Origin of the sequence: Nocardioides xinjiangensis (assembly GCF_017916385.1) — a bacterium.
Classification (GTDB): Bacteria; Actinomycetota; Actinomycetes; order Propionibacteriales; family Nocardioidaceae; genus Nocardioides; species Nocardioides xinjiangensis.
The window spans coordinates 395238-623591 of the sequence record NZ_JAFMSW010000001.1; the positions used below are offsets into that span (position 1 = coordinate 395238).

Here is a 228354-nt window from a genome sequence, read left to right on the forward strand (position 1 = left end):
GGTCGCCTGGCGGCCGTGCGCGTCGGTGGTGGTGGCGGTCGTGGTGTGGCGGCGCCGGGTGTTCTGCTGGACCAGCGTGAGCACCAGCCACAGCGCGCCGGCCAGCACGAGGATCCAGCCCAGCGTGGTGACGTCCAACGGTCCCACCTGCTGCTGGTCGAAGGCCAGCGCGAGGATGAGTCCCACGACGATCAGGCCGATCGGCCCTCCGAATCCCATGACGTGCTCCGTTCTCTTCGGGGAACCCCGGGCACCGGCCCGGGGGCGCCGCAGAGTCTGGCGCTCCGCCGCGGGCGCTGTCATCCCCCTCCGGGGTGCCCTCCGTCCACGGGCGACCGGGGCGTGCGTCACGCCAGCGGTGATCCCCGGACGCGCCGTCCCGCTCGTCGCGGACGCAGCAGAGCCCCCGCCGGACGTCCGGCGGGGGCTCGTGGGCTGGCGCGTCAGGCGCTGACGTCGCCCAGGACGGCGAGCACGTCGTCCGGGGTCCGGGCCGCGTCGAGGGCCGCGATGCTGGCGTCGTCGGTGAAGGCGCCGGCGAGTGCCTGGAGGACCGTCAGGTGGTCGTCACCCGCGCCGGCGATGCCGACGACGTACCTGGCCGGGCTGCCCTTCCAGTCGATCGGCTCGTCGTAGCGGACGAACGAGATCGCCGTCTGCCGGATCAGGGCCTTCGCCTCGTTGGTGCCGTGCGGGATGGCCAGGCCGTTGCCCATGAAGGTCGAGACCGAGGTCTCGCGCTCGTGCATCGCCTCGACGTACGCCTCGTCCACCGCGCCGCTCGCCACTAGCAGCCGGCCGGCCTCGGTGATCGCCGCGTCCCTGTCGCGCGCCTGCCCGCCCAGCACGATCGCCTCGCGGCTCAGTACCTCGCCCATCTGCGCTCTCCTCACATGTGTCGGATTGGTTGCCGATGCCGGTGACGCCGCATCAGGCGCGGTTGTTGTCCTGCACCATCGTCACGATCTCGTCGTAGCGCGGGCTGCCCATGAAGTTGTCCACCGAGACGTGGATGGCGGACGGGCTCTTCTCGCGGGCCCGGTCGGTGAGGTCCTGGTGCGTGACCACCAGGTCCACGTCGTCGCTCAGGTTGGAGATGGCCTTGTTGACCACGGTGACCTCGGGGTGGCCGCTGGCCTGAATCTTCTTGCGGAGCACGGAGGCGCCCATCGCCGATGAGCCCATGCCGGCGTCGCAGGCGAACACGATGTTCTTGATCTCGCGGGTGGTCGTGCCCGTCGCACCCGTGGCACCGCCGGTCAGGGCGCCGGCGACCGAGGACTTCTTGCCCTTGTTGGCCTCCATCTGCGCGGTGGCGGCGGCGAGGTCGCCCTCGTCGTCGGACTTGTCGAGCTTGAGCAGCACCGCGGCGACGGCGAACGTCACGGCCGCGGAGGCGAGCACCGCGAGCGTCACCCCCAGGTAGCTGCCGCGGGCGGTCTGGGCGTAGACGGCGAAGATCGACCCGGGAGCGGCCGGAGCCCGGAGGCCCACGTCGAGGGCGACGTTCACGGCGACACCGGTCATGCCGCCCGCGATCATCGCCAGGATCAGCTTCGGCTTCATGAGGACGTAGGGGAAGTAGATCTCGTGGATGCCGCCGAGGAAGTGGATGATCGCCGCACCCGGGGCGGTCACCTTCGCGATGCCGCGGCCGAACACGGAGTAGGCCAGGAGCAGGCCCAGGCCCGGCCCGGGGTTGGCCTCGAGGAGGAACAGCACGGACTTGCCGCTCTCGGCCGCCTCGGTCAGCCCGAGCGGGGTCAGCACGCCGTGGTTGATGGCGTTGTTGAGGAAGAAGACCTTCGCCGGCTCGATGAGCAGCGAGGTCAGGGGCAGCAGGTTGTTGTCGACCAGCGTCTCCACGGCGTTGCCGAGGACCTCCATGACCTCGTTGACGACGGGCGCGACGACCCAGAAGCCGACGATGGCCATCACGAACGCCACGATGCCCGCCGAGAACATGTTGACGAGCATCTCGAAGCCGGCCTTGATCCTGCCGTCCCACAGCGCGTCGACACGCTTCATGACGTAGGCGGCCAACGGTCCGAGGATCATCGCGCCGATGAACATGTGCACCTGGCCGAGCTGCGAGGCGTCCTCGGGCAGCGTGGCGTTGAACTCCGCCACCAGCAGGTCGGAGCCGGCGATGGCCCCCATGACGGCGAAGGCGCCGACGACGGCGCCACGGTCGCCGTGGACCATGCGGCCGCCGGTCGCGGCGATGAGGATGGGGAGCAGGTAGTGGATGGTCGGTCCGACCATCGTCGCCAGGTCGGCGTTCGGCAACCAGCCGACGTCGATGAAAAGGGCGGTGAGAAGACCCCAGGCGATCAGTGCCGGGATGTTCGGCATGATCATGTTGGAGAGGAACGTGCCGAACCTCTGCACGCGTACCCGCGCCGACGTGCCGGACGCGGGTGAGGAAGTCGTGGTCGCCATGCTGATGTCCTCCAGTTGAACGCGGGGGTGAGACCCCCATCACATGATGCCGGAATTAAACCTCACGTTCGGGCCCGTTGCCAAGCATTCGGGCACAAAAGCACGCCCGAGTGTGTGGCTTTACCCGTCGAGGACCGCTAGCGTGAGGACGCAGCACCAGCCGCCTGCGCTTCTCCCGCGCCCCGATCCGAGAGGTTCCCGACATGAAGGCCCTTCGCTTCTTCGCCCCCGAGGACGTCCGACTCGTCGACGTGCCCGAGCCGGACTGCGGCCCCCGCGAGGTCAAGATCAAGGTCCGCAACTGCTCCACCTGCGGCACGGACGTGAAGATCAAGAAGAACGGCCACGTCAACATCACCGGCGAGACCACGATGGGACACGAGGTCGCGGGTGAGGTCGTGGAGGTCGGCGCCGACGCCCTCGGCGGGTTCGCCGTCGGTGACCGGGTGCAGTGCATCGCCGCGGTTCCGTGCGGCGAGTGCCACGAGTGCAGCAAGGGCTGGATGGAGGTCTGCCAGAACCAGACGTCCGTCGGCTACCAGTACGACGGCGGGTTCGCCGAGTACATGATCGTGCCCGAGCAGGTGCTCAAGGTCGACGGCCTCAACCGCATCCCCGACAACGTCGGCTTCGACGAGGCCTCGGCCGCCGAGCCCTTCGCCTGCGCGATCAACGCCCAGGAGCAGCTCGGGATCGAGGAGGGCGACTTCACCGTCGTCTTCGGCGCCGGCCCGATCGGCTGCATGCACATCCGCATCGCCCGCGGCGTGCACAAGGTCGGCACCGTGGTGCTCGTCGACATCAACGAGGAGCGCCTCAAGATGTCGGCCGAGGCCGTCCAGCCCGACCACGTCATCAACGCCGCGGAGGTCGACGTCGTGGAGAAGGTCATGGAGCTGACCGGCGGGCGTGGCGCCGACGTGATCATCACCGCGACCCCGGCGAACATCACCCAGGAGCAGGCGATCTCGATGGCCGCGCGGCAGGGCCGGATCTCGTTCTTCGGCGGCCTGCCCAAGACCGACCCGTTCATCAAGGCCGACTCCAACCTCATCCACTACCGCCAGCTGCACGTCCACGGCGCCAACGGCTCCTCCCCCGCCCACAACAAGCGGGCGCTGGAGTACATCTCCACCGGCCAGGTCCCGGTCAAGGACCTGATCACCAGGCACGTCTCCCTCGACGACGTGATGAGCGTGTTCGACATCGTCGCCAAGGGCGAGGCCATCAAGGTCACCGTCGAGCCGTAGCCGCACGGGTCCGGGCGGGCGCGGCGGGCGCGGGCCGGCGCGGGCCGGCCGGCCGGCTGGCTGCAGCGAGGCGCGGGCCCGGGCGCCCGGGGCTCGGTGGCCGGAGCGTGTCGGACAGGACGAAGCCCACCCGACAGCCGGCTCGTACGGTCGCGCCCGCCGCGCGGTCGGACTTCGTCCTGCTCGACGCGCCGGGGACGCCGCCGGGGCGGGCGTCATCCGGCGTCATACGGACCCGCACCCATACGCACGCCTCCGCATGACGCAACCCCCGCCTCCCGCCGGACGTCATACCAACCCGCACCCATACGTACGCCTCCGCATGACGCAGCCCCGCCGCGCGGCCGGCCGTCATACGAACCCGCACCCATGCGTACGCCTCCGCATGACGCAACCCCCGCCCGACGCCCGGACGTCATACGAACCCGCGCCCATACGTACGCCTCCGCATGACGCAGCCCCGGCCGCAGAGCGCGGCCCGGAGCGCGAGGAACGCCGAGGCGCAGGACAGGCTCAGTGGCCGAGGAGCTCCCGGACCGCCGCGCGCCCGGCCATCGGGTCGGCAGCGCCCAGCGCCGCCTCGGCGGCGGCCTCGCACGTGGCGAAGTCGACCCGGCTCAGCTGCGCCCCGACGGGACGCACGGCGCGGGCGGCCATCGAGAGCGACGTGATGCCCATGCCGATGAGCGCCGTGGCGAGCAGCGGGTCGGCGGCCGCCTCGCCGCACACGCCGACGGGCTTGCCGGCCTCGGTGCCGGCGTGCGCGGTGATGGCGATGAGCTGCAGCACGGCCGGCTGCCACGGGTCGGTGAGATGGGCGAGGTCGGTGGCCATCCGGTCCGCGGCCATCGCGTACTGCGTGAGGTCGTTCGTGCCGATCGAGAGGAAGTCGACGACCTCGAGCATCCGGTGCGCGAGGAGGGCCGCGCTCGGGATCTCGACCATGACGCCGGCCTTGAGCCCGCGGTCGCGGACCTTCGCCGCGAACTCGGCTGCCTCCGACACGGTGGCGACCATCGGCGCCATCACCCAGGTCTCGGTGCCGGTGCGCTCGGCCGCTGCGGCGATGCCGTCGAGCTGGCGCTCCATGAGCCCGGGGTTGCCGAAGCTGAGCCGGAGCCCGCGCACGCCGAGCGCGGGGTTCTCCTCGCCCTCGTGCGTCGCGAACGCGATCGGCTTGTCCGAACCGGCGTCGAGGGTGCGCACGACGACGAACCGCCCGTCGGAGTAAGGCTCGAGGACACCGGCGTAGATGTCGGCCTGCTCCTCGACGCTCGGCTCGTCCTTGCGGTCGAGGAAGCACAGCTCGGTGCGGAACAGGCCGACGCCCTGGACCGGCTCGGTGCCGGCTGACGCGGCGGAGGCGCCGTCGGCGACGTTGGCCAGCAGCTTGACCGGCAGGCCGTCGGACGTCGACGCGGGACCGCTCCAGGCGGCGAGCTCCTCGCGCAGGCGACGGCTCTCCGCGACACGGGCGTGTGCCTCGTCGGGGTCGGCGCCCAGCTCGATGGTGCCGGTCTCCCCGTCGACGACGACGAACGTCCCCGGCGCGATCCCCATGACGCCGGCCGCGCCCACCACACAGGGGATGCCGAGCTGGCGCGCGATGATCGCGGTGTGGCTCGTCGCGCCGCCGCGCTCGGTGACGAGGGCCGTCACGAGCTCGGGGTCGAGGCCGGAGGTGTCGCTGGGCGCGAGGTCCTCGGCCACGAGGACCGACGGCTCGGACGGCGTCGGCACGCCGGGCGCCGGCTCCCCGACGAGGTGCGCCACGACCCGGCGCTCGATGTCGCGCAGGTCGGTCACCCGCTCGGCCATCAGGCCGCCCATGTTGGTGAAGATCGTGACGAACTGCTCGACCGCGCCCTGGACCGCCGCGACGGGCCCCTGACCGGCCCGGAGGTTCTTGTGCACGCCCGAGCGCAGGCCCTTGTCGCGCGCCAGGCCGGCGCTCGCGGTGAGCACCTCGGCGGCAGCCCCCTGCGCGCCCGCGGCCTTGGCCGAGAAGGTGTCCGCGACGGCCGCGGCCGCCTCGTCGTACGCCGCCAGCGCGGCGTCCGCGTCGGCGAAGTCGCCGTCGCCGTAGCGCGCGATCGCGTCGGGCGAGACCTCGCCGCGCACGTGCAGGACGGGGCCGGCGGCGACTCCCGGCACGACGGGGGTCCCGCTGTACGAGGTCGCGGGTGAGCTCACGGGTGTGGTCATGGACACACCGTAGAACAGGTCAATGTTGACAAGCAACACGTTCGGGACTAAAACAACACATACGCAGATCACCTCGGAGGTGGACCGATGTACGCGGAAGAGCGCCAGCAGGCGATGGCTCACCTGATCAGTCGGCGCGGCCGGCTGTCCGTGGTCCAGCTGGCCGACCAGTTCGAGGTGACCACCGAGACCGTCCGCCGCGACCTGTCCACCCTGGACCGGATGGGGCTGGTCCGTCGAGTGCACGGTGGCGCCGTGCCCGCCGGCTCCCTCTCGGTCATCGAATCAGGGATCGGCGAGCGTGACCAGTCCAACACGCAGGCCAAGGAGGCGATCGCCAACGCCGCGGTCGCGCTGCTCCCCCCTCCCGACTCGGTCGTGGTGATCGACGCCGGGAGCACCACCGCCCGCTTCGCCGCGGCCCTCCCCCGCGACCACCGGCTGACGGTCGTCACCCACGCCGTCCCCGTGGCCACCCGCCTGGCCGGCCTGCCGCAGATCGAGCTGCACCTGCTGCCCGGGAAGGTGCGCCCCACCACGCATGCGGCGGTGGGGTCCGACACCGTCGCCGCACTCGGCGACCTGCGCGCCGACGTCGCCTTCGTGGCCACCAACGGCCTGACCGTGGGCCACGGCTTGACCACGCCCGACAGCGACGAGGCGGCGAGCAAGCGGGCGATGATCGCGTGCGCCCGCAGGACCGTCGTGCTCGCCGACTCCACCAAGCTGGGCGTCGAGACGGCTGTGCGCTTCGCGACCCTCGACAGCCTCGACGTGCTCGTCACCGACCGCGACATCGAGGCGGCCGACCGACGCGCGCTCGAGGCCGCCGGGATCGACGTGGTGGTCGCGTGATCCTCACCCTCACCCCCAACCCGAGCATCGACCGCACGGTCGCCCTCGACGCCGCCCTCGCCCGGGGCCAGGTGCACCGGGTGGCGTCGGTGACCTCCCAGGCCGGCGGCAAGGGCGTGAACATCTCCCGGGCCGCGGTGAGCGCCGACATCCCCAGCATCGCCGTCGTCCCGGCCGCCAAGGACGACCCGTTCGTGCTCGAGCTGCTCGGCGCCGGCATCGACTGCCGTCCCGTACGACCTGCCGGCGACGTGCGCGTCAACCTGACGATCACCGAGCCGGACGGCACCACGACCAAGCTCAACTCCCCCGGCGCCGAGGTCCTCCCGCTGCACCTCGAGCTGCTCGCCCAGGCCGTCCTCGTCCGAGCCGCAGCAGCGGACTGGACCGTCCTGGCCGGGTCGCTGCCGGCCGGCGCGCCCGCGGGCTTCTACGCCGACCTCGTACGCCGGCTGCGGGAGGTGGGCGGCCGCGTCGCCGTCGACACCAGCGACGCACCGCTGCGGGCGCTCGTGGACGCACTGCCCGTCTGCGCGCCCGACCTGATGAAGCCCAACGGCGAGGAGCTCGCCTCCTTCACCGGGGGCGATGCCGAGCTGCTCGAGGCCGACCCGTCGGCCGCGGCGTCCGCAGCCCGGCAGCTGCTCGAGCGTGGCGTCGGCGCGGTGCTTGCCACGCTGGGCGGCAACGGGGCGGTCCTCGTCACCCCCGAAGGGGCCTGGCACGCCACCCCTCCTCCCACGACAGTGGTCAGCACCGTCGGTGCCGGCGACTCCAGCCTCTTCGGCTACCTGCTGGGCGACATCCGGGGGCTCTCCGCCCCGGACCGCCTGGCACTGGCCGTGGCCTACGGCAGCGCCGCCGCAGGCCTTCCCGGCACGACCATCCCCCAGCCGTCGCAGCTCCGCACCGAGCTCGTCGGCGTCACCGCCCTCACCCCCTCAACGGGAGGCACACCATGACCGCACTCATCACCACCGACCTCGTTCGGCTGGGCGCCGACTGGGGGCCGGACAAGCACGACGTCATCCGCGCCCTCGCGGGGGTCGTCGACGACGCCGGCCGCGCCACCAGCCGGGACCAGCTCGTCGAGGACGCGTTCGCGCGCGAGTCGACGTCCTCGACCGGCCTCCCGGGCGGCATCGCGATCCCCCACTGCCGCACGAGCGGGGTGGACGCGCCGACGCTCGCCTTCGCCCGACTCGACCCGGGCGTGGACTTCGGCGCCAAGGACGGACCGGCCGACCTGGCGTTCCTGATCGCCGCGCCCGCCGGCGGGGACGCCGACCACCTCACGATCCTCACCAAGCTCGCCCGCGCCCTGGTGAAGCCGGCCTTCACCGACGCGCTGCGCGCCGCCGAGTCGCCCGAGGACGTCATCGACCTCGTGACGCACGAGCTCGGCGAGCCCGCGCCGGGCGCCACGACGTCGGCCGCCCCGGCCTCCGGCACCCCGTCCGGCGCGGCCGTGCCCGGAGGCGGGGAGACGACCGCCCCCGGGGAGGCGGTCGAGGCCACGACCGGCACCACGGCCGGCACGACGGGCGACACGGCCGGCGATACGGCCGGCGACACCGCCGGCGCGGACGTCCCTCGACCGTCCACCGGCAGCTCTACCGGCGCCGCCACCGCCGGCGCGTCCACCGGCGCGCCGTCCGGCACCGGCACCGACCAGCCCTCCCTCGTCGCGGTGACCGCCTGCCCGACGGGCATCGCCCACACCTACATGGCCGCGGAGGCCCTCGAGGCCGCGGCGGCGCGCGCCGGCGTCGCCCTGCAGGTCGAGACCCAGGGGTCCGCCGGGTCGACGCCGCTCTCCCCCGACGCCATCGCCGCCGCAGGCGCCGTGATCTTCGCCGTCGACGTGGGCGTGCGCGACCGCGGACGGTTCGCCGGCAAGCCCGTCGTCAGCTCGGGCGTCAAGCGACCGATCGACGACGCCGACGCGATGATCGCCGAGGCCCTGCGCTACGCCGCCGACCCGGCCGCGTCGCCGAGGGTCGAGGGCTCCGGGGCCTCCACCGACGGCGGCGCGAGCACCGGCCGGGAGACGTGGGGCGGTCGCACCCGACGCGTCCTGATGACCGGCGTCTCCTACATGATCCCCTTCGTCGCGGCGGGCGGCCTGATGATCGCCCTCGCGTTCCTCTTCGGCGGCTACGAGATCACCGACCACGCGCAGGCGATCCTGCTCGGGAACTCCTTCACCGACCTGCCCGACGCCCAGGCGCTGGGCCTCGACCACGCGCTCCTCGACTCCGGCTTCTTCGCCTACGTCGGCGCCCTGCTGCTGGTGATCGGCCAGACCGCGTTCGCCTTCTTCATCCCGGCGCTGGCCGGCTACATCGCGTACGCCATCGCCGACCGGCCCGGCATCGCCCCCGGCTTCGTCCTGGGCGGCCTGGCCTCCAACGTCATCGGCGTGAGCGGCGACTCCGCCTACCCGGCGACCGGCTTCCTCGGCGCGATCGTCGGCGGCGTCCTGGCGGGCGTCATCGCCCACTGGATCGCCGGCCGCAAGGTGCCGGCCTGGGCGCGCGGCCTCATGCCGGTGCTGGTCATCCCGCTCGTGACGAGCATCGTCGCGGGCTTCCTCATGCTCGTCGTGCTGGGCCGGCCGATCGCGTGGCTGATGGGCCAGCTCGAGGACGGGCTGAGCTCGCTGAGCGGCGGCAGCGCGGTGCTGCTCGGCGTCATCCTGGGCCTGATGATGGCCTTCGACATGGGCGGCCCGCTCAACAAGGTGGCCTACAGCTTCGCGGCCGCCGGCGTCGGCGGCGCCGCCCTCACGAGCGACGCCCCCGAGCTGCGGATCATGGCCGCGGTCATGCTCGCCGGGATGGTGCCCCCGATCGCCCTGGCACTGGCGACGGTCGTGCGGCCCGGCCTGTTCTCGATCCCGGAGCGGGAGAACGGCAAGGCGGGATGGCTGCTCGGCGCGTCCTTCATCACCGAGGGTGCGATCCCCTTCGCCGCGGCCGATCCGCTCCGCGTGATCCCGCCGATCATGGCCGGCAGCGCGGTCACCGGCGGGATCTCGATGGCGATGGACGTCGGCGTCCGCGCACCGCACGGCGGCATCTTCGTGCTGTTCGCCGTGGACGGGGTGGTGGGCTACCTGGTGGCGCTGGCCGTCGGCGTCGCCGTCGCCACCGCCCTCGTCGTCGTCCTGAAGAGCATCGGCCGCAAAGACGCCGACGTCGCCACCGTCTGAGCCCGCCCGACCACCCGTCAGCCCGACCAGCACGTCTCCAGCACGTCTCCAGCACTCTCCAGCCCGACCACACCAAAGGAGCACCATGCCCAGCAAGTCCGTCGTCGTCGGATCCGCCGTCGGCCTCCACGCCCGCCCCGCCGCGATCATCGCCGAGAAGGCCGCCGAGCTCGGCTCCGACGTCACGATCAACGGCGTCGACGCCAGCTCCTCGCTGATGATCATGACCCTCGGCGCCGGCAACGGCGACACCGTCGAGGTCGCGGGTGACGACCAGTCCGCGGTCGACACGATCGCCGCACTGGTCGAGCAGGACCTCGACGCCTGACCGGTCCCCATCCCGCTCCGAGGGCGGTGCGCCACCCACTCCGGTCGCCCGGAGCTGCCGTGGCGCACCGCCCTCGGCGCGTCAGCCGCGGTCGCGCAGGGCCAGGTAGACCGCCCGGATGCCCACGGCCCGCTCCATGTGGTGCAGCACGGCCCCGAAGAACTGCTCGCGGTAGGTCTCGTCGGTGACCGTCGAGACGGTCAGGTACAGCGCGGAGAACGCCGCCAGGAAGACCGAGACCTGGAACAGCTCGACGGTGAGGTTGGCGGTCGGCTCGCCGATCCAGGTCTCCACCACGTCGTCGCGCATGACCATCGAGCCGAACAGCATGAAGAACAAGAACACCGTGGCCGAGAGCAGGAGCACCTGGACGGCCTGGATCACCAGGAGGACCAGCACGAGGTTCCAGCGCTCGAAGCCGTGCACCTCGGCGTACGCCGCCGGGTCGGCGTCAGGGTCGTCGACGAGCTCCCGCGCAGCCTGCTCCAGCGGCGTGTCGCGGCAGGCCAGCAGCAGCAACGCGTCGTCGACCTGGTCGTCGGTGCGGTCGACCTCCTCCGGGAGCCGCACGAGCAGGAACAGGGTCGCGAGCACCGCGAAGAGCACGACCACCAGCCACAGCGCGGCCCCGTCCTGGCGCGAGGACACCTGCCACACCTCGGCGTTGATGAACAGGAACGTCACGAAGATCAGCAGCAGCGGCAACGCCCGCGTCATCATCGGCAGCACGGTGCGCAGGCTGCCGAAGGCGCGGTGCAGCGCCCACCGGACGATCGGGCTGGCGTTGAGCGCGGTCAGGGCGTACCACGTCGCGGCGAGCAGGCCCACCGTCACCAAGGTGGCGGGCGCGAGGGTCAGCTGCTCCGACACCACCGCCAGGGCCACCCCGGCGCCGGCCGCGGCCAGCCCGGTCAGGACCACGAGCGGGACGGTGCGTCCCAGCTTCAGCGCCCGCCGCGCCCCCTCACGCTGCTCGGGGACGAAGTAGGGCAGCCCGTGGGCGAGGAACCACTCGTCGGTCGCCGCCAGCCGCGGATCAGCCACCCAGCACCTCGCGCGCCCGGCGTACGTCGTCGGCCATCGTCTCCACCAGCTTCTCGACGCCCTCGAACTTCACCATGCCCCGCAGCCGGTCGGCGAACGCCACCTCGACCTCGACGCCGTAGAGCTCGAGGTCGTCGCGGTCGAGGACGTAGGACTCGACGCGGCGCTCGCGCTCGCCGTCGAAGGTGGGGTTGGTCCCGACGGAGATCGCGGCCGGGTAGCGCTCGCCGGTGTCGAGGCGGGTGAGCCAACCGGCGTAGACCCCGTCGGCGGGGGCCGCGTCGACCGGCGGGATCGGCACGTTGGCGGTCGGGTAGCCCAGCCCCCGGCCCCGCTTGTCGCCCTCGACGACGGTGCCGCGCACGACGAACGGGCGGCCGAGCGCCTCCGCCGCCCCGGCGACGTCACCGGTGGCCAGGCACTGCCGGACGTAGGTCGAGCTCCACACCTGCGGACCGCCGTCGAGCGTGACGCCCACGGTCTCGAAGTCGCGCGTCGCACCGGCGCCGACCAGGGTGGCGACCTCTCCGGCCGCCTTGGCGCCGAAGCGGAAGTTCGCGCCCACGACAACGGCGCGCGCGTGCAGCGTGTCCACGAGGACCCGGTCGATGAACTCCTCGGGCGACCAGCCGGCGATCTCGCGGTCGAAGGCGATCACGAGGATCGCGTCGACGCCTGCCGCCTCGAGCAGCCCGGCCCGGGTGTGGATGGAGGTCAGGGTCGGCGGGGCGTGCTCGGGCCGCAGCACCGCCATCGGGTGCGGGTCGAACGTCACCGCCACCACGGTGTCGATGCCGAGCCGCTCCGCGGCGGCCCGGGCCTCGCGGACCACGTGCGCATGACCGAGGTGCACGCCGTCGAAGTTGCCGATGCTGACGACCGTGCGGCCGAGGTCGGCCGGCACGTCGTCGACGTCACGCCAGATCTGCACGGGCCGCAGCCTACTTGCGGGGCACCGCAGGCCCGCCCGGTCCCCGTACGGGTGCGGGGGGCGGCTCGTCAGACGAACACCGCGACGGGCTTCGCCAGCGCGCCCCGGGACTCGTAGAGCGCGAGGAACGCGCCGTCGGGCGCGAACACCGCGTGCGGTCCTCCGCCCGGCAGGGCGAGGTCGAGGGCACGGCCGACCCGCACGTGCGCCGCCTGCTCCTCGTCGAGGTCGACGGAGGCGAACGCCGCCCGTGCGGCCTCGGCGATCGGCAGCACGGCGAAGTCCTCGGCGAGCTGGTCGAGGGTCCGCGCGACGGACAGCTCGAAGGGGCCGACCGCCGTGCGCCGCAGTGCGGTGAGGTGACCGCCGACACCGAGCGCAGCGCCGAGGTCGCGCGCGATGGCGCGGACGTAGGTGCCGCTCGAGCACCGGACCGAGATGTCGACGTCGACCCGGTCGCCGACGACCCGGTGGTCCAGGACGTGCAGCGCGTGGACCGTCACCGGGCGCGCCGCCAGCTCCACCTGCTCGCCGTCGCGCACCCGGGCGTAGGCGCGCTTGCCGTCGACCTTGATCGCCGACACGGCGGTCGGCACCTGCATGATCTCGCCGACCTGCCGCTCGAGCTCGGCCGCCACCGTGCCGGGCTCGAGGGACCCGGCCGGGCGCTCGGCGACGACCTCGCCCTCGGCGTCGTCGGTCGTGGTGGCGACACCCAGCCGCACCGTGGCGTCGTAGGCCTTCTCGGTGAGCATCAGGTGGCCGAGCAGCCGGGTGGCGCGGTCGACGCCGAGCACCAGCACGCCGGTCGCCATCGGGTCCAGGGTGCCGGCATGGCCGACCTTGCGGGTGCCGGCGAGCCGGCGGACCCGGGCCACGACGTCGTGCGAGGTCATGCCCGGGTCCTTGTCGACGACGACCAGACCGGGGTCGACCATCAGGGGCGGTCGTCCTCGTCGAGGTCCGGCACGTCGCCGTCGAGGTCGTCGTCGAGGTCGTCGTCGAGGTCGTCCTCGGAGTCGTCGAGGTCGTCCTCGACCACGCGGGGCTTCTTGTAGGGGTCGGGCTCACCGGCGTAGGCCTCCACGCGGCGCGCGGCGACCTCCTCGTCCTGCTTGCGGGCGCGCTCGAGCACCTCGTCGAGCGCGCGGGCACTCTCCGGCAGCGCGTCGGGGATGAACGTCAGCGACGGCACGATGCGCATGCCGAGCTGCTTGGCGACCTCCGAGCGGATCACGCCCTTGGCCGACTCCAGCGCCGCGGCCGTGCTCGCGAGCTCGTCCTCGGTCCCGAGGACGGTGTAGAAGATCGACGCCTGCTGCGAGTCGCCGGTGACGCGCACGTCGGTCACCGTGACGAAGCCGAGGCGGGGGTCCTTGATCCGCCGCTCGAGCATCTCGGCGACGACCACCTGGATCCGGTCGGCGATCTTGCGGACGCGGGGGTTGCTCATGGTTGCTTCCTCTGGCTGGAGGGAGCCACCGGGTGACCGGTGGCTGGAATTCTCGGCCGTGCACCGACCCGACGCCCGCGGGACCACCGGGCGACCGGTGGTCCCGCGGGACCGTCGTGCGTCAGCTGCGCGGGACCTCGCGCATCTCGAAGGACTCGACGACGTCGCCGATCTTGATGTCCTGGAAGTTGCGGAGCACCAGACCGCACTCGAAGCCCTCGCGGACCTCCGACGCGTCGTCCTTCTCGCGGCGCAGCGAGGCGAGGTCGAGGTTGTCGGCCACGACCGCGCCGTCGCGCAGGACGCGCACCTTGGCGTTGCGGCGGATGACCCCGGAGGTCACCATGCAGCCCGCGATGTTGCCGGCCTTGGACGAGCGGAAGATCTCGCGGATCTCCGCCTGGCCGAGGGTCGACTCCTCGTAGACGGGCTTGAGCATGCCCTTGAGCGCCGCCTCGATCTCCTCGATCGCCTGGTAGATGACCGAGTAGTAGCGGATCTCCACCCCTTCCTTCTCGGCCATCTGGCTCGCCTTGCCCTGGGGGCGGACGTTGAAGCCGATGATGATCGCGTCGGAGGCGGCGGCGAGGTCGACGTTGGTCTCGGTGATGGCACCGACACCGCGGTCGATCACGCGGAGCGACACCTCGTCGCCCACGTCGATCTGGGACAGGGCGTCCTCGAGCGCCTCGACCGAGCCGGACACGTCGCCCTTGAGGATGAGGTTGAGCTCCTGGCTCTCGCCCTTCTCCATGGAGGCCATGAAGTCCTCGAGGCTGCGGCGGACGCGACGCTTGGCCTGCATGGCCGCACGCTCGCGCGCCTCGCGCTTCTCGGCGATCTGGCGGGCCATGCGGTCGTCCTCGACCACGATGAAGTTCTGGCCCGCTCCCGGCACCGCCGACAGACCCAGCACCATGGCCGGGCGCGACGGGTCGGCCTCGGTGATCTCCTGGCCGTGCTCGTCGAGCATGGCGCGCACCCGGCCGTGGGCCGGACCGGCCACGATCGAGTCGCCGACCCGCAGCGTGCCGCGCTGGACCAGCACGGTCGCGACGGGGCCGCGGCCGCGGTCGAGGTGCGCCTCGACCACGAGGCCCTGGGCGTCCTGGTCGGGGTTGGCGCGCAGGTCGAGCGACGCGTCGGCGGTGAGGACGACGGCCTCGAGCAGCTTGTCGAGGTTGAGGCCGGCCTTGGCCGAGACGTCGACGAACATCGCGTCGCCGCCGTACTCCTCGGGGATCAGCCCGTACTCGGTGAGCTGGCCGCGGACCTTCGTCGCGTCGGCCTCCGGCTTGTCGATCTTGTTGACCGCGACCACGATCGGGACGCCGGCGGCCTTGGCGTGGTTGAGCGCCTCGACCGTCTGCGGCATCACGCCGTCGTCGGCCGCCACCACGAGGATCGCGATGTCGGTCGCCTGCGCACCGCGGGCACGCATGGCGGTGAACGCCTCGTGACCGGGGGTGTCGATGAGGGTGATGCGACGGTCGTCGCCGTCGACCTCGGTGTGGACCTGGTAGGCACCGATGTGCTGGGTGATGCCACCGGCCTCCTTGTCGACCACGTTGGCGTCACGCAGCGCGTCGAGGAGCTTGGTCTTTCCGTGGTCGACGTGACCCATGACCGTGACGACGGGCGGGCGCACGGCCAGGTCGGACTCCTCGCCCTCGTCCTCACCGAACTCGATGTCGAAGGACTCGAGCAGCTCGCGGTCCTCGTCCTCGGGCGAGACGACCTGGACGACGTAGTTGAGCTCCTCGCCGAGCAGCTCCAGGGTCTCGTCGCCCACGGACTGGGTGGCGGTCACCATCTCGCCGAGCGAGAACAGCATCTGCACCAGCTGGGCGGCGTCGACGTTGATGCGCTCGGCGAAGTCGGTCAGCGAGGCGCCACGCGGAAGACGCACGGTCTCCCCGTTGCCCTTGCGGACCCGCACGCCGCCGATCGTCGGGGCCTCCATGGCCTCGAACTCCTGGCGACGGGCGCGCTTGGACTTGCGACCGCGACGCGACGGACCTCCCGGGCGACCGAAGGCACCCTGGGTCTGGCCACGCTGACCGGGACGACCACCACCGGGTCGACCGCCACCGGCCGGGCCGAAGCCGCCGGGTGCGCCACCCGGGCCACCACGGCCCGGAGCGCCTGCGCCGGCACCGGGACGGCCCGGAGCGCCGCGGCCCGGGGCACCCGGACGGCCCGGAGCGCCTCCGCGCGCGGGACGGGCGCCGGGACCGTTGCCGAAGGCGGCCGGGGACTTGGGCATCATCGCCGGGTTCGGGCGCGGCATGCCCGGACGGGCGTCACCGCCGGCCGGCGGACGCGGCGGACGGGTGTCGTCGCCGCCGCCGCTGGTGCGGGGCGCGGGCCGCTGGCCCATGCCCTGGCTGGAGGCGAACGGGTTGTTGCCGGGACGCGGGGCGCCCGGCCGGCCGACCGGACGCGGTGCGGGGGACGGGGCCTTGGCGGCCGGCGCAGCCGGGGTGGCCGGAGCGGCCGGAGCCTCGGGTGCGGCGGCCGGGGCCTGCGGCTGGGCAGCAGGCGCCTTCGGGCCGGGCCTCGGACCGGGCCTGGCGGCGGGTGCCGTCGGCTCGGCGGCCGGCACGGGGGCCGGCGCAGCCTGCACGGGCGCGGGGGCCGGAGCCTCCGCTGCGGGAGCGGGGGCGGCGGCCGGCTTCGGGCCGGGCTTGGGCGCGGCCTTCTTCGCGGCGGGCGCGGGGGCGGCGGCCTTCTCGGCGGGCGCCGTCGTGTCGGCGGCGGGAGCCGTGGCCGCAGCGGCCTTCAGCTCGTCGCCGTACTGCTTCTTGAAGCGCATCTCGACGGGCGGCTCGACAGTCGACGACGCCGACTTGACGAACTCCCCCATCTCCTTGAGCTTCTCGAGAACGAACTTGCTCTCGACTCCGAACTCCTTGGCGAGCTCGTGGACTCGGGTCTTTGCCACGGTTGGTTTCTACTCCTCCTGGTCCGTGACCCCAGAAGGAGAGGGGGACGGATCAGCTAGTGGGTGTGCACACTCATCGCGAGTTACTCATCGAGTGCTCATGAGCTGCGTGCTCCAGTTCCTGGTCGGTGCTGCGGTGATCCGGACGTGTGGTGCTGGTCCTGCCGGTCGGAGGTGGGGGACGGTCCGCTGGTCGCTCGGATGTGGTCCTCCACCGGTGCGGCCGCCAGCGTCGCGCCCGAGCGGAGGGCCCGGGGGAAGGCGCGGCGTCGCACCGCGAGCTGCCAACACTCCAGCGTGGGGTGCACGTGTGCTCCCCGGCCGGGTGCCCGGCGGTCGGGATCGGGCACCAGGGCCGGTCGGCCCTCGGCGTCCGAGCCTGCGACCACCCGCAGCAGCTCGCTCGCAGTGGCCCTGGCCCGGCAACCCACGCACGTCCGGACGGGTCCGGGCGCAGGGGTGTCAGACGTGGTGGCCACTGCTGTCCAGTCTAGCCGGTGCCCCAGCCGTTGACGAACCGGCAGGCGCGGGTCAGTCGTCGCTCGCCTCGTCGGAGCGGATGTCGATGCGCCAGCCGGTCAGGCGCGCGGCGAGGCGGGCGTTCTGCCCCTCCTTGCCGATGGCCAGCGACAGCTGGAAGTCGGGCACGACGACACGGCACGAACGCGCCGCGAGGTCGACGATCTCCACCGACGTGACCCGCGCCGGCGACAGCGCGTGCGCGACCATCTCCGCAGGGTCCTCGGCCCAGTCGACGATGTCGATCTTCTCGCCGTGCAGCTCGCTCATCACGTTGCGCACCCGCTGCCCCATCGGTCCGATGCAGGCGCCCTTGGCGTTGACGCCCGGAACGGTGGAGTGCACGGCGATCTTGGTGCGGTGACCTGCCTCGCGCGCGATCGCGGCCACCTCGACGGTGCCGTCGGCGATCTCGGGGACCTCGAGCGCGAAGAGCTTCTTGACCAGCGTCGGGTGCGAGCGGGACAGCGTGACCTGCGGGCCGCGCATGCCCTTGCGCACCGATGTGACCAGGCACTTGATGCGCTCGCCGTGGACGTACTTCTCCCCCGGCACGCGCTCGCTCACGGGCAGCAGCGCCTCGAGCTTCCCGAGGTCGACCATCACGTCGTCGGGGTTGCGGCCCTGCTGGATGATGCCGGAGATGATGTCGCCCTCCTTGCCGGAGAACTCGCCGAACTTGATCTCGTCCTCGGCGTCGCGCAGCCGCTGCAGCATCACCTGCTTGGCGGTGGTCGCCGCGATGCGGCCGAAACCCTGCGGGGTGTCGTCGTACTCCGGGCCGGCGGTGCCGTCCTCGCCCACCTCGCGCGCCCAGACGGTCACGTGACCGGTCTTCCGGTCCAGCTCGACCCGGGCGGGGTGCTGGGACTCCGTCGCGCGCTGGTAGGCGATCAGCAGGGCCTGCTCGATGGCCTCGGCCAGCACCTCGAAGGAGATCTCCTTCTCCCGCTCCAGCATGCGCAGGATGCTCAGGTCGATGTCCATCAGTCGTCCTTCTTCTCGGTCTTGCGGTTGAACTCGATCTGCACGAGCGCCTTCGCCACGTCGGCGTAGGCGACCTCCTGCCGTGCCCCGGACACGTCGAGGGTCACCGACTCCTCCGTGGACGACAACACGCGACCGGTGAGGTCCGTGCCGTCGGTGAGGGTGACCTTCACCAGCCGGTCGGCGTTGCGGCGCCAGTGCCGGGGCAGGGTGAGCGGGCGGTCGACGCCGCGGGAGGTGACCTCGAGCGTGTAGGGCATCTCGCCCATCACGTCGGACTCGTCGAGCACCCGGGAGACCTCACGGGTGGCGTCGGCGACGTCGTCGAGCGTGACGCCCCCGTCCTTGTCGACGGCGACGCGCAGCACGCGACGCTTGCCGGCCGGGGTGACCTCCACGGCCTCGACGTCCAGGTCGAGCTCACGCAAGGGGTCGACCAGCTCGGCCTCGATGCGGTCCCGGGTGCCGTCCTGGCGGTGGGTGCTCATCGGATGCGACCTCCTTGTGCAGTTGTCCAGCCACCACCCTAGCCGCCACCTCCCGTGCTCCGACAACCGCGCCGGTCCCGTCCCGGGAGGGCCTCGCTGGCGCCCGGGCCGGTTAGGGTTCGGGGGTGCCCGGACGCCCGCTGACCCGTCGTACGGCGGTGGGCTCGGCCGTCGCGGCGCCGCTCGTCCTGGCCGCCTGCGACATCGACCCGCCGGCGCGGCAGGAGGGCCCGCGGGCCTCGCCCGAGCCGCCGGAGGACTCCGCGCTCGTGGCCACGGTGGTCGCCGAGCTCGTGCGTGCCCGCTCCGTGCTGGAGGCTGCAACCCTCTCCCTCCCCGCCCTGACGTCCCGGCTGCAGCCGGTGGCCGACGCCCACGCGGCGCACCTCGACCTCCTCGCCGACGCCGTCCCGGCCGCCGACGTCCCGGCGCCGGCACCGCCCACGATCCCCGCGCGGGACACCGCAGCGCTGGCGGCGGTGCGGCGCTCGGAGCAGCGGCTGCTGCGCGAGGTGCGGCACGGCTGCGTGGCCGCGTCGAGCGGCGACCTCGCGCGGGTGCTCGCGAGCATCGCGGGGTCCACCGCGCAGCACGCCGCCGCGATCACGGCCCGGCAGGTTCGGGAGGCGGGATCGTGACGGTCCTCGACGCACTGCAGTCGACGTTGGCCGACGAGCACGCGGCGCTCTACACCTACGGCGTGCTCGGTGCGCGGACCTCGCAGTCCGCGACGCCGGCCCTGTACGCCGCGCTGACCGTCGGCTACCGGCGCCACCGCGCGCGCCGCGACCAGCTCCGGCTCCTGGTGCGCGACGCCGGTGGGCAGCCGGTCGCCGCCGCTGCGGCGTACGAGCTCGACGGCGCGCTGCTCCGCGCGCCGCAGCTGCAGCGGGCCGCGCTCGCCCTCGAGGTCGCGAGCGCCGAGGCGCTCGCCGCGCTGGTCGCCCGGTCGTCCGGGGAGGTGCGCGAGTGGGCGCTCACCGAGGCGGTCTGGTCGGCGACCTGGCAGCTCGAGCTCGGCGGTGCGCCCTCGACCTGGCCCGGGGCACCGGAGCTCGGCTGATCCGTCGTACCCGTCGGCAGGCACGGCCGGCGGCGACGGTCGCTCGACCAGGAGCTCCAGGAGCGGGCAGTCCCTGGAACGCTGAGAGCGGCCCGCGGCCTCAGCCTCTGGGAGAGTCCCGAGATCTCTCCCAGAGGCCGAGGACGCGGACCGCTCGTGGGGTTGGTCAGCATCACCCTGTGTCGCGGACCTGTGGGGTGGCCGGAGCGACATGCACAATCATGCATTCGATTCGGGGGTAGTGAAAGCGATACGGAGTTGCACGTTCTTGCAACGCACAAACTTGCAGTACGGCCCGGTCGCGCGTCCTGGTCGCGGCGGCGCCGCTCGTGAAGCGTCGACCGGCAGGGTCGATCGCAGGGCGGATCGTGGAGGATCGGGGCCACGTGGTGACCCGGATCCTCCACGATCGCGAGGTGATCGCGTCGGTGCTGCACGGGTCGCGGCGAGGTGGTCGCCCCGACCCGCCGGAGGCGTCAGGCCCGGACGATCTCGGTGATGCGCGCCAGCGCCCCGTCCACGGCCACGTCCTCGCGCTCGCCGGTGCGGCGGTCGCGGACCTCCACGTTGCCGTCGGCGAGCCCGCGGCCGACGGTCACGATCGTGGGCACGCCGATCAGCTCGGCGTCCTTGAACTTCACGCCGGGGCTCACCTTGCCGGTGCGGTCGTCGAGGAGGACCTCCAGGCCGGCGCCCTTCAGCTGCTGGGCGAGCACCTCGGCGGCGGCGACGACCGCCTCGTCCTTGCCGGCGGCGACGACGTGGACGTCGGCGGGCGCGACGTTGCGCGGCCAGCACAGCCCGAGCTCGTCGAGGGTGCCCTCGGCGATGGCGGCGACGGCGCGCGAGGGACCGATGCCGTAGGAACCCATCGTGACGGTGACGAGCTTGCCGCTCTCGTCGAGCACCTGCAGGCCGAGCGCGTCGGCGTACTTGCGCCCGAGCTGGAAGATGTGGCCCATCTCGACGCCGCGCGCGGACTCGAGGGTGCCCTCGGCGCAGTTGGGGCAGGCGTCGCCGTCGCGCACGTCGGCGGCCTCGATGGTGCCGTCGGGCGTGAAGTCGCGGCCGGCCACGAGGTCGATGACGTGCGACCCGGGCACGTTGGCGCCGGTCACCCAGCGTGTCCCCTCCACCACCCGCGGGTCGACGAGGTAGCGGATGCCGGACTTCGAGTCCTCGCCGAGCACCTCCGGGCCGATGTAGCCCTTGACCAGCGCCGGGTGCCTGGCCAGCTCGGCCTCGTCCATGGGCGCGACCTCGATCGGCTCGAGCTGCCCCTCGAGGCGCTTCTGGTCGACCTCGCGGTCACCGGGCACGCCGATCGCCAGCGGCTCGCGGGTGCCGTCGGGGTGCTTCAGCACGACCAGCACGTTCTTGAGGGTGTCGGCGGCCGTCCAGGGACGGTCCTCGCGCGGGAACGCCGCGTCGAGGTGGGCGACCAGCGTCTCGATGGTCGGCGTGTCGGGGGTGTCCTCGGCGTGCGCGGCCGGCACGTCGTCGTAGGGCAGCGGTGCGGGCGCCCGCACCGTGACGGCCTCGACGTTGGCGGCGTAGTCGCAGTGGGTGCAGCGGACGTAGGTGTCCTCGCCGACGTCGGCCTTGGCGAGGAACTCCTCGCTGGCCGAGCCTCCCATCGCGCCGGAGGTCGCCTTGACGATGACGTACTCGAAGCCGAGCCGGTCGAAGATGCGGATGTAGGCGTCGCGGTGCCGCTGGTAGGACTCCTCGAGCCCGGCGTCGTCGACGTCGAAGGAGTAGGAGTCCTTCATGACGAACTCACGACCGCGCAGCAGGCCGGCGCGGGGGCGCGCCTCGTCGCGGTACTTGGTCTGGATCTGGTAGATCGAGAGCGGCAGGTCCTTGTAGGAGGAGTAGAGGTCCTTCACCACGAGGGTGAACATCTCCTCGTGCGTCGGGCCGAGCAGGTAGTCGGCACCCTTGCGGTCCTTGAGCCGGAAGATGTTGTCGCCGTACTCGGTCCAGCGTCCGGTGGCCTCGTAGGGCTCCTTGGGCAGCAGCGCCGGGAACGACAGCTCCTGGGCGCCGATGTCGTCCATCTCGTCGCGGATGATGCCCTCGACCTTCCGCAGCACGCGCAGGCCGAGCGGCAGCCAGGTGTAGATGCCCGGCGCGTTGCGCCGGATGTAGCCCGCGCGCACCAGCAGCCTGTGGCTCGGCACCTCGGCGTCGTTGGGGTCGTCGCGCAGGGTGCGCACGAACAGGGTCGACATGCGGAGGAGGCGGCCGGTCATGCGCGCAAGGATAGGTGCGGGCGCGCGGGCACCGCGAACCAGATTGGCCCGGTGGTCGCGGCAACCACGCGCCGGCGTCGGACGTCTCCTCGACGACGACAGGCACTCACCCCCGGGGGGAACCGCGATGCGCCGCACACCGCTGACCGTCCTGACCGCCGTGCTGGCGACCGCCGCCGCCCTCGCCGCGCCCGCGGAGGCGGCCGCTCCGACGGTCGACCTCCAGCCGCAGCAGCTGCCGCGGGGCGCGGACGTCGCCGTCCCGCACGTCGACGACGGGGTCTTCGTCGACGGCGACCGGCGCATCGACCTGCCCGGCGACGACGCCCGGGTCCTGGGCGCGTCGGACGACGGAGCGTGGCTGGCAGCGACGTGGCGCACCACGAGGGTCGGCGAGCAGCGCGGCGCGCGCGTCGTACGCGTCCGGGCCGACGGCACCGTCGGCACCGTGCTCGTCGGCTTCGAGGCGCTCGACGCCCTCCTGAGCGAGGACGGGTCGCGCCTGGTGACGGTCGGGGACCTCGGGCGCCGCCGGGCGGCCGTGACCGTGCGGTCGGCCACCGACGGCGCCGAGGTCGCCTCGCGCACGTTCCGTGGCTACCCGGAGGTCCTGACAGCCGACGACCGCAGGGTCCTCGTGCGGACGGCCGGACGCACCGCGTGGTGGCGTGTCGGGTCCGACCGCGTGCGGACGCTGACGCGCGGCCTGTCCGGACCCGCCAGCATCGAGCACGACCTGTTCGTGACCTACACCGAGGACCCGTACCTCGGCGGGTGCAGCCGGCTGGTCCGGCTCAGCGACCTCGCCACCACGCTATGGAGGTCGTGCCGCCAGCGCGTGGCGGCCTTCTCCCCCGACGGCACGCAGGTGCTGAGCTTCCACATCCTCACCGACGGGGTCGGGCCCGGCGAGATCCACCTGCGCACCGTCCGCGGCACGAGGCTCGCGACGTGGACGACCGGCTGGTTCGGCGGGTGGGGGTGGGAGTCGCCCGGCACGGTGCTCCTGCGCGTCAACGGCAGGCGCACCGCGTCGGTGGTGCGCTGCACGCTCGCCCGGTGCGAGAACGCCACCGACCCGGTGAGGGTCGCCGCTCCCTGACGGGTCAGGTGCCCAGCACGGTGAACGACGCCGCGGTGGCGGTGAGGACGGGATCGGTGCCGGCCGCCTCGCGCGCCGCGAGCAGCGCGTCGCCGAGCCCGCCGCCCTCGCGCAGCCGGGCGTGCAGGGCGACCATGACGTCGACGGTCGCCGCGTCGTCCACCTCCGCCAGGCTCGAGACGACGCCCGCCGTGCCCATCGACAGCAACGCGGCCGCGAGGCCGAGCAGCTCCTGGTCGCCGACCGGCTGCAGCACCCCCGACTCGCACGCCGACAGCACGACCCGGTGCGGCGGACGGTCGAGTCGCTGCAGGTCGTGCACCAGGAGCGGCCCGTCGGCCAGCGTGAGCGAGGAGAAGAGCGGGCTGTCCTCGCGGAAGTGCCCGTGCGCCGCGACGTGGGCGAGGGCGGCGCCGTCTAGGGCCCCCAGCGCCGCGACCACCGTCGCGGCGTCACCGTCGAGCACCTCGGCGCGCGGGTCCTCCGCGGCGACGGCCGGCACCTCCGCGCCGCCGCTGCCCAGCCCGGGCCCGACGACCATCACGCGGCGGTCGCCGGCGACGGGCTGCGCCGCCCGGGCTCGCAGCCACAGCCGCGCCGACGGCGTGCTGGTGACGGGTCGGTGGGCCAGGTCCGGCAGGAGCCCCCACGGCACGCCCTGCAGCGCGCTGGTCCCGGACACGACGACGCGGGACTCCCCGGCTCCGTCGAGGGCGGTCCCGAACAGCGCCCGCTGCAGGCGGGCACCGGCGGCGTCGATCTGCGCACGGCGGCCCCGGGCCGCCTGACGCAGCGTGAACAGCGAGAAGTCCACCGCTGCGGCGGCTGCGGCGGCCTCGCCGACGACGAGGTGCCGTACGCGACCACGCCCCGCCACGACCGCGTGCAGCAGGCCGTCGAGCTCGGTCAGCTCGACGAGGACCGTGTCGTCCTCGGCGAGCGCCGTGAGCAGCTCGCCCACGTCGAAGGCGAACACGCCGGTCCCCGACCCCCGTGCCTGCAGGAGCCGCTGCCGGACGCCCTGCTCGAGCCGGGCGGCCCGGGCCTCGGTGCGATCGGTCGGCTCGCCCGCGGCCCGCGCCTCGGCGAGGCGCTTGTGCTGGGTCCGCAGGGCGGCCAGGTCGGCCACGGTCTGCGGGTCGTGCCCCGATGACGCCGGCGGCGCGGCGAGCGCTGTCGCGCGCCAGCGCTCGGACCAGCGAAGGAGGCGCCGCGCGTCGCGCGAGGCGAGCGCCGTCCTCGCCCCCAGCTCGGCGAGCTCGGCGCCGTGGCCCGACGAGACCGCCATCAGCTCCTGGCTGCCGAGGGTCGCGCGCTGCTCGTCGAGGGCCGCCAGCCCCCTGTCGCAGGCGCGCAGCACGGCGCCCGGATCGCCCGCCAGCTCAGCGCGCCACGCCTGGGCCAGCCAGCCGAGCGCCCGCTCGGCCGACGTGCGGGCGTGCCGGAAGGACGCCGCCTCCGCCAGCCACGCCTCGGCCAGGGCGGCGGCGCGCGCCGAGCGCACCGAGCGGGCGATCCGGGCTCCGAGCATCAGGACCTGCGGCAGCTCGAGCGCGCGCACGGCCCGAGCCTGCTCGACGAGCCGCTCGGCGCGGCGCAGCAGCGGACTGCTCGTCCGTCCCTGCCGGACCCGTCCCGACAGGGCGAGCAGGTCGGCACGCACGCGGTGGGCGTCACGCCCTTGGCCACGCAGCAGCCGGGACGCCTCGTCGGCGGCCGTCACGGCCCGCTCGACGTCGCCCGCCGCGAGCGCCGCGTCGGCCAGCGACACCAGCAGGTCGGCGCGCTCGGGCAGGTGCAGCGGACGGGCCGCGAGTGCCTGCTCCGCCACCGTGAGGGCGTCGCGGGCCAGGCCCCCGGCCAGGAAGGCGTCGCACTGGTCGGTGACGAGATCGACGCTCGTCATCGCCAGCGCGTCGTACCTCGCACCCGCCTCGGCGTAGCGCGCGAGGGCGACGGGCAGGTCGTCGGCGACCTGGGCGACCCAGCCCAGGTTGTGCACGGACGTCGCCTCCGCCCACCGGTCGCCCAGCGACGCGGAGAGACGGCCGAACTCCTCGAAGGCGGACGTGGCGGCCCCCAGGTCACCGACGGAAACGTGCGCGAGACCCTCGAGGTTGCGCGCGCGTGCCTCCCAGACCTGGTCGCCCTCGTGGGCGAAGATCGCGCGAGCCCGGCGCAGGTCGGCCATGCCGTCCTCGTAGCGGGCGAGGACGAAGCCGAGGATCCTGGCCCGTCGCACGAGGGCGCGGGCGAGGGGGAGGCCGGAGAGCTCCTCGACGGCGCGGTCCAGGTGCGACAGGCCCTCGTGCACGCGACCCAGCAGCGCGAGCGTGGCCCCCAGCGTCGCCCTGACGTCGCCGGCGCGTCCGGGGTCGAGCGAGCGCCGGGCGAGCCGCAGCGCGGTCCGCAGGTGTCCCAGCGCGTCCTCCGACTCCCCGCGGTCGCGCACCACGATGCCGATGACCTGGTGCCCGATGGAGCACACGAACGGATCGGGGTCCGGCACCAGCTCGTCCCACGCGCGGCTGTGGGCGGCGTCGGGATCGGTGAAGAGCGTCCTGAGCAGCTCCTCGGCCTCGCCCCGCGTCATCATGGTCGGTCCATCCTCGCCGATGTGCGCACCGTTGTGCCCGAACCCGCCCCCGTGGCGACGCGGCGGGACTAGCGTCGGGCCATGGGCGACTGGAAGATCGGCGACGACCGACGACGACGCAGCACCGACCAGCTCCGTGCCTTCGCCGAGGCCAACGACGGCCAGGTGGCCTGGGACACCGAGGCGCCGGCGGACTTCACCTACCTGTTCCACCCCGACCGCGTGCTGGTGCGGGCCGCGGACGTCGAGGCGTTCGAGTCGACCGTGGCCCGGCTCGGCGACCGCGTGCTGAGCGGGGAGCTCCGACGTGACGACGTCTCCCTGCTCGACGACGAGCTCGTGCGCTACGTGCTGCCCGAGCGCCGCGAGGGCCGGTCCGTGCCGGAGGTGCTCGACCTCCTCGAGGAGGGCGGGCTCCGCCGCGGTGCCGCGTCGCCCGACCACTGGGTGCACGTCTCCCCCGGCGGTGGCGGCGGCACGACGTGCCCGGCCATCGAGCCGCAGGAGACCGGCCTCACCGAGCCGTGGCCGCCCCAGGCGCCGCAGCCCGAGGGGCAGGAGGTCAGCGTCGTGGTCGTCGACACCGGCTGGCACCCGCCGGCGGCGACCGACCCGCGGACGCCGTGGCTGGCCGGGGTGGAGGGCGACGACGAGCTCAACGGCCCCGACCTGCGCCCCTACGCCGGGCACGGCACCTTCATCGCGGGTGTCGTGCGCTGCATGGCGCCGCTGACCAGGGTGTTCGTCGAAGGGTTCGCCGTCGGCGGCCTCGGCGGAGGCGGGGTCCTCGAGTCCGACCTCGTCGTGCAGCTCGAGGAGGCGCTCGCCCACGACCCGCAGGTGATCAACCTGTCGGCCGGCTGCCGCACCAGGCTCGACCTGCCCTCGATCGCGCTGGAGACCTTCCACCGCACCCGGTTGAGCAGGCGGGACTGCGTCCTCGTGGCCGCCGCCGGCAACGACTCCTGGGCCGCCCCGTTCTGGCCGGCCGCCTTCGACTGGTGCGTCGGCGTGGGCTCGCTCGACCGCGACGGCCGCGTGTCGGAGTTCTCCAACTTCGGGGTCTCCGCGGACGTCTACGCCCTCGGCCGCAACGTCGTCAACGCCTTCCCCGACGGCACGTTCGTGTGCCACGAGTCCCCCGACAAGGGCGACGTCCGCGTCTTCGGCACGGGCCTGGCGCGGTGGAGCGGGACGTCGTTCGCCGCTCCTGTCGTGGCCGGGCTCATCGCCCGGGAGATCAGCGCGACCGGCGCGTCCGCGGGCGACGCGCGCGACGCCGTGCTGGCGCGGGCGGTCCACGACTCCGACCCGATGGTCGGCCCCCTCCGGGAGTTGCGGCAGCCCTACGCCTGATCGGCCCTACGGCTTCGCCGTCGGGCTCACAGCTCGACCCAGCGGCTGCTGGCCGCGTGGTCACCGTGGCGGACGGTGAAGCGGAGCGACCCGGTCGGCTCGGCCCGCAACGCGAAGAAGCCGACCTCGTCGAGCGGCGTGACCCATCGTTGGCCGTCCGTGGTCTCGACCACGACCTCCACGGACCCCAGGTCGCCGTCGAAGTCCGCCAGCTGCCCGCGCACCTGGCCCTCGTCGAGCTCCGCGTCGAGGGACCAGCCCTCGGCCGCGGTGAAGTAGAGGATGCGCGACGTGCCGAGCCCCCGCACCGGGGCGGCCGGACCGTCGGCGGAGTCGCGCATCAGCACGAGCACCTCCCACTCGTCGTCGAGGCCGGCCGCGGCCACCGCGGCGATCATCGTCGCCACGAGGTCCGCCGGGGGCGGGTCGTAGGCCATCCACATCTCACGCAGCTCCTCGAGGAGGGCGGCGTCGTCGGCAGTCATCGCTCGCGTCCCTTCGTCAGGGCGGTCCGGACCTTGGCCAGGCAGCGGGCCCTGGTGGGACCGATGCTCCCCACGGGCATGTCGAGGTCCTGGCTGAGCGACTGGTAGTCGGGTCGGTCCATGAAGGCGACGACCCGCAACAGCTTCCGGCACCGCTCGTCGACGGACGCCACGGCTCCCCAGAGCCGGGACGCCTCGTCGTCGAGCACGGCGAGGGCCTCGGCCGAGTCCGCGTGCGGGAGCGCGGCGTGCAGCGTCTCGTCCTGCACCGGAGCCGCCCGGCGTGCGGTCCGGGCGTGGGCGGCTGCGCCGCGCCTGGCTGAGGTGATCAGCCAGGACGCGACCGCCTGCGGGTCCTTGATCGTCTCGTGGAGGCGTACGAAGCCCAGCCAGGTCGCCTGGACCACGTCCTCGGCGGACTGGCGGTCGTGCCCGTAGGCCCGCACCACGTGCCAGAGCACCGGCGTCATCGCGGTCACCAGCTCGTCCATCGCGCCGGCGTCCCCCGAACGCCAGGCGATGAACGCCCCACTGGCCATGTCCCACGGTGACAGCACGGGCTGCCCCTCAGCCCTCCGGTCCTCCGACATGGCGACCATTGTCCCCATGTCTGCTCAGGTGCGCGCGCACCTCGGCGTGATACATCGGCCGGGAACTTCCCCGGAGTGCTCCTCGCGTGCGCCGGAGGGGCTAGAACATCAGGGTGGCGAAGGTCGCGGTCTGCTCGAACCCGACCCGGGCGTACGTCGCCCGCGCCGGCGCGTTCCAGTCGTTGACGTAGAGGGAGACCACCGGCGCCATCCCGGTGCCGAGGACGTGCGCCACGACCGCGGCCATGCCGCTCGCCGCGAGCCCCTCGCCCCGACGGTCCGGGCGCACCCACACGCCCTGCACCTGCGCGGCGTACGGCGTCAAGCAGGCCACCTCGGCCTTGAACACCACGCCGGAGTCGTCGAAGCTCGCCATCGACCAGCCGCGGCTGATCAGCTGCTGGACGCGCGCTCGGTAGAGGTCGCCGCCACCGGCGTCGTTCTCGGGCGAGACCCCGACCTCCTCGGTGTACATCGCCACGCACGCCGGGTAGAGCACGTCGAGGTCCTGCGGGGTCGTGAGCCGTACGTCCGGGGCGGGCGCGACCGTGGAGAGCCGGCGGATCTCCAGGTGCGGCTGGTGGGGCCGGACCTCCCGCGGCCTGGACCACCGCGCCTTGACGAGCTCCCACAGCGCCGCCACCACGTCGCTGGGTCCCACGATGGTGCCGACGGTGCTGCGGCGCCGCAGGGCGACGTCGGCGAAGACGCCGACGTCGTCGGGCGTGCACTGGACCGGCACGAGGTTCGCGCCGAGGTGGCAGCCCGCGACGAGCTCGTCGTCCTCGAAGCGTCCCCACACCTGGCCGCCGAGCCACCGCTCGTCGAGGTTGGTGAGCCGGGCACGGTAGTCGGCGAAGACGTTGACGACCGGGTCCTGCTCCGCGAGCGCGATGAAGGCGTCCCGGTCGCCCGGGCCCAGCACGCGCACCTGCTCGCGGGTCCTCAGCACCCTGCCGAGCCTAGTGGGATCGCCGCGCAAAGGCTCTCCGGGCGAGGTGCCCGCTCGGGTGGGAGCGGGCCGGTGCTCAGCTGACGCTGACGACCGGCTCCCCCTCGCCGAGGTCCATGCCCTCGGCGATGCGCATGGCCTCCTCGATCAGGGTCTCGACGATCTGCGACTCCGGGACGGTCTTGACGACCTCGCCCTTGACGAAGATCTGGCCCTTGCCGTTGCCGGACGCGACGCCGAGGTCGGCCTCCCGGGCCTCGCCGGGGCCGTTGACGACGCAGCCCATCACGGCGACGCGCAGCGGCACCTCCAGCCCGTCGAGGCCGGCGGTGACCTCCTCGGCCAGCTTGTAGACGTCGACCTGCGCGCGACCGCACGAGGGGCAGGAGACGATCTCGAGGCGGCGCGGCTTGAGGTTGAGCGACTCGAGGATCTGCAGGCCGACCTTGACCTCCTCGACCGGCGGTGCGGACAGCGAGACCCGGATCGTGTCGCCGATCCCCTGGCTCAGCAGGTGGCCGAACGCGACGGCCGACTTGATCGTGCCCTGGAACGCCGGGCCCGCCTCGGTCACGCCGAGGTGCAGCGGCCAGTCACCGGCCTCGGCGAGCAGCTCGTAGGCCCGCACCATGACGACGGGGTCGTTGTGCTTGACGGAGATCTTGAAGTCGTGGAAGTCGTGCTCCTCGAACAGGCTCGCCTCCCACACGGCGGACTCCACGAGGGCCTCCGGCGTGGCCTTGCCGTACTTCTCGAGCAGCCTCTTGTCGAGCGAGCCGGCGTTGACGCCGATCCGGATCGAGGTGCCGCGGTCCTTGGCGGCCCTCGCGATCTCCTTGACCTGGTCGTCGAACTTGCGGATGTTGCCCGGGTTGACGCGGACGGCCGCGCAGCCGGCGTCGATGGCGGCGAAGACGTACTTGGGCTGGAAGTGGATGTCGGCGATGACCGGGATCTGCGAGTGCTTCGCGATCTCCGGCAGCGCGTCGGCGTCGTCCTGGCTCGGGCACGCCACCCGCACGATGTCGCAGCCGGTGGCGGTGAGCTCGGCGATCTGCTGCAGCGTCGCGTTGACGTCGGAGGTCAGCGTGGTGGTCATGGACTGGACCGAGATCGGCGAGTCGCTCCCGACGCCCACGGACCCCACCTTGATCTGGCGGGTCTTGCGGCGGGGCGCCAGGACGGGGGGCGGGAGGGCGGGCATGCCCAGCGAGACGGACGGGCCGGAGGTCATGGCGCCAGTCTAGGAGGCCGTGCCCCGTCGCCCCGAGTCGCCGGCCCCCGGTGTGAGCGGTGCCTCAGGGGCAGGTCAGGCGCAGGCCGGGCGCTCAGGTCGGGCGCTCAGGTCAGGCGGAGGGGCACGACGATGTCGGCGACGATCAGGACCACGCCCATGACCAGCATCGCCAGCCCCACGACGTACGCCACCGGGAGCAGCCGGGCCACGTCGACGTGCCCGGGGTCGGGTCGTCCGAGGAGCCGCGCGAGGCCGCGCTTGAGGCCCTCGTAGAGCGCACCGGCGATGTGGCCGCCGTCGAGCGGGAGCAGTGGCACGAAGTTGAACATGCCGATGAAGAAGTTGAAGCTCGCGATGAGGAAGAGCAGCGTGACGATCTTCTCCGTGAGCGGGAAGGCCTCGCTCGCCGCGGCCTCACCGGCGAACCGGCCGCCGCCGACGATCGAGACCGGGCTCTCGGGGTCCCGCTCCTGGAGCCCCACGATGGCCCGGCCGACCTCGTAGACCTTCACCGGGAGCTGGCCCAGCGCCTGGACGGTCTCCACCGTCATGGTGCCCATCTGGCGGGTCGTGTAGAGCAGGCCGCCTGTGCGCAGGTGCGACGCGGGTTGCACGCCGAGGAAGCCGACCTCGGTGAGTGTCTGGTCCTCGAGCGACGTCTGGCGCAGGGTGACGGTCGTGTTGGTGGTCAGGGTCAATCGGTCGTCGCCGCGGCGCACCTCGATGACGGCGTCGCCGTCGGCGTTGGCGCGGATCTGCGACTGCAGGCTCTCCCAGTCGCGGTAGGGCTCGCCGTTGAAGCTGAGGATCTCGTCGCCCGGGCGGATCCCGGCCTCGCTGGCGGGCGTCGGCGGGTCCTCGGGGGTGCAGTCGCGGGGCAGCTCCTCGACCGGGATCACGCACTCGGGGACCGAGGCCACGGTCGGCTCGACGACCTCGTCACGCGGGTTGCCGTAGGTCGCGAAGAGGATCGCGAAGAGCGAGAAGGCGATCGCGATGTTGACCATGGGCCCGCCCGCCATCACGACGACCTTCTTCCACCACGGCAGGCGGTAGAACAGCCGGTCGGTGTCGTGCTGCTTGACGTACTCCCACTCGGCGGCACGCGCGTCGGAGATCAGCTGGGTGAACAGGCCGGTGTTGGACCGGCGCACCTTGTGCACCGGCTCGCCGTCCTCGTCGTACGTCGTCTCCTCGACGAGGCCCTCGGCACCGGGGGGCAGCATCCCGACGATCTTCACGTAGCCGCCGAGCGGGATCGCCTTGACGCCGTACTCGGTGTCGCCGACCTGCTTGCTCCACACCGTGGGGCCGAAGCCGATGAACCACTGCGGCACCTTGCAGCCGAACCTCTTCGCCGGCACGAGGTGGCCGAACTCGTGCAGGCCGATCGAGACGAGGATCGCCAGGACGAAGGCGACGACACCCAGGGTGTAGAGCAGGGCGGTCATGGGCGGGAGGTCCTTGTCGCTGAGGGCTGGTGGGGTCGCTGGACGTCAGATGAGGGCCGCGGCCTCGGCGCGCGCCCAGGCGTCGGCGGCGAGGACGTCGTCGACCGTGACGTGCTCCGTCGATGGTACGTCGTGGCGCTCCAGGACCCGTGCCACCGTGGCCACGATGTCGGGGAACCGCAGCCGCCCGTCGTGGAACGCGTCCACCGCGACCTCGTTGGCGGCGTTGTACACCGCGGGCGCCGTGCCGCCGCGCTCGCCGGCGGACCGGGCCAGCGTGACCGCCGGGAACACCGCGTCGTCGAGCGGCTCGAACCGCCAGTCGGCAGCCTTCGTCCAGTCGATCGGCGTCTCGGCGTCGGGCACCCGGTCGGGCCAGGCCATGCCGAGCGCGATCGGCACGAGCATCGTGGGCAGCCCGAGCTGGGCGACCACCGCCCCGTCGACGAACTCCACCATCGAGTGGATCAGCTGCTGGGGGTGGACGACGACGTCGATGCGGTCGAACGGGACGTCGAAGAGCAGGTGCGCCTCGATCACCTCGAGCCCCTTGTTGACCAGCGTCGCCGAGTTGGTGGTGATCACCCGGCCCATCGCGAAGTTCGGGTGGGCCAGCGCCTGCTCCGGGGTCACGCCGGCCAGCTCCTCGGGCGTACGACCGCGGAACGGACCGCCTGACGCGGTGAGCACAAGCCGGCGCACCTCGCTGGCCGCTCCCGCGCGGAGGCACTGCGCGATGGCGCTGTGCTCGGAGTCCACCGGGACGATCTGGCCGGGCAGGGCGCGCTCCTTGACCAGCGGGCCGCCGATGATCAGCGACTCCTTGTTGGCCAGGGCGAGCGTGTTGCCCGCCTCGAGAGCGGCGAGCGTGGGCCGCAGCCCGACGGCACCGGTGATGCCGTTGAGCACGACGTCGCAGGTGCGACCGGCCGCCTCGACGGAGGCCGCCTCCCCCAGGCCCGACCACGCCGGCGCGAACTCGGCGACCTGCGCCTCGAAGAGCCGCGGGTTCGACCCGCCGGCGGTGAGGCCGACGACGCGGAAGCGATCCGGGTGCGCGCGGACGAGGTCGAGCGCCTGGGTGCCGATCGACCCGGTCGAGCCGAGGACCACGATGTCGCGCACTGTCACCGCGCCAGTTTGTCAGGCGGTCGCCGCGAGCGGTGCGCGGCGGTCGGTCACCACCCCGGGCGCTGCGGCGCGCCGCCGGTCAGGCCTGCGGCGCGCCGAACGACCACAGGGTGACGCCGCCGACCTCGACGAGCGTGGCCCCCCGCGGCGCGACCTGCTCGTGGTCGTCCGACGCGCCGACGGCGTCGAGCACCGTCAGCGTGTCGCCGGCGTGGCGGGCGAGCACCGCGTCACCCGGTACGTCGGCGCAGCCGGCCGGGTCGGTGCGCCCGGCGCGCATCGCGACGTCCCACGGGACCGCGTCGGCGTCCACGCTGAAGACGACTCCGTCGTCGGTGCTCCGCACGACGATCTTGCCCTCGGCGCCCAGTGAGTCGTCGTGCTGCACCACCGCACCGACGCGGGCGGCGGCGAGCACGACCAGCACACCGGTCTCGCGGGGCACGGCGCCGAGAGCCACCTGGTCGCCGAGCCCGACCCCGAACGCGCGGAGCACGCCGGCGCAGGCGGCGACCTCGGTCAGCAGCCAGGCGAAGCTCCGCTCGGTGCCGTCGAGGGACAGCGCGACGTCGTCGGCGCGGCCGCGGACCACGTGGATGTCGAGAGCGTCGTAGCACGCATTGAGGGTGCCGGGGTCGCCGTCGGACGGCGCGCGGAACCAGGTCACGGTCACGGGATCTGCCGGCCCGTCACGCGAGCCCGTTGCCGGCGGTGGCGGCGGGCCTGGTGGGTGTGCGCAGCCAGGCGGTGAAGAACGAGCCCAGGTCCTGACCGCTGACGCGAGCCGCCACCTCCTCGAACTCGGCCGACGAGCCGTTGCCGCCGCGCTGCTCGCGGATCCAGGTGCGGATGATCCTCCAGAACACCTCGTCGCCGACCCGGTTGCGCAGCGCCTGCAGGGTCATGGCGCCGCGGCCGTAGACCGCCGAGTCGAAGATCCGGGCGGCGCCGGGGTCGCCGATGCTCACCTTCCAGAACTCCGAGTCGGGTCCGACGTCGCCGTAGTAGCTGCGCAGGGTCGACGCGCCGGAGCGGCCGCCGTGGATCTCGGCCCAGCGCCACTCCATGAACGTCGCGAAGCCCTCGTTGAGCCAGATGTCGGACCAGTGGTGGACCGCGATGTCATCGCCGAACCACTGGTGCGCGAGCTCGTGCACCACCAGGCTGGTGTAGCTGCCGCCGACGGCCGGGTAGGTCGGGCGGGTCTGGTTCTCGAGCGCGAACCCCGGGCCGAGCCCGGTGGTGATGCCGCCGACGACGGAGAACGGGTAGGGGCCGAGGTCCTCCTCCAGGCCGGCGACCACGTGCGGGGTCCTGCGCATGAGCCGCATGCTGGCCGCCTGGTCGCGCTCGCTGAGGCGCTCCGAGACCGCGACGAGCCACGGCAGCCCGCGGTGCCTGCCCTTCTCGATGGTGAAGTCGCCCGCGGCGAAGAACGCGAGGTAGGGCACCATCGGCTCGTCCGCGCGCCAGTGCCACTGCGTCGACCGCTTCCCGACCTCCCGCCCGCGCAGCCTGCCGTTGGAGACCACCTCACGGCCGTGGGGCACGCGGACCTTGACGTCGACGATCGCCTTGTCGAGCGGGTGGTCGTTGGCGGGGAACCACCACGGCGCCATGTGCGGCTCGTTCATCGTCACGACCTCGCGGCTGCTGGCCAGCCAGTTGCGCTCCCCGGCGTAGGCATGCCTCGCGGGCCGGTCGTCGTACGTCACCGTGACGCGGTGCTCGCTGCCGGCCGCCAGCGGACGGGCCGGGGTGATGCGCAGCTCGTGCCCGCCGTCGGTCCGCGTGAACTCGGCCGCCGCCCCGTCGACGGTCACCTTCGAGACCCGCAGCAGGAAGTCGAGCGAGAAGCTCGCGAGGTCCTGGGTGGCGGTCAGCTCGACCGTGGTCCGCCCGCTCAGCCGCTGGGTGGCGAACGCGTAGCGGTGGGAGATCCGGTACGCCGAGACGTCGATGCCGCCGCTGCCGTCGAGCGGCCAGTAGGGATCGCCGATGCCCGGGGCCCCGTCGACGGGTGCCGTCGCCCCCGGCCGGCCCGCCGACGGGGTGGGCGTCGCCGTGGCCGCAGCCGTGGTCAGCCCGAACGCCACCGCCGCGCTGAGCGCGAGGGCGACGAGGGATCGGTGCGCGGCTCGTGTGGTCACGGTCCGAACCTAGCGCGAACAATTGCGTTGCGGAGGCTCCAGCCGGTGTCCGACGATGGCCGTGGCGAACCGCCACACCCGTGCTGCTCCGGCGCCGGTGCCCCGTCCGAGAGGAGTCGTGACATGTCCATCGCTGTCCTCGGCCTGCCCGCCGACCACCTCTCGCACTCACGGAGCACCCACCTTGACGCACAGTCACCTCGATCGACCCCTGCCGGAGGGCCTCCGGCCTGACGACCGCTCGCCCCTCGAGGGCATCGACGACGCGTTCGTCTTCACCTACGACACCTACGCCGACGAGCTCGGCGAGAACCAACGCTGGTCCCGCTGGGAGGACCTCGAGGCCCTCATGAAGGGCCCCGAGCCCCGACCCGACTGGGTCGTGACCTCCAGCGGAGCCATCGACACCGACCTCGGCGTCCTCAAGACGGGCAAGGAGGCCGACGTCTTCCTCCTCGAGCGCGAGGACCCGCACCGGCCCGACGAGGCGGTCGTCATGGCCGCCAAGCGCTACCGCGACACCGACCACCGCACCTTCCACCGCGCCGCTGCCTACACCGAGGGCCGTTCGGTGAAGCGCTCCCGCGACGAGCGCGCCCTCAAGCGCAAGTCCACCTGGGGCCGGCAGGTCGCGGCCGGCGAGTGGGCGGTGTCGGAGTGGAACGCGCTGCGCCGATGCTGGGAGCTGGGACTGCCGGTCCCCTACCCGGTGCAGATCGACGACACCGAGATCCTCATGGAGTGGATCACCCACACCGTCGACGGGGAGGTCGAGACCGCCCCGCGGGTCGCGCAGGTGCGCCCCGAGCGGTCGGTCGTCGAGGGCTTCTACGAGCAGCTGCGCGAGGCCCTGGCGACGCTCGTGCAGGCCGGGCTCGTGCACGGGGACCTCTCGCCCTACAACACCCTCGCCGCCGGCGACCGGCTCGTGATCATCGACCTGCCACAGATGGTCGACCTGGTCGGCAACCCCCGCGGCATGGACTTCCTGCTGCGCGACTGCGCCAACATGTGCGCCTGGTTCCGCTCGCGGGGGCTCGAGGTCGACGACCAGGAGCTGTTCGCCGAGCTGATGGCGCACGCCTTCTGAGCCTCGGAGGCTGGCCCCCCTAGGTTGGGCGGCGTGAAGCACTCCCACGGACGCGTCCTCGACGTCACCTCGCTGGCCGACCTGGACCGGCGGCTCTCCTCCGGGACCAGGTCGCTGGCGGGGTGGCGCGTCGTGGGCCTCGACCTCACCCACCGCGGCCCGGACCTGCTCGAGAGGTCGCTGGCGCAGTCGCTGTTCCTCGGCTGCACCTTCGCCGAGGGCGACGACGACGCCGTGCGACGGGCCGGTGGGATCGTGCTGCAGCGGATCCCCGGCACCTCGGTCGACCCCTACCGCGCGGCTCTCTACACCCCCGCGGAGCTCTACGACACCCCTCGCTACGAGGACACCCTCGACGCCCGGGCGTACGCCTGGTCGCAGCGCCGCACCAGTCCCGACGACACGCTGGCCATGGCGCTGCACGACCACCACGTCGACACCGCGCTCGAGACGTGGGTGGCCGGACGCCGGGTGGCCGGGCGCCCGGTGGTCGGTGTGATGGGTGGGCACGCGCTCGAGCGCGGCAGCGCGCCGTACGCCGAGGCCGCCCGCCTCGGCCACGCGCTCGGCACGAGGCTGACGGTCGCCACCGGCGGTGGTCCGGGCGCCATGGAGGCAGCCAACCTGGGGGCCTTCGTCCCCGCCGACGTCCCTGGTGCCCTCGACGACGCGCTCGACACGGTCGCCAGGGTGCCGTCGTTCCGTCCCGACATCGGCGCCTGGGCGCGAGCCGCGTTCGAGGTGGTCGAGGCGACCCGCGGCGGCCGGGAGTCGCTCGGCATCCCGACGTGGCACTACGGCCACGAGCCGCCGAACCCCTTCGCGACGTCGATCGCCAAGTACTTCCGCAACGCGCCGCGGGAGGCCATCCTGCTGGAGGTCTGCGACGCCGGCATCGTGTTCCTCCCGGGCGCCGGCGGCACCGTGCAGGAGGTCTTCCAGGACGCCTGCGAGAACTACTACGCCGACGAGTCCGCGGTCGCGCCGATGGTGCTGGTGGGCCGCCGCCACTGGACCGAGGTGCTGCCGGTCTGGCCGCTGCTGCGCGCGCTCGCCGCGGGCCGCGCGATGGAGCCGCACGTCCACCTGGTCGACGCCGTCGAGGAGGCGCTCGACGTCGTGGGCGGCGGGGCGGCCCGGTGACGTCCGCGCCCGCCGCGCCGCCGCCTGCCCCGGCGATCAACCGGCCCGGCGCCGCGTGCCGGCAGGGGCCGCCACGTCGCGGTAGTGGCTCACCAGCAGGTCGTTGACGGCCTGCCAGGTGCGGTCGCGCACGCTGTGCCGCGCGGCGACGGCCATCCGCCGCCGCAGGACCGGCCGGGTCCTGAGGCGCTCGACGTGCGCGACCAGCTCGCGTGCGTCGCCGGGCTCGTAGAGGTACCCGGCCACGGTGTCGTCGACCACGTCGACCGGTCCCCCCGCGCGCGGTGCCACGACCGGCACGCCGCTCGCCAGCGCCTCCTGGGCGGACTGGCAGTACGTCTCGTGGCGGCCGGTGTGCACGAAGACGTCGAGCGTGGCGTGGGCCCGGGCCAGCTCCTCGCCGTGCAGCACCCCGAGGAACGCCGCGCGCGGGAGCAGGGCCCGCAGCCTGGGCTCCTCGGGGCCGCCGCCCACCAGCACCAGGCGCACGCCGGGCCGGTCGAGGTGTGCGAGGAGCCCGAGCTCCTTCTCGGGCGCGAGCCGGCCGACGTACCCGACGAGCAGCTCGCCGTGCGGCGCCAGCTCGGCGTGCAGCGCCTCGTCGCGCTTCCCGGGCTCGAACAGCACCTGGTCCACGCCTCGCGGCCACCGCGCCACGGCGTCGATGCCGAGCCGCTCGAGCTGCTCGATGCTCGCCGAGGACGGGGCGAGGGTGCGGTCGACGCCGAGGTGGATCCGGCGGGTGAGCGCCTCCATGGCACGCGCTCCCCCGGGCACGCCGTACCGGTCGGCGAACCCCACCAGGTCGGTCTGGTAGATCGCGACCGTCGGGACGCCGAACGAGCGCGCCGCCCTCGCCGCCTGGTGGCCGAGCATGGCCGGGGAGGCGATGTGCACGACGTCGGGGCGGAACCGCTCCATCGCCGCCCGCAGCCGGCCACGGGTCTCCAGGCCGACGCGGAAGTCGCCGTAGAAGGGCAGGTCCGCCCCGCGGGCGCGGCTGACGCGGAACCCGGCGTACGTCGCGGGGCCGGTGGGCGCGATCAGCTCGGCCTCGTGGCCCTCGGCCGCGAGGTGCTCCAGCACGCGGCGGACCGAGTTGGTGACGCCGTTGACCTGGGGCAGGAAGGACTCCGAGACGACCAGGACGCGCAGCCGCGGGGCGCCGGCCGGTGGGGTGACCGGGAGCGTGAGGAGGGTGGCCGGTGCGGAGCGGCTGCGACGCCGCCTCTCGAGCAGGTCCATGCCACGGACGCTAGGAACCGCCCCGCAACGGACGACCCGGTCCGGGCAGACGACACGTGAACGGTCCCCGACGCTCCGGAGGCGACGTCGGGGACGGCGCGGCTACTCCTTGGCGGCGAGCTGCCCGCAGGCGCCGTCGATCTCGCGGCCGCGGGTGTCGCGGACGGTCGTCGGGATGCCCTTCGCCTCGAGGCGTCGGACGAACTCGCGCTCGTCGGCCGGGTCGGAGGCGGTCCACTTGGAGCCCTCGACGGGGTTGAGCGGGATCAGGTTGACGTGCACCCAGCCCCAGTCGCCGTAGGAGTTCAGGACGTCGGCGAGCAGGTCGGCGCGCTCGGCCTGGTCGTTGATGCCGCGCATCATGGCGTACTCGATCGAGACCCGGCGCTTGGTCCGCGCGGCGTAGTTCCACGCGGCCTCGACGGTCTCGGCGACCGAGAAGCGCGTGTTGATCGGCACCAGCTCGTTGCGAAGCTCGTCGTCGGGGGCGTGCAGGCTCAGCGCGAGCGTGACCGGGATGCCCTCGTCGGCGAGCTGGTTGATCCGCGGCACCAGGCCGACGGTGGAGACCGTGATGCCGCGCGCGCTCATGCCCAGGCCGGAGGGCGAGGGATCGGTGAGGCGGCGCACCGCTCCCACGACGGCCTTGTAGTTGGCCAGGGGCTCGCCCATGCCCATGAACACCACGTTGGAGACCCGGCCCGGACCGCCGGGGACCTCGCCGCGCGCGAGGGCGCGCGCGCCGGCGACGACCTGCTCGACGATCTCCGCGGTCGACATGTTGCGCTGGAGGCCGCCCATGCCGGTCGCGCAGAAGGGGCACGCCATGCCGCAGCCGGCCTGGCTGGAGACGCACATCGTGGCCCGGTCGGGATAGCGCATCAGCACCGACTCGACGAGGGCGCCGTCGAAGAGCTTCCACAGGGTCTTGCGGGTGGTGCCCTTGTCGGCCTCCATGGTGCGCAGCGGCGTCATGAGGTCGGGCAGGAGCGCGGAGACCAGGTCGTCGCGCTGACCGGCGGGCAGGTCGGTCATCTCGGCCGGGTCGTCGACGAGGCGGCCGAAGTAGTGGTTGCTCAGCTGCTTGGCGCGGAACCCCGGCAGCCCCATCTCCTCGAGCAGCGCCTTGCGGCCCGCGTCGTCGAGGTCGGCGAGGTGCCGCGGCGGCTTCTTGCGGCCGCGCGGCTCACTGAGGACGAGGGGCAGCGAGGTGCCGGGCTGGGCGACGGGCTGCGCCTCGGGATGGGCGTCGGGCTGGGTCTGGGACATCCCTCCCATTGTCCCACCCCGGCGGGCGCGGGAACGATTCAGCGAGCCGCCGCTCAGGCGTCGACCATGAAGTACAGGACGAGCGAGGCCACGCCGAGGACGACGAGCGCGGTCACGACCATGCCGACGAACATGAACTGCGCGAACCGGCGCGTCTTGCGCTTGACCAGCAGGGCGATCGGCAGGGCCAGGGCGAGCAGGACGAACGGGAAGAGTCGCTCGGCGGTCTCGTAGGTGAAGAGCAGCCGCAGGATGCCGACGAACGCGCCCGGCACCGCTGTGACGAAGAGCATGCCGGCGAAGAAGCCGGTGATGCCGGCGAACGTCGGGTGGCTGTGGTGCCACCACTCGAAGTGCCGGTCCTGCGGCGCCTCGACCTCCTGTGCCCGTTCGGTCTCCACACCCTCAGACTAGGCGGTCACGAGCGCGGGCCCGCGGGCGGCACGCGGTCCCGGGGGATTCGGTCCGGGAGCCGCTCAGCGCTCCACGACGAGCACGTCGGGCATGCCGAGCGTCTCCCAGCGCGCGAGGTCCGGAGCCTGCCCGGTGAGGTCGGCGACCACCAGCGTCCAGGCCGTCCCGTGGCCGACCAGCACGACGTCGTCGTCGCCGTGCACGTCCAGCACCCGACGCACGGCGGGGACCACCCGTCGCCGGCAGGCGTCGAGCGGCTCCCACCCCTCGACCGCCGCGACGTCCGGCCGCACGAAGGCCCGGCGCACCGCCGCGGGGAAGTCCTCGACCCACTCCCCCGTGCGCCCGTGCTCGCGCAGGTCGTCGAGCACCCCCACGTCGGCGTCGGTGAGCAGTTGCGCGGTCTGCACGGCCTTCGGCTCGGGCGAGGTGAACCACGCACCGCGCGCCGGCAGGCGGCCGGAGGCACGCAGCGCCCACACGTCGTCGTACGTCGCGGGGTCGAGCTCCCACTCCGCTGCCGGCACGGCGGGGTCGATCGCCGGGCGGCCGTGCCGCACGAGGTGGAGCGTCATGGCGCCAGGAACTCCCTCGCCCCGCGCAGGCGGGTGGTGAGCACCGTGGCCGCCAGCGTGGAGTCGAGGCGTACGTCGACGGGGCCGGGGTCGCTCAGCTCGGCCCTCAGGCCGCCGCGCAGCGCTGCGGGGTCGAGGCCGTCGCGTCGCGCGACCAGCCGGCCCAGCTCGAGCCGGCTCACCGCATCGGCGCCGCCGAGGTGCAGCACTCCGCGCACGTCGTTGCCGGCCAGCTCGACCAGGGCCGCGGCGAGGTCGCCGACGTGCACCGGGCACCTGCGCTCGTCCTCGAAGAGCACACCGTCCCGGCCGCGGGCCAGCGACCGGACGAGCTGCTCGTGCTTCGACTCGCCGTCGCCGAGGACCAGCGAGGTCCGGGCCGCCACGGCGTCGGGCGCCGACGCGAGCGTGGCGGCCTCGGCCGCGACCTTCGCCTCGCCGTACGCCGACACCGGGTGGGGCGGGGCCGACTCGTCGTAGGGCTCGTCGGAGCCGCCGAAGACGACGTCGGAGGACACCAGCACCATCCGGGCGCCGACGCGTGCCGCAGCCTCCGCGACGTGGGCCGCGCCGGCGGCCGTGACGTCGGGGTCGGACTGGACGTACGCCGTGTGGACGACGGCGTCGGGCCGGTGCCGCTCGAGGAGGGCGACCACGGCCGCGCGGTCGCGCACGTCGGCGTCGGCCGAGCCGACGGCCACGACGTCGTGGGCTTCGGCAGCGGCCACGACGTGGCGACCGAGGTAGCCCGTCCGGCCGCCGGTCACGAGCAGGCGCATCGGCGGGCGGTCAGAAGACCAGGTAGTAGAGGACCAGCCAGATCGGCGCGACCGTCGCGAGGAGCGAGTCGAGCCGGTCCATCAGGCCGCCGTGGCCCGGGATCACCTGGCTCATGTCCTTGATGCCGAGGTCACGCTTCATGACGGACTCGCAGAGGTCGCCGAGCGTGGCCATCACCGCGGCGATGAGGCCGAGGACCACGCCCACCCACCACTCGCCACCGAGGAAGGAGGTGACCAGCCAGACGCCGACGGCGACGGTCGCGACCACGGAGCCGGCGAACCCCTCCCAGGACTTCTTCGGCGAGATGACCTTGGCCATCGGGTGCCTGCCGAAGAGCACGCCGGCGACGTAGCCGCCGGTGTCGGAGGCGACGGTGATCGCGATGAAGGTGATGACGCCGCGCACGCCCGGGTCGTCGAGGTCGAGCCCGAGGGCCGGGGTCGTGCCGCCCTCGGAGAGCAGGAGGGCCACGAACGAGGCGAGGAACGGGACGTAGACGAGCGTGAAGACCGACGCGGTGGCGTTCTTCACGTAGCCGTCGACACCCCGGCGCAGCAGCCACAGCATCACGACGAGCGCCGTCACGGCGGTGGCCGTGACGAGGGCGGGGGCGCCCCAGAAGTAGGCGACCACGACCATCGCGACGCCGCCGACCATGAGGGGCTGCTCGGGGATGTCGACGTCCTTGGCCGACAGCCCGCGGTGCAGCTCCCAGACCGCGACGGCGACCGCGGCGGCGACGATGCCCATGAACGCGGTCTTCCAGAAGAAGAGCGACAGCAGGATCGCCCCCACCAGCACGACGGCGGAGCCGACCGCGGCAGGCAGGTCCCGGCCGGCGCGGCCGTGGTCCTTCTGCTGGGGCTGGGGAGCCGGCGCCGCCGGACTGTCAGAGGTGGTCATCGATGGGGTGGCTCAGACCTCGAGCAGCTCGGCTTCCTTGTGCTTGAGCATCTCGTCGATCTTGTCGGTGTGGGTCTTGGTGAGCGCGTCGAGGCGCTTCTCCGCGCCCGTGACGTCGTCCTTGCCGACCTCGCCGTCCTTCTCGAGCTTCTCGAGGCCCTGCTTGGCGGTGCGGCGCACGTTGCGCACGGAGACGCGGCCCTCCTCGGCCTTGGAGCGGGCGAGCTTGATGAACTCCTTGCGGCGCTCCTCGGTCAGCTCGGGGAACACGCAGCGCAGCACCTTGCCGTCGTTGGCCGGGTTGACGCCGAGGTCGGAGTCGCGGATGGCCTTCTCGATGCTGCCCATCGCGCCGATGTCGAAGGGCTGGATGAGGATGGTGCGCGCGTCCTGGGAGGTGAAGCTCGCCAGCTGCTGCAGCGGCGTCTGGGTGCCGTAGTAGTCAGCCGTGATCTTGGCGAACATCGCGGGGTTGGCGCGGCCGGCGCGGATGGTGGCGAAGTCCTCGCGCGTCGCCTCGACGGACTTGGCCATCCTGGCGTCGGCATCGTTCATGACGTCGTTGATCACGGTTGCTCTCTCTCGTCGTACGTCGTGGTGCGGGTGGTCGGACGGCTCGGTCAGACCGAGCTGCTCACCAGCGTCCCGATCTTCTCACCCCGCACCGCGCGCACGATCGTGCCGGGGGTGGAGAGGTTGAAGAAGACCATGTCCATGCTGTTGTCGCGCGCCATCGCGATGCCCGTGGCGTCGGCGACCTTGAGGTCGCGGGCGAGGTACTCGTCGTAGGTCAGCCGGTCGAACTTCACCGCCGCTGGGTTGGTCTTGGGGTCGGAGTCGTACACGCCGTCGACGCCCTGCTTGCCCATGAGGATGACCTCGCAGCGCGTCTCCAGCGCCCGCTGCGCCGCGACGGTGTCGGTGGAGAAGAACGGCATGCCGGCCCCGGCGCCGAAGATCACGACGCGGCCCTTCTCCATGTGGCGGATCGCGCGGCGCGGGATGTAGGGCTCGGCGACCTGGCCCATGGTGATGGCGGTCTGCACGCGGGTCTCCACGCCGTGCTTCTCGATGAGGTCCTGGAGGGCCAGGCAGTTCATCACCGTGCCGAGCATGCCCATGTAGTCGGCGCGGGCACGCTCCATGCCGCGCTGCTGCAGCTCGGCCCCGCGGAAGAAGTTGCCGCCGCCGACGACGATGGCGATCTGCACGCCGGACGCGGCCACCTCGGCGACCTCACCGGCCGTCGCGTTGATGACGTCGAGGTCGAGGCCCACCTCACCTCCGCCGAACACCTCACCGGAGAGTTTGAGGAGGACTCGCTTGTACGCCACGTGCATCCCTTCGCGCGCCTGGGTGGTCCTGAGAAACCTACCGGCCGCGGGGGTCGGGGGTCGAACCCGCAGGCCGCAGGGTGGGCGGTCGCCCGCCTCCCGGCGGGCCGGGACGCGACCGGGGCCCGTACGCAGTGCGTACGGGCCCCGGTCGGTGCGCGGGTGGCGCGAGGCTCAGGCGCCGACCTCGAAGCGGGCGAACCGCTTCACGGTGGTGCCGGCCTCGTCCAGGACGGCCTTGACCGACTTCTTGGACTCGGTGACCGACTCCTGCTCGAGCAGGACGATCTCCTTGAAGAAGCCACCGAGGCGACCCTCGACGATCTTCGCGATCGCCTGCTCGGGCTTGCCCTCCTCGCGGGTCTTCTGCTCGGCGATCGAGCGCTCGGACTCGACGACGTCGGCCGGGACCTCGTCGCGGGTGAGGTACTGCGCGCGCATCGCGGCGATCTGCATCGCGGCGCCGCGGGCGGCGGCCTCGTCGCCCTCGAACTCGACGAGCACGCCGACGGCCGGCGGGAGGTCGGCGGCACGCTTGTGCATGTAGGTGACGGTGTTGCCCTCGAAGTAGGCGACCTCGCCCAGCTCGATCTTCTCGCCGATGGTGATGGCCAGGTCCTCGACGACCTCGCCGACCGTCTTGCCGTCGAGCTCGGCGGCCTTGAGGGCGGCGGTGTCGGTGGCCTTGACGGAGTTGGCGACGTCGGCGATCTGCTGCGCCTTGGCGATGAACTCCTCGTTCTTGGCGACGAAGTCGGTTTCGCTCTTGAGCTCGACCAGCGCGTTGCCCGAGGTCGCGACGAGCCCGGCGGCGGTCTCGCGCTCGGCACCGCGAGCGGCGGCCTTGGCGGCGCCCTTGACGCGGAGCAGCTCGACGGCCTTGTCGAAGTCGCCGTCGGTCTCGGTCAGCGCCTTCTTGCAGTCCATCATCCCGGCCTGGGTCAGCTCACGGAGCTTCTTGACGTCGGCAGCGGTGAAGTTGGCCATGGTCCTTCTTCCTTGGGTTCAGGGGGTGGTGATGCGGAGGGACGAGCGGAGCCGACCGCGGGACTTCCCGCGGCCGGCGTCCGTCATCAGTCCTGCTCGGCGGCCTGCGCGGCGGGCTGCTCGTCGGCCGGAGCCTCGGCGCCGGCCTCGGCCGGAGCGTCGGCGGCCTCGGCCTGCGGGGCGTCGGTCGCGGCGTCGGCGGCGGCCTCGGCCTGCGGGGCCTCGGACGCGGCGCCGGTGGCCTCGGAGGCCGGGGTCTCCGCAGCGGCGTCGCCCGTGGCGGCGGCGGCGGTCTTCTCGGCGTCACCGGCGAGGAGCTCGCGCTCCCACTCGGCCAGGGGCTCCTCGGCGCCGACGGTCTCGTCGGTCCCGCCGGCCTTGACGCCGGAGCGGGCGATGAGGCCCTCCGCGACGGCGTCCGCGACCACGCGGGTCAGCAGGCCGACGGCGCGGATGGCGTCGTCGTTGCCCGGGATCGGGAAGTCGACGACGTCGGGGTCGCAGTTGGAGTCCAGGATGCCGATGATCGGGATGCGCAGCTTGCGCGCCTCCTCGACGGCGAGGTGCTCCTTGTTGGTGTCGACGATCCACACCGCGGACGGCACCTTGGACATCTCGCGGATGCCACCGAGGGTCTTGTCGAGCTTGTCGCGCTCCCGCTTCATCTGCAGGAGCTCCTTCTTGGTGCGACCGGAGCCGGCGACGTTCTCGAAGTCGATCTCGTCGAGCTCCTTGAGGCGGTTGATCCGCTGGTGCACGGTCGAGAAGTTGGTGAGCATGCCGCCGAGCCAGCGCTGGTTGACGTAGGGCATGCCGACGCGGGTGGCCTGCTCCGCGATGGCCTCCTGGGCCTGCTTCTTCGTGCCGACGAACATCACGACGCCGCCCTTGGCGACGGTCTCCTTGACGAAGGCGAAGGAGCGGTCGATGTAGGCCAGCGACTGCTGCAGGTCGATGATGTAGATGCCGTTGCGCTCGGTCATGATGAAGCGCTTCATCTTCGGGTTCCAGCGACGGGTCTGGTGACCGAAGTGGACGCCGCTCTCGAGCAGCTGGCGCATGGTGACGACTGCCATGGGTTCTCCTGTTGTCTCGGAGTCCCGCTCCCCGACGGCGCGGGGCGCTGTGCCCGACCTTCAGCCAGGTCGAGCCGGGGGCGTGACTCCTGTTGTTTTCAGTTTCCGCGCCCGGCGGGTGCCGGGCGCCCTGACGCTCGCGCGTCGGTCCGATCCGCGCCAGTGGTGCGGAACTGAGGACCGACGCCCGCGGGCGATGCGGGACCGAGGAGCATCCCGACGCGGTCTGCGAGCGTGCGAAGTCAGTCCGGGTGGACTGCTCCGCACATCGTAGGCCAGGGGTTCCCGCCTCGGCGAATCCCTGAAGCCCGCCTCCACGGTCCCCTTCGGGCGCGCCGGGCCACCGCCCGTCCACAGGCGGTTGCGGGACGCGGTCGTCCCCAGGCCGCTCGGGCGCGCGGAGCGCGGCACGCCCGGCGCGACCACGATCGCAGGGTGCGCACCCTCCTCGGCCTCCTGCTGGTCCTGCTCGCCGGCCCTGCGTCTCCCGTGGCCGCGGCCGTGTCCCCCGCCGCGGCGTCTCCTGCCGCCGTGCCCCCCGCAGCGGCCGGGTCGGGCGCGTCCCCGGCCGGGTCTTCGATCGGGTCCGGAGTCCGGCCGGCCATCCGGTCGGCCATCCGGCCCGCCATGGGGCCGGCAACTGGGCCCGCAGTAGTCCCGGCCGTTGCGCGAGGCGGGGACGCCGACGACGGGGACGTCGCCGGGGTGTGGCCGCTCGATCCGCGGCCGGACGTCGTCCGCGGATTCGAGCCGCCGCCCCATCCGTACGCCTCGGGCCACCGCGGGGTCGATCTCGCCGGCGCACCGGGACAGGCCGTGCGCGCCGCCCTGCCGGGCACCGTCGGCTTCGCCGGCTCGATCGGCGGCAAGCCGGTGGTCACCGTCGTGCACGGCGGACGGCGTACGACCTACGAGCCGGTCGTGGCGTCGGTCGAGCCGGGCCAGCGGGTGGCCGCGGGCGACCTGCTGGGCCGGCTCGTGGTCCTCGACAGCCACTGCTTCCCCGGGGCGTGCCTGCACTGGGGCCTCATCGAGGGCACGGGCGACGACCAGGTGTACCTCGACCCGCTCACCCTCGTCGGCGGCGGTCCGGTGCGGCTGCTGCCGCTGTGGCGGGACGAGCCGGTCATCGTGCGGCTCCCGTGGGCTCCGCCGCTCGAGCGCTGGCGGCGGCTGCTCGACTGACTCGCCTGACGCTTTCGCTCACGGCGCCCCCATCGGGCCTTGCGTCATACGAACCCGCACCCATACGCCCCGATCCGCATGACGCCGCCGTCGGACCGCCCTCCACCGGGCCTTGCGTCATACGAACTCGCACCCATACGTCCCGATCCGCATGACGTCCCCACCCCAGCGGACGCGTACGCCGACCCTGCGTCATACGAACTCGCACCCATACGTCCCGATTCGCATGACGTCCGCCCTCCACCGGGCCTTGAGTCATACGAACCCGCACCCATACGTCCCGATCCGCATGACGTCCCCAGCCCAGCGGACGCGTACGCCGACCCTCCCGTCATACGAACCCGCACCCATCGCATCGGTTCGTATGACGCAGCGGCCGTGGCCGAGGGGTCAGGCGCGCGGGTGCGCCTGCTGGTACGCGCGGCGCAGCCGGTCGGTGGTGACGTGGGTGTAGAGCTGCGTGGTCGCGAGGGAGGCGTGGCCGAGGAGCTCCTGGACCGAGCGGAGGTCGGCGCCGCCCTCGAGCAGGTGGGTGGCGGCGGTGTGGCGCAGCCCGTGGGGACCGATGTCCGGGGCGCCGGGGACGTCGGCGATGCGCCGGTGCACCAGCTCGCGCACGGCCCGCTGGTCGATCCGCCGTCCGCGCACTCCGAGGAACAACGCCGGCCCCGAGCCGTCGACGCGCAGCGACGGCCGGCCGTTCGCGAGCCACCGGTCGAGTGCCCGGGCGGCTGGCGTGCCGTAGGGCACGGACCGCTCCTTGCGACCCTTGCCGAAGACCCGGACCACGCGACGCTCCGCGTCCACGTCGTCGACGTCGAGGCCGGCCAGCTCGCCGACGCGGATGCCCGTGGCGTAGAGGAGCTCGAGCATCGCGACGTCGCGGAGACCGACCGGGGTGCCGTCGTCGGCGAGGTCGGCCGCCGACCGGATCAGCGCCTCGGCCTCGTCGGTGCGGAGGACCGGCGGCAGGGTCTTGTGCTTCTTCGGCGAGCCCAGCGCGGCGCCGGGGTCGGCAGGCACCCGTCCGGTGCGGTGCAGCCAGGCGGTGAACACCCGGGCGGCCGTCGCGCGACGGGCGATGGTCGTCCGGCTGCGGCCCGTGGTCTGCAGCTTGGCCAGCCAGCTGCGGAGGGTGCGCAGGTCCAGCTCCGTCACGTCGTCGATCCCGAGCCGGCCGCAGTGGTCGAGCAGGCCGGCCACGTCGCCCAGGTAGGCGCGCACGGTATGGGGGGCGAGGTCGCGCTCGGAGACGAGGTGTCGCTCGTAGTCGCCGAGCAGTCGGACGAAGCCCTCGCCGAGCCCGGCCGCACCGGACCGGTCCTCGTCGCCGCCGGGGTCCGGCCCGGTCGCTCGCGTGTCGCCCACACCCGCAGCGTAGGTGGGCGGAGCCCGTTCACGCGCCAGACACGAGGCGCCAGCCGTCCTCCTCGAGCCGGACGAAGCGCTTCGCCTGGAGCCGCCGCAAGGCCCCTTCGGTGTCCCGGACGTGCAGCGAGGACAGGCGGGCGATGGAGTCGACCTTCGCGGGGGCGCTGACAGGCACCCACTCCAGCACCCGCTGCTCCACGGGAGTGAGCGAGTCGCGGGGACGCTCCTCCCCCCGCGGCTCCTCGACGAGGTGCTCCCCGGCTGCGCCGACGAGCTCGAGCACCTCGGAGCCGTGGGTCACCACCGTGCCGCGGCCCTGCCGGAGCCAGTTGTTGACGCCCTGCGAGGTGTAGCTGGTGACAGGGCCGGGCACGCACATCACCTGGCGGCTCAGCAGCTCGGCCCAGCCCGCCGTGTTGAGGGCGCCGCTGCGCAGGGCGGCCTCCACGAGGACGGTGCCGCGGGTGACGGCGGCGATCAACCGGTTGCGCGCGAGGAACCGCGGACGGGTCGGCGCGGAGCCCGGTGGCTGCTCGGACACCACGGCGAACTCCGCCGCGAGGTGGTGCAGCAGGCGTCGGTTGCGCGCGGGATAGACGCGGTCGACGCCGCACGCCAGCACCGCCACGGTCGCGCCGCCGGCCATCAGGGCGGCGTCGTGGGCCTGGAAGTCGATCCCGAGCGCCCCGCCCGAGACGACCGGCACCCGGGTGAGCGCCAGGTGGCCGGCGAGGGCTCGGGTCATCTCCACGCCGTAGACAGACGCTGCCCGCGACCCCACGATCGCCACCGACGTGGCGAGCTGGGTGAGCGGCATGGGCCCCTTGACCCACAGACCCGGTGGTGTGCCGCCGAAGCCCTCTGCGGTGATCACGTCGTCGAGCTGGTCGAGGGCGACCGGCCACTCCGGGTCGCCCGGGACGAGGAAGCGGATGCCGCACCTGTCGGCCTGCTCGAGCTGGCGCACCGGGTCGACGGCGGCCAGCCGGTCGGGGAGCCGGCTGTCGGGCTTGGGCACCAGCGACTGCTCGAGGGCCGTTACGGCGCCGAGCTGGCGCAGGAGCGAGGAGGTCCTCCCGTCGCCGGGCTCGACAGCGCAGCTCAGCGCCACGCGTGCCAGGCGCTCGGCCTCCGGCACGGCGCGGTCGGTACCGCCGGCGGCGGGCGTGCTCATGACGCCGCCGCGGCGACGACGCGCGCCGGGAGCGTGCGCGCGGGATCGTCCGAGCGGAGCGCCAGCGCGATCTCGGCCTCCGCGACGCCGGGACGCGCCACCCCGGAGCAGTCGGCCACGGTCCACGCCAGTCGCTGGACGCGGGTGAGGCCACGCCGGGTGAGCCGCCCCTCGGCCAGCTGGACGTCGATCGCGTGCTGGGCGTCCGGGTCGAGCGGCCACCGTTCGGCGAGCACCGCCCCGGGGCAGGAGGCGTTGAGCAGCCACGAGCAGTCGCGGTATCGACGGGCCTGGCGCCGGCGCGCCTCGGCGACGCGCACCCGGACGTCGGCGGACGACTCGGGCTCGGGTCCGAACGAGCGGCCGCGGCGCCTGCCCTGCGGCCGCACCTCCATCCAGATGTCGACCCGGTCGACGATCGGACCGGTGAGCTTGCGCCGGTAGTGGGCTCGCTGGACCTCGGTGCACTCGCAGGTCGCACCCGACATGCCGTGGAAGTTGCCGCACGGACAGGGGTTGGCGGCCAGCACCACCAGGGACCGGGCGGGGTAGGTGGCCGACTCCTCGCCGCGGGCGATCGTCACCTCCCCCGACTCCAGGGGCTGGCGCATCGCCTCGACCACGTCGGCGCGGAAGTGCGGGAACTCGTCGAGGAACAGCACACCGTGGTGCGCCAGGCTCACCTGACCGGGACGCACCCGGCCCGTGCCGCCGCCCAGGACGCTCGCCGCGCTGGCCGAGTGGTGCGGCGCGTACCACGGCGGTCGCCGCAGCAGGCCGCAGCCGTCCGGCAGCGTCCCTGCCACCGAGTGGAGGGCGGTCACCTCCAGCGCCTGCGCGTCGGTCAGGTCGGGGAGGATGGTCGGAATCCGCTCCGCGATGGAGGTCTTCCCCGTCCCGCGCGGCCCGATGAGCATCAGCGGGTGCCCACCGGCAGCGGCGACCTCCACGGCGTAGCGGACGTCCTCGAGACCCTCGAGGTCGCGCAGGTCGAGATCGGCGAGCCGGTCCTCGCCCTGCCACGTGGCCAGCGGGCTGCCGGACGAGGCCACCACCGGCTCGGCCTCGGGCACCTCCGCCCCTCGCAGCACCGCCGACACCTGCGCCAGCGACCGGACCCCGAACACGGTCATCCCGGGCACCAGGGCCGCCTCGGCCGCCTGGGGCTCGGGCACGAAGACCCGGGTGATCCCGTGCGCGGCCGCCGCGATGACCATGGGGAGCACGCCCGGCACCGGTCGCAGCCCGCCCGAGACCGAGAGCTCGCCGACGAACGCCCACCCGGCCAGCTGCTCGGGCAGCAGGTCGGTGTGCTGCTTGTCCGCCGCCAGGACGGCCACGGCGATGGCCAGGTCGTAGTGGGTGCCGCCCTTGGGCAGGTCGGCCGGGGACAGCAGGACGGTCACCCGCTTGGTCGCGGGCCAGCGGCCGCAGTCGTTGTTGATCGCCATCCGTACGCGCTCACGGGCCTCCGAGAGGCTCCTGTCGACGCGCCCGACCAGGGTCGTGCCGACGAGGCCGGGCGACACGTCGACCTGGACGTCGATGACGTGCCCGTCGGCGCCCTTCAGCGCCAGCGAGCGGGCGGTCGCGAAGGCCATCAGCCGACCCCCTCGACGTGCTCGACCTCCACCGGCCGACCCGGTGGCGCCAGCACGCCGACCAGGTCGATGCGGACGTCGTCGGGATGGCAGTCGTGGGCGCGCAGCCAGCGGGCGGCCAGCCGCCGCAACCGGGCGGCCTTGCGCTGGTCGATCGCCTCCAGCGGGGCGCCGTAGTCGGTCGAGGTGCGGGTCTTCACCTCGCAGACGACCAGCACGGTCCCCTCGCGCAGCACGAGGTCGATCTCGCCGGCGTCGCACCGCCAGTTGCGGTCGAGCAGCTCCATCCCGCACGAGGTCAGGTGCCGGGCGGCGATGGACTCCCCGCGCTGGCCGAGCAGGCGCCGCCGCTCGGCGGCAGGGTCGCGGGCGAACGGCGAGGTCGTGGCGGGCCGGGCCATCGTGGTGCCTTCCGGTCGGTGGACGAGGAAGGCACCAGCAGACCGCGGCGTACCGACGGGTCCGGGACCTGTCGGGACCGGCTGTGGACGACGGGCGGATCGGGCGTCCTGTGGACGGCTGACGGCCAGGTCGTGGCCGTGCCGGGCGGGGCCGCTCGGACGTGCGCCGGTCCGACGATCGGTCAGTCCTTGGGCGGGTCGATCTCCTGGGGCGCGAGCTCCTCGACGTTGACGTCCTTGAAGGTCAGCACCTTGACGTTCTTGGCGAAGCGCGCCGGCCGGTACATGTCCCACACCCAGGCGTCGCTCATCGACACCTCGAAGAACACGTCGCCGCTCTCCGAGCGCGCCTTCACGTCCACCTGGTTGCAGAGGTAGAACCGGCGGTCGGTCTCGACGACGTACTTGAAGATGCCCACGACGTCGCGGTACTCGCGATAGAGGGTGAGCTCCATCTCGGTCTCGTACTTCTCGAGGTCCTCGGCGCTCATCCGTCCTCCTGCGTCTCGTGCACGTCGTGCTCCGCACCGACACTAGTGGCCGGCTCCACCGCCGGGTCCGGCACGGGCTCGAGACCCGCCGCGCGACGCACGTTGACGAACCGCATGCGGTGCACCGGCGAGGGACCGTGCTCGGCGAGCGCCGCCTCGTGCTCGGAGGTGATGTAGCCCTTGTGGGTCTTGAAGTCGTACGCCGGCCAGTCGCCGTCGAGGCCGACCATCAGCCGGTCGCGCGTGACCTTGGCGACCACCGAGGCCGCGGCGATGCAGGCGGCGACCCGGTCCCCCTTCCAGACCGCGAGCCCGGGCACGCCGAGGCCGTCGACCGGGAAGCCGTCGGTGAGGACGTAGGACGGGCGGGTGGACAGCCGCGCGACGGCACGCCGCAGCGCCTCCACGTTGGCCACGTGCATCCCGAGCCGGTCGCACTCGTCGTGCCCGATCACCACGACCGACCACGCCAGCGCCCGGCGCACCACCTGGGCGTAGACGCGCTCACGGGCGGCCTCCGTGAGCAGCTTGCTGTCGGCGAGCCCGGGGACGATGCCGGCCTTGCCGGGGGGCAGCACCACGGCCCCAGCCACCAGCGGGCCGGCGCACGCGCCCCGCCCCGCCTCGTCGACGCCCGCGACGGGGTCGAGCCCGGCCCGTCGCAGGGCGCGCTCGTAGCCGTAGATCCCGGCGTCGCGGCGTACGGTCACCCCGCCCGGCAGCGGCGCGGGCGGCTGGGTCACGGGGACGGGTCCGGCACGTCCTCGAACGTGGCCGGACGGGTGTTCCAGCGGAAGCGGTCGGCGGGCCAGAGCAGGACGAAGACCTTGCCGACGACGAGGTCCACCGGCACGAACTCGTCGCCGGGGACGCACTCGGTCTCGTCGGACCGGCACATCTTCTGCGAGGAGTCGGCGGAGCGCGAGCGGTTGTCGCCCATCACGAAGATGTGGCCGTCGGGGATCGGGCCGACCTCCCACTTCTCGTCGCAGGCGCCGTTGGTCGGCATGGGTCCGTTGCACTCGGCCCCGCCGCGCTTGACGTAGCCGGACTCCTCGAGGGGCTTGCCGTTGACGAGCAGGCGCCCCCGGTCGTCGCAGCACTCGATCGTGTCGCCGGCGATGCCGACCACGCGCTTCACCAGGTGACCGCCGGTCGGGTAGAGCCCGATCTTGGCCATGGCCTTCGCCACCGGGTTCGTGGGGCCGGCGGAGTCGATCGGCGGCAGCCAGCCGCCGGGGTCCTTGAAGACCACGACGTCGCCGCGCTCGGGCTCGTCGTCGCCCCAGTAGGAGACCTTCTGGATGAGGATCCGGTCGTTGAGGATCAGCCCCGGCTCCATGGACTCCGAGGGGATGTAGAAGGCCTGGACGAAGAACGTCTTGATGACGACCGCGAGGACCAGCGCGACGCCGAGCAGCAGGACGGTCTCCTGCCACAGCGGCAGCTGCTTGCGCTTGCTGCGCCCGGTCCTGCCCGTGCGGCCGCTCACCGGAGCCGCTCCCGGACGGTCACCGGCCGGGGTCCCCGAACGCGACGACCGCGGTTCCTCGTCCATCGAGAGGGACGAAGAACCGCGGTCATCGGAAGTCACTCGCAGAGACTAACCAGTCCCTGGTCGGCCCACGCCCCGTGGGGCGCGGTCCGCAGATCACGCCTCGCGGCGCTCCTTGATCTTGGCGGCCTTGCCGCGCAGGTTGCGCAGGTAGTAGAGCTTCGCGCGTCGGACGTCACCGCGGGTGACGACCTCGATCTTCTCGAAGATCGGGGAGTTGACCGGGAAGGTGCGCTCGACGCCGACGCCGAACGAGACCTTGCGGACGGTGAAGGTGCGGCCGATGCCGGAGCCGTGGACGCGGATCACGACGCCCTGGAAGACCTGGACGCGCGAGCGGCTGCCCTCGACGACCTTCACGTGGACCTTGACGGTGTCACCGGCGCGGAAGTCCGGGACGTCGTCACGCTTGAGGGAGTTGCCGATGTCGGCGATGACGTTGGTCATGACTGCTCCTCGCGAGTGCCACAGGTCAACCGCGGATGGTGGTGATGGGATCGGTTGGTGCTCGTGCGGCCAGCCGTCGCGCCCCCTGTGGCAGGTGCGGTGCGGCGGGTCCCCGGGGCGGAGCATCGGCGATGCGTCCGGGCGACCCTGGCCTCGAGCGGACCAAGGAGGAAGTCTGCCAGAGCGCGACGTTCAGCGTGAAATCCGCCGGGCCCGCTTGGTGAGCACGACCGCCCCCGGCGGGGCTGCCCGGTCGGGCCGCAGCCGGAAGCCGGCCTTCTTGTACATCCGCTGGTTGTCGGTGGAGCCGGCGCCGGTGAACAGCACGTAGGTCTCCACACCCGCGGGGGCGAGGCCCTCGACCAGCTCGAGCAGCGCGCGGCCGAGGCCACGACCCTGCAGGTCGGGGGCGACCATGATGCGCCCGATGTCCCACTCGCCGTGCGTGTCGAGGCGCCCGCGGACCGCGCCGACCAGGCGTCCCGAGGACGGCTCGCGCGCCACCATGACGGTCCACTCCCCCAGCCCGCGGCGCACGTCGTCCAGCGACTCGCGCAGCGCCGGGATGTCCACGCCCGGGTTGGCCTCGAGCTCCTGCAGCCAGCAGGCGCGCTGGAGGGTGTAGATCTCGCCGGCGTCGGCGGGCACCGCGGGCCGTACGTCGAGGTCGGCGAGGCCCGACACCACGCCCGTCGCCGGCAGGAGGTCCGGTCGGCGCTCGGCGGTCCGGCGCTCCGCCTGCTCGCGGCGCCAGGCGGCGATGCGCGCGTGGTCGCCGGAGAGCAGGACGTCGGGGACGTCGAGACCGCGCCACGAGGCGGGCTTGGTGTAGACGGGGTACTCGAGGAGGCCCTCGGCGTGCGACTCCTCGACGAGGGACTCGGCGTTGCCCATGAAGCCCGGCAGCAGCCGGACCACCGCCTCGGTGACGGCCAGCGCGGCCACCTCGCCACCGTTGAGCACGTAGTCGCCCAGGGAGACTTCGCGGACGACGGCCCGCTCCCGGGCGTGGTCGAGCACGCGCTGGTCGATGCCCTCGTAGCGTCCGCAGGCGAAGACGATGTGCTCGGCTGTCGCCAGCTCGCCGGCCAGGCGCTGGTCGAAGCGCTCGCCCGACGGCGTGGTGAAGACGATCGTGGTGGCCGGGCCGGCGAGCTCGTCGAGCGCCTCGCCCCACGGCTCCGGCTTCATCACCATGCCGGCGCCGCCGCCGTAGGGCGTGTCGTCCACGCTCCGGTGCCGGTCGTGGGTCCAGCGGCGCAGGTCGTGCACGGTGAAGCTGACCAGCCCCCTGGCCGCGGCCTTCCCGGGCAGCGACAGCTCGAGGGGCGCGAAGAACTCGGGGAAGATCGAGACGTAGTCGAGCCTCACGCCGGGGCCTCGTCGGGGAACGGCGAGACCAGTCCCGGCCGGTCGGCCACGACCACCCGGCCGGCCGCGAGGTCGACCTCGGGCACCAGTGCGGCGACGAACGGCACCAGCGCGTCGCGGCCGTCGGCGGTCCGCACGGTCAGCAGGTCCTGCGCCGAGCCGTGGACCAGAGCGGTGACGGTGCCGAGCGGGATCCCGTCGAGGTCCACGACGTCGAGCCCGACGAGCTGGTGGTCGTAGTACTCCTCGGGGTCCTCGGGGGTCTCGTCGTGCCCGATGGTCGCGTGCAGCACCGTGCCCCGGGCGGCCTCCGCCGCGTTGCGGTCGGACAGCTCCTCGAACGTGACGAGCAGCGTGCTCTGGTGCCAGCGGGCGCGGGCGACGGTGAGCGTTGCGGGGCGCCGGTCGGCGCCGGCCGGGGCCTCGGCGCGCAACGTCGTCCCCGGGGCGAAGCGCCGCTCGGGCTCGTCGGTGCGTACGTCGAGGGTCACCTCGCCGCGGATGCCGTGCGGCTTGCCGATGCGGCCGACCACGACCTCGATGTCCTCGCTCACGCGGCCAGCGTAGAGGGACCGGGCCGTGGGTCCCGCAGCGACTCGACACCCAGCAGGGTCCCGTGCCGACACTCGAGGCACCCCGGCGACGTCCGGCCGAGAGGAGCCGAGCCACCCGGGAAATGGCCGACGGGCGCCGCCCCGCGAGGGGTGGCGCCCATCGGTCGAGCCGTACGGCAGGTCAGCGGCGGCGGTCGGTGTCCACGAAGTCCACCCGCGCGCCACCGCGGCCGGCGAGGGCCGAGACGACGGTGCGGAAGGCGGTCGCGGTCCGGCCGTTGCGGCCGATCACCTTGCCGAGGTCGTCGGGGTGCACCCGGACCTCGAGGATCGAGCCACGACGCAGCTGCTTGTCGCGGACCGTGACGTCGTCGGGGTGGTCGACGATGCCACGCACCAGGTGCTCGAGCGCCTCGGCCAGCACGATCAGGCCTGCTTGTCCGCGTCGATGCCGGAGGTGTTCTTGCCGGCGTCCTCAGCGGTGACGTTCTCCAGGTCGGCAGCGGCGTCGGCGGCGCCCTCGGGCGTCTCGGCGTCGGGGACCGGGTGCGTCTCGGGCGCCTCGGCGGCGGGCTCGTCGGTCTTCTTCTCGGCCTTCTTGCGGGCGGTCACCGCGGCGCCCTTGGGCTCGGCGGCGGCCTCCTTCAGCGCCTCGTTGAAGATGTCGAGCTTGGAGCGCTTGGGCTCCTTGACCTGGAGGGTGCCCTCGGCGCCCGGCAGACCCTTGAACTTCTGCCAGTCACCGGTCACCTTGAGGATGGCCTCGACGGCCTCGGAGGGCTGGGCGCCCACGCCGAGCCAGTACTGGGCCCGCTCGGAGACGACGTCGATGTAGGACGGGTCCTCCTTCGGGTGGTACTTGCCGATCTCCTCGAGGACCCTGCCGTCGCGCTTCTTGCGGGAGTCGACGACGACGATGCGGTACTGCGGCACCCGGATCTTGCCCAGGCGCTTCAAGCGAATCTTGACGGCCACGTTTGTGGTGTCTCCTCAGAAATTGTCGTGGGTGAGCGGCCCTCGCCCAGGTGGGGCCACCGGGGTCGGGTCACTCGACGGGCGCTGCGTCGTCCGGGTGAGAGGGCCCGGGCGCGCAGGACACGAGGGAAGATTCTGCCAGACGCGGGCCGCGCGCGACCAATCCGGCCGCTGACTGCCCCGAGGCCGGGGCCGCGGCGCTCAGGCGGGGACGAGGCCGATGAAGGAGCGGACCGCACCGGCGCCCGTCACCTCGACCGGCACCTCGCCGCGCACGAACGTCCCGGGGGTGAGCACCAGCCCCTGGTTGAGGGCGAGCTCGCCCTCGCGCCGCCGCTTCCGCGTGACCGCGGTCGGGCGGTAGCCGACCTTGCGCGAGACCGCGAGCGAGGCGGGGTTGTCGAGGAAGGCCGCCGAGGTGATCTCCTCGAAGCCGAGGTGGTCGAAGAGCAGCTCGCAGAACGCCCGGCGCACCGCCGTGCCGAGTCCGCGCCCCTGGTGCTCGCGCCCCAGCCACGACCCGGTCTCCCCGGTCCGGGTCACCGGGAAGTCCCTGGCGGCGACTCCCTGGGCGCCGATGACGCGACCGTCGAGGAGCACGGCGAGGTCGAGGCAGAAGTCGTCGGGGCTGAAGGTGGCTCGCTTGCCCCAGTGGTACGCCGCGGTGTTGCGCGAGAGCTGCCCCGCCGGCGCGGTCGACCACGGGACGTAGAACGGCATCTCGTCCGGGTCGTGGATGCCCGCCTCGGCGACCGCGCACAGCTCGAGGAGCAGCTCGTCGGTCAGGCCGCGCAGCTCCAGCGGACCCGCGACGACGCGCAGGCCGAAGGGTGGGTAGACGTCGGCGGCGGTGAGCACGGGCCCATCCTCGTCGAGCGCGCGGAGACGCCCCAAACCGTGGGGCCGCAACCGGAGCGGCGCCGCGCGCGTCTCCCCCGTCGTGAACCCAGGCACGACCACCGCGCCCGTCGACCCGCTGGAGCTCCCGCCCCGCCTGAGCGCTCCCCCGCGCCTGACGCAGCGGCACCCGTGGCTGCTGCCCGTGGCGATGGTGGCGCACCGGGCGCGGCGTCGTACGCAGTGGGTGCGGGACGCGTGGTCGGGCCGGGTGGTCTGGGCGTCGCGCCGCGACGCCTCCGACCTACCGGTGCGGGTGAAGCAGCACGGCTCGCTGCTGCTGCGCGAGCTCGACCCCGCCCGGAGGCACCTGCAGCACAACAAGGTCACCAACCTCCGCCTGGCCGCGCGGCGGCTCGACGGCATCGTGGTCGGTCCCGGCGAGACGTTCTCCTTCAACCGGGTCGTCGGCAGCTGCACGCGGCGCAAGGGGTACCTCGACGGGATGACGCTCGCCGACGGTGCCGCCGGCTCGGGTGTGGGCGGCGGGATCTGCCAGCTGGCCAACCTCGTCCACTGGATGGTGCTGCACTCCCCGCTGACCGTCGTCGAGCGCTCGGAGCACTCCTTCGACCCCTTCCCCGACCGCGGCCGGGTGCTGCCCTGGGGCGTCGGCTGCTCGATCGTCTACAACTACGTCGACCTCGTCGTCCGCAACGACACGGACCGTCCGTTCCAGCTCCGTGCGTGGGTGGGCGAGCGCTACCTGCACGGACAGCTGCGCACCGACGAGCGCCTCCCCCACTCCTACCGGGTGGAGGCGCGCGGCGAGCAGTTCCTCCGTCGCGACGGCCGGGTGTTCCGGCGCAACCAGGTCTGGCGCCGCGTCCTGGACCGCCGCTCCGGCGAGCAAATCGGCGAGGAGCTGGTGAGGACCAACTGCGCGCTGGTCGTCTACGAGCCGGGTCCGGGCGTGGACGTCATCGACGTCGACTGACGCCGCGCAGCACGACGGCGGTGGGCGTGCGCAGCACGGACAGGTCCTCGACGGGGTCGCGGTCGTAGACCACGAAGTCGGCCGACGCGCCCTCGACCAGGCCGTCCACCCCCAGCCACTCGCGCGCGCGCCAGCTCGCGGCGCCCAGTGCGTCGTGGGCCGGCATCCCGATCCGCACGAGTGCCTCGATCTCCCCGGCGATGTTGCCGTGGCGGCTGATGCCGCCGCCGTCGGAGCCGGCGTAGATCGGCACTCCTGCCTCGTAGGCCGCCATGATCGTGGCGGGCATGCGCGCGTAGAGGTCGGTCATCGTCGCCGCGTAGGCCGGGAACTTGTCCTGCCCCGCCGCCGCGTGCTCGGGGAACTTGTCGAGCTGCATGACGGTGGGCACCAGCCGGGTGCCGTGCTGGACCATCGCGTCGATGAGGTCCTCGGTGAGCCCGGTGCCGTGCTCGATGCAGTCGATGCCGGCCTCGATCAGCCCGGGGAGGACGCCGTGGCCGAAGCAGTGCGCGGTCACCTTCGCCCCGTGGGCGTGCGCGGCCTGGATCGCCTCGGCGAACGCCTGCGCGGGGAACGACGGCGCGAGGTCGCCCTCCTCGCGCGAGATCCAGTCGCCCACCAGCTTGATCCAGCCGTCGCCGTTGCGTGCCTCCTGGGCGGCGTACGTCGCCAGCTCGCCCGCCTCGACCTCGTGGGCGTAGCCGCGGATGTAGCGCCTGGTCGCGGCGATGTGGCGGCCGCACCGGATCAGCCGCGGCAGGTCGTCACGGTCGTGGATCCACCGGGTGTCCGCGGCCGACCCGGCGTCGCGGATCAGCAGCGCTCCCCCGTCGCGGTCGGCGATCGCCTGCTGCTCGGTGGCCTCGTCGTCGGTCGCGCCGAAGTCGTCGAGCCCGAGGTGGCAGTGCGCGTCGACCAGGCCGGGCACGATCCACCCCTCGGCGACGGTGTCGGCGCCGGCCTGCGGCTCGTAGGTGACCCGGCCGTCGACGACGTAGAGGTCGCGCGGCTCGCCGTCGGGCAGGACCGGTCCGCGGAAGCGCTGCGCTGGCTCGGATGGCATGTCAGGGACGTTACAGCCGGTCCAGCAGCCACGACGGGCTGAGCACCTGCGCCGGCGACACGTTGGCGGCGAGCACCCGGTCGGCGGTCACCACGACCACGCTCCGACCGGCCGCGGCCGCGCGCCGTGCCTGCTCGCGGACCTCGGTGTCCCCGTCGCGCGCGGCGTGCACCGTGCGGACGTGCGCGTCGCGACCGGCACGGACACCGCCCTTGGCCTGTCCCTCGAGCACCAGGACGATCTCGTCGTAGGGCGTGTCGGCGACGAGGAGCCGCTCGTGGAGGCGGCGGGCGGCGCCGGCGCGGTCGCGCCACCAGCCGTCCGGCACCGAGCCGACCACGTTGGCGCCGTCGACGACGAGGGTGGAGCTCACCTCAGGAACTGCGAGAAGTCCTTCGGCAGGTTGAGCTGCTCGGCGGCCTTCTCGTAGTCGAGCTCGGCGCCGTCGGGGTTGCCGAACGGGTTGGCGCCCCGGTCCTTGGCCGCCGCCGACTGCTGCGCGGCCTTCTGCTGGGCGGCCTTGGCCGGGTTGCCGGACACGCGCTTCTTGCCCTTCTTGCCCTTGCCCTGGGGCGCCTGACGGGCCCCGGCGCGCTTGCCCCCGCCCATGCCGGGCATCCCCGGCATCCCCGGCATCCCGGGCATGCCGCCGCCGCGAGCCATCTGCTCCATCATCTTGCGCGCCTCGAAGAAGCGGTCCACGAGCTGGTTGACGTCGGAGACCTGGCGCCCGGAGCCCTTGGCGATGCGGGCGCGCCGGGAGCCGTCGATGATCTTGGGGTTCTCGCGCTCGGCGGGGGTCATCGACTGGATGATCGCCTGGATGCGGTCGATCTCGCGCTCGTCGAAGTTCTCCAGCTGCTCGCGGAACTGACCCATGCCGGGGAGCATCCCCATGATCTTGGTCATCGAGCCGAGCTTGCGGATCTGCATCATCTGCTGGAGGAAGTCCTCCAGCGTGAAGCCGCCCTTGGTGCCGAGCTTCTCGGCGGCCTTCATGGCCTGCTCGGAGTCGAACGCCTTCTCGGCCTGCTCGATCAGGGTGAGCATGTCGCCCATGTCGAGGATGCGCGAGGCCATCCGGTCGGGGTGGAAGAGGTCGAAGTCGGTCATCTTCTCGCCGCTGGAGGCGAACATGACCGGCTTGCCGGTGATCGAGCGGATCGACAGGGCCGCACCGCCGCGGGCGTCGCCGTCGAGCTTGGTGAGCACCACGCCGTCGTACCCGACGCCGTCGAGGAAGGCCTGGGCCGTGGTGACGGCGTCCTGGCCGATCATCGCGTCGACGACGAAGAGCACCTCGTCGGGCTGCACCGCGTCGCGGATGTCGGCGGCCTGCTGCATCAGGGTCTCGTCGACGCCGAGGCGGCCGGCGGTGTCGATGATGACGACGTCGTGCAGCCGGCGCCTCGCCTCCTCGATCGAGGCCCGCGCGACGTCCACGGGGTTGCCGGTGCCGTTGCCCGGCTCGGGGGCGAAGACGGGCACGCCGACCCGCTCGCCGTTGACCTGCAGCTGCTGCACCGCGTTGGGGCGCTGGAGGTCGGCCGCGACGAGCATCGGGGTCTTGTCCTGGTCCTTCAACCACAGCGCGAGCTTGGCCGCGAGCGTCGTCTTGCCGGCGCCCTGGAGGCCCGCGAGCATGATGACCGTCGGACCGCTCTTGGCGTAGCGCAGCCGGCGCGTCTCCCCGCCGAGGATCGCGACGAGCTCCTCGTGGACGATCTTGATGATCTGCTGCGCCGGGTTGAGGGCGCCGCTGACCTCCTCGCCGCGGGCGCGCTCCTTGACCGCCCCGACGAACTCCTTGACGACCGGCAGGGCGACGTCGGCCTCCAGCAGCGCGATGCGGATCTCGCGCGCCGTGGCGTCGATGTCGGCCTCGGAGAGCCGGCCCTTGCCCCGGAGGTTCTTGAAGGTGTCGGCAAGGCGGTCGGAGAGTGTGGCGAACACGGTGTGGGCTGTCCCTCGCGTCGATGGCTGGATCGGGGGTCGTGCAGGAGTCGTACGACGCTCCAGCCTAACGTCCGGACCCGCGCAGGGCTCAGCCGCCGAGCGCGGTGCGCACGGCGTGCGCGGCCTCCGCGGCTCGTTCCTCGCTGGGGCGCACGCCGCCCACCTCCTGCACGTAGAACACGTCGACCGCCTGCGGACCGAGGGTCGAGACGTGCGCCGACGCGACCGTGAGGCCCAGTCGGGCAAGGGTGGTCAGCACGCGGTGGACCACACCGGGCCGGTCGGAGGTGCGGATCTCGAGCACCAGGGAGGCGCGCGAGGCGTCGGGACGCACCTCCACGATCGGCGGCAGCTCGCCGTCCGGCCGGGCCGGCAGGTCGGGCAGTCGCTGGGTGCCGTCGACGACGCGCCCGATGCGCTCGCGGAGCACCGTGGCGTCCAGGTAGGCGTCGGGCACCTCCCAGGCGCTGACCCCCCACTCCCCGTCGGCGTCGACCTGCGCCCAGGCGCGGGCGGCCTTGACGGGCATCCGCAGCGCGGCGAGTCCGCCCGCCACGTCGGCGAGGAGGCCGACCCGGTCGGCGGCGACGACGGTCACCGTGGCGCCGTCGTCGTGCGGCTCGACCGAGACCGCGACCGCCTCGTGGTCGCGGCGCACCGACTCCGGCACGGGCAGCGAGCCCTCGGGTGCGGCGGAGGTCGGCTCGGCGCCGAGCGCCTGGTCGGCCCGCGAGACGAGGCGGTCGACCAGCGAGGCCCGCCACGACGTCCACGCGGCGGCCGAGGCGGCCTTCGCGTCCGCCTCGGTCAGCGCCCGCAACAGCTCGAGGCTGGCGGCGTCGGGGACGTGCGCCAGCAGCTCGGCGGTGGTCGCCGGGTCGTCGGGGTCGCGGGTGGTCGCGAGGGTGACGAGCAGCAGGTGCCACCGCACCAGCGAGGCCACCACCTCGGCGTCGAGGTCGGTGAAGCCCATCCGGGTCACGACCTTGCGGGCCAGCGGCTCGCCGGCGACGGAGTGGTCGTGCAGCGAGCCCTTGCCGATGTCGTGGAGCAGCGCCGCCACCAGCAGCAGGTCGGGGCGCCGCACGCCGCGGATGAGCGCCCCCGCCGCCGCGCACGTCTCGACGACGTGGCGGTCGACGGTGAAGCGGTGGACGGCGGAGGCGTGCGGCAGCAGCCGGATCTGCTCCCACTCGGGCAGGAAGGTCTCGATCCCGTCGACCTCGTCGAGCGTCTCCCACACCGGCAGCAGGCCGGGGCCGCTCGCGAGCAGACGGACGAGCGCGTCGCGGGCGGCGGCCGGCCACGGCACCGGCAGCTCGGCTCCCTCGCGGACGAGGCGGGCTGCCGTGGTGGGGGCCAGCACGGCGTCGCGGCTGGCTGCCTCGGCGGCCGCCCGCAGCAGGAGCGTCGGGTCGTCGGCCGGCCGCACCCCGGTGTCGAGCACCACCTCGCCCCGGGAGAGGGCGATGCCGGGCGCGATCGGCTCGAGCGCGGGCGTCCGTCGGCTCCGCTCGCCCGTCGGGCGGGCGAGCACCATGTCCGTGCGCCGCCACGTCAGCCGCGAGAGGTGCGCCACCCGGCGACCCAGGGAGCGCACGTGGCGCTGGGCGGCCCCGGCGTCGCCCAGCTCGAGCCGCTCCGCGAGCGGGGCCCACATCTCCGGGGTGATGCGGTCGGCGGGGCGGCCGGCGAGGTCCTGCACCTCGTCGCGCACGTCGAGGAGCTGGAGCCGCGCCGACTCGAGGTCGGGCGTGGAGGCGTCGACGAGCCAGCTGGCCTCGAGCGCCTTCAGCACCCCGGCGTCGCGCAACCCGCCCTCGGCCTCCTTGACGTCGGGGACCGAGGCGTGGGCGAGCTCCCCGGTGACGGCGTGGCGCTTGCGGCTCATCGCCTTCAGCTCCGGGAGCCGGGTGCGGGCCTGGCGGCGCCAGTCGGCCAGCATCACCGTGCGCAGGCGCAGGCTCAGGCCCGGGTCGCCGGCGAGGTGGCGGGCGTCGAGCAGTCCGAGCGCGACGCGGAGGTCGGCGGCGGCCTCGAGCGCCTCGCCGAGGGATCGGACCGAGTGGTCCAGCCGCCGGCCCGAGTCCCACAGCGGATACCAGAGGGTCCTGCCGAGGTCGCCGAGGTCGGCGTCGTCGTCGTGGACGAGCACGACGTCGAGGTCGGAGTGCGGGGCGAGCTCGCCGCGGCCGTACCCCCCGACGGCGACCAGGGCCACCCCGGTGTCGGGCCCTGCGGAGGCGGCGTACGCCTCCCGGCAGAGCTCGTCGGCCGAGGCGGCCCTGGTCCGGCGCCCAAGGGCGGTCACGCGCCCGCCGCCTGGGGACCGGGTGCCGTCGGAGTGCCGGTCACAACGCGCTGGCGTCCTGCTCGCCGGTGCGCACCCGGACGACGGTCTCGACCGGGCTGACCCAGACCTTGCCGTCCCCGATGCGCCCGGTCTGGGCGGTCTTGACGACGATCCCCACGACGTCGTCGGCGTCGGCGTCGTCGACGACGATCTCGATGCGGATCTTGGGCACGAGGGCGATGTCGTACTCGGCACCGCGGTAGACCTCGGTGTGGCCCTTCTGGCGGCCGTAGCCGCTGACCTCGGAGACCGTCATGCCGGCGACCCCGAAGGTCTCGAGCGCCTCGCGGACGTCCTCCCACTTGTGCGGCTTGATCACCGCGGTCACGAGCTTCATGCGCTGGCTCCTTCGGTCTTGGCGGGGGTGGAGGCGGCGGTGGACGCGGCCAGGACGCTGCCGCCACCGCTGGTGCCGCTGTGCAGGTCGTAGGCCGACTCGCCGTGGGCGACGAGGTCGATGCCGTTGACCTCGTCCTCCTCGTCCAGGCGCAGGCCGATGGTGAGCTTGACGGCCAGGGCGATGATCGCGGTCAGGACGCCGGAGTAGACGACCGCCACGACCACACCGAGGGACTGGTCGGCCAGCGAGCCGAAGCCGCCTCCGTGGACGAGGCCGTCGACCCCACCGGCACCGTCGGCGGTGGAGAACACGCCGATCAGCACGGTGCCCACGATGCCCCCGACGAGGTGCACGCCGACCACGTCGAGCGAGTCGTCGTACCGCAGCTTGTACTTGAGGCTGACTGCCCAGGCGCAGACCGCGCCGGCGATGGCGCCGATCGCGACCGCGCCACCGATGTCGACCGCGCCCGCGGCCGGGGTGATGGCCACCAGCCCGGCCACGATGCCCGACGCGGCACCGAGGGAGGTGGCCTTGCCGTGCAGGAGGCGCTCGACCAGGAGCCAGCCGAGGATGGCGGCCATCGTGGCGAGGGTGGTGTTGGCGAAGGTGCGGCCGGTCTCAGCGAAGAACTGGGCGAGGTTCTCCTCGTCGGTCTCGCCGGCGAAGACGATCGAGCCGACGTTGAAGCCGTACCAGCCGAACCACAGCAGGCCGGCGCCGACCATGGTGAGGGTCAGGTTGTGGGGGCGCATCTGGTCCTTGGGCCAGCCGATCCGCTTGCCGAGCAGCAGCACGAGGACGAGGGCGGCCACTCCGGCGTTGATGTGGACGGCGGTCCCGCCGGCGTAGTCCTGCGCGCCGATGCGGCCGCAGATCAGCGAGTCGTCGGTGCAGCTGAAGACCATGTGCGCCATCGGGAAGTAGACCAGCAGCGCCCAGAGCGGGACGAAGACCACCCACGCCGAGAACTTCATGCGGTCGGCGACCGCACCGCTGATCAGCGCGGCGGTGATGATGGCGAACGTCATCTGGAACATCACGTAGATGTAGTCGCCGGTCGCGACGCCGTCGAGCCAGAAGAGCTCGAAGGGGTTGGCGAACAACGTGCCGTCCCCGCTCCAGCCCATCGACCAGCCGACGGCGACGTACAGGATGCCGACGATCGCGGCAGCGATGTACGACATCATCATCATGTTGAGCACGGACTTCGACCGTGCCATGCCGCCGTAGAACATCGCCAGCGCGGGCACCGTCATCATCAGGACGAGGGCAGTCGCCACCAGCATGAAGGCGTAATAGCCGTCCACAGGACCTCCAGGAACGAAATGGGGGTGTGGCCGCCGGGCCGTGACGCCGGTGTCAGGCAGGGGTCCACGTGTTGCCCGCAGCCTGCAGGCGCCAGGTTTCCCCCGGCCGCGGCACGTGTTGCGCGCAGGCAACGGATCGGGCGGCTGTGTTACGCGTGTGTGAACAGGGAGGGGGCCGGCCCCTCCTTGTTAGGGTTCGGCCGTGTCCAGACTGGCCGTGATGGCGCACTACGACGTCGCCGGGGAGCTGCGGCCCCACGTGCGAGGGCAGGTGGAGGCGCTGGCCGCGTCGGTCGACACCCTGCTGGTCTGCACCACCGCCAGCCTGCAGGACCACGCGCGGGCCTGGCTCAACGAGCGCGCGGTCGTGGTGGAGCGGGCCAACTACGGCTACGACTTCTTCAGCTACAAGGTCGGCCTCGACGCCGCCGGCGACCTGACGGCGTACGACGAGGTGGTGGTCTGCAACGACACCTACGTGTTCGCCCTCGACACCTACGACCCGGTGTTCGCCGAGATGGCGACGCGGCCGTGCGACTTCTGGGGCCTCACCGGCGCGGAGCGCGTGGCGCCCCACATCCAGTCCTTCTTCGTCGCCTTCCGTCCGTGGGTCGTCGGCTCGCGCGCCTTCACCACGTTCTGGGAGGAGATGGAGCCGATCTCCAAGCGCCGCCAGGTGATCCGGCGCTACGAGGTCGGCATGTCGCGCCGCCTCTACGAGGCCGGCTTCGTCTCCGACACCTACTTCGTGGAGACCAGCGAGGACCGCCGCATCGCCCGGGAGCGGATGCGCTGGTGGGCCGCGCACCGCTCCAGCTTCCCCCGCACGCGCGCGGAGGTCCGCGAGTGGCGCGAGCGGGCCAACGAGCCGTGGAACCCGGCGCGGAGCCTCGCCGACCGGGTGCTCGACAACGCGCGCCTGCCCTACGTCAAGATCGACACCCTGCGCTACGACCCCTACAACCTCGACGCCAAGCGCCTGCTCGAGCTGTGCGAGAGGCGCTTCCCCCAGCGCTTCGAGGGCGTGCGCGAGTTCCTCGAGGAGACCGCGCAGTACTACCCGCTGCGCGACACCGAGCGGCTGCTGCCGACACCGCTGGCCCTCGAGCCGCTGTTCCCGCGGGTGAGGTACTCCGATGCGCGCTGATCGCCGCCACCAGGCCCGGCTGGACGACGCCGCGGAGGTCCTGGTCGAGTCCGGGCTCGTCGACGTCGACTACGTCGGCGCCCAGCTCGGCACCACCTTCGACTCCGTCCAGGAGGCCGCGCGCGCCGCCGTCCTCGCCGGGGACGTCTCGACGCACCCGCTCTTCGAGGCGCAGTGGATCGGACGCCGCCGCTCGTGGCAGCGCCTCGGCCAACACCCTGTGCTGTGGTACGTCTCCGAGCGGCGGCGCCGCAACCGCATCGCCCCGCACCCGCTCGTCGACCCGCGGATCGTCTTCGCGGCCTACCCCGAGGCCCGGCACCACCCCTACGGCGCGCTGTCCTACTGGTTGTCGGTGGCCACGCCCGGTACGCCGCTGCCGACCCGGATCCTGCCGCGCAAGGTCTCGTGGGGCACCTACCGCGCCGCCGCGATCGAGGCGGCCGCCCAGTGGCGCGAGGAGGTGGTGCTCGCGCGACCGGAGCTCGTCGGACCGGCGCCGGCCCTGCCGGCGACGCTCGGCACCTCCCCCGCCGTCACCGTCGTGATGGCGACGCAGGACGCCGGCCCGCTGGTCCACCGGACGGTGGAGTCGCTCCAGGCGCAGTCCTTCGCCGACTGGCACCTCGTCGCGGTCGACAGGGGGTCCGTCGACGACACGGCCGCGGTCCTCCAGGGCATGGCGGCGTTCGACGACCGGATCACGATCGTGCGCGAGTCCCGCTGCTCGCACGCCCGAGCGCTCAACGTGGCGCTCGAGCACAGCACCGCCGAGCACGTCGCGTTCCTGCCGCTGGGTCGTGAGTGGCTGCCCGACCACCTCGCCGCCCTGCTCGCGCACGCGCACCACTCCGGCAGCGCCGCCGTCGTCGCCGGCCCGGGCGGCGTCGCCCGCTCGCGGTCCGAGCTGGTGGGCGGGCGTCCGGTCGACCTCGCCACCGGCCTGCTGCGCCGCGACGCGGTCAAGGACGTCGGCGGCCTCGACGAGAGCCTCGGCGGCGCGGCCGAGCGCGACCTGCTGCTCCGGCTCACCCGCGACCACGAGCCGCTCGCCGTCGACGTACCCGTCCTCAAGCGGCCCGACCCCACGCCCCCCGGCTTCGGCGACGACTGGCGGTCGGTGGTCCTCGAGCGCCAGCTGGTCGACTGGGACGCCGCTGCCGCGCGCCGCACCGACGAGGGCCTCGTCAGCCACGTGATGCCGCTCGGCCCGGAGCCTCGCCGCACGGTCGAGTGGCTCGGGTCGGTGCCCCGCGAGGGAGCCGAGCTGATCCTCGTCGGCGTCCGGCTGCGCCGCGCGCACCACGTGCTGGCCGCCTCCATCGCCGCCGTCATCGCCGGCGCCCGGTTCGTCTCGGTGCCGGCCGCGGTGTCGACGTCCGCGGCGACCAACGTCGGCATCGCCGAGGCGGCCGGCAGCACCGTCCTGCTCGTGCGTCCGGAGGCGATGCCGCCGCGGCAGCCGATCGCCGAGCGGCTCGCCGACGTGGTGCGCCAGGACGGAGTCGCCCTCGCCCAGCCCCTCGTCGTCGACCTCGACGGGGTGGCGTTGAGCGCGGGGGCACGGTTCAGCGCGGACAACCCGCACCCCGAGCTGTTCTTGTCCGGTCTGCCGACCAGCGACGCCGTGCGGATCGGGCAGTGCGAGGTCGCCGCGCCCGCGGCCCCGCTGGTCGCGCTGCGGACCGAGACCGCGGTGGCGCTGCGCGGGCTGAGCGCTCGCTTCCACAGCGTGCTCGCCGAGACCGACCTCGGGCTCCGTGCCCGGCAGGCGGGGCACGGCACCTCGGTGGTCGTGCCCGACGCGGTGATCACCTCGCGCACGGCGTACGCCACCGCGGAGGAGCTGATCGGCGCGACGTCCTCCCTGCGCTCCACCGTCCTGGGCGGCGCGGGCACCCCGCCGCCCGATCGGGCACCCGAGCTGCTGCGCACGGCCGGCCTCGAGGTGACCGACCAGCGCAGCCGGCGGGTCTCCGCCGATCCGGAGGACCGTACCGCCCCGGCGGTGCTCGTGCCCGAGCTCGTGGTGCGCGCGATCGACGGCATCCACGAGTCGCCCCCGCGGCTGCGGTGGGCCGTGGACATCGCCGCGCCCGCCGCCCAGCGGGGGGACCGCTGGGGAGACACCTACTTCGCGCGCTCCCTCGCCGACGCCCTCGAGCGCCGCGGCCAGCACGTCGCGATCGACCGGCGCGACGCCCGCGAGCGCGACTCACGTGACCACGACGACGTCCTGCTGGTGCTGCGCGGGCTGGACCGCGTGGCGCCCCGCCCGGGACTGCTCAACGTCGAGTGGATCATCAGCCACCCCGACATGATCGCGCCCGACGAGGTGGCCGGCTTCGACCTCGTCTACGCCGCCAGCACGAGCTGGTCGGAGCGGGTGACCCGCGAGTGGGGCACCACGGTCCGCCCGCTCCTGCAGTGCACGGACACCCGCTGGTTCCACCCCGACCGGGCCGAGCCGGACACCGGGCCCGCACTGCTGTTCGTCGGCAACTCGCGCGGCGTGTACCGCTACGCCGTGCGCAGTGCCCTGGCCATCGGCGCCGACCTCACGCTGCACGGCAACGACTGGACCGAGTTCGTCGACCGCGACCAGATCGCCTCGGGCGGCGTGGCCAACGAGGAGGTGGGGGCGCTCTACGCCTCGGCCGGCATCGTCCTCAACGACCACCACCTCGACATGCGGCGCGACAGCTTCGCCTCCAACCGGCTCTTCGACGCGGCCGCGTGCGGCGCGCGGATCCTCAGCGACCGCATCGACGGGCTCGAGGAGACGTTCTCCGGCCTGGTGGTGCCGTTCGACAACGAGCACGAGCTCGCGCGCCTGGTGAAGCCGCCCTACGAGGCCTTCCCCGACGACGCGACCCGCCGCGAGATCGCGATGCGGATCATCGCCGAGCACAGCTTCGACAAGCGCGCGGAGCGGCTCGTCGACGACGCGGTGCGCGCCCTGCTCGCCCGCCGCTGACGCCGAGGCGGCGCGGACGTCCCGTCAGTCCACGTCGACTGGGCGCGAACGTCCCGGCGGCCCACATCGAGTCGGCGCGAACGTCCCGGCGGTGCACGTCCAGTCGGCGCCAACGTCCCCTCGGTGCACGTCCAGTCGGCGCCAACGTCCCCTCGGTGCACGTCGAGGCGGCGCGAACGTCTCGGCGGTGCACGTCCAGTCGGCGCCAACGTCCCCTCGGTGCACGTCGAGTCGGCGCCAACGTCCCCTCGGTGCACGTCGAGGCGGCGCGAACGTCCCGTCGGTCCATGTCGAGTCGGCGCCAACGTCCCCTCGGTGCACGTCGAGTCGGCGTCAACGTCCCACTGGCCCACGTTGAGTCGGCGAGAACGTCCCACTGCCAGCGGGCCACTCACGCCGCCTCGACACCCCGGCGCGGGACACCAGCGCCGCCTCGACACCCCGGCGCGGGACACCAGCGCCGCCTCGGCGCCGCGATTCGGGACACTCGCGCCGCCTCGGCGCCGCGACGCGGGACACTCGCGCCGCCTCGGCGCCGCGACGCGGGGCACTCGCGCCGCCTCGACACCCAGGAGCGGGGCACTCGCGCCGCCTCAGCGCCGCGACGCGGGACTCTTACGCCGTCTCGGCGCCGCGACGCGGGACACTCGCGCCGCCTCGGCGCCACGACGCGGGACACCCGCGCCGCCTCGGCGCCGCGACACGGGACACCCGCGCCGCCTCGGCGCCGCGACGCGGGACACTCGCGCCGCCTCGGCGCCGCTACGCGGGACACTCGCGCCGTCTCGGCGCCGCCTCGACCCCTGAACGGGTCCTAGCCGAGCAGCGCGTCGACGAAGGCTGCGGCGTCGAAGGGGGCCATGTCGTCGGCGCCCTCACCCAGCCCGACGAGCTTGACCGGCACGCCCAGCTCGCGCTGGACCTGCACCACGATCCCGCCCTTGGCCGAGCCGTCGAGCTTGGTCAGCACGATGCCGGTGACGTCGACGATCTCGCTGAAGACCCGCGCCTGGATGAGGCCGTTCTGCCCCGTCGTGGCGTCGAGCACGAGGAGGACCTCGGTGACGGGGGCCTGCTTCTCGATGACGCGCTTGACCTTGCCGAGCTCGTCCATGAGACCGGCCTTGTTCTGCAGCCGGCCGGCCGTGTCGATCAGCACCGTGTCGACGCCGTTGTCGAGGCCGTGCTTCACGGCCTCGAACGCCACGCTCGCGGGGTCGCCGCCCTCCGGTCCGCGGACGACCTCCACGCCCACCCGCTCGCCCCACGTGGCGAGCTGGTCGACGGCGGCGGCACGGAACGTGTCGGCCGCGCCGAGCGTGACGGTCAGGTCCTCGGCGACGAGGATGCGGGCGATCTTGCCGACCGTGGTCGTCTTGCCGGCGCCGTTGACGCCCACGACGAGGACCACGCCGGGCTTGCCGTCGGCGCCGGTGACCTGGACACGGCGGTCCAGGTCGGTGCCGACGAGCTCGATGAGCTCCTCACGCAGCACCGCCCGGGCGTCGGGCGCCTGGCCGCCCTCGACCCGCAGCCGCGTGCGCAGCCTCTCCACGAGCGCCTGGGTGGGGGCGACGCCGACGTCGGCGGTGAGGAGCGTGTCCTCGATGGCCTCCCAGGTGTCCTCGTCGAGCCGGTCGCGGCTGAGCAGCGCGAGCAGGCCCTGGCCCAGCCCGCCCTGCGACCGCGACAGCCGCTGGCGGAGGCGTACGAGACGCGACGCCGTGCCCTCGGGCCTCTCGACCGTGGGTGCCGCCGCAGCGGGTCCGGCGTCGACCGCCGGCTCCGGCGGCGCCCCGGTCGCGGTCTCGGTCGGCGGCGGCGCGATGACGTCGGTGCCGCCGCTCGGCGGGACCGCCCTGCGCCGGCGTCCGGAGGTCAGCAGCCCGGCGAGCGTGAGCACGCCGACGACGGCGATCGCGATGATCAGATAGAGCCAGTCACCCATGGGGCAATCCAACCATCACCCGGCGACCCGTCCAGCGGCCGGGCGGGCCGGGATCAGACGCGGGACTCGGAGTCCTCCAGCGTCGGCAGCGCGTCGACCCCGCGGCGCATGGCGTTGCCGAGCTGCGGCGCGACGGGCAGGTCCTCCCCGCGGTGCGGGTAGGCGACGTAGATCGCCACCGCGGCCGCGACGAGCACGCCGAGGGTCATCATCGAGATGATCACGAGCACGGGGTTCCTCCGAGATGGTCCGGGCAGGTCGCCTCCACCATGGCACGTCGCGGGCGCGGCTCCGGCGACGCCACCCGACGGCGGCGCGTCGCCGTGGCGAGCGTCACCCGGACTGTGCCCCCGGACGCAGCAGGGGGACGACGGCCGCGCGGACGACGTCGGGGATCGGGGTCACCGGGCGGTCGCCGGGGCCGCGGGAGTTGTCGACGTACACGTGGACGAAGCGGCCCTCGGCCGCGGCACCCTCCGCGGGGCCCTGGAACAGCCCGATCCGGTAGACGACCGAGCTCGTGCCGACCTTGTCGACGACCAGACCCATCTCGATCGGCTCGGGGAAGCCGATCTCCCGGAAGTAGCGGCAGCCGGTCTCGGCAACGACGCCGATCTGCGGCAGCGCGCGCACGTCGACGCCGGTCGCCTCGTAGAGGTAGGCGTTGACCGCGGTGTCGAAGAGCTCGTAGTAGGTCGCGTTGTTGAGGTGCCCGTAGGCGTCGTCGTCACGCCACCGCGTCGTCGCGGTGCGCCAGGCGACGTAGTCGGCGCGGGTCGGCACGTCTCGAGGCATGCGCGCATCCTCCCACCGGGGGTGCGTGCAGCCGCGGGGCCGGGTCACCGTTGGGTCGCAGCCGGGGCGCGGCAGGGTCGCAGCAGGGTCGCAGCAGGTGGTCAGCGCGACTCGAACGCCAGGCGAAGCCCGAGCGCGGCGAAGGCGGCCGCGAAGAAGCCCTGGATGCGCTCGACGAGCCGCGGACGCGCGAGCACGCGCTCGCGCAGCAGCCCCGCGCACACGCCGTACGCCGCGAAGACCAGGAACGTCAGCGCCATGAACACCGCGCTCAGCAGCAGCATCCGCGAGGTCGCGTGCGGCGCCGAGGACGGCACGAACTGGGGCAGGAACGCGAAGAAGAACAACGTGAGCTTCGGGTTGAGCAGGTTGAGGGTGACGCCCGAGGCCATGACGCTCCAAGTCGAGCCCGGCCGCTCGTCGGCGCCGCCGATCGGCTCACGGCGGTGCCGCCAGGTGCTCCAGGCCATCCACAGCAGGTAGGCGACGCCGAGGTACTTGAGCACGGCGAACGCCACGCCGCTGGCGTGCAGGAGCGCGGCCAGGCCGGTCAGTGCCGCAACCAGGTGCGGGACCGTGCCGACCGTGCAGGCGAGCGCGGCCACCACGGCGGCGCGCGGACCGCGACCGAGGCCGGCGGCGATGGTGAAGACGGCCCCGGTGCCGGGGGTGGCCACGATGACCAGCGCGGTCAGGAGGAACGCCCAGGTCATGGGCCCATCGTGCCAGCCGGCGGGCGGTCCCGACAGGGTCCGGTCTAGGCCGACTCGGCGTCGCGGAGGCGCTGGCTGATCACCGCGGACACCCCGTCGCCGCGCATCGTCACGCCGTAGAGCGCGTCGCCGACCTCCATCGTCCGCTTCTGGTGGGTGATGACGAGGAGCTGGGAGTTCTCCCGCAGCTCCTCGTAGATCTCCAGCAGGCGGCCGAGGTTGGTGTCGTCCAGCGCCGCCTCGACCTCGTCGAGGATGTAGAAGGGCGACGGCCGCGCCTTGAAGAGCGCGACGAGGAAGGCCACCGCCACGAGCGAGCGCTCACCGCCGGAGAGCAGCGAGAGCCGCTTGACCTTCTTGCCGGGCGGCCGCGCCTCCACCTCCACGCCCGTGGTGAGCATGTCGGAGGGGTTGGTCAGCACGAGGCGGCCCTCACCACCCGGGAAGAGCCGGGCGAAGGTCTGGTCGAAGGCCTTCTCCACGTCGGCGTAGGCCTCGGTGAAGACCTGCTCCACGCGGGAGTCGACCTCCCGGACGATGTCGAGGAGGTCCTTGCGCGTGCGCTTGAGGTCCTCGAGCTGCTCGGTGAGGAAGCGGTGGCGCTCCTCCATCGCGGAGAACTCCTCCAGCGCGAGCGGGTTGACCCGCCCGAGCATCGACAGGGCGCGCTCGGCCGTGCGGAGGCGCTTCACCTGCTCCTCGCGCACGTAGGGCCTCGGTTCGGGCGGCTCCTCACCGTCGGGGACCTCACCGGTGAAGGGAACCGGCACCTGCGGGCCGTAGTCGCCCACCAGTCCGTCGGGGTCGAGCCCGAGCTCCTCCAGCGCCCGCTCCTCCAGCTGCTCGATGCGCATCCGCTGCTGGGTGCGGGCCATCTCGTCGCGGTGCACCGAGCTGACCAGCTCGTCGTGCTCGCGTCCGAGGTCGCGCAGCCGGGCCCGCGCGGACACGAGCTCCTGCTCGCTCCCCTGCCGGGACTCCTCGACCGCGGCACGCTCGTCGGCCGCCTGCATCACCGAGCGCTCCAGCTGGTGCAGGACCACGCGGACCGCGGCGGCGACGGCCCGGGCGGCTCGGCCCTCCCGCAGCAGCCGCTCGCGGCGCTCGGCGGCGCGGGCGCGGGACTCGCGCTCGGCCTGCGCGGCGCGGAGCAGGGAGTCGGCGCGGCCGTGCAGCGCCCGGGCCCGCTCCTCGGCGGTGCGGAGCCCGAGGCGGGCGTCCATCTCGGCCTGGCGGGCCGCGCGGGCGGCCTCGGCGAGCCGCTGGCGCTCGGAGGTGTCGGGCTCCTCGTCGGTGACGTCCTCGGCCGCGGCGAGCCGCGCCTCGAGCTCGGCCAGGCCGGCGAGGTCCTTCTCACGGGCCTCCCGGGCGGCGGCGATCGCCCGCTCGAGTCGCTCGGCCTCGCCCTTGGCGGCACGGGCCTGGGAGCCGTACTGCCCCAGCTCCTCGGCCACCGCGGCCAGCGTCGCGTCGGACTCGTGCAGCTTGGCCAGGGCGACGTCCACACGCTTCAGCGCGTCGTGGCGGGCGGCCTCGAGGCGCGAGATCTCGAAGCCGAGCCGCTCGGTGGTCGCCGTCGCCTCGGCGAGTCGCGTCGTCGCCTCGTCGACGGCGGCCTGGACCTCGATCAGGCTGGGCTGGCTGGTGGAGCCGCCGGCCGCGAAGTGGGCGCCCAGCAGGTCGCCCTCGCGCGTCACCGCGACGACGTCGGGCAGGTCGGCGACGAGGCGCCGGGCGGCGGGCAGGTCGTCGACGACGGCGACCCGCGCGAGCAGCCGCACCAGCGCGGGGCGTACGTCGTCGGGTGCGGACACCACGTCGACGGCGTACACCGCCCCGTCGGGGAGGCCGGGCCAGTCGCGCGGGTCCAGCGGGGCGCCGCCCAGGAGCATCCCGGCGCGGCCGAGGTCGTCGGCCTTGAGGTGGCCGATCGCCTCCACCGCGGCGGCCGCGTCGGTGACGACCACGGCGTCGGCCGCGGTGCCGAGCGCGGCGGCCACGGCGGTCTCGTAGCCGTGGTCGACGTCGAGCAGCGCCGCCACGGAGCCCAGGAGCCCGTCGACGGTGTCGGTGGCGGCGAGCAGCGCCCCGGCGCCGTCCTTGCGGTTGAGCCCGATCTCGAGGGCGTCGCGACGGGCGACGAGCCCGGCGCGGTCGCGCTCCGCCTGCTGGGCGTCCTCGCGGGCGCGGGCGAGCTGCTCCTCGACCTCGTCGAGGGCGTCGACCGCCTCCTCGTGCTCGGAGTCCAGTCCCTCCTCGCCGGCGTCGAGGCCGGCGACCTTCGTCTCGAGGGCGGTGAAGTCGCGCTGGGCCCGCTCGGCCCGGGCGACGGCGTCCTCGCGGGCGTCGGTCAGGCGCTGGATCTCGGCGTCGGCGGCCTCGGCGCGCGACGTCAGCGCGTTGACCTGGCCGGTGAGCCGGGCGAGCCCCTCGCGTCGGTCGGCGGCGGCGCGCTGGAGGGCGGCGATGCGCTTGTCCTCCTCGGCGGCGGCCTCCTCGGCCGCGCGCCTGGCCACGACCGCGGCGTCGAGGGCGCTGCGCTGCTCCTCGACCTGCTCGGCGATCTCCGCCTCCTGCCGGCGCACCCGCTCGGCCTGCGCCTCGAGCTCGTCGGGGTCGCGACCGGAGTCGACGGTGTCGCCGTCGGCGGCGCCGGCGGCGTTGCGGATCCGCTCCTCGGCCAGCGAGGCGGTGCCGCGCAGCCGCTCCCGCAGCCCGGAGAGCGCGAACCAGGTCTCCTGAGCCGCAGCCAGCCGCGGCAGGTCGTCGCGCAGGGCGGCCTCGAGCCGGGCCTCCTTCTCGCGACCCGCGGCGATCTCGGCCTCGACCTGCTCACGCCGCTGCACCAGCAGCGTCTCGTCGGCGACCTCCTGGTCGAGCGCGGTGCGGGCCGTCACCAGGTCGTCGGCCAGCAGGCGGGACCGGGCGTCGCGCACGTCGGCCTGCACGGTCTGTGCCTGGCGCGCGACCTCGGCCTGGCGGCCCAGCGGCTTCAGCTGGCGCCGGATCTCGGAGAGCAGGTCGGCGAGGCGGGTCAGGTTGCCGTCCGTGGCGTCGAGCTTGCGGAGCGCCTTCTCCTTGCGCTTGCGGTGCTTCAGCACGCCCGCGGCCTCCTCGATGAAGCCGCGCCGGTCCTCCGGGGTCGCGTGCAGGATCGAGTCGAGCTGGCCCTGGCCGACGATCACGTGCATCTCCCGCCCGATGCCGGAGTCGCTCAGCAGCTCCTGCACGTCGAGCAGCCGGCAGCCGGTGCCGTTGATGGCGTACTCCGAGCCCCCGTTGCGGAACATCGTGCGGCTGATCGTGACCTCGGCGTAGTCGATGGGCAGCGCACCGTCGGAGTTGTCGATCGTGAGCTGCACCTCCGCACGACCCAGGGGCGGGCGTCCGGACGTGCCGGCGAAGATGACGTCCTCCATCTTGCCGCCGCGCAGGCTCTTGGCACCCTGCTCGCCCATCACCCACGCGAGGGCGTCGACGACGTTGGACTTCCCCGAGCCGTTCGGACCGACGATGCAGGTGATGCCGGGCTCGAGCTGCATGGTCGTCGAGGAGGCGAAGGACTTGAACCCCTTGAGGGTCAGGCTCTTCAGGTACACCGCGGGCTCCTCACCGGATCAGGCCGACTCTCTTGGCGGCAGGGAGACTGAGGGCTGGGGAAGCTCAGCGCCGCTCACCCTACGACACCAGCGCCCTCCCGCCGGCCCGGTGCACGCCGTGCGTGCCGGGACGTGCCAAGGGCGGCCCGGGCTCAGCGCCCGAGGACGTCCTCGAGGGCGGCGAGCACGAGGAGCACCATGTCGGGGTGGGCGTTGCGGCCCATCAGCCCGATGCGCCACACGCTCGAGGCGTACGGCCCCGCCCCGGCGCCGATCTCGATGTCGTGCCGCTCGAGCAGCGCCGTGCGGACCGCCGCGGAGTCGACGCCCTCGGGCACCCTCACGGTCGTCAGCTCGGGCAGGCGGCTGCCCTCCGCCGCGAACAGCTCGAGGCCGAGGTCCTGGAGGCCGGCCTGGAGGGCGTCCCCGGCGGTCTGGTGGCGGGCCCAGACGGCGTCGAGGCCCTCGGCCAGGATCCTGGTGAGGCCCGCGTGCAGGCTGGCGACCATCGCAGTGGGGGCGGTGTGGTGGTAGGTCCGCTGGGCCTTCCCGCCGTCCTTCACCCCGGCCTCGCCGACGTACCCGCCCAGCATGCCGAGGTCGAGGTACCACGAGCGCGGCTTCTCCACCCGGCGCTCGAACGCCCGGTCGCCGATGGTGAACGGCGCGAGCCCGGGGGCGACGCCGAGGCACTTCTGGGTCCCGGCGTAGCCGATGTCGATGCCCCAGTCGTCGGCGCGCAGCTCGATGCCGCCGATCGAGGTGACGGCGTCGGTGAGCAGGAGGGCGTCCCCCTTCCCGGCGCCCAGCGCGGCGACGTCGGAGCGCACGCCGGTCGAGGTCTCGGCGTGCACCGCGGCGATCACCGCCGGCGAGGGGTGGGCCGAGAGGACCCGGTCCACGTCGACGGGCTGGCCCCACTCGTGCTCGACCGCGACGACCTCGGCGCCGCAGCGCGCGGCCACGTCGGTCATCCGCTGGCCGAAGAGCCCGTTGACGGCGACGACCACGACGTCGCCGGGGTGCACGGTGTTGACGAACGCCGCCTCCATGCCGGCCGAGCCGGTGGCGCTGAGCGGGAGGGTGCGCGCGTTCTCCGTGCCCCAGACCGCGCGGAGCATCTCGCACGTCTCGTCCATGATGCGCAGGAACTCCGGGTCGAGGTGTCCGAGCAGCGGCTGCGCCAGTGCGCGCGTCGCCTCGGGGTACGGGTTCGACGGGCCGGGACCGAGGAGGTGGCGCTCGCGGATCATGCAGCCGACCGTAGCCAACCCGCGGGTGTCACAGCACCGCGCCCGGGTTGAGGATGCCGGCCGGGTCCAACGCGTCCTTGACCCGCCGAGTCAGCGCCATCACGTCCGCGCCGAGCTGGTCGGGCAGCGCCGCCTTCTTGGTGCGGCCCACGCCGTGCTCGCCGGTGATGGTGCCGCCGAGGCGGATCGCCGCCCGGAGGATGTCGTCGAACGCCGCCCGCGCCCGGCGCTCGGAGTCGGGGTCCCCGGCGTCGTAGACGATGATCGGGTGGGTGTTGCCGTCACCGGCGTGCGCGACGGTCGGGATCTCGACGTCGTGCCGCCGAGCGATGTCGGTGACCGCCGCAAGGAGGTCCGGGAGCAGCGGCACGGGCGCTCCGACGTCCTCCAGCAGCAGCGCGCCGCGGGCCTCCACCGCCGGGAACGCGGCCCGTCGCGCGGCGACGAACATCTCCCCCTCGGCGGGATCGTCGGTGAGCACGACCTCGCTCGCCCCGGCTGCCGTGCACGCGGCCTCGACGGCGGCGATCTCGGCCACGCGGGCGTCCCCGGGCGCGTCGGACTGCACGACCAGGAGCGCCCCGGCCGTCCGGTCCAGGCCGCGCGGCGAGAAGTCCTCGACCGCGTTGATCGAGGCCTGGTCCATCAGCTCCATCATGGAGGGCCGCAGCGTGCGGCGCACGGCCACGACCGCCTCCGCCGCCGCGACGACGGTGGGGAACGACGCCACCAGCGTCGCGGGCGGCAGGGGCAGCGGGACGAGCCGCAGCACGGCGCGGGTGACGATGCCGAGCGTCCCCTCCGAGCCGACGAAGAGCTTGAGGAGGGAGAGCCCGGCGACGTCCTTGATGCGCTTGCCACCGAGGGTGACGAGGGTGCCGTCGGCGAGCACCACGTCGAGGCCGAGGACGTAGTCGGTGGTCACGCCGTACTTCACGCAGCACAGGCCACCGGCGTTGGTGGCGACGTTGCCGCCGATCGAGCAGATCTCGTACGACGACGGGTCCGGCGGGTACCAGAGCCCGTGCTCGCGGGCGGCCGCCTTGACCTCGGCGTTGAAGGCGCCCGGCTCGACGACGGCGACCTGGCAGTCGGCGTCGACCTCGATCGCCCGCATCCGCTCGAGGCTCAGCACGATCCCGCCGTCGACGGCGCTGGCGCCGCCGGACAGGCCCGTCCCCGCCCCGCGCGGCACGACCGGGACCCCGTGCCCGGCCGCCCAGCGCACCGCCGCCTGCACCTGCGCGGCGTCCTCGGCGCGCACGACGGCGAGCGGCGTGCCGGCACCGGTCTCGCGCGACCAGTCGTGACGGTAGGTGCCGACGGTCGCGGGGTCGGTGGCCACGACGCCCGGGGGCAGGGCGTCCACGAGCTCGCTGAGGGCTTCCACCCGCCCATCGAACCACGTGGGCGGCCCCGCCGCCGGTCACGCGGCAGCGGTGACGACCTCGTCCGCGTGCGCGATGTAAGCGAGCTGGCGCCACACCAGGGCAAGCGTGACGCCGGCACCGCCGAAGGCGAACCACCACGGCGCGGTGAGCCCCCACCGGTCGGCGATCAGCCCGCCGAGCAGGGAGCCGACCAGCATGCCGCCCATCACGCAGATCATGTAGACCGAGCCCACCCGCCCCTGGAACTCCGTGGGCACGGCGCGCTGGCGGACCGCGTTGGAGAGCGTCCCCCAGACGAAGGCGTAAGCGCCGAAGAAGAACATCAGCGGGTACGCCGCCCACGCGGACGTCGTGAACGCCATGGCCAGGTGGAAGACGACCTCGGCGAGCAGGCAGGTGCGCATGAGGGTCGCCAGCCGCACGTGCTTCTCGAGGAAGCCGTAGGAGAAGGTGCCGACCAGCCCGCCCAGCGCGGAGGCGGTCGTCAGCAGGCCGAAGCCGGCCTCGTCGATGCCGACCCGCTCCAGCGACCACAGCACCAGCACGGACCACGGCGCCGCCCAGGTCACGTTGAACACGACGATCGTCAGCGCCAGCGTCCGGACCGCCGGGCTGCCCAGCAGCCAGCGCACTCCTTCGGCGATGTCCTGGCGGACGTGGGTGTCGACCTCGCCGCGGACCGCACCCGGCGCCGTGCCGATGCGCGAGATCAGCACCACGCCCAGCGCCACGAAGACCGTGGTGACCAGGAACGGCAGCGCCGTCGCGGTCACGAACAGCAGCGCTCCCACCGCCGGGCCGACGAGCTGGTTGGCGGTGACCGCCCCGGCCATGATCCGTGAGTTGGCGATGCCGAGGTCGCGCTTGTCCACCAGCATCGGGACCAGGGTGCCGCCGGTCGCGTCGGCGAACACCTCCGCGGTGCCGAGCGCGACGAGCGCCAGCAGGACGATGGCGATGTCGACGTGCCCGCTGACGATGACCGTGCAGAGCAGCCCGAGCACGACGACCCGCACGCCGTTGGCGACCATGATGACCCGGCGCCTGTCGAGGCGGTCGGCGAGCGCGCCGGCGTACAGCCCGACCACCAGCCACGGCAGCTGCAGCGCGACCGCGGCCGACGCCACGAGCAGCGGGTTGCGGGTCTGCGAGGCCACGAGCAGCGGTCCTGCGGCGAGCAGCAGCCCGTCGCCGACGTTGGTGGACCAGGACGAGGCGACGAGCCACCGGAACCCCCGCCCGAGGCGCGCCGGCAGCAGGGTCTCGAGCAGTCTCACCACAAGCCGGTGAGCCTACGGGGGCGGGGAGGGCGACCGCACCCGGATATCAGCCGGCCGGCAGGGGCTGTCGGGCCGGCGTCACGGACGTTCAGGCGGGCTGCAGGTCCTCGACGGCGCGCTCCGCCCGCGCCGCGGCGCGCAGGCGGTCGTTGTCGGCCTGGAGCCGCAGGACCAGCGCCTCGAGGTCGTCGACGCGCCGGCGGAGCCGCCGGTTCTCGACGGCGAGGACCGACGAGGTCCGCACGTCGCTGTGCACATGACCCAACAGCGCCTTGGCCATGGGGAGCCTTTCGCGAGATTTCGAGGGCCGGTCGACCGGCCGTCTCCAAGAGTCCCACCGCGGTGGCGGGTCGGTCAATGCGGCTCAGCGCGAGCGCGGCGGGCGCTGGCAGCTGGGGCAGAAGAACGACGAGCGGTTCATGAACGCGACGCGGCGGATCGGGGTGCCGCACCGGCGGCACGGCCGGCCCTCCTGCCCGTAGGCGTCGAGCGACCGGTCGAAGTAGCCGGACTCGCCGTTGACGTTGACGTAGAGCGCGTCGAACGAGGTGCCGCCCTGGGCGAGGGCCTCCCCCATCACGTCGCGCACGTGCCCGAGCAGGCCGCGGAGGACGGGTCCGCTCAGCCGGTCGCCCGGCCGCTCGCCGTGCAGCCGCGCCCGCCAGAGCGCCTCGTCGGCGTAGATGTTGCCCACGCCGGAGACCAGGCCCTGGTCGAGCAGCAGCCGCTTGACCGCGGAGGTACGCCGACGCGCCCGCCGCACGAACTCGTCGTCGTCGAACTGCGGGTCGACGGGGTCGCGGGCGATGTGCGCGATCTCGACGGGGAGGTCGGCGCCACCAGCGGAGACGACGAGGCCGCCGAACATGCGCTGGTCGACGAAGCGCATCTCGAGCGCCTGGCTCGCGGGGGTGCGGAGCGTGAAGCGCACGCGGAGGTGCCGCTCGTCGAGCGCGCCGGGCTCGTGGAGCAGCATCTGCCCGCTCATGCCGAGGTGGCCGAGCAGGGCGTCGCCACGGTCCTGCCCGCTCGTGGGGGCGAGGGCCAGCCAGAAGTACTTGCCGCGGCGGCGGACGGCGTCGATCCGCTGCCCGGCCAGTGCTGCGGCGAAGCCGGTGGAGCCGCGGTGGTCGCGGCGCACCGGACGCGGGTGCAGCACCTCGACGGCCTCGATGCTGCTGCCGACGACGTGGCGCTCGAGGCCCGCGCGGACGACCTCGACCTCGGGGAGCTCGGGCACGGCTGACGACCCGGCAGGTCAGGCGTCGGCGCCGGACGCGGCCGGCTCGACCTCGCGCGGGGCAGCCTGGGCGTCCTTGATCTCCCGGTAGGCCGTCTCGGCGGCGCCCTGCTCGGCCTCCTTCTTGGAGCGGCCGGTGCCGTTGCCGAGGACCTGCTCACCGACGCGCACCCGGGCGACGAAGGTCTTCATGTGGTCGGGGCCGTCGTCCTCGATGAGGTACTCGGGCACGCCCAGACCGAGGTCGGCGGAGAGCTCCTGCAGGGAGGTCTTCCAGTCGAGGCCGGCGCCCATGGAGGCGGCCGCCTCCATCACGGGGTCGAAGAGGCGGTGGACCACCTTCGCGGCCTCGTCGATGCCGCCGCTGAGGTGGATCGCCCCGATCACGGCCTCGACGGTGTCGGAGAGGATCGACGCCTTGTCGCGGCCGCCGGTGGTCTCCTCGCCGCGCCCCAGCCTGATGTGCCGGCCGAGACCGATTTGACGGGCGACGTCGGCCAGCGCGCGCGCGTTGACGACCGCGGCCCGCAGCTTGGCCAGCCGGCCCTCGGAGAAGTCCGGGTGGGCGCGGTAGAGCGTCTCGGTCACCACGACCCCGAGCACGGAGTCCCCGAGGAACTCCAGGCGCTCGTTGGTCGGGATCTGCCCGTTCTCGTAGGCGAACGAGCGGTGCGTCAGGGCACGCTGCAGCAGCTCGGGATCCAGGACCGGATCACCGAGCGCTGCGCGGAGCTCGTCGGTGCTCAGAGGACCTGGCGACGGTCGGCGCGGGCGCCGTACTGGCCGCACTGGCCGCACGCACGGTGCGGCAGGTGCTTGGCGCCGCAGGCGGGGTTGGCGCACGTCACGAGGGTCGGCGCGACGGCCTTCCACTGCGAACGGCGGTGACGCGTGTTGCTGCGCGACATCTTCCGCTTCGGAACAGCCATGGTGGTCTCCTACTAGCTTGGCGTGCTTGCTCCGCCGGGGATTCCCGGCGGGGTGGTCAGTCCTGGGGGTGCTGCGGGTCTTCGGGGCCCTGCTCCGGCTGCAGCTGCTGCAGTCCGGCCCAGCGCGGGTCGATCGGCGCGTCGTGCGCGTGGTCCGGGTCGTCCGCGAGCCGCGCACCGCACTCGGCGCACAACCCGGGGCAATCGTCCATGCACAGCGGCTGGAACGGTAGCGCGAGCACCACCGCGTCCCGCAGCAGCGGTTCGAGGTCGAGCAGGTCGTCCTCGAGCCGGCTGGTCTCGTCGTCGAGGTCGCGGTCGTCGTTCTCCGCGGCCCTGTCGTGCTGGTCGGGGTAGACGTAGAGCTCCTGCAGCGTCGCGTGGATCTCGTCCTCGATCGGCTCCAGGCACCGTACGCACTCCCCCTCGAGCCTGGCCGTGGCCGTGCCCGTGAGCAGCACGCCCTCCATGACCGCCTCCAGCCGCAGGTCGAGCTCGACCGGCGATCCTTCGGGGACAGCGAGGACTTCGATACCGAGCTGTGGCGGTGCCGGAACGGAGAGCTCGAGCTCACGCTGGGACCCCGGGCGGCGGCCGAGCTCGCGAGTATCGAGCACGAGCGGCGCCCTCGGGTCCAGGCTGCTCACGTCGAACTCCCACATCTGGACACCAACACAACCTCGGAATCGTATCGGTCGCCCCGCCGGAGGGCCAAAACGAGTGCCGAGTGGGGCGCGTCACCCGGGGCGGCGCACGCCGGGACCCGTCAGCCGGTGCGCTCCGCGAGGCGCGCCACGAGCCGCTCGCGGACCGCGTCGGGAAGCAGGCCCCGGACGTCGCCGCCGAGGGCCGCGACCTCCTTGACCAGGCTCGAGGAGACGAACCCGTGGCCGGGGGCGCCGGGGAGGAAGACGGTGTCCACGTCGGTGAGGTGGGCGTTCATCTGGGCCATCGGCAGCTCGTACTCGTAGTCGCCGGACCCGCGCAGCCCCTTGACGATCGCCACGGCGCCGACGTCGCGGCAGAAGTCGACGACGAGGCCCTCGAAGCCCGCGACGCGGACGTGGGGGAAGCCGTCGGTCGCCTCCTCGAGCATCGCGATGCGCTCCTCGGGGGTGAACAGCCGGTTCTTGGACGCGTTCACGCCGACGGCGACCACGACCTCGTCGAACAGCCTCGCGGCGCGCCGGACGATGTCGAGGTGGCCGTTGGTCACGGGGTCGAAGGACCCGGGGCAGACAGCGCGACGCACGGGCGTGGCCTTCCTTCGGGGCCCCGTCCGGTCCGTCGGACCGTCCGGGCCGGGGTGTCGATCAGGACGCGGGTCGGGATACGGGGGTGGCGTGACCGTACCAAAGCGCGGTCTCGCCGTAGCGCTTCGTGCGGTCCGCCTCGATCCCGCCCGGCCACACGACCTCGCTGCGCTTGGCGGCGCGCTCGACGACGACCAGCGCGCCCGGCACGAGCCAGCCCTGGTCGACCAGCGCCGCCAGGTCGGCCGCGACGTCGGCGTCGGGCATGGGATAGGGCGGGTCGGAGAAGACGACGTCGTAGGGCGCGGCCGGGGGCGACTGCAGCACGGTCCGCACGGCCGCGGCGACCACGCGCACCCGGGAGAAGCCGAGCGCTGCGGCGTTGCGGGTGATCAGGGCGGCGGTACGGCGGTCCTGCTCGACCATCGTCACCACCCCGGCACCCCGGGACCACGCCTCCAGGCCGACGGCGCCCGACCCGGCGTAGAGGTCGAGGAAGCGCAGCCCGTCGAGCGAGCCCGTCCGTGACTCCACCGCGGAGAAGAGAGCCTCGCGCACCCGGTCGCTCGTGGGGCGGGTCGCTTGGCCGCGCGGCGTCTCCAGACGGCGACCCCCCGCCGTTCCCCCGATGATCCGAGTCATGTCGTCGCGTTCAGCCCTTCTCCGTCCAGCCCTCGTCGTTCAGCCCTTGTCCATGTAGGCCGACGCCGCGGAGCGCTCGACCTCGGCGACGGCACGGGCCAGGTCGGGCGCCTGCGCCAGCGCAGGGTCCTCGGAGAGTAGCGCCTCCGCCGCCTCGCGGGCACGGACGATGGTCTTCTCGTCGCGCAATACCCGAAGTGTGGCAAGGCCCGACCGGAAGCCCGACTGGCTGGCGCCGAGCACGTCGCCCTCGCGCCGCTGCTCGAGGTCGATGCGGCTCAGCTCGAAGCCGTCGGTCGTCGCGGCGACCGCGTCGAGCCGGTCGCGGGCGGCGGAGCCGGCCTCGGCGTGGCTGACCAGCAGGCAGAGCCCGGGCAGGCCGCCTCGGCCCACGCGGCCGCGCAGCTGGTGGAGCTGGGAGACGCCGAACCGGTCGGCGTCGAGCAGCACCATCGCGGTGGCGTTCGGCACGTCGACACCGACCTCGATGACGGTCGTGGAGACCAGCACGTCGACCTCCCCCGCCGCGAAGGCGCGCATGGTCCGGTCCTTGCCGTCGGGCGGCATCCTCCCGTGCAGGACGGCCGTGCGCAGCCCGGCGAGGGGGCCGGCGGCGAGCTCGGCGTGCACCTCCTCGACGGCCGCGAGCGCCCGCCTCGGCGCGACCTCGGCGCCGTCGTCGTCGAGCTCGACCTGCTCGGCCTCCCCCTCCTCCCGGGCGTCGGCGGAGATGCGCGGGCACACGACGTAGACCTGGTGGCCCTTCTCGACCTCCTCGCGCACCCGCTGCCAGACCCGGTCGATCCACGCCGGCTGGTCGGCGAGCGGGACGACGTTCGTCTGGATCGGCGCGCGCCCGGCGGGGAGCTCGCTGAGCACGGACGTCTCCAGGTCGCCGAAGACCGTCATGGCGACCGTGCGGGGGATGGGCGTCGCGGTCATGACGAGCACGTGCGGTGGGGCGCCGGCCTTGTCGGTCAGCGCCGCCCGCTGCTCCACGCCGAAGCGGTGCTGCTCGTCCACGACCACGAGGCCGAGGTCGGAGAGCTCCACCCGGTCCTCGAGCAGGGCGTGGGTGCCGATGACGATGCCGGCCTCCCCGGTGACCAGGCGCAGCATGGCCTCCTGCCGCGCCGCCCGGCCCATCGAGCCGGTGAGCAGCACGACCTGGGTCGCGTGCGCGGCGCCGCCGAGCATGCCGCCCTGGGCGAGGTCGCCGAGCATCGCCGAGATCGACCGGTGGTGCTGCTGCGCGAGCACCTCAGTGGGCGCGAGCAGGGCCGCCTGTCCCCCGGCGTCGACCACCTGGAGCATGGCGCGGAGCGCGACGAGGGTCTTGCCCGATCCCACCTCGCCCTGCAGCAGCCGGTGCATCGGGTGGTCGCGGGCGAGCTCGGCGGCGAGCAGGTCGCCGATCTCGCGCTGGCCGCCGGTGAGCTCGAAGGGCAGCCGGTCGTCGAAGGCCGCGAGCAGCCCGTCGTCGCGGCGCACGCGCGCCCGGGCTCCCTGCGCCCGGTGCGCGGCGCGGCGCCGGGCGAGCACCAGCTGGAGGACGAGGGCCTCCTCGAAGCGGAAGCGCTTCTGCGCGGCACCGACCTGGCTCCACTCGTCGGGGGCGTGGATCCAGCGGAGGGCCTGCATGACGTCCAGCAGCTCGTAGCGCTCGCGGAGCTCGGGGGTGAGCACGTCGGGGACGCCGGCCACCAGGTCGAGCGCCGCGGCGACCACCTTCTGGATGTCCCAGGTGTAGAGCTTGGCGGTGAGCGGGTAGACCGGCATCAGCCTGCTCAGCCTGGGGGCCTCGGGGCCGTCGAGGGCGAACCCGTGCGGCTGCTCGAGCTGCCAGCTGCCGCGGAACTGCTTGGCCTTGCCGGTGAAGACGACCCGGGTGCCCGGGCGGAACTCGGTCTCGTGGCGCTGCGCCATGGCGGCGTACGGGCTGAACAGGGTGACCGAGAAGTCGGGACCGTCGGTGCGCAGCCGCACCGTCGTGCGGAACTGCCGCCGGTTGCCGCTGGAGAACGGGGCGCTGTCGCACGAGCGCACCTCGCCGACGATCGTGAGCTGCTCGCCGACGGCAGGGGTGGCGACCTCGGACAGCTCGGTCGCGGCGACGTAGCGCCGCGGGAAGTGGCGCAGCAGGTCGCCGACGGTCCTCAGGCCGAGGCCCTCCTCGGCGAGCTTGCGCTTCTTGTGGTGGTTGCCGAAGACCGCCCCGATGGGGCTCTCCGGCGTGATCGCGACCATCGACGCCGACCGCTCACTCGACGCTGACCAGCAGCGGGTAGCGCGACTGGCCGCCCTCGTGGACGGCGACGTCGACGTGGGGGTGGTGCTCCTCGACGCGGGCGGCGACCTTCTCGGCGAGCGCGCCGCCGTCCTCACCCGAGACGATCGTCACGAGCTCCCCGCCGCCGGCGAGCAGGCGCTCGAGCACCTCCACCGCCACCTCCTCGAGGTCCGAGCCGACCACGGCGAAGTCGCCGGCGACGACCCCGAGCGCGTCGCCGGCCTCGCACGGGCCGGCCATCGTGATGGCCCGGCGGGCGGCGACGGTGACGGCGCCGTGCCGTACGTGGCGGGCCGTCGCCGTCATCTCGCGCACGTCGGCGTCGAAGCTCCTGCCGGGCTCGTGCACCGAGATGGCCGCGAGCCCCTGGACCTGCGCGTGGGTCGGGATGACCTCCACCGAGACGTCGTGCTCGGCCTCCGCGGTGCGGGCGGCGATCTCCGCGGCCCGGACGGTGTCGCCGTCGTTGGGCAGGACGACGACCTCGGCCGCGCCGCACCCGGTGATCGCCTCGAGCAGCTGGCCGGTGGACGGTCGCTGGCCGGGTCCGCCGGGCACCACCAGCGCGCCCGCGGACGTGAACAGCTCCGCGAGCCCGGCGCCCGCGGCGACCGCCACGACCTGGCGCCCGGTGCGGGAGGAGGCCCGCAGCCGGCCGGCGGCGGCCTGCTCGGCGAAGTGGGTGACCCGCACCCGGTGCGGACGGCCGGCAGCGATGCCCGCCTCGATCGCCGCGCCGACGTCGTCGACGTGCACGTGGACGTTCCACAGGCCCTCGCCGCCCACCACGACGAGGCTGTCGCCGAGCGCGGCGAGGCGGGTGCGGAGCTCGGCGATGCGCTCCTGCTCGTCGGAACCCACGTCGAGGAGGTACATCACCTCGTAGCCCGGCCCGTCCGGGGTGAGGTCCTCCCCCAGAACCGTGGCGGCGACCGGGATCTGGTGGGTGCCGATCGGGGCCGACCACGGCGACGGACGGCGTCCGGTCGCGGTCGTCTCCGCCGCGTCCAGCACGACGCACAGCCCGCGCCCGCCGGCGTCGACCACCCCCGCCTGCGCCAGGACCTCGAGCTGCTCGGGCGTGCGCGCGAGCGCCGCACGCGCGGCCGCGGCCGCCGCGGTGAACACCTCTCGCGTGCGGACCCCTCGCCCGGCCGCCTCCAGCGCCGCGTCGGAGGCGGCGCGCGACACGCTCAGGATCGTGCCCTCGACGGGCGTGCCGACAGCGGCGTAGCTGGCCTCCGTGGCCTCGGCCATCGCCGCGGCGATCGTCTCCGCCGGGCGGTCCGCGACCTCGGCCCCCGCGAGGTGGCGTACGTAGGCGCGCAGCATCTGGCTGAGGATCACGCCCGAGTTGCCGCGCGCGCCCATGAGCGCCGCCCGGGCCAGCACGGCCATCCCGTCGCCCAGCGACAGGTCGGGGTCGGCGGCCCGCGCCTCGCGGAGCGCGTCACGGGCGGCCGAGACGGTGAGGAACATGTTGGTGCCGGTGTCGCCGTCGGGCACGGGGTAGACGTTGAGCGCGTCGATCTCCTCGCGGGCCGAGGACAGCGCGTCGGTCGCGATGTCGACGAACCGCGCGACGCCGTCCAGCGTGATGCCGTGGGTGACGTGCTCCATCGAGTCGGTGTGCTCCCGGTGTCTGTGCTGCGATGTCTGCTGCTGCGGTCTGGTGGAGGTCCTGCCGGGTCCTGCCGGGTCGTGCTGGTGCCTGCCGGTGCCTGGGGGTCTGGTGGCGGGTGCGCCGCGGCGTCCGTCGTACGTCGCGGTGCGCGCCACAGGGTAGTGCCCGGCGGCGACGACGCTGCGATTTCATCTCGCCGCCGGTCCTCGGCTACTCTTGCGCGGTTGCCTGCTGCCACCTCCTGTGGCGTCCGGGCTCACGAACAACTGTCAACCTCGAACGGATCGGAGTGCACGGTGGCTGCCGTCTGCGACATCTGCGCCAAGAAGCCGGGCTTCGGAAACAACCGTCCCTGGTCGCGCAAGATCACGAAGCGTCGCTTCAACCCCAACATCCAGCGCGTCCGGGCGACCGTCAACGGCACGCCCAAGCGCCTCAACGTCTGCACCGGCTGCCTCAAGGCCGGCAAGGTCTCCCGCTGACCTGACCAGACTCGGTACGAGACCCCCGTCGCTGCTGCGGCGGGGGTCTCGTTCCATTTTCCGGGGGTCCTTGGCGGGTGCTGCGGATCCCCCGCTTAAGCGGGGGATTGCGAACTTCCGGTGGTGTGCAAGCCACTGGAAGTTCGCGACACGCTCACGAAGTCCGCGGCCCCGCCTGGCGGCGGGGAGCGTCATGCGGAGGCGTACGTATGGGTGCGGGTTCGTATGACGCAGGCCGGACACCGCAGGAGGGCGTCATGCGAAGGCGTACGTATAGGTGCGGGTTCGTATGACGCAGGCCGGACACCGCAGGAGGGCGTCATGCAAAGGCGTACGTATGGGTGCGGGTTCGTATGACGCAGGCCGGGACACCGGAGGAGGGCGTCATGCGAAGGCGTACCTGTAGGCGCGGGTTCGTATGACGCAGCCCGGGACCGCTCAGAAGTGCGTCCAGCCGGTCGGGCCGTCGTACTCGGCGCCGTCCACGGTGACGCCCTCCCCCGCCCGCACCTCGCCGATGACCTGCCAGCCGGAGGGCACCGACGCCACGTCGGGGAAGGTGGCGAGCAGGGAGTGGTCGTCGCCGCCACCGAGGATGAACTGCATCGGGTCGGCGCCGAGCGCGGCGCCCACGGCGTGCAGCGGCTCGGGCACCTCGAACGCGTCGCGGCGTACGTCGATCGCGACCCGGCTCGCGGCGGCGATGTGGCCCGCCTCGGCGAGGAGGCCGTCGGAGACGTCGATGAGGGAGGTGGCGCCGGCCTCGGCGGCCTCCGCGCCGGCGGCGTACGGCGGCTCGGGGCGGCGGTAGGCCTCCACCAGCGCGCGCGGCGAGCGGAACCCGCGGCCGAGCACCGCCAGGCCGCCGGCCGCCCAGCCCTGCCGGCCGGTGAGGGCGAGCACGTCGCCGGGCTGCGCCCCCGAGCGCAGCACCGGCGCCTGCGTGCACTGGCCCAGCACCGTGACCGCGACCACCACCTGGTCGGCGCGGGTGAGGTCGCCGCCCACGACGGTGGCGCCGATGCTCGCGCACTCCTGCGCGAAGCCGCGGGCCAGGTCGAGCGCCCACTCCACCGGAAGGTCGGCGGGCGCGGCCAGGCCGATCGTCAGGTGGCGCGCCGTCCCGCCCATGGCGTTGATGTCGGAGAGGTTCTGCGCGGCGGCCCGGTGACCCACGTCGGCGGCGCTCGCCCAGTCGCGGCGGAAGTGCCGTCCCTCGACCATGAGGTCGGTGGAGACCACCACGTGGCCGTGCCTGATCCGCAGGACGGCCGCGTCGTCGCCGGGGCCGACGAGCACGTGCTCGTCGGTCTCGAAGATGTCCACCAGCTGCGAGATCAGGCCGAACTCGCCGGCCTCGCCGAGGGTCGTCGTCGCGTCCGGAGCCATGCGCCCATCCCACCAGACCGGGACGCCGACCACCGTCACCCCGCCCCTGTCGGGTGCGCCGCGCGGCGCGGTAGGTTGTGCCGGTCACACCCGCTGAACGAGACCGAGGAGTCCACGATGGTCGTCCAGGCCTACATCCTGATCCAGACCGACGTCGGCAAGGCCGCCGAGGTTGCCCGCGAGATCGCCCAGGTCAAGGGCGTCACGCTCGCCGAGGACGTCACCGGTCCCTACGACGTGATCGTCCGCGCCGAGGCCAAGAACGTCGACGAGCTGGGCAAGCTCGTCGTCTCCAAGGTGCAGAACCTCGACGGCATCACCCGCACGCTCACGTGCCCCGTCGTCCACATCTGAGGCACCCGGCCCACGTGCCACCGAGTCGACGCCCCGGCCGCCTGAGGCACCGGGGCGTCGCCGCGCCCGGGGCCGCCCTCGCCGCGCTGGCCCTCGGCGGCTGCAGCGGCACGCCGACGATCGAGGACGTCGACCTCTCGTCCTCCGACCGCGCCGCCTGCGAGGCCCTCGTCGCCGCCCTCCCGGACACGCTGGCCGGGCAGGACCGGGTCGACGTACGGCCCGACGACGCCCTCGGCGCGGCCTGGGGCGACCCGGCGTACGTCCTGACCTGCGGTGTCGCCGAGCCGTCGGACTACGAGCCGACCGCGGAGTGCAGCGTCATCAAGGGCGTCGGCTGGTACGTCACCGACGAGCAGCTGCGCGACCCGGGTGAGGACGCGACGCCGGTCGCCCTCAGCCTGCGGCCGTACGTCGAGGTGCGGGTGCCGGCCGACTACCGGACCGAGGGCATCGACCGGGCGCTCGCCGACCTCGCGCCAGCGCTCAGGGGGCACCTCGGCGAGGGCCTGTCCTGCCTCTGAAGGCGCCGCCGGCTCGACGCCAGCTCGGCGCCCGCTCAGCGCCGGCCCAGCGCCGGCTCAGCGCAGCCCGGTGTCGCGGCGCAGCGCGAGCTGCAGCAACCGGTCGACCAGCTGGGGATAGGCCATCCCGGAGGCGGCCCACAGCTGCGGGTACATCGACGTCGGGGTGAAGCCCGGCATCGTGTTGAGCTCGTTGATGACCAGGGCCCCGTCGGGCATCACGAAGAAGTCGACCCGGGCCAGGCCCTCGCACGAGAGCGCCTCGAAGGCACGCACGGCCATCGCGCGCAGATGCTGCTCGGTCTCCGCGGGCAGGTCGGCGGGGATGTCGATCTCGGTGTGCTGGTCGGCGAGGTACTTGGCCTCGAAGTCGTAGAACTCGTGGTCGCCGCCGGTGCGCACCTCGCCGGGGCGCGACGTCTCCGGCGGCCCCTCGAAGGTGCCGAGCACGCCGCACTCGACCTCGCGGGCGCCCTCCATCGACTGCTCGACGAGCACCTTGGGGTCGTGCCGGAACGCCTCCTCGAGGGCCTCGTCGAGCTCCGAGGCGTCGTGCACCTTGCTGATGCCCATGCTCGACCCGGCGCGCGCGGGCTTGGCGAACGACGGGAAGCCCTGCTGCTCGACGCGGGCACGACAGCCGACCGGGTCCTGCTGCCACTCCGAGCGGGTCACCACGACCCCCGGCGTGACCGGGAGCCCGGCCGCCTGCAGCACGATCTTCATGTACGCCTTGTCCATGCCGACGGCCGAGGCGAGCACGCCCGAGCCGACGTAGCGCACGGCAGCCATCTCGAGCATCCCCTGCAGCGTGCCGTCCTCGCCCCAGGGCCCGTGCAGCAGCGGGAACACCACGTCGACCTCGCCGATCACCGACGGCACGCTCGACGGCTCGGTGACGACGAGGTCGGTCCCGGTGGTGGCACCCATCAGGGCGACGGGCGAGCGGTCGGCGTCGACCTCGGGGAGGTCGGAGCCGCGGATCGCGAGGCGGGCCGGCTCGTCGGCCTCGAGCACCCACCGCCCGTCGGTGGCGATGCCGACCGGCACCACGTCGTACGCCTCGCGGTCGATCGCGGCCAGCACGCTGCCCGCGGTGACGCACGAGATGCCGTGCTCGGAGGAGCGTCCACCGAACACCACGGCGACGCGCGGCTTCCGCGCGGTCTTGTCAGGCGAGGTGTCGTTCATCGCGACGACCCTATCCACCTACGCTGGCGCGCATGGCCACGGACTCGCCCGCCTCCCCGACGCCCGCCTCCCCGACACCTGCGCTCAAGCCCAGCACCATCGCCGTCACCGCCGGCCGCCCCGCGCGGACCCCGGACGCCCCGCTGAACACGCCGATCACGATGGCCGCGACCTACGTCGCGGGTGGCGAGGTGGAGTACGGCCGCTACGGCAACCCGACGTGGACGGCGCTCGAGGACGCGCTCGGCGCGCTCGAGGGCGGGCGCTGCCTGACGTTCGCGTCGGGCCTCGCGGCGGTCGCCACGGTGCTCGACCTGGTGGGGGCCGACGGCAAGGTCGTCGTGCCCAGGCACGCCTACACCGGCACGATCATGCAGCTCGGCGACCTCGAGGCACGCGGTCGCCTCCGCACGGAGCTCGTCGACGTCACGGACACCGACGCGGTGGTCGCGGCGTGCGACGGGGCCGCGCTCGTGTGGCTGGAGTCGCCCACCAACCCGGCGCTCGAGGTCGCCGACATCGCGACGATCACCGCGGCGGCGCACGAGGCGGGGGCGTACGTCGTCGTCGACAACACCTTCGCCACTCCCCTGCTCCAGCGGCCGCTCGAGGACGGCGTGGACCTCGTCGTCCACTCCGCCACCAAGTACCTCGCCGGCCACTCCGACGTGCAGATGGGCGCGATCGTCACCCGCGACGACGAGCTCCACGGCGTGCTGAAGGGCCGGCGTGACCTCGTCGGCGCGATCCCCGGCCCGTTCGAGGCGTGGCTGACGCTGCGGGGGCTGCGCACCCTGCACCTGCGGGTCGAGCGGGCGCAGGCCAACGCCGAGGAGCTCGTCCGCCGCCTCGCCGAGCATCCCGCGCTCTCGGAGGTCCGCTACCCCGGCTTCGGCGGGATCGTCAGCATCGTCCTCGCGCAGGGCGAGGTCGCGGCCGACCTGCTCAGCCGCAAGACCCGGCTGTGGATCCACGCCACGTCGCTCGGCGGCGTGGAGTCGAGCCTCGAGCGCCGCCGCCGCTGGAAGGCGGAGGCGGCGACCATCCCCGACGGGCTGGTCCGCCTGTCGGTCGGGATCGAGGACGTCGACGACCTCTGGGACGACCTGCGCACCGCCCTCGACGGGTGCGTGGGCTGAGCGCAGCGGGCCCGTGCGCCGTCAGTGCAGCTCGGGCTTGGTGTCGCGGGCGATGAAGGAGTTCATCATGTCGTGCGCGGTCATCCTGCCGTCCACGACCGCGTCGACCGCCTCGGCGATCGGAGCGTCCACGCCGGTGCGCCGCGCCAGCTCGAGCAGGGACTTGCAGGACTTGGCCCCCTCGGCGACCTGGCGCGTGGAGGCGTAGATCTCCGCGGTGGTCATCCCCTGGCCGAGACGCTCGCCGAACGTGCGGTTGCGCGACAGCGGCGAGGAGCAGGTGGCGACGAGGTCGCCCAGGCCGGCCAGGCCCATCAGGGTCAGCGGGTTCGCGCCCTGCGCCGTGGCCAGGCGGGCGGTCTCCGCGAGACCGCGGGTGATCACCGAGGCGGTGGTGTTGTCGCCGAAGCCGAGCCCGACGGCCATGCCGACGGCGATCCCGACGACGTTCTTGTAGGCGCCGCCGATCTCGCAGCCGAGCACGTCGACCGACGTGTAGGGCCGCCACGACGGCCCGTGCGTCAGGGCCTGGATGTGCTTGGCCCGCTCCTCGTCGAGGCAGGCCACCACCGAGGCCGCGGGCTCGCGGCGCGCGATCTCGCGCGCCAGGTTGGGCCCGCTGACCACGGCGATGCGGTCGGCGGGGGCGTCGGTCACCTCCTGGATGACCTCGCTCATCCGCATCAGGGAGCCGAGCTCCACGCCCTTCATCAGCGAGACCAGCGTGGCCTGCCGCGGCAGGATCGGCGCCCACGTGGTGAGGTTCTCGCGCAGGCTCTGCGACGGCACGGTGAGCACGACGACGTCGGCGTCGGCGGCCACCCGCTCAGGGTCGGTCGAGGCCGTGATCGACGGCGGCAGCTCGACGCCCGGCAGGTACTCGGTGTTCTCGCGACGGTCGTTGACCGCCTCGACGACCTCGTCGCGCCGCGCCCACAGCGACACCTCGTTGCCGGCGTCGGCGAGGACCAGGGAGAAGGCCGTGCCCCAGGAGCCGGCGCTGAACACTGCGATCTTCGTCATCGGCTGCGCTTCCTCGTCCTGGGCTGGTTCTTCGGGCGGGTCCGGGACTCCTCGCGGGGGTTGCCGGTCTCCCGCACGCCGCTGCGGCGCGGGTCGTACCGCTCGGCCGGGGCGGTCGCGCCCCGGAGGTCCTCCACCAGTCCGGTGATGGCCGCCATGATGCGGTCGGTCGCCTGGGCCGTGACCTCCGGGGTCGGCGGCAGCGCGAGCAGGTCGTCCAGCTGCACCGGGTCTCCGGCCTTCATGGTGATGTTCTTGCGCGGCAGCAGGTGCGGCGTGGTGGTGTACGGCGGCAGCACCTCCTGCGCGCCCCACTGCCCCACGGGGATGACGGGGCACCCGGTGGCGAGGGCGATGCGCGCCGCCCCGGTCTTGCCCTTCATCGGCCACAGGTCCGGGTCGCGGGTCAGCGTGCCCTCCGGGTAGATCACGATGCACTCACCGGCGGTGATCGCCCGCACGGCGGCGTCGTAGGCGCCCACCGCGTTGCGGCTGAGCCGCTCGACCGGGATCTGCCCGGCGGAGCTGAGGAAGCCGCCGAGGTACTTGTTCGTGAAGAGCCCCGACTTCGCGAGGTAGCGCGGCAGCCGGCCGTGGTCGTAGACGAAGTGCGCCGAGACCAGCGGGTCGATGTGGGAGATGTGGTTGATCGCGATGATGCAGCCACCGGAGGCGGGGATCTTCTCCCCGTCGATCCAGGTGCGCGACGTCGCTGCGAGCAGCGTCGGCTTCAGGATGCTCGCGGCGACGGTCATGGCCCATCCGCGCTTCCGCTCCAGCTTCCTGACGCGCACGCCCCACCCCTCCCATCCGACGGTCGCGAGCAGGCTACTCGGTCGCACCGGTGCGGGGGCTGCACCGGCACGCTGTCCCACATGGGAGGATCCAGACGATGTCCCAGCCCGCTCCGGCCCTCCGACCCCGCTGCGTGGTCGTCGTCCCGGTCAAGCCGCCCGCGTTCGGCAAGTCCCGCCTGAGCGGGCTCGACGACGACGAGCGGCGCGCGCTGGCGGAGGCGTTCGCGCTCGACACCGTGCAGGCGGTCGCCGCCACCCCCGGCGTGCACGCCGTCCTGGTGGTGACCGACGACTTCCGGCTGGCCTCGCGCGTGCGCGCCTTCGGTTGCGAGGTGATCCCCGACGGCACCACCGAGGACCTCAACGCCACCCTCGTCCAGGGCTGCGCCGAGGCCGTGCGCCGCTGGCCGGGCGCGGTGCCCGTCGCGCTGTGCGCGGACCTCCCGGGGCTGCGTCCCGTCGAGCTGGCCGGCGTGCTGGGCGAGGTCGTCGCGCAGGTGGAGGCCGGGCGGGCGGCGTACGTGCGGGACGCCTCCGGCGCCGGCACGACCCTGTACGCCGCTCCCGCCGAGCGCTTCGACCCCCTCTTCGGCGCGGCGTCCGCGGCGCGGCACGAGGCGGCGGGTGCGGTCGAGGTGGGCGCCACCGCGACCAGCGTGCGCACCGACGTCGACGACCTGGCCGACCTGGACGCCGCGCTCGCCGCGGGCGTCGGCCCGCACACCTCGCACGCGAGCCGAGGGCGGGCCACCCCGTCGGGGTGACCCGCCCTCGCTCCTGACCGCCGGGCCCGCAGCCCGCCGGCTCAGGACGACTTCTTGGCCGCGGCCTTCTTCGCCGCGGCCTTCTTCGCCGGGGCCTTCTTGGCCGGGGCCTTCTTGGCGGCGGTCTTGGTGGCGGCCGTCTTCTCGGCCGGAGCGGTCTTCTTCGCGGTCGAGGACGACGACGACTTCTTGGCCGAGGCCGCCTTCTTCGTCGACGAGGATGACGACGACGAGGAGGAGGACGACGAGGATGAGGAGGAGGACTTCTTGGCGGCGGTCTTCTTGGCCGGAGCGGCCTTCTTCGTGGTCGAGGTCGAGGAGGTGCCCGACGTGGCCGTCGAGGAGGAGGACTTCGAGGCGGCCTTCTTGGCGCTCGCGCCGGTGACGGCGGCCGCGGCCGCGCGGACGCCCGGGGGCTTGGGCATGGTGGCAGCGGTCAGCCGCGGCAGCTTCTTGGCACCGGAGATGACGTCGCGCAGCTCCTTGCCCGGGGAGAACTTCGGCACCGACTTCTTCTTGGACTTGATCCGCTCGCCGGTCTGCGGGTTGCGGACCCAGCGGGCGTTGCGCACGGCCTTCTCGAACGAGCCGAAGCCGGTCATGGCGACCTTCTCGCCCCGCGCGACCTCGCGCGTGATGGTGTCGAGCACCGACTCCAGTGCGTACGCCGCCTGCTTGCGGTTCCCCTCGTAACGCGCAGCGAGCGCGTCGATGAGCTCAGACTTGTTCACTAGCTTCCCTTCCAATGAACCCCGGTGCCGAGCTCGTGCCCGACTCTCTGCAGGGCACGCTAAGCACATGGAAGGGTGAGGACAATCACCGATGCCCTTGTTTCACGGGGAAATTCAAGCGGTGACGGGCTTCCAGCTCGGGCGCGTCGCCTCGAACGCGGCGATGTCGGCGTCGTGCCCCAGCGTGATCCCGATGTCGTCGAGGCCCTCCAGCAGGCGCCAGCGGGTGTAGTCGTCGATGTCGAAGGAGTCCTCGACGGCGTCCGCGCCGGCGCCGGCGCGGATCGTGCGGCTCTCCAGGTCGACGGTGACCTCGCCGCCCGGGTGGTCCTCGAGCCAGTCCCACAGGCGCTGCACGACCTTCTCGTCGACCTGGGCCGCCAGCAGGCCGGCCTTGCCGGAGTTGCCGCGGAAGATGTCGGCGAAGCGGGAGGAGACGACGACCTTGAAGCCGTAGTTCTGCAGGGCCCAGACGGCGTGCTCGCGGGAGCTGCCGGTGCCGAAGTCGGGTCCGGCGACGAGCACCGAACCGGTCGCGTACGTCGGGTCGTTGAGCACGAACGCGGGGTCGTTGCGCCACGCGGCGAACAGCCCGTCCTCGAAGCCGGTGCGCGTCACCCGCTTGAGGTAGACCGCCGGGATGATCTGGTCGGTGTCGACGTTGCTGCGCTTCAGCGGCACGCCGACGCCGGTGTGGGTGGTGAACTTGTCCATCGTCTGGGGCTCCTTGGGGTGCTGACGGCTCAGGCGATCGGCGCCAGGTCGGCCGGGGACGAGAGGGTGCCGCGCACCGCGGTGGCGGCCGCGACGGGCACCGAGACGAGGTGCGTGCGCCCGCCCTTGCCCTGCCGGCCCTCGAAGTTGCGGTTGGACGTCGATGCGCTGCGCTCGCCGGGGGCCAGCTGGTCGGGGTTCATGCCCAGGCACATCGAGCAGCCGGCGCCGCGCCACTCGGCACCGGCGGCGGTGAAGACCTTGTCGAGGCCCTCGGCCTCGGCCTGGAGGCGTACGCGCACCGAGCCGGGCACGACCAGCAGCCGCGTGTCGGCGGCGACCCGGCGGCCGTCGAGGATGGACGCGGCCAGGCGCAGGTCCTCGATGCGGCCGTTGGTGCAGGAGCCGACGAAGACGGTGTCCACCTTGACCTCGCGCAGCGGGGTGCCGGCCTCGAGCCCCATGTACTGCAGGGCCTTCTCGGTCGCGACCTTGTCGGTGGGCTCGTCGAAGTCGTCGGGGCTCGGGACGCTGGCACCCAGCGGCGCGCCCTGGCCGGGGTTGGTGCCCCAGGTGACGAACGGCGTCATGGTGGAGGCGTCGAGCTCGATCTCCTTGTCGAACACCGCGTCGTCGTCGGTGCGCAGCGTCCTCCAGTGGGCGACGGCGGCGTCCCAGTCGGCTCCCGTGGGCGCCTCGGGACGGCCCTCGATGTAGTCGAACGTCGTCTGGTCGGGGGCGATCAGGCCGGCCTTCGCGCCCCACTCGATCGACATGTTGCACACCGTCATCCGGCCCTCCATCGAGAGCTCCTCGATGGCCTGGCCGCGGTACTCCACGATGTAGCCCTGCCCGCCGCCCGTGCCGGTGTGCGCGATCAGGGTCAGGACGAGGTCCTTGGCGGTGACGCCCTCGGGGAGGCTGCCGTTGACGGTGACCGCCATCGTCCGGGGCCGCGCCTGGGTCAGGGTCTGGGTCGCGAGGACGTGCTCGACCTCGGACGTGCCGATGCCGAACGCGATCGCGCCGAACGCACCGTGGGTGGAGGTGTGCGAGTCGCCGCACACGATCGTCATGCCGGGCTGGGTGAGCCCGAGCTGCGGCCCGACGACGTGGACGATGCCCTGCTCGATGTCACCGAGCGGGTGGAGGCGGACGCCGAAGTCAGCGGCGTTCTTGCGCAGGGTCTCGACCTGGGTGCGGCTCACCGGGTCGGCGATCGGCTTGTCCCAGTCCACGGTCGGGACGTTGTGGTCCTCGGTCGCGAGGGTGAGGTCCGGGCGGCGTACGGTGCGGTTGGCGAGCCGGAGCCCGTCGAAGGCCTGCGGCGAGGTCACCTCGTGCAGGAGGTGCAGGTCGATGTAGAGGAGGTCGGGCTCTCCCGGGGCACTCCGGACGACGTGCTCGTCCCAGACCTTCTCGGACAGGGTCTTGCCCATGCTGCGAACTCCTTCACTTGGTGCGGTGAGGACGACCCTACGGCTTGCATCCCACTCCCTGAGATGAGAATATCGGCATATGGACAACGGATCTGGCGTAGGCGTCCTCGACAAGGCCGCCCTCGTGCTCGCCGCCCTCGAGGCCGGACCGGCCACGCTGGCCGGACTGGTGGCCGGCACGGGCCTGGCCCGGCCCACCGCGCACCGCCTGGCGGTCGCGCTCGAGCACCACCGTCTCGTCGCCCGCGACATGCAGGGCCGCTTCGTCCTCGGCCCCCGCCTGGCCGAGCTGTCCGCCGCTGCGGGAGAGGACCGCCTGCTCGCCGCGGCCGGCCCGGTCCTGGCCCGGCTCCGCGACATCACCGGCGAGTCGGCTCAGCTGTGGCGCCGCCAGGGCGAGCACCGCGTGTGCGTCGCCGCGGCCGAGCGGCCCTCCGGCCTGCGGGACACGATCCCGGTCGGGTCGCAGCTCACCATGAACGCCGGGTCCGCCGCGCAGATCCTCCTCGCCTGGGAGGACCCCGAGCGGATGCACCGGGGCCTCCAGAACGCCGCCTTCTCCGCCACCGCGCTCTCCGGCATTCGCCGGCGCGGCTGGTCGCAGTCGGTCGGCGAGCGCGAGCAGGGCGTGGCGTCCGTGTCCGCCCCCGTGCGCTCCCCCGGCGGCAAGGTCATCGCCGCGGTGTCGGTCTCCGGTCCGCTCGAGCGGCTCTCGCGCCAGCCCGGCCGGATGCACGCACCCGCCGTGCTCGCCGCCGCCGACCGGCTCTCGGAGTCGCTGCGCCGCGCGGCGTCGGAGTAGCCGGGGAGCAGGCGGCGTCGGCCTTCTCACCGCCGCCGCGATCCGGCAGGGTGGTGCCATGGCAGACCTCGTGGACCTCGCGCCGGCCGGCGAGCAGCTCGCCGACGTGGTCGTCGACGTCCGCGACGACCAGCTCGACGCAGCGACGCCCTGCGAGGGGCGGACCGTCGGCCAGCTGCTGCAGCACCTCGTCGGGTTGACGCTGGCGTTCCGCGCCGCGGCCGAGAAGGACCTCGGCCCGTGGACCGACACCCCGCCCGACGGCGACGACTGGCCCCAGGCCGAGCCCGGCTGGCGCCAGACGCTCGCCGAGCGCATCCCCGCCCTGGTGGCGGCCTGGCGCGACCCGGCGGCGTGGGAGGGCATGACGCGGGCAGGCGGCGTCGACCTCCCCGGCGAGGTCTGCGGTCTGGTGGCGCTCGACGAGATCGTCCTGCACGGCTGGGACCTCGCCCGCGCCACGGGGCAGAGCTACGGCTGCGACGACGCGACCGCGGGCGCCCTCCTGGCGTTCATCGAGGGCTTCGACGAGAGCGGCACGCCCGGGATGTTCGGCCCGGCCGTCACGGTCGGTCCCGGCACCTCCCGCTTCGACCGCGTGCTGGCCGGCTCGGGCCGCGACCCGCAGTGGCCTCGCCCGACCTGAGCACGCGTACGGGTGGGTCGGGCACCCGGCGGGGGGACGGTGGAGCCGTGGAGCACGTCATCGCCGTCCTCGTCAGCCTCGCCGCGTTCGAGCCCTTGAAGCCGACCTCGCGACCACCGCGGCTGCGCGCAGCGTCTCAGAAGAGGGCGTCCTGCTCGAGCTCGAGCAGCTGCTGCTTGCGCTGCAGCCCGCCGGCGTACCCGGTCAGCGTGCCGTTGGCGCCGATGACGCGGTGGCACGGCACGACGATCGGGATCGGGTTGCGGCCGTTGGCCAGCCCGACGGCGCGTGAGGCGGCGTTGGTCATCCCGAGGCGGCCCGCGATCTCGCCGTAGGACGCGGTCTCCCCGTAGCCGATGGTCGCCAGCTGGGTCCACACCCGTCGCTGGAAGTCGGTGCCGACCGGCGCCAGCGGCAGCTCGAAGCCGGTGCGCTCCCGGGCGAAGTACGCCGTCAGCTGGCGCACCGCCTCGACCAGCACCGGGTCGTCGTCGGTGCGCGCGCCGAGCGGCCGGCCGTCCGCCGGCGGGCGGAACGGGGAGAACTCGATCGCCACGATCGCGCCGTCCCGCTCCACGATGCGCAGGTCGCCGACCGGTGAGGGCATCACGGTCCACATGTCAGTTCTCCTCCGTCGCGGGGGTGGGGGGCATCAGGGTGTTCCAGAGGTGCATCAGTGCGTAGGACCGCCACGGGCGCCACCGGTCGGGGTCGGCGTCGCCGCCGAGGCCGGCCAGCACCCGGCGAACCGCCAGGTCGGTCGGCAGGAAGACGTCAGGATGCCCGAGCGCCCGCATCGCGACGTAGTCGGCGGTCCACGGTCCGATCCCGGGCAGCGCGAGCAGCGCACGTCGTACGTCGTCGCGGTCCGGTCCCCGGTCGAGCAGGACCGTCCCGTCGGCGAGGGCGGCCGCGAGCCCGACGAGGGCACGACCGCGCGCCCGCGGCATCGGGAGCCGGCCGGGGTCGGCGTCGGCGAGGGAGGCGGCGTCCGGGAACAGGTGGGTGAGGCCCGGGACGTCGGTCGTCACCCGACGGCCGTGCTCGGCCACCAGGCGGCCCGCGACGGTGCGGGCCCCGGCGACGCTCACCTGCTGGCCGATGACCGTGCGGATCGCCGTCTCGTCCCCGTCGACCTGGCCGGGCACCCGCAGGCCGGGGGTGGCCCGGACCAGGTGGGCGAGCGCCGGGTCGGCGCCGAGGTGCCCGTCGACGGCGACGGGGTCGCAGTCGGCGTCGAGCAGGCGGCGTACGCGCTCGCTCGCGGCGGCGGTGTCGCGCAGGTCCCCGAGCCGGAACTCCGCGGTGACGGCGCCCGTGCCGCCGCCGGGTCGGTCGGCCGGCTGCCCGGCGGGCAGGTCGGAGAGGTGGAGGCGCACGGTGCCGGGGGCGTGCGGGAGGTCGAGGGTGCGTGCGTACCAGCCCGGACCGGCCGCCTCGACGCCCGCGACGAGGTGGTGGGCCAGGAAGTCGAGCATCCGCCGACCGGCGAACGGCGTCCGCACCGGGAGCCGCATCGTCACCACGCCCGCGCTGCGCACACCGGCCCGGCGGCCGCGGAGCTCGGTCGGGGAGGCTGCGTAGATCTCGCGCAACGTCTCGTTGAACTGGCGCACGCTGGCGAACCCGGCCGCGAAGGCCACGTCGGTCAGCGGCAGGTCGGTGGTCTCGATCAGCACCCGCGCGCTCTGGGCGCGGCGGGCGCGGGCCAGGGAGAGGGGCGTGGCACCGAGCTCCCGCACGAGCAGGCGGCCGAGGTGCCGCGGCGTGTAGCCCACCCGGCGCGCCAGTCCGGCCACGCCCTCCCGGTCGACGAGGCCGTCGGAGATCAGCCGCATCGCGCGTCCGGCGACGTCGGCCGCGACGTCCCACTCGGGGCTGCCCGGGGTGGCGTCGGGCAGGCACCGCTTGCAGGCGCGGTAGCCGGCGGCGTGGGCGCTGGCCGCGGTGGCGTGGAAGGTCACGTTGCCGGCGGCCGGGGTACGCGCGGGGCAGGAGGGCCGGCAGTAGATCCCGGTCGTGCGCACCGCGGTGTAGAAGACGCCGTCGAAGCGGCGGTCCCGACTCTGCACGGCCCGGTAGCAGGCGTCGGCGTCGAGGTGCCCGGTCGGTATCATGGCACCAGTCTGGGGCGCGCCACGACCGCGCACCAGCGGAAAACGGACACGGCGGCGACGAGCAGGGCGCCCCTCAGGCGGCCCGCCGGTAGCGCCGCTCCGGCCGCCCGCCGCCGCCGTACTGCAGTCGCACCGAGACCAGTCCGACCGCCACGAAGTGCTCGAGGTAGCGCCGTGCGGAGACCCGCGAGATGCCGACGAGGTCGGCGCACTCGGCCGCCGAGAGCTCACCGGCCTGCGTCAGTGCCGCCGCCACGGCGTCTGCGGTCTGCGGGCTCAGCCCCTTGGGCAGCGCCGCGACCGTCGCCGGGGCGGGGGTCGCGCCGAAGACGGCGTCGATGTCCTGCTGGCCCGGAGCGGGCGACCCGGACAGGGCCTGGTGCGCCTGGTGCGCGGCGCGGAACGACTCCAGCCGCACACGCAGGTCGTCGTAGTCGAAGGGCTTGACGAGGTAGTGCACCGCTCCCCCGGAGGCCGCGGCGCGCACGGTGTCGGCCTCGCGGGCGGCCGTGACCACCAGGACGCCGACGTCGTCGCCGTCGGCCCGCAGCCGGCGCAGCACGTCGATGCCGGAGATGTCGGGCAGGTGCACGTCGAGCAGCACCAGGTCGGGACGCAGGCGCGCGACGTCGTCCAGCGCAGCGCGCCCGCTGCTGGCCACGCCGACCACGCGGAAGCCCTCGGTCCGCTCGACGAACTGGGTGTGGATGCGCGCCACCATGAAGTCGTCGTCGACGACGAGGACCGTGACCTCGCTCATCCGACCTCCACCCCTGGCAACCGGGCCTCGAACACGGCGCCCGTGCCGTCGGCCCCGGCACGCACCACCACCTCGCCGCCCCGACGTTCGCAGACGACCTGCACCAGCGCCAGCCCGACACCCCGGCCCTCCACGGTCGGCGCCTTCGAGGTCCAGCCCCGGCGGAAGATCTCGCTCAGGACCTCGCTCGGCACGCCCGGCCCGGTGTCGGCGACGGCGAGCCGCACGGCGCCGTCGTCGAGCCCGAGCTCGACCTCGACGGCGGTGCCGCCGACCGACACCGATGCGTCGACGGCGTTGTCGACGAGGTTGCCGAGCACCGTGCCCACGTCGGTGGACGACTCGGGGTCCAGGCGCGGCAGGTCGCTCCCGTCGGTCACCCGCAGCTCCACGCCACGCTCGGAGGCGAGGCTGGTCTTCGCGATGAGCAGGGCCGCGACCGCCGGGTCCTCGACCCGAGCGGTGACCGCGTCGGAGATCTCCGCGCGACGCCGGCTGAGCGTGCCCACGAGCCGCGACACCTCGTCGTACTCGCCGAGCTGCACCAGGCCGGAGATCGTGTGGAGCTGGTTGTGGAACTCGTGGGTCTGGGCGCGCAGCGTGTTGGTGATCGACTCGCGCGCGCTCAGCTCGCTCTGCAGGGCGAGCAGCTCGGTGCGGTCGCGCAGGGTGGTGACCGAGGCCACCCTCCGGCTGCCCTCGACGACCGGGTTGCGGTTGACGACCAGCACGCGATCGGCCAGCACCACGACGTGGTCGCGGATCTCCGCGTCGTCGGCGAGCAGGTCGCGGACGGCCGCGTCGAGGTCGAGCTCGTCGACGTTCCGGCCCACGACGTCCCCCGCCGGACCCGGGTCGAGGCCGATCAGCTCGCGGGCACTGTCGCTGAGCACCGTGACCGTGCCGTCCTCGGCGACGGCCACCACTCCTTCGCGGATCGAGTGCAGCAGGGCCTCGCGCTGGTCGGCGAGGGCCGCGATGGCCGCCGGCTCCAGCCCGCGCGTACGCCGGCGGATCAGGCGCGAGAGCAGGAAGGAGCCCGCCGCTCCGAGGCCCAGCCCGAGCCCGGCGAAGGTGAGCAGGTCGGGCAGCACGCCCCGGGCCCGCTCGGCCAAGGACGGGTAGGACTGGGTGACGACGGAGATGCCGACGAGGTCGCCCTGGTTGTCGAGCACCGGCACGTGCGCGGCGATGGCGCGCTCGCCGAAGTCGTCGACGTCACCGGTCCACGGCCGCCCCTGCTGCACCGTGCTCGAACCGAGGTCGACCCGCTGCCCGCGACCGACGAAGTCGCTGCTCACCTGCACCACCCCGGTGGGGTCCGTGAGGTAGACCCCGCTGGCCTGGAGGTTGTTGCGCACGCGCTGGGTGTACGACGTCAGCGACACGCGGTTGCCGACGACGTCGTCGCGGATGTAGGCCTTGCGCACGAGCCGGATGTTGGCCATCGACTCGGCCTCGGCCCGCAGCCGGGCGCCCCTCGTCTCGCGGAAGTCGGCGTCGCTCTGCTGCACCGACACCACGCTCGCCACCGCGACCACGGCGAGGAGCACCGAGAGCTGCAGCACCAGGAACTGGCCGGCGAGCGTCGCCGGCCACCACCGCGAGCGTGACCACAAGTTCCACAACCTCCATTGCTTACCCAAGCGTGACGGGCGCCACAGGAAGTCTCCACCATCGTGGGGGTCGGTCGCGTCGGCGCCGGCCGCGCGGACCCACGACGACCGTGGGGACGCGGGAGACACTGACAGAGATCGGAGTGCACATGCTGCGTCCCAGGACGAGTCGGCCGGTGGCCACCGTCGTGGCCCTCGCCGGCGCGCTGCTGCTCGCGACGGGGTGCGGGGTCACCCGGGGCCCGCAGAGCGACGACATGACGATGCTGATCCCCAACAGCCCGGGCGGCGGCTACGACACGACCGGCCGCACCGCGATCGCGGTGATGGAGGAGTCGGACATCACCGGCGGGTCGTTCGAGGTGACCAACGTGATCGGCGCCGGCGGCTCGGTCGCCATGACCCGGCTGATGAACGCCGAGGGCGACGAGCGGACCATGATGACCGCCGGCCTCGGCGTGGTGGGGTCGCTCTACTCCTTCGGCGCTCCCTACAAGCTTCAGGACGCGACGCCGATCGCCCAGGTGATCGAGGACCAGGAGGGCGTGCTCGTCCCCGCGGACTCGCCCTACGAGACGATCGGGGACCTGGCGGCAGCCTGGCAGGACGACCCCGGCTCGATCGTCGTCGGCGGCGGCTCCTCCCCCGGCGGCCCCGACCACCTCTTCCCGATGCAGCTCGCCACCGCCCTCGACATCGACGCCCGCGACGTGCGCTACGTGCCCTACGACGGGGGCGGCCCGCTGACTACCGCCCTGCTCGGCGGCAAGATCGACGTCGGGTTCTCCGGTGTCGGCGAGTTCGAGGGACCGCTGTCGGAGGGCAGGCTGCGCCTGCTCGCCGTCTCGGGCGAGGAGCGGCTCGAGGGCGAGGGCGTCCGCGAGGCCCCCACTCTGCAGGAGTCGGGCATCGACCTCGTGTTCACCAACTGGCGCGGGATCTTCGCGCCCCCCGGCATCAGCGAGGAGCGCCGCGACGAGCTCATCTCGATGCTCGAGGAGATGCACGAGACCCCCGAGTGGCAGCAGGCCCTCGAGGACAACGGCTGGATCGACGAATTCAAGACCGGCGACGAGTTCACCGCGTTCCTCCAGGAGCAGGACGAGCGCGTCGCCACCACCCTCGAGGAGCTGGACCTGCTGTGAGCACACCACTGGACACCCCCACGACCCCGGCCGCGTCCGGGACCACCGACGGTCCCGACCGCGACCTCGCCCAGCTCGGCCTCGCCGCGCTCCTGGTCGTGGTCGGCGGCTACACCCTCTACGACGCGACGACCCTCCGGGTCGGGTTCGGCGACCCCGTCGGACCGCGCCTGTTCCCCTACGTCATCGGCGCCGTGACGGTCGTGCTCGGCCTGCTGCTCGTGCTCGCCACCCTCCGCGGCGACGTGCCCGAGGGCGAGGGCGGCGAGGACGTCGACCTGCGCCAGCCCGCCGACTGGGTCACCGTCCTCAAGCTGGTCGGCGTGCTGCTCTTCACCGTGCTGACGATCTCGTTCCTCGGCTGGGCCGTCAGCGGCGCACTGCTCTTCGTCGGCTCGGCGTGGTCGCTGGGCAGCCGCACCCTGGTGCGCGACGTGATCGTCGGCCTCGTGCTGTCGGTCGCCAGCTGGTACTTCTTCCACGAGGGCCTGGGCGTCATCCTCCCGGCCGGGATCCTGGACGGGGTGCTGTGATGGACAACCTCGGCCTGCTCGCGGACGGCTTCGGTGCCGTCCTCACCCCGGAGAACCTGCTGTACGCCGTCATCGGCGTGCTGCTGGGCACCTTCGTCGGCGTCCTTCCCGGCATCGGCCCGGCCATGGCGGTCGCGCTGCTGCTGCCCGTCACCTACGGCCTCGAGCCGATCTCGGCGTTCATCATGTTCGCCGGCATCTACTACGGCGGCATGTACGGCGGGTCGACGACCGCGATCCTGCTGAACACCCCCGGCGAGTCGGCGTCGGTGATGACCGCGCTCGAGGGCAACCTGATGGCCCGCGCGGGACGAGCCGCCCAGGCGCTCGCCACCGCTGCGATCGGCTCCTTCGTCGCCGGCACGGTCGGCACGCTGCTGGTCGTGTTCTTCGCCCCCGCGCTCGCGTCGGTGGCCGTGGAGATCGGCGCTCCCTCCTACTTCGCGCTGATGGTGCTCGCGATGATCATGGTGACGAGCGTGCTCGGCGGCTCGCCGCTGCGCGGCTTCATCGCCCTCTTCCTCGGCCTGACGATCGGCCTGGTCGGCCTCGACCTCAACACCGGCCAGACCCGGCTGAGCTTCGACCAGCCGCTGCTGGCGGAGCGGATCGACGTCGTCGTGGTCGCGGTCGGCATCTTCGCCCTCGGCGAGGCGTTGTGGGTGGCGGCGCACCTGCGCCGCACCCCGGCGCACGTGGTCCCGGTCGGTCGACCGTGGATGAGCGGCGACGACGTCAGGCGGTCGTGGGGCCCGTGGCTGCGCGGCACCGCCTACGGCTTCCCGTTCGGGGCGCTGCCCGCCGGTGGCGCGGAGATCCCGACGTTCCTCTCCTACGTCACGGAGAAGCGGATCGCCGCCCGCAAGGGCCGCGACGAGTTCGGGCGGGGCGCCATCGAGGGCGTCGCCGGTCCGGAGGCCGCCAACAACGCCTCCGCCGCCGGCACGTTCGTGCCGCTGCTCGCACTCGGGCTGCCGGTCACCGCGACCTCCGCGGTGATGCTCGCCGCCCTCCAGGGCTACGGCATCGAGCCGGGTCCCGGCCTGATGACCGACCAGCCCGAGCTGGTCTGGGCCCTCCTGGCCAGCCTGCTCATCGGCAACGTGCTGCTGCTCGTGCTCAACCTGCCGCTGGCACCGGTGTGGGCGAGGCTCCTCCAGATCCCGCGGCCGCAGCTCTACGCCGGCATCTTGTTCTTCGCGGCGCTCGGCGCCTACGCCGCCAACCTGCAGGCGTTCGACCTGTTCCTGCTCCTGCTGCTCGGGCTGCTCGGGCTCCTGATGCGGCGATTTGGGCTGCCCGTCCTGCCGTTGATCCTCGGGGTGATCCTGGGGCCGCTCATGGAGTACCGGCTGCGCGAGGCGATGGCCATCTCCGGCGGGGAGGTGTCCGCGCTGTGGAGCGAGCCGCTCGCGGTGGTGATCTACGTGGTCGTGGCGATCGCCGTGGTCGCGCCGCTGGTGGTCCGCCGGGTGCGTCCTGCACCGGCCGCGGTCGCCGTGGACGAGGGCATCGCCGGGCACGCCGACGACGAGGAGAAGGTGCGATGAACGACCGGGTGACGACGATCGTGGTGGGCTGGACGCCCGACGAGTTCGGGGCGGCCGCGCTGGCGCGCGGCACCGAGGAGGCGCGGTTGCGCGCGGGCCGCGTCGTGGTGGTCAACGCGACGCGCGGCGACGCGCTCGTCGACGAGCGGTACGCCGACGAGGACCAGCTGGCCCGTCTGGCCGGCGAGCTGGCCGACAGCGGGGTGGACGTCGACGTACGCCGCTCGATGGGCGCCGACGTCGGCGACCAGGTCCTCGAGGTGGCTGCCGACGTGGGCGCCGACCTCATCGTGATCGGCCTGCGCCGCCGCTCCCCCGTCGGCAAGCTGCTCATGGGCAGCGTGGCGCAGCGCGTGCTGCTCGGCGCGGAGTGCGCGGTGCTGGCGGTGAAGCCGGCGTCCTGACCAGCTCAGGAGCCGGCGACGGCACGGCGCCGGTGCCACAGCACGAGGGCGACGGCACCGCCCGCGAGGACGACGGCCCCCGGCAGCAGCACGCCGCCGAGCCCGTCGTCCTCGCCGGCCTCGGCGGAGGTGGGTGCGGACGCCTCGTCCACCCCGGGCTCGGCGCCCGCACCCACCTGGAACTGGACCTCGCCGGTGATCTCGTGCCCGTCGGCCGAGACGACCTCGTAGGTCATGGTGTAGGCGCCGTCGGGGCCGGCCCAGAGGTTCTGGCGCACCTCCGTCCCGACCGACGTCGGCTCGCCGTTGACGACGCTGCCGTCGGGTCCGGTGACGCTCACGTCGTGCACCTCGCTCACCGGGCCGGTGAAGGTGAGGACCGCCCGTGACGGGAGGACGTCGACGACACCGGACTGCGACGGGTCGGAGGTGAGCAGCTCGTCGTGCGCGGCCGCCGGGGCGACCGGTGCCCACCCGAGCGGCACCGCGAGCGCGGCGAGCACCGCGAGGGCAGCGGCCCCGGCGCCGGGACGGGTGGGCATCGTCGTCGCGCTTCAGGACTGCGTCGAGAAGGCGGCGTCGAACGCGGCGGACGGGGCGTCGAAGGCCAGCCGGCGGACGAACTCGAGCGCCTCGGGCGCCCCGACGAGGCGGTCCATGCCGGCGTCCTCCCACTCCACCGAGATGGGGCCGTCGTAGCCGATCGTGTTGAGCATCCGGAACGACGCCTCCCACGGGACGTCGCCGTGCCCGGTGGACACGAAGTCCCAGCCCCGGCGCGGGTCGGCCCACGCCAGGTGCGAGCCCATCCGGCCGTTGCGGCCATTGCCGACCTGCTTCTTCGCGTCCTTGCAGTCGACGTGGTAGATGCGGTCCTTGAAGTCCCAGAGGAAGCCGACGGGGTCGAGGTCCTGCCAGACGAAGTGGGAGGGGTCCCAGTTGAGGCCGAAGGCCTCGCGGTGCCCGATCGCCTCCAGCGCCGCCACCGTCGTCCAGTAGTCGTAGGCGATCTCGGACGGGTGCACCTCGTGGGCGAACCGCACGCCCTCGCTGTCGAACACGTCGAGGATGGGGTTCCAGCGGTCGGCGAAGTCCTGGTAGCCCGCATCGACGAGGTCCTGCGAGGCTGGCGGGAACATCGCGACGTACTTCCAGATCGAGGATCCGGTGAAGCCGACGACGACGTCGACGCCGAGCCTGCGCGCCGCCCGGGCGGTCGTCTTCATCTCCTCGGCCGCACGCCGGCGCACGCCCTCGGCGTCGCCGTCGCCCCAGATCCTGTCGGGCAGGATCCCGCGGTGGCGCTCGTCGATCGGGTCGTCGCAGACGGCCTGGCCCTTGAGGTGGTTGCTGATCGCGAACACCTGGAGGTCGTGCTTCTTCAGCATCTCGAGCTTCGCCGGGACGTAGGAGTCGTCCTCGACGGCCGCCCACGGGTCGAAGTGGTCACCCCAGCAGGCGAGCTCGAGGCCGTCGTAGCCCCAGCCCGATGCGAGCCGGCACACCTCCTCGAACGGCAGGTCGGCCCACTGGCCGGTGAACAGGGTGATCGGGCGGGTCATCGGTGCTCCTAGGTCTCTCGGTGGGGTGGAGGGGTGCTGCTGGGTGCTGCTGGGTACTGCTGGTGCTGGGTGGTGCAGTCGTGCGGCCTGGTGCGGTGGGTCGTGCCGGCGGGTGCGGCCGGTGCCGGGACGGAGCGCGCTGTCCCGCCACCGGCCGCGTGGGCGGCACCTCGCGGTGCCACCCGGCGCCCGGGCGGTGGACCCGGCCCCCTCCCGTGACCCAGGGCCGAACCTGCGTCACGGTCGGGTGCGGCACCTCGCGGTGCCACGCGGCCGGGTCCACCACTGCGGACGTTCCTCGCCCCGCGCCTAGAGCTGCGCCTTCATGGCGCGCGCCAGGTGCTGCAGGGCGGTGCGTGCTTCTTCGTCCTCCACACGCTTCGCCAGCCTCTCGAAGCGCTTGAGCGCCTTGACGGCCTTCTGCGAACCGGCCTTCCTGGCGATCCTCAGCTCCTTCTTGAGCTTCTTCGCCAGCTTCGGGCCGACCGAGCCCTCGTCGTCGAGCCTGTCGACGAGGCGCTTGCCGGAGCCGAAGGACGCGACCACCGTGAAGGTGAGGGTGCGCGTCGTCTGGTTGCCGGCCTCGTCGAGGACGGCCACCTCCAGCCGGTGCGTACCGGCGCCGAGCGACATCGCGTCGAGGCGGGCCGGCGAGCCGACCACCGCGCCGTCGAGCCGCACGACGCTCTCCGCCGTCCCGGACGTGGCGTCACCGAGGGTGACGACCGCCGTCCGCACCGCCGCCGCGTCGAACGTGGCCCCGTCGGCGATGCCGCTGACGGCGACCGTCGGTGCCGTGGCGTCGATCTTCACGGTGAGCGTCCCGACCGCCGACGTGGTGCCGGCCGCGTCGGTGGCCCGCGCCTGGACGAGCGTGACACCGTCGGTGCTGACCTTGAACGGCGCGGTGTACGCCGTCCAGGCACCGTTGCCGCCGATGCGGTACTCCAGGCCGACCTCGCCCTGGCCGCCTGCCCCCGCGAGGGAGACGGTGACCGGACCGGTGAACCACCCGGCCCGGCCGTTGGCCGCGGCGGGAGCCGTGGTCAGGCTGACCGTCGGCTTGGCCGGCTCGACGGGCTCGCCCGGCTCGCTGACCACGACCTCGAGCTGGCCGCCCACGGTGTTGCCCGCCTCGTCGGCGGCGCGGTAGCGGACGAGGTGCGTCCCCGGCTCGTCGAGCACGAGCGGCGTGGCGTAGTCGCTCCACGACGCGTCGTCGCCGATGCGGTACTCGATGCCCGCCACGCCGGAGGTGGCGTCGGCGGCGGTCAGCGTGACCGTCTTGGTGGTGCTGCCGGTCTCCGCGGTGGTGACGACGGGCGGCGCCGTGTCGACCTTGACGGTCTGCGACCGCGTGGTCTCGACGTTGCCCGCTGCGTCGGTCGAGCGGTACTCGACCAGGCGCTCGCCCTCACCGGTGACGGGGACCGCGAGGGTGTACGGCGTCCATGCGCCTGTGCCGATGCGGTACTCGATCGCGGCGACGCCCGACCCGGCCGCACCGTCGGCCGCGGCCAGCGTGACCGACGGACGCGTGGTGTGCCACCCGTCCCGGCCCGTGGCCGAGGGGACGGTGATCGTCGCGGTCGGGGCGACCGTGTCGACCTTCACCGTGAGCGACTTCGTCGCCTCGGTGTTGCCGGCTGCGTCGGTCGAGCGGTACTCGACCAGGCGCTCGCCCTCACCCGTGACCGGCACGGCCGCGGTGTAGGGCGTCCAGGCACCTCCGGCGATCCGGTACTCGGTCGAGGCGACGCCCGACCCGCCCGTCTCGTCGGCGGCCGCGAGCGTGAACGACGGACGCGTGGTGTACCAGCCGGCCTGGCCGGTGGCACCCGGGATGCTGAGCGTCGTCGTCGGCGCCGTGGTGTCGGTGAGACCGCCACCGGGCTCGCAGGTGTCGTCCTCACCGAGGGTGAAGAAGTCGAAGCTGGCGGTGATGCCTGCCCCGGCTGCCTGGTTGGCGGCGGACAGCAGGCCGATCCGCGGGTTCGCGATGCCGGCCAGGCTGTAGCCGCCCGACATGGTTGTCCACGTCTCGCCGTCGGTGCTGTAGCTGCCGAGGACCTGCTCGCCGTCCTCGCTCGTCAGCCTCAGCCAGACCGTGCTGGGGGAGGTGGCTCCCAGCCCGGACGTGTTGGTCTCGACGGCGGTGCCTGCGGTCTCCCGCGCCGTCTGGACGATGTTGGACGCCGCGTTCGGGTCCGCGCTGCGTCCCTGGAAGACGTGCTTGAGGTAGTTGTCGTCGTCCCCGTAGACCAGCAGCCCCGCCGACTGGTACTGGCGGTTGATCGGCGCGCTGACCTTGGTGGTCGCGACGAACGGGCCGTCCGGGAGGTCCGTCAGCACCAGGTCACGAGCGGTGTTCGTGGTCTGGTAGAGGTCGGTCCCCTCCATCGGGATCTTCACCGAGCCGCCGGAGACCGTGAGGTTCCCGCTCGGCCGCACGACCGTCCACGGCGGGGAGGTCAACGACTGGCCGTTGAAGTCCTCGACGAAGCACGGCTGGGGGCACGGCACGGCCGTGTCGTCCGGGGTGATGGTGAAGTAGTCGAACTGCGCGTTGATGGCGGGCGTGGCCGAGGCCGCGGTGCTGCCCAGGGCCAGCAGGCCGACCTTCGGGGCGGTGATGCCCGACAGGTTGCGCGCAGCGGCAGTGGTGCCGTTCGACAGGGTGATCGGGAGCCAGGTGTCGCCGTCGGTGCTGTACGACGGGGTCACCGTGCTGCCATCCGTGCTCGACATCCTCAGGTAGACGGTGTCGGGGAAGGCCGCCCCCAGGTTGGCGGAGTTGGACTCCGATGCCGTCCCGTTGGTCTCCTTGGCGAACTGGATGACGTTGGCCGCCTTGTCGCCGTTGGTGGCGGTGGAGCGGCCCGAGTAGACCAGCTTCAGGTAGTTGTTGTCGTCGCCGTAGACGATCAGGCCACCCTGCTGGTAGCCCTTCGTCGCGGGCAGCGTCACCTTGGTCGTCACCTCGAAGGCGCCGGCCGGCAGGTCCTGCAGGACGATGTTCGGCGCGGTGTTGGTGCCCTGGTAGATGTCGGTCGCGGTGATCGGGATGGTGAGCATCCCGTCGGCCACCGTCAGTGCCTGGTTGACCCTGACGTTCCGGTTCCACCGGGTGGTGTCGAGCTCGGTGCCCAGGAAGTCGTCGGAACGACCGCTGAAGCACATGTCGGACTGCCTCCTGACCGTGACCTCCAAGGTCCTGGTCGTCCTGGCTCCCCGCGCGTCCGTCACCGTGAGCTCGACGACGTACGTGCCGGGCGTGGCGTAGGTGTGGCTCGGGTTGGCCTGCGTGGAGGTGGTGCCGTCACCGAACTTCCACGCGTAGGTCAGCGGGACGTCGTTCTCCGAGTCGCTCACCGTGCTGGTGAAGCTCACCGGCAGCGGCGCCTCGCCGTTGGTGGTGCTGGCGGAGATGGCGACGGTCGGCGGCTTGTTGTCGGTGACACCGCGACCGTTGAACTCGAGCCAGTTGACGTTGGCGCCACCGGTGGTGGCGACGACGTAGAGCGCCTGGCTCGTGGTGGTCGCGCCGGTGAACGTCGTGGAGACGTTCTGGTAGGTCTGCGCGCCGCCGGTGTTGGGGATCGCCAGCGTGCCGATCGCGGTGCCGGTCGGCGAGCCCTGCCGGACCTCGAACGTGGCACCGGCCGTGGTCGACGCGGCCCGCATGGTGACGCCGCTGATGCCGGTCAGGTTCATGACGTCCCACGCGAACCAGTCACCCGTCTCGACGCCCGTCACGTTCTGGCCGCCACCGGCGTCGGTGGTCGTCTGCGTCGCGACGCCCGCCTGCCCGGTGGTGTTGCTGCCCGTGCGACCGGTCCGGTCGAAGAACTCGACCTCCTTGTGCTTGGTGTGCAGGACCACGCCGTCGACACCGGTCAGCGCGCCGGCGACGCCGTTGCCCTTGTCGGTGTAGGTGGCCTTGATGGTGCCGAAGATGTTCGCGCCGGAGTGGCCGGTGTCGCCGGGGAGCGCCAGCGTGCCCGAGCAGCCGTTGTACTGCTCGTAGTCGTGCGAGTGCTGGTCGTGGCCCAGGCCGGGCTGCACGACGACCTTGCTGCAGTCGATCGTGCCGTCCTCGGGGTCGGTGACCTGGACCTCGTACGCGACGTGGTCGTCGAAGTCGAAGAACCCGCCGTTCTTCGGCAGGACCAGCTTCACCGTCGGGGCGGTGTTGCCCACCGTGATGGAGAGGTTGGTCGTGCCGCTGCGTCCGTCGACGTCCGTCACGGTCAGCCGCGCGGTGTAGTTGCCGGCCTGCGGGTAGGTGTACGAGCCCTTCGCGGTCGCGGCGTCGGCGGTGCCGTCGCCGTCGAAGTCCCACGAGTAGGTGAGGCCGGTCGCGTCACCGGTGTCGGGGTCGAAGGACGCCGCGCCGTCGAACTGGACGGTCAGCGGCGCCGGGCCCGACGTCTTGTCGGCCGTGGCCCGGGCGACCGGTGCACGGTTTCCCTCGACGTAGTCGATCCGGTAGATGCCGGAGTCGGTGTTGTCGCCGTTGAAGCCGCTGCCCCACTCGATCATGTAGAGGGCACCGTCGGGACCGAACTGCAGCGCGTGCGGGCGCCGCATCTGCAGCGGGGCCAGGAAGCGGTTGAGGTCGGTGTAGCCCGTGCCGTCCTGGTTCATCTGCACCGTGAACAGGCGGTTGTTGTTCCAGTCGGCCCAGACCGCCTTGCGGTCGAAGTACGCCGGCCACTTGCGGTCGGACTCCAGCTCCGGGTCGTAGCTGTAGGTGCCCGAGGTCATCGGCGCACCGCTCGCACCGATCTCCGGGGTGCCGGTGATCGAGGCGTTGTTGCTCTGCCACATGGTGGCGGCCTTGGCTGCGGGCAGGTTGGTCAGGCCCGTGTTGTTGGGCGAGTCGTTGACGGGCGCGGCGCAGTCGAACGTCGCACCGGCCGTGCTGCTGGCGAAGTTGTAGTCGTTGTACGGCGTGTTGTTGCCCACGCAGTACGGCCAGCCGTAGTTGCCCGGCTCGTCGAGGACGTTCCACTCCACGCGGCCGTTGGGCCCGCGGGTGGCGCTCACGGAGCCGGCGTCCGGACCGTAGTCGGCGACGAGGATGTTGTTGTTCTGCTCGTCGAGGCCGATGCGGAACGGGTTGCGGAAGCCCATGGCGTAGATCTCGGGACGGGTCTTCTGCTGGGTGTCGGTGGACTCGTCGAAGAGGTTGCCGGCCGGGATGGTGTAGCCGCCGTCGGCCTTGGGCCGGATGCGGAGGACCTTGCCGTTGAGGCTGTTGGTGTTGGCCGAGGTGCGCTGGGCGTCCCAGGCGCTGCGGTTCGGTCGCTCGTCGATGGGCGTGTAGCCACCGGAGTCGAACGGGTTGGTGTTGTCACCGGTCGCGAGGTAGAGGTTGCCGTCGTTGTCGAACTCCATGGACCCGCCCGCGTGGCAGCACTGGTCGCGCTGCGTCGGCACGTCGAGGATCGTCACGGCGGTGCCGAGCTGCAGCGTGTCGCCCGACATCGTGTAGCGCGCGATGCGGTCGGTCGGCGTGGTGCCCTGCGGGGAGTAGTAGAGGTAGACCCAGTTGTTGGTGGCGAAGTCGGGGTCGAGCGCGATCCCGAGCAGGCCGAACTCCTGGCCGGTGTAGACGGGGATCGTGCCGGCGGTCACCACGTTGCCGTTGGGCTTGATGATGCGCACGGCGCCGTTGCGGTCGATGTAGAAGACCCGGCCGTCGTCGGCGATGTCGAGTTCCATCGGGTTCGAGGTGTTCTCGTCGAGCGCGACCTTCTCGAAGCTCGAGGGCAGCGTCGCCTTGCAGTCGGAGTCCACGACGCCCGCGGCGGTCTGGATGCCACCGAGGATGTGCTCGAGGAAGGTCGGGTCGACGAAGGACGCCTCGGTGTGGCCCATGCCGGTGTACCAGCTCCGGCCGCCGTCGTAGTCCTGGCACCAGGCGATGGGGTGTTCGGCACCCATCGCGCCGTTGCCGGGCGTGTAGGTCGTCTCGTCGAGGGAGGCGAGCACGTGCAGCTTCTCGCGGGGGTTGGCCGGGTTGGTGCGGAAGTTGTACCACTCGTCGGTGCGCTGCCAGCGCGGAGCGATGCCCGCGGTGGACGCGTGGGCGTGGTCCTCGACCTTCACGGTCGCGGTGGGCGTGCCGGGCGGGTGGTTGTTGAAGTAGGCGCCCACGAGCTGGCCGTACCAGGGCCAGTCGTACTCGGTGTCGGACGCCGCGTGGATGCCGGCGTAGCCGCCGCCCGCCTGGATGTAGCGCTCGAAGGCGGCCTGCTGGGAGGAGTTGAGCACGTCGCCGGTCGTCGACAGGAAGATGACGACCTCGTACTGCTCGAGGTTCGCGTCGGTGAAGGCGGCGCTGTCCTCGGTCGCGGTCACCGTGAAGTTGTTGTCGGCCGCCAGGGCCTGGATGGCGGTGGTCGCCTCGTCGATGTTGGAGTGGCGGAACGCGGCGGTCTTGGAGAACAGGAGCGCGTCGAACGACTCCTCCGCGGCCGCCGCCGCGGACGCGGCCGCTGAGGGTGCGGTCCAGGGCGTCGCCTCGCCGATGACGTCCTGCTCCGGCTGGCGCTTCTCGGAGGAGGAGGCCTCCTTCGTCGGCCTGTCCGGCACGGCGGCGCCGGCCGGGGCGGCCGAGAGCCCGAGCGTCGCCCCGAGGGGCAGCGCCACGAGCATGGCCATGGTGGATCCGAGGGCTGCACGGGATCGACCCTGCAGCTGCGTGATGAGTCTGTTCATCACGATCCCTTCTCTGGTGATGGACGTGCGCTCCATCGGTTCCGGGGCGGGTCCCCGGGCGTTCGGCCCCTGGTGGTGCGGTCACCTCCCGGCGGGTTCGGCCCCGCCGGGAGGTGGGGGTCAGCGAGCTCCGAGCAGGTGCTCCAGCGCCAGCTGGTCGAGGGCCTCCATGCCCACGCTGCGCGCGGCGAGCCCCTCGACGTCGTACGACGCCGCCCGCAGGTCGGCGAGCGACTCCCCCTCGCCGAGGGTGGGGGTGCGCAGCGTGCCGACCTCGGCCGCCTCGAGCGCCGCGACGACGTCGGGGTCGGAGCGGAACGCCTGCACGCGCTCGCGCAGCATGAGGTAGTTGCGCATGCAGCCGCGAGCGGACTCCCAGACACCGTCCATGGCCTCGGCCCGCGGCGGCTTGAAGTCGAAGTGCACGTAGCCGTCGTAGGCCTTGCCGGTGCCGGCGCCGAGCAGCGCGTCGACGGTCCAGAACGCACCGCGCAGGTTGCCCGCGCCGAACCGGAGGTCCTGGTCGAAGCGCGGGCCGTGCTGGCCGTTGAGGTCGACGTGGAAGAGCTTGTCGTGCCACAGCGCCTGGCTGATGCCCTGGGCGAAGTTCAGCCCGGCCATCTCCTCGTGGCCCACCTCCGGGTTGAGCCCCACCATCGACGGGTCGTCGAGCTCGCCGATCAGCGCGAGCGCGTGCCCGATCGTCGGGAGCAGGATGTCGCCACGCGGCTCGTTGGGCTTGGGCTCCAGCGCGAACCGGATGTCGTAGCCCTGCTCCTTCACGTAGGCGCAGAGCAGGTCGAGGGACTCGCGGTAGCGGTCGAGCGCCGCCTGGACGTCCTTCGCCGCACCGTGCTCGGCGCCCTCGCGACCGCCCCACAGCACGAACGTCTTCGCGCCGAGCGAGGCGGCGAGGTCCACGTTGCGCAGCACCTTGGCCAGGGCGTAGCGGCGCACCTCGCGGTTGTTGGCGGTGAGCGCGCCCTCCTTGAAGACCGGGGCGCTGAAGAGGTTGGTCGTCACCATCTCGACGGCCAGTCCGGTCTCGGCGAGGGCCTTCTCGAACCTCTCGAGCACGGCATCGCGCTCGTCCTCGTCGGGAAGGAGGTCGTCGTCGTGGAACGTCACCGCGGCCGCACCGAGCTCGGCGAGCCGGTAGGTCGCCTCGACGGGGTCGAGGAGGTCACGGCTGCTGGGACCGAACACGTCGGTGCCCTGCCAGCCCACGGTCCAGAGCCCGAAGGAGAACTTGTCCTCGGGGGAAGGGGTGTAGTCGGTCATGTGGGGATCTCCTGCCACGAGTTGGTGTCACTGCTGGTCTCGACCGCGGCCAGGACGCGTTGCACCTGGAGTCCGTCGGCAAAGGTCGGGGTGGGGTCCGATCCGGCCGCGATGTCGCGGACCAGGTCGACCACCTGGTGGATGAAGCCGTGCTCGTAGCCGATGACGTGACCCGCGGGCCACCAGGCACCGACGTAGGGGTGCTGCGGCTCGGTGACGAGGATGCGGCGGAAGCCGGCGGTGCGGGCGTCCTCCGTGCCGTCGAAGAAGTGCAGGACGTTCATGTCCTCGAAGTCGAACGCGATGCTGCCGAGCGAGCCGTTCACCTCGATCCGGATGGCGTTCTTGCGGCCGGACGCGAAGCGCGTCGCCTCGAAGACACCCATGGCGCCGCTGCCGAAGTCGGCCAGGAAGGTCGCCGCGTCGTCGACGGTGACCTTGCCCCGCCCGCTGCCGGCCGTGCCCGAGAGGCCCGAGTGCTCGCTGGGCAGCGGCCGCTCGTCCACGAACGTGCGCAGGCGGCCCGAGACCCTCGTGATGGTGTCCCCGGTGATGAACTGCGCGATGTCGATGATGTGGGCGCCGATGTCGCCCAGCGAGCCGGAGCCCGCCTTGTCCTTCTCCAGGCGCCACGACAGCGGAGCGTCGGGATCGACGATCCAGTCCTGGAGGTACTGGCCGCGGACGTGGTGGACGGTGCCGAGGCGGCCCTCCGCGATGAGCTGGCGGGCCAGGGAGATGGCGGGCACGCGCCGGTAGGTGAAGCCGACCATCGAGCGCACGCCGCTCGCAGCGGCCCGCTCGGCGGCCCGGGTCATCGCCTCGGCTTCCTCGACGCTGTTGGCCAGCGGCTTCTCGCAGAGCACGTGCTTGCCGGCCTCGAGCGCGGCGATGACGATCTCGGCGTGGGTGTGCCCCGGCGTGCACACGTCCACGAGGTCGATGTCGTCGCGGGCGACCAGCGCCTGCCAGGACGTCTCCACAGAGTCCCACCCGAGGCGGTCGGCCGCGGCCTTCACGCCCTGCGGGTCGCGGCCCGCGACGGCGGTCATGCGCGGGCGCAGCGGGAGGTCGAAGAACCGCGGGGCGGTGCGCCACGCCTGGGAGTGCGCCGCGCCCATGAAGGCGTAGCCCACCATGCCGACGGACAGCTCGGCGTCGGGGGCGGTGCCAGCTCGGGCTCCGGGTGAGTCGGGAGTGGCGGTCATCGGACCTCCTCGGGTTCGGGACCAGCCGGGGTCGGCTGGGATCGGGCTACAGCTGCTGGGTGCGCCTGGGTGCGACTGAGCGGGCCGGGCGGGGATGGGTCTGGCTGGCGTGCGGTGGGATGCCGTGGCAGGCACGGCGCGGGGCGCCAGTGGGCGCGGTCGACCCGCGGCGGCTCCCGTGGGAGCCGCCGCCGGCCGTCCCGCGTCGGTCAGGACTCGAACGCGGTGTCGATGTACTGGTCGACGTTGTCCGCGGTCACGACGGGGGCGTAGAGCTGCACGGTGCGGGGCACCTCGACCTCGACGAGGTCGCTCATCGCCTTCTGCTGCAGCAGCAGACGGGCGAGCTTGACGCCGTCGGCGCCCTGGGTGGAGGGGTAGATGACGGTCGCCTTCAGCACGCTGTTGTCCTCCTGGATGGCGCGCATCGCGTTGGCCGAGCCGGCGCCGCCGATCATGGTGAACTCGTCGCGTCCCGCGTTCTCGATGGCGGCCAGGACGCCGAGGCCCTGGTCGTCGTCGTGGTTCCACAGGTAGTCGATCTTCGACTCGGCCTGCAGCAGGTTGGCCGCGACCTCCTCGCCGCTCTCGACGGTGAACTCAGCGGCCTGGCGGGCGTCCACGTCGAGGCCGCACTCGGCGAGCGCGTCCTTGAAGCCCTGGCTGCGGTCCTGGGTGAGGGGCAGGGAGTCGATGCCGGCGATCTCGGCCACGACGACGTCCTTGTCGCCGCCGGCCTGCTCGCAGACGTACTGGCCGGCGGAGACGCCCATGCCGTAGTTGTCGCCGAGCACGGTGACGCGTGCGGCGTTCGGGTCGTCGAACTCGCGGTCCACGTTGATGACCGGGATGCCGGCCTCCATCGCCTTGAGCGCGACCGGCGTCATCGCGGCGCCGTCGAAGGGCAGCAGCACGATGGCGTCGACCTCGTCGTTGATGAAGGTCTCGACCTGGCTGATCTGGAGGTTGACGTCGTTGGTGCCCTCGGCGACCTGGAGGTCGATGTCGGGGTACTGCTCGGCGAGGTCGCGGACGTTGCTGGTGATGGCGCCCATCCAGCCGTGGTCCGCGGCGGGCGCCGAGAAGCCGATGGTGACCTTCTCGCCCTCCTCGTCGTTGCTGCCCGCGGCGGCCACGGGCGCGTCGTTCGACCCGTCCTCGTCCGCCGCGTCCTGGGCGCTGCCGGTGCAGGCGGCGAGGGTGAGGACGGCGACCGCGCCGACCACGATGCCGGTGAAGCGGCTCTGCTGCCGTCCGAAGGGGGTGCGCAGTCGCATGGGTGGTGCTCCTTGTTCATCTCGTTGGGTGCGGTGCTCGAGCCGGTTGCACGAGGCGTCCCGGCGCAGGGGGTGGGTGGTGCTGTTCGTCCGAGCTGGGGGGCGACCGACCGCTCAGGTCGAGGTCGCGTTGCGCGCCAGGCGCTGCTGCAGCAGCACGGCGACGACGATGATCAGGCCCTTGGCGACCGCCTGGGTCGAGGTGTCCTGGTTGTTGAGGGTGAAGACGTTGTTGAGGGTGGCGAAGATCAGGACCCCGACGACGGTGCCCACGATCGTGCCGCGGCCGCCGGTGAGGAGCGTGCCGCCGATGACCACGGCGGCGATGGCGTCGAGCTCCCAGAGGCTGCCGTGGGTCGAGCTGCCGACGGTCGTACGGCTGACGAGCATGAGCGCCGCGAGCCCGCAGCAGACGCCGACCAGGACGTAGAGCATGACCGTGTGGCGGTTGACGTTGATGCCCGCCAGGCGAGCAGCCTCGGGGTTGCCGCCGACGGCGAGGGTGCGCCGGCCGAACGTCGTCCGGTTGAGCAGCACCCATCCGGCGATGGAGACGAGCGCGAAGATGATCACCAGGAGCGGCACGCCGAGGACGTCGGCGCCGAAGAAGTCCTTGAACCCGTCGACGGTGACGATCTGCGTGCGACGCTCGGAGATGATCTCGGCGAGACCTCGGGCGGCGGCGAGCATCGCGAGCGTGGTGATGAAGGGGACCACCTTGCCGTAGGCGATCACCAACCCGTTGATCAGCCCTGCCCCCGCGCCCACCGCCAGGGCCGCGAACACCATGACGATCCAGTGGTTGTCGGTGGCCATCGTCTGGGTGGCGAAGGTCGTCGCCCACACCGAGCAGAGCGCCACCAGTGCCCCCACCGACAGGTCGATGCCGCCACCGGTGATGACGAACGTCATGCCGATGGCCACCACGCCGAGCGCCGAGGCGAAGCGCAGGATGGTCAGCGTGTTGTCGAGGCTGGCGAAGCGGTCGCCGGCCGTGACGAGGCCGGCCGCGCAGATCAGCAGCAGCGCGACCACCAGGCCGAGGTTGCGCCCGAACGGGCCGCTCATGAGCCCGGCTGCACCTCCTCCCGCGTGCTCGGTCTCGGCTGCGGCGCGCTCGACCTGGACGGTGTCCCGCGTCGGGGCGACGGTGTTCTCGACGTCTCCCAGGTGGCGCGCGCGCTCGGCGCCCTGGCTCGTACCCTGCTCGCTCATGCGACCTTTCCTTCCATGACCAGGTCCAGGACCCGCGACTCGTCGATCTCGGTTGCCGGCCCCTCGTGCACGACACGGCCCTCGCGGACCACGAGGACCCGGTCCGCGAGCCCGAGCACCTCCTCCACCTCGCTCGACACCAGGACCACGGCGACACCGGAGTCGGCGAGCGAGCGCACGAGGGCGTAGATCTCGGCGCGGGCGCCGACGTCCACCCCTCGGGTCGGCTCGTCCAGCAGCAGCACCCGGCACTCCCGGAGCAGCCACCTGGCGAGCACGACCTTCTGCTGGTTGCCGCCCGAGAGGAGGCGCACGAGGCGATCGACTCCTGCCGGACGGACGTCGAGGGACTCCGTGAGCTCGGTGGCGCGCTTGCGCTCGGAGCGGCTGTCGAGCAGCCCGAGGCGGCTGAAGCGGCTCATCGAGGACACGGTGATGTTGCGGTAGACGGCCTGGTCGAGCAGCAGGCCCTGCGACTTGCGCTCCTCCGGGCAGAGGCCCATGCCGGCCTTGACGGCGGCGGGGACCGAGCCGCGGCGCAGCTCCTTGCCGTTGACGCGCACCCGTCCGGCGGAGGCGCGGCGAGCGCCGTAGAGCGTCTCGATGATCTCCGAGCGCCCGGCGCCGACGAGGCCGGCCAGTCCGACGATCTCGCCCGCGCGCACCTTCAGGTCCACGCCGGAGAAGACGCCCGGCAGCGCGAGCCCCTCGACCTCCAGGACCGTCGCCGCGTCCGCCGGCACGGCCTCGCCGCGAGGCGGGAAGACGTACTCGATGGAGCGACCGGTCATCAGCTTGATGAGCTCGCTCGTGGGCGTCTGGTCGACCGCGAGGCCGGTCGCGACGGTGCTGCCGTCCTTGAGGACCGTGATCCGGTCCCCGATCCGGCGGATCTCGTCGAGGCGGTGGGAGATGTAGACCACCGCCACCCCCTCGGCGGTGAGGTCGCGAATCACCCGGAAGAGGTTGTCGACCTCGCCCTGGTCGAGCACGGCGGAGGGCTCGTCGAGGACGAGCAGACGCGTGTCCTGCGACAGTGCCCGCGCCATGCTGACGATCTGCTGCGCGGCCGGGGACAGCCGGCCCACGGAACGCGTCGCCGGGATCTCGCCGTGCCCCAGCCGGGCGAGCAGCTCGCGGGTGCGGCGGAGCGTCTCGGAACGCTGGCTGAAGCCGCCCCGGCTCAGCTCGTGGCCGAGGAAGATGTTCTCCGCGACACTCAGGTCCGGGACCAGGTCGAGCTCCTGGTAGATCGTCGAGATGCCGAGGTCCATCGCGGCCTGCGGGGTGCCGAGCGCGACCGGCTGTCCCTCCCAGAGGATCTCGCCCTCGTCGGGCTGGTAGCTCGCGGACAGGATCTTGATCAGGGTGGACTTGCCGGCGCCGTTCTGGCCGAGGAGGCAGTGCACCTCGCCCGCACGGACCTCGAGCTCGACGCCGCCGAGGGCGAGGACGCCGGGGAACCGCTTGACGATGCCGCGCATCGTCAGCAGTGGGGAGTCGGTCATGGAAGCACCTCCAGGGCGTGGCCCACACGCGGGACCAGGGTGGGGTCGTCGTAGACGTGGTCGATGGCCACCGCGGCGGCGCCGTGGACGGCCGCGGAGAAGCCGAGGGTCGAGAGGCCGATGCGGGTCCCGCCGGCGCCGGGGGCGAGCACGCCGGTCGCGAGCTCGGCCTCGACCTCGTCGCGGATCCACTCGCCCACCTCGCCGAGGTAGCCCGAGAGCACGATCATCCCGGGATTGAGGACGTTGGTCAGGAGCGCGGCCCCGATGCCGACCCACCGGCCGATCTCACGCAGGGCCGCGAGGGTGCGCTCGTCGCCCGCGGCGGCGCGACGGGTGATCTCGCCGACCTTTCCCTCCAGGTCGAGCAGCGGCGAGCGGAGCAGGTCGTCCTCGCCCTCGGCTGCCAGCTCGATGAGGCGGCTGAGGCCGATGACCGTCTCCCAGCACCCGGTCCGGCCACAGCCGCAGCGGTCGCCGTCGCGGTCGACGGTCATGTGGCCGAACTCGCCGGCGTAGCCGCGCCTGCCGGGGAAGGGCCGTCCGTCGGCGACGATGCCGCCGCCGATGCCCACCTCGCCGTGCAGGACCAGGATGTCGCGGCGCTCCGGGTCGCCCGGCGTGGCCTCGGCGACGGCGGCGAGGTTCGCCTCGTTGGCCACCTCGAGGCGGTAGCCCGGGTCGGACAGCTTGCTGCGCAGGAGCCCGGCGAGCGCGACGTCCTGCCAGCCGAGGTTGGCCGCGACGGGGACCGTGCCGCGGTCGTGGTCGACCAGCCCGGCGACGCCGACGACGGCCGAGACCGGCGTGCCACCGAGGTCGGCGAGGTCGGCGAGGGTGCCCTGGAGGAGCTCGACGAGCCGGTCGATGACCTCGTCGGGCTCCAGGCCCCTGGTGTCGACGGAGGTGCGCCGCTCGCTCACCACGACCCCGGCCAGGTCGACGGCGCGGGTGGAGACGTGGTGCACGTTGATCTCCGCGCCGAGCCCGTAGGCGCCGGCACCGTCGATCTCGACGATCGTGCCCGGTCGGCCGACGGCCCCGCGCTCGGCGCTGCCCTCGCGGACCAGGCCGCGCTCGAGGAGCTCGCCGACCAGGCTGGAGACGGTGGCCTTGTTCAGGCCGAGGTCCGACGCGAGCCGGGCCCTGGACCGCGGGCCGTCCTCGCGGAGGCTGCGGAGGAGGAGGGACAGGTTGGCGCGACGGACGGTGCCCTGGTCGGCACCGCCGTTGCTGGTCGAGGACCAGCCGTCACGCAGCTGCGACATCCCAGGCTCCGTCCCGTGTGACCGGTGTCACCACTTAGTTTGATGGACCGCCAAACTAAGTCGGTGACGCCCGTCACGTCAAGGTCCTGGGCGCGCAAGTTTCAGGTGGTCCGGTCCAGGTGCCGCTCGCGCCCCTCCGCGTAGCGCAGCCGGATCGCGTGGACGGGATCCGCCTCGTAGCGGCGGGTGCCCTCGCGCTGCCAGACCGGCGGCTGGTCGGTCCCCGACAGCGCCCAGGCCGCCTGGCGCGCCGCGCCGTCGGCGACGTACTCGCCGGGCGGGGGGACGTCGACCGGGATGCCGAGCACCTCGGCCGCGACCGTGCGGACGGCCTCGGAGGCAGCCGCCCCGCCGATCAGCAGCGCGCGGGCGGGGCGTACGCCGGTCGTCACGATCGCGTCCAGGCCGTCGGCGAGGCTGCACAGCAGGCCCTCGATCGCCGCACGGGCGAGCATCGGACGCGTCGCGGTCGCGAGCGTGAGGCCGTGCAGCGACCCGGTCGCCTCGGGCCGGTTCGGCGTGCGCTCCCCCTCCAGGTACGGCACCAGCGCGAGGCCGCCGGCTCCGGACGGGGCCTCGAGGGCGAGCGCCGAGAGCGTCTCGTGGTCCGTTCCGAGGATCCGCGCGGCCGCGTCGAGGACGCGAGCGCCGTTGAGGGTCGCGACGAGCGGCAGGAACAACCCGCTGGCGTCGGCGAAGCCCGCCACCGACCCGGTGGGGTCGAGCGGCGCCACGTCGGTGACGGCGGTGACGACCCCGGAGGTCCCGATGGAGACGACCACGTCGCCCTCCCCCGCCCCGAGGCCGAGGGCGGCTCCGGCGTTGTCCCCCGCACCGGCGCCGAGGACGGCGCCGCCGGCCGCCGAGCCCGCGACGGCGCCGGGCTCGACGACCCGCGGCAGATGGGGGACGGCACCGAAGGCGCGCTCGAGGAGGTCGGGGCGGTAGGCCCCGGTGGCGGCCGACCAGTAGCCCGTGCCGCTCGCGTCGCTGCGGTCGGTGGTGAGGTCGGCGAGGTCGCTGCTGCCGGAGAGCCTCCAGGTCAGCCAGTCGTGCGGGAGGCACACCGCGGCCGTGCGGCGCGCGCTCTCCGGCTCGTGCTCGGCGAGCCAGCGCAGCTTGGTCACCGTGAACGACGCCACGGGGACGACGCCGACGGCCTCGGCCCAGGCGCGCCCACCCTCCTCGGGACCGCCGAGCTCGTCGACGAGGTCCCGCGCGGCACCGGCCGACCGGGTGTCGTTCCACAGCAGCGCGGGGCGGACGACCTGCCCGTCCTCGTCGAGGCACACCATGCCGTGCTGCTGGCCGCCGACGCTCACGGCCGCCACGTCGTCCAGCCCGCCGGCCTCGGCGACCGCCGCCTGCAGGGCCGCCCACCAGTGGTCTGGATGGACCTCGGTGCCGTCGGGATGGCTCGCGCGTCCCTGCCGGAGGAGGCGGCCCGTCTCGGCGTCGCGGACGACGACCTTGCAGGACTGGGTGGAGGAGTCGATGCCGGCGACCAGCCGGGGCCCGTCAGTCATGGGCGCGGATGCTAGCCCACCGCGCCGGTCCGGCTCCGCCGCGAGCAGCCGGGCGCGAGACGACGAAGGGCCCGGTCTGCTGACCGGGCCCTTCCTCGTGCGTTGTACCCCCGACCGGATTTGAACCGGCGTTACCGCCGTGAGAGGGCGACGTCCTAGGCCGCTAGACGACGGGGGCTTGCACTGCCGCTCTGCGAGCGACGGAGCGAGACTCTATCGAAGATGGAGTGACGCTCCAAATCCGGCTCTCGTTCTCCGGATCCGCTGGGGTACTAGGACTCGAACCTAGAACAACTGAACCAGAATCAGCCGTGTTGCCAATTACACCATACCCCATGGGGGTATCGGATCGCTCCGACCACCCACGTGGTTCTGCCACAGAACTCTGCAGAACCGACCCCGAACGTTACACGCGCGGTGGTGGCACGGCCAAAACGGGGTCGGCCTCAGGAGGAGGCAGCGCTCCCCCGACGGGCGGCCCCTGGGTGACCAGGCCCATCGCCCTGGCCACCGCCACCGCGAGCCCGAGGTAGACCAGGGACTGGGTCAGCGTGGACAGGATCATCCACCAGCTGCTGCCTCCCTCGGCGTTGAGCGCCGTGGTGAGGTCGCCGAACGCCAGCGCGAGTCCGAACGCGAGGAAGTTGTTGAGCACGTGCATCGCGATGGGCGCCTCGAGGCCGCCCGTGCGGATGACCAGGATGCCGGCCACGACGCCGAAGGCGAACCGGTCGAAGAAGACGGGCCAGTCCTGCGAGAGGCCGTGGAAGAGCGCGAAGATGAGCGCTGGTCCGAGCACCGCCAGGGCCTGCGAGGTGCGGCGGGCCCAGACCAGCGAGCCGAACGCCTGGGTGAGGTAGCCGCGGAAGAGGTACTCCTCACCGGCCGCCTGCAGCGGCGTGAGCAGCAGGATCACGATGAGGAAGTCGCGGGTGCGCGTGGTGAAGTCGTTGACCGCCCCGGCCGGCGCCTCACCCGGGTCGAGCGGGAGCAGCAGGCCGACCCCGAGCGAGGCGAGCAGCGCCACGACGGACAGCCCGAGGCACGCGACGAGGTAGCCCCACCGCAGCCGCGGGGCTACCGAGGAGATCCAGCGCGGCCTGAGCCGGTGCAGCCACCAGGACACCGCGAACGTGAGGGGGATGGCTGCGGCGATGACGACGTTGAGCAGGGCGAGGCCGGTGGGGGTGGTCTCCGCGGTGACGTCGAGGACGGCGCCGGCCTCGTCCACCGTCCGGCCCAGCGCCACCAGGCCGGCGAAGAACAGGCCGCCCGCGATGAGCGGCACGACGGCGAACACGAGCACCAGCACGAGGAGCGAGCCGACGACCGAGCGCCAGACGCCTGGACGCCCGACACGGTGCAGCTGGTGATACTGCGGCCGGAAGGCCGGGTCGAGCGGGGCGCCCACGGCTCAGCCCGACATCGCGTCGCGCAGCCGCGCGATCGAGCGCTCGCGCCCGAGCAGCTCCATCGACTCGAACAGCGGCGGACTGACCTTGCGGCCGGTCACCGCGATCCGCACCGGGCCGAAGGCGAGCCGCGGCTTGAGGCCGAGCCCGTCGATCAGCGCGGCCCGCAGCGCCTCGTCGATGGCGGCGGTGCTCCACGCGCCGACCGCGACCAGCGCGTCGTGCGCCGCCTTGACGACGTCCCTGCCGGCCTCGTCGAGCTCCTCGTGCCGCTCGAACGCGGCCTCGTCGACGAAGAGGAAGTCGAGCATCGTCGCGGCCTCGGTGAGCTTGTTGATGCGCTCGGCCACGAGCGGCATCGCCAGCTCGAGCAGCTGCGCGTCGGCGTCGCTGACCGGGTCGCCGACAACACCTGCCTCCTTCAGGAACGGCAGCACGCGGTGGGTCACCTCGTCGAGGGGCAGCAGCCGCATCTGGGAGGCGTTGATCGCCTCGGCCTTCTTGAGGTCGAAGCGGGCCGGGTTGGGGTTGACGTCGGCGATGTCGAACGCCTCGACCATCTCGGCCATCGAGAAGACGTCGCGGTCGCCGGCGATCGACCAGCCGAGCAGCGCGAGGTAGTTGAGCAGGCCCTCGGGCAGGAAGCCCTGCTCCCGGTAGGCCAGCGCGTGCGCCTCGGGGTCGCGCTTGGACAGCTTCTTGTTGCCCTGGCCCATCACGTACGGGAGGTGGCCGTAGGCCGGCACCTGCTCGGCGATCCCCAGCTCCACGAGCGCCTCGAAGAGCGCGAGCTGGCGCGGCGTGCTGGACAGCAGGTCCTCGCCGCGCAGCACGTGGGTGATCTGCATCAGTGCGTCGTCGACCGGGTTGACCAGCGTGTAGAGCGGGTCGCCGTTGGCGCGCGAGAGCGCGTAGTCGGGGACGTTCTCGGTCTCGAAGGTGATGTCGCCGCGCACGAGGTCGTGCCAGGTGATCGAGCCGTCGGGCATCCGGAACCGGACGACCGGCGAGCGGCCCTCGGCCTCGAAGGCCGCGCGCTGCTCGTCGGTGAGGTCGCGGCAGAAGCCGTCGTAGCCCTGCATCTTCGAGCCCGACGCCTTGCGGCGGGCGTCGACCTCCTCGGTCGTGCAGAAGCAGTCGTAGGTATACGACGACGCGCGCAGCCGGGCGAGCACGTCGCGGTAGACCGCGCCGCGCTCGCTCTGCCGGTAGGGGCCGTGCGGGCCGCCGACCTCGATGCCCTCGTCCCAGTCGAGGCCGAGCCAGCGCCAGAGCTCCAGGATCGCGTCGTAGGACTCCTGGGTGCTGCGCTCGCGGTCGGTGTCCTCCATCCGGAAGACGATCTGCCCGCCGTGGTGGCGCGCGAAGGCCCAGTTGAACAGGGCGGTGCGCACCAGGCCGACGTGGGGCGAGCCGGTGGGCGAGGGGCAGAAACGGACGCGGACGGGGCTCGTCATGGGGTACTCAGCTTCTCTGGGCTACGGGGTTGGTCAGGGCGCCGATGCCGGCGATCGAGATCTCGACCTCGTCGCCGACCTGCATCGGACCGACGCCCTCGGGGGTGCCGGTGAGGATCACGTCGCCGGGCAGCAGCGTCATCACCGAGGACACGTGGGCGACCAGCGTCGGCACGTCGAAGATCATGTCCGCGGTCGTGCCGTCCTGCACGACGTCGCCGTTCAGGTAGGTCTGGACCGCGCGCCCGTCGGCGAAGTGCTGGGGGTCGAGGTCGGTCTCGATCCACGGCCCGAGCGGGCAGAACGAGTCGAACCCCTTGGCCCGGGTGAACTGCACGTCGGAGCGCTGGAGGTCGCGCGCCGTCACGTCGTTGGCGATCGTGTAGCCGAAGATCACGTCGGTGGCCTGCTCGGCGGGGACGTCGCGGCAGATCCGTCCGATGACGACCGCGAGCTCGCCCTCGTAGTGCAGGTCACCGGTCTGCGGCGGGTAGAAGATCGGGTCGCCCGGACCGATCACGGTCGTGTTGGGCTTGAGGAACATCAGCGGCTCGGCGGGCAGGTCGTTGCCGAGCTCGGCCGCGTGGGCGGCGTAGTTGCGGCCGATGCCGACGACCTTGCTGCGCGGGATGATCGGCGCGAGGAGGCGTACGTCGCTCAGCCGGTGCTCCTCCTCGACGAGCTTGACGCCGACGTAGAGCGGGTCGCCGGCGAGGGTCACGACCACGGAGTCGTCGGCGGGCTGGCCGAACTCGTCGACCTCACCGGTGACGACGCCGAAGCGGGGCTCCTCGCCCGTGCTGAACCGACAGATGCGCATGCGCCGAGGCTATCCAACGCTCGGCAGCCGGCACTCAGCCGCCCGCTGCGCGCCTGAGGGCGGCCAGGGTCGTCGCGACGTCGTCGACCGTCGTCGACCAGTTGCTGACGCTGACCCGCAGCACGGCTCGGCCGTGCCACCGCGAGCCCGTGGTCCACGCCGTCCCCTCGGCGAGCATGGCCGCGACCACGGCCCGCGTGCGATCGTCGTCGCCGAAGGACGCGCACACCTGGGTGAACTCCACGTCGTTGAGCACCTCGGCGCCGTCGATGGCCGAGATCCCCTCCGCGAACGCGGCGGCATGCTCGCAGAAGCCGTCGACGAGCCGCGCGACGCCGTCACGCCCGAGCGCGCGGAGCACGGCCCACACGGGGAACGCACGGCCCCGCCGACTGATCTCGGGCACCTTGTCGAACGGCTCCCCCACCGCGTCGTGGATCAGGTAGTCGCCGTGCATGCCCATCGCCGCACGCAGCGCCGCGCGGTCGCGGACGATGGCGAGGCCGCAGTCGTAGGGCACGTTGAGGGTCTTGTGGGCGTCGGTGGCCCACGAGTCGGCGTGCTCGACGCCGGCGAGGAGGTACCGGCGTCGCGGGGAGGCGCCCGCGAAGAGCCCGAAGGCTCCGTCGACGTGCACCCAGGCCCCGGCGTCGTGGGCGGCGGTCACGGTCGCCTCGAACGGGTCGAAGGCCCCGGAGTGCAGGTTGCCGGCCTGCAGGACGACTATCGTCGGGCGCCCGTCACCGGCGTCGAGGGCGGCGGCGAGAGCGGCCGGCTCGATGCGACCCTGGTCGTCGGCCGCGACCGGCTCGGGCGCGCCGAGCCCGAGGTAGCGCAGGCTGAGGTCGACGGTGTCGTGCCGCTCGGCACCGACGAGGACCCGCACGGGCGGCGACCCGGCGAGCCCCTGCTCGGCGACGTCCCAGCCGGCGCGGCGCAGCACCTCGTCGCGCCCGGCGGCCAGGCAGGTGAAGTTGGCCATCGTGCCGCCGGTGACGAAGCCGACCGCACTGCCTGCCGGCAGGCCGAGCAGGTCGAGGATCCACTCCTCGGTGACGTGCTCCACCGCGGAGTGCGCCGGGGTGGGCGTGCGGAGGCCGGCGTTCTGGTCCCACGCGCTGACCAGCCAGTCGACGGCGAGGGCGGCGGGGTGCGAGCCGCCGATGACGAACCCGAAGAACCGCCCGCCCGGCATCGCGGTCAGTCCCGGCTCGCACGCCGCGACGAGCTCGTCGACGACCTCCACCGGGTCGCGCGGTCCGTCCTGCAGGTGCCGGTCGAGGCGGGCCAGCATGTCGTCGGCGCCGAGCCGCGGCGGCACCGGCCGGTCGGCGAGCGAGTCGAGCCACGCGACCGCGTGCTGGTGGGCGCGGTCCAGGCCGGAGGTGCGGTCCATGCGGGCAGTGTCCTCCGCGCGCCGGCCCGGGTCGAGGGACCGGGCGAGCGGCCCAGACCGCCCCGTGCTGCAACCCCCACCGGGCCCCGCGGCTGGGTTGAACTACGTTGGAGCGGTGCGCGTGCTGTCCGAGTCCGAGTGGCGCCCGCTCGCCGAGGCGCACGCCGCCCGCGTCGACGCGTTCGTCGCGCCCCACCTGGCCCGGCGCGCCGACAAGGTCGCCCACCCGGTGCACGACTTCCTCTTCACCTACTACTCCCAGCGGCCTGCGCAGCTGCGTCGCTGGCACCCCGGTCACGGCGTCGCGCTGGCGGGCGCCGAGGCCTACGCCGGCCTCAAGGGCTACGAGCAGGTCGCGTGCGCGACCGGCAGCGGCGGCGGCGCGGCGCCCGCGACGCGGGTGTCGACGGCGTACGTCGCCTCGCAGCGGCCGCTGCTGGACCGGCTGCACGCCCTGCTGAGCGCGACGGCCGGCCGCGCGCCCCATTTCGGCTGCTTCGGCCTGCACGAGTGGGCGATGGTGCACCGCGCCCACGAGGTGGACGGCGGCACCCGCCACGACTGGCCGCTGCGGCTGGGGCAGGCGGGCACCGACGCGGTCGTGGAGTCGCACCGCATCGCCTGCTCGCACTTCGACGCCTACCGGTTCTTCACCCCGAGCGCGCGCCGGCTCAACGTCCTGCAGCCGGGGCGCGACGACCGGCCGGACTTCGAGCAGCCCGGGTGCCTCCACGCCGGGATGGACCTCTACAAGCACGCCTTCCGGCTCACGCCGATGATCAGCAGCGACCTCGTCGCCGACTGCTTCGAGCTGGCCCGCGACATCCGCGTCCTCGACATGCGCGCGGCGCCGTACGACCTCACCGACCTGGGCTTCGAGCCGGTCCCGATCGAGACGGCCGAGGGCAAGGCCGAGTACGTCGAGGCCCAACGAGGCTTCGCCGCGCGCGGCGCGCCGCTGCGGCGACGGCTGGTCGAGCAGTGCGAGCGGCTGCTCGCCGTCGTGCCGGTGGCCGCCGGGAGCTAGAACTCGTAGCCGAAGGCCTCGATGGTGTCGGCGAAGACGGTGGCGACCCGCTCGCGCGACGCCGGGGTGTAGAGCTCGCGGTAGTGCCCGGCCGGACGCGCGTTGCCCTTGGCGCGCGGCAGGTCGGGGCGGCCGGGCAGGCCGAGGTGGTCCCAGACCTCCTCGAGCTCGGCGTCGAGGTTCTCGTAGCGCAGCACCCGGTCGAGCGCCATCTTCCCGCGGATCCGGTAGAGCCGGCGGTTGTTGGCCAGCTGCTCGATCCAGATCTCGCGGACGTAGGACTCGAAGTCCGGGAGCTCGGCGCGGTCCTTGTACTTCCAGAAGTAGAGCGAGACGACCGCGTCCCACGGGTTCCGCTCGATCGCGAAGGTGAAGTAGTCGGCGAAGACGTCGGCGCCCACGAGGTCGCGCGTGGCCTTCGCGCCCATGTGGTTGTACGCCTTGCGCGGCAGCGGCGGCGACGTGAAGTTCTGCGGCGGACGGCCGCCGGCGGCCCGGCGGAGCTCCTCGTCCTCGGGGCTGATCTCGGTGATGATGTCGTCGGGACCGCACACCTTGGACAACGCGATCTCCACGCTCGTGCCCGCGGTCTTGCGGGTCTTGAGGAAGATGAAGCGGTGCTGGTGGGACGCGATCACGGGCACGACCCTATCGGCCGCGTGACGGATACGGTGGCTGCCGTGACCGAGCCCCAGCACGCCGCCGGACAGCACTTCCGCGGCGACGACTGGTACGGCGACGACCTGGGCGCGGCCCGCTTCGTGGAGTGCACGTTCACCGACGTGGACCTGTCCGAGGCGACCACGACGGGGGCGACGTTCGAGCGGTGCATCTTCCACGGCGGCCGGTTCAACGCCTCCACCCACACCGCGACGGCGTTCGTGGGCTGCGACTTCCGGCGCACGTCGTTCTTCGGCGCGAGCCTCGACGGCTGCAAGCTCGTCGGCAGCACGTTCTCCGAGTGCGTGCTGCGCCCGCTGACGGTCACCGGCGGCTCGTGGCTCGGCGTGACGATCCGCGGCACCAGCCTCGCCCGGGTCGACCTCAGCGGCGTCGACCTCCGCGAGGCCGACCTGTCACTGTCCGACCTCACCCTCGCCACGCTGGCCCGTGCCCGCCTCGACCGGGCGGTGCTCCGTGGGACCACGCTCGACCGCACCGACCTGCGCGGTGCGAGCCTCGGCGGCGTCGACCTCACGGCCGCCGTGCTCACCCGGACCCGGCTGGACCTCGCCGGGGCCGTCCTGCTCGCCCAGCTCCACGGCGCCGAGGTCGACACCACGGCCTGAGCTCAGGCCAGCCGGGCGCGCAGGCCGTCGATCACGAGGTCGAGGCCGAGCTCGAAGTCGGGCAGCGACTCCAGGGACCGGTCGACCGCGCCGAGGCTGACGGCCTGCCGGGCGGTCTGCTCCTCGAAGGCGTGCCCGAAGACGTAGTGGAGCAGGGTCCGGGAGGCGACCGCGACCAGCTCGGCGGGCGCGCCGGCGTCGGCCAGGACCTTCTCGAGCTCGGCGACCGGGGCGGCCGCCCCGAGACCGAAGGCCCACACGGTCGCCACCACGTCCGCGCCGTCGGTGCACGCGAGCATCGCGTGCCGGAGCTCGGTGCACACCTCGCGCAGCCGGTCGGGCCACTCCACGGCGGTCCGGGGTCGCGCACCACGGGCGAGGATCTCGTCGGCGACCGCGGCGAGCAGCGCCTGCTTGCTCGCGAAGTGGTGGTAGATCGCGCTCGGCTGCACCTCGAGCTCCGCGCCGAGCCGGCGCATCGTGAGCGCGGCGAGGCCGTGCGCGTCGAGCAGGGCGACGGCCCGCGCGAGCACGTCGGCTCGGCGGTGCGGCACGACGTACCCCTCTCGCTCGCGACGTCGCGACCCCGGCGTTGACGCGCCGGCTCCGCGACCCTAACCTGAACACCGTTCAACTGATCACCGTTCAGGTAGAGGAAACACCCGATGAGCACCCGTCGCAACCCCGGCACCGACGTCGCCCTGGTCGCCGCCTTCGCCGCCCTCGTCGCGGTCTGCGCCCTGCTGCCCGCCATCAAGGTCGCCGGTCCGGTCCCGGTCACGCTGCAGACCTTCGCGGTGCTGCTCTCGGGCGCGGTGCTGGGCATGCGACGCGGCTTCCTCGCCGTCTCGCTGTACGTCGCCGCCGGCGCCGCGGGCCTGCCGATCTTCTCCGGCGGCGCCGCCGGCCTCGCCGTGCTGGCCGGTCCGACCGCCGGCTACCTGCTCGGCTTCCCGCTCGCCGCAGCCCTGTGCGGCGCCATCGTGGAGCGCCTCCCCCGGCGCTCGCTCGGCAGCGCGGTGGCGATCTTCTGCGCGAGCCTGGTGAGCTCGGCGGTCTTCATCCACACCTGCGGCATGGCGGGCCTCGTCGTGCGCGCCGACCTGACGTGGTCCCAGGCGTGGGACGTCGACAAGGTCTTCTGGCTCGGCGACGTCCTGAAGAACGTCGCCATGTCGCTCGTGGCGACCGCCGTGCACCGGGCCTTCCCCGACATGCTCGCCCGACCGGACGCCCCTGCCGGCACCGAGCAGCCCCAGGGAACGCCCGCCGCGTGAGCGAGGTCCGCCTCGAGCAGGTGACCGTGTCGTTCCCCACCCACAACGGCCACCGGCAGGTGCTCCAGGAGACGTCGCTGCACCTGACCGAGCGCCGCATCGCGCTGGTGGGGCCCAACGGGTCGGGCAAGTCGACGCTCGCCCGCCTCCTCAACGGCCTGGTCGCCGCGACGACCGGGCGCGTGCTCGTCGACGGCCTCGACGTGGCACGCGAGGGCCGGGAGGTGCGCCGGCGGGTGGGCTTCGTCTTCACCGACCCGGCCGCGCAGCTCGTGATGCCGACGGCCCGCGAGGACGTCGCCCTCTCCCTGCGGCGCACGCACCGGGACCGCTCCGAGCGCCTCGTCGCCGCGGACCGGGTGCTGGCCGACGTCGGGCTGGCGGGCTTCGGCGACCGCAGCGTGCACGGGCTGTCCGGGGGCGAGGGCCAGCTGCTCGCCCTGGCCGGCGTGCTCGCCACCGGGCCGTCGCTCCTCGTCGCCGACGAGCCGACGACGCTGCTCGACCTGGGCAACAGCCGCCGCATCGGCGAGCTGCTCCTCCGCCTGCCGCAGCAGCTCGTGGTGGTGACGCACGACCTCGAGCTGGCCGCGCGCTGCGACCGCGTGCTGCTCGTGCGCGCCGGGCGCGTCGAGCGCGACGGGGACCCCGCGGAGGTCGTCGAGCACTACCGGGCGACCGCGTGAGCGCTCAGCTCCTGGGCCTGCACCGGCCCGGTACGACGTTGTTGCACCGCCTCGGAGCCGGCGCCAAGCTGCTCGCCCTGATGGCCGCCGGCCTCGCCGTGGTCGTCGTCCGCGGTCCGGCCTCGGCGCTCGTCGCCGTGACCCTCGCCGCGGCGCTGCTCGGGTGGTCCGGCGCCCGGGTCGGTCGCACGCTGGCGGCGATGCGCTGGCTGCTGCTCACGGCGGCCCTCCTCGGCGGCTGGACGGTCTGGCAGCACGGCTGGCCGCGCGCGGTCGAGGTCGTCGGCGACCTCGTCGCGCTGATCCTGCTCGCGACCACCCTGACCGTGACCACACCGGTCGACGAGGTGATGGACGCCGTCGCCCGCGGCCTGCGGCCGCTGCGGCGTCTCGGTGTCGACCCGGAGGTCGTGGCGCTCGCCTTCTCGCTCATGCTCCGTGCCATCCCGTCGACGATCGTGCTGGCCGAGGAGGCCCGCGACGCAGCGCTCGCCCGCGGGCTGGAGCGCTCGCCGCGCGCGCGGCTGATCCCGTTCGTGGTGCGCGTCGTGGCCCGCGCCCGCGACACCGGGGACGCCCTGCACGCCCGCGGGATCGGCGAGGACTAGCGCCTCACCAGCCGGCCGGGCGCCGGTGCGCCCACGGCGCGGCGGTCTCGACCTGTGCGGCCACGGAGAGCAGCAGCTCCTCCTCCGCGGGCCGCGCGGCCAGCATGACGCCGACCGGCAGTCCGTCGTCGGTCCAGTGCAGCGGCAGCGACACCGCGGGCATGCCGGTGACGTTCCACGCACTCGTCCACGGCGTGAAGGCCTTCTGGCGGTCGAAGTCCCGCGCGGGGTCCGCGTCGTCGCGGAGGGCGCCCACCGCCACCGGGGGCATGGCGAGGGTCGGCGTCAGCACGACGTCGTACGGCGCCAGCGCGGCGAGCGCCGCCGCCGCGTGCTGCCGCAGCCGCCCGATGGCCAGGCCGAACTCGGGCCCGCTGACCGCGTGACCCCGCTCGCCGAGCCAGCGGGTGAGCGGCCGGAGCCGGTCCTCGCGACCCGGCGGGGCGGCCGACAGCGCGGTGAGCACCGCCCAGCACGTCTCGAAGTCCGCGACTGCCTCGGGCGGGATCGGCACGGGCACGTCCTCGACGTCGTGGCCCAGCGACTCCAGCAGCCGGGAGGCACGCTGCCAGGCCGTCACGCTGGAGCCGTGCACCTCCACGTCGGCGATGACGGGCGCGATGAACCTCGCGACCCGGAGCCGACCGGGCAGGCGGTCGCAGGCGTCGAGGAACGGCCCGGACGGCGCAGGTGCCCAGAACGGGTCGCCCACCCGCCGACCCGCGAGCACGTCGAGCAGGGCCGCCGCGTCGCGCACGGTGCGCGCCAGGGTGCCGGCGGTGGCGAGGCCCACGGGGTCGCCGTAGCGCGGGGCGCCGCTGATCCGGCCGCGGGACGGCTTGAGCCCGACGAGCCCGCAGCAGGACGCGGGGATCCGGATCGAGCCGCCGCCGTCGGAGCCGGGCGCGAGCGGCAGCAGTCCCGCCGCGACGGCGGCGGCGGCCCCGCCGGAGGAGCCGCCGGCCGTCCGCCCGGTGTCCCACGGCGTGACCGCGGGCGGCGCGACGTCGGGCTCGGTGTAGCAGGGCGACCCGAACTCCGGCGTGCTTGTCTTGCCCAGGCTGGGCATGCCGGCGGCCTCGACCGTGAGGACGAGGTCGTCGGAGACGTCCGGGATGAAGTCGTCGTACGCCGCCGAGCCGAAGGTGGTGCGCACGCCGGCCGTCGGGTGCAGGTCCTTGATGCCGGTCGGGACGCCCCAGAGCGGACCCGCGTCGGTGGGGCGTCCCTCGGCGGTGAGGCGGGTGGTCAGCCGGCGCGCGTGCTCGCGCGCCAGGTCGTGCGTGGTGGTCACGAAGGCCCCGACGCGGTCGAGGCGGCCGGCGTAGTGCTCCACCAGCTCGAGCGGCGACACCTCGCCGCGGCGCACGGCGTCGCCCTGCTCGAGCGCGGTCAGGTCGTGGAGCACGCCGCCGACCGTACCGGGATCAGGCAGCGACCTCGGCCTCGTGCGCCACCAGGTCGTCGAGGGCGGTGAGGAAGCGCCGCACGGCCGCCTCGTCCTGCAGCGGGTCGCCCGCGACGGCGGGCTCGTCCACCACGATGGTGTCGACGACCAGGGCGCCGGCGATGCGCGCGGAGTGGCGGGCGTGCTCGTGCGACCACTTGCCGCCGTACGGCGTGGGCGTGGCGCCGATGGCCGCGAAGGGCTTGCCGACGATGGCGCCCTGGCCGTAGGGCCGGGAGAGCCAGTCGATGGCGTTGTTGAGCACGGCCGGCATGGTGCCGTTGTACTCCGGCGTCACGGCGAGGACGCGGTCAGCGGAGGCGACGGCCTCGCGCAGCGCGGTCGCGCTGGCCGGGGCGTGGTCCCCGTCGAGCTCCTCGTTGTAGAACGGGACGCGGTCGATGCCCTCGACGACGTCGACGGTGACGCCTGCCGGCGCGTGGTCGCGCAGGTGCTCGGCGATGCGGCGGTTGAGGGAGCCGGTGCGGGAGGAGCCGAGGAGGACGGCGACACGGATCTGCTTGTCAGTGGTCATGACGGTCCAAACGGACCGCAGTCCGGTTCTATTCCGGTGCAGCCGAACTTTCTGCCGCCCTACTCTGGTGGCGTGACCACGCTGCTGCCGCTCGCCGACGAGCCGACGCCCGAGCGGGCCGACGCCGCGCGCAACCGGCAGGCGATCCTCGCAGCGGCGTTGCGCCTCGTGGAGACCCGGGGGGTCGCCTGCGTGACGATGGACACCGTCGCGTCGGAGGCGGGGGTGGGCAAGGGCACGCTCTTCCGTCGGTTCGAGAGCCGCGAGGGCCTCATGGCGGCGGTCCTCAACGAGTCGGAGACGGCCTGGCAGGCGAGCGTGATCTCCGGTCCCCCGCCGCTCGGTCCGGGCGCGCCGCCCCTTGAGCGGCTGCTGGCCTTCGGGCACTCGCGGCTGCGGACCAACCTGACCCACGCCGACCTGATCGCCGCCGCCGGCCGGCCCGGCGCCCGCTCCGCGGCGGCCGTGTCGTTCGCGAACATGCACGTGCGCTACCTGCTCGGCGAGCTCGGGGTCACCGGCGACCTGCTGATGCTCGCGACCGCGCTCCTCGCGCCGCTGGAGATGGTCGTGCTCGAGCAGCAGGTCAACCGCGAGCACATCTCGATCGAGCGGATCGAGGCCGGCTGGGACGACCTGGTGCGGCGGGTCGTCGGCGGCTCCCCTACCGGTGGTGGCGGCGCAGCCCGAAGGTGAGCCCGTCGACGAGGGCGCCCCACGACGCCTCGATGACGTTGGCGCCGACACCGACGGTGACCCACGAGGACTCGCCGTCGCTGGTCTCGATCAGCACCCGGGTGGTGGCGTCGGTGCCGTGGCCCTGGTCGAGGATGCGGACCTTGTAGTCGATCAGCTCGAACCTCGCGACCTCCGGGAAGGCCTGCCCGATCGCCTCGCGCAGCGCGGCGTCGAGGGCGTTGACGGGGCCGTTGCCCTCACCGGTCACGACGTAGCGCACGCCGGCGGAGCGCAGCTTGACCGTCGCCTCCGAGACCGCCTCGCCGTCGGGTCGGGTCTCGGTGATGACGCGCCAGGACTCCACGTCGAAGTACGACGGCCGCACGCCCTCGACCTCCTCGGCCAGCAGCAGCTCGAAGGACGCGTCGGCGGCCTCGAAGGTGTGGCCCTGCTGCTCCATCGCCTTGACCCGGTCGGTGACCCGCGTGACCAGCTCCTTCATCTCGCGGGAGCCGTCGGAGAGGTCGTAGCCGAGCTCCTTGCCCTTGAGCTCGATCGAGGCGCGACCGGCCATGTCGGAGACGAGCAGCCGCATGTCGTTGCCGACGCCCAGCGGGTCCATGTGCTGGTAGAGGTCGGGGTCGACCTTGATGGCGCTGGCGTGCAGCCCGGCCTTGTGCGCGAAGGCGGACGTGCCGACATAGGGCTGGCGCGACGCCGGCGGCACGTTGGTGACCTCGGCGACGGCGTGGGCGATCCGGGTGGCCTCGCGCAGCAGGCCGGGGGGCAGCACGGTGCGGTCCAGCTTGAGCTCGAGGTTGGCGACGACGGTGACGAGGTCGGCGTTGCCGGTGCGCTCGCCGTAGCCGTTGATGCACCCCTGCACGTGGCTCGCGCCGGCGGCGACCGCCGCCAGCGAGTTGGCGACCGCGCAGCCGCTGTCGTTGTGCGCGTGGATGCCGACGCGGGCGCCGGTCGAGGCGATCACGTCGAGCACCACGTCGGAGACCCAGTCGGGCAGCATGCCCCCGTTGGTGTCGCAGAGGGCGACGACCTCGGCCCCGGCCTCGGCCGCGGTGCGCAGCACCTCCAGCGCGTAGGCGCGATTGGCGCGGTAGCCGTCGAAGAAGTGCTCCGCGTCGACGAAGACCGTCTGCCCCTCCTCGCGCAGGTGCGTCACGGTGTCGCGGACCATCGCGAGGTTCTCCTCCAGCGTCGTGCGCAGCGCCAGCTCGACGTGCCGGTCGTGCGACTTCGCCACCAGCGTCACGACGCCCGCCCCGGAGTCGCGCAGGGCGGCCACCAGCGGGTCGTCCGCGGCCGGTACGCCGGCGCGGCGGGTGGCTCCGAAGGCAGCGAGCCGCGCGTGCTCGAGGTGCAGCTCCTCGCGGGCGCGGCGGAAGAACTCGGTGTCCTTCGGGTTGGACCCCGGCCAGCCGCCCTCGATGTAGCCCACCCCGAGCCCGTCGAGCTGGCGCGCGATGGCCAGCTTGTCGGCGACGGAGAGGTTGAGGCCCTCCTGCTGGGCGCCGTCGCGCAGGGTGGTGTCGTAGACGTGGAACGAGCCGTGCAAGTCCATCGGAGTCTCTCGGGTTCGGGGTGGGACATGAAAAAACCTCCTGGGGTGCAGGAGGTCGGCGCGGCGGGGGTTCCCGACGCGCTAGGCGATGATGATGGTGCGGGTGCTCACGGGACGATCGTGCCACTCCGGCGCGCGGCGTGAGACGGGCGTCTCGCGATCCGGTCGGCGCTCGTGGGGCGCGTGCTCGTCGCCGTGCGGGGTACGGGGCTGTCCCCGTCCCACTGAATCGAGGTAGCCATGAGCGAGCAGGACGGCCGCGGCGCGGCCGAGGAGAACACCGGCGTCCCCGAGACCGAGGAGGAGCACGCCGGACCGGCATCGCCCTCCTCCACGCCCGGCGGCGAGCCGTCGCGCGTCGACGGCGCCGCCGAGGAGGGCGCCGGCGTCGAGGAGTGACGACCGCCACCTGACACACGAGTCCGGCACGCATGGCGATGCGCGGGGTGCAGGAGCAGCCGTCCGGGCTGCTCCTCGCCCTCGACGTCGTCTCGGTGACCGAGGAGCGCGCGCTCCTCGCGTGGTGCGGCGGCCTGTCGGTGGAGCCGGTCGTCATGCGCGGCGTCGCCTCCCGACGCCAGGTGCGGCACTTCGGTGTCGGGTACGACTACGAGTCGTGGGCGCCCACGCAGGCCGAGCCGGTCCCCCGCGAGCTGCTCCCGCTGCGCGCGCGGGCGGCCGAGGTCGCCGGTGTCGAGGAGAGCAGCCTGGTCGAGGCGCTCGTGACCCGCTACCCGCCCGGGGCCGGCATCGGCTGGCACCGCGACGCGACGGCGTTCGGGCCCGTGGTGGTGGGCGTCTCGCTGGGCTCCGACTCGGTGATGCGCTTCCAGCGCCGCGCCGCCGGCGGGGAGCGGCGGGTCTTCGAGCAGCCGCTCGCCCGCCGTTCGGCCTACGTCCTGTCCGGCGCCGCGCGCAGCGCGTGGCAGCACAGCGTGCCGGCCGTCAGCGAGGAACGCTGGTCGATGACGTTCCGCCAGCTCCGTCGGCGACCCGACGGGCAGCGCGCACCCGGTACGCGTGAGGTCACGGGCGGTGGGGTACCGAGCGGCATGAACCACCACGAGCCGCCCCTGCCCGACTACGACAACCTCGCCACCGGCTCGATCGAGTCGCGGGCGCACGCCCTCGACCCCGACGGGGTGCGCCAGCTGCTGGAGTACGAGCGCAGCCACGCCGACCGGCCGCAGATCGTGCTGATGCTGGAGCACCGCTTGGCCTCCCTCGAGAGCGGCGACGCCACGCCGTCCGGCGGCGACCCCACGGCACCCGCGCCCGAGGCCGCGCCGGGAGCGCCCGCGGGCAGTGCGGTCACCGAGGGGCCGCCGGTCAACCCGCCGTCGCAGGGCGACCCGACCAACCCCGCCCAGCCGCGCGGCTGACCCCCGACAGGCGAGAGCCCCGACCCGCGGTCGCGGTCGGGGCTCTCGGCGTGTGTCGGCGTGGGTCGAGCGGTCAGCGCGCGTCGGGCTCGGAGTCGACGACCTCTCCGTCCAGCAGCAGCGGGTCCTCGACCTCCGGGTCGTCGACCACGTGCATCGCTGCCTCCTCGGCACCGGCCGCCGCGCCGTCGATGCCCACGTCGGTGGCGACGAGGTCCTTCTCGGCGTCCGTGCGGACGCCCTCGTCCTCGGCGACCAGCCGGCCGGCGCGCTCGCCGTCGACGTCGGCCTCGAGCGCCTCGTCCGACCCGCTGCCCTCCGCGACGAGGGCGGCCAGGTCACCGCGCTCGGCCTCCTGGTCCGCGACCTCGTACGGGTCGGGCTCGGCGACCTCCTGGTCGACGCGCTGGTCCAGCGTCTCGCCCTGGATCTCCTCGAGCGGGGTGTTGCCGTAGCCCTGGCCGGCCGACCACTTCTCCGGGGGCGAGTAGCCCTCGTCGAGCGGCTCGGGCAGTCCGCGGTCGTCGACCAGGCTGTCGCCCGTGCTCTGCGGCTGCGTCTCGTCGTCGACGCTGTAGCCGTGGTAGCTCTCGTTGTCCGTGCTGTCCCCGGTGACGTCCACGGCGGGATCGGTCCCGATCTCGGTGCCGATGTCCGGTTGCTCAGTCATGAGCCCTCCTGTCTGGTCGTGAACAGCCTAGGTACCCCGTTCACCCCCGTGGAACCGCGAGGAACCTCACAGCCGGCTGTGCCCCGCCCTACGCGCCGGCGCGGTAGGCCGTCCAGGCCAGCTGCATCCGCGCGGTCTGCCCCGGCGTGAACTCCGTCATGCAGGAGTCGTAGGTGTAGTCCATGAAGTTGGTGATCGGGTCCGCTCCCCCGCCGGCGCAGGTGTCGCGACCCACCGGGCACTGGAAGGCCGGCGACGCCTCGGGCGCCGTGTCGGCGACGTGGTCGCCCGGCTCGGAGCACCCGCCCTGGAACGTGTGGTACAGCTCGAGCCAGTGGCCCACCTCGTGGGTGGCGGTGTCGCCCTCGCCGTAGACGCTGAACACGGCGCTGTCACCCGTGTCGCCGGCGACGGACGGCAGGCTGCGGTAGTCGATGACCACCCCGTCGCGGTACTGGGGCAGCGGGTTGCCCGCCGTGGCGTCGGCGTCGAAGTCCGACGGGAAGTAGGCCCACCCGAGCAGGGACTGGCCGAGCGAGGCGGAGTAGATGTTGAGCGTCTCGGACGTGCTGTCGCCGTAGAGCGCCTTCTTCATCGCGACCTCCTTGCCGCCGCCGCGGTAGAAACGGGGCTCGGCGCCGTTGGAGGAGATGAGGTTGAACCACTGGGGCTCGAAGGTCCGGGTGACGCGCTCGAGCTCGAAGGTGAACCCCGTGCCCTCGTAGGCGGCGTTGAGGACAGCGACCTGCGCCTCGATGCGGGCGCGGGAGAGGTTGCCGCCCTCCTGCCCGCGGTCCTTGGCGATCACGTGGAAGCGGACCGGGACCGTCACGGGCTCGAACGCGTCCGCCGCGGCACCGGCGCCCGACCTGCTCGTCGTCGACGCGGTGGCCCGTGCGACCTTGGCGAGCGGGTCCTTGTGGACGTGGTGCAGGTCGTCGCGCGGGATGGTGCCCGCGGGCGCGTCGGCGAGGTCGCCGTAGTCGATGCAGTCAGCCGCCCTGTCCTTCGCCGGTGCGGCGTGGACAGGGGTCGACATGCCGATCCCGAGTGCGAGAGCCGTGAGCGCGACGCCGAGCCGGCGGGCGACGAGGGTGCTGGTCGAGTGCATGTGGAGATCCCCTTACGACGGTGGTGCAGCGACGGTAGCCCGGCGACGCGCGGCCGGGGAAGACCACCTACGGGTGGAGCGGCCCCGGTCTGTTCACAGCCACCCGGGCAGGCGTACGTCGGCGAACGGCGCGGAGTCGTCCGGCGTCCAGGACGTGCCCTGCGCCGACGCGGCGGCGGCCAGCCCCGAGCCCAGCGCCGCCACCAGCAGCGTGGTGAGCAGCCACGGCACGACGCGCCGGGACAGCGGGTCGACGGCGCGGTGCACGGGTGAGCGGAGCCGCTCCGAGCCGGGTCCCCACCACAGCCCGAGGGCGAACGAGACGCCCACCGGGCCCAGGGTGGTGGTCAGCGGGACGGACGCGGCGAAGCAGAGCAGCGCGATCGCCGCAGCGATGCCCAGGCTCCAGAGGAGGAGCACCACGGTGCCGCCCAGCCCGGCGATCGCGTGCCACGGCGCGGCCAGCAGCAGCTGGACGCCGTCGTACCACCTGGCCCCGCGCCGCTCGCGCCTGCTGCCTGCTGCGGCCGCGGCCATCGAGCCGCTGCGCAGCAGCCAGACGGTGACCAGGACCAGGGCGAGGGTGACGTAGGGCGCGAGGACGACGCCGCCGGCGACGACACCGCCGGCGGCGAGGATGGTGAGGGCGCGGCGCAGGCGCTCCCCCGCGGGTGCATGCGGGCGGGCGGGGGCGCCGTACTCCGCCGAGACCCACTCGGTCGTGCCGTCCGGCAGGACGCGCGTCTGGCGGCTCGGGACGGTGGTGGCGTCGTCCCACCCCGGGACGGGCCCGGCGTCGTGCTGGTGGTCCACCTGGGGGCTCCAGGCCGACGACCAGTGGACGGGCTCGTCGGCCGGTTGCGCGCGACCCGCCGGCGAGGCCGGGCCGACCGCTCCGGTGCCGAGGCGCGTCGGCGCGGCGGCGTCCAGGTGGGTGGCGGCGACGTAGGGCAGCGTCACGGGCGCCGCACGTGTGCCCTCGGCGCGGTCCCGCACGGGGGCGCCGCCCGCCGACAGGTCCTCCAGCCAGTCGCGGACCTCGTCGAGGGAGGGGCGGTCCGCGGCCTGCGGGGCCAGCGCCTCCTCCACGAGGTCGAGCAGGAGCGGGTCGAGGCCGGTGAGGTCGTGCTCGCCGCGGCGGACGCGGTCCATGATCGCCACCGACGGTCCGCGGCCGAAGGGGGCGCGGCCCGTCCCGGCGTACGCCACCGTCGCTGCCCAGGCGTGCACGTCGGAGGCGGCGGTGGCGTCGTCGCCGTGCAGGATCTCGGGTGCCAGGTAGCCGGGCGTGCCGAGCAGCCAGCCGTTCATCGTGATGCGGGAGTCCTCGGCCACCCGGGCCAGCCCGAAGTCGATCAGGATCGGCGTACGCCCCTCCATGATGACGTTGGACGGCTTGACGTCGCGGTGCAGCACCCCCACCGAGTGCACGGCCTCGAGCGCCTCGGCGAGGCAGTCGGCGAACCACAGGAGGTCGTCGCCGTCGAGCGGGCCCTCCTCCTGCACGTGGTCGTGCAGCGAGAGCCCGGGGACGTAGCGGGTGGCCACGAACGGGATCTCGCCCCAGGGGTCGGCGTCGACGATCTCGGCGACGCGGCGGCTGCGGATCCGGCTCAGCGAGCTGACCTCGCGGGCGAGGCGGCGGCGCGCCTCGTCGTCGCCCACCACGTGCGGGCGCAGCACCTTGATGGCCACCGGGCGCTCCCCCGGCCTCTGGCCGAGGTGCACGACGCCCATGCCGCCCTCGCCGAGGCGGGCGCGCAGCGCGTAGCCACCCACGGTCAGGCCGGGTGGCGGCGCCTTCGGGGACGTCGTCACGCCTCGAGGATACGGGCGGCCGGCGCCCCCGCCCCTCATCCCGCGCGCCCCATCCGCCCCTGGTTCCCCCGCTCAGGCGGGGGATCACGAACTTACAGGGGTGTGCAGGCCCCCTTAAGTTCGCAATCCCCCGCTCAACCGGGGGATTGCGACGGCCGGTGTCGGACGGGTCGGCGACGATGGGACGGTGGACGGGACCAGGAGGCGCCTCGCGGAGGAGCGCGAGCAGGCGCTCGCGCGGCTGGCGGGCCTCACCGGCGACTACGACGCGGTGGTCGCCGCCTCGCGCGACACCAACGCCGACGACGAGCACGACCCCGAGGGATCGACCATCGCGTTCGAGCGCTCGCAGATCGGGGCGCTCGTGCGGCAGGTACGCCGCCACCTCGCCGAGCTGGACGCCGCCTCGGCGCGCGTCGAGGCCGGCACGTACGGCGTCTGCGAGCGGTGCGGGTCGCCAATCGGGGCGGCGCGCCTCGACGCGCTGCCGGCCGCCCGGCGGTGCATCGGGTGCGCCTCCGCCCCCGGCTGACCAACCGGCACGGAGACGCCCGGCACGGAGACGCCCGGCACGGACACACCCGGCGCGCACACCCGGCGCGGGACCTCGGACCGGGCCCCACCCGGCCGGCCCAGCTGCCGGCGGCCCTCAGCCGGTCGGCCGGCGTGCCGACTCGAGCGCGGCGATCAGGCTGCGGGCGTCGTAGGGACCGACGTGGCGGGTCTCGCCGACGAAGAACGTCGGCGTGCCACGCACGCCGCTCGCCTCCGCCGAGGCGACGTCGTGCTCGACGTGCCGGACCACCGCGTCGTCGTCGAGGTCGCGCATGAACTGCTCCACGTCGAGGCCGACCTCGGCGGCGTACCCGACGAGGTCCTCGAGCTCGAGCTCGTCCTGGTGGGCGAAGAGGACGGCGTGCATCTCCCAGAACCGGTCCTGGCGGGCCGCCGCCTCCGCGGCGAGGGCGGCGAGCTCGGCGTGCGGGTGGACCGGGAGGGGCAGGTGCCGGGTGACGTAGCGCAACCGGTCGCCGAAGTGCGCCCGGAGCTCCGCGCCGACGCCGCTGACGCGGGCGCAGAACGGGCACTCGTAGTCGAGGTACTCCACCAGGGTCAGCTCGGCGTCGGCAGGACCGAGGACGTGGTCCCGGTCCGGGTCGACCGGCTGGCTGAGGGTGGTGGGCAGCGCGGCGTCGGTCTGGCCGAGCACGCGCGCGGAGAAGCGGAACGCCGCCCACCCGGCGAGGCTGGCCAGGACGGCGGCGAGCAGCACGCCCACGCGGGCCTGGTCCTGCAGCCGCGAGGACTCGAAGGCCAGGCTGATGATGAGCAGCGAGACGGTGAAGCCGATCCCCGACAGCGCACCGCCGGCGAGCGTGTGCCCGAGCCCGACACCCTGGGGCAGCCGGCCCCAGCCGAGCCGGACGCTGGCGAAGGCGCCGCCGAAGATGCCCACCGCCTTGCCGAGGACGAGGCCGAGCACGACGCCCCACATCAGCGTCGAGGTGAGGGCGTCGCCCAGCACCCCGTCGCGCAGGTCGACGCCGGCGTTGGCCAGCGCGAAGACGGGCACCACCACGTGGCTCGTCGGCGTGTGCAGCGCCTCCTGCAGGCGCTCGTTGACCGAGATCGCCCGGGTCAGCGAGCGGCGCGCGACCCGTTGCACGCCCGGCATCGGCGACTGCCGGAACGCGCGGAACGACCGCGCCGCGTCCTCCACGTCGGAGCGGCGCGGATCGAGCGCCGGCACGAGCAGCCCGCTGACCATCCCCGCGATCGAGGCGTGGACGCCCGACTCGAGGGTCGCGATCCACAGCACCAGCACGACGAGCACGTACGGCGCCGCCTGCCACACGGCGTACCTGTCGAGCACGACCAGCACCACCAGGCACGCGCCGGCCACGGCCAGCGCCCCCAGGGACAGGTCGTCGGAGTACACGATGCCGATGACACTGACGGCGACGATGTCGTCGATGACGGTCAGGGTCAGCAGGAAGATCCGCAGCTGCGTGGAGACGGCCGGCCCGACGAGCGCCATCACGCCCAGCAGGAACGCCGTGTCGGTGCCGATGACAGCGCCCCAGCCGGCGGCCTGCTCGCCGGTGGGGTTCAACGCGAGGAAAACCGCGGCGGGCACCAGCATGCCGGTGACGCCGGCGACCAGCGGCACGACGACCCGGCGGCGGTCGGTGAGCTCGCCGATCGCGAACTCCTTGCGGACCTCGAGGCCGATGACGAAGAAGAACACCACCATCAGGCCGTCGTTGATCCAGTGGTGCAGGTCCATCGTGAGGCCGCCGTCGCCGAAGCGGATCGACAGCTCGGTGTGCCAGAGGTCGACGTAGGCCTGCGACCACGGCGAGTTCGCCCAGACCAGGGCGACCAGCGCGGCCACCACGAGCAGCCCGGCCGAGCCGGACTCGGTGCGCATGTAGTCGCGCAGCGACCTCGAGGTCTGGGCCTCGAAGGCGTGGGCGCCCTTGCAGGCCGACTGGTCGGCGGTCCTCGCCTCGGCCGCGGTCACCAGGGCAGGCTATCGGCGCCGGGCAACGCGCGGGCGGTCAGCAGACCCGGTGCATCCATCCGAAGGTGTCCTCGGCGCGGCCGAACTGCATGCCCACGAGCGCGTCGCGGATCCGCATGGTCAGCTCGGTGCTGGCGGGCGCCGGGGTCACGCCGTGGGGCGAGCGCAGCTCGCCGACCGGGGTGACGACGGCGGCGGTGCCGCAGGCGAAGACCTCGGTGATCTCGCCCGACGCGACGCCGTCGCGCCACTCGTCGATCGAGAACTTCCGCTCCTCGACGGCGTGGCCCAGCTTGCCGGCGAGCTCGATGATCGAGGCGCGGGTGATGCCCTCGAGGATCGTGCCGGTCTCGGGCGTGACGACGCGGCCGTCGGCGTGGACGAAGAACAGGTTCATCCCGCCGAGCTCCTCGATGTAGCGGAACTCCTGGTCGTCGAGGAACACGACCTGGTCGCAGCCCTGCTCGATGGCCTCGCGCTGCGCCGCCAGCGACGCCGCGTAGTTGCCACCGGTCTTCGCCGCGCCCATGCCACCGCGACCGGCCCGGGTGAACGTCTCGGAGAGCCACAGGTTGACCGGCTTGACGCCGCCCTTGAAGTACGCCCCGGCCGGCGAGGCGATGACCATGAACGTCACGTGCTGCGCCGGGCGGACCCCCAGGAACTTCTCCGAGGCGAACATGAACGGCCGCAGGTAGAGCGACTTCTCCCCCGCGCTGTCGGGCACCCACCGCTGGTCGACCTCGACGAGCGCGTCGACGCACGCGACGAAGTCCTCGACGGGCAGCTCCGGGAAGGCCAGTCGCGCGCTCGAGCGCACCATCCGGGCGGCGTTCTGCTCGGGACGGAAGGTCCAGATCGAGCCGTCGTCGTGGCGGTAGGCCTTCATGCCCTCGAAGGTCTCCTGCGCGTAGTGCAGGACCGCGGTCGCCGGGTCGAGCGTCAGCGGGCCGTACGGCGTGATCCGCGCGTCGTGCCAGCCGGCGTCCGGTGTCCACTCGACCGTGAGCATGTGGTCGGTGAAGTGCACCCCGAAGCCCGGGTTGGCGAGGATCTCGACGAGCCTGGCGTCGTCGACGGGCGTGGGGTTGGCGGTGGTGCTGATCTGCATGGGGTCAACCTACTCAGAGGCGGGCTGCGATGGCGTCCCCGACCTCGCTCGTACGACGGCTGGTGCCGGGCGTGCGCTCGCTGAGGTGTGCGAGGACGGCAGCCTCGATGGCGGCGGCCGCCTCGGGGTGGCCGAGGTGGTCGAGGAGGAGGGCACCCGAGAGGATCGCGGCGGTCGGGTCGGCCTTCTGCTGGCCGGCGATGTCGGGGGCGGAGCCGTGCACGGGCTCGAACATCGACGGGGCGGTGCGGTCGGGGTTGACGTTGCCCGAGGCGGCCAGCCCGATGCCGCCGGTGATGGCCGCGGCGAGGTCGGTGACGATGTCGCCGAACAGGTTGTCGGTGACGATCACGTCGAAGCGGGCCGGGTCGGTGGCGAGGAAGATCATCGCCGCGTCGATGTGCATGTAGTCGGTCGTGACGTCGGGGTGCTCGGCCCCGACGGTCTCGAAGAGCCGCCACCACAGCGACCCGGCGTTGACCAGCACGTTGGTCTTGTGGATCAGCGTCAGCTTCTTGCGCGGGCGCTTCTGCGCCCGCGCGAACGCATCGCGGACCACGCGCTCGACGCCGTACGCGGTGTTGACCGAGACCTCGGTCGCGACCTCCGCGGGAGTGCCGACCCGCAGGGCGCCGCCGTTGCCCGTGTAGGGGCCCTCGGTGCCCTCACGGACCACGACGAAGTCGATGTCGCCCCTCTCGAGAACCGGGTCCGCCAGGGGTGAGGTCGAGCCGGGGAAGAGCCGCGACGGTCGCAGGTTGACGTAGTGGTCGAGCTCGAACCGCAGCCGCAGCAGCAGGCCGCGCTCGAGGAGGCCGGGCGGCAGGCCGGGGTCGTTGGGCCTGCCGCCGACCGCACCCAGCAGGATCGCGTCGTGCTGGCGGACCTCCGCGAGCACGGAGTCCGGCAGCACCTCGCCGGTCGCGAGGTAGCGCTCCGCGCCGAGGTCGTACTGCGTGGTCGCGAACGACACCGGCGACGCGACCTCGAGCACCTTGAGCGCCTCGGCCGTCACCTCCGGGCCGATGCCGTCGCCCGGGATGACGGCGAGGGTCTGGCTGCCGGAGGGACGCGACGGGGACGGTGGCTGGCTGTCAGGCATGCCGGGAACGCTAGTTGTCCTCCGGCCACTGACCGCCGTCGTCTCGCAGGTCAAGCGCGGTCTGCACGGCGAACGCGACGTTCTCGGCGCTGCGCGGGTTCTCGGGGTCGTGGGCGGCGGGGCCCCATGCGTCGGGGTACATCTGGTACATCGGTCACTCCTGCGGCTTCGAGGGCGACAGCGTCGAGGGCGTCGATGGCTGTCGTGGCTGGATCGAGAAGCCGGGTGGCGGAACCTCGTCAACGCCGAACACCGCGACGAGGTGGCCTCTCTGTCAGGCCTCGCCGCGGCGGTCGATGAGTACGAGCACGCTCCGCATGGTGCCGTGACTGTACGACCGTGGCTGCGGTCGGCGCACGCGACTTCGGGGAACGTGTCAGATCGTGAGATCTCGGATCGCCACGTGGGATCCGCCGCGAGGAGTGACAGACTCGGCGGCCTCATGTCTGCTCCTCCGGAACTCCCCGACATCGTCCAGCGCGCCTTCGACGTGTGCCGCCAGGCCGGCTACGTCGCGTTCTGCCGCAACGAGACCGGTCGGCTGCTGGCGACGCTGGCGGCGACGCGCGGCGGCACGATGGCGGAGTTCGGCACCGGCTGCGGCGTGGGGACCGCGTGGCTGCGCAGCGGCGTGCGCAACGGCGCGCGCATCCTCACCGCGGAGCTCGACGAGTCGCTCGCCGGGGCCGCGCAGACGATCTTCACCGACGACGACCGGGTCGAGGTGCTGGCCGCGGACTGGAGCGTGCTGCGCGAGCAGGGTCCGTTCTCGCTGCTGTTCCTGGACTCCGGGAGCCCCTCCGAGGTCGGCGTCGAGTCGACGATCGACCTGGTGGAGCCGGGCGGGATCGTGGTGCTCGACGACTTCGCGCCGTGCGAGTCGTGGCCGCCGATCGCCTACGGCCGCGTCGACACGCTGCGCGAGCAGTGGCTCACCGACGAGCGCTTCACCGCGGTCGAGGTGATGGTGGCGGCCGACGCGTCCGCGATCATCGCCACCCGTCGCTGACGGCGCGGCGTCAGCGCGGGCCCGGCGCCGTCACGTCGACGGTGAACCACGGCAGCATCAGCTGGGTGAGCGGCCCGATCGCCAGCGCGTACGCGACGGTGCCGACGCCGAGCACGCCCCCGAGCAGCAGGCCGATCGCCACGACGCTCACCTCGATTCCGGTGCGCACGAGCCGCAGGGACAGCCCCGTGCGCCGCGAGAGGCCGGTCATCAGCCCGTCGCGCGGGCCGCGGCCGAGCTGGGCGCCGATGTAGAGCGCGCCGGCCGCGCCGCACAGCACCACTCCGCCGACCATCAGCCCGAGGCGGGCCGCCAGGGCGTCGGGCCGGTCGAGCACGGCGAGGGTGGCGTCGGCGGAGAGTCCCACCACGACCGCGTTGCTGATGGTGCCGAGGCCGGGCATCTCCCGCAGCGGGATCCACAGGAGCAGCACGACGAAGCTGAAGAGCACGACGGCCTGGCCGAGCGTCATCGGCACGTGGCGGATGAAGCCGGAGTGCAGCACGTCCCACGGCGCGAGGCCGAGCGCCCCGCGGACCATGAGAGCGAGCGAGACGCCGTAGAGGAAGAGCCCCACGTAGAGCTGGGGCAGGCGGCGGCCGAGCCGGCCGGCGCGCAGCTGCGCGAGCGGGCCGAGGTCGACGAGGACGCGCCCGGAGGCGGCGGGGACGGAAGACGTGGTGGTGCTGCTCATGCCCCGAGCATCCCGCGGATTGGCCTTGTCCGAAATAGCCAATCGTGGAACAGTGGCCTGCATGAGTCGCGTCGTCAGTGCCCAGCGCATAGCCAGTCTGGTGGGTGACTTCTCCCGCTCTCCCGCCTACGTCGGCCTCGCCGACAGCCTGCGCGTCCTGATCGGCGACGGCCGCGTCGGCATCGACGTACGCCTGCCGAGCGAGCGGGAGCTGACCAGCGCGCTCGACGTGTCGCGCACCACCGTGACGCGGGCCTACGAGGTGCTGCGCGAGTCGGGGTACGCCGAGGCGCGCCGCGGGTCGGGCACGTTCACGACCGTGCCGGGCGGGCAGCGGCGTGCCCACGACCGCGCCCTGATGCCGGGCACCGGCGGTCGTGACGTGATCGACCTCAACTGCGCCGCCCACTCGGCGCCACCCGGCCTGGTGGAGGCCTACCAGCGCGCGACCGAGCAGCTGCCGGCCTACCTCGGCGGACCCGGGTACTTCCCGCTGGGCGTCCCGGAGCTGCAGGCGCGGATCGCCGCGGCCTACGACGCCCGCGGGCTGCCGACGGCTCCGGAGCAGGTGATGGTGACCGCGGGCGCGCTGGCCGCGGCGTCCGTCGTCGCCCAGGCCTTCACCGCCCCCGGCGAGCGCGTGGTCGTCGAGTCGCCGACCTACCCCAACGCCACCCAGGCCGTGCGCCACGCCGGCGCCCGCCTCGTGCCGGCCGCCGTCGATCCCGACGGCTGGGACCTCGACGCGCTCGCCGCGACGCTGCGGCAGACCTCGCCGCGGCTCGCCTACCTCATCCCCGACTTCCAGAACCCCACCGGCCACCTCATGTCCGAGGCGCAGCGCGAGGCACTGGCCGCCGCCCTCGCGCGCACCCGGACGACCGTCGTCGCCGACGAGGCGCACCAGGCCCTGGCCCTGCGGCCGGGACTGGCCGAGGCGATGCCGCCACCGCTGGCGGCGTACGCCGACGACGCGATCACGATCGGCAGCGCGAGCAAGTCGTACTGGGGCGGGCTGCGGCTGGGCTGGGTGCGGGCCCCGATGGCGGCCGTGGAGCGGCTGGTCCAGGCCCGGATCGGCCTCGACCTCGGAGCGCCGGTCCTCGAGCAGCTGGTGCTCGCGGACCTGATGGACCACGCCGACGAGGTGCTGCCGGTGCACCGGGAGCGGCTCGTCGCCGGTCGGGACGCGCTCGTGGCGGCGCTGCGCGAGCACCTGCCGTCGTGGCGGTTCCGGGTGCCCGACGGCGGGCTCGCGCTGTGGTGCGAGCTGCCGGAGGCGCTCGGCACGGCGACCACCGTCGAGGCCGAGCGCCGCGGCGTCGTCGTGGCACCCGGACCGGTCTTCGCGGTCGAGGGCGGGCTCGACCGCTACGTCCGCATCCCGTGGACCGCCGCGCCGGAGGACCTCACCGAGGCCGTCCGCCGCCTGGCGGCGGCGTGGGACCACGTGTCCACCGACGCCGCCCGGCCGGCGGCCCGGGCCGCCGGCCGCGTGGTGGTGGCCTGAGCCACGGCGGACCGGGCTCCCGTCAGGACAGGTCGACCGCGCGGACCGAGGCGGCCTGCATGGCGGTCTCGATCTCGGCCAGGGTCTCGGCCGGGATCGCGGAGTCGACGCTCAGCGCGACCAGCGCGGCGCCGCCCTTGTCCTGGCGCGAGACCTGCATGCCGGCGATGTTGACCGCAGCGTCGCCGAGGATGCCGCCGACCGTGCCCACCATGCCGGGGCGGTCCTCGTAGGTGAGGAAGGCGAGGTGGGTGGTCGGCTCGATGTCCACGTCGAACCCGTTGACCTCGACCAGCCGCTCCTTCTGCGCGAGGCCGACCAGCGTGCCGCTGACCGAGACCTGCGTGCCGTCGGCGAGGGTGCCGCGGAGGGTGATGAGGTTGCGGTGGTCGGGGCTCTCGGCCTCGGTCACGAGCCGCACCTCGGTGCCGCGCTCGGCGGCGAGCAGCGGGGCGTTCACGTAGGAGACCTGCTCCTCGACGATGTCGGCGAACACGCCCTTGAGCGCCGCGAGCTCGAGCACCTTGACGTCGTACTCGGTGATCTCGCCGCGGACCTCCACGTCGAGCTGGTGGGCGACCTCGCCGGCCAGCGCGGTGAAGACGCGGCCGAGCTTCTCGGTGAGCGGGATGCCCGGACGCACGTCCTCGGCGATGACGCCGCCCTGCACGTTGACCGCGTCGGGGACGAGCTCGCCGCTCAGCGCGAGGCGCACCGACCTGGCGACCGCGATGCCCGCCTTCTCCTGGGCCTCGTCGGTCGAGGCGCCCAGGTGCGGGGTGGCGACGACGTTCTCCAGCTCGAAGAGCGGGCTGTCGGTGCACGGCTCCTTCGCGAACACGTCGAGCCCGGCGGCGGCGATCTGCCCCGTCTTGAGCGCGTCGTAGAGCGCCGCCTCGTCGACGATGCCGCCGCGGGCGGCGTTGACGAGCACCAGGCTCCTCTTCGCGCGGGCGAGCTGGTCGGCGCCGATGAGACCCACGGTCTCGGGGGTCTTCGGCAGGTGCACGCTCATGAAGTCGGACTCGGCGACGAGGGTCTCGAGGTCGACGAGCCGGACGCCCATCTGCGCGGCGCGGCCGGCCTGGACGTAGGGGTCGTAGGCGATCACCTTCATGCCGAAGGCGCTCAGCCGCTGCGCCACGAGGACGCCGATGCGGCCCAGGCCCACGATCCCCACGGTCTTCTCGTAGAGCTCGATGCCGGTGTACTTCGAGCGCTTCCACTCGCCGTTGCGCAGCGCCGCGTGGGCCGGGCTGAGGTGACGGGCGGCGGCGAGCATCAGCGCGACGGCGAGCTCAGCGGCGCTGACGATGTTCGAGGTCGGCGCGTTGACGACCATCACGCCGGCCTGCGTGGCGGCCTTGACGTCGACGTTGTCGAGCCCGACGCCCGCGCGGGCGACGACCTTCAGGCGGTTCGCGGCGGCCAGCGCCTCGGCGTCGACCTTCGTCGCGGAGCGCACGAGGACCGCGTCGACGTCGGCGATCGCCGGGATCAGCTCGGCGCGGTCGGCGCCGTTGCAGTGCCGGACCTCGAAGTCGGGGCCGAGCGCCTCGATCGTGGCGGGGCTCAGCTCTTCGGCGATGAGCACGACCGGCCGGGCGAGCGGTGCAGGAGCGGATGCGTTCACAGCGGGGTCCTCGGGTGATCAAGGGTGTGTGCGGGGACTGCACGACGCTGTGCGCGCACCACACTACCCGCGAGCCGGGCGCGAGTCCCAGCGCCTCACCATCCGGACGTCGTACCCGGCGCCTACGATCCCGGCATGGGAGCCATGGACGACGCGCAGCGGCTGGAGCCCGCCTCGGTCGAGGAGTGGAGCGCGTGGCTGCGCGAGCACCACACGCAGCCCCAGGGAGTGTGGCTGGTGAGCCCGCGCAAGGCCGGCGACCGGGCGTTCTCCTACGAGGAGGCGGTGCTCGAGGCGCTTCGCTTCGGCTGGGTCGACTCGACGGTGAAGCCGGTCGACGAGCAGCGCTCGATGCAGTGGTTCGCACCGCGCCGCAGGGGCAGCATGTGGACGCGGATCAACAAGGGCCGGGTCGCCCGGCTCGAGGAGTCGGGGCTGATGGAGCCGGCCGGGGCGGCGGCGGTCGCCCTGGCCAAGGAGACCGGGATGTGGACCCTGATGGACGACGTCGAGGACTGCGTCGTGCCCGACGACCTCGCCGCGGCCTTCGACCGCCATCCCGGGTCGCGGGAGCACTGGGAGTCGTGGCCGGCGTCGGCGCAGAAGCTGATCCTCACCTGGATCGTGCTCGCCAAGAGGGCCGAGACGCGCGCGGCCCGGGTCGAGACGACCGCCGAGCAGGCCGCGCGCGGCGAGAGGTCGCGCTAGGTCAGACGGCGCAGCCGTCGGGGCCGCAGGCCTCGCCGCCGTCGCTGGTCGCGAGCACCTCGATCCTCGGGTGCGACTCCGCCCAGGCGCGCTCCAGCACCTCCGTGAAGACCTCGGTCGGCTGCGCGCCGGAGACGCCGTACCTGTCGTCCACGACGAAGAACGGGACGCCGCCGGCGCCGTAGGCCTGCGCCTGCGCGGCGTCGGCGTGCACGTCCTGCTCGAACTCGCGGGAGCCGAGCACCTCGTCGAGGCGCGCGGCGTCGAGCCCGGCCGACAGGCCGACCTCCCGCAGCACGGCGTGGTCGGCGACGTTGCGCGCCTCGGTGAAGTAGGCGTGCAGCAGCGCCTCCTTCACCCGGCCCTGCAGCTCGTTGCCGCCCTGCTGGTGGGCGAGGTGGATGACCCGGTGGGCGTCGACGGTGTTGAGGTGCAGCGTCTCGGAGAGCCGGTAGACCAGGCCCTCCTCGGCGGCGACGGCCTCCACACGGTCCTGCATCTGCCGCGCCCCGGCGGGCGACTGGCCGTACTTGCGGGCCAGCATCGCGCTGGTCCGCTCGGTCGGTACGACGGGCGCGCCGGGGTCGAGCTGGTAGGAGCGCCAGTGCACCTCCACCTCGTCGGCGTACGGGAACCGCGCCAGCGCGTTCTCGATGCGGCGCTTGCCGATGTAGCACCAGGGGCAGACGACGTCGGACCAGATCTCGATCTTCACCTCCGCGCCAACGCCGCTCGTGGCCCGCGTGTTCCCCGCGGCCGCGGGAGCAGCATCAGGCGCCGGCCTCCTGGCGACGGACCGCGCCGCGGCGAGCGACGTACGTCACCGCGAAGCCGATCACGAGCGCCAGGAGCACGCCGAGGTTGGCGTAGGGCCAGTTGCCCTCCCAGTAGGGGCCGGCCGGGTCGTCGACGTAGGTCCCGAGGCCGAGGGGGCCGATGAGGAAGCCCTGCCAGTTGTTCCACGCGGCGTCGGCGGCGAAGCTGTTGACCACCAGGCCCCAGCCGATGACCGAGGCGCCCACCATCGTGGCGACCGACGTCCAGTCGACCGCTCCGTAGCGGCCGCTGCTGTCGAAGAGCGCCTCGTCGTCGTAGTCGCGCCGGCGCAGCGCGATGTCGGCGATCATGATGCCCGCCCACGCGGCCAGCGGCACCCCGAGGGTGATCAGGAAGCTCTGGAAGGGACCGAGGAAGTCCTCGGCGAAGAACACCACCCAGACCGTGCCGAGGGTGAGGATGAGGCCGTCGACGAAGGCAGCCGCCGGCCGCGGCATCCGCACCCCCAGCGAGAGCAGCGTCAGCCCGGAGGAGTAGATGCCGAGCACCGCCCCGCTCACCAGCGCCAGGATGGCGGCGAGGAGGAACGGCACGAGGAACCACGTCGGCAGCAGCGTGCCGAGGGTGCCGATCGGGTCGGCGACGATGCCGGCGCTGAGGTCGCCCGACGAGCCCGCGAGCAGCAGGCCGAAGACGACCAGCACGGTGGGCGCCACCGCCCCGCCGAAGGTGTTCCAGCCGACGATCGCCGAGCCCCTGGCGTCCCGGTGCTGGTAGCGCGACCAGTCGGCGGCGATGTTGATCCAGCCCAGGCCGAAGCCGGTCATCACCATCACGAGGGCCCCGACCAGCTGCTGGGCGCTGCCGCCCGGGACGTCCTGCACCGCCGACCAGTCGATCTCGTCGACGGTGAGCGCGACGTAGACCACGGTGGCGATGCCGGTGATCCAGGTCAGCACCGACTGCATGCGCATGATGACGTGGTAGCCCGCGACGCTGGCCGAGACGATGAGCGCCGCCACGACGACGGTGGCCACCACCCGGGTGCTCGTGCCGGACGCCCAGCCGAGCTGGTCGAAGATCGTGGCGGTCGCCAGCACGGCGAGGATGGCGAGGAAGGTCTCCCACCCGATCGAGACCAGCCACGAGATCACGCCGGGCAGCTTCTGGCCCTGCACGCCGAACGCCGCCCGGCTCAGGATCATCGTCGGCGCCGACCCGCGCTTGCCCGCGATCGCGATGATCCCGCACAGCGCGAAGGACACCACGACCCCGACCACGGTGACGAGGAGCGCCTGGACGAAGGAGATGCCGAAGCCCAGCACGAACGAGCCGTAGCTGATGCCGAAGACCGACACGTTGGCCGCGAACCACGGCCAGAACAGGTCGCGCGGGCGGGCGGTGCGCGCGGACTCCTCGATGATCTCGATGCCCGTGGTCTCCACCCCGAGGCGACGGGTCTGCTCGAGGCCCGACCCGTCCGGGCCGGTGGTCGCTGTGTGACTCATGACCGCATCGTCGCGCACCGGGGCCTCGTGGGTCGAGGCAGGGCCCCGGACACGTACGGCGCGCCGCCCAGGAGGTCGTCCTGGTCGGCGCGCCGTACGACGCGGAGGCGGGGCAGCGGTCAGCGCGCGGCGGTGCCCTCGACGTAGTCGGAGTCGTGCGACTTCACCCAGGCCATGAGCTTGCGCAGCTCGCGGCCGGTCTGCTCGATGGGGTGGGTCTCCCCCTTCTTGCGCAGCTCGGCGAACTCGGGCGCGCCGGCGTCCTGGTCGTCGATGAAGCGCTTGGCGAAGGCGCCGTTGCGGATGTCCTCGAGGACGGCCTGCATGTTCTCCTTCACCTGCGGCGTGATGACGCGGGGGCCGGAGACGTAGTCGCCGTACTCGGCCGTGTCGGAGACCGACCAGCGCTGCTTGGCGATGCCGCCCTCGTACATGAGGTCGACGATGAGCTTGAGCTCGTGCAGGCACTCGAAGTAGGCGACCTCGGGCTGGTAGCCGGCCTCGATGAGGGTCTCGAAGCCGTACATGACCAGCTGCGAGGCGCCGCCGCAGAGCACGGCCTGCTCGCCGAACAGGTCGGTCTCGGTCTCTTCGGCGAACGTGGTCCTGATGCCGCCCGCACGGAGGCCGCCGATGGCCTTGGCGTAGGACAGGGCGACGTCCCAGGCCTTGCCGGACTCGTCCTTCTCGACGGCGACGAGCACCGGGACGCCGCGGCCGTCGACGTACTCGCGACGCACGAGGTGCCCGGGGCCCTTGGGGGCGACCATGAACACGTCGACGCCCTCGGGCGGGGTGATGTAGCCGAAGCGGATGTTGAAGCCGTGGCCGAACACCAGCGTGTCGCCGGGCGTGAGCGCCGGGGCGATCTCCTCGGCGTAGAGCGTGCGCTGGTGCTGGTCGGGGGCGAGGATCACGATGAGGTCGGACTCCTCGGCGGCCTCGCGCGGGGTCAGGACGCGCAGGCCCTCGGCCTCGGCCTTGTCCCGGCTCCTCGAGCCGGGCTGCAGGCCGATCCGGACGTCGACGCCGGAGTCGCGCAGCGACAGCGCGTGGGCGTGCCCCTGGCTGCCGTAGCCGATCACCGCGACGTTCTTGCCCTGGATCAGGCTCAAGTCGGCGTCGTCGTCGTAGAACATCTCAGCCACTGGGGCTCTCCTTCGAATGGTTGGTGGTACGCGTGCAGGTGGGACGGCAGGTGGGACGGCAGGTGGGGGGGTCAGCCGGCTCGCGGCGGGACGGGCACGGCGACGGGGCGCTGGGTGCGCTCGCTGATGGAGCGGGAGCCGCGGCCGATCGCGACCATGCCCGACTGCACGAGCTCGCGGATGCCGAACGGCTCGAGCACCCGCAGCAGGTCGGCCAGCTTGTCGGCGTTGCCGACGGCCTGCACCGTGACCGCGTCGGGCGCGACGTCGACCACCTTGGCGCGGAACAGCTGGACGGCGTCGAGCACCGCACCGCGGGTGGCGGCGTCGGCGCGGACCTTCACCAGGAGCAGCTCGCGGTTCACCGAGCCGGCGCCGTCGAGCTCGACGATCTTGATGACCTCGACGAGCTTGTTCAGCTGCTTGGTGACCTGCTCGAGCGGGGACTGGTCGACGTTGACGACGATGGTCATCCGCGACACCTCGGCGTGCTCGGTCGGGCCGACGGCGAGGCTGTCGATGTTGAACCCGCGGCGCGAGAACAGGCTCGCGATCCGGGCCAGGACGCCGGGCTTGTTCTCCACGAGCACCGACAGGGTGTGCTTGTTCATGCGCGGACCTCCCAGTCGTCCTGCACCTCGTCGAACTGGGGCGCCAGGTCGCGGGCGTACTTGATTTCGTCGTTGCTGGTGCCGGCGGCCACCATGGGCCACACCATGGCGTCGCGGTGGACGCGGAAGTCGACCACGACCGGCTGGTCGTCGATCGCCATCGCCTTCTCGATGGTGGCATCGACCTCGTCGGGCGACTCGCAGGCCAGGCCGACGCATCCGTAGGCGTCGGCGAGCTTGACGAAGTCGGGGATGCGCTTGGAGTGCAGGTCGGTGTTGGAGTAGCGCTCGTTGTAGAACAGCGTCTGCCACTGGCGGACCATGCCGAGCGACTCGTTGTTGATGATGGCCACCTTGATCGGGATGTCGTTGATCGCGCAGGTGGCCAGCTCCTGGTTGGTCATCTGGAAGCAGCCGTCGCCGTCGATGGCCCACACGGGGCTGTCCGGCATGCCGACCTTGGCCCCCATCGCCGCGGGCACCGAGAAGCCCATCGTGCCGAGGCCGCCGGAGTTGATCCACGTGCGGGGGTTCTCGTAGCCGACGAAGTGGGCCGCCCACATCTGGTGCTGACCGACGCCGGCGCAGTAGATGGTCTCCGGCCCGGCGATCGCGCCGAGCCGCTCGAGGACGTGCTGCGGTGCGAGGGAGCCGTCGGTGGGCGCGTCGTAGCCGAGGGGGTACTTCTGCTTCACGCCGGCCAGGAAGGCCACCCAGGCCTCGTAGTCCCCGTCGGCGCCCTCGGCCTGCAGCAGCGAGACGAGCTGCGCGATGACCTCCTTGCAGTCGCCGACGATGGGCACGTCGGCGTGGCGGTTCTTGCCGATCTCCGCCGGGTCGATGTCGGCGTGGACGACGAGGGCGTGGGGGGCGAAGGAGTCGAGGTTGCCCGTCACCCGGTCGTCGAACCGGGCACCGAGGCTGATGATGAGGTCGCTCTTCTGCAGCCCGGCCACCGCGGCGACCGTGCCGTGCATGCCCGGCATGCCGAGGTGCTGCGGGTGGCTGTCGGGGAACGCACCGCGCGCCATCAGCGTGGTCACGACCGGGATGCCGGTCAGCGTGGCCAGCTGGGCCAGCTCACGGTGCGCGTGGGCGCGGATGACGCCGCCGCCGACGTAGAGCACGGGCCGCTTCGCCTCGCGGATGAGGCGCACGGCCTCCTTGATCTGCTTGGCGTGCGGGGTCGTCACCGGCCGGTAGCCGGGCAGGTGCAGCTCGGTCGGCCACTCGAAGGACGTCTGCGCCTGGAGGGCGGACTTGGCCACGTCGACCAGGACCGGGCCGGGCCGACCGGTCGCGGCGATGTGGAACGCCTCGGCGATGGTGCGGGGGATCTCGGCGGGGTCGGTGACGAGGAAGTTGTGCTTGGTGATCGGCATGGTGATGCCCCGGATGTCGGCCTCCTGGAACGCGTCCGTGCCGATCATCGACGCCCCGACCTGCCCCGTGACGGCCACCATCGGGACCGAGTCCATGTGCGCGTCCGCCAGCGGCGTCACGAGGTTCGTCGCTCCCGGGCCCGAGGTCGCCATGCACACTCCCACCCGGCCCGTGGCGGCGGCGTAGCCCTGCGCGGCGTGACCGGCGCCCTGCTCGTGGCGGACCAGGATGTGCCGGATTCGCGTGGAGTCCATCAGGGGGTCGTACGCCGGCAGGATCGCGCCGCCGGGGATGCCGAAGATGTCGGTGACGCCGGCCGCCTCGAGCGAGGTGACCAGGCTCTGCGCGCCCGTCACCGATCGGCCCTGTCCGCCCTGCTCCGTCATGTCTGTCTCCGGTCCTGTCGTGCTGTGCCCAACAAAAAACCCCCCGGCCCGGTGGGCGACGAGGGGTGACGCGCGTGCATCCGGCCTGGGGGGCCTCAGCTCACGCGTCGCGTGCGTACGAGGATCTCGGTGCGCATGGGACAACCGTCGTCGCCGGGGCGGTCCGGCGTCAAGCGAGTGTGCCAGCCGTCCCAGCATTCGGAATGGCGGTCTCGGAATGTGGCCTCGTCGCTGCGCCCGTTCACGCTCAGGAGCGGTCGAGCGGCGTGCAGATGCACGACCGATTGCCGTCGGCGTCCGCCACGACCCAGAACGACGGCGCCTCGGCGTCGCTGACCAGCCGGCCGCCTGCGGCGAGGACGGCGGCGAGCCGGCGTTCGCCCTCGTCGTGGGGCACCCACACGTCGAGGTGCCAGCGCTGCTCGTGGTCGTCGGGCGGCAGCGGGGAGCCGGCGTCCTCGGGCTCCGCCGGCTCCTGGAACCAGATCGTCGGCACCTGCCCGCTCGGGTCGACGGGCTCGCCGTCCTTCACCTCCGCGCCGAGCAGGGCGGCGTAGAACGGGGCGAGCCGCGAACCGTCGGGCGTGTCGAGGCCGGCCTCGAGCTGGGTGAGCCCCGTCGTGTCGGCCGCGGCCCCGAGCCCGGCGGCGATCTCGCTGATCCGGCGCGCCAGGTCGACGTCGCGACTCGTGATGCCGCCGACGTCGTGGCTGCGCAGGGTCACGATGACCTCGGAGTAGGTGAGCGAGACGTCGGGGTGGTGGTCGGCCTCCTCCGCCGCCGCGCCGACCCGGTCGACCAGCTCGAGGCCGGTCGCGAAGTCCCCGGTGCGGAAGCGGGCCTTGAGCCGGTCGACGAGCTTGCGCCAGTCGGCAAGGCCGGCGGCGAGCAGGTCGTCGTGGCTGAGTCGGGCTCTCGGGTCGGACGCGGCGTCGCTCTGGCTCATGCCGTGACCCTGCCACTGACCACCGGCGTCGGCCAGCCCTGTGCGCTGGCTCAGGCCAAATTCTGGACGACCTGTCGAGTGTCGCCGTCGACGACGACGCGGGCCAGCGCGCCGTTGACCAGCGGCAGGTGCGGCGGGACGTGCCCGATCTCGAGGTCCCACACGATCGGCAGGTCCAGCCGGCCGAGCGAGTCGAGGACGGCCTCGCGCTGGGTGAGCTCGGGATGGTCCGGGGCGCTCGTGCGCCCGACGAGGACCGCCGCCGCGCGGTCGAACCAGCCCGCGAGGCGCATCCCGTGCAGGTGGCGGCAGATGTCCACCGCGTGGTCCTCGCAGGCCTCGACGTAGACGATCGTGGGCTCCTCGAGCCGCTCCGCCCACGCGCGCACGTCGCCGTAGGGCGTGCCGGCGAGGTGGCCGACGGTCTCGATGCAGCCGCCGATCAGGCGCCCGCTGACGTCCAGGCGGCCGCCGCCGTGCACCTCCCAGGCACCGTGGCCGACGGAGGTCCACTCGGTCGCCCGGGGGTCCTGCTCGAACCGCACCCAGTCGGCCACCAGGCCGGAGTCGCGCTGGACGAAGGGACCCGGTCCCCCGGCGAGGTCGAGCCAGTGCAGCAGGCCGCCGGGGACGGCGTACGGCGTGTCGGCGAGGTTGTCCCCGTGCAGGGTGGCCCAGCCGAGGCGGGTGGTCACCGGCACCAGGAGGGTCGAGATGTCCGAGAAGCCCACCAGCCAGGTCGGCTCGGCGCCGGCCAGGAGGTCCCAGTCGATGAGGTCGACGAGGTCGATGGCGGTCTCGCCGCCCCACGGCGGCACGACGCACCGGATGTCGGGGTCGGCCAGCATCCGGGTCAGCTCGGCGGCGCGCTGGCGCGCCGGCGCCGACGTCAGGCCCGCACGGCCCATGCACTCCCCCATCACGACGTCGTACCCGCGGCCTCGCAGCCACTCGACGCAGAAGTCGATGCGGGCGGCCGCGGCCCCGACCACGCCGGCCGACGGCGAGGTCACGCCGATCCGGTCGCCGGGCCGGAGTGGTCGCGGGAAGCGCAGCGGCGAGCTCATGCGAGGAGTCTGTCACTGTGTGTCCATGGGATTCGGCGACGTGCTCCAGCAGGCCATCCACGCCGGCACCGGCGTGCCGCGACTGTGGGTCGCGGCCACGAGGGCCGGTCTCGGCCCCTCGGCCGCCGCGGAGGTGCTTCGTCTGTCCCAGGCCGCGCTGCAGGCCGCCGCGGCGCACGGTCGCGGGGTGCCGGGGCGCACCAACGCGATGCGCCACTTCATGTGGCAGGCGGCGCTCACCGCGCGCTTCGGGGCCGACGTCGCCGGGTCGATCGCCGCCGCGCAGGAGGCGGGCACGCCGAACCGCCGCGACTCGCGCGTCGACGAGCACAACAACGCCGCCGGCCGAGCCCACGGCGCCGCCCACGCCGCCGACCTCGCGGACCTCTCGCCGCGGGCGGCGATGGCCAGCCTGGTGCCGGTCGCGCTGGCGAAGTGGGAGTCCGGCGAGCTGGTGTGGGTGCGCCGCTGATCGTGGCCGCGTGCGTCGCGGCCGGCTAGGAAAGGACGGACCGGCCGATCTCGCCCGGGTTGTGGGCCACTTCCCACCGGAAGCCGTCGGGGTCGGCGAAGTAGCCGGTGTAGCCGCCCCATCCACGCTCGACCGCCTCGCTCACGTGGCTCGCCCCGGCCGCGCGCGCCTGCTCGAGGACGGTGTCGACCCCCTGGGCGGTGGCGACGTTGTGGGCGAGGGTGACCGGCGGCACGCCGCGGGTGGGCCGCTGCCCGACCTCGGCGACGAAGCCGGCCTCGACCCAGAAGCTGAGCACGACCTTGTCGGCCACCCGGAACATCAGGACCTCGCCGGGCACGTCGACCTCGGCCTCCCAGCCCAGCCCGCCGACGTAGAACCGGCGGGTGGCCTCGAGGTCGGTGACCACGAGGGTGATGAAGCTGACGCGCTGGTCCACGTCATCGCTCCGCGTCGGCGCGGTTGGCCTGGTCGGGCTGGTCGGGCTGGTCGGGCTGGGGCGGTCGAGCGGCGAGGCGGACGCGCTGGCGGCCCATCGAGTCGAAGTTGCGGTCGTCGAGCCAGTCGTCGAGGGCCTGGCGCACGCGCGGCCACTCCAGGTCCGTGATGGAGAACCAGTCGGTGTCGCGGTTGCGGCCCTTGTAGACCACCGCGTTGCGGAAGCGCCCCTCCCAGATGAACCCCAGGCGGATCGCCGCCCGGCGCGACGGCGCGTTGAGGCTGTCGCACTTCCACTCGTAGCGCCGGTAGCCGAGGTCGTCGAAGACGTGGCGCATGAGCAGCGCCATCGCCTCGGTGGCGGCTCGGCTGCGCTGGAGCTGCCGGCCGAAGGCGATCCCGCCGACCTCGACCGAGCCCATCGCGGGGTCGATCCGCATGAGCGAGCAGAACCCTGCCGCGCGACCGGTCTCGCGCGGCACGATCGCGTACATCACCTGGCCGGGGTCGGCCGCGCCGCGATGCACGATGTCGGCCAGCTCCTCGCGGTCGCGGGGCCGGTCCCAGGCGAGGTACGTCCACAGCGGGTCGTCGTCCGGGCCGCACACCGCGGCGAGCAGGTCGTCGACGTGCTGGGGACCGATCGGTTCGAGCCGGACGCCCTTGCCCTCCAGCACGTTGCCACCGGGCGGCTGCACGGGCGCCCAGTCCACCGGCCGGCCGATCCGCTGACCGTGGGCGTTGGTGCGCGGGCCCTGCGTCGGCGCGCTCACCGCAGGGCCTCCGCGACCGCGGCCATGCCACGCTCGACCTCGTCGTACGACGTCGACAGCGGCGACAGCCCGATTCGCAGCCCGCCGGGGTCGCGGTAGTCCGGGATCACGTCGCGCTCCCAGAGCCGGGCGGTCACCTCCCGCATCCGGTCGTGGTGGAGCGTCACGTGACCGCCGCGCCGCTGGGCGTCGCGCGGCGACGCGAGGGTGACCTCGGGCAGGGTCGCGTCGGCGAGGTCGACGGCGTACGACGTCAGCGCGACGGACTTGGCGCGGATCGCCTCGATGCCCGCCTCCTCGACCAGCTCGAGCATCTGCTGCATCGCGACCATGCCGAGGATCGGCGGCGTGCCGGAGATGAACCGACGGATGCCGGCGGCGGGGGTGTAGCCGGGGCCCATGCGGAACGGGTCGGCATGGCCCATCCAGCCCTGGATGGGCTGGGTGAGCTCGCCCTGGAGCCGGGTGTTGACGTAGCCGAAGGCCGGCGAGCCGGGACCGCCGTTGAGGTACTTGTACGTGCAGCCGACCGCCAGGTCGACGTCCCACGCGTCGAGGGCGACCGGGACGACGCCGGCCGAGTGGCAGAGGTCCCACAGCACGAGTGCCCCCGCGTCGTGGGCGATCCGCGTCAGCTCCGGCGCGTCGGCGAGCCAGGCGGAGCGGTAGGAGACGTGGTTCAGCACGACGAGGGCTGTGCGCTCGGTGACCGCCTCGCGCAGCTGGTCCGCGGTGACGCCGGCACTCGTGTCGACCTCGATCCACCGCAGGCTCAGGCCGCGCTCGGCCGCGATGCCCTCGGCGACGTAGCGGTCGGTCGGGAAGTTGTCGGTGTCGATGACGATCTCCGTGCGAGCGGGGTCCGTCCGCGAGGCGTGGTCGACCGCTGCGCGCATCAGCTTGTAGAGCCAGACGGTCGTCGAGTCACCGACCGCGGTCTGCCCCGCGGTGGCGCCGAGCACGACGCGCCCGAGGTCGTCGCCGAGCGCCGTCGGCAGGTCCATCCACTGCTCGTCCCACCCCCGGATCAGGCGCCCGCCCCAGTCCTGCTGGACGAACGCGGTGAGGCGGTCGGCCGTGGTCGCCACCGGCCGGCCGAGGGAGTTGCCGTCGAAGTAGACGAGGTCGCTGGCGGCGCCGACGAAGCGCTCGCGGAACCCGGCGAGGGGGTCAGCCGCGTCGAGCTCTGCCGCGCCGCGCTGGAGGAGACTGGTCACCACGGCAACCTATCCGTCGTCCGCCCCTTCAGCGACGGCGCGTCAGTAGCAGACGGCTCCGTGAGCGGCGCTCTGGACGACCTTGCGGTACTTGCCGAGGACGCCGCGGGTGTACTTCGGCGGGAGCGGCTCCCAGCCCTCGGCGCGCACGGCCAGCTCGGACTCGTCCACGTGGACGTCGAGCGTCATGTTGGCGACGTCGAGGGTGATCCGGTCGCCGTCGCGGAGGAAGGCGATCGGACCGCCGTCGCTCGCCTCCGGCGCGATGTGGCCGACGCAGAGGCCGGTCGTGCCGCCGGAGAACCGGCCGTCGGTGATCAGCAGCACGTCCTTGCCGAGGCCGGCGCCCTTGATCGCCCCGGTGATCGCGAGCATCTCGCGCATGCCGGGACCGCCCTTAGGGCCCTCGTAGCGAATGACGACGACGTCGCCGGCCTGGATCGCGCCGTCGGCGAGGGCGTCGAGGGCCTTGCGCTCGCCGTCGAAGACCCGGGCGGTGCCGGTGAAGGTGGAGTCGTCGAATCCGGCGCTCTTGACCACCGCGCCCTCGGGGGCGAGCGAGCCCTTGAGGATCGTGAGGCCCCCCGTGGCGTGGATCGGCCGGTCCAGCTGGCGCAGGATCTCGCCGTCGAGCGGCTTCGGGTCGAGGTCGGCGAGGTTCTCCGCCATCGTCTTGCCGGTGCAGGTGAGCACGTCGCCGTGGAGGTGACCGGCGTCGAGCAGCGCCCGCAGCAGCACCGGGATGCCGCCGACCCGGTCGAAGTCGGTCCACACGAAGCGGCCGAACGGCTTCATGTCGGCCAGGTGCGGGACCTTGCGCCCGATGCGGGTGAAGTCGTCGAGCGTGAGGTCCACCTCGGCCTCGCGAGCGATGGCGAGGAGGTGCAGGACGGCGTTGGTCGAGCCGCCGAGCGCCATGGCCATCGCGATGGCGTTCTCGAACGCGGGGCGGGTCATGATCTGCCGGGCGGTGATGCCCTGGCGCAGCATGTTGACGACCGCCTCGCCGGACTTGTGGGCGAACCCGTCACGGCGGCGGTCCACCGCCGGCGGGGAGGAGCTGCCGGGCAGCGACATGCCGATCGCCTCGGCGACGCTCGCCATCGTGTTCGCGGTGTACGCACCGCCGCAGGCACCCTCGCCGGGACAGATCGCGCGCTCGATCTCGTCGACCTTCTCACGCGAGATCTTGCCCGCGAGGCAGGCACCGACGGCCTCGAAGGCGTCGATGATGGTCACGTCGCGCCCGTCGACCTGGCCCGGCATGATCGTGCCGGCGTACAGGAAGACGCTCGCGAGGTCGAGGCGCGCGGCCGCCATGAGCATGCCGGGGAGCGACTTGTCGCACCCCGCGAGGAGGACCGACCCGTCGAGGCGCTCGGCCATCATCACGGTCTCCACCGAGTCGGCGATGACCTCACGGCTGACGAGGGAGAAGTGCATCCCCTCGTGCCCCATGGAGATGCCGTCGGAGACCGAGATCGTGCCGAACTCGAGCGGGTAGCCGCCGCCGGCGTGCACGCCGTTCTTGACCGCCTTGGCCAGGCGGTCCAGCGAGAGGTTGCAGGGCGTGATCTCGTTCCAGCTCGACGCGACGCCGATCTGCGGCTTCTCCCAGTCGTCGTCACCCATCCCCACCGCGCGGAGCATGCCGCGGGCGGCGGCCTTCTCGAGGCCGTCGGTGACGTCGCGACTGCGGGGCTTGATGTCCGGTCCCTCGGCTGCGTGGGTCATGCCTGCAGGCTAATCGGCGCGCCCGCACCCTCCGGCGCTCGTCTCACCGCCGGCGCCGAGTCAGCCCGGCCATGTGCCGGACCGGACGCTCGCCTGCTCGCCCTGTTGCTGCAGGCGGCGGCGCCGCCGTTCCTCGCGGACCTCGTCGAGGTGCACCATCTCCGCGACCAGCTGGTGGCGGGCGGGGTGGTCGACCGGGGTGCCGAACAGGTTCCGTTCGAGGTGCTTGCGCCAGGGCCCGTGGTAGCCGATCGCCGGGTCCTTCGCCGCGCGGGACCGTCGTGGCCACCCGAGCGCCTCGATCGAGGTCATCGCCCGTAGCCGCCGGGGCACCCACCACCCCGCCACACGCAGGTCGGCGTGCGCCGGGAACCGGCTTCCGCGCGTGCGTGCCCCGTCGGCGCGCATCGGCTCCACCGGCTCACCGGATTCGCGGTCGCTGAAGCCGACCTCGAGCCGTGCCAGCTCGAGCAGCGCCTGGAGGACGCTGGCGCGGGGGCTCGTGCGTCCGGTCTCCCACCGGGCCACCGCGGACTGCGACACCTCCAGCGCCTGCGCCAGCCCCCGTTGCGAGACGTCGAGGATCCGTCGGATCCGTCGGACCAGCCCGGGGACCCCGCCCGGGAACGGCCCCATGCACAACCACTCCTCCTCGGCCTCGGTCACCGCCGCGCCGACCGTCGTACCGTCCACCACCTGTCTCCTCTCCGCTGTGACCACCGGCGCGTCTCTTCGGCGCCGGTGCGGCCATCACAGCCGAGCCCGCGGACGGACGCCGGACGTCGTCCACAGCGGGCCCGGTCACCCGCCGGTCCGCGCGCCTGTGGACGTCTGATGGCCGGCGACGAGCTGTGGTGGCGTACCGGCCCCGCCTCCTCCATCTCGCGAAGCCCCGCCGCCACCCCTTGTCGCTGAGTCGCTCAGCGACTCACTGGCAACAGCCGGGCGAGCGGCCGGGGCGGCGGCGTGCCGCACCTCGAGTCGGTCAGCGACTCACGGGCAAGGACGCGACTGAGGCCCGCTCGGCCTCCCGGCGCCCACGGGCGGATTGCAGTTCCGGGGTCCGCCACGACCGGGCGCAGCGCGAGCACAAGCAGGCCGGCCACCCCCGCCCGGAAGGACTCAGGCGAGCCGGGCGGCACGGACGACGAGCACGTCCGGCAGGTCCTTGTGGATCTCCTGCCACGTCGCGCCCTCGTCGGGCGAGGCCCACACGCCGCCGTTGCGGCCACCGAAGTAAAGCCCGGGCTGCTCGTGGTCGTCGGCGCACATGGCGTCGCGCATCACGGCGGTGAAGTAGCCGTCGGGGAGCATCCCCTCGCCGAGCGGCTCCCAGGACGCGCCGGCGTCCGTGGTCCGGTAGACCCGGGCCTTGCCGTCGACGGGCCAGCGCGCCTCGGCCCCGGCGATCGGGAAGTTGTACGCCGTGTCGGCGCGGTGCGGGTGCGCCACGATCGCGAACCCGAACTCGGTCGGCAGACCGGGGGCGATGTCCTGCCAGGAGGCGCCACCGTCGTCCGAGCGGTACACGCCGCCGTGGTTCTGCAGGTAGAGCCGCTCGGGATCGACGGCGTCCCGTGCGACCTTGTGCACGCACTGGCCGAACTCCGGGTAGTGACGGTCGCCCGGGAAGAACTCGGCCTTCACCCCGGTGTTGGACGCCGCCCACGTGGACCCGCCGTCCGCGGTGACGTAGACGCCGCCCGTCGACAGCGCAGCGAGCACGCGGGAGGGGTCGGCGGGGTGCGGCAGGATGGTGTGGAACGCCTGGCCGCCGAACCCCTGGTCCCACTCGGCGCGGTGGGGGTGGTCCCACAGGCCGCGCACGAGCGAGAAGGTCTCGCCCCGGTCGGTGGAGCGGAACACCGCGCCCGGCTCGGTCCCGGCCCACACGACGCCGTCGCCGCCGTCCTCCGACGGCCCGGGCTGCAGCTGCCACACGCGGGCCAGCGTGGCGCCGGTGTCCTCGGGGAAGCGGACCGCACCGTTGGGCGTCTCGTCCCAGGTGGCGCCGAGGTCGTCGGAGCGCCACACCTGCGGACCCAGCCAGCTCGACGACGCCCCCGCCAGCGACCGCGTGGATGGGCCGCGAGTGTCGACCATGACCGAGTAGACCTCCTCCATCGGGAAGTGCGGCCCGGTCCACTCCCACGACGTCCGGGCCTCGTCGGAGGTCCCCAGCCACATGCCCTTGCGGGTACCGACCATCAGCAGCGTGCGCGACATGGGGGCTCCTTGGTGTGGGGACGGGCGGCGGCGGCGCTCACGGGACGGTTCACTGCATCGTGCGGTTGCGGAAGACCTTCAGGGACAGCGGCGCGACGACCGCCGTGATCGCCACCGTCCACAGGACCGTGAAGAGCACGGGGTGCTGCATCGGCAGGTGCGCGTCGGCCGGGGCCGGACCGGTGTTGCCCCAGAGCTCGCGCACGGCCTGGACAAGCGCGGAGATCGGGTTCCACTCCGCGATCGCCCGCAGGACCGTGCCCATCCGCTCCGACGGCGCGAACGCGTTCGAGAGGAACGTCAGCGGGAACATCGTGGTGAACATGACGCCGTTGACGGCCTCGACCGAGCGCATCGCCGAGCCGACGAGGATGCCGACCCAGATCATCGCGAAGCCCCAGAGCAGCAGCAGCCCGTACGCCGCCAGCGCGTCGAGGGCGGAGCCGCGGATCCGCCAGCCCACGACCAGGCCGGTCAGCGACATCACGATGATGCCGATGAACGAGTGGGTCAGGCTGGACATCGAGCGACCGACCAGGATCGCCGCCGGGTTGATCGGCAGCGACCGGAACCGGTCGACGACGCCCTTGTCGATGTCGGCGGTCAGGCCGACCGCCACGATGAACGACGCGAACGCGATGGTCTGGCCCATGATCCCGCCCAGCAACCACTCGCGGTAGCCGGCCGGCGCCGCGACCGCGATCGCCCCGCCGAAGACGTAGGCGAACAGCAGCACGAACATCACCGGCTGGATGGTGACGTCAAGCAGCATCTCCGGCATCCGCTTGATGTGGATGAGGTTGCGCCGGAAGATCGTCACGGACTGGTGCCACAGCGAGGTGTGGCGGATCTCGGGGCGCTCCAGGGCGCCGTACGGCGTGTGGCTCATGCCCGCACCTCCTCGTCCTCGGTCGTGTGGCCGGCGGCGGGCCCGGCCGACGGGTCGGCACCGGAGCCGTCGGGACCACCCGCCGGCTCGGCCTCCTCGGCCCGGTGGCCGGTGAGGTTGAGGAAGACGTCGTCGAGGCTGGGCCGCTGGAGGCCTAGGTCGTCGATCTCGATGCCGCTGCCGTCGAAGAGGGCGGCGATGCGGGTGATGTCGGAGAGCCCCTCGGCCGGCGCGGTGATCCGGCGGGCGGACTCCTCGACGTGCACCTCGAGACCCGCCTCCCGCACGCGCTCCACCGCCGCGGGCAGGTCGTCGGGTCGGGAGACCGTGACGACGAGGGCGGCCTTGCCGGACGCGTCCTTGAGCTGCAGCGGCGTCCCGTGCGCGATCACCGTGCCGCGGTCGATCACGACGATGTCGTCGGCGAGCTGGTCAGCCTCCTCGAGGTACTGGGTGGTGAGCAGCAGCGTCGTCCCGTCGTCGACCAGGTCGCGCAGGACGTCCCACAGCTCGACCCGGCTGCGCGGGTCGAGGCCCGTGGTGGGCTCGTCGAGGAAGAGCACCGGCGGTGTCGCCACGAGGCTCACCGCCAGGTCCAGCCGCCGGCGCATTCCACCGGAGTAGGTCTTCACCACGCGGTCGGCGGCGTCGCTGAGCGAGAACCGCTCCAGCAGCTCGCCGCCAACCCGGTCGATCGTGCGCCGGTCGAGGCCGTACAGGCTGCCGATGAGCCAGATGTTCTCCCGACCGGTGAGCAGCTCGTCGACCGTCGCCGACTGGCCGGTCAGGCCCATCGCGCGGCGTACGGCGGCCGGCTCGGTCAGGATGTCGTGCCCGGCCACGCGCGCGGTGCCGCGGGTGGGCTTGGTCAGTGTCGTCATCATCCGGACGGTGGTCGTCTTGCCGGCCCCGTTCGGTCCCAGGAGGCCCAGGACCGACCCCCTCGGTACCGCGAAGCTGACGTCGTCCACTGCCAGCGTGTCCCCGAACTGCTTGACCAGTCCGTCCGCCTCGATCGCGTGCTCGTGCGTCACCCCGTCGTCCCCGTCCCTCGTGTCCCTCCGTGACTATTCCGATTAGGAACACTACTCTCGGAACGCCATGAGTCAAGACATCCCGGTGACCGGGTACGCGATCCTCGGCCTCCTCACGTTCGGCGACGAGCTGACGGGGTACGAGATCAAGCAGCGCGCCGACATCACGTTGCGCTTCTACTGGGTCGCGCCCGCGATGAGCCAGGTCTACACCGAGCTGCGCCGGCTCACCGAGCACGGACTGGTGCGCGCGGACGCCCGTGCCGAGGGTGGCCGGGAGGTGACGTCGTACGCGATCACCGGCGCCGGCCAGGCCGCGCTGCGCGACTGGATGGAGGGCACTCCGGCCGGCTTCCCGGTGCTCAAGCACACGGTGCTGCTGCGCCTGCTGATCGGCCACGCGACCGAGCCGGGGACCACGCGGCGGATGCTGGACGACTACCTCGACGAGCTCGACCGCGCCAGGGCCGACCTCGCCGCCGTGCGCGAGGCCCTGCGCGGGGCCGACCGCCCGGGCGAGCCGTTCCGGTTCCCGTCGATGGTGGCGGACTGGGGACTGGACTACTTCGCCGCCGAGACCCGCCACGCCAGGCGCGCGCTCGCCAGTCTCGACGAGACCGGGCCGAGGGACGACGACGCCGCTGACTAGGGTGGCCCGGTGACGTCGCGACCGAGCCGGGCACTGCTCGGGCCCGTCGGCCTCGTCCTCGTGGGCATCCTGTCGGTGCAGGTCGGCGCCGCCATCGCGAAGGGCCTCTTCGGTGAGATCTCCCCGACGGCGATGGTGTGGCTGCGACTGGTGACCAGCGCCGTCGTGCTCGCCGCGATCGCCCGTCCCCGCCTCGGCGGGCGCAGCCGGCACGACTGGTTCGTCGTGCTCGGCTTCGGTGCCAGCCTGGCGACGATGAACTGGGCGATCTACCAGTCCTTCTCGCGCATCCCCCTCGGACTCGCGGTCGCGATCGAGTTCGTCGGCCCGCTGACGCTCGCCGTGCTCGGGTCGCACCGCGCGCGCGACCTCGTCTGGGTGCTGCTCGCGGGCAGCGGCGTCGCCCTCCTCGGCCTCCAGCGCACCGACCTGGACCTCCTGGGCGTCGCCTACGCCCTGCTCGCCGGGGCCGCGTGGGCGGCGTACATCCTGCTCAGCGCGAGCACCGGGCGCCGGTGGGCGGGCTTCGACGGCCTCGCTGTCGCGAGCGTGCTCGCCGCGTTGGGCATGACGCTGCCCGCCCTGCTGACGGCGGGTACGTCGCTGTGGGACGGCCGGGTGCTCCTCATCGGTGCGCTCGTCGGCCTCCTGAGCTCGGTCATCCCCTACAGCTGCGAGCTCGTCGCGCTGCGCAGCCTGCGTCCGGCGGTGTTCGGCATCCTGATGAGCGTCGAGCCGGCGGCGGCGGCCCTGGCTGCCATCGTCGTGCTGGACGAGCACCTCTCGGCGGTGCAGTGGCTCGCCATCGCCTGCGTGGTCGCCGCCTCGATCGGCGCGACCCGCTCCGCTCCGGCGCCGGTCGAGCGTTCGGCGGCACCCGGCACACTGGCGACATGACGGGGGCGACATGACGGGCGACATGACGGGCGACATGGCCAGGGGCAACAGGGGACCGCGTCTGGCGCTCGGCGCGCTCGCCCTCGCGCTCGCGGTGACGACCGGGTGCTCCAGCAGCACGCCGGAGCCGCTGCCGCGCACCACGCAGCCGACCGACGTGCCGAGCCAGCCCACGCCCAGCGACACGAGCAGCGAGGCGGAGCCGGGCGGCGATCAGCGTCGACGCGCCCCGCGGGCGGTCGGCACGCTCGTCGACCAGCTCGAGGTCCCGTGGGGCGTCGACTTCCTCCCCGACGGCGACGCGGTGGTCACCGAGCGGATGACCGGCCTGGTCCTGCGGGTCTCCCCCGACGGCAGGCGCACCCGGCTCGGCTCGATCGGATCGGTCGTGCCGCAGGGCGAGGCCGGCCTGCTGGGCGTCGCGGTCTCGCCGGACTTCGACACCGACTCGACGGTGTTCTTCTACCTGACCACGGGGGCGGACAACCGCGTGGTCAAGGCGCAGGTCGACGGCGAACGGCTCGGCGAGCCGACCGTCGTGCTCGACGGCATCCCGGCGGGGTTCATCCACGACGGCGGGCGCATCGCCTTCGGTCCCGACGGGCGCCTCTACGTCACGACCGGCGAGACCGGGGACCCGGAGCTCGCGCAGGATCCCGACAGCCTGGCGGGCAAGATCCTGCGGATCACCGCCGACGGCGAGCCCGCCCCGGGCAACCCGGACCCCGGTTCGCCCGTGTGGTCGCTCGGCCACCGCAACGTCCAGGGCCTGGCGTGGGACGACGCGGGGCGCCTGTGGGCCTCGGAGTTCGGCGACTCGACGTGGGACGAGCTCAACCTCGTCGAGAAGGGCGGCAACTACGGCTGGCCCGAGGTCGAGGGCACCGGCGGAGGCCCCGACTTCGTCGACCCCGAGCTGGTGTGGCCGGTGGAGCAGGCCTCTCCGAGCGGGCTGGCCTACGCGGACGGGCACCTGTGGATGGCCGGCCTCCGCGGCCAGCGGCTGTGGCGGATCGAGGTCTCGCCGGCCGGCAGGGCGTCGCGGCCGACGGCGTTCTTCACCGAGGACTACGGCCGCCTGCGCACGATCGCCGTCGCACCGGACGGTCTGCTCTGGCTCACCACCTCGAACCAGGACGGCCGTGGCAACCCGACGCCGGCCGACGACCGGATCGTGCAGGTCGAGCCCTGAGCCGCGCTGCTCGAGTTGCTGAGCGACTCACCGCACAGCGTGGCCGGCCGGCTCGCGCTGCACGACGGCGCGGCGGGCGGCGCGGCGCAGCGTGGTGAGGATCGCCGGCCCGAGGACCACGATCGCGATGGCGGTGGTCACCGCCCGCCCGGTGTCCCAGCCGCCGGTGGAGGTGAGCAGCGTGTAGACCAGGAACCGGTGGGCGTTCTCCAGCACGGGCGCACCCGCGACGTAGGCCAGCGAGCCCTCGTGGCCGGGGACCACGATGCCGAGCGCGAAGGGCCAGCTGCTGAGGTTCATCAGCAGACCGTAGAGGTAGGACGCCACCACGGCGTACGCCACGAGCATGGCGATCTCGGCGCGGCCGCCGAACCGGCGCGGCAGGAGGCCGGCGCCCATGCCGACCCAGGCGGCGCAGATCATCTGGAACGGCAGCCAGGGCCCGACGCCGGCGGTGAGCAGCGCGGACGCGAACAGCGAGGTGCAGCCGAGCACGAACCCGAATCCGGCTCCGAAGACGCGCCCGGCCAGCACCAGCAGGAAGAAGACGAGCTCGATCCCCGCGGTGCCGGCGCCGAGGCCCCGCAGCACGGCGTTGATGGCGGAGAGCACGCCGAGCACCGCCAGCACGCGGGAGTCCATGCCGCCCTCCCCCATCTCCGCCAGCACGACCACCATCACGAGCGGCAGGAGCGCCAGGAAGACGAAGGGAGGCTCGACCCGGTCCCCGGGCGAGGCCTCGAGCAGGAGCGGCCAGCACAGCATCATCAGGCCGGCCACGGAGGCGACGAGCAGGACGGCAGCGGTGCGCGGTCCGATCGGCAGGGCGACGGGGTGCGGACGGAGGATGCTCACCGGGTGTCTCCGAGCGCCGCCGCGACTTCCTCGACGGTGAGCCAGGGATCGCCGAGCACCTTGGTGACCTGCGGCGCGAACGACGGCGACTCCGCGAGCACCCGGCGCGGCGGGCCGCTCGAGACAACCTCGCCCTCCGCCATCACCACGACCTCGTCGGCGACGTGGGCGGCGAACTCGACGTCGTGGGTGGCGAGCAGCACCGCGTGGCGGTCGGCCGCGAGGCCGGCCACGATGCGGGCGAGCTCGGCCTTGCCGGCGTAGTCCAGGCCTCGCGTGGGCTCGTCGAGCAGGACGACCGGCGGGCGGGCGGTGAGCACGATCGCGAGGGCCAGGGCCAGGCGCTGGCCCTCCGAGAGGTCGCGCGGGTGGCTGGCGCGGTCGACGCCGGGGACGAGCCGGTCGAGGAGCGCCCAGCAGGTGCCGGGCGCCACCTCGGCGCCGGTGTCCGCGGCTGCGCACTCCTCGTCGACGGTCTCGAGGTAGAGCAGGTCGGCCGCCGTCTGCGGCACGAGTCCGACGCGCGTACGCCGCTCGGCCGGCGCGAGGGCGGCGGGGTCGGCTCCGTCGACGTCGACCGTCCCCGACCGGCGCTTGCCGGTGCCCTGCAGCGCCCAGATGAGGCTGGACTTGCCGGAGCCGTTGCGCCCCATCAGCACGGTGACCCTGCCTGCCGACAGCGTGAGGTCGAGCTCGCGGACCGCGACGTGGCGGCCGTGGACGACGGTGACGCCGCGGGCGGCCAGCAGCGGTGCCCCGCCCGGAGCAGGTACGCCGGGTGGCGCGGCCAGGTCCGGCAGCGACCGCGCCCGCCGGCGGGCGTCGCGCACCGTCAGCGGGAGCGGGTCCCACCCGACGGCGCGGCCGAGGTGGACCAGCGGCGGAGCGACGGGTGAGTCGACCAGCACCGGCTGCGGCGCGTCGACCCGGATCCCTCCGTCGCCGGTGACGAGGCAGATCCGGTCCGCGAACGGCACGACGCGCTCGAGCCGGTGCTCGGCGAGCAGGACGGTGAGCCCGAGGTCGTGGACCAGCCGGGTGATCGTCGCGAGGACGTCCTCCGCCGCGGTGGGGTCGAGCGCGGAGGTCGGCTCGTCGAGGACGAGCACCCGCGGGTGCGTGGTGAGCACCGCCCCGATCGCGACGCGCTGCTGCTGGCCGCCGGAGAGCGTGCGCAGGTCGCGGGCCCGGAGGTCGGCGATGCCGAGGAGGTCGAGGGTCTCCTCGACGCGGCGGCGCATCGTGCCCGGCGCCGTGCCGAGCTGCTCCATGCCGTAGGCGAGCTCCTCCTCGACCGAGTCCGTGACGAACCCGGCGAGCGGGTCCTGGCCGACGTAGCCGACGACGTGGGCACGCTCGCGCGGCGGCTGTGCGACCACGCTCCTGCCGCCGACGAGCACGTCGCCGGTGAGCACGCCGCCGGTGAAGCGGGGAACCAGCCCCGTCACGACGCCGAGGAGCGTCGACTTCCCGATCCCGGTGCGGCCGGAGACGAGCACCAGCTCGCCCTCGTCGAGGGTGAGGTCGACGTCGCGGAGCACCTCGTGCTCGTCGTAGCGGAAGGTGATGCCGCGGAGCTCCACCGCGCCGTGCAGGGTCACGCGGTCACCTCGCGGTGGGCGAGCGCGCTGGCCGGGACCGGGGTGGCCACGGCGGGGAGCGTGCCGAGGACGCCGACCGCGAGGGCGAGCGGCGAGAGGTACGGGACGACGTCGACCTGCGGGTAGGCGACGACCACCTGGGCGTGGCCGACGTACCAGCCGAGCACGGCCACGACGAGCCCGACCGCGAGCGTCGACAGCTCGGCGGCACGCCACGGGTCGGGCCGGTAGCGGGTGCGCTGCACCCGCCGGCCGGCGCTGACCAGGCCCAGCACCGCGACTCCCACCCCAGCACCGAGCATCGGGAGCGCCAGCACCCGGGGCGCCGTCGGGTCCAGCCAAGCGTACGTCCCCACGCAGATGCCGGTCAGCGCCAGGAGCAGCAGGCCACCGGTCAGCCACCGCTCCCGCGTGGCCGCCCCACCCGAGCGTCCGTAGCCCCGGGTGTCCATCCCGGCGGCGAGCGCCAGGGACCGTTCGAGCGCGTCCTCGATGACGGGGACGAGGAAGCGGCGGAGCCGGCCGACCCCCGTGGTCGTCCCGCCGCGCAGCGCCTGCGCCGCCCGCACCCGGCGGGCGCTGTCGGCGAGCTGCGGGAAGATCGTCACCGCGACGACCAGCGCGGTGCCGATCTCGTAGAGCGCCGGCGGCACCGAGGCGAGCAGGCGCTTGGGGTTGGCGAGGGCGTTCGCCGCTCCGACGCAGAGGATGATCGCGGCGAGGCGGAGCCCGTCGTAGAGCCCCGCCAGGAGCGCCTCGCTGGTGATCGGGCCGAGCAGCCGGATGCCTGCGGCCCAGTCGGGCAGCGGCACCTCCGGGAGGTCGAGCAGCACGTTGCCGACCTCCTGGCCGCCGAAGAGGATCCGGAAGACGACCCGCAGGACCACGGTCGCCGCCGCGAGCGCGGCGTACAGCCGGAACGAGCGACCGAAGGGATGACCGGATCGGCGTGCCACCACCACCACCGTCGCCGAGCCCATCAGCAGGAGCAGCAGCAGCGGGTTCGTGGTCAGCGAGGCCGCGGTGGCCAGCCCGATCGCCCAGGACCACCAGGCGAGCGGGTGCAGGTCACGCGGCAGCCCCGTGCGGGGGAGCGCCGATCCGGTCACGACGCGTCAGACCCCCCGTCTACGACGCGTCACGACGGCACCGACTGCGATGGCGATCGCGAGCAGGCCGACGACGGCGAGGCTGAGGGCGGCCGGGACGCGAGCCGGTCCGTCGGTCTCGGGCCGGGCCGCCTCGGAGGAGGCGCCGGCAGACGGGTCTCCCGCCGCGCCTGGGTCGGAACCCGCGGCGGGGTCGTCACTGGCCGCTGAGTCTCCTGGCGACTCACGATCGTCGGAGGCCTCGGCGCCCTTCGCGCGCTTGCCCGCACCCGTGTCTTCGCCGCTCTCCGCGCCCTGCCTCCCGCCGTCCTTGCCGCTGCGCGGGGCTGGTGAGTCGCTGGGCGACTCACTGGCCGAGGGCGACGCGGAGGGGGCGCCGGACGGCGAGGCCGACGGACTCGACGAGGGCGAGGACGACCCGGTGGAGCCGTTCCTGCCACCCGGGGACGGGGACGAGGTGGGATGCGACCCGCCGCCGGACCCGCTCCCCGACCCGTTGCCCCCGGCGGACGGGGACGAGGTCGGGCCGGACGACGGCGTCGAGGCCGACCCCGTGGGCGTCGGCGTCGGGGTGGACGACGGCCTCACCGGCGGCGCGACGCCGGGAGGTACGGGGCCGCTGCCGGCACGGTCCTGCTGCCAGGACCACCCCACGGAGCCGCCCGCAGGAACGACGAGGCCGCCCACCCCGGAGGTCGAGTAGGACCACGATGCCGACGAGCCGTCGGCCCACCACAGCCCCCAGTAGGCGTCGGTCGGGGAGGCGTTCACGCACGGGTCGCTCGAGGGCGCGCCGTTGACGCGGCACACGAAGCCCGGCTGCCGCTGGGCGTAGGAGAGCTGGACGCCGACCGAGGCGAAGACCGCTGCTGCGCTCCTTCCCCCGCCGTCCGGGGCGCACGCGGTGATCGTGCTGCCCCCGAGCTCGCGGAAGTCCACGACGACGCTCACGCCGCCGGCCGACGTGCACGTCGCGGCCGCCGCGCCGGGGAGGAACGTCGTCGGCGCCAGTCCGAGCGTGGCTCCCCCGCCCACCAGGCCGACCACCAGCACGGCGAGGGCCGTCGCCGCCCGCCGGGCCCGAGCACCCATGCGGATCACCTCCTGCGGATCCAGAACGTCGTGCGGGCGGGCTCCGCTCCGCGAGCGGTCTGGGTAGCGACGACCCGCAGTCGCTTCTTCCCCAGCACGGCCCGGGCCGGCTTGGTGAGCCTCGTCTTGACGGTGGCCGTCGCGCCCGGCGCGACGGTGTAGGACGACTTCGCCAGCACCAGCGTCCGGCGCTCGCCGCCGGCGAGCTCCACCTTGCGGGCCGAGCGCAGCTTGAGCCTGCCGGCGCAGGGCCGGGCGGCGTCGCAGGCGATCTCGACCTTGACGACGTCGTTGTTCTTGACCCTGACGACCTTCGGGACGGACAGCTCCCCCGTCGCCGGGGCTGCCGGCGTGGCGGGAGCCGGCGTGACGATCGCCGCCGTGGTCGACGTCGTCGTGCCACCCAGGGTGGCCAGCGTGAACGTGCGCGCTGCAGCCCCTGCCGGCAGGACGAAGGAGACGACGAGGTCGGATCCGGTGCCGACGACGCGGCGGGCGTCGCCGCCGAGGCTCACGCACGCCTGCTCACCGGCCGCGAGCCCGCGCACGGTGGCGGCGACGGTGGTCCGCTCCGCAGCGCTGACCGGGGTCGAGATGGACAGCGGCTCGGTCGCCGCGGGCGCCCACCGGAGGACCGGCGCGGACTGGAAGGTGGCGCGGCGCCACTTGTCCCGCACCGTGGAGCTGCCGGCGATGCCGTCGGTCCGGGCGGCGGAGAGGTCCGCCACGTTGTAGGCGACGGCACCCGTCGGCGCCTGGCTCGCACAGGCGCCGGCGTCGGCGACCTGCATGCTCCGGGTCCAGACGGCGGCGCGCGCCGCGGACGTCGAGCGGCCCACCTCGCCGAGGGCCCAGCCGGCGAGTCCCGTGCTGTTCGCGTTGCTGCCAGGGGTCGAGGCGTCGCCCTCGAAGGAGCCGTCCGACTTCTGGACGGACTCGAGCCACTGGGTCGCGAGCGCGACGGCGGCGGCCACCCGGGTCGAGCCGATCCCGGACGCGCGCAGCGAGATGACGGCCAGAGCGGTCACGTCGGCGCTCGGGACGTCGCCGCACTCGGTGGAGCCGAGGGTGAAGAGGAAGTACCCGGCCGGGCACTGCTGGGCCAGGAGGGCCTGCGTCGCAGCGCCCGCCTCGTCCGACCCTGCCCGTGCGAGGGCCTCGACCGCGAAGGCCTGGCCGATGGTGTTGGCGTAGTCGGAGAAGCTCGTGTCGTCGCCGATCACGCCGGTGGCGTCGTCGGTGAGGTCCTCGAGCTGCGCGACCAGGTCCACGTTGTCGTACGCGGTCGCCGCGTCGCGGCCGACTCGCCCCGCGAACGCCGCAGCCTTGGCGGTCGCGTTCGCGTAGCGGCCCTGGCCGAGGTACTCGTTCCCGGGCCAGGAGTACTCGTCCGACGTGACGTACCCGTACGGGTACGCCTCGGAGGTGACGAGGGCCGGCTCGATCCGGTCGGCGACCAGCTCGGCCCCGGCGGTGTCGCCGATGGCCTCGAAGGCCAGGCCCGCGTCGATGCTCAGGCCGATGTCGGCGAAGTCGCCCACGGCGATGCCGTCGGTGAGCTGGCTCGCGATCCAGTCCCCCGCGAGGCGGGTGGGCGTCATGGGCGCCGCGCCGGCGGGCGCCGCGACGAGAGTGGTGGCGGCGACGGCGATGGCGGCCAGGCCGGAGAGGAGCTTCATGGTTCCTTCCCCCGCTGCGACAACGAGGGAAGGCGGCGTGCGCCGCTTCGCCCCGCTGCATTCCTCGACAGCGATGGTGGTCAAGACGCGTCGAGGCGGGTGTTCCGGCTCGCACGGGATGACTCCCGTGCCCACGGTTGCGGGTCAGCGCCGGATTCGGACCGGCTTTCCCCAGCTCGGGCGTGTGTGGTGCCGACCCGGACGGGCGCGGCGCGCGCAGCCTAACCCGCGCACGGCCCCCCACGCACGTCGGCCCGGCGTCCGGGGACGCCGGGCCGACGGCTCGGTCGCGGGTGTGACGCGTGGGGTCAGTTGCGCACCCGCAGCGACGTACGCGCGACGTCGTCCGAGGTCTTCACGAGCGCGACTCGGCGCTGGTTGCCGGTCGGCAGCTGCAGCCGGCGCACGATCTTCTCGCCGGACTTCTTGCCCGTCACGCGCAGGAAGTCGCCCTTGACCTGCATGCAGGCGCTCTCGCTGGGGGCGAGGCCGTAGACCCGGAACTGCACGCGGTCGCCCGCGCGGGCCTCGCGACGCACCGAGACGATCCGGAGGCGGTCCTTGCTCGCCGGGGCGAACTGGAGGCCGAGGATCGCCTGCGAGGTGGCCCGTCGCCACTCGTCACGGGCGTCTGCGGGGATGCCGGACGTCTTGGCCCCGTTCACCCGGTCCTTGCGGTAGGCCACCGCGCCGGTGTCCTTGGTGAGTGCCGTGCGGCACTTGTACTTGTCGACCGGCTGGTTCTTGCGCACCCACAGCGCCGCCTTGAGCGCGGCGTCGCGCTTCTTCAGCAGCCCCAGGGCGTAGCCGCCGATGGCGGTGGAGTTGGTGTTGATCTCCGCCGTGCCGGCGCCGCCGCGGATCGCGCCGCTGCCGCGCTGCCGCGCGGCCAGCCAGGTGCCGGCCTTGGCCAGGGCGGCCTGGACGGCGGGGCTCTTGTCGCCCGACTCGACGAGGTTGATCACCGCGAGGGAGGTGGCGTCGGGGTCGGCCTCGCTGCCGGCGACGCCCTCGGTGCACGACTGGTTGGGCACGTCGGCCTTGGCGAAGTTCAGCCGGAACCAGCCGGAGGGGCACTGCTGCTTGAGCAGGAAGTCGCGAGCCGCGCCGGCCTCGGTCGAGTTGGCGAGCGTCAGGGCCCGCACGGCGTACGACTGACCGACCACGTTGGCGTAGTTGCCGAACTCCGACTTGTCGAAGATGCGGCCCGCGAACGCAGCCGCCTGCGGCTGCGCGGCCGGATCGGCCGGCACGTCCGCGGTGCGCTCCTCGAGGCGGGTGATGAGGTTGATGCCCCCGTAGCTGGTCGGGTTCCTCTTCGCGGTGCGCGCGAAGGCAGCGGCCTTGGCCAGGGCGCCGGCGTAGGACTCCTTCGTCCCGTCGCCGACGTACTCGCCGATGCGGGGCTCGAGGGCGTTGTTGATCGCCGTGACGGTCGAACCCTGGCCGGCGACGGTCGAGAGCGCCATGCCGGTGTCGATGGTGAGGCCGAAGTCGGGGCCGTAGGGACCCGTCATCAGGCCGTTGGTGAGCTCCCCGGCCAGCCACTGGGCGGCGATCGTCGAGGGGGTGCTGTCGGTGTTGGCCAGCGCACGGGCGGACCGCAGGGCGGGGGACGGCTCGGCGGAGGCCGGGGCCGCGGTGAGCACGCCGGCCCCCAGCACGGCGCTCGTCAGGGCGACGGTGGCCGTCCGGAGGGGTCGATTCAGATGGTGCATGACTTCCTTCCCGCTCGCCGAGGACCGCGGGCGGCGAGCGCCCGTGCAGTCCCCCGAGTGGTGCGAGCGTTGGTTGGTGATGTGACCAATGTGACTCGCCAGCACCCTAACAAGTTGTCTAGACCGTCAACTTCTCCAGAATCAGCTCCCGGACGCGGCCGGCGTCGGCCTGGCCGCGCATCTCCTTCATGACCGCGCCGATGAGGGCGCCGGCGGCGGCGACCTTGCCGTCGCGGATCTTGTCGGCGACGTCGGGGTTGGCGGCGATGGCCTTGTCGACGGCGGCCCCCAGGGCGCCGTCGTCGGACACCACGGCCAGCCCGCGCTTCTCGACGACCTCGTCGGGGGTCCCCTCGCCGGCGAGCACGCCCTCGAGGACCTGGCGGGCCAGCTTGTCGTTGACGACCTTCTCGTCGACCAGTGCCTGGACCCGGGCGACGTCGGTCGGGGTGATGGGCAGGTCGACCAGGTCGACGCCGTCCTCGTTGCTGCGGCGGGCGAGCTCGCCGAGCCACCACTTCCGCGCGGCCTGCGGGGCCGCTCCGGCCGCGATGGTCTCCTCGACGAGCCCGAGCGCGCCGGCCCCGACGGTGTCGCGCATCTCGAGGTCGCTGAACCCCCACTCCGCCTGGAGGCGGGCGCGGCGGGCCGTCGGGTTCTCCGGCAGCGTGCCGCGCAGCTCCTCGACCCACTCGCGGCTCGGCGCGACCGGCACGAGGTCCGGCTCGGGGAAGTAGCGGTAGTCCTCGGCGTCGGACTTGGCCCGACCACTGGTGGTGATGCCGGTGTCCTCGTGCCAGTGGCGCGTCTCCTGCAGGATCGAGCCGCCGCCGCTGAGGATCGCCGCGTGCCGCTGCATCTCGTAGCGCACGGCGCGCTCGACGGAGCGGAAGGAGTTGACGTTCTTGGTCTCGGTGCGGGTGCCGAGCACGCCGCTGCCCTTGGGCGAGAGCGACAGGTTGACGTCGGCGCGCAGGTTGCCCTGGTCCATGCGGGCCTCGGAGACGCCGAGGGCGACGATCAGCTCCCGCAGCTGCGCCACGTAGGCGCGGGCGACCTCGGGGGCCCGCTCGCCGGCGCCGAGGATGGGTCGGGTGACGATCTCGATCAGCGGGATGCCGGCCCGGTTGTAGTCGACGAGGGAGTGGTCGGCGCCGTGGATGCGGCCGGTGGCCCCGCCGACGTGCAGCGACTTGCCGGTGTCCTCCTCCATGTGGGCGCGCTCGATCTCGACCCGGAAGGTCTCCCCGTCCACGTCGACGTCCATCCACCCGTCGAAGGCGATGGGCTCGTCGTACTGCGAGGTCTGGAAGTTCTTCGGCATGTCCGGGTAGAAGTAGTTCTTCCGGGCGAAGCGGCACCACTCGGCGATCTGGCAGTTGAGCGCGAGGCCGATGCGGATCGCGGACTCCACGGCCTTGCCGTTGACCACCGGCATCGCGCCGGGCAGGCCCAGGCAGGTCGGGCAGACGCCGGCGTTGGGCTCCCCGCCGAACTCCGCGGGGCAGCCGCAGAACATCTTCGAGGCGGTGTTGAGCTCGACGTGCACCTCGAGGCCGAGGGCCGGGTCGTACGCCGCCAGCACGTCGTCGTAGGCCATGAGTGTCTCGGTCATCGGGATCCCTCGGGGGTCGCGGCACCCGCGAGCTCGGGCGCCTTGTCGAGCAGCGGGCCGCCCCAGGCGGCGGTGTGGAGCGCCTCGAGGGCGGCACCGACCCGGTAGACGCGGTCGTCGGCCAGGGCCGGTGCGAGCACCTGGAAGCCGCTGGGCAGGCCGTCCTCCTCGGCGAGCCCGTTGGGGATCGAGATCCCCGGGACGCCGGCGAGGTTGGCCGGGATGGTGGCGAGGTCGTTGAGGTACATCGCCATCGGGTCGTCGAGCTTCTCCCCCAGCCGGAACGCCGTGGTCGGCGCCGTCGGCGAGACGAGGACGTCGACCTGCGCGAAGGCGGCGTCGAAGTCGCGGCTGATGAGGGTGCGGATCTTCTGCGCCTGCCCGTAGTAGGCGTCGTAGTAGCCGGAGGACAGCGCGTAGGTGCCCAGGATGATGCGGCGCTTGACCTCGTCGCCGAAGCCCGCGTCGCGCGTCGCGCGCATGACCTCCTCGGCGCTCGGGTCGCCCTCGGGGACCACGCGCAGGCCGTAGCGCATCGCGTCGAACTTGGCGAGGTTGCTCGACGCCTCGGCCGGCAGGATCAGGTAGTAGGTGGCCAGCGCGTGCACGAAGGAGGGGCACGACACCTCCACGACCTCGGCGCCGGCTTGGACGAGCAGCTCGACGGACTCGTCGAAGCGCGCCATCACGCCGCGCTGCCAGCCGTCGCCGGCGAGCTCGGTGATGACCCCGACCCTGACGCCGGTCATGTCGCCGGCGGCGCCGGCACGGGCGGCCTCGGTGAAGGACGGCCACTCCTGCTGGATCGACGTGGAGTCGCGGGGGTCGTGCCCGCCGATCACGTCGTGCAGCATCGCGGCGTCGAGGACGGTGCGGGTGACGGGGCCGGCCTGGTCCAGGCTGTTGGCCAGCGCGACGAGGCCGTAGCGCGACACGCCGCCGTAGGTCGGCTTCACACCGACGGTGCCGGTGACCGCACCGGGCTGCCGGATCGACCCACCGGTGTCGGTGCCGATGGCGAGCGGCGCCTCGAACGCGGCGACCGCCGCGGCGGACCCGCCGCCGGAGCCGCCCGGGATGCGGTCGAGGTCCCACGGGTTGCGCGTGGGCCCGTAGGCGGAGTGCTCGGTGGAGGAGCCCATGGCGAACTCGTCCATGTTGGTCTTGCCGAGGATCGGGAGGCCGGCGTCGCGCAGGCGCGTCACGACGGTCGCGTCGTAGGGCGGCACCCAGCCTTCGAGGATCCTCGAGCCGCAGGTCGTCGGCAGTCCCCTGGTGGTCAGCACGTCCTTGACCGCGATCGGCACGCCGTCCAGCACGCCGCGCGCCTCGCCGCGGGAGCGGCGCGCGTCGGACTCGGCGGCCTGCGCGAGCGCTCCGTCGCGGTCGACGTGGAGGAAGGCGTGCACGGCGCCGTCGACGGCCTCGATCCGGTCGAGGTGCGCCTCGGTGAGGTCGGTCGAGGTGACGTCGCCGGCGGCGAGCGCCTCGGCCAGCTCGGCGGCGGTGCGGCGCACGGTCTCGCTCATCAGGCCTCCTCGCCGAGGATCCGGGGGACGGAGAAGCGCTGGTCCTCCACGGCGGGCGCGCCGGAGAGCGCCTCCTCGGCGGTGAGCCCGGGCACCACGACGTCCTCGCGGAAGACGTTGGTCAGGGGGATGGCGTGCGAGGTGGGCGGCACGTCGTCGCCGGCGACGCCGTTGATGGAGGCGACGGAGTCCAGGATCACGCTCAGCTGGGGCGCGAGGTGGTCGAGCTCGGCGTCGGAGAGGTCGATGCGGGCGAGCATGGCCAGGTGGGCCACCTCGTCCCGGGAGATCTCAGGCATGGGAGTGATCCTAGGTCCCCGCCCCGCCCGCCTCCGCGCCCGGTCGGGACGGTGGCCGGGACCGGTGTCGTGTTCGTCCCGGACCGGCGGGACCGCCACCACGTGTGCCGGGACCTGCGCCGGCCGGAACGTCGGCTGCACGGTGCGCGGACGGTCCGTCGCCCGGGGCGAGGTGGTCACGATGAGGGCACGGACGGTGGCGGCGACGGTGGCGGTCCTGGCGCTCGGGCCGCTCGTGGGGGCGTGCGGAACGGCGTCGCGTATCCCCCCGCCGGAGTCGGTCGCGTCGCCCCCGGCGCCGGCCGCCGCCACGAGGGGCACGGCGCCACGCAGGCCCCGGGCGCCCGAGCGACGCGGCAGCGAGGACTGGCGGGTCACCAGGCAGGCGCTGCGCGGCGAGGTGGCGGCGTACACCACCCGGGCGAGCGGCGTCCCGGGGACGCGCGTCGGGCTCAAGGTGTCGACGACCGAGGGCGGCTGGGAGGCGTCGGCCTTCCGCATCGGCTCGTACGAGGGCGGCACGGGGGCGTTCGTTTGGGAGTCCGGCTCCCGCGTGGGGCGCGAGCAGCCGGGCCCGGTGTTCCGCCCCTACGCGACGCGCACCGTCGTCGCGCCCTGGAAGCGGGACCTGACGGTGGACACCAGTGGCTGGGAGCCGGGCTTCTACGTCTTCCGGCTGCGGACGGACACCGGGTGGGAGACCCAGGTCCCGTACGTCGTCACCTCCCCCTCGGCGGCGGGCACGGTCGCCCTCGTCGCGCCGGTCACCACCTGGCAGGCCTACAACCAGTGGGGCGGCTACAGCCTGTACGCCGGCGCGGACGGCGACACCCGCAGCCACGCGGTCAGCTTCGACCGGCCCTACAACGCCGCGACCGGGGCCAACGACTACCGCACGGCCGCCCTGCCGATCGTCGTGGGTGCGGAGGCGACCGGCGCCCCGCTGTCGTACTTCACGAACGTCGACCTCCACACGACCCCCGGCGCGCTGGACGGCGCCCGCGGCTACGTGTCGATGGGCCACGACGAGTACTGGACGCCCACCATGCGGCGGGTCGTGCTGGACGCGCGCGGCGCGGGCACCAACCTGGCCTTCCTCGGCGCCAACACGATGTACTGGCGGGTCCGCCTCGCGCCGGGAGCCGGCGGCCCGGCCCGCGTGGTGGTCGGCTACCGGCACGACGCGCACCTCGACCCGCTGTACGCGCAGGGCTCGCCCGAGGCGACCGCCCTGTTCCGCGACCCGCCGGCGCCGCGGCCCGAGCACGACCTGCTCGGCATGCAGTACGAGTGCTACCCGGTCGACACGGACTACGTCGTGGTGACCCCCGGCTGGTGGGGGTTCCGCGGGACCGGAGTGCGCCGCGGGGACCACGTCCACGGACTGGTGGGACCGGAGGCCGATCGCGTCTACCCCGACGCCCGGCTGCCTCGCCCCCTGCAGGTCCTCGCCCACTCGCCGTACTCCTGCCGCGGCGTCACCACGTCGTCGCAGTCGGTCTACTACTCCACGCCGTCCGGGGCCGGCGTGTTCACCGCCGGGACGCTGCGGTGGGGATGCGCGATGGTGGACCGGTGCGAGCGGCCCCTGGGGAAGGACACCCAGCGGTTCACCCAGACGGTCACCCACACCCTGGTGCGCGAGTTCGCTCGCGGTCCCGTCGGCCGACGCCACCCCGCCCGGGACAACGTCGACGCGTTCGACCTGCCAGCGGTCAACACGGTCCCGGCGAGTTGAGGCAGGCGGCGGGTCCGTCGGCCATGATGAACGACATGGGCCTCCCGCGACGCCGCACCGGCGGCACGGCCTCCGCCGCGGCGGTGGTCGTGCTGGCGGCCCTGCTCGCGGCCGGGTGCACGACGCAGGCCCCGCCGGACGAGCAGGAGACCCCGCGGTCCGCGGCGCTGCGCGTCACGACCGTTGCGGGCGCCGGCCGCCTCGACGAGCAGACCCGCGCCGACCTCGAGGGTGCCGTCGGCGACGTGCTGTCGGCGTACGTCGTCGAGGCCTTCCTCGGCGACTTCCCGCGCGAGGAGTTCGTCCGGTCCTTCGAGTCGTTCACCAGCGACGCCGCCCGCGAGGCCGCCGGTGACATCCGCGTGCTCACCGCCGCCGGCGTCCCCGACGCGACCGCGGTCCGGGCCACCGAGCTCGACGCCCGGCTGTCCTTCCTCACCCAGGGGGGCACCGTGCACGCCGGCACCGCGAACGTCCACTTCGCGTTCGAGGCCACGATGGAGGACGGCAGCACGCGCCCGCTCACCCTCGACGGCCGGTTCCTCATGGAGTCCGGGAGCGAGGCCTGGTCGGTGTTCGGCTACGACGTGCGGTTCGACGGCGGCGACGGCGGGGCCGTCCAGGGCTCGTCCGCGGGTCCGTCCGCGGTCCCGCCCGGGGAGTCGTCGGGGACGGCGTCGTGAGGGCCGCGCTGCGAGCGGTGCGCCGGGGAGCGCTGCGACTGGCCCTGCTCGGCGCCGTCGTGCTGGTGGTCCCCGACGGGTCGGTGCACCCGACCACGATCAGCCTCACCACCGTCGGCACCGCGAAGGCGGTCGACAACGGGGACGACGTGCTCTGGGTCCTCGCGCTGGGGTCCGAGGCCGGGCCGGGCGAGGACGTGATGGAGGGACTGACCGACGCCGTGCAGCTCGTCGGCGTCCGGCCCGAGACGGGCCGCGCGACCGCGATCGGCCTCCCCCGCGACCTCTACGTCGCGGACCGTGGGGCGCGGCTCAACACGGTGCTGGCCCGGGCCGGCGTCGAGGGCGTGGCCGCCGAGGTCGAGCGGCTGCTGGGCATCGCTCCCGACCTCGTCCTGGTGACCGGGACCGAGGGCTTCCTGTCGATGATGGGCACCGTCGGTCCCGTCGAGGTCGACTCGCCGATCCGCTTCGACACCGAGGACGGGGAGGTGGAGATCCGACCCGGCGGCAACAGCCTCGACGCCGACCAGGCGCTCTCCTACGCGACCACGCGTGACACCCTCCCCCTGCGCAGCGACTTCGCGCGCGCGGCCAACCACCAGCGGCTGCTGCTCGGCGTGCTGGCCCGGCTGCGTGCGGCCGAGGACGACGAGGGGTACCTCGAGGCGGTCACCCTGTCGGCCCTCGGCGGCCTGGAGACCGACCTGTCCCCCGCCGAGGCGTTCCGCGTCATCGCCTCGCTGACCACGGTGGATCCCTCCCGGACCGACGCCTGCATCATCCGCGGCACGTTCGGGGACGAGTCCGGGGCCGCGGTGGTCTATCCCGACGAGGACCAGGCGGAGGCGGTCGGCCGGGACGCCCGCGACGACGCACGACTGCAGGGCGGGTGCCGCGACGCCGGGTGACGTGCCCGGCGGCCTTCAGCCCAGGCCGGCCTCGCGGGCCTTCACGATCGCCTGTGCCCGGTGGGCGACCTGCAGTTTGGTGAAGATGTTGCTCGCGTGGTTGCGGACGGTCTTGATCGACAGGTCCAGCTGCCGGGCGATCTCGGCGTTCTCCTTGCCCTCCGCGATCAGCCCGAGCACGACCCGCTCCCGGTCGGTGAGGTCGGGGAACGCCTCGCCGGTCGGGCGCGTGCGGGCGCCGGCGAAGTAGGCCATCATCCGGTCGGCGATCCCCGGCCCGAAGATCACCTCGCCGGCCCCGACGGCCTGCACGGCGCGGATGATCTCGGCGCGCCGGGCGCCCTTGAGGAGGTAGCCGCGCGCCCCGGCGCGCACGGCGGCGAAGACCGACTCCTCGTCCTCCATCATCGTCAGCACCAGCACCCCGATGTGCGGGGAGGAGCGGACGATCCGGGTCGTCGCGTCGATGCCGTTGACGCGGGGCATGTGCAGGTCCATGAGGACGACGTCGGGCTGCAGGTCGAGCGCCATCGCGACCGCGAGCGCGCCGTCCGAGGCGGTGCCGACCACCTCGATCGCGGGCGTGGCGGCGAGCAGCGCCTCGATCCCGCGCCGGAACTCCTCGTGGTCGTCGGCGACCAGCACCCGGTGGGGCTCCATCGCGACCACCTCCTCCCTCGTGGGTGCCTCACCGGTCCTCGAGCGGCAGGCGTACCCCGACCCGGGTGCCGCCCCCGGCAGCGGGCCCGACCTCGATCGAGCCGCCGAGCTCCTCGGCACGCTCCCGCATGGAGGACAGGCCTACACCCGCGCGGCGGTCCGGAGCCAGCCCCCTGCCCGTGTCGACCACCTCGATCCGCAGGTCGGGGCCGACGCGCGCGAGCCTGACGGTGCACCGGTCGGCCTCGCTGTGCCGCTGCACGTTGTTCACGGCCTCCACGACGATCCGGTAGGCGGCGACCTCGACGGCTGCCGGCAGCGGCTCGAGGTCGTCCTCGGCCTCGACCGTCCACGGCACCGCCACCGCCGAGGTCGGCGAGCCGTGCTCGGCCGCGCGGTGTCGCAGGGCCGAGACGAGCCCGAGCTGGTCGAGCGCGGGCGGGCGCAGGCCCTCGACGAGGCGACGCACCTCGGCGATGCCCTCCCGCGTCTGGTCCGACAGCCGCGCCACCAGGTCGGCTGCCCGGTCGGGGTCCTCGTGGACGAGGTCGGCCGCTCCCTCGAGCCGCATCGCCAGCGTCGCGAGCGAGGGGCCAAGGCCGTCGTGCAGGTCGCGGCGCAGCCGTCGCCGCTCCTCCTCGCGCGCAGCCACCAGCCGTTGCCGGGCGAGCTGCAGCTCGCGGTTCGTGCTCACGGCCTGGACGAGCGCCCCCACCTGCGTGCCGACGTCCTCCAGCAACCGTCGGTCCCCCGGGCCGAACGGGTCGTGTCCCACGTCGACCTCGACCTGCAGCCGTCCGATCGTGCTCCCGCCGACCGTGAGGTCGATGGTCGCGGGGGTGCCGTACGCCGTCCCGATGGACACGGAGACCGGCTCGGAGGCGCCGGTGCCGACGACGTCGATCGCGGCGTAGGACAGGTGCAGCCGGCGGACCAGCAGCTCCAGCATCTCCCGAAGCGCGTCCTGGGGCGCGGTGACGGCGTCGAGGCGGCGCAGGTCGGACACCACCCGGTCCGGGAACTCGCGGTCGCCGTAGACGAGCCGTCGCACCGTCCGCCGCACTGCGACCGCGACCGGCAGGAGCAGGAGTGCGAGCAGCCCCCCGGCGAGCACCGAGCCGACGTCGACGTCGGTCGCGACGTCGACCGCGCGCGCGGCGCCGACGAAGGCGGCGGCCACCACAGCGAGCACCAGGGCCTGCACCAGCCCCCGTCGCACCCGCGGCTCGACGTCCTCGAGGCGGGACCGGGCGACGGCCGCGGCGACGCAGGCCACGACGAACCCGCCGGCGAGCAGCACCAGCAGGTCGCTCCGCACGAGAGGCGCACCACCGACGAGGGCGGGCAGGGGGCCGAGGACGAGCCAGGCGCCGACGCCGGCGGCCAGGCCGAGCAGCACCAGTCGCGTGGCCAGCACGTCGCCGCGGCTGCGGGCGCGGGCGTGGGCGAGGGCCGCAGCGGCGGCGAGGGCGGGGACCGCGGCCGCCAGGGCAGGGGCGGCGACCGTGGTGAGGACGCCGGGCCGCTCGGCGGTGGAGGCCGCGCCGACCCGGACGGCGAGCCACGCGGCGTACCCGAGGAGCGGGACGACGGCGAGGGCGCCGGCCGTCCAGCGGGCGCGGCCCTCGGGACGTGTGGTCAGCGCGACCGAGAGCACCAGCGCGACCATCCCGAGCGCCGCGAGCGCCTCCGACCCGGCGCGGGGCCACACGCCGCGCCCGCCGGCGAGGTCGACCACGCTGGTGCCGAACGGCGTGGAGGCGACCGCCGCCGGGAGCAGCGCCGTGCTCGCCAGGAAGGCGCGCGCCGAGGCCGACGCCGACCTCAGCCAGAACACCACCGAGCCCGTCGCGAGCAGCAGCGCGGCCAGCAGCGGGACGTGCGGCGACGACCGGAGCGCGGGGCTGACGGGGTAGGTCCCGAGGGTGACCTCGACCTCCTGGACCAGGTCGAGGCCCTCGCCGGGGCGGCGCACCTCGTAGCGGACCACGTCGCCGACCTCGCGGCGCACGTCGCCCGGGCTCGCGAGCCAGTCCGCGAGCGGGCGTCCGTCGATGCGCTGCACCGCGTCGCCGGGCTGCAGCGGCGTCGCACCGTACGTCGTCGCCACCCGCACCGAGTCTCCCCACTGCGGACCGGTGCCCGGCACCAGCCGCGAGGACAGGGCGGTGCCGTCCGAGGGTCCGGCCAGCAGGGCGAGCAGCACCCACGAGGCGGGCACGGCCCAGGCTGCTGCGACCAGGAGCAGCCTGCTGGTGCGGGACATGGTGGCATCGTGCCCCGCTGCACCGCCCCCGGGAAGCGCGCGGGCGGCGTCAGCAGCTCGAGCGCTTCTCCGCTGCCTTGCAGGTGTCGTTGCCCCCGCGACCACGGGCGATGTCGAAGCCCTTGCCGCCGTCGAGGCGGTCGGGCCGGCGCGAGCCCGTCATGACGTCCGCGCCGCCGCGGCCGTAGATCCTCGCGCGGTGGTCGGGGTGGGCGGTGATGACCTCGGAGTCGTTGCTGCCCTTGAAGACCGACGAGGTGTTGGCCGGCAGCTGCACGTCGCTGAAGCCGGAGATGCGGCCCACGAGGGTGTACGGCTGGAGGTCGCGGATCGTGGCCCTCGTGAGCTGGTCGATGCGCAGCGTCGGCTTCAGGGCCGGGTTCGGGACCGGGAGGAGGCGCAGGCGGTCCTGGCCGCCGTTGCCCTTGGCCACGAAGCCGGACTCCAACGGGAGGGGGAACGTGATCGTGTCGACGCCGCTCCCGCCACGGAAGGCCTGGTGGAGCGACGACGTGGTGCCGAGGACGTCGATGCCGCTGCTGCCGACGAACAGGTCGGCGCCGACGGTGCCGCTGAGGGTGTCGTCGCCGGCGTCGCCGTAGAGGCGGTCGTTGCCGCCGGTGTCGTCGGCGGCGTCGGCCACGACCGTGTCGTCGCCGCCGCGACCGAAGATCGTGTCGTCGCCGCCGCGGGCGTAGATGGCGTCGGCGGAGTTGGTGCCCTTGACCGTGTCGGCGTGCGGCGACCCGACGAGCCGGACGCCGCCGCTGTAGCCGGTCACCGTGTCACTGCCCTCGGCGATGATGGGGACGGTGTGGCTGGCGCGGAAGTCGACGACCACGGGGGCGCTCGCGTGGACGTACGTGACGCCGTCGAGCACCACGGGGGCGCCATCGGTGGCCGGACGCGGGTCGTGGCCGAGGTCGATGGTGTCGTTGCCGGGCCCACCGGCCAGCGTGTCGCCACGCTTGACGACCCGGCCGAACCGGTCGAGGCGCACGAGGTCGCTCTCGCCGAGGAGCCGGTCGTTGCCCTCGCCGCCGAGGATGGTGTCGGCGCCGTCGCCGCCGCACACCACGTCGTTGCCGCCGAGGCCGCGGACGACGTCGTTGCCGCCCCGCGCCACGACGACGTCGCGGCGGGCAGTGCCGGTGATCGTGTCGGACCGGTCGTTGCCGACGATCGTGGCCCGGAGGCCGCCGCACGTCGGAGCGGCCGCCGGGGCGGCCTGCGCCGCCGTGGTCACGGCGGTCGGTGCCGCGAGCGTGGCGGCGACCAGCGCGGGGACGAGTGATCGGACGAGACGCATGCTGACTCCCGGGGATGGTCGTTCTCGGTCTCCTCCTGCATCCTGCGCGCCGCGGACGCCGAGCGCTAGACCTGCAGGGCGTCCGGCCCCTTCTCGAGCAGCGTCGTGAACTGCTCCTCGTCGAGGATCGGCACGCCGAGCTGCTCGGCCTTGTCGGCCTTGGAGCCGGCGTTCTCCCCCACGACGACAAAGTCGGTGTTCTTCGACACCGAGCCGGCGGCCTTGCCGCCGCGACTGATGATCGCCTCCTTGACCGAGTCGCGGGTGTAGCCCTCGAGGGACCCGGTGGCGACGATCGTCAACCCCTCGAGCGTGCGGGGAACCGACTCGTCGCGCTCGTCGGCCATCGGCAGGTGCCGCGACCACTTGGTGACGATCTCCTGGTGCCACGGGACCTCGCGCCACTCCACGACGGCCGCCGCGATCGTGGGTCCCACGCCCTCCGTGGCGGCCAGCTGCTGCTCGGTGGCCGCCGCGATCGCCTCCCAGGAGCCGAACTCCTGCGCCAGTGCGCGCGCCGCCGTCGGCCCGACGTGGCGGATCGACAGGGCGACCAGCACGCGCCACAGCGCCGCTCCGTGCGCCTTGTCGAGGTTGTCGAGCAGCCGCCGCCCGTTGGCGGACAGCTGGGGTCCCTCCTCGCCCTTCTTGGGGGCGCGGGTGAACAGCGGCGTCGTGAGCAGCTTGTCGGCGTCGAGGTCGAAGACGTCGCCCTCGTTGGTGATGGCCCCGGAGTCGAGCAGCGCGCTCGCGGCCTCGTAGCCGAGCCCCTCGATGTCGAACGCCCCACGACCGGCCACGTGGAAGACGCGCTCGCGCACCTGCGCCGGGCACTTCTCGTGGTTGGGGCAGCGCAGGTCGCGGTCGCCCTCCTTCTGCTGGGCCAGGGTCGAGCCACAGGCCGGGCACTCGGTCGGCATCACCCACTCGGCGAGCCCCTCGGGCCGCAGCGGCAGCACGGGGCCGACGATCTCGGGGATGACGTCGCCGGCCTTGCGCAGGATCACGGTGTCGCCGGGGCGCACGTCCTTGCGGCGCACCTCGTGCGCGTTGTGGAGGGTGGCCTTCTCGACGGTCGAGCCGGCGACGCGGGTGGGCTCCATGCGACCGAACGGCGACACCCGCCCGGTCCGCCCGACCTGCACCTCGATCGCGAGGAGCCGGGCGTTGACCTCCTCGGGCGGGTACTTGAAGGCGATCGCCCAGCGGGGGGCGCGCGAGGTCGATCCCAGGCGACGCTGGAGGGCCACGTCGTCGACCTTCACCACCACGCCGTCGATCTCGTAGGGGACGATCGAGTGCCGGTGCTCGCCGGCGTGCGCGATGTAGTCCTCGACCTCCTCCAGCGACCCGACCACCCGGACCTGGTCGGAGGTCGGCAGCCCCCACGCGGCGAGGGCCTCGTAGGCGTGGGACTGGGCCTTCGGCTCGAAGCCGCGGCGCTCCCCGAGGCCGTGGCAGACCATGCCGAGGGCGCGGCTCGCGGTCACGCGGGGGTCCTTCTGGCGCAGCGACCCCGCGGCGGCGTTGCGAGGGTTCGCGAAGGCGGGGCGCCCCGCCTCGGTCATCGCCACGTTGAGGCGCTCGAAGGCCTCGACCGGCAAGAACACCTCGCCGCGCACCTCGAGCAGCTCGGGGACCGGGAACTCCTCGGTGCCTCTCAGGCGGTGCGGCACGGCGTCGATGGTCTTCACGTTGGGCGTCACGTCCTCCCCCGTGCGACCGTCACCGCGGGTCAGGGCACGCACGAGTCGGCCCTGCTCGTAGAGCAGGTTGATCGCCAGGCCGTCGACCTTGAGCTCGCACAGCAGGGCGGGCGGGTCGATCCCGTCGCGCAGGATCCGCGCGTGCCAGGCCTCGAGCTCGTCGGAGGTGAAGGCGTTGTCGAGGCTCTCCATGCGCTGGAGGTGGTCGACGGCGGTGAAGTCCGTCGACACCGCGCCGCCGACCTTCTGGGTCGGCGAGTCCGGCGTGCGGAGCTCGGGGAACTGCTCCTCGAGCGACTCGAGCTCGCGCAGCCGCGCGTCGAAGTCGGCGTCGGACAGCGTCGGGGCGTCGAGCACGTAGTAGCGCCAGCGAGCGTCCTCGACCTGCTCGCTGAGCTCCCGGTGGCGCTCGCGCGCCTCGGGCGGGGCACTGGCGACGTGGGTGTCGGCCTCGGTCACGGCGACGGGCTCCTCGGGCGTGCTCATGGCCACAGTCTGCCGGTCCGCGCCGACACCCGGCACGTCGCTCGCCGCGACGGCCGGCCGCGCCCTGGTCTGGACCGGACGAAACGCAGGCGTTCCGTCGGAATAGACCGGGCCGCCCGCGGCGTTGGGCGAAACGAAACGGTTTCGTTTCACTGATCGGAGAGGACGCATGACCCCGACGGAGACCGGCACCCGCCCGCGCGTGGCGGGCGAGCGCGAGATGGAGATCTACCAGGCGACCCTCCAGGTCCTCGACGAGGTGGGCTACGACCTGTTGACCATGGACGCCGTCGCCACCCGCGCCAAGGCGTCCAAGGCGACGCTCTACCGCCGCTGGAAGGGGAAGCCGGAGCTCGTCGTCGCCGCGATCCTGGCCCACAAGGGCGAGTCCGTCGTCCCCGACACTGGCAGCCTCCGCGGCGACCTCCTCGCGGCCTACTGCGGCGGCGACGGCGGCCTCGGCGACCCGCTCGCCCGGTCGGTCCTCTCCGCAGTGGTGACCGCGATGGCCCGCGACCCGGAGTTCGCCGAGGTCTACCGGCGCGACTTCATCGGCCCCAAGATCGAGACGTCCCGCGCGATCTACGAGCGCGCACGCGAGCGCGGCGAGGTGCACCCGGACGCCGACCTGGCGGTCCTCGCGCCCGCCCTCGCCGGGATCGTCCTGCACCGCGCGTTCCTCCTCGGCGACGCCGTGACGCCCGAGCTCGTCGGGCGCGTGCTCGACGAGGTCGTGCTGCCGGCCGCCCTCCACGGCCCGGTCGCGTCCGGGTCCCGCCCCTCCCGGCCGTCCTGACCGCCGGCCCCGGTCCACCCCACTCGACCTCGACTCGACCCGCACGCTCTCCCGAAGGAAGTCCCATGACCGACCTGGCTCTCGCCGACGAGGTGACCCCCGAGCAGCACAAGCGCCTCCGCTGGGCGCTCGTGCTCATCTCCCTGGCGCAGCTGATGGTGGTGCTCGACAGCACCATCGCCAACATCGCCCTCCCCTACATCGGCCGCGACCTCGACATCGGCCAGGCCAACCTGACCTGGATCGTCACCGGCTACGCCCTCACCTTCGGCGGCTTCCTGCTGCTCGGCGGCCGGCTCGCCGACCTGATGGGCCGCCGCCGCATCTTCATCGTTGGCGTCCTGCTCTTCGCCGTCGCCTCCCTCGTGGGCGGGTTCGCCCAGAACGAGGCGATGCTGCTCGGCGCCCGCGCGTTCCAGGGACTCGGCGCCGCGCTCGCCTCCCCCGCCGCGCTGGCGCTGATCGCCACCACGTTCCCGGCGGGCCGCGAGCGCAACCGGGCCTTCGCCGTGTACGCCGCGATGGCGGGCGTGGGGGCCGCCGTCGGCCTCATCCTCGGCGGCTGGCTCACCGGCCTCGAGGACCCGCTCGGCATCGAGGGGTGGCGCTACACCTTCCTCATCGTCGTGCCGATCGGGCTGGGCGCCGCCCTGTTCGCCCCGCGGTTCTTCGACGAGTCCGAGCGCCACGAGGGAGAGCTCGACGTCCCCGGCGCCATCACCGGCACGGCCGGCCTGCTCGCCATCGTCTTCGGCCTGAGCCGCGCCGGCGAGGAGGCGTACGGCTGGGACGCCCCGAGCACCATCGTCAGCCTGGTGCTCGGCGTCGCGCTGCTGGCGCTGTTCGCGGTGGTCGAGACGCGCGTGCAGCACCCGCTCCTGCCGTTCCGCATCTTCGCCAGCCGCAACCGCGCGGTCGCGTTCGCGGTCATGATGATCGTCCCGGCGGCGATGTTCGCGATGTTCTTCTTCCTCTCGCTGTTCATCCAGCTGGTCGTGGGCTACTCGCCGCTGCACACCGGGTTCGCGTTCCTGCCGTTCTCGATCGCGATGATCATCTCGGCGACGGCCGCCTCGAAGCTGATCAGCCACGTCGACCCGCGCTACCTCTCCGGCGTGGGGACGATCCTGTCGGCGATCGCGCTGTTCGGCTTCAGCCGCCTCGACGTGCCGCAGAGCGCCTCGGGCATCCTGTCCGCCACCGCGGACGGCGGCTTCCTCGGCGCCGACGTCGACTACTGGACCCACGTCCTGCCGTTCATCGTGCTGATGGCCTTCGGCATGGGCCTCAACTTCGTGCCCCTCACCCTGGTGGCGGTCCACCGCCTCCGCGCCCAGGACTCCGGCATCGGCTCGGGCGTGCTCAACACCATGCAGCAGGTCGGGGGCGCGCTCGGGCTGGCGACGCTCAGCACGGTGGCGCTGCACTTCAGCACCGCACGCGCCGAGGAGGCCGCCCCGCAGGTCGCCGCGGCCGCCCAGGGACAGCTCTCGCCCGAGCAGCTCGGCGGACTCGCCGCAGTGGTGGGCTTCGCCGATGGCGCGACGCACGCCTTCCTGGTGGGCTCACTGATGATGCTGGCCGCCTCGGTGATCGTGTGGCTCTTCCTCGACGTCCACCACGACGAGCTGGCCACCGACGAGGCGCCCGAGGGCGTCGTCGTCCACTGAGCGGGGCGCGGGCACCGGGCGCGAGCCGCTCCGGTGCGCGCGGCGCTGCGGGAGCGGGTGGGGGTGCCGCGGTGGAGGCGGGCGCCGGACGGGTGCCGGCCCGCCCACGGCGACGTTGCGTGCCCGGATCACCATGACGGCCACGGCGGCCGCCCCCACGGCCACCGCGAGCACGACCAGGAGGTCGGGGACCGGCCCGTCGACCGGCGAGAACTCCTGGCGGCTGAACACGTGGCGGTGCTCCAGCCACGCCATCGTCGCGCCGAGCCAGACGAGGAGGACCGCCGCCCACGCGCTGGCCACCCACCAGTCCCGGCGCTCGGCGGACGCCGAGGCCGACGGCGGCGGGGCCCCCCAGCGGGCGACCTCGAGCATGCCGACGGCCACGACCGTGGCCAGGAGGGGCACGGCCTGCATCACGTAGCGGTCGTGGAACCCGCCACCGGCGAGGACGAACGTGACGATGCTGTAGAGGGTGAGCACCGCATGCAGCGTCAGGAGGATCCACACGGCGTCGAGGCGCACGCCGTGCCGGCGCACCGACCGCACCAGCGCCGCGGGAACCAGCACCACTCCCACGACGACGAGCAGCGCGGCGCCCGTCAGGGGTTGCTCCAGGCCGCGCACCTGGTCGAGCTGGCCCCACGTCGCGACGGGTGCCCGCTCGAACTTCTCCAGGAGGGCGTCCTGGGCGGTGAAGTCGCCGTAGAGCACGCGGTTGCGCACGAAGAACCAGCCGAACGCCGCTGCGGGGACCCCGCCGACCGCGCCCGCCACCACCAGTGCCCGACGCCACCCCGCCGCCGTCCCGCCCGACCGACGCGCCAGGACCACGAGCAGGAACACCGCGCAGAGAGCCACCACGAGGACGCCCTGCGCGCGGGTGCCGGCGGCGACGGTGCCGGCGACGACCGCCGCCGCCACGCGCTGCGGCGTCACCTCCTCGCGCAGCATGCGCACCGACACCAGGAGCAGCAGCACCGCCGAGGCCGAGGCCCATCCGTCGTTCTGGAGGAACGCCGAGCGCAGCACCAGGGTGGGCGCGGCGGCGACCAGCACCGCCAGCGCCGCGACAGCCGGTCGGCCCGGCACGAGCTGGCGTGCCAGGGCACCGACCAGGACGAGCCAGACGGCGAAGCCCAGGGTGTTGGCCAGGCGCATCGTGATGACCATGCCGCTCTGGTTGACGTCGGACAGCGCCCACCAGACCGGCACCATCGCGAGGTGGAACAGGGGCGGGTGGTTGGCCGTCCAGATGTCGCCGTGCTCCTCGTCGCGACCGCGCAGCTCCTCGGCCGTCCGCGGGAACCGGTCGGGGTCGTCGACGATGTCCGACTCGATGGTCGGCAGGTCACCGGCGGCGAGCGCGGCGACGTAGCCGAGGTGCGCCGGCTCGTCGTTGGCCCAGCTGGGGACCGTGTGGATCAGCGCGACCTGTCCCCCCACCAGGAGGAGCAGGAGCCCGGCGAGCAGCGGCACGGCGTCGGGGCGGGCGGCGAAGCGGGCGACGCGGCCCCGGGCGCCGGTGCGGCCGGTGCGGTGCGAGCGCAGCGATCCCGGGCGTTCCTCGTCGGTCACGGTGTTCCTCTCGTGTCGTACGTCGGCCCGGTGCGCACCGGGGCGGCTGCGCAGTCGTCGAGCCGGTGCAGCTCGACGACCGGACCGGGACGGTCGTAGGAGGACGGGTAGTAGTTGAAGCTGAAGTCGTAGGAGAACTCGGGGCGGATGACACCGGGCTCGTACGGCGACACGGCGAGCACGCGCCGGCCCTCGGCGGCCAGCCGGGCGTAGTACGCCGCCGCGTCCGTGAGGCCCGCGGCGAGTCCCCGGTCGCGCTGGTGGCTGTTCACCATGACCCAGCACCTCCCCGCGGCGCGGTAGGTGTCCAGCAGCCCGGGATGCAGGCCGATCTCGTAGCGCTGGAAGGGCCGCTCCACCGGGAACAGCTGCCACCCGGCGGCACGCAGCTCGCGGCGGTACGACTCGGGCACGGCGGGCTCGACCACGATGCGACCTCCGCCGGGCTGGCGGACCAGGAAGGCCAGCGCCTCGGCGCGGGTGTCGGTGCTCAGCAGCAACCGGTCGCTGCGCACGACGCCGGCGACCGGCTGGGCCAGCGCCACCACGGCCAACAGCGCGGTCGCGACCGGTCGCGTGCGCCCGCGCAGCCGTCGCCGCAGCGCGTCCGCCGTGCGCGCGGCCCCGAGTCCGGCCAGCACCGCGAGGGCGGGATAGGCGGGCAGCATCCACCGGGCGAACCACCGGTCGTGGCTGGCCATCCACAGGTACAGCAGGACCGGCAGGGCGAGCAGCAGCACGGCCTTCTGGCGCTCGCGCCGCCAGGCGAGCGCGAGACCGCCGATCGCCAGCAGCACCGGCACGAGCCCCAGGCCCCACAGCAGGGTGGCGGGATACCCGAGCCAGGCCGAGCCGGTCTGCCCGAGCTTGCCCGTGGCGGCCTGCGCGGACTGGCCCGTGACCTGGCGCCAGAACGTGCCGGCGTGCACCACCACGAACGGGTTGAGGGCGAGCAGGCCGACGAGGCACGCGACGGCCGCCACCCCGAGGTCGCGCAGGCCCGAGGCGAGCCGCTGGCGGCCGGCGGCGACGCGCATTGCCAGCGCCAGGGCCACCACGGCGACCATCGGGGCCGCGAGGTACTTCGTGCCCGTGGCGACGCCGATCGCCGCGCCGGCGACGGCCGCCGTCGCCGTGCCGCCGTGCTCGTGCAGGCGCAGGCACGCGAGCAGGCCCAGCGCGACCGGCAGCATGGTGGCCGCGTCGTTGAGGGCGTGGTGGGCGTAGAAGACGGGCAGGAACGACAGGCCGACGAACGCGGCCGCCCACGTGCCCGCCGCTGCACCGAAGGCGCGACGGCCGGCGAGACCGACGACGAGGACCGTGGCGGTGCCGAGCACCGCGACCACCAGCCTGGCGACCGTGAGCACCAGCCCGGGGTCGTCGGCGAGCAGCGCGGTCGCGTCGTCACCGGGCAGGGCGGCGCGGAAGACCAGGGCGAGCAGGTAGGTCAGGCCGGTGGGGTTCTCGAAGTAGCCCGTCGACCAGTCGCCGTCGGCGGCCGCCGCCGCGTGCGGGACGAAGTGGAGCTCCTCGTCGGCGTTGTAGGCGTGCGGCAGGCCGTGGCGGAGCCCGACGAGGCGCACCACCAGGGCCGCGACCACGACGGCCACCAGCCATGCCGCGGCACGGTCGGGCCTCTGCCGGACGGGGTGCTCCGTGCCGGGCTGCGGGATGCGCTCAGCGGCCGCCGGCACGCGCGGGCTCCCGGGCTCCGAGCACGGCGCGGCGCGGCCGCGCCCACCACGCCGCCAGTCCCGCGACGGCGAAGTCGGCCACCGCGTGCGTCACCCGTGAGAGCAGCGCGACGGCGGCGGCACCCGGGAGCCCGACCAGGGGGGCGAGCAGGGCGACCAGCACGCCCTCGCGCGCCCCGACGCCGGCGGGCGCGAAGACGACCAGGACCCCCGCGGCGTGCGCCAGCGCGAAGGCCGCCACGGCGGTGCCGAGCGGGGGCGGGGCCGACGAGCCGGGCACGAGCAGGAGCAGCGCAGCGCCGTAGCCGACCCACACGACGGCCATCAGCACGCAGGTCGTCCCGAGCTCGCGCACGCCGAACCGGGTGCCGCGGCCGGCGAGGCGGTCGGCCAGGCGACGCAGCACGGGCGGCGCGAGCGCGACCGCGCCCGCGGCCACCGCCAGCGCAGCAAGGCCGTACGACGGCCCGGGCAGCGCGCCGGCCAGCGCGAGGAGGCCGCCGAGCAGCAACCCGGTCGCGGTGTGCGCCAGGAGGAAGACTGAGGACGCGGTGACGCTCGAGCGGGTGGGCACGCCGTGCCGGCGTCCGAGCTGCGCCTGGACGGCGATGCTCCACACCGAACCCGGGACGTACTTGCCGAGCTGGCCGACGAAGAAGACCGCCGCCGCGTCGCGCGGGCCCACGTCGGAGCCGATCCAGCGCAGCAGCAGCCGCCACACCACACCGGTCGTGGCGACGCCGGCCGCGGTCAGGCCGGCGGCCGCCAGCAGCCGCGACGGCCCCGTCTGCCCCAGTCCGTCCGCGACGTCGGCCCAGCGCCCGCGCAGGCCCCACCACGCCCCCGCCAGGGTGAGCAGCACGAAGAGCCAGCGGGCGGCCGTGAGCAGCCGTCCGCGGCTCACGGCACCCCGGAGGCGGCGCCCGCCGCGTGCAGCAGCGCGGTGCGCGTCGGGTACGGCAGCGCGGGCGTCAGACCTCGCGTCATGGTCACCGCCAGCCGGTCCCCCGCCCCCGCGAGGGTGCGCTCGATCGCGGCGACGTAGCGCCGCCGGTCGACGTTGTCGAAGACGACGAGGCCGCCCGGCGCCAGCCGGTCGACGGCTCGCGCCAGGCACGCCTCGCGGGCGCGCCCGTCGATGACCACGACGTCGAACCGGCCGGGGACGTCGTCGATGGCGGCGACGTAGCCCGCGAAGTCGAGTCCGGCGTGGCCCCGCTTGGCCGAGGGCACGGCCGGCGCCGCGGTCGCGACCGGCTCGACCACACGCAGCTCGACGTTGCGCGGCAGCCGGGGAGCCAGCACCTCGGCCCAGCCCGCGTGGTGCTCGACCGAGTGCACCTCGCCCGCACGGGCCGCCAGCCACAGCGTCGAGGCGCCGGATCCCCACTCGAAGACGCGGGCGCCCGGGTGCTCCCGCAGCCACCGCGCGACGCGGTCGGCGGAGTCGAAGGTCCACCACGGCACGTCGAGCCGGTGCAGCCCGTCGACGTCGTGGATCGCCAGCAGCGAGGCCGCCCAGGTCGCCGCCCGCGACCGTGGGGCGCGGCGCTCGAGCCGGTCCAGGACGCCCGCGGCGCGCAGCGGGACGGCGGCGGCGCGGGCGCTGCGGACGTAGAGCCCCTTCACCGGACGGCTCCGTTCGCCCCGGCGACGGACGTGATCGCAGGCGTCGTCGGCACCCGCAGGATGTCGAACCTCGCACGCTTGGTGTGCTCGAGGTTGGCCTCGATGAGCGCACGGTTGGTGCGGATGAGGTCGGAGACGATGCCCAGCATCAGGCACAGCGACGACATCACGATGAGGGCGGCGCCGACCAGCAGCGACTGCACGTGCCCGCCGCCGTCGCCGGTCGCGGCCAGCACGGCGTACCTCGCGAACGGCGCGAGCCCGAGCACGCCGAACAGGGCGGCCATCACCCCGAAGATGACGTAGGGGCGGTACATCACGTAGGCCCGCACGATGGCGGCGCCGGAGCGGAACACGTGCTGCCGGGTGGAGGAGAACAGCCGGGACTCGCGCGTCTTCGGGTTGGTCAGCACCGGCACGCTGGCGATGGCGAGGTTCTTGTTGCCCGCCTGGATGATCGTCTCCATGCAGTAGGAGAAGCGGGTCACCGTGTTGAGCCGCATCAGCGCCTCGCGCGAGTAGGCGCGGAAGCCGCTCGCGGCGTCCGGCAGCTCGGTGCGCGCGGCGACGTTGACCACCTGGGAGCCCAGGCGCTGCAGTGCCTTCTTGCCGGGCGAGAAGTGCTCGATGAGCCCGACCTGCCGGTCCGCGATCACGATGTCGGCCTCACCGCGCAGGATCGGCCGGACCAGGTCGGCGATCCGCTCCTGCGGGTACTGGTTGTCGCCGTCGGTGTTGACGACGATGTCCGCGCCGATCGCCAGGGCGTGGTTGACGCCGTCGGTGAACGAGCGCGCCAGGCCCTGGTTGCGGTGGTGGCGCACGATCTCGGTGACGCCGAAGGAGCGCGCCACCTCCACGGTGCGGTCGCTGCTCCCGTCGTCGATGACGACCACGACGACCTCGTCGACGCCCGGGACCGACGACGGGATCGAGGCGAGCACGAGCGGGAGGGTCTCCTCCTCGTTGAGGCACGGCACCTGCACCACGAGCTTCACCCGCCGGACGCTAGGCGGGTGGCGGTACCCCGGACGGTCGCCCAGGTGACGGGCCGGCGAACGGTGGGCGAGCGCTCGGCCGCACCCCTCGCAGCAGGACCGGCGGGACCGGAGAATGGCGCGCATGCCGCGCAGGCCCCTCCGCCACCTGGTCCCGGTCCTGCTGTTCGGCGTCGTCGCCGGCGTGTACCTGCTGACGACGAACCCCGCCCCGAGCCCCGACGCCTTCGCCGCGGACTTCGCCGCCCGGCACATCGCGCTCACCGGCGACCCGGTGCCCGACATCGCCGACTTCCCGCTGCTCGACGACAACGTCATCCGCGAGACGTGGATCGTGGCGACGGCCGACGGTCGCGAGGCCGTGGGCCGGGCACCGGGCGTGATCGCGGCCGTCGTCCCGGCGTACGCGCTCGCCCGGCCCGCGACGGTCGACCCGCTCCCCGGCGCGGTGACCGCCGCGCTCCTCAGCGCCACCGCCGTGGTGCTGTTCCTCCTGCTCCTGCGCGAGCACATCGGCACCCGTCGAGCGCTGGTCGCCGCCTCCCTGCTCGGCTTCGCGACACCCGTGTGGTCGGTGTCCGCCGACGCCATCTGGCCGCACACCCTCACGACGCTGGGGATCGTGGGCACCGCCTGGGCCGCCGACCGCGGCAGGTGGCGGCTGGCCGGTGTCTTCGGCGGCGTGCTGCTGTGGGGACGGCTCCACGCGGCCGTCATCTGCGCCGTCGTCGGCCTCGGCCTGGCCTGGTCGCGGCGCAGGCCGGCAATCGCGGCGCGGGTGGGGCTCGTCGCCGTCGCCGCCCTCGGGACGGTGTCGGTGTGGACGCGCTGGATGTACGGCTCCTGGGACCCCACGTCCGGCTACCGCGCCGGTGACTTCACCCGCGCGGCTGCCCACCACGCCCTCGACCCGCTCAACCACCTCGGCTTCGTGCTGTCCGCGGACCGGGGGCTGCTGTGGTGGTGCCCGCTGCTGCTGGTGCTCGGCCCGACCGCGTGGCGCCGGCGGCACGACCTGCCCGACTGGAGCCGGTGGCTGGTGGCGGGCGGCGCGGCGTACACGCTCAGCCAGGCGGTCCTCAACCGGTTCAGCGGTGGGGACCACTTCTACGGCTACCGCACGAGCCTGGAGCTCGTCGTGTGCCTCGCGCCCGCGCTCGCGCTGGCCTCACCGCACCTGGCCGGGCGCGCCCGGCGCTGGTTCGTCCCCGTCGCGGTGCTGCAGGTGGTGCTGATCGCGCCGGGAGCGATCTCGGACGAGATGTACGTGCCGGTGCGCCACGTGTGGTGGCGGCACGCGTTCGTCGACGCCCTGGTGCTGCGGCCGACCGAGCTGCTGCCGCTGGTCGCCGGGACGATGGCCTGCGCCCTCGTGGCCGTGCGGCTCCTGCACGCCGACGCGGTCGTGCGCCGGCTCGACCGCGCCGACGCGGCGGTCAGAGGTTCCGCGCGACCGTCGCGGCGAGCCGCAGGGCCCGAGCGGCCCACGCCGGCGTGGCCCCCGCGAGGCCGCACGACGGTGTGACGACGAGGCGCTGCCCCACCGCCTCGGGGTCCAGGCCCAGCATGTCGAGCCAGCGCTGGACGCGCTCGGTGACCCGCGCGTCCGACGGCCCGGTGGCCGGGTCGGTGGAGGGGACCACGCCGAGCGCGGCCGTGAGCCCGGCCTCGAGCGCCTCGGCGAAGGTGTCGAGGTCGGCGGGCCCCAGCACGTCGAGGTCGGCGGACAGCCCGGCGACCCCGGTGCCGGCGACGAGGGACCACGGGGTCTCGGGGGCGCACGAGTGCACCCACGCCTCGGCTCCCGCGTCGGCGATCGCTGCGACCACCCACTCCAGGTGCGCCGACGCCTCGGGCAGGTCGACGCTGCGGTGCCGGCCGAAGCCGCTCGCGGTGGGCACCTGCCCCGCCACCACTGCGGCCAGGGCCGGCTCGTCGACCTGCACCACCCACCGGTCGACGCCGCGGATCCGCCGCCGCAGGTCGGCCAGGTGGCCGCCCACGCCCTCGGCGAGCGCCTGCGCCAGCTCGCGCCGGGCGCCGTGGTCGCTCAGCACCTTGTCGCCGCGCGGCTTCTCGACCGTCGCGGCCAGCGTCCACGGGCCGGCGACCTGGGTCTTGAAGGTGCCCTCGTAGCCCTGCGCCAGCTCCTCCACCGTGTCCAGGTCCTGCGCGAGGAGCGACCGGGCACGGCGGTGATCGACCCCGCTGGTGTCGGTGAGCCGCCAGCCGGCGGGTTGCAGGTCGGCGGCGAGCCCCTCCACCACGGCCAGGCCGCGGCCGGTCATGGCGGCCGCGACGCCCCGTCCGGGGACCTCGGGGACGTGCGGCAGACCGGGCAGCTCGCCGAGGACGAGCCGGACCGCCTCGGCGTGGTCGGCGTCGTGGGTGCCGGGCATCGAGCCGATGCCGGTGGCGGCCGTCATGGACGGTCACCCGCCTCCGCGAGCAGGCGGGCCGCCGCTCCGTCGACCGAGCGGGTGGACGCGCTGACCAGGGCGACCCCGACGCCGTGGTCGCGGTCGATCCCGACGAACGACCGGAAGCCGCCGGTGCCGCCGTTGTGCCAGGTCACGGTGCGGCGCAGCAGGTCGCCGGTGAGCCAGCCCGCGCCGATGCGCATCCTGCCGGCGAACGGCGCGACCGGGTCGAGCGCGTCGGCGCCGGCGACCGTGCGGTCGAGCATGGCGCCCAGCAGCACCGCGAGGTCGGTGGCCGAGGACCGCACTCCCCCGGCGGGCCCGACGGCCTCCCCCGTCCAGGCCTCGACCTCGCGGCCCCTGCGGTCGCGCGCGGCGACCGCGCCGGGTCGCAGGTCCTCGACGGAGGTGGCCACGTAGGTGTCGGTGAGGCCGAGCGGCACGGCGATGCGTGCGGCGACCAGGTCGGCGTACGGCATCCCGGCCGCCGCCGCCACCGCGTGGCCGAGCAGCTCGAAGCCGAGGTTGGAGTAGGCGGGCCGCGGTCGCCGCGCCACCTTCACCCCGTCGAGCTGTGCGAGGAGCCCGGCGAGGTCCTCGCGGTAGGGGTTGCGGCCCTCGCGCCACAGCTCCCACGAGCGCCGCAGCACGTCGACGCCGGCGAGCCGGGGCAGTCCGGCGCTGTGCGTGGCGAGAGCGGAGAGACGGGTGCCCGCCAGCTGCTCCGGGACGTCGAGGTGCTCGCCGAGCACCGTCCCCTCGGCGAGCTCGCCGCGGGCCAGGGCATCGCGCCACAGCAGTCCGGTGACCCCCTTGCTCACCGAGCCGAGCTCGACGTCGGCGTGGACGCCCAGGTCGCCGGTCCCCACCGCGTCGACCTCCGCCGCGGCCGGAGTGACCAGCGCGACGACGTACGCCCGGTGGCGCGGGCCGAGCAGCGCACCGGCCCGCGCGCCGAGGTCGCTCATGCAGGTGCTCCGGCGGGCCGGGTCGCGGCGATGGTGGCCGATCCGACGACCCGCGTGCCGTCGTAGATCACCGCTGCCTGGCCGGGCGCGATGCCCTCGGCGGGCTCGAGCAGGTCGATCGCGACCTCGTCGCCGTCGACGGTGATTACCGCCCGGTGCTCGCGGCCGTGCGCACGCAGCTGCACGGTGCCCTCCAGCCGGTCCGGGACGGTGCCGCACCAGCGCGGGCGGATCCCGGCGACGTGGTCGACCGCCAGCCGCTCCCGCGGGCCGACGGTGACGGTGCCGCTGACCGGCTCGATGTCGAGCACGAAGCGCGGCTTCCCGTCGGGGGCCGGCACGCCGAGCCGCAGGCCCCGACGCTGGCCGATGGTGAAGCCGTAGGTGCCCGTGTGGCTGCCCACCCTCTCGCCGGTGGTGGCGTCGACGATGTCGCCTCCGTGGTTGGGCGCCCGGTCCCCGAGCTTCTCGCGCAGCCAGCCGGCGTTGTCGCCGTCGGCCACGAAGCAGATGTCGTGGGAGTCCGGCTTGTCGGCGACCAGCAGGCCGCGCGCCTCGGCCTCCCGGCGCACGGCCGGCTTGTCGGTGTCGCCGAGCGGGAAGAGCGAGTGCCGCAGCTGCTGCTGGTCGAGGACGCCCAGGACGTAGGACTGGTCCTTGCCGTGGTCGGTGGCGCGGTGCAGCTCGACGAGGCCGTCGGCGCCGGTGCGCAGCTGGGCGTAGTGACCGGTCGCGACCGCGTCGAAGCCGAGCGCGAGCGCGCGGTCGAGGACGGCCGCGAACTTGATCTTCTCGTTGCACCGCAGGCACGGGTTCGGCGTGCGCCCGGCGGCGTACTCGTCCATGAAGTCCTCCACGACGTCCTCGTGGAAGCGGTCGGAGAGGTCCCAGACGTAGAACGGGATGCCGATGACGTCGGCGGCGCGACGCGCGTCGTTGCTGTCCTCGATGGTGCAGCAGCCGCGGGCGCCGGAGCGGTACGACGCCGGGTTGCGGCTCAGCGCGAGGTGGACGCCCGTGACGTCGTGGCCGGCCTCGACGGCGCGCGCGGCGGCGACGGCGGAGTCCACCCCGCCGGACATGGCGGCGACGACCCGCATCAGCGCGCCTTGGCGGCCCGGGCGCGCTCGACGACCGGACCGATCGCCGCCACCAGGGCGTCGACGTCGGCCGGCGTGCTGCTGTGCCCCAGGGAGAACCGCAGCGAGTGGCGGGCCTGGTCCTCGTCGCAGCCCATCGCCAGCAGCACGTGCGAGGGCTGCGGCACGCCCGCCGAGCACGCCGAGCCGGTCGAGCACTCGATGCCGCGGGCGTCGAGGAGCATGAGCAGGGAGTCGCCCTCGCAGCCGGGGAAGCCGATGTGGGCGTTCCCGGGCAGGCGCAGCGGTCCGGGCGGGGTGCCGTGCAGGTGGGCGTCGGGGACGACCTCGACGACCCGGCGGACCAGGTCGTCGCGCAGCTCGGCGACGCGCACCGCGTGGTCGTGCTGGTTCTTCACCGACTCCTCCACCGCTGCGGCGAGGCCGGCGATGGCCGGCACGGCGAGCGTGCCGCTGCGGATGTCGCGCTCCTGCCCGCCGCCGTGCACGAGGGCGCTGACCTCCAGGTCGCGGCGCACGACCAGCGCACCCACGCCGATCGGGCCGCCCAGCTTGTGGCCGGTGAAGGTGAGGGCGTCCACGCCGCACTCGCCGAAGTCGACGGACACGTGGCCGACCGCCTGCACCGCGTCGGTGTGCACCGGGATGCGGTGCGCCGCCGCGAGCTCTACGACCTGCTCGACGGGCTGCAGCGAGCCCACCTCGTTGTTGGCCCACATCACCGAGATCAGCGCCACCGAGGCCGGGTCGCGGGCGATGGACTCGCGCAGCGCCTCCACCTCGAGGACGCCCTCGGCGGTCACGGGCAGCAGCTCGACGTCGGCGGCGTCGCTGGCCGCGAGCCAGTGGAGGGTGTCGAGCACCGCGTGGTGCTCGATCGCCGTGGACAGGATGCGCGTACGGCGCGGGTCCTCCGCACGTCGGGCCCAGAAGACGCCCTTGACCCCGAGGTTGTCGGACTCGGTGCCGCCGGAGGTGAACACGACGTCACCCGGTCGGGCGCCGATCATCCCCGCGATGGTCTCGCGCGACTCCTCCACGACCCGGCGCGCCCCGCGCCCGGAGGCGTGCAGCGAGCTCGCGTTGCCCACCCCGGTGAGCTGCCGGGTCATGGCCTCGACGGCGACCGGCAGCATCGGCGTCGTCGCGGCGTGGTCGAGGTAGACGAGGGACTGGCTCATGGCCTGCCAAGCCTACGCGCCGGCGCCAGTCGGCCCGCCATCGTCCCGGCCGTCCTGCCTGCCGTCCGGGTAACGCCACCACCTGCGCGCTCCCGCCCCCACCGGTCGGGGCGGGAGTGCGCGGACGGTGGCGTTACCCGAGGTGTGGGAGGACGGACAGGGGTGGCGACGACGGCGCGGGGGCCGGCAGCCCCTTCAGGACCACCAGCCCTGCAGGACACCAGCCCTGCAGGACCACCAGCCCTACAGGACCACCAGGTCGTCGCGGTGGATGACCTCGCGCTCGTACGCCGCTCCCAGCGCCGCCTTCAGCTCGCGGGTCGAGCGGCCAAGGAGGGTCGGCAGCTCGTCGGCGTCGAAGTTCACCAGGCCGCGGGCCACGAGGGACCCGTCGGGGCCGAGCAGGTCCACCGCGTCGCCGGCGACGAAGCCGCCGTCGACCGCGGTGACACCGGCTGCGAGGAGGGACGCGCGGCGCTCGACCACGGCGCGGACGGCCCCGGCGTCGAGGGTCAGCGTGCCCTGCCCCGACGTGGCGTGCGCCAGCCAGAGCAGGCGGGTGGGGCGACGCCTGCCGGTGGCCCGGAAGAGGGTGCCCACCTCCGCGCCCGACAGGGCGGCCGCGGCCTGCTCGGCCGAGGTGAGCACCACGTCGATGCCGGCGCCGGTGGCGATGCGGGCGGCGTCGACCTTGGTGGTCATGCCGCCCGTGCCGACGCCGGCCGCGCCGGCGGACCCGATGGTCACCGCCGCCAGGTCGTCGTCGGAGCGCACGAGCGGCACCAGCCGCGAGCCGGCGCGCGACGGCGGCCCGTCGTAGAGGCCGTCGACGTCGGAGAGCAGCACGAGGAGGTCGGCGTGGACGAGGTGCGCGACGAGCGCGGCGAGCCGGTCGTTGTCACCGAAGCGGATCTCGGAGGTGGCCACGGTGTCGTTCTCGTTGACGATCGGCACGACGCCGAGCTCGAGCAGCTTGGCGAAGGTCTGGTGCGCGTTGCGGTAGTGGGCGCGGCGGGTGACGTCGTCGACGGTGAGCAGCACCTGGCCGGTCACGATGCCGTGCCGGGCGAACTCCTCCTGGTAGCGGTGGGCGAGCAGGCCCTGACCCACCGACGCGGCGGCCTGCTGCGCGGCGAGCGCGCGCGGACGCCTGCTCAGCCCGAGCGGCGCGAGGCCCGCGGCGATGGCGCCGGACGACACCAGGACGACCTCGGCTCCCCCATCCTTCGACGCGGCAAGGACCTCGACGAGCTGGCGTACACGGGCGGGGTCGATGCCACCGGCGGCGGTGGTCAGCGACGACGAGCCGACCTTGACGACGATGCGCCGAGCAGCACGCACCAGCTCATCGCGGTCGCTCACGCGTCGTCCTGCTCCCCGCCCCAGTCGGGGTCGTCCTTGCCGCCGATCTCGTACGCCATCGGGCCGACGCCCGAGCTGCCGGTGCTGCGCGAGCGGCCCTTCCTGCCCTTGGCCGTGTCGAGGCGGCGGGCCACGTCGGCGCGGGCCTCCTCCTCGGCCTTGGACTCCATCGCCTCGTCGATCTCGCGACGGCGCTGCGAGGCGGGCCTGGACTCGTCGAAGCGCTGGTCCTCGCCCCGGCGGCCGAGCATCTCGGCACCGGCCTCGATGCTGGGCTTGAAGTCGAAGACCACGGCGTTGCGCTCCGGCCCGATGATGACCGTGTCGCCCTCTTGCGCACCGAGCGCGACGAGCCTCTCCTCGACGCCGAGGCGGTTGAGCCGGTCGGCGAGGAAGCCGACCGCCTCGTCGTTGCTGAAGTCGGTCTGGCGCACCCACCGCTCGGGCTTGGTGCCGCGCACGCGCCAGCCCTCGTCGGTCTCGACGACCTCGAAGTCGGCGCCGCCGTCGACCGCCGCGGGCCGCAGCACGATGCGCTGGGCCTCCACGGCCGGCCGCTCCGCACGTGCTGCGGTGACGATCTCGGCCATGGCGAAGGTCAGCTCGCGCAGGCCGGCACCCGACGCGGCGCTGACCTCGAAGACCCGCAGGCCGCGCTCGCGCAGGTCGTCGACGACCATGTCGGCGATGTCCCGGCCGTCGGGGACGTCGACCTTGTTGAGCGCGACGAGCCGGGGCCGGTCCTCCAGCCCGCCGTAGCGCGCCAGCTCGCCCTCGATCACGTCGAGGTCGTCGAGGGGGTTGCGGCCGGGCTCGATGGAGGCGCTGTCGACCACGTGCACCAGCGCCGCGCAGCGCTCGATGTGGCGCAGGAAGTCGTGGCCGAGCCCGCGGCCCTCCGCGGCCCCCTCGATGAGGCCGGGCACGTCGGCGACGGTGAACGTCGTCTCGCCTGCCGTGACCACCCCCAGGTTGGGCACCAGGGTGGTGAACGGGTAGTCGGCGATCTTGGGCCGCGCCCGCGAGATCGCTGCGATGAGCGAGGACTTGCCGGCGCTCGGGAAGCCGACGAGGCCGATGTCGGCCACGACCTTGAGCTCGAGCCGTACGTCGAGCTCGTCGCCGGGCTCGCCGAGCAGGGCGAAGCCGGGGGCCTTGCGCTTCGACGAGGCGAGCGCCGCGTTGCCGAGGCCGCCGCGGCCGCCCTGGGCGACCACGAGCGTCGTGCCGGCGCCGACGAGGTCGGCGAGCACGTTGCCCTCCGCGTCCTTGACCAGCGTGCCGTCCGGGACGGGCAGCACGAGGTCCTTGCCGTGGGCGCCGTTGCGGTGGCCGCCGGCGCCGTGGCCGCCGTGCTCGGCGCGGCGCCGCGGGCTGTGGTGGTAGTCGACGAGCGTGGTGACGCTGGTGTCGACCTGCAGGATGACCGACCCGCCCGGCCCGCCGTTGCCGCCGTCGGGACCGCCGAGCGGCTTGAACTTCTCGCGGTGCACCGAGGCCACGCCGTTGCCGCCTCGTCCGGCGGCGACGTGCAGGGTGACGTGGTCGACGAACGTGGGGAGGGCCATGGAACGGTTCCTAGTCAGTGGTTATGAAGCACGAAGGGCGCCCCCAGACAGGGACGCCCTTCGCAGAGAGTGCTCAGTGTCGCGGTGACGTCACTCGCCGGGGACGATGTTGACGACGCGACGACCGCGGCGGGTGCCGAACTCGACGGCGCCGGCCTGCAGGGCGAACAGCGTGTCGTCGCCGCCGCGGCCCACGCCGGTGCCCGGGTGGAAGTGCGTGCCGCGCTGGCGGACGATGATCTCGCCGGCGCCCACGACCTGGCCGCCGAAGCGCTTGACGCCGAGGCGCTGCGCGTTGGAGTCACGACCGTTCTTGGTGCTCGCGGCACCCTTCTTGTGAGCCATTGTTCAGTCCTTCGTGATGAGTCGGGAGTCGTCGACCTCGAGCGGGGCTCAGAGGGAGATGTCGGTGACCTTGACCTGGGTGTACTTCTGGCGGTGACCCTGGCGCTTCTTGTAGCCGGTCTTGTTCTTGTACTTCTGGATGACGATCTTCGGGCCCTTGGCGGCGCCCGTGACCTCGACGGTGACCGAGGCCTGGTCGAGACCGGTCGCGGTGACCTTCTCGCCGTCCACGACCATCACGACCGGGAGCGTCAGGGTGTCACCCTGCGCCGCCCCGGTCTTGTCGATGTTGATGACGTCGCCCACGGCAACCTTCTGCTGCTTGCTGCCAGCGCGCACGACTGCGTACACGGCGACTCACTCTCCTCGTCAGACTGCGAAAACTCAGGACTTCGATCTTGTGCTGGGGGTCTGCGCACGACACCGCCTGGACTTCGGGCGAGTACGCCGCGGGGCGGGCGCGCAGGATGGTGCGAACACCGAGGGTCAAGACTACGGGATCGGGTGGCGACCGGGCAAAACGGCGTCAGGTGGGCACCGGGCCCCCTCCCCCGGGATCAGCGCTTGCGCGTGCCCTTCTTCTTGATCGGGACGTGCTCGACGGCAGGCGCGTCCACGGCCGGCTCCTCGACCGGGGCGTGGGCCGGCTCGACGGCCACGGTGCCGGGCTCCACGACGCCCGAGACAGGCACCGTGCCGACACCGGACGTCGCCGGGACGGCCGGCGGGCCCGCAGGACGGCTCGCCGCCCGGCGACGGGTGCGCGTGACGACCCGCGGCTTCTCGGGCTCGGGCGCCTGCTGCTCCGGCGCCTGCTGCTCGGGCGCCTGCTGCTCGGGCGCCTGCTGCTGGGGCGCCGGCTGCTCCGGTGCCGACTGCTCCGGCGCCGGCTGCTCGGGTGCCTCGGAGCCTTCCGGCACCTCGGCCGGGGCCGCCTCGGCGCCCTTGTCGTGGCGCGCCATGGCGGCGACGTCCTTCGGCGACGGCGCCTGCAGCGGCTCCGCGGGCCTCGCGCCCCCGTTGCCGTTGCCGTTCGAGCTGCCGTTGCCGTTCGAGGTGGCGTTGTCGTCGTCGCCGGCGGCCGACCCGCGGCGCCCGCGGCGGCGGTTGCCGCGGCGGCCCTCGCCGCCGTCGTCGGACTTGGCGTTGGGGTCGACGGGCTGGTCCTTGATGACGACCCCGCGACCGTTGCAGTGCTCGCAGTTCTCGCTGAACGCCTCGACCAGGCCGGTCCCGATGCGCTTGCGCGTCATCTGGACCAGGCCGAGCGAGGTCACCTCGGCGACCTGGTGGCGCGTGCGGTCGCGGCCCAGGCACTCCACCAGGCGGCGGACCACCAGGTCGCGGTTGGACTCCAGCACCATGTCGATGAAGTCGACGACGATGATGCCGCCGATGTCGCGCAGACGGAGCTGCCGCACGATCTCCTCGGCCGCCTCGAGGTTGTTCTTGGTGACCGTCTCCTCGAGGTTGCCGCCGGAGCCGGTGAACTTGCCGGTGTTGACGTCGACGACCGTCATGGCCTCGGTGCGGTCGATGATCAGCGAGCCGCCCGAGGGCAGCCAGACCTTGCGGTCGAGGCCCTTGGCGATCTGCTCGTCGATCCGGTAGGTCGCGAAGACGTCCCCGCCGGTGGTGCCGCGCTCGAACCTCTGCACCCGGTCGGCGAGGTCCGGGGCCACGGACTCGACGTAGCCGTGGACGGTGTCCCAGGCGTCGTCGCCCTCGATGACGAGCTTGGAGAAGTCCTCGGTGAACAGGTCACGCACGACCTTGAGGGTCAGGTCGGGCTCGCCGTAGAGCAGCTGCGGGCCGGATCCCTTGTGGGTGGCCTTCTTCTCGATCTCCTCCCAGCGGGCCTTGAGCCGCTCGACGTCGCGCGTCAGCTCCTCCTCGCTGGCGCCCTCCGCCGCGGTGCGCACGATGACGCCTGCCGTGTCGGGGACGATCTCCTTGAGGAGGGTCTTGAGACGGTTGCGCTCGGTGTCGGGCAGCTTGCGCGAGATGCCCGAGGTGGTGCCGTCGGGGACGTAGACGAGGAAGCGGCCCGCGAGGCTGACCTGGCTGGTCAGGCGCGCGCCCTTGTGGCCGACGGGGTCCTTGGTGACCTGCACGAGCACCATCTGGCCGCTGGAGAGCACCGACTCGATCTTGCGGGGCTGGCCCTCCTTGTGGCCGAGCGCCTGCCAGTTGACCTCACCGGCGTAGAGGACGGCGTTGCGGCCCTTGCCGATGTCGATGAACGCCGCCTCCATGGACGGCAGGACGTTCTGCACACGGCCGAGGTAGACGTTGCCGATGAGCGACGTCTGCGACTCGCGGGCGACGTAGTGCTCGACGAGGACCCTGTCCTCGAGGACGCCGATCTGGGTGAGGTCGTGGCGCTGCCGGATCACCATCACCCGGTCGACCGACTCCCGGCGGGCGAGGAACTCGGCCTCGCTCACGATCGGCGCACGGCGACGGCCCGCCTCGCGGCCCTCGCGACGGCGCTGCTTCTTGGCCTCCAGGCGCGTGGAGCCCGAGACGGCGGTAATCTGGTCCTCGGCGGAGCGGGTCTTGCGGACCCGCGTCACGGTGTTGGCGTCGTCGTCGTCCGGCGCGCCCTCGTCGCCGGCGCGGCGGCGACGCCGGCGGCGCCGGGAGGATCCCTCGCCGTTGCCCTCGGCGTTGCCCTCGATGGCGTCGCCCTGCGTCGTCTCGGCCTCGGCGTCGCCCGCGTCCGCGGCCTCGGTGCCGCCCTCGTCGGACGCGGCCGCGACCGTGCCGGCTGCGGCGTCGCCGGCCTCACCGCTGTCCGAGGACTTGCGCCGGCGGCGGCCCCCGCGACGACGACGTCGTCGCCCGGTCCCGCCCTCGGCGTCCTCGTCCGCGTCGGTGGTCTCGGCGTCGGCCTCGGCGTCGGCCTCGGCGTCGGCGTCGGCGTCGGCGTCGGTCTCGACGTCGGTCTCGGCCTGGGTCTCGGCCTGGGTCTCGGCGGCGGCGTCGGTCGCCTCGACCGCGGCTGCCTCGGCGTCGAGGGCCTCCTCGTCGCCGTCCACGGGCGCGCTCGCGAGGGCGACCGGCTCGGCCGGCTCCTCGGAGCCGCCTTGGGTCGACCCGGCTGGCCTCCCGCCGGTCGTGCCTGACCTCGAGCCGCGCGACCTCTTCTGTGCGGTCTTCCGGGCGGGCCTGGCGGCTGCGTCCGGCCCTGCCGGCGCGTCGACGTCAGGGGTCGCGCCCGTGGTCTCGACCGGCGCCTCGGCCGCGGTCTCGGGGGGCGTCTCGACCGGCACCGGGGTGGGCTTCTTGCGGGCGCGCCGCGTGGTGGTCACGACGGGCGCCTGGAAGAGGACGGCATGCCCGGTGGCAGCGTCGCCGGGAGTGGCGTCGGCAGACGCGGCCGCCGCCTCGGTGGGCGTGTCGGGGGCGGTCTCGGCGGCGGTCTCGGGGGTGGTCTCGGTGGGGACGTCAGCGGGCGCGTCCGCCGCCGCGGGGGACGCGGCGGTCTTCTTGGCCGTCGACCTCCCCGGGGCGGCCTTCTTGGCGGGCTTCTTGGCGGCGGCCGACTTCCGGGCGGCCCGCTTGGGCGGCGCGGAGACCTCGGCGGCCTCGGCCGCCTCCACGGCCGCCTCCAGCTCGGGGGCCACCACGGTCGGGGCGTCGGCGGTCGGGGCGTCGGCGGTCGGGGCGTCGACGGCCGGGGCGTCGACGGCCGGGGCGCCGGCACGCTTGGCGGTGGTCTTGCGCGTCGTCGTCTTGCGGGCCGGAGCCTTGCGGGCCGCGGTCTTCTTCGCCGGCGGGTCGGCCGGCGCCTCGGACGAGGCGGCGGCCGCAGCGTCGGGGTCCGGCGCCGCCGGGGAGGCGGGGGCGGCCGCAGCGGCCTTCTTGGCGGGCGACTTGCGCGTGCGTCGCGTCACCACGGGTGCAGCCGGGGCGTCGGCGGCAGCGGGGGCATCGCCCGGGGCCGCGGTGCCTGCTTCGGTGCGGTCGGGCTGGTCGTCATCGAGCATGTGGTGCTCCTCAGGCACCGTGGCGGTGCCGATACGGCGTCCGCCGCTCTCGTGTGACGAGCCCGGGGACGCAAAGCTTCAGTGGCGGCGACCCCCTCCGCGTGTGCGTCTCCGGGCGACCGGTGCGCCACCCGCCGCGGTCGCCGGGCCACGCCGGAGTCGCTGTCACCGACTCCTGTGGCCGCGTCGCGGTCCGGTGACGTCCACCCACCCGGGGTGCCGACCACGGGTGTGGCCGGCGAGAACGTCGTCGGCTCGACGGATCCCGACGGTGTCGGGGCGTCGAACGTGGCGAGTATCGCACACCCCCGGACAACGAGTGCTATGCGCGATGCGCCAGTGGGTCGCCGACCTCGCCTGAGTCGAGCAGCGGTCCCTGGGCCAGCCGGGTCATCAGCGGGGCCGGCCCCGGTGCCAGGCCCACGACGGCCTCGAGGCCCCGCAGGACGTCGTCGGGACGTACGGCAGGCGTGCCGTGGCGCAGCACGACGTCGAGCGACGCGCGGCCCTGCTCCGCTCCGTCGGCCGGTGCGACGACCAGCGAGACCACGGCGCGACGCGCGTCGAACTCGCGCATGCCCTTCTTCGTCATGCGCTCGACGAGCACCTCGTCGGCGGCCAGGAAGCGGGTCACGCCGTCGGCGAGCGTGTCGTGGTCCACCCCGAGCTCGATGCGCCAGCGGCTGCCCTCGAGCAGGTCGGACAGTGACCCGCCGGGCGACGCGACCACCTCGAGGACGTCGAGGCCCGGCGGCAGCGCCTCGTCGAGCACGGCGTGCACCTCGGCGGGGTCGACGACCTCGGCGAGGGCGAGCTCGAGGTACTCCGCCTCGCTCGCCGATCCGGTCGGGGCCGCGCCCGCGTAGGAGATGCGGGGATGGGGGTTGAACCCCGAGGAGTAGGCCATCGGGATCCGGGCGCGGAACACCGCCCGCTCGAAGGCCCGGCTGAAGTCCCGGTGGCTGGTGAACCGGAGCCGTCCGCGCTTGGCGTAGCGCACCCGCAGCCGCTGGACGGGTGGAGCCTGCTGCTCTGGCTGCTGCTGGGGCACGGCTGACGAGCCTAGCGCGTGCACCCCTCGTCCCGGCGCCACCTCGTCGTGCAGCGCACCGCGATCCGGCTACGCAGTGGGCACCGACGCGCCGAGGCTCGGTAGGGTGCTCGCATGGGTCCACGCCGTTCTCCCGCCACCGGATGAGGACCCGTCCCGGATCCACCGCCGCGCGAATGCGCACCGAGATCAGCCTGGCGATGGCGTCCATGGCTCTCAACCTGGCGACGTACGCCCACACCGTGCTGGCCGCTCGCTACCTGGGTGTCGACTCGTTCGGGGCGTTCACCGCGGCGATGAACGTGCTCATCGTCCTCAGTGTGGTGTCCCTGGGCCTGCAGACGACTGTGGCGCGCCGGGTGGCCGCCGACCCCGGGGCCGCGGCTTCGATCGCGCACACGGCGTTGCGCCTCACCTACGCTGCTTCGGCTGTCCTAGGACTGGCGCTGGCAGTGGTCAGCCCGCTGATCGACAGCATCCTGCGCCTCGACAGTCCGGCCGCTGCACTCCTGATCGCGGCGGGCGCGGTCCCGCTGACGATCATGGGTGGCCAGGCGGGAGTACTGCAGGGCGAGCGCCGGTGGGCCGATCTGGCCTGGGTGTATGCGGCGTCCGGAGCCACTCGTCTCGCAGTAGGCACCGCTCTCCTGGTCTGGCAACCGACCGTAGCGTGGGGCGTAACGGGGATCGTCGCAGGCATGTGCGCCCCGGTCGCCCTGGGCTGGTGGCTCCTGCGGGCTCGCACCGAGGAATGGCGCACGCGGTCCACGGTCCCGCGAGGGCGTCTCCTGGGAGAGAGCCTGAGGGGCGCTCAGGCGCTGCTCGCCTTCATGGCTTTGAGCAACCTGGACGTGGTGGTGGCCCGGCACGCTCTCTCCGGTGAGGCGTCCGGGTTGTACGCCGCCGGGCTCGTGCTCAGCAAGGCGGTGCTCTTCCTACCGCAGATGGTGCTCGTGCGCGTGTATCCGGCGTTGTCGACGACGGCGAACAGACGGCGTGCCCTGTCCGCGAGCGTGGGCATCATCCTCGCGCTGGGCCTGTCGGCCGCGGCGGTCACGGCCCTGCTCCCGAGCCTCGCGCTGGTGTTCGTCGGCGGCGCGGACTTCGCGGAGGTCGGGGACCTGCTCTGGCTCTTCGCGCTGCTGGGCACCGCCCAGGGGGTCGTCCAGCTCTTCATCTACTCGGTCCTGGCCAGGGCAGCCACGGGTCCCACCCTCGTCACCTGGGCGGCGCTGCTGGTCATGCTGCTGATGGGGTTGCAGATGGAGACGGTGCGTCAGATGGTCGTCCTGCTGATCGTGGTTAACGCCCTGCTCCTCCTCGTGCTCGCCGTCATGACGCGCAGAAGTTGGGCTCGCGGGAGGACGGAGCCTTCCGGCGCAACCTCCTGACCGCCAGGTCGCCTCACCCAGGCCTGACCTCCAGGGGCGGGCCGTCGCGCCGTTAGGGTCCTGCCCATGGCAGAGACGGAGGAAGCGCCCGCCCGCGAACGCCGATGGCGGGGACGGGACGACTGGTGGGCGGTGCTGGTCCTGATGCTGGCATCCCTCGTCTTCACGACCGACCAGGTCACCGAGCACGAGATGATGTCGCCGATCGACGAGTACCAGTACGTCGGCTACTACGCGTCCGTGCTCGACGAGGGCGTCGTGCGGCAGGGCACGGAGATGCCTCTGTACGCCCGGCAGTACATGGTCTGCCATGGAGTCCGCGCCATCCCCGAGATGGGCGTCAACCCCGACGCGTGCAAGAAGCCCAACAGCATCGGCTACCCCATCGCCGGCGGCACCACAGCCGACCTCTACACCCCGCTCTACTTCTGGAGCATCCGGATCCTGGCGCAGCCGATGATCTGGGCGGGGGTGGACTTCGTCGACGCCGGCCGCGCCGCCGGCGGCGTGTGGCTGGGCATCGGAGCCATCTTCCTCTACCTCGCCATGCGTCGGATGCGTACGCCCGTCCCCGTGGCACTCGGCTTGGGCCTCGTCCTCGTCGGCTCGCTGCCCGCCTACTGGGGCAACACCTACATCTCGACCGACGCAACCGCGCTCGCGTCTGGTGCGGTCGCCGCCTGGCTGACGGTGCGAGCCCTGCAGCGGGTGCGCGGGTCCCTCGTGCTCCTGCCGATCGCCGCCGCTGTCTTCACGCTCTTCAAGCTCCAGAACCTCATCGGGTTTGTCGTCGCGGCGACCGTGCTGGTGCTCGCGACGCTGGTCGACGTGGGCCGCGAGAACACCGGTGCGCGGACGCGCGTGCGCGCGTTCCTGCGTGACCGGCGACTGCTCACGGCGATCGCGATCGGAGTCGCGTCGATCGTCGCGCAGGGCATCTGGCTCTGGATCCGAGCCTCACTGGCCGTCGGTCCGCAGCCCGCGCTCGGCCTCGTCGTCCCCCTCGAGAGCAAGCACCTGGTCCTCGAGCTCGGCAACTTCCTGCCCCTCATGGCCCAGGGTGCGCTGGCGCCGTACGCCACGGGACCCGCCAGCCTCCCGGTGTACGCCGTCGGCACGCTGCTGGCGATCGGCGGAGCGGCCGGACTGGCGATGTCGAAGGGCGTGCGCGTGGGACATCGCATCATCGGCCTGGCGACCGTCGTCGTCGCCGTCCTCGCCGCGCCCGCGCTGGCGATCGCCATCGGCGTCATGGAGGACGTCTACATCCCGATCCCCAACCGCTACGGCGCGTCGCTGCTCCCGTGGGCGCTGCTCTCGGCCGCGGTGCTCGTCGACACGCGGCAGCGGTGGGGCCGCTACGCCCTCCTGGCGCTCGGGACCGTGACCTGGGGCGCGGCGCTGATGATGGGCGAGGCCTGATGGAACCCGGGCGAACCGTGCCCTTCCTGCACGTCGTCCTTCCCTACTGGGGCGATCCCGACCTGCTGGACCGGGCCGTCGACAGCGTCCTCGGCCAGTCCGACCCGGACTGGCGCCTGACCATCGTCGACGACCACTACCCCGACCTACGGGCGCAGGAGACGTACGCCGACCACCCCGACTCCCGGATCGACTACCTGCGCAACAGCGAGAACATCGGGCTCACGCGGAACTTCGAGCGCTGCCGAACGGTGGCCGACGGCGAGCTCGTGACGTTCCTCGGCGGCGACGACCTCCTACTGCCCACCTACGTCGCCGAGCTGCGCTCGACACGCGCCAGGCACCCGCACGCCACCATCTTCCAGCCTGGGGTCCGGGTCATCGACAGCACCGGCGAACCCAGCTTCGGGCTGGGCGAACGGGTGAAGGCGTGGCTGGCGCCCTCAGGGCCGCGCCCGGTGGTCCTCTCAGGCGAGGACCTCGCCACGAGCCTCATGCGCGGCAACTGGCTCTACTGGCCGTCGCTCGCCATCGCCGGCGCAGCGGTGGATCGTCATTCCTTCCGCACGGACCTGCCCATCATCTTGGACCTCGCCTTCATCATGGACATGGTGCTGGACGGGGCCGAGCTGGTCGTGCTTGACGCCGTCACCTTCTGCTACCGCCGGCACGACGACAGCGCCTCCTCGGTCAGCTCCCTCCAGGGCAGGCGCTTCGACGACGAAAAGCTCTTCTATCGCGAGATGGTGGAGCGGCTCAGTGCGTGCGGATGGCACCGCGCCGCCGGCGTGGCGAGGCGGCGAGTCGTCTCACGCCTCCACGAGCTGTCGCTGTTTCCAGGTATCCTGCGACGGCGGCTGCGGCATCGGAACGGTTGAGCGTCTCCGCCGGCTGTTGTCATCCCGGCTTGCGCGCGACGACGCAGAACTCGTTGTAGGGGAAGAAGCGTCCGGCGAGTCTCGGGAAGGGAAAGCTGTAGCTCTTCTCGACCGCGAGGCCGAGGCGCTTGGCAAGGTCGGCCATCTGGGGGCCGTCGGTGAAGTGCACGTGGGTGGCGTCGGTCGTGTAGCCCTTCTCCTGCGGGCAGATCATCATGACCGTCCCGCCTGGCTTCACGTACGGGAGGTAGGACGAGACGATGCCCTCCCAGTGGGCGGGGTCGATGTGCTCGAGCACGTGCGCGACGAGCAGGCCGTCGAACGACCCGGGCACCGCGACCGGTGGCCCGGCCTGCCACTCCTCGGTCGTGTACGCCTCGAGACCGCGGGCACGGCACTCCGCGATCGACTCCGCGTTGTGGTCCACCCCGACGGAGCCACCGCCGAGGTTGAGCAGGTTGCGGCCGATGCCGCAGCCGACGTCGAGGGTCCGGCCGAGGCCCTGCCGTTGCAGGTTCCAGCGGTAGGGACGCTGGACGTCGAGGACCTGCTTCCATCGCGCCGCGCTCAGCGTGCGGAGCCGGTCCGCGTACTCTCGCGAGCGTGTGTCCTGCGCATCCGGGTCGGGCGGTTCCCCCGAGGAGCCATTCATGCGCGGGACCCTACAGGTGGGGCGCCGGCAGCCGCTCCACCTGCGACTTCGTGTTCCGAAGGTCGAGCCGTAGCATGACGCCCCGTGAGAGACGTGGCGTTCGTGGTCCCGGTCTACAACGAGGCCTCGGTCATCGGCGACGTCATCGCCGACATCCTCAAGGTGACGCCCTACGCGGTGTGCGTGAACGACGGCAGCCGCGACGGCTCCGCGGCCGAGATCGTGAAGGCGGGCGCGTTCCTCGTGGACCACCCCATCAACATGGGTCAGGGAGCCGCGCTGCAGACCGGTATCGAGTTCGCGCGCTCCCTTCCCGGCGTGAACCGGTTCGTCACCTTCGATGCGGACGGACAGCACCTCGTCGAGGACGCCATGCGCATGGTCGCCCTGCTCGACGACGACGACGTCGACATCGTCCTCGGCTCCCGCTTCCTCGGCGCATCCGTCGGCGCGAGCCGGGCGAAGAAGGCACTGCTCCGCGCGGCCGTCGCCTTCAGCAACCTGACCTCCGGCGTGCGGCTCACCGACGCCCACAACGGGCTGCGGGCATTCAACCGCCACGTCGCCGACACCATCGAGATCACCGCACCGGACATGACCCACGCCAGCGAGATCGTCGAGCTCATCGCGCGCAACGGCTACCGCTATCGCGAGGTCCCGGTCACCATCCACTACACCGAGTACTCCCGCTCCAAGGGCCAGGCAAGCGTCAACGCGCTCAACATCGCGGTGGACACGCTCCTTCGGAAGGTCGGTCGACAGTGATCATCGTTCAGCTCCTCCTCGTCGCGGCGTTCGCTGCGGTCTTCTTGTACGCCCTGCGCAGCCGGACCGCCCACGGCGTGTCCGCCACCAAGAAGATCGCGTTCATGACCTTCATGCTGGTCGTCCTGGTCGCCGTCTTCTCGCCGCGACTGGTGACGGAGGTCGCGAACACCGTCGGCGTTGGCCGCGGTACCGACCTCGTGCTCTACCTGCTCGCCGTGATGTTCTGCTTCTACGTCGTCAACGACTACCTGCGGGGCCAGGAGGCGAGGAACCAGGTCCACAAGCTCGCGCGCCGAATCGCCGTTCTCGAGGCGCAGGAGCGCTACGAGGTGACCCGCGAGCCCGCAGAGGTTCCCGAGCGGGCCGCCGGGACGCATCAGGGTGCGGACGGCGACCGTTAGGACGGCGACCGTTACTGAGCTCGCGGCGCCGACACGACCGCCCCAGCGAGCGTCGGTCTAGGCGCGCGCCCTCGCCGTCGCCCGAGCACCGCCCTTGCGCCCCGCCGGCGAACGCCGGCCGCGACCGGGCACGTAGGGATCGACGAACGGCATCCCCCAGCGGCCGCGGACCAGGTCGCGCTCCCAGTCGTGCACCGCACGTTCGCGCGTGCGCGACTCGAAGTGGTAGAGCTCGACGGCGGCGACGTAGACAATGCGCTGGCCGTGGCGACGCACCTTGTAGCACAGGTCGACGTCGTTGAAGTTGGCCGGGAGCGCCTCGCAGAAGCCGCCGATCTGGACGAAGGTGTCGCGCCGCATGGCGGCGCACGCGGCGGTCACGCCGCTGGCCTCGCGGTTGATGATGAGAGCGCCGAAGGGCCCGTAGGACTCGCGCGGCAGATCCCGGAACGGGTGGAGGTAGTGACCGCGGGCGTAGGCGTGCCCGGCGTGCTGGACGGTGTCGTCGCCGAAGTAGAGGCGGGCGCCGGTCAGTCCCACGTCGGGCTCGTCGAGCGGCGCGACCAGTTGCTCGAGCCACCCCTCGGAGATCACCTCGACGTCGTCGTTGAGGAACACCAGGCGGTCGCCCGAGGCCCGCAGGCACCCCACGTTCATCTTCTCGCTGTAGTTGAACGGCCGCGTGAAGCGCACGAGGACGAGCTTGTCGCCGGCCGCCTCCTCGAGCTGCCGCAGCACCTTCCTAGGCGTGGGCTTGTCGTAGACCACGACGATCTCGAGGTTCTCGTGTTCGGTGTGCGCGAGCAGGGAGCGCACCGCCTCCACCACCATGAGCCGGCGCGAGCCCCAGATGAGCGCGGACTGGCCGATGGTCGGGATGACGACCGAGACGCGGGTGGCGGGGTCGAGCCGGCGGGTGATGCGGTAGTGCCCGGGGACGGGCCCCTGCCCGACCTCGGCAGGGAGGCCGAGACGGTCCATGTGATCCTGGACAGCCTTGGCGCCCGCGATCGTGGCGTAGGGCTTGGCGTTGATGTCGGCCGAGGCGGACCCCACCACCGCTCGCCAGTGGTAGAGCACCTCGGGGATGTGCACGACGCGGCGGGCGACCTCGCCGACCCGCAGGGCGAGGTCGTGGTCCTGGGATCCGTCGTAGCCCTCGCGGAACCCGCCGACCCGGCGCACGACCTCCGTGCGCATGACGGAGAGGTGCGAGGTGTACATCTGGCCCCGCAGGCGCTCCGGCGACCAGTCGGGCTTGCGGAACTCGTCGTACAGGTTCCCCTCGTCGTCGACCTTGTCCTCGTCGGAGTAGAGGTAGTCGACGTCGTCGTTGCGGGCGATCCGCTTCGCGTTGGCCGACAACGCGTCCGGCGTGAGCAGGTCGTCGTGATCGAGGAGCACGATGAACTCGCCCCGCGCCGCCTCGATCCCGTCGTTGGACGCGGCGACGATGTGGCCGTTGGTCTCGCGCTCGACCAGCCGGATTCGCGGGTCGCGGCCGGCGTGCTCGCGGATGAGGTCGCGGACCGCCTCGCTGGGCGAGCAGTCGTCGACCAGGATCCACTCCCAGTCCTCGAAGTCCTGCGCGAGCACCGAGGCGATCGTGTCCGCGAGCACGTCGACCGGCGGCTCGTAGACCGGGGTCACGATGGAGAAGAGGGGTGCGCTCACCGGCCCAGGGCCTTGCGTGCTGCGCGCCGCGCGAACGACGGGCGCCTGCGGAGCGCCGCGGCCTCGTCGGCGAGCTTGCGATTCCTTCGCTCCAGGCGCCCCATCCTGGTCCGCATCTGCTTCAACCGCCCGCGGACGTTGCCGAGCTGCTTCTTCGCCCGCGCGAGGTCGCCGCGGAGGCGCTCGTTGTCCCGGGTGAGTCGGGCCACCTCTGCCTCGGTGCCGACCACGTGGTCGCGCGTGGTCAGCAGCTGGTGGCGGGCCTCGAGCACCTCCGCCTCCCACTGCCGGACCAGAGCCGCCTGCTCGGCCACCTTGCCGGACACGCCGGACTCGAGCTGGTCGTTGAGCGAGCTGATGCGGCGGTGCGACTCGAGCAGGGCCTGCCTCTTCTCCATCAGCTCGGTGTTGACCACCGCGAACTGCTGCTCGTAGCGCTGGGTCAGCGTCCGCAGGGTGAGCTCTCCGCGCTCGAACAGGACCGCCCACGGCGAGAGGAACGACAGGTCCACGTCGGTGCGGCGGAAGAACCCGCGCTCGGCGAACCAGGCCGCCCACTGAGCCGTGGGACGCGTGTTGATGTGGGTGGGCTCGTCGTGGTCGCCCGGACTGGAGGAGAACAGCACGAGGTCGGTGGCGGCGGTGATGTTGTCGAGGGCGAGCTGGGCGTCCGCCGGGCTCATGTGCTCGATCACCTCGATGAAGGTCACCAGGTCGTAGCGACCGCCGAGTGGAGCGGTGGCCGATGCGACACGCAGCCGGTCGCGCACGTCGGCGTGCGCGCTGGCGATGGCGTGCTCGGAGATGTCGATTCCGGACGCCTCCACGCCCTTGGCCGCCAATGCCTGCACGAACAGCCCTCGGGCGCACCCCACGTCGAGGACGGAGCGCGGATTGGCGATCGCCACGACACGGTCGGCGAGCGAGTGGAAGAACGCGCGCCACTCCTCGTTGTCCCACGTGTAGTTGTCGTAGCCGCCCAGGTGTGCGTCGTTGTAGTAGGTGCCGGAGTAATCCTCCGAGCGCGTTCCCTCGCTCATGTGAGCGCTCCCCTGTCTGACGGCCGGCGATGTGCGGGGCTCAGGCTATACGTTGCGCAGCGCCCTTCCCGGTGTCGGGCCGCGGGCCGCTCCGCCTCAGGCCGACGGGACGATGCCGCTGCGACCTTCCCACGCGCCGTGCTCGGACAGCGGCCGGAAGCGCAACGTCGCGAACTCGTGGTGGAAGTCGCGACGTTCGCGCTCGGCCATCGCCGCCGCGTGGCGCGACGGGTCGGGCACGTCGGAGCGCCCGTGCACCATCTCCTCCATCTCGCGCACGGTGCGCCACACCGAGAACGTCGAGATCGTGCGAGGCGGTCGCAGCGCGGCGACCGCCAAGGTGGTGCCCGGGTGGTCGCGGACCAGTCGCTCGACCGGCCTGCCGCTACGGAGGAACCGCGGCAGCTCGGGCACGCGCATCCGGGCCAGGGTCACCGCCACGACGGGCTCGTCCTGGTGCCACGCGCCGGCGCGCACCGGCAGGCCGGGCAGGGCGGCGATGGTCGACCAGCGGCGCAGGAAGTCGAGGCGGACGTGCCAGCCGCGGGCGAGCTCGCGACCGAGGCGGTCCCAGGCGAGGAACCGCTCCAGCGACGCCTCGTCGCGCCACTGCGCGAAGACCGCCAGCCGTCCGAGCTGCAGCCGGTCCGGCGACACGATCGGAGCGCCGAGGCGCATGAGCGAGAGGCACTCGGCGTGGTCGAGCCCGGGGGTGGACGCGGCGGGGGGCCGGGCGAGCGCCCGGGCGCCGACGCCTCGCGGGACCACGGCGAGGTGGAAGCTGTGAAGGGTCACCGCACGCGCTCGAGCCTGTAGTGGAGCCTGACGGCGGACGCGCCCCAGACCCGCAGCTCGTGGTCGGTCCGCAGCACCCCGTCGGGTTCCACGTAGAGGTGGAAGGTCTCGTGCAGCGGCAGGCGGGCGGCGTGGGAGCGCCGGTCCTGGACGACGACGTAGGCGCCGTCCCGGCCGAACCGGCCGGCCGGCGACTGCAGGACGAGCCCGCCGTCGCTGGTGACGGATGGGCGAAGGAACACCTGGACGTTGCCCGACTCGAGCGGGAACGCGACGTGCACGCTGGGCC

Annotated in this window: 208 protein-coding genes and 2 tRNA genes (2 of these 210 running past the window's edge); 53 read left to right on the forward strand and 157 right to left on the reverse strand. The window is 73.4% G+C overall.

Going from position 1 to position 228354, the window contains the following annotated elements:
* From J3P32_RS01930 to J3P32_RS01940, 3 genes are all read right to left on the reverse strand, one after another.
* A protein-coding gene (locus J3P32_RS01930; protein ID WP_210438188.1) for a DUF6458 family protein crosses the window boundary here: on the reverse strand, positions 1 to 219 show its 5' portion. The gene continues 48 nt to the left of window position 1, outside the view; the window shows 219 of its 267 coding nt (coding positions 1-219); it begins with the start codon at positions 217 to 219; its stop codon lies off the left edge, out of view.
* A 224-nt stretch (positions 220 to 443) separates the two neighbouring features.
* Positions 444 to 878, reverse strand: coding sequence for a PTS sugar transporter subunit IIA (locus J3P32_RS01935; protein WP_210438189.1), 435 nt, complete (start codon positions 876 to 878; stop codon positions 444 to 446).
* Positions 879 to 930: 52 nt separating this feature from the next.
* A complete protein-coding gene (locus J3P32_RS01940) occupies positions 931 to 2442 on the reverse strand; it encodes a PTS mannitol transporter subunit IICB (RefSeq protein WP_210438190.1) in 1512 nt (503 codons plus the stop codon).
* Between the two features lie 203 nt (positions 2443 to 2645).
* On the opposite strand from J3P32_RS01940, the gene J3P32_RS01945 reads away from it, so the two are divergent.
* Positions 2646 to 3692, forward strand: coding sequence for a zinc-dependent dehydrogenase (locus tag J3P32_RS01945; protein WP_210438191.1), 1047 nt, complete (start codon positions 2646 to 2648; stop codon positions 3690 to 3692).
* 513 nt (positions 3693 to 4205) lie between these two features.
* Here the strand turns inward: J3P32_RS01945 and ptsP are convergent.
* Positions 4206 to 5897 carry a phosphoenolpyruvate--protein phosphotransferase gene (gene ptsP, locus J3P32_RS01950; protein ID WP_210438192.1) on the reverse strand — a complete coding sequence of 564 codons (1692 nt, stop codon included), beginning with the start codon at positions 5895 to 5897 and terminating at the stop codon, positions 4206 to 4208.
* An 87-nt stretch (positions 5898 to 5984) separates the two neighbouring features.
* Between ptsP and J3P32_RS01955 the strand changes: the two genes are divergently transcribed.
* The 4 genes from J3P32_RS01955 (at position 5985) to J3P32_RS01970 (ending at position 10294) form a co-directional block, all read left to right on the forward strand.
* Positions 5985 to 6752, forward strand: a complete 768-nt coding sequence (locus tag J3P32_RS01955) for a DeoR/GlpR family DNA-binding transcription regulator (RefSeq protein WP_210438193.1) — start codon at positions 5985 to 5987, stop codon at positions 6750 to 6752.
* Positions 6749 to 7714 (forward strand): 1-phosphofructokinase family hexose kinase, encoded by a 966-nt coding sequence (locus J3P32_RS01960; protein ID WP_210438194.1) that lies wholly within the window; start codon positions 6749 to 6751, stop codon positions 7712 to 7714. Before J3P32_RS01955 ends, J3P32_RS01960 begins: the two co-directional genes overlap by 4 nt.
* Positions 7711 to 9966 carry a PTS fructose transporter subunit IIABC gene (locus J3P32_RS01965; protein ID WP_210438195.1) on the forward strand — a complete coding sequence of 752 codons (2256 nt, stop codon included), beginning with the start codon at positions 7711 to 7713 and terminating at the stop codon, positions 9964 to 9966. Before J3P32_RS01960 ends, J3P32_RS01965 begins: the two co-directional genes overlap by 4 nt.
* Positions 9967 to 10051: 85 nt before the next feature.
* On the forward strand, positions 10052 to 10294 hold the full coding sequence (locus J3P32_RS01970) for an HPr family phosphocarrier protein (RefSeq protein ID WP_210438196.1): 243 nt from the start codon (positions 10052 to 10054) through the stop codon (positions 10292 to 10294).
* Positions 10295 to 10375: 81 nt separating this feature from the next.
* On the opposite strand, the gene J3P32_RS01975 is transcribed toward J3P32_RS01970, so the two are convergent.
* From J3P32_RS01975 to rimP, 8 genes are all read right to left on the reverse strand, one after another.
* Positions 10376 to 11338 (reverse strand): hypothetical protein, encoded by a 963-nt coding sequence (locus J3P32_RS01975; RefSeq protein WP_210438197.1) that lies wholly within the window; start codon positions 11336 to 11338, stop codon positions 10376 to 10378.
* Positions 11331 to 12269: a bifunctional riboflavin kinase/FAD synthetase gene (locus J3P32_RS01980; RefSeq protein WP_210438198.1), complete on the reverse strand. Its 939-nt coding sequence runs from the start codon at positions 12267 to 12269 to the stop codon at positions 11331 to 11333. Before J3P32_RS01980 ends, J3P32_RS01975 begins: the two co-directional genes overlap by 8 nt.
* 68 nt (positions 12270 to 12337) lie before the next feature.
* Entirely contained in the window at positions 12338 to 13207 is an 870-nt protein-coding gene (gene truB, locus J3P32_RS01985; RefSeq protein WP_210438199.1) for a tRNA pseudouridine(55) synthase TruB, read from the reverse strand.
* Positions 13207 to 13722 carry a 30S ribosome-binding factor RbfA gene (gene rbfA, locus J3P32_RS01990; protein ID WP_210438200.1) on the reverse strand — a complete coding sequence of 172 codons (516 nt, stop codon included), beginning with the start codon at positions 13720 to 13722 and terminating at the stop codon, positions 13207 to 13209. Before rbfA ends, truB begins: the two co-directional genes overlap by 1 nt.
* Positions 13723 to 13843: 121 nt before the next feature.
* Complete coding sequence (infB, locus tag J3P32_RS01995; protein ID WP_210438201.1) at positions 13844 to 16666, reverse strand: translation initiation factor IF-2; 2823 nt, start codon at positions 16664 to 16666, stop codon at positions 13844 to 13846.
* Between the two features lie 98 nt (positions 16667 to 16764).
* A complete protein-coding gene (locus J3P32_RS02000) occupies positions 16765 to 17145 on the reverse strand; it encodes a YlxR family protein (RefSeq protein WP_210438202.1) in 381 nt (126 codons plus the stop codon).
* Positions 17146 to 17197: 52 nt separating this feature from the next.
* Positions 17198 to 18172: a transcription termination factor NusA gene (gene nusA / locus J3P32_RS02005; protein ID WP_210438203.1), complete on the reverse strand. Its 975-nt coding sequence runs from the start codon at positions 18170 to 18172 to the stop codon at positions 17198 to 17200.
* Positions 18172 to 18660 carry a ribosome maturation factor RimP gene (rimP, locus tag J3P32_RS02010; protein WP_210438204.1) on the reverse strand — a complete coding sequence of 163 codons (489 nt, stop codon included), beginning with the start codon at positions 18658 to 18660 and terminating at the stop codon, positions 18172 to 18174. The genes nusA and rimP overlap by 1 nt, the downstream gene beginning before the upstream one ends.
* 125 nt (positions 18661 to 18785) lie before the next feature.
* On the opposite strand from rimP, the gene J3P32_RS18355 reads away from it, so the two are divergent.
* Together J3P32_RS18355 and J3P32_RS18360 are read left to right on the forward strand one after the other, a co-directional pair.
* Positions 18786 to 19298 (forward strand): hypothetical protein, encoded by a 513-nt coding sequence (locus J3P32_RS18355; protein WP_210438205.1) that lies wholly within the window; start codon positions 18786 to 18788, stop codon positions 19296 to 19298.
* Positions 19295 to 19723: a DUF4439 domain-containing protein gene (locus J3P32_RS18360; protein WP_210438206.1), complete on the forward strand. Its 429-nt coding sequence runs from the start codon at positions 19295 to 19297 to the stop codon at positions 19721 to 19723. Before J3P32_RS18355 ends, J3P32_RS18360 begins: the two co-directional genes overlap by 4 nt.
* A gap of 476 nt (positions 19724 to 20199) precedes the next feature.
* Here J3P32_RS18360 and J3P32_RS02025 read toward each other — a convergent pair whose 3' ends face one another.
* Positions 20200 to 21978 carry a proline--tRNA ligase gene (locus tag J3P32_RS02025; RefSeq protein WP_246849854.1) on the reverse strand — a complete coding sequence of 593 codons (1779 nt, stop codon included), beginning with the start codon at positions 21976 to 21978 and terminating at the stop codon, positions 20200 to 20202.
* Positions 21979 to 22105: 127 nt separating this feature from the next.
* Between J3P32_RS02025 and J3P32_RS02030 the strand changes: the two genes are divergently transcribed.
* Positions 22106 to 23080, forward strand: coding sequence for a hypothetical protein (locus J3P32_RS02030; RefSeq protein ID WP_210438207.1), 975 nt, complete (start codon positions 22106 to 22108; stop codon positions 23078 to 23080).
* Positions 23081 to 23084: 4 nt separating this feature from the next.
* On the opposite strand, the gene J3P32_RS02035 is transcribed toward J3P32_RS02030, so the two are convergent.
* On the reverse strand, positions 23085 to 25676 hold the full coding sequence (locus tag J3P32_RS02035; protein WP_210438208.1) for a CHAT domain-containing protein: 2592 nt from the start codon (positions 25674 to 25676) through the stop codon (positions 23085 to 23087).
* Positions 25677 to 25757: 81 nt separating this feature from the next.
* On the opposite strand from J3P32_RS02035, the gene J3P32_RS02040 reads away from it, so the two are divergent.
* On the forward strand, positions 25758 to 27032 hold the full coding sequence (locus tag J3P32_RS02040; protein ID WP_210438209.1) for a S8 family peptidase: 1275 nt from the start codon (positions 25758 to 25760) through the stop codon (positions 27030 to 27032).
* A gap of 26 nt (positions 27033 to 27058) precedes the next feature.
* On the opposite strand, the gene J3P32_RS02045 is transcribed toward J3P32_RS02040, so the two are convergent.
* From J3P32_RS02045 to J3P32_RS02080, 8 genes are all read right to left on the reverse strand, one after another.
* Positions 27059 to 27517 (reverse strand): hypothetical protein, encoded by a 459-nt coding sequence (locus J3P32_RS02045; protein ID WP_210438210.1) that lies wholly within the window; start codon positions 27515 to 27517, stop codon positions 27059 to 27061.
* Positions 27514 to 28107 carry an RNA polymerase sigma factor gene (locus J3P32_RS02050; RefSeq protein ID WP_210438211.1) on the reverse strand — a complete coding sequence of 198 codons (594 nt, stop codon included), beginning with the start codon at positions 28105 to 28107 and terminating at the stop codon, positions 27514 to 27516. Before J3P32_RS02050 ends, J3P32_RS02045 begins: the two co-directional genes overlap by 4 nt.
* 100 nt (positions 28108 to 28207) lie before the next feature.
* Entirely contained in the window at positions 28208 to 29059 is an 852-nt protein-coding gene (locus tag J3P32_RS02055; protein WP_210438212.1) for a GNAT family N-acetyltransferase, read from the reverse strand.
* A gap of 76 nt (positions 29060 to 29135) precedes the next feature.
* Positions 29136 to 30293 carry a flavodoxin-dependent (E)-4-hydroxy-3-methylbut-2-enyl-diphosphate synthase gene (ispG, locus tag J3P32_RS02060; protein ID WP_210438213.1) on the reverse strand — a complete coding sequence of 386 codons (1158 nt, stop codon included), beginning with the start codon at positions 30291 to 30293 and terminating at the stop codon, positions 29136 to 29138.
* Between the two features lie 107 nt (positions 30294 to 30400).
* Complete coding sequence (locus J3P32_RS02065) at positions 30401 to 31747, reverse strand: M50 family metallopeptidase (protein ID WP_210438214.1); 1347 nt, start codon at positions 31745 to 31747, stop codon at positions 30401 to 30403.
* Between the two features lie 45 nt (positions 31748 to 31792).
* Positions 31793 to 32872 (reverse strand): 1-deoxy-D-xylulose-5-phosphate reductoisomerase, encoded by a 1080-nt coding sequence (dxr, locus tag J3P32_RS02070; RefSeq protein ID WP_210440592.1) that lies wholly within the window; start codon positions 32870 to 32872, stop codon positions 31793 to 31795.
* A gap of 85 nt (positions 32873 to 32957) precedes the next feature.
* A complete protein-coding gene (locus tag J3P32_RS02075; RefSeq protein ID WP_210438215.1) occupies positions 32958 to 33545 on the reverse strand; it encodes a hypothetical protein in 588 nt (195 codons plus the stop codon).
* A gap of 22 nt (positions 33546 to 33567) precedes the next feature.
* Complete coding sequence (locus tag J3P32_RS02080; protein WP_210438216.1) at positions 33568 to 35028, reverse strand: M1 family metallopeptidase; 1461 nt, start codon at positions 35026 to 35028, stop codon at positions 33568 to 33570.
* A gap of 184 nt (positions 35029 to 35212) precedes the next feature.
* On the opposite strand from J3P32_RS02080, the gene J3P32_RS02085 reads away from it, so the two are divergent.
* On the forward strand, positions 35213 to 36118 hold the full coding sequence (locus J3P32_RS02085) for a serine protein kinase RIO (protein ID WP_246849855.1): 906 nt from the start codon (positions 35213 to 35215) through the stop codon (positions 36116 to 36118).
* 33 nt (positions 36119 to 36151) lie between these two features.
* Positions 36152 to 37261: an LOG family protein gene (locus J3P32_RS02090; RefSeq protein WP_210438218.1), complete on the forward strand. Its 1110-nt coding sequence runs from the start codon at positions 36152 to 36154 to the stop codon at positions 37259 to 37261.
* A gap of 36 nt (positions 37262 to 37297) precedes the next feature.
* Here J3P32_RS02090 and J3P32_RS02095 read toward each other — a convergent pair whose 3' ends face one another.
* The 10 genes from J3P32_RS02095 to rpsB all read right to left on the reverse strand — a co-directional run bounded on the left by J3P32_RS02095 (position 37298) and on the right by rpsB (position 45847).
* A complete protein-coding gene (locus tag J3P32_RS02095) occupies positions 37298 to 38506 on the reverse strand; it encodes a glycosyltransferase family 4 protein (RefSeq protein ID WP_246849856.1) in 1209 nt (402 codons plus the stop codon).
* A 102-nt stretch (positions 38507 to 38608) separates the two neighbouring features.
* Positions 38609 to 39775 (reverse strand): 23S rRNA (adenine(2503)-C(2))-methyltransferase RlmN, encoded by a 1167-nt coding sequence (rlmN, locus tag J3P32_RS02100; RefSeq protein ID WP_210438219.1) that lies wholly within the window; start codon positions 39773 to 39775, stop codon positions 38609 to 38611.
* Between the two features lie 53 nt (positions 39776 to 39828).
* Complete coding sequence (locus J3P32_RS02105; protein WP_210438220.1) at positions 39829 to 40176, reverse strand: hypothetical protein; 348 nt, start codon at positions 40174 to 40176, stop codon at positions 39829 to 39831.
* 75 nt (positions 40177 to 40251) lie between these two features.
* Positions 40252 to 40764, reverse strand: coding sequence for a histidine phosphatase family protein (locus J3P32_RS02110; protein WP_210438221.1), 513 nt, complete (start codon positions 40762 to 40764; stop codon positions 40252 to 40254).
* Positions 40761 to 41543: an SDR family oxidoreductase gene (locus tag J3P32_RS02115; protein WP_210438222.1), complete on the reverse strand. Its 783-nt coding sequence runs from the start codon at positions 41541 to 41543 to the stop codon at positions 40761 to 40763. The genes J3P32_RS02110 and J3P32_RS02115 overlap by 4 nt, the downstream gene beginning before the upstream one ends.
* Before the next feature lie 10 nt (positions 41544 to 41553).
* Positions 41554 to 42450: a phosphatidate cytidylyltransferase gene (locus J3P32_RS02120; protein WP_210438223.1), complete on the reverse strand. Its 897-nt coding sequence runs from the start codon at positions 42448 to 42450 to the stop codon at positions 41554 to 41556.
* Positions 42451 to 42462: 12 nt separating this feature from the next.
* Complete coding sequence (gene frr, locus J3P32_RS02125) at positions 42463 to 43017, reverse strand: ribosome recycling factor (RefSeq protein WP_210440594.1); 555 nt, start codon at positions 43015 to 43017, stop codon at positions 42463 to 42465.
* Between the two features lie 53 nt (positions 43018 to 43070).
* Positions 43071 to 43790, reverse strand: coding sequence for a UMP kinase (gene pyrH, locus J3P32_RS02130; RefSeq protein ID WP_210438224.1), 720 nt, complete (start codon positions 43788 to 43790; stop codon positions 43071 to 43073).
* A 168-nt stretch (positions 43791 to 43958) separates the two neighbouring features.
* A complete protein-coding gene (tsf, locus tag J3P32_RS02135) occupies positions 43959 to 44771 on the reverse strand; it encodes a translation elongation factor Ts (protein ID WP_210438225.1) in 813 nt (270 codons plus the stop codon).
* A gap of 86 nt (positions 44772 to 44857) precedes the next feature.
* A complete protein-coding gene (gene rpsB, locus J3P32_RS02140) occupies positions 44858 to 45847 on the reverse strand; it encodes a 30S ribosomal protein S2 (protein ID WP_210438226.1) in 990 nt (329 codons plus the stop codon).
* 627 nt (positions 45848 to 46474) lie between these two features.
* Here rpsB and J3P32_RS02145 point away from each other — a divergent pair.
* Positions 46475 to 47032: a M23 family metallopeptidase gene (locus tag J3P32_RS02145; RefSeq protein ID WP_210438227.1), complete on the forward strand. Its 558-nt coding sequence runs from the start codon at positions 46475 to 46477 to the stop codon at positions 47030 to 47032.
* 390 nt (positions 47033 to 47422) lie between these two features.
* On the opposite strand, the gene J3P32_RS02150 is transcribed toward J3P32_RS02145, so the two are convergent.
* The 13 genes from J3P32_RS02150 to J3P32_RS02210 all read right to left on the reverse strand — a co-directional run bounded on the left by J3P32_RS02150 (position 47423) and on the right by J3P32_RS02210 (position 57830).
* The gene (locus J3P32_RS02150) at positions 47423 to 48313 is read right to left on the reverse strand and encodes a tyrosine recombinase XerC (protein ID WP_210440595.1); all 891 of its coding nucleotides are present in this window, start codon (positions 48311 to 48313) and stop codon (positions 47423 to 47425) included.
* A gap of 115 nt (positions 48314 to 48428) precedes the next feature.
* Complete coding sequence (gene dprA / locus J3P32_RS02155; protein ID WP_210438228.1) at positions 48429 to 49577, reverse strand: DNA-processing protein DprA; 1149 nt, start codon at positions 49575 to 49577, stop codon at positions 48429 to 48431.
* Positions 49574 to 51178 carry a YifB family Mg chelatase-like AAA ATPase gene (locus tag J3P32_RS02160; RefSeq protein WP_210438229.1) on the reverse strand — a complete coding sequence of 535 codons (1605 nt, stop codon included), beginning with the start codon at positions 51176 to 51178 and terminating at the stop codon, positions 49574 to 49576. The genes dprA and J3P32_RS02160 overlap by 4 nt, the downstream gene beginning before the upstream one ends.
* Positions 51178 to 51579, reverse strand: a complete 402-nt coding sequence (locus tag J3P32_RS02165) for a YraN family protein (protein ID WP_210438230.1) — start codon at positions 51577 to 51579, stop codon at positions 51178 to 51180. The genes J3P32_RS02160 and J3P32_RS02165 overlap by 1 nt, the downstream gene beginning before the upstream one ends.
* A 182-nt stretch (positions 51580 to 51761) precedes the next feature.
* Positions 51762 to 52070 (reverse strand): DUF2469 domain-containing protein, encoded by a 309-nt coding sequence (locus J3P32_RS02170; protein ID WP_056906529.1) that lies wholly within the window; start codon positions 52068 to 52070, stop codon positions 51762 to 51764.
* Complete coding sequence (locus J3P32_RS02175; protein ID WP_210440596.1) at positions 52067 to 52780, reverse strand: ribonuclease HII; 714 nt, start codon at positions 52778 to 52780, stop codon at positions 52067 to 52069. Before J3P32_RS02175 ends, J3P32_RS02170 begins: the two co-directional genes overlap by 4 nt.
* A gap of 29 nt (positions 52781 to 52809) precedes the next feature.
* A complete protein-coding gene (lepB, locus tag J3P32_RS02180; protein ID WP_307861552.1) occupies positions 52810 to 53562 on the reverse strand; it encodes a signal peptidase I in 753 nt (250 codons plus the stop codon).
* Positions 53563 to 53721: 159 nt separating this feature from the next.
* The gene (gene rplS, locus J3P32_RS02185; RefSeq protein ID WP_210438232.1) at positions 53722 to 54072 is read right to left on the reverse strand and encodes a 50S ribosomal protein L19; all 351 of its coding nucleotides are present in this window, start codon (positions 54070 to 54072) and stop codon (positions 53722 to 53724) included.
* 192 nt (positions 54073 to 54264) lie between these two features.
* Positions 54265 to 55443 (reverse strand): tRNA (guanosine(37)-N1)-methyltransferase TrmD, encoded by a 1179-nt coding sequence (gene trmD, locus J3P32_RS18365; protein ID WP_210438233.1) that lies wholly within the window; start codon positions 55441 to 55443, stop codon positions 54265 to 54267.
* Positions 55440 to 55997 (reverse strand): ribosome maturation factor RimM, encoded by a 558-nt coding sequence (gene rimM / locus J3P32_RS02195; RefSeq protein WP_307861553.1) that lies wholly within the window; start codon positions 55995 to 55997, stop codon positions 55440 to 55442. Before rimM ends, trmD begins: the two co-directional genes overlap by 4 nt.
* Positions 55998 to 56178: 181 nt before the next feature.
* Entirely contained in the window at positions 56179 to 56421 is a 243-nt protein-coding gene (locus tag J3P32_RS02200) for an RNA-binding protein (protein ID WP_090973096.1), read from the reverse strand.
* Between the two features lie 2 nt (positions 56422 to 56423).
* The gene (gene rpsP / locus J3P32_RS02205) at positions 56424 to 56972 is read right to left on the reverse strand and encodes a 30S ribosomal protein S16 (protein WP_210438234.1); all 549 of its coding nucleotides are present in this window, start codon (positions 56970 to 56972) and stop codon (positions 56424 to 56426) included.
* A 201-nt stretch (positions 56973 to 57173) separates the two neighbouring features.
* On the reverse strand, positions 57174 to 57830 hold the full coding sequence (locus tag J3P32_RS02210) for a GNAT family N-acetyltransferase (RefSeq protein ID WP_210438235.1): 657 nt from the start codon (positions 57828 to 57830) through the stop codon (positions 57174 to 57176).
* 82 nt (positions 57831 to 57912) lie between these two features.
* Between J3P32_RS02210 and J3P32_RS02215 the strand changes: the two genes are divergently transcribed.
* On the forward strand, positions 57913 to 58806 hold the full coding sequence (locus tag J3P32_RS02215; RefSeq protein WP_307861554.1) for a VanW family protein: 894 nt from the start codon (positions 57913 to 57915) through the stop codon (positions 58804 to 58806).
* Here J3P32_RS02215 and J3P32_RS02220 read toward each other — a convergent pair.
* The 6 genes from J3P32_RS02220 to J3P32_RS02245 all read right to left on the reverse strand — a co-directional run bounded on the left by J3P32_RS02220 (position 58790) and on the right by J3P32_RS02245 (position 65831).
* On the reverse strand, positions 58790 to 59872 hold the full coding sequence (locus J3P32_RS02220; protein ID WP_210438236.1) for an amidohydrolase family protein: 1083 nt from the start codon (positions 59870 to 59872) through the stop codon (positions 58790 to 58792). The genes J3P32_RS02215 and J3P32_RS02220 overlap by 17 nt on opposite strands.
* Positions 59873 to 59882: 10 nt before the next feature.
* On the reverse strand, positions 59883 to 60245 hold the full coding sequence (locus J3P32_RS02225) for a hypothetical protein (RefSeq protein ID WP_210438237.1): 363 nt from the start codon (positions 60243 to 60245) through the stop codon (positions 59883 to 59885).
* Complete coding sequence (ffh, locus tag J3P32_RS02230) at positions 60242 to 61825, reverse strand: signal recognition particle protein (RefSeq protein WP_210438238.1); 1584 nt, start codon at positions 61823 to 61825, stop codon at positions 60242 to 60244. Before ffh ends, J3P32_RS02225 begins: the two co-directional genes overlap by 4 nt.
* 91 nt (positions 61826 to 61916) lie before the next feature.
* Positions 61917 to 64139, reverse strand: a complete 2223-nt coding sequence (locus tag J3P32_RS02235) for a [protein-PII] uridylyltransferase (RefSeq protein ID WP_210438239.1) — start codon at positions 64137 to 64139, stop codon at positions 61917 to 61919.
* A 40-nt stretch (positions 64140 to 64179) separates the two neighbouring features.
* The gene (locus J3P32_RS02240) at positions 64180 to 64518 is read right to left on the reverse strand and encodes a P-II family nitrogen regulator (protein ID WP_210438240.1); all 339 of its coding nucleotides are present in this window, start codon (positions 64516 to 64518) and stop codon (positions 64180 to 64182) included.
* Entirely contained in the window at positions 64515 to 65831 is a 1317-nt protein-coding gene (locus J3P32_RS02245) for an ammonium transporter (protein ID WP_307861556.1), read from the reverse strand. The genes J3P32_RS02240 and J3P32_RS02245 overlap by 4 nt, the downstream gene beginning before the upstream one ends.
* A gap of 202 nt (positions 65832 to 66033) precedes the next feature.
* On the opposite strand from J3P32_RS02245, the gene J3P32_RS02250 reads away from it, so the two are divergent.
* Together J3P32_RS02250 and J3P32_RS02255 are read left to right on the forward strand one after the other, a co-directional pair.
* Positions 66034 to 66978, forward strand: a complete 945-nt coding sequence (locus tag J3P32_RS02250) for a rhamnan synthesis F family protein (RefSeq protein WP_210438241.1) — start codon at positions 66034 to 66036, stop codon at positions 66976 to 66978.
* The gene (locus J3P32_RS02255; RefSeq protein ID WP_210438242.1) at positions 66968 to 69955 is read left to right on the forward strand and encodes a glycosyltransferase family protein; all 2988 of its coding nucleotides are present in this window, start codon (positions 66968 to 66970) and stop codon (positions 69953 to 69955) included. The genes J3P32_RS02250 and J3P32_RS02255 overlap by 11 nt, the downstream gene beginning before the upstream one ends.
* A gap of 814 nt (positions 69956 to 70769) precedes the next feature.
* On the opposite strand, the gene ftsY is transcribed toward J3P32_RS02255, so the two are convergent.
* From ftsY to J3P32_RS02340, 17 genes are all read right to left on the reverse strand, one after another.
* Positions 70770 to 71903 carry a signal recognition particle-docking protein FtsY gene (gene ftsY / locus J3P32_RS02260; protein WP_210438243.1) on the reverse strand — a complete coding sequence of 378 codons (1134 nt, stop codon included), beginning with the start codon at positions 71901 to 71903 and terminating at the stop codon, positions 70770 to 70772.
* Positions 71904 to 71956: 53 nt separating this feature from the next.
* On the reverse strand, positions 71957 to 72133 hold the full coding sequence (locus J3P32_RS02265) for a hypothetical protein (RefSeq protein WP_210438244.1): 177 nt from the start codon (positions 72131 to 72133) through the stop codon (positions 71957 to 71959).
* Between the two features lie 103 nt (positions 72134 to 72236).
* Entirely contained in the window at positions 72237 to 72698 is a 462-nt protein-coding gene (locus J3P32_RS02270) for an acyl-CoA thioesterase (RefSeq protein ID WP_210438245.1), read from the reverse strand.
* 101 nt (positions 72699 to 72799) lie between these two features.
* Entirely contained in the window at positions 72800 to 73411 is a 612-nt protein-coding gene (locus tag J3P32_RS02275; RefSeq protein ID WP_210438246.1) for a LysE family translocator, read from the reverse strand.
* Between the two features lie 44 nt (positions 73412 to 73455).
* Positions 73456 to 77010: a chromosome segregation protein SMC gene (gene smc, locus J3P32_RS02280; protein ID WP_210438247.1), complete on the reverse strand. Its 3555-nt coding sequence runs from the start codon at positions 77008 to 77010 to the stop codon at positions 73456 to 73458.
* A 152-nt stretch (positions 77011 to 77162) separates the two neighbouring features.
* Entirely contained in the window at positions 77163 to 78263 is a 1101-nt protein-coding gene (locus tag J3P32_RS02285; protein WP_210438248.1) for a pyridoxal-phosphate-dependent aminotransferase family protein, read from the reverse strand.
* A gap of 28 nt (positions 78264 to 78291) precedes the next feature.
* Positions 78292 to 79653: an FAD-binding oxidoreductase gene (locus tag J3P32_RS02290; RefSeq protein WP_210438249.1), complete on the reverse strand. Its 1362-nt coding sequence runs from the start codon at positions 79651 to 79653 to the stop codon at positions 78292 to 78294.
* A 36-nt stretch (positions 79654 to 79689) separates the two neighbouring features.
* A complete protein-coding gene (locus J3P32_RS02295) occupies positions 79690 to 80931 on the reverse strand; it encodes an MFS transporter (RefSeq protein ID WP_307861557.1) in 1242 nt (413 codons plus the stop codon).
* 91 nt (positions 80932 to 81022) lie between these two features.
* The gene (locus tag J3P32_RS02300) at positions 81023 to 81214 is read right to left on the reverse strand and encodes a hypothetical protein (protein ID WP_210438251.1); all 192 of its coding nucleotides are present in this window, start codon (positions 81212 to 81214) and stop codon (positions 81023 to 81025) included.
* 84 nt (positions 81215 to 81298) lie between these two features.
* On the reverse strand, positions 81299 to 82174 hold the full coding sequence (mutM, locus tag J3P32_RS02305; protein ID WP_210438252.1) for a bifunctional DNA-formamidopyrimidine glycosylase/DNA-(apurinic or apyrimidinic site) lyase: 876 nt from the start codon (positions 82172 to 82174) through the stop codon (positions 81299 to 81301).
* A gap of 18 nt (positions 82175 to 82192) precedes the next feature.
* Complete coding sequence (rnc, locus tag J3P32_RS02310; protein WP_210438253.1) at positions 82193 to 82963, reverse strand: ribonuclease III; 771 nt, start codon at positions 82961 to 82963, stop codon at positions 82193 to 82195.
* Positions 82918 to 83103 (reverse strand): 50S ribosomal protein L32, encoded by a 186-nt coding sequence (gene rpmF, locus J3P32_RS02315; protein ID WP_056906555.1) that lies wholly within the window; start codon positions 83101 to 83103, stop codon positions 82918 to 82920. Before rpmF ends, rnc begins: the two co-directional genes overlap by 46 nt.
* A gap of 56 nt (positions 83104 to 83159) precedes the next feature.
* Complete coding sequence (locus J3P32_RS02320; RefSeq protein ID WP_307861559.1) at positions 83160 to 83750, reverse strand: YceD family protein; 591 nt, start codon at positions 83748 to 83750, stop codon at positions 83160 to 83162.
* A gap of 119 nt (positions 83751 to 83869) precedes the next feature.
* A complete protein-coding gene (coaD, locus tag J3P32_RS02325; protein ID WP_210438255.1) occupies positions 83870 to 84355 on the reverse strand; it encodes a pantetheine-phosphate adenylyltransferase in 486 nt (161 codons plus the stop codon).
* 61 nt (positions 84356 to 84416) lie between these two features.
* Complete coding sequence (gene rsmD, locus J3P32_RS02330) at positions 84417 to 84998, reverse strand: 16S rRNA (guanine(966)-N(2))-methyltransferase RsmD (RefSeq protein ID WP_210438256.1); 582 nt, start codon at positions 84996 to 84998, stop codon at positions 84417 to 84419.
* 39 nt (positions 84999 to 85037) lie between these two features.
* On the reverse strand, positions 85038 to 87245 hold the full coding sequence (locus J3P32_RS02335) for an ATP-dependent DNA helicase RecG (protein WP_210438257.1): 2208 nt from the start codon (positions 87243 to 87245) through the stop codon (positions 85038 to 85040).
* Between the two features lie 13 nt (positions 87246 to 87258).
* Positions 87259 to 88908, reverse strand: a complete 1650-nt coding sequence (locus tag J3P32_RS02340; protein ID WP_210438258.1) for a DAK2 domain-containing protein — start codon at positions 88906 to 88908, stop codon at positions 87259 to 87261.
* A gap of 300 nt (positions 88909 to 89208) precedes the next feature.
* Between J3P32_RS02340 and rpmB the strand changes: the two genes are divergently transcribed.
* Positions 89209 to 89394: a 50S ribosomal protein L28 gene (rpmB, locus tag J3P32_RS02345; RefSeq protein ID WP_056602600.1), complete on the forward strand. Its 186-nt coding sequence runs from the start codon at positions 89209 to 89211 to the stop codon at positions 89392 to 89394.
* A 438-nt stretch (positions 89395 to 89832) separates the two neighbouring features.
* Here rpmB and J3P32_RS02350 read toward each other — a convergent pair whose 3' ends face one another.
* The gene (locus J3P32_RS02350) at positions 89833 to 90783 is read right to left on the reverse strand and encodes a thiamine-phosphate kinase (RefSeq protein WP_210438259.1); all 951 of its coding nucleotides are present in this window, start codon (positions 90781 to 90783) and stop codon (positions 89833 to 89835) included.
* 117 nt (positions 90784 to 90900) lie between these two features.
* Here J3P32_RS02350 and J3P32_RS02355 point away from each other — a divergent pair, with 117 nt between their 5' ends.
* Together J3P32_RS02355 and J3P32_RS02360 are read left to right on the forward strand one after the other, a co-directional pair.
* A complete protein-coding gene (locus J3P32_RS02355; protein ID WP_129454702.1) occupies positions 90901 to 91137 on the forward strand; it encodes an Lrp/AsnC family transcriptional regulator in 237 nt (78 codons plus the stop codon).
* A 14-nt stretch (positions 91138 to 91151) separates the two neighbouring features.
* The gene (locus J3P32_RS02360; RefSeq protein WP_210438260.1) at positions 91152 to 91661 is read left to right on the forward strand and encodes a DUF3515 domain-containing protein; all 510 of its coding nucleotides are present in this window, start codon (positions 91152 to 91154) and stop codon (positions 91659 to 91661) included.
* Positions 91662 to 91718: 57 nt separating this feature from the next.
* Here the strand turns inward: J3P32_RS02360 and J3P32_RS02365 are convergent, their stop codons facing one another.
* The gene (locus J3P32_RS02365; RefSeq protein WP_210438261.1) at positions 91719 to 92852 is read right to left on the reverse strand and encodes a D-alanine--D-alanine ligase family protein; all 1134 of its coding nucleotides are present in this window, start codon (positions 92850 to 92852) and stop codon (positions 91719 to 91721) included.
* Between the two features lie 32 nt (positions 92853 to 92884).
* Between J3P32_RS02365 and J3P32_RS02370 the strand changes: the two genes are divergently transcribed.
* Complete coding sequence (locus tag J3P32_RS02370; RefSeq protein WP_210438262.1) at positions 92885 to 93991, forward strand: trans-sulfuration enzyme family protein; 1107 nt, start codon at positions 92885 to 92887, stop codon at positions 93989 to 93991.
* Between the two features lie 21 nt (positions 93992 to 94012).
* Here J3P32_RS02370 and J3P32_RS02375 read toward each other — a convergent pair whose 3' ends face one another.
* Positions 94013 to 95014 carry an NAD(P)H-dependent glycerol-3-phosphate dehydrogenase gene (locus J3P32_RS02375; protein WP_210438263.1) on the reverse strand — a complete coding sequence of 334 codons (1002 nt, stop codon included), beginning with the start codon at positions 95012 to 95014 and terminating at the stop codon, positions 94013 to 94015.
* Complete coding sequence (locus tag J3P32_RS02380; RefSeq protein WP_307861561.1) at positions 95011 to 95808, reverse strand: lysophospholipid acyltransferase family protein; 798 nt, start codon at positions 95806 to 95808, stop codon at positions 95011 to 95013. Before J3P32_RS02380 ends, J3P32_RS02375 begins: the two co-directional genes overlap by 4 nt.
* 98 nt (positions 95809 to 95906) lie before the next feature.
* On the opposite strand from J3P32_RS02380, the gene cofC reads away from it, so the two are divergent.
* Positions 95907 to 96575 (forward strand): 2-phospho-L-lactate guanylyltransferase, encoded by a 669-nt coding sequence (cofC, locus tag J3P32_RS02385; RefSeq protein WP_210438264.1) that lies wholly within the window; start codon positions 95907 to 95909, stop codon positions 96573 to 96575.
* A gap of 41 nt (positions 96576 to 96616) precedes the next feature.
* Here the strand turns inward: cofC and J3P32_RS02390 are convergent, their stop codons facing one another.
* The 3 genes from J3P32_RS02390 to leuC all read right to left on the reverse strand — a co-directional run bounded on the left by J3P32_RS02390 (position 96617) and on the right by leuC (position 99459).
* Entirely contained in the window at positions 96617 to 97306 is a 690-nt protein-coding gene (locus J3P32_RS02390) for an HU family DNA-binding protein (protein WP_210438265.1), read from the reverse strand.
* Between the two features lie 114 nt (positions 97307 to 97420).
* Positions 97421 to 98020 carry a 3-isopropylmalate dehydratase small subunit gene (leuD, locus tag J3P32_RS02395; protein ID WP_210438266.1) on the reverse strand — a complete coding sequence of 200 codons (600 nt, stop codon included), beginning with the start codon at positions 98018 to 98020 and terminating at the stop codon, positions 97421 to 97423.
* A 29-nt stretch (positions 98021 to 98049) separates the two neighbouring features.
* A complete protein-coding gene (leuC, locus tag J3P32_RS02400; protein ID WP_210438267.1) occupies positions 98050 to 99459 on the reverse strand; it encodes a 3-isopropylmalate dehydratase large subunit in 1410 nt (469 codons plus the stop codon).
* Between the two features lie 79 nt (positions 99460 to 99538).
* Between leuC and J3P32_RS02405 the strand changes: the two genes are divergently transcribed.
* Complete coding sequence (locus tag J3P32_RS02405) at positions 99539 to 100261, forward strand: IclR family transcriptional regulator (RefSeq protein WP_090972091.1); 723 nt, start codon at positions 99539 to 99541, stop codon at positions 100259 to 100261.
* A gap of 58 nt (positions 100262 to 100319) precedes the next feature.
* The gene (locus J3P32_RS02410) at positions 100320 to 100907 is read left to right on the forward strand and encodes a TIGR03086 family metal-binding protein (protein WP_210438268.1); all 588 of its coding nucleotides are present in this window, start codon (positions 100320 to 100322) and stop codon (positions 100905 to 100907) included.
* Between the two features lie 136 nt (positions 100908 to 101043).
* Here the strand turns inward: J3P32_RS02410 and J3P32_RS02415 are convergent, their stop codons facing one another.
* From J3P32_RS02415 to J3P32_RS02430, 4 genes are all read right to left on the reverse strand, one after another.
* Positions 101044 to 101526: a methylated-DNA--[protein]-cysteine S-methyltransferase gene (locus J3P32_RS02415; RefSeq protein ID WP_210438269.1), complete on the reverse strand. Its 483-nt coding sequence runs from the start codon at positions 101524 to 101526 to the stop codon at positions 101044 to 101046.
* 1 nt (position 101527) lies between these two features.
* Entirely contained in the window at positions 101528 to 103024 is a 1497-nt protein-coding gene (locus J3P32_RS02420; protein ID WP_210438270.1) for an AlkA N-terminal domain-containing protein, read from the reverse strand.
* 73 nt (positions 103025 to 103097) lie between these two features.
* A complete protein-coding gene (locus J3P32_RS02425) occupies positions 103098 to 103784 on the reverse strand; it encodes a response regulator (protein WP_210438271.1) in 687 nt (228 codons plus the stop codon).
* On the reverse strand, positions 103781 to 105403 hold the full coding sequence (locus J3P32_RS02430; RefSeq protein WP_210438272.1) for a sensor histidine kinase: 1623 nt from the start codon (positions 105401 to 105403) through the stop codon (positions 103781 to 103783). The genes J3P32_RS02425 and J3P32_RS02430 overlap by 4 nt, the downstream gene beginning before the upstream one ends.
* A gap of 173 nt (positions 105404 to 105576) precedes the next feature.
* On the opposite strand from J3P32_RS02430, the gene J3P32_RS02435 reads away from it, so the two are divergent.
* The 4 genes from J3P32_RS02435 to J3P32_RS02450 are packed head-to-tail and all read left to right on the forward strand — an operon-like array spanning position 105577 to position 109032.
* A complete protein-coding gene (locus tag J3P32_RS02435) occupies positions 105577 to 106545 on the forward strand; it encodes a Bug family tripartite tricarboxylate transporter substrate binding protein (RefSeq protein ID WP_307861562.1) in 969 nt (322 codons plus the stop codon).
* On the forward strand, positions 106542 to 107078 hold the full coding sequence (locus J3P32_RS02440; protein WP_307861563.1) for a tripartite tricarboxylate transporter TctB family protein: 537 nt from the start codon (positions 106542 to 106544) through the stop codon (positions 107076 to 107078). Before J3P32_RS02435 ends, J3P32_RS02440 begins: the two co-directional genes overlap by 4 nt.
* The gene (locus J3P32_RS02445; protein ID WP_210438274.1) at positions 107078 to 108628 is read left to right on the forward strand and encodes a tripartite tricarboxylate transporter permease; all 1551 of its coding nucleotides are present in this window, start codon (positions 107078 to 107080) and stop codon (positions 108626 to 108628) included. The genes J3P32_RS02440 and J3P32_RS02445 overlap by 1 nt, the downstream gene beginning before the upstream one ends.
* The gene (locus J3P32_RS02450) at positions 108625 to 109032 is read left to right on the forward strand and encodes a universal stress protein (RefSeq protein ID WP_210438275.1); all 408 of its coding nucleotides are present in this window, start codon (positions 108625 to 108627) and stop codon (positions 109030 to 109032) included. Before J3P32_RS02445 ends, J3P32_RS02450 begins: the two co-directional genes overlap by 4 nt.
* Positions 109033 to 109037: 5 nt before the next feature.
* Here J3P32_RS02450 and J3P32_RS02455 read toward each other — a convergent pair whose 3' ends face one another.
* From J3P32_RS02455 to J3P32_RS02530, 16 genes are all read right to left on the reverse strand, one after another.
* Entirely contained in the window at positions 109038 to 109574 is a 537-nt protein-coding gene (locus tag J3P32_RS02455) for a copper resistance CopC family protein (RefSeq protein ID WP_210438276.1), read from the reverse strand.
* Positions 109575 to 109586: 12 nt separating this feature from the next.
* Positions 109587 to 110594, reverse strand: a complete 1008-nt coding sequence (locus tag J3P32_RS02460; RefSeq protein ID WP_210438277.1) for a sugar phosphate isomerase/epimerase family protein — start codon at positions 110592 to 110594, stop codon at positions 109587 to 109589.
* Positions 110595 to 110903: 309 nt separating this feature from the next.
* Positions 110904 to 117320 carry a ThuA domain-containing protein gene (locus J3P32_RS02465; protein ID WP_246850470.1) on the reverse strand — a complete coding sequence of 2139 codons (6417 nt, stop codon included), beginning with the start codon at positions 117318 to 117320 and terminating at the stop codon, positions 110904 to 110906.
* A gap of 120 nt (positions 117321 to 117440) precedes the next feature.
* Entirely contained in the window at positions 117441 to 118601 is a 1161-nt protein-coding gene (gene xylA, locus J3P32_RS02470) for a xylose isomerase (protein WP_210438279.1), read from the reverse strand.
* Complete coding sequence (locus tag J3P32_RS02475) at positions 118598 to 119809, reverse strand: Gfo/Idh/MocA family protein (protein WP_210438280.1); 1212 nt, start codon at positions 119807 to 119809, stop codon at positions 118598 to 118600. The genes xylA and J3P32_RS02475 overlap by 4 nt, the downstream gene beginning before the upstream one ends.
* A 209-nt stretch (positions 119810 to 120018) precedes the next feature.
* Positions 120019 to 121086 carry a substrate-binding domain-containing protein gene (locus J3P32_RS02480; protein ID WP_210438281.1) on the reverse strand — a complete coding sequence of 356 codons (1068 nt, stop codon included), beginning with the start codon at positions 121084 to 121086 and terminating at the stop codon, positions 120019 to 120021.
* 114 nt (positions 121087 to 121200) lie between these two features.
* Positions 121201 to 122301 carry an ABC transporter permease gene (locus J3P32_RS02485; protein ID WP_210438282.1) on the reverse strand — a complete coding sequence of 367 codons (1101 nt, stop codon included), beginning with the start codon at positions 122299 to 122301 and terminating at the stop codon, positions 121201 to 121203.
* Positions 122298 to 123809, reverse strand: coding sequence for a sugar ABC transporter ATP-binding protein (locus J3P32_RS02490; RefSeq protein WP_210438283.1), 1512 nt, complete (start codon positions 123807 to 123809; stop codon positions 122298 to 122300). The genes J3P32_RS02485 and J3P32_RS02490 overlap by 4 nt, the downstream gene beginning before the upstream one ends.
* Positions 123806 to 125077 (reverse strand): ROK family protein, encoded by a 1272-nt coding sequence (locus tag J3P32_RS02495; protein WP_210438284.1) that lies wholly within the window; start codon positions 125075 to 125077, stop codon positions 123806 to 123808. Before J3P32_RS02495 ends, J3P32_RS02490 begins: the two co-directional genes overlap by 4 nt.
* Positions 125078 to 125178: 101 nt before the next feature.
* The gene (xylB, locus tag J3P32_RS02500; RefSeq protein WP_210438285.1) at positions 125179 to 126603 is read right to left on the reverse strand and encodes a xylulokinase; all 1425 of its coding nucleotides are present in this window, start codon (positions 126601 to 126603) and stop codon (positions 125179 to 125181) included.
* 105 nt (positions 126604 to 126708) lie between these two features.
* Positions 126709 to 126781 (reverse strand) — tRNA-Glu (locus J3P32_RS02505).
* An 86-nt stretch (positions 126782 to 126867) separates the two neighbouring features.
* Positions 126868 to 126939: transfer RNA gene (locus J3P32_RS02510), tRNA-Gln, on the reverse strand.
* A 70-nt stretch (positions 126940 to 127009) separates the two neighbouring features.
* On the reverse strand, positions 127010 to 128014 hold the full coding sequence (locus tag J3P32_RS02515; protein WP_210438286.1) for a CPBP family intramembrane glutamic endopeptidase: 1005 nt from the start codon (positions 128012 to 128014) through the stop codon (positions 127010 to 127012).
* 3 nt (positions 128015 to 128017) lie between these two features.
* Positions 128018 to 129472, reverse strand: a complete 1455-nt coding sequence (gene gltX, locus J3P32_RS02520; RefSeq protein WP_210438287.1) for a glutamate--tRNA ligase — start codon at positions 129470 to 129472, stop codon at positions 128018 to 128020.
* A gap of 7 nt (positions 129473 to 129479) precedes the next feature.
* Positions 129480 to 130292: a fumarylacetoacetate hydrolase family protein gene (locus tag J3P32_RS02525; protein ID WP_210438288.1), complete on the reverse strand. Its 813-nt coding sequence runs from the start codon at positions 130290 to 130292 to the stop codon at positions 129480 to 129482.
* A 34-nt stretch (positions 130293 to 130326) separates the two neighbouring features.
* Positions 130327 to 131688 carry a pyridoxal phosphate-dependent decarboxylase family protein gene (locus J3P32_RS02530; RefSeq protein ID WP_210438289.1) on the reverse strand — a complete coding sequence of 454 codons (1362 nt, stop codon included), beginning with the start codon at positions 131686 to 131688 and terminating at the stop codon, positions 130327 to 130329.
* Positions 131689 to 131803: 115 nt separating this feature from the next.
* Here J3P32_RS02530 and J3P32_RS02535 point away from each other — a divergent pair, with 115 nt between their 5' ends.
* Positions 131804 to 132715: a 3-methyladenine DNA glycosylase gene (locus J3P32_RS02535; protein WP_210438290.1), complete on the forward strand. Its 912-nt coding sequence runs from the start codon at positions 131804 to 131806 to the stop codon at positions 132713 to 132715.
* Here the strand turns inward: J3P32_RS02535 and J3P32_RS02540 are convergent.
* A complete protein-coding gene (locus J3P32_RS02540) occupies positions 132712 to 133353 on the reverse strand; it encodes a sulfotransferase family protein (protein WP_210438291.1) in 642 nt (213 codons plus the stop codon). The two genes, J3P32_RS02535 and J3P32_RS02540, sit on opposite strands and share 4 nt — an antisense overlap.
* 42 nt (positions 133354 to 133395) lie before the next feature.
* Between J3P32_RS02540 and J3P32_RS02545 the strand changes: the two genes are divergently transcribed.
* Positions 133396 to 134004: a pentapeptide repeat-containing protein gene (locus tag J3P32_RS02545; protein ID WP_210438292.1), complete on the forward strand. Its 609-nt coding sequence runs from the start codon at positions 133396 to 133398 to the stop codon at positions 134002 to 134004.
* 2 nt (positions 134005 to 134006) lie between these two features.
* Here J3P32_RS02545 and J3P32_RS02550 read toward each other — a convergent pair whose 3' ends face one another.
* Positions 134007 to 134558, reverse strand: a complete 552-nt coding sequence (locus tag J3P32_RS02550; protein ID WP_210438293.1) for a TetR family transcriptional regulator — start codon at positions 134556 to 134558, stop codon at positions 134007 to 134009.
* Positions 134559 to 134669: 111 nt separating this feature from the next.
* On the opposite strand from J3P32_RS02550, the gene J3P32_RS02555 reads away from it, so the two are divergent.
* The 3 genes from J3P32_RS02555 to J3P32_RS02565 are packed head-to-tail and all read left to right on the forward strand — an operon-like array spanning position 134670 to position 136575.
* Entirely contained in the window at positions 134670 to 135281 is a 612-nt protein-coding gene (locus J3P32_RS02555; RefSeq protein ID WP_210438294.1) for a biotin transporter BioY, read from the forward strand.
* Positions 135278 to 135967 carry an energy-coupling factor ABC transporter ATP-binding protein gene (locus J3P32_RS02560; protein ID WP_307861564.1) on the forward strand — a complete coding sequence of 230 codons (690 nt, stop codon included), beginning with the start codon at positions 135278 to 135280 and terminating at the stop codon, positions 135965 to 135967. The genes J3P32_RS02555 and J3P32_RS02560 overlap by 4 nt, the downstream gene beginning before the upstream one ends.
* Positions 135964 to 136575 (forward strand): energy-coupling factor transporter transmembrane component T, encoded by a 612-nt coding sequence (locus J3P32_RS02565; protein WP_210438295.1) that lies wholly within the window; start codon positions 135964 to 135966, stop codon positions 136573 to 136575. Before J3P32_RS02560 ends, J3P32_RS02565 begins: the two co-directional genes overlap by 4 nt.
* Before the next feature lie 4 nt (positions 136576 to 136579).
* On the opposite strand, the gene J3P32_RS02570 is transcribed toward J3P32_RS02565, so the two are convergent.
* A complete protein-coding gene (locus J3P32_RS02570) occupies positions 136580 to 137983 on the reverse strand; it encodes an amidase (RefSeq protein WP_210438296.1) in 1404 nt (467 codons plus the stop codon).
* 19 nt (positions 137984 to 138002) lie between these two features.
* Positions 138003 to 138557: an NAD(P)H-dependent oxidoreductase gene (locus J3P32_RS02575; RefSeq protein WP_210438297.1), complete on the reverse strand. Its 555-nt coding sequence runs from the start codon at positions 138555 to 138557 to the stop codon at positions 138003 to 138005.
* A gap of 72 nt (positions 138558 to 138629) precedes the next feature.
* On the opposite strand from J3P32_RS02575, the gene J3P32_RS02580 reads away from it, so the two are divergent.
* Entirely contained in the window at positions 138630 to 139253 is a 624-nt protein-coding gene (locus tag J3P32_RS02580; RefSeq protein ID WP_307861565.1) for a TetR/AcrR family transcriptional regulator, read from the forward strand.
* On the opposite strand, the gene cimA is transcribed toward J3P32_RS02580, so the two are convergent.
* Entirely contained in the window at positions 139222 to 140814 is a 1593-nt protein-coding gene (gene cimA, locus J3P32_RS02585) for a citramalate synthase (protein WP_210438298.1), read from the reverse strand. The two genes, J3P32_RS02580 and cimA, sit on opposite strands and share 32 nt — an antisense overlap.
* 240 nt (positions 140815 to 141054) lie before the next feature.
* On the opposite strand from cimA, the gene J3P32_RS02590 reads away from it, so the two are divergent.
* Complete coding sequence (locus tag J3P32_RS02590; RefSeq protein ID WP_210438299.1) at positions 141055 to 141213, forward strand: hypothetical protein; 159 nt, start codon at positions 141055 to 141057, stop codon at positions 141211 to 141213.
* A 32-nt stretch (positions 141214 to 141245) separates the two neighbouring features.
* Positions 141246 to 142196 (forward strand): alpha-ketoglutarate-dependent dioxygenase AlkB, encoded by a 951-nt coding sequence (locus J3P32_RS02595; RefSeq protein WP_210438300.1) that lies wholly within the window; start codon positions 141246 to 141248, stop codon positions 142194 to 142196.
* Between the two features lie 73 nt (positions 142197 to 142269).
* Here the strand turns inward: J3P32_RS02595 and J3P32_RS02600 are convergent, their stop codons facing one another.
* From J3P32_RS02600 to J3P32_RS02610, 3 genes are all read right to left on the reverse strand, one after another.
* Positions 142270 to 142866 carry a DUF5709 domain-containing protein gene (locus J3P32_RS02600; RefSeq protein WP_246849858.1) on the reverse strand — a complete coding sequence of 199 codons (597 nt, stop codon included), beginning with the start codon at positions 142864 to 142866 and terminating at the stop codon, positions 142270 to 142272.
* Positions 142867 to 142954: 88 nt separating this feature from the next.
* The gene (locus tag J3P32_RS02605; RefSeq protein ID WP_210438301.1) at positions 142955 to 143977 is read right to left on the reverse strand and encodes a zinc metalloprotease; all 1023 of its coding nucleotides are present in this window, start codon (positions 143975 to 143977) and stop codon (positions 142955 to 142957) included.
* Positions 143978 to 144070: 93 nt separating this feature from the next.
* Complete coding sequence (locus J3P32_RS02610; RefSeq protein WP_210438302.1) at positions 144071 to 145795, reverse strand: serine/threonine protein kinase; 1725 nt, start codon at positions 145793 to 145795, stop codon at positions 144071 to 144073.
* 187 nt (positions 145796 to 145982) lie between these two features.
* Here J3P32_RS02610 and J3P32_RS02615 point away from each other — a divergent pair, with 187 nt between their 5' ends.
* The gene (locus tag J3P32_RS02615) at positions 145983 to 146327 is read left to right on the forward strand and encodes a TraR/DksA family transcriptional regulator (RefSeq protein ID WP_210438303.1); all 345 of its coding nucleotides are present in this window, start codon (positions 145983 to 145985) and stop codon (positions 146325 to 146327) included.
* Positions 146328 to 146444: 117 nt separating this feature from the next.
* On the opposite strand, the gene nhaA is transcribed toward J3P32_RS02615, so the two are convergent.
* Genes nhaA through J3P32_RS02635 form a run of 4 tightly spaced genes read right to left on the reverse strand, consistent with a single transcriptional unit; the run spans position 146445 to position 150683 of the window.
* Positions 146445 to 148319: a Na+/H+ antiporter NhaA gene (gene nhaA, locus J3P32_RS02620; protein WP_307861566.1), complete on the reverse strand. Its 1875-nt coding sequence runs from the start codon at positions 148317 to 148319 to the stop codon at positions 146445 to 146447.
* 37 nt (positions 148320 to 148356) lie between these two features.
* On the reverse strand, positions 148357 to 149430 hold the full coding sequence (locus tag J3P32_RS02625; protein WP_210438304.1) for a branched-chain amino acid aminotransferase: 1074 nt from the start codon (positions 149428 to 149430) through the stop codon (positions 148357 to 148359).
* 13 nt (positions 149431 to 149443) lie between these two features.
* Positions 149444 to 150532, reverse strand: coding sequence for a 3-isopropylmalate dehydrogenase (locus J3P32_RS02630; RefSeq protein ID WP_210438305.1), 1089 nt, complete (start codon positions 150530 to 150532; stop codon positions 149444 to 149446).
* A 10-nt stretch (positions 150533 to 150542) separates the two neighbouring features.
* The gene (locus J3P32_RS02635; RefSeq protein ID WP_210438306.1) at positions 150543 to 150683 is read right to left on the reverse strand and encodes a hypothetical protein; all 141 of its coding nucleotides are present in this window, start codon (positions 150681 to 150683) and stop codon (positions 150543 to 150545) included.
* 291 nt (positions 150684 to 150974) lie between these two features.
* Here J3P32_RS02635 and J3P32_RS02640 point away from each other — a divergent pair, with 291 nt between their 5' ends.
* Positions 150975 to 151541, forward strand: coding sequence for an O-methyltransferase (locus J3P32_RS02640; RefSeq protein ID WP_210438307.1), 567 nt, complete (start codon positions 150975 to 150977; stop codon positions 151539 to 151541).
* Positions 151542 to 151551: 10 nt separating this feature from the next.
* Here the strand turns inward: J3P32_RS02640 and yczE are convergent, their stop codons facing one another.
* Positions 151552 to 152235, reverse strand: coding sequence for a membrane protein YczE (gene yczE, locus J3P32_RS02645; RefSeq protein WP_210438308.1), 684 nt, complete (start codon positions 152233 to 152235; stop codon positions 151552 to 151554).
* A gap of 61 nt (positions 152236 to 152296) precedes the next feature.
* Between yczE and yczR the strand changes: the two genes are divergently transcribed.
* Entirely contained in the window at positions 152297 to 153745 is a 1449-nt protein-coding gene (yczR, locus tag J3P32_RS02650) for a MocR-like transcription factor YczR (protein WP_210438309.1), read from the forward strand.
* Between the two features lie 22 nt (positions 153746 to 153767).
* On the opposite strand, the gene serA is transcribed toward yczR, so the two are convergent.
* The gene (serA, locus tag J3P32_RS02655) at positions 153768 to 155378 is read right to left on the reverse strand and encodes a phosphoglycerate dehydrogenase (RefSeq protein ID WP_210438310.1); all 1611 of its coding nucleotides are present in this window, start codon (positions 155376 to 155378) and stop codon (positions 153768 to 153770) included.
* Positions 155379 to 155513: 135 nt separating this feature from the next.
* On the opposite strand from serA, the gene J3P32_RS02660 reads away from it, so the two are divergent.
* Complete coding sequence (locus J3P32_RS02660; RefSeq protein ID WP_210438311.1) at positions 155514 to 156086, forward strand: YdeI/OmpD-associated family protein; 573 nt, start codon at positions 155514 to 155516, stop codon at positions 156084 to 156086.
* Between the two features lies 1 nt (position 156087).
* Here J3P32_RS02660 and J3P32_RS02665 read toward each other — a convergent pair whose 3' ends face one another.
* The 7 genes from J3P32_RS02665 to J3P32_RS02695 all read right to left on the reverse strand — a co-directional run bounded on the left by J3P32_RS02665 (position 156088) and on the right by J3P32_RS02695 (position 163912).
* Complete coding sequence (locus J3P32_RS02665; protein WP_210438312.1) at positions 156088 to 156801, reverse strand: DsbA family oxidoreductase; 714 nt, start codon at positions 156799 to 156801, stop codon at positions 156088 to 156090.
* Positions 156802 to 156856: 55 nt separating this feature from the next.
* Positions 156857 to 158371: a purine-cytosine permease family protein gene (locus tag J3P32_RS02670; RefSeq protein ID WP_210438313.1), complete on the reverse strand. Its 1515-nt coding sequence runs from the start codon at positions 158369 to 158371 to the stop codon at positions 156857 to 156859.
* A 119-nt stretch (positions 158372 to 158490) separates the two neighbouring features.
* The gene (gene ilvC / locus J3P32_RS02675) at positions 158491 to 159519 is read right to left on the reverse strand and encodes a ketol-acid reductoisomerase (protein ID WP_307807674.1); all 1029 of its coding nucleotides are present in this window, start codon (positions 159517 to 159519) and stop codon (positions 158491 to 158493) included.
* 71 nt (positions 159520 to 159590) lie between these two features.
* A complete protein-coding gene (gene ilvN / locus J3P32_RS02680) occupies positions 159591 to 160130 on the reverse strand; it encodes an acetolactate synthase small subunit (protein WP_210438314.1) in 540 nt (179 codons plus the stop codon).
* Entirely contained in the window at positions 160127 to 161899 is a 1773-nt protein-coding gene (locus tag J3P32_RS02685) for an acetolactate synthase large subunit (protein WP_210438315.1), read from the reverse strand. The genes ilvN and J3P32_RS02685 overlap by 4 nt, the downstream gene beginning before the upstream one ends.
* 247 nt (positions 161900 to 162146) lie before the next feature.
* Positions 162147 to 162845 (reverse strand): 4a-hydroxytetrahydrobiopterin dehydratase, encoded by a 699-nt coding sequence (locus tag J3P32_RS02690; RefSeq protein WP_210438316.1) that lies wholly within the window; start codon positions 162843 to 162845, stop codon positions 162147 to 162149.
* Between the two features lie 50 nt (positions 162846 to 162895).
* On the reverse strand, positions 162896 to 163912 hold the full coding sequence (locus J3P32_RS02695; protein WP_210438317.1) for a S66 family peptidase: 1017 nt from the start codon (positions 163910 to 163912) through the stop codon (positions 162896 to 162898).
* A 25-nt stretch (positions 163913 to 163937) separates the two neighbouring features.
* On the opposite strand from J3P32_RS02695, the gene J3P32_RS02700 reads away from it, so the two are divergent.
* Positions 163938 to 164384: a DUF6973 domain-containing protein gene (locus J3P32_RS02700; protein ID WP_210438318.1), complete on the forward strand. Its 447-nt coding sequence runs from the start codon at positions 163938 to 163940 to the stop codon at positions 164382 to 164384.
* 25 nt (positions 164385 to 164409) lie between these two features.
* Here J3P32_RS02700 and J3P32_RS02705 read toward each other — a convergent pair whose 3' ends face one another.
* The 8 genes from J3P32_RS02705 to J3P32_RS02740 all read right to left on the reverse strand — a co-directional run bounded on the left by J3P32_RS02705 (position 164410) and on the right by J3P32_RS02740 (position 172695).
* Positions 164410 to 164823 (reverse strand): VOC family protein, encoded by a 414-nt coding sequence (locus J3P32_RS02705; protein ID WP_210438319.1) that lies wholly within the window; start codon positions 164821 to 164823, stop codon positions 164410 to 164412.
* A 1-nt stretch (position 164824) separates the two neighbouring features.
* Positions 164825 to 165595, reverse strand: coding sequence for a GNAT family N-acetyltransferase (locus J3P32_RS02710; protein ID WP_210438320.1), 771 nt, complete (start codon positions 165593 to 165595; stop codon positions 164825 to 164827).
* Positions 165592 to 166812, reverse strand: a complete 1221-nt coding sequence (gene kynU, locus J3P32_RS02715) for a kynureninase (protein WP_210438321.1) — start codon at positions 166810 to 166812, stop codon at positions 165592 to 165594. Before kynU ends, J3P32_RS02710 begins: the two co-directional genes overlap by 4 nt.
* 42 nt (positions 166813 to 166854) lie before the next feature.
* Complete coding sequence (ilvD, locus tag J3P32_RS02720) at positions 166855 to 168546, reverse strand: dihydroxy-acid dehydratase (RefSeq protein WP_210438322.1); 1692 nt, start codon at positions 168544 to 168546, stop codon at positions 166855 to 166857.
* Positions 168547 to 168606: 60 nt separating this feature from the next.
* Positions 168607 to 169239, reverse strand: coding sequence for a helix-turn-helix domain-containing protein (locus J3P32_RS02725; protein WP_210438323.1), 633 nt, complete (start codon positions 169237 to 169239; stop codon positions 168607 to 168609).
* 429 nt (positions 169240 to 169668) lie between these two features.
* Positions 169669 to 170772 (reverse strand): WD40/YVTN/BNR-like repeat-containing protein, encoded by a 1104-nt coding sequence (locus J3P32_RS02730; RefSeq protein WP_210438324.1) that lies wholly within the window; start codon positions 170770 to 170772, stop codon positions 169669 to 169671.
* 49 nt (positions 170773 to 170821) lie between these two features.
* Complete coding sequence (locus J3P32_RS02735) at positions 170822 to 171661, reverse strand: ABC transporter permease (RefSeq protein WP_210438325.1); 840 nt, start codon at positions 171659 to 171661, stop codon at positions 170822 to 170824.
* Entirely contained in the window at positions 171658 to 172695 is a 1038-nt protein-coding gene (locus tag J3P32_RS02740; RefSeq protein ID WP_210438326.1) for an ATP-binding cassette domain-containing protein, read from the reverse strand. Before J3P32_RS02740 ends, J3P32_RS02735 begins: the two co-directional genes overlap by 4 nt.
* 67 nt (positions 172696 to 172762) lie before the next feature.
* Between J3P32_RS02740 and J3P32_RS02745 the strand changes: the two genes are divergently transcribed.
* Genes J3P32_RS02745 through J3P32_RS02755 form a run of 3 tightly spaced genes read left to right on the forward strand, consistent with a single transcriptional unit; the run spans position 172763 to position 175433 of the window.
* Positions 172763 to 173344 carry a PadR family transcriptional regulator gene (locus J3P32_RS02745; protein ID WP_210438327.1) on the forward strand — a complete coding sequence of 194 codons (582 nt, stop codon included), beginning with the start codon at positions 172763 to 172765 and terminating at the stop codon, positions 173342 to 173344.
* A 9-nt stretch (positions 173345 to 173353) separates the two neighbouring features.
* On the forward strand, positions 173354 to 174241 hold the full coding sequence (locus J3P32_RS02750) for an EamA family transporter (RefSeq protein ID WP_210438328.1): 888 nt from the start codon (positions 173354 to 173356) through the stop codon (positions 174239 to 174241).
* Positions 174242 to 174251: 10 nt separating this feature from the next.
* Positions 174252 to 175433 carry a PQQ-dependent sugar dehydrogenase gene (locus J3P32_RS02755; RefSeq protein WP_246849859.1) on the forward strand — a complete coding sequence of 394 codons (1182 nt, stop codon included), beginning with the start codon at positions 174252 to 174254 and terminating at the stop codon, positions 175431 to 175433.
* Positions 175434 to 175460: 27 nt separating this feature from the next.
* On the opposite strand, the gene J3P32_RS02760 is transcribed toward J3P32_RS02755, so the two are convergent.
* From J3P32_RS02760 to gatC, 9 genes are all read right to left on the reverse strand, one after another.
* Entirely contained in the window at positions 175461 to 176288 is an 828-nt protein-coding gene (locus J3P32_RS02760) for an ECF transporter S component (protein ID WP_307861567.1), read from the reverse strand.
* Positions 176285 to 177889 (reverse strand): ABC transporter ATP-binding protein, encoded by a 1605-nt coding sequence (locus J3P32_RS02765; RefSeq protein WP_374222503.1) that lies wholly within the window; start codon positions 177887 to 177889, stop codon positions 176285 to 176287. Before J3P32_RS02765 ends, J3P32_RS02760 begins: the two co-directional genes overlap by 4 nt.
* The gene (locus J3P32_RS02770; RefSeq protein ID WP_210438329.1) at positions 177886 to 178998 is read right to left on the reverse strand and encodes an energy-coupling factor transporter transmembrane component T; all 1113 of its coding nucleotides are present in this window, start codon (positions 178996 to 178998) and stop codon (positions 177886 to 177888) included. The genes J3P32_RS02765 and J3P32_RS02770 overlap by 4 nt, the downstream gene beginning before the upstream one ends.
* A 6-nt stretch (positions 178999 to 179004) precedes the next feature.
* Entirely contained in the window at positions 179005 to 180090 is a 1086-nt protein-coding gene (locus J3P32_RS02775; protein WP_210438330.1) for a hypothetical protein, read from the reverse strand.
* 5 nt (positions 180091 to 180095) lie between these two features.
* On the reverse strand, positions 180096 to 181769 hold the full coding sequence (locus J3P32_RS02780) for a prenyltransferase/squalene oxidase repeat-containing protein (RefSeq protein ID WP_210438331.1): 1674 nt from the start codon (positions 181767 to 181769) through the stop codon (positions 180096 to 180098).
* A gap of 308 nt (positions 181770 to 182077) precedes the next feature.
* The gene (locus J3P32_RS02785) at positions 182078 to 183487 is read right to left on the reverse strand and encodes a prenyltransferase/squalene oxidase repeat-containing protein (protein ID WP_210438332.1); all 1410 of its coding nucleotides are present in this window, start codon (positions 183485 to 183487) and stop codon (positions 182078 to 182080) included.
* A gap of 118 nt (positions 183488 to 183605) precedes the next feature.
* Complete coding sequence (gene gatB / locus J3P32_RS02790) at positions 183606 to 185102, reverse strand: Asp-tRNA(Asn)/Glu-tRNA(Gln) amidotransferase subunit GatB (RefSeq protein WP_210438333.1); 1497 nt, start codon at positions 185100 to 185102, stop codon at positions 183606 to 183608.
* A complete protein-coding gene (gatA, locus tag J3P32_RS02795) occupies positions 185099 to 186631 on the reverse strand; it encodes an Asp-tRNA(Asn)/Glu-tRNA(Gln) amidotransferase subunit GatA (RefSeq protein WP_210438334.1) in 1533 nt (510 codons plus the stop codon). Before gatA ends, gatB begins: the two co-directional genes overlap by 4 nt.
* Complete coding sequence (gene gatC / locus J3P32_RS02800; RefSeq protein WP_210438335.1) at positions 186631 to 186930, reverse strand: Asp-tRNA(Asn)/Glu-tRNA(Gln) amidotransferase subunit GatC; 300 nt, start codon at positions 186928 to 186930, stop codon at positions 186631 to 186633. Before gatC ends, gatA begins: the two co-directional genes overlap by 1 nt.
* Positions 186931 to 187111: 181 nt before the next feature.
* On the opposite strand from gatC, the gene J3P32_RS02805 reads away from it, so the two are divergent.
* The 3 genes from J3P32_RS02805 to J3P32_RS02815 are packed head-to-tail and all read left to right on the forward strand — an operon-like array spanning position 187112 to position 190262.
* Positions 187112 to 188668 carry a N,N-dimethylformamidase beta subunit family domain-containing protein gene (locus J3P32_RS02805; RefSeq protein WP_210438336.1) on the forward strand — a complete coding sequence of 519 codons (1557 nt, stop codon included), beginning with the start codon at positions 187112 to 187114 and terminating at the stop codon, positions 188666 to 188668.
* A 35-nt stretch (positions 188669 to 188703) separates the two neighbouring features.
* Positions 188704 to 189351: a hypothetical protein gene (locus tag J3P32_RS02810; RefSeq protein WP_210438337.1), complete on the forward strand. Its 648-nt coding sequence runs from the start codon at positions 188704 to 188706 to the stop codon at positions 189349 to 189351.
* Entirely contained in the window at positions 189348 to 190262 is a 915-nt protein-coding gene (locus J3P32_RS02815; protein WP_210438338.1) for an LCP family protein, read from the forward strand. The genes J3P32_RS02810 and J3P32_RS02815 overlap by 4 nt, the downstream gene beginning before the upstream one ends.
* A gap of 15 nt (positions 190263 to 190277) precedes the next feature.
* Here J3P32_RS02815 and J3P32_RS02820 read toward each other — a convergent pair whose 3' ends face one another.
* The 4 genes from J3P32_RS02820 to ligA form a co-directional block, all read right to left on the reverse strand.
* On the reverse strand, positions 190278 to 190922 hold the full coding sequence (locus J3P32_RS02820) for a response regulator (protein ID WP_210438339.1): 645 nt from the start codon (positions 190920 to 190922) through the stop codon (positions 190278 to 190280).
* A 28-nt stretch (positions 190923 to 190950) separates the two neighbouring features.
* On the reverse strand, positions 190951 to 193188 hold the full coding sequence (locus J3P32_RS02825) for a sensor histidine kinase (RefSeq protein WP_210438340.1): 2238 nt from the start codon (positions 193186 to 193188) through the stop codon (positions 190951 to 190953).
* Between the two features lie 49 nt (positions 193189 to 193237).
* A complete protein-coding gene (locus tag J3P32_RS02830; RefSeq protein WP_210438341.1) occupies positions 193238 to 194497 on the reverse strand; it encodes a calcium-binding protein in 1260 nt (419 codons plus the stop codon).
* Between the two features lie 65 nt (positions 194498 to 194562).
* A complete protein-coding gene (gene ligA / locus J3P32_RS02835) occupies positions 194563 to 196689 on the reverse strand; it encodes an NAD-dependent DNA ligase LigA (protein WP_210438342.1) in 2127 nt (708 codons plus the stop codon).
* Positions 196690 to 196858: 169 nt separating this feature from the next.
* Here ligA and J3P32_RS02840 point away from each other — a divergent pair, with 169 nt between their 5' ends.
* Together J3P32_RS02840 and J3P32_RS02845 are read left to right on the forward strand one after the other, a co-directional pair.
* Positions 196859 to 197485, forward strand: a complete 627-nt coding sequence (locus J3P32_RS02840; RefSeq protein WP_210438343.1) for a TetR/AcrR family transcriptional regulator — start codon at positions 196859 to 196861, stop codon at positions 197483 to 197485.
* A gap of 65 nt (positions 197486 to 197550) precedes the next feature.
* Positions 197551 to 199155, forward strand: coding sequence for a DHA2 family efflux MFS transporter permease subunit (locus J3P32_RS02845; protein ID WP_210438344.1), 1605 nt, complete (start codon positions 197551 to 197553; stop codon positions 199153 to 199155).
* Here the strand turns inward: J3P32_RS02845 and J3P32_RS02850 are convergent.
* From J3P32_RS02850 to J3P32_RS02870, 5 genes are read right to left on the reverse strand one after another with little or no spacing between them, the layout of a single operon-like run.
* Complete coding sequence (locus J3P32_RS02850; protein WP_210438345.1) at positions 199051 to 200733, reverse strand: DUF2142 domain-containing protein; 1683 nt, start codon at positions 200731 to 200733, stop codon at positions 199051 to 199053. The two genes, J3P32_RS02845 and J3P32_RS02850, sit on opposite strands and share 105 nt — an antisense overlap.
* Positions 200730 to 202430: a glycosyltransferase family 39 protein gene (locus J3P32_RS02855; protein WP_210438346.1), complete on the reverse strand. Its 1701-nt coding sequence runs from the start codon at positions 202428 to 202430 to the stop codon at positions 200730 to 200732. Before J3P32_RS02855 ends, J3P32_RS02850 begins: the two co-directional genes overlap by 4 nt.
* On the reverse strand, positions 202414 to 203334 hold the full coding sequence (locus tag J3P32_RS02860) for a lysylphosphatidylglycerol synthase domain-containing protein (protein WP_210438347.1): 921 nt from the start codon (positions 203332 to 203334) through the stop codon (positions 202414 to 202416). Before J3P32_RS02860 ends, J3P32_RS02855 begins: the two co-directional genes overlap by 17 nt.
* Positions 203331 to 204059 (reverse strand): class I SAM-dependent methyltransferase, encoded by a 729-nt coding sequence (locus J3P32_RS17625; RefSeq protein WP_210438348.1) that lies wholly within the window; start codon positions 204057 to 204059, stop codon positions 203331 to 203333. Before J3P32_RS17625 ends, J3P32_RS02860 begins: the two co-directional genes overlap by 4 nt.
* Positions 204056 to 205057, reverse strand: coding sequence for a glycosyltransferase family 2 protein (locus J3P32_RS02870; protein ID WP_210438349.1), 1002 nt, complete (start codon positions 205055 to 205057; stop codon positions 204056 to 204058). The genes J3P32_RS17625 and J3P32_RS02870 overlap by 4 nt, the downstream gene beginning before the upstream one ends.
* 124 nt (positions 205058 to 205181) lie before the next feature.
* On the opposite strand from J3P32_RS02870, the gene J3P32_RS02875 reads away from it, so the two are divergent.
* A complete protein-coding gene (locus tag J3P32_RS02875; RefSeq protein ID WP_210438350.1) occupies positions 205182 to 206582 on the forward strand; it encodes a hypothetical protein in 1401 nt (466 codons plus the stop codon).
* Here J3P32_RS02875 and J3P32_RS02880 read toward each other — a convergent pair.
* The 10 genes from J3P32_RS02880 to J3P32_RS02925 all read right to left on the reverse strand — a co-directional run bounded on the left by J3P32_RS02880 (position 206494) and on the right by J3P32_RS02925 (position 219044).
* On the reverse strand, positions 206494 to 207483 hold the full coding sequence (locus tag J3P32_RS02880) for a uroporphyrinogen decarboxylase/cobalamine-independent methonine synthase family protein (protein ID WP_210438351.1): 990 nt from the start codon (positions 207481 to 207483) through the stop codon (positions 206494 to 206496). The two genes, J3P32_RS02875 and J3P32_RS02880, sit on opposite strands and share 89 nt — an antisense overlap.
* Positions 207480 to 208445 carry a serine hydrolase domain-containing protein gene (locus J3P32_RS02885; protein WP_210438352.1) on the reverse strand — a complete coding sequence of 322 codons (966 nt, stop codon included), beginning with the start codon at positions 208443 to 208445 and terminating at the stop codon, positions 207480 to 207482. Before J3P32_RS02885 ends, J3P32_RS02880 begins: the two co-directional genes overlap by 4 nt.
* On the reverse strand, positions 208442 to 209545 hold the full coding sequence (gene mnmA, locus J3P32_RS02890) for a tRNA 2-thiouridine(34) synthase MnmA (RefSeq protein WP_210438353.1): 1104 nt from the start codon (positions 209543 to 209545) through the stop codon (positions 208442 to 208444). The genes J3P32_RS02885 and mnmA overlap by 4 nt, the downstream gene beginning before the upstream one ends.
* Entirely contained in the window at positions 209545 to 210726 is a 1182-nt protein-coding gene (locus J3P32_RS02895; RefSeq protein WP_210438354.1) for a cysteine desulfurase family protein, read from the reverse strand. The genes mnmA and J3P32_RS02895 overlap by 1 nt, the downstream gene beginning before the upstream one ends.
* A gap of 243 nt (positions 210727 to 210969) precedes the next feature.
* Positions 210970 to 212088, reverse strand: coding sequence for a glutamate 5-kinase (gene proB, locus J3P32_RS02900; RefSeq protein WP_210438355.1), 1119 nt, complete (start codon positions 212086 to 212088; stop codon positions 210970 to 210972).
* Positions 212085 to 213656: a GTPase ObgE gene (gene obgE / locus J3P32_RS02905; protein ID WP_210438356.1), complete on the reverse strand. Its 1572-nt coding sequence runs from the start codon at positions 213654 to 213656 to the stop codon at positions 212085 to 212087. The genes proB and obgE overlap by 4 nt, the downstream gene beginning before the upstream one ends.
* Before the next feature lie 90 nt (positions 213657 to 213746).
* On the reverse strand, positions 213747 to 214001 hold the full coding sequence (rpmA, locus tag J3P32_RS02910) for a 50S ribosomal protein L27 (RefSeq protein WP_210438357.1): 255 nt from the start codon (positions 213999 to 214001) through the stop codon (positions 213747 to 213749).
* A 48-nt stretch (positions 214002 to 214049) separates the two neighbouring features.
* Entirely contained in the window at positions 214050 to 214352 is a 303-nt protein-coding gene (gene rplU, locus J3P32_RS02915; protein ID WP_210438358.1) for a 50S ribosomal protein L21, read from the reverse strand.
* A gap of 206 nt (positions 214353 to 214558) precedes the next feature.
* Positions 214559 to 217993: an Rne/Rng family ribonuclease gene (locus J3P32_RS02920; protein WP_210438359.1), complete on the reverse strand. Its 3435-nt coding sequence runs from the start codon at positions 217991 to 217993 to the stop codon at positions 214559 to 214561.
* A 322-nt stretch (positions 217994 to 218315) separates the two neighbouring features.
* Entirely contained in the window at positions 218316 to 219044 is a 729-nt protein-coding gene (locus tag J3P32_RS02925) for a TIGR03936 family radical SAM-associated protein (RefSeq protein ID WP_210438360.1), read from the reverse strand.
* Positions 219045 to 219220: 176 nt separating this feature from the next.
* Between J3P32_RS02925 and J3P32_RS02930 the strand changes: the two genes are divergently transcribed.
* The 3 genes from J3P32_RS02930 to J3P32_RS02940 all read left to right on the forward strand — a co-directional run bounded on the left by J3P32_RS02930 (position 219221) and on the right by J3P32_RS02940 (position 222735).
* Positions 219221 to 220435, forward strand: a complete 1215-nt coding sequence (locus J3P32_RS02930) for a lipopolysaccharide biosynthesis protein (protein WP_210438361.1) — start codon at positions 219221 to 219223, stop codon at positions 220433 to 220435.
* A gap of 66 nt (positions 220436 to 220501) precedes the next feature.
* Positions 220502 to 221857 carry a hypothetical protein gene (locus J3P32_RS02935; RefSeq protein WP_210438362.1) on the forward strand — a complete coding sequence of 452 codons (1356 nt, stop codon included), beginning with the start codon at positions 220502 to 220504 and terminating at the stop codon, positions 221855 to 221857.
* On the forward strand, positions 221857 to 222735 hold the full coding sequence (locus J3P32_RS02940) for a glycosyltransferase family 2 protein (protein WP_210438363.1): 879 nt from the start codon (positions 221857 to 221859) through the stop codon (positions 222733 to 222735). Before J3P32_RS02935 ends, J3P32_RS02940 begins: the two co-directional genes overlap by 1 nt.
* A 19-nt stretch (positions 222736 to 222754) precedes the next feature.
* Here J3P32_RS02940 and J3P32_RS02945 read toward each other — a convergent pair whose 3' ends face one another.
* Positions 222755 to 223387: a class I SAM-dependent methyltransferase gene (locus J3P32_RS02945; RefSeq protein WP_210438364.1), complete on the reverse strand. Its 633-nt coding sequence runs from the start codon at positions 223385 to 223387 to the stop codon at positions 222755 to 222757.
* Between the two features lie 84 nt (positions 223388 to 223471).
* On the opposite strand from J3P32_RS02945, the gene J3P32_RS02950 reads away from it, so the two are divergent.
* Entirely contained in the window at positions 223472 to 224152 is a 681-nt protein-coding gene (locus tag J3P32_RS02950; protein ID WP_210438365.1) for a glycosyltransferase family 2 protein, read from the forward strand.
* Entirely contained in the window at positions 224149 to 224556 is a 408-nt protein-coding gene (locus J3P32_RS02955) for a DUF2304 domain-containing protein (protein WP_210438366.1), read from the forward strand. The genes J3P32_RS02950 and J3P32_RS02955 overlap by 4 nt, the downstream gene beginning before the upstream one ends.
* A gap of 57 nt (positions 224557 to 224613) precedes the next feature.
* Here the strand turns inward: J3P32_RS02955 and J3P32_RS18370 are convergent, their stop codons facing one another.
* From J3P32_RS18370 to J3P32_RS02975, 4 genes are all read right to left on the reverse strand, one after another.
* Positions 224614 to 226230 (reverse strand): glycosyltransferase family 2 protein, encoded by a 1617-nt coding sequence (locus J3P32_RS18370; RefSeq protein ID WP_210438367.1) that lies wholly within the window; start codon positions 226228 to 226230, stop codon positions 224614 to 224616.
* Complete coding sequence (locus J3P32_RS02965; RefSeq protein WP_210438368.1) at positions 226227 to 227270, reverse strand: class I SAM-dependent methyltransferase; 1044 nt, start codon at positions 227268 to 227270, stop codon at positions 226227 to 226229. Before J3P32_RS02965 ends, J3P32_RS18370 begins: the two co-directional genes overlap by 4 nt.
* Positions 227271 to 227366: 96 nt before the next feature.
* Positions 227367 to 228065 (reverse strand): hypothetical protein, encoded by a 699-nt coding sequence (locus tag J3P32_RS02970; protein ID WP_210438369.1) that lies wholly within the window; start codon positions 228063 to 228065, stop codon positions 227367 to 227369.
* A protein-coding gene (locus J3P32_RS02975; RefSeq protein ID WP_210438370.1) for a hypothetical protein crosses the window boundary here: on the reverse strand, positions 228062 to 228354 show its final stretch. It continues 547 nt past the right edge of the window; only the last 293 of its 840 coding nucleotides appear in the window; the start codon falls outside the window, past its right edge; the stop codon is at positions 228062 to 228064. Before J3P32_RS02975 ends, J3P32_RS02970 begins: the two co-directional genes overlap by 4 nt.

Coding starts and splice junctions, on each gene's coding strand:
- J3P32_RS01935 (WP_210438189.1), bottom strand. CDS start 878: ATGGGCGAGGTACTGAGCCGCGAGGCGATCGTGCTGGGCGGGCAGGCG.
- J3P32_RS01940 (WP_210438190.1), bottom strand. CDS start 2,442: ATGGCGACCACGACTTCCTCACCCGCGTCCGGCACGTCGGCGCGGGTA.
- J3P32_RS01945 (WP_210438191.1), top strand. CDS start 2,646: ATGAAGGCCCTTCGCTTCTTCGCCCCCGAGGACGTCCGACTCGTCGAC.
- ptsP (WP_210438192.1), bottom strand. CDS start 5,897: ATGACCACACCCGTGAGCTCACCCGCGACCTCGTACAGCGGGACCCCC.
- J3P32_RS01955 (WP_210438193.1), top strand. CDS start 5,985: ATGTACGCGGAAGAGCGCCAGCAGGCGATGGCTCACCTGATCAGTCGG.
- J3P32_RS01965 (WP_210438195.1), top strand. CDS start 7,711: ATGACCGCACTCATCACCACCGACCTCGTTCGGCTGGGCGCCGACTGG.
- J3P32_RS01970 (WP_210438196.1), top strand. CDS start 10,052: ATGCCCAGCAAGTCCGTCGTCGTCGGATCCGCCGTCGGCCTCCACGCC.
- truB (WP_210438199.1), bottom strand. CDS start 13,207: ATGGTCGACCCCGGTCTGGTCGTCGTCGACAAGGACCCGGGCATGACC.
- rbfA (WP_210438200.1), bottom strand. CDS start 13,722: ATGAGCAACCCCCGCGTCCGCAAGATCGCCGACCGGATCCAGGTGGTC.
- nusA (WP_210438203.1), bottom strand. CDS start 18,172: ATGGACATCGACCTGAGCATCCTGCGCATGCTGGAGCGGGAGAAGGAG.
- rimP (WP_210438204.1), bottom strand. CDS start 18,660: ATGAGCACCCACCGCCAGGACGGCACCCGGGACCGCATCGAGGCCGAG.
- J3P32_RS02025 (WP_246849854.1), bottom strand. CDS start 21,978: ATGACCGGCCGCCTCCTCCGCATGTCGACCCTGTTCGTGCGCACCCTG.
- J3P32_RS02030 (WP_210438207.1), top strand. CDS start 22,106: ATGCGCCGCACACCGCTGACCGTCCTGACCGCCGTGCTGGCGACCGCC.
- J3P32_RS02035 (WP_210438208.1), bottom strand. CDS start 25,676: ATGATGACGCGGGGCGAGGCCGAGGAGCTGCTCAGGACGCTCTTCACC.
- J3P32_RS02040 (WP_210438209.1), top strand. CDS start 25,758: ATGGGCGACTGGAAGATCGGCGACGACCGACGACGACGCAGCACCGAC.
- J3P32_RS02045 (WP_210438210.1), bottom strand. CDS start 27,517: ATGACTGCCGACGACGCCGCCCTCCTCGAGGAGCTGCGTGAGATGTGG.
- J3P32_RS02050 (WP_210438211.1), bottom strand. CDS start 28,107: ATGTCGGAGGACCGGAGGGCTGAGGGGCAGCCCGTGCTGTCACCGTGG.
- ispG (WP_210438213.1), bottom strand. CDS start 30,293: ATGACCTCCGGCCCGTCCGTCTCGCTGGGCATGCCCGCCCTCCCGCCC.
- J3P32_RS02065 (WP_210438214.1), bottom strand. CDS start 31,747: ATGACCGCCCTGCTCTACACCCTGGGTGTCGTCGCCTTCGTCCTGGCG.
- J3P32_RS02095 (WP_246849856.1), bottom strand. CDS start 38,506: ATGGACCTGCTCGAGAGGCGGCGTCGCAGCCGCTCCGCACCGGCCACC.
- rlmN (WP_210438219.1), bottom strand. CDS start 39,775: ATGTCCCAGACCCAGCCCGACGCCCATCCCGAGGCGCAGCCCGTCGCC.
- J3P32_RS02110 (WP_210438221.1), bottom strand. CDS start 40,764: ATGACGCTCCACCTCGTGCGGCACGGCCGCCCGGCGATCGACCCCGCC.
- J3P32_RS02115 (WP_210438222.1), bottom strand. CDS start 41,543: ATGCGCCTGCTCGTGACCGGCGGCCGGACGGGCTACCTCGGTCGCCAC.
- J3P32_RS02120 (WP_210438223.1), bottom strand. CDS start 42,450: ATGACCACCTCTGACAGTCCGGCGGCGCCGGCTCCCCAGCCCCAGCAG.
- pyrH (WP_210438224.1), bottom strand. CDS start 43,790: ATGCACGTGGCGTACAAGCGAGTCCTCCTCAAACTCTCCGGTGAGGTG.
- tsf (WP_210438225.1), bottom strand. CDS start 44,771: ATGGCCAACTTCACCGCTGCCGACGTCAAGAAGCTCCGTGAGCTGACC.
- rpsB (WP_210438226.1), bottom strand. CDS start 45,847: ATGGCAGTCGTCACCATGCGCCAGCTGCTCGAGAGCGGCGTCCACTTC.
- J3P32_RS02145 (WP_210438227.1), top strand. CDS start 46,475: ATGGGGCCGGCAACTGGGCCCGCAGTAGTCCCGGCCGTTGCGCGAGGC.
- dprA (WP_210438228.1), bottom strand. CDS start 49,577: ATGAGCACGCCCGCCGCCGGCGGTACCGACCGCGCCGTGCCGGAGGCC.
- J3P32_RS02160 (WP_210438229.1), bottom strand. CDS start 51,178: ATGGCCTTCGCGACCGCCCGCTCGCTGGCGCTGAAGGGCGCCGACGGG.
- J3P32_RS02165 (WP_210438230.1), bottom strand. CDS start 51,579: ATGGCCCGGCCCGCCACGACCTCGCCGTTCGCCCGCGACCCTGCCGCC.
- J3P32_RS02170 (WP_056906529.1), bottom strand. CDS start 52,070: ATGAGCGCCGAGGACCTCGAGAAGTACGAGACCGAGATGGAGCTCACC.
- rplS (WP_210438232.1), bottom strand. CDS start 54,072: ATGACCAACGTCATCGCCGACATCGGCAACTCCCTCAAGCGTGACGAC.
- J3P32_RS02220 (WP_210438236.1), bottom strand. CDS start 59,872: ATGCCATCCGAGCCAGCGCAGCGCTTCCGCGGACCGGTCCTGCCCGAC.
- J3P32_RS02240 (WP_210438240.1), bottom strand. CDS start 64,518: ATGAAGCTCGTGACCGCGGTGATCAAGCCGCACAAGTGGGAGGACGTC.
- J3P32_RS02255 (WP_210438242.1), top strand. CDS start 66,968: ATGCGCGCTGATCGCCGCCACCAGGCCCGGCTGGACGACGCCGCGGAG.
- ftsY (WP_210438243.1), bottom strand. CDS start 71,903: ATGGGTGACTGGCTCTATCTGATCATCGCGATCGCCGTCGTCGGCGTG.
- J3P32_RS02270 (WP_210438245.1), bottom strand. CDS start 72,698: ATGCCTCGAGACGTGCCGACCCGCGCCGACTACGTCGCCTGGCGCACC.
- J3P32_RS02275 (WP_210438246.1), bottom strand. CDS start 73,411: ATGACCTGGGCGTTCCTCCTGACCGCGCTGGTCATCGTGGCCACCCCC.
- J3P32_RS02285 (WP_210438248.1), bottom strand. CDS start 78,263: ATGATCCGCGAGCGCCACCTCCTCGGTCCCGGCCCGTCGAACCCGTAC.
- J3P32_RS02300 (WP_210438251.1), bottom strand. CDS start 81,214: ATGGCCAAGGCGCTGTTGGGTCATGTGCACAGCGACGTGCGGACCTCG.
- rpmF (WP_056906555.1), bottom strand. CDS start 83,103: ATGGCTGTTCCGAAGCGGAAGATGTCGCGCAGCAACACGCGTCACCGC.
- rsmD (WP_210438256.1), bottom strand. CDS start 84,998: ATGACTCGGATCATCGGGGGAACGGCGGGGGGTCGCCGTCTGGAGACG.
- J3P32_RS02335 (WP_210438257.1), bottom strand. CDS start 87,245: ATGGTCGCGATCACGCCGGAGAGCCCCATCGGGGCGGTCTTCGGCAAC.
- J3P32_RS02340 (WP_210438258.1), bottom strand. CDS start 88,908: ATGGAGCACGTCACCCACGGCATCACGCTGGACGGCGTCGCGCGGTTC.
- J3P32_RS02350 (WP_210438259.1), bottom strand. CDS start 90,783: ATGGCTCCGGACGCGACGACGACCCTCGGCGAGGCCGGCGAGTTCGGC.
- J3P32_RS02355 (WP_129454702.1), top strand. CDS start 90,901: ATGGTCGTCCAGGCCTACATCCTGATCCAGACCGACGTCGGCAAGGCC.
- J3P32_RS02365 (WP_210438261.1), bottom strand. CDS start 92,852: ATGAACGACACCTCGCCTGACAAGACCGCGCGGAAGCCGCGCGTCGCC.
- J3P32_RS02370 (WP_210438262.1), top strand. CDS start 92,885: ATGGCCACGGACTCGCCCGCCTCCCCGACGCCCGCCTCCCCGACACCT.
- J3P32_RS02375 (WP_210438263.1), bottom strand. CDS start 95,014: ATGACGAAGATCGCAGTGTTCAGCGCCGGCTCCTGGGGCACGGCCTTC.
- cofC (WP_210438264.1), top strand. CDS start 95,907: ATGTCCCAGCCCGCTCCGGCCCTCCGACCCCGCTGCGTGGTCGTCGTC.
- leuD (WP_210438266.1), bottom strand. CDS start 98,020: ATGGACAAGTTCACCACCCACACCGGCGTCGGCGTGCCGCTGAAGCGC.
- leuC (WP_210438267.1), bottom strand. CDS start 99,459: ATGGGCAAGACCCTGTCCGAGAAGGTCTGGGACGAGCACGTCGTCCGG.
- J3P32_RS02405 (WP_090972091.1), top strand. CDS start 99,539: ATGGACAACGGATCTGGCGTAGGCGTCCTCGACAAGGCCGCCCTCGTG.
- J3P32_RS02410 (WP_210438268.1), top strand. CDS start 100,320: ATGGCAGACCTCGTGGACCTCGCGCCGGCCGGCGAGCAGCTCGCCGAC.
- J3P32_RS02415 (WP_210438269.1), bottom strand. CDS start 101,526: ATGTGGACCGTGATGCCCTCACCGGTCGGCGACCTGCGCATCGTGGAG.
- J3P32_RS02420 (WP_210438270.1), bottom strand. CDS start 103,024: ATGATACCGACCGGGCACCTCGACGCCGACGCCTGCTACCGGGCCGTG.
- J3P32_RS02425 (WP_210438271.1), bottom strand. CDS start 103,784: ATGAGCGAGGTCACGGTCCTCGTCGTCGACGACGACTTCATGGTGGCG.
- J3P32_RS02445 (WP_210438274.1), top strand. CDS start 107,078: ATGGACAACCTCGGCCTGCTCGCGGACGGCTTCGGTGCCGTCCTCACC.
- J3P32_RS02450 (WP_210438275.1), top strand. CDS start 108,625: ATGAACGACCGGGTGACGACGATCGTGGTGGGCTGGACGCCCGACGAG.
- J3P32_RS02455 (WP_210438276.1), bottom strand. CDS start 109,574: ATGCCCACCCGTCCCGGCGCCGGGGCCGCTGCCCTCGCGGTGCTCGCC.
- J3P32_RS02460 (WP_210438277.1), bottom strand. CDS start 110,594: ATGACCCGCCCGATCACCCTGTTCACCGGCCAGTGGGCCGACCTGCCG.
- J3P32_RS02465 (WP_246850470.1), bottom strand. CDS start 117,320: ATGAACAGACTCATCACGCAGCTGCAGGGTCGATCCCGTGCAGCCCTC.
- xylA (WP_210438279.1), bottom strand. CDS start 118,601: ATGACCGACTACACCCCTTCCCCCGAGGACAAGTTCTCCTTCGGGCTC.
- J3P32_RS02475 (WP_210438280.1), bottom strand. CDS start 119,809: ATGACCGCCACTCCCGACTCACCCGGAGCCCGAGCTGGCACCGCCCCC.
- J3P32_RS02480 (WP_210438281.1), bottom strand. CDS start 121,086: ATGCGACTGCGCACCCCCTTCGGACGGCAGCAGAGCCGCTTCACCGGC.
- J3P32_RS02485 (WP_210438282.1), bottom strand. CDS start 122,301: ATGAGCGAGCAGGGTACGAGCCAGGGCGCCGAGCGCGCGCGCCACCTG.
- J3P32_RS02490 (WP_210438283.1), bottom strand. CDS start 123,809: ATGACCGACTCCCCACTGCTGACGATGCGCGGCATCGTCAAGCGGTTC.
- J3P32_RS02495 (WP_210438284.1), bottom strand. CDS start 125,077: ATGTCGCAGCTGCGTGACGGCTGGTCCTCGACCAGCAACGGCGGTGCC.
- xylB (WP_210438285.1), bottom strand. CDS start 126,603: ATGACTGACGGGCCCCGGCTGGTCGCCGGCATCGACTCCTCCACCCAG.
- gltX (WP_210438287.1), bottom strand. CDS start 129,472: ATGACGAGCCCCGTCCGCGTCCGTTTCTGCCCCTCGCCCACCGGCTCG.
- J3P32_RS02525 (WP_210438288.1), bottom strand. CDS start 130,292: ATGCGCATCTGTCGGTTCAGCACGGGCGAGGAGCCCCGCTTCGGCGTC.
- J3P32_RS02530 (WP_210438289.1), bottom strand. CDS start 131,688: ATGGACCGCACCTCCGGCCTGGACCGCGCCCACCAGCACGCGGTCGCG.
- J3P32_RS02555 (WP_210438294.1), top strand. CDS start 134,670: ATGAGCACCCGTCGCAACCCCGGCACCGACGTCGCCCTGGTCGCCGCC.
- J3P32_RS02575 (WP_210438297.1), bottom strand. CDS start 138,557: ATGACCACTGACAAGCAGATCCGTGTCGCCGTCCTCCTCGGCTCCTCC.
- cimA (WP_210438298.1), bottom strand. CDS start 140,814: ATGGACTTGCACGGCTCGTTCCACGTCTACGACACCACCCTGCGCGAC.
- J3P32_RS02590 (WP_210438299.1), top strand. CDS start 141,055: ATGAGCGAGCAGGACGGCCGCGGCGCGGCCGAGGAGAACACCGGCGTC.
- J3P32_RS02595 (WP_210438300.1), top strand. CDS start 141,246: ATGGCGATGCGCGGGGTGCAGGAGCAGCCGTCCGGGCTGCTCCTCGCC.
- J3P32_RS02600 (WP_246849858.1), bottom strand. CDS start 142,866: ATGACTGAGCAACCGGACATCGGCACCGAGATCGGGACCGATCCCGCC.
- J3P32_RS02605 (WP_210438301.1), bottom strand. CDS start 143,977: ATGCACTCGACCAGCACCCTCGTCGCCCGCCGGCTCGGCGTCGCGCTC.
- J3P32_RS02625 (WP_210438304.1), bottom strand. CDS start 149,430: ATGCAGATCAGCACCACCGCCAACCCCACGCCCGTCGACGACGCCAGG.
- J3P32_RS02630 (WP_210438305.1), bottom strand. CDS start 150,532: ATGCCTGACAGCCAGCCACCGTCCCCGTCGCGTCCCTCCGGCAGCCAG.
- J3P32_RS02635 (WP_210438306.1), bottom strand. CDS start 150,683: ATGTACCAGATGTACCCCGACGCATGGGGCCCCGCCGCCCACGACCCC.
- J3P32_RS02640 (WP_210438307.1), top strand. CDS start 150,975: ATGTCTGCTCCTCCGGAACTCCCCGACATCGTCCAGCGCGCCTTCGAC.
- yczE (WP_210438308.1), bottom strand. CDS start 152,235: ATGAGCAGCACCACCACGTCTTCCGTCCCCGCCGCCTCCGGGCGCGTC.
- yczR (WP_210438309.1), top strand. CDS start 152,297: ATGAGTCGCGTCGTCAGTGCCCAGCGCATAGCCAGTCTGGTGGGTGAC.
- J3P32_RS02660 (WP_210438311.1), top strand. CDS start 155,514: ATGGGAGCCATGGACGACGCGCAGCGGCTGGAGCCCGCCTCGGTCGAG.
- J3P32_RS02670 (WP_210438313.1), bottom strand. CDS start 158,371: ATGAGTCACACAGCGACCACCGGCCCGGACGGGTCGGGCCTCGAGCAG.
- ilvN (WP_210438314.1), bottom strand. CDS start 160,130: ATGAACAAGCACACCCTGTCGGTGCTCGTGGAGAACAAGCCCGGCGTC.
- J3P32_RS02685 (WP_210438315.1), bottom strand. CDS start 161,899: ATGACGGAGCAGGGCGGACAGGGCCGATCGGTGACGGGCGCGCAGAGC.
- J3P32_RS02690 (WP_210438316.1), bottom strand. CDS start 162,845: ATGAGCCAGAGCGACGCCGCGTCCGACCCGAGAGCCCGACTCAGCCAC.
- J3P32_RS02695 (WP_210438317.1), bottom strand. CDS start 163,912: ATGAGCTCGCCGCTGCGCTTCCCGCGACCACTCCGGCCCGGCGACCGG.
- J3P32_RS02700 (WP_210438318.1), top strand. CDS start 163,938: ATGGGATTCGGCGACGTGCTCCAGCAGGCCATCCACGCCGGCACCGGC.
- ilvD (WP_210438322.1), bottom strand. CDS start 168,546: ATGACCCACGCAGCCGAGGGACCGGACATCAAGCCCCGCAGTCGCGAC.
- J3P32_RS02730 (WP_210438324.1), bottom strand. CDS start 170,772: ATGTCGCGCACGCTGCTGATGGTCGGTACCCGCAAGGGCATGTGGCTG.
- J3P32_RS02735 (WP_210438325.1), bottom strand. CDS start 171,661: ATGAGCCACACGCCGTACGGCGCCCTGGAGCGCCCCGAGATCCGCCAC.
- J3P32_RS02745 (WP_210438327.1), top strand. CDS start 172,763: ATGAGTCAAGACATCCCGGTGACCGGGTACGCGATCCTCGGCCTCCTC.
- J3P32_RS02755 (WP_246849859.1), top strand. CDS start 174,252: ATGACGGGCGACATGACGGGCGACATGGCCAGGGGCAACAGGGGACCG.
- J3P32_RS02775 (WP_210438330.1), bottom strand. CDS start 180,090: ATGGGTGCTCGGGCCCGGCGGGCGGCGACGGCCCTCGCCGTGCTGGTG.
- J3P32_RS02780 (WP_210438331.1), bottom strand. CDS start 181,769: ATGAAGCTCCTCTCCGGCCTGGCCGCCATCGCCGTCGCCGCCACCACT.
- J3P32_RS02785 (WP_210438332.1), bottom strand. CDS start 183,487: ATGCACCATCTGAATCGACCCCTCCGGACGGCCACCGTCGCCCTGACG.
- gatB (WP_210438333.1), bottom strand. CDS start 185,102: ATGACCGAGACACTCATGGCCTACGACGACGTGCTGGCGGCGTACGAC.
- gatA (WP_210438334.1), bottom strand. CDS start 186,631: ATGAGCGAGACCGTGCGCCGCACCGCCGCCGAGCTGGCCGAGGCGCTC.
- gatC (WP_210438335.1), bottom strand. CDS start 186,930: ATGCCTGAGATCTCCCGGGACGAGGTGGCCCACCTGGCCATGCTCGCC.
- J3P32_RS02805 (WP_210438336.1), top strand. CDS start 187,112: ATGAGGGCACGGACGGTGGCGGCGACGGTGGCGGTCCTGGCGCTCGGG.
- J3P32_RS02810 (WP_210438337.1), top strand. CDS start 188,704: ATGGGCCTCCCGCGACGCCGCACCGGCGGCACGGCCTCCGCCGCGGCG.
- J3P32_RS02820 (WP_210438339.1), bottom strand. CDS start 190,922: ATGGAGCCCCACCGGGTGCTGGTCGCCGACGACCACGAGGAGTTCCGG.
- J3P32_RS02825 (WP_210438340.1), bottom strand. CDS start 193,188: ATGTCCCGCACCAGCAGGCTGCTCCTGGTCGCAGCAGCCTGGGCCGTG.
- J3P32_RS02830 (WP_210438341.1), bottom strand. CDS start 194,497: ATGCGTCTCGTCCGATCACTCGTCCCCGCGCTGGTCGCCGCCACGCTC.
- ligA (WP_210438342.1), bottom strand. CDS start 196,689: ATGAGCACGCCCGAGGAGCCCGTCGCCGTGACCGAGGCCGACACCCAC.
- J3P32_RS02840 (WP_210438343.1), top strand. CDS start 196,859: ATGACCCCGACGGAGACCGGCACCCGCCCGCGCGTGGCGGGCGAGCGC.
- J3P32_RS02845 (WP_210438344.1), top strand. CDS start 197,551: ATGACCGACCTGGCTCTCGCCGACGAGGTGACCCCCGAGCAGCACAAG.
- J3P32_RS02875 (WP_210438350.1), top strand. CDS start 205,182: ATGCCGCGCAGGCCCCTCCGCCACCTGGTCCCGGTCCTGCTGTTCGGC.
- J3P32_RS02880 (WP_210438351.1), bottom strand. CDS start 207,483: ATGACGGCCGCCACCGGCATCGGCTCGATGCCCGGCACCCACGACGCC.
- J3P32_RS02885 (WP_210438352.1), bottom strand. CDS start 208,445: ATGAGCGACCTCGGCGCGCGGGCCGGTGCGCTGCTCGGCCCGCGCCAC.
- mnmA (WP_210438353.1), bottom strand. CDS start 209,545: ATGCGGGTCGTCGCCGCCATGTCCGGCGGGGTGGACTCCGCCGTCGCC.
- J3P32_RS02895 (WP_210438354.1), bottom strand. CDS start 210,726: ATGAGCCAGTCCCTCGTCTACCTCGACCACGCCGCGACGACGCCGATG.
- obgE (WP_210438356.1), bottom strand. CDS start 213,656: ATGGCCCTCCCCACGTTCGTCGACCACGTCACCCTGCACGTCGCCGCC.
- rpmA (WP_210438357.1), bottom strand. CDS start 214,001: ATGGCTCACAAGAAGGGTGCCGCGAGCACCAAGAACGGTCGTGACTCC.
- J3P32_RS02920 (WP_210438359.1), bottom strand. CDS start 217,993: ATGCTCGATGACGACCAGCCCGACCGCACCGAAGCAGGCACCGCGGCC.
- J3P32_RS02930 (WP_210438361.1), top strand. CDS start 219,221: ATGCGCACCGAGATCAGCCTGGCGATGGCGTCCATGGCTCTCAACCTG.
- J3P32_RS02935 (WP_210438362.1), top strand. CDS start 220,502: ATGGCAGAGACGGAGGAAGCGCCCGCCCGCGAACGCCGATGGCGGGGA.
- J3P32_RS02940 (WP_210438363.1), top strand. CDS start 221,857: ATGGAACCCGGGCGAACCGTGCCCTTCCTGCACGTCGTCCTTCCCTAC.
- J3P32_RS02945 (WP_210438364.1), bottom strand. CDS start 223,387: ATGAATGGCTCCTCGGGGGAACCGCCCGACCCGGATGCGCAGGACACA.
- J3P32_RS02965 (WP_210438368.1), bottom strand. CDS start 227,270: ATGAGCGAGGGAACGCGCTCGGAGGATTACTCCGGCACCTACTACAAC.